Consider the following 229,857-nt stretch of genomic DNA (forward strand, 5'->3'; position numbering starts at 1 on the left):
ATCGCGCCGAGGAGCAGGGACACGCTGAAGAGGCCGGTCAGCAGGACCCGCGCATCCCGTCGTGCTCGCGTCAGCCCGGAGCCCAGCGAGATCACGAGCAGTCCGAGCATGATCGTGGCGGCCCCGACGACGGTGATGACCGTTCGCTCGAGGCTGCTGAGGCCGTCCCCGTAGCGGACGAACAGCAGGACGATGCCCGCGAGGATCTCGAGCACGCCCGCGATGTAGCAGATCACCACGGCGCCGAGCAGCTCGGCCGGGGGACGCACGCGCTCGTCGTCCGCGTCCGCCCGGGCGGTCACGGGCGAGTGCGCGGCGGTGTGCCGGTGGACGAAGCGTCGATGGACGAACCGGACGATCTCGATGAGTCCGACGCACAGGGCCGAGAAGACCAGGACGAGCAGGGCGGTGACCACCGAGACCTCGGTGAACTCCAGGAAATCGCGCACGAGCGGGACGGTGTAGACGACCACCAGGCCGATCATCATCGAGCCGATGATGAGCACCTTCCAGCCGTCGATCGGGCGCGAGAGGACGGTCAGCACCCAGAGGCCCACGATGGTCAGGATCAGCGTGGACCCGGTGCGCAGCTCCGGCTGGCCCACGCCGGCCGATCCCGCCGACCACGAGTAGAGGAACAGGGTGAGGGCGATCACCGCTCCGGCCGGGACGGCGAAGGAGAGCGAGCGGGCGAGGAACCCGGGCACGTACCTCCGCGCGTTCGGCATGAGCGCCAGGAAGAAGCTGGGGAGCCCGATGGTCAGGCCGTCGATGACCGAGAGCTGACGCGGCAGGAAGGGGAACTGCAGCACGAAGGCGCCGAACAGCACAGCGAGCGCCGTCGCGTAGGCGGTCTTGGTCAGGAACAGCATCGAAACGCGCTCGATGTTCGCGATCACCTGCCGCCCCTCAGCGACGACGCTCGGGAGGTGGGAGAACCTGCCGTCGAGCAGGACGATCCGGGCGACCGCCTTCGTCGCGGCGGCGCCCGATTCCATCGCGATGCCGATGTCGGCCTCCTTGATGGCGAGCGCGTCGTTGACGCCGTCGCCGGTCATCGCCACGGTGTGGCCGGCCGACTTGAGGGCGACGACGATCGCCTTCTTCTGGTCGGGTGTGACCCGGCCGAAGACGACGTTGTCCTCGACCACCCGGGCCAGCTCGGCCGGGTCGGACGGCAGCTCGCGCGCGTCGAAGCCGGTCGGCGCGTCCAGCCCCACCTGGCGGGCGATCGCGGCGACGGTCTGCGGGTTGTCGCCCGAGATCACGCGCACCGCCACCCCCTGCCCGGCGAAGTACGTCAACGTCTCGGCCGCATCCGATCGGATCCGCTCGCGGAAGGTCAGCAGGGCGACGGGCCGGAGCCCGTCCGGCAGGCGCTCCTCGTCCGGGAGGGGCAGCGGCGAGTGTGCAAGCACCAGCGTCCGGCGGCCGGATGCCGCCAGCTCTGCCGTCCGCTCCGTCAGCCGGTCGTCGGCGAACACCATCTCCGGTCCGCCGAGCACCCAGCTGCGGGCTGCGGCGTCGCCGAACGACACCGCGCTCCACTTGCGCGCCGACGAGAACGGGATGCGCCCGGTCGGCTCGGACGCGACCGTCCGCGTGTACGGCACGGCCAGACAGCGCGCGGTGGCGTTCGCGTCGGGCTCCGCGCCGTACCAGGCGAGCACCTCCCGCCAGCCGTCCGGCTGGTCCGCGAGGGGATGCTCGGCGTCGAACTCGATGTCGCCCTCGGTCAGCGTCCCCGTCTTGTCCAGACACACCAGGTCGACGCGCGCCAGTCCCTCCACCGCCGCCAGCTCCTGCACCAGCACCTGCTGCCGCGCCAGCTTCACCGCGCCGACGGCGAAGGCGATGCTGGTCATCAGCACCAGCCCGAGCGGGATCATCGCCACGACCGCGGCGATCGTGTTGACGGCGGCCTGGCGCCACGAGCCGCTGGAGATCGTGTCCTCCCAGCCGCCCAGAGCGATGACCTGCGCGTTGAACACCAGGAGGGCGATCGGGCCGACCACCCAGGTCACCCAGCGCAGCACCCGGTCGATGGAGGAGCGCAGCTCGCTCGCCACGAGCGAGAACTTCTTCGCCTGCGCCGAGAGCGTGTTGGCGAAGGATGCGGCCCCCACCCGGTCGACCGTGGCCAGACCTTCGCCGCCGACCACGACCGAACCGGACAGCACCTCGTCCCCCGGCGACTTGTCGACAGGATCGGACTCGCCGGTCAGCAGCGACTCGTCGAGCTGCAGGTGCCCGGCCGAGACGACCTTCGCATCCGCCGGCACCTGGTCGCCCGCGCGCAGCACCAGCAGGTCGCCCATCACGACCTCGGCGACATCGATCTGCGCGTCGGCGCCGTCGCGGATCACCCGCGCGTGGGGCGCGTGCAGCACCGCCAGCCGGTCGAGCGCCGCCTTCGCCCGGAACTCCTGCGCCGAGCCGATGATCGTGTTCGCGAGGGCGCTCAACCCGAACAGCGCGTCCTGCCAGCGGCCCAGGAGGAGGAGCACGAGGAAGCACGCCGCGATGATGCCGTTGAACAGGGTGAGCGCGTTCGCCCGCAGGATGCTGCCGACGCTCCGGCTCGCATCCTGCCGGTAGGCGTTCGTCTGCCCGTCCGCCACCCGCCGGGCGACCTCGGACGACGAGAGGCCGTCGGCCCTGCCGGGAGCAGCGGTCGTGGTGTCGGTCATGTCGCAGCGCTCCCCATGCGGACAACCTAGCGACATCTCCCTGGCCGAGCCAGCGTCGCCGGCCCCCGCATCCGCGCGGGGGCCGGCTCGACCCCTAGTTGCTGCGACGGACCTCGAACTCGGAGAGCCCAACGTTGCTGCCGACGCCGTCCGTCACCTGGAATTTCACCCAACTCGCCTGACGGCCGGCGAAGGAGATCTTCCGCGGGGTGCCGTCGTTGCCGAGGGCGCCCACCTCGACCGTCGACCCGTCGCTGAACGAGAGGACGCCCGCGCGCACCTGGTCGGTGAGATTCGGCCGGTCGCCCAGCGTGACCTGGTTGATGGTCTGCGTGCCCGGCAACGTCAGCGTGATCGACGGCTTCAGTTCACCGCGTGACACCCACTCGCCGACTCCATTCTGGCCGACGATTCCGTCGATCGCGTTCGCAGCGGGGTAGCGCGCGTCGTAGACCGACGAGGCGGAGGCGGTCGCCTCGCGCGCGAGGTTCGGCGTTGGGGCTGCGGTCGTCCCACGGTGGAACGCCTGGATCTCGGACAGACCGACATCGCCCCTTCCGTCGTCGATCTGGAATTTCACCCAGGTGACCTCCCGCGGCACGAAGGTCCGCAACCGAGCGCTTCCGGAGTTGTCGATCCAGACGACGTACTCCGTCTGCGTGCCGTCGCTGAAGCTGAGGGTGCCCCTCGTGCCCCAGTCGTAGGAGTTCGGACGGTCGTAGACCCTGATCTCGTCGATCACCTGGGGCGTGTCCCAGGTGAGGGTGATGCTGGGCGTCGACTCGCCTTTGGACGCCCACTCGCCTGTGCCGTTCTGGCCGATCACACCGTCGATCGCGTTCGATGCCCGGAAGGTGTCTCCCCGTTCGGACGACGCCGTGGCGACGGCGTCGCGAGCGACGTTCCTGTCCGGATCGGTCGACGGGCACTCGGCGACGACCCACCAGTTCGTGTCGAGGGGGTACTTGCGCTGGTGGTACTCCAGCGCGCGGTAGAGCTTCTCGTTGTAGTTGACCAGGTCGCCCTTGAAGTAGGTGAGGTCCGTGGCCCAATACTGACGGCTCTCCGAGAGCGACGCGCACGAGTCACCGGCCGGCGTCGCCAGGGCTGGAGACGCTGCACCGAACCCCGCCGCGGTGCCCAGCACCACGGCGGCCGACATGAGTATTCGAATTCCGCGCTTCATTGGTGATCTCTCTCTTCGACGTACCGCGGGCGGGGCCGGTCTTCGGCCCTGCTCTCTCTTGTGAGGACGTGCGATTCCGTCTGCCATGACGCCCGGTACGCTATTTACCGAACGGCTACCACGTCGGTAAATTCTTCACACGAGGGGCTCGCATGGCACGGATCGAGAGCGTCATCGTCCACCGCCGGAGCGTCCCCCTCGTGCGGCCGTTCGTGACCTCCGTGCGGCGCGCGGATACGGTGGACGCCCTCCTCGTCGAGGTCAGGGATGCGGACGGACGGAGCGGATGGGGCGAGGCCCCCACGAGCTGGCGGGTGACCGGCGAGAGCCACGAGAGCGTCGCGAGCGCCGTGGCGGGACCGCTCACCGCATCCACCGTCGGGATGCCGTCCGACGATCCCCGGGAGGCGTCCGCCCGGCTGGCCCGCGCCGTCGTCGGCAACCCGTCCGCGCGGATGGGCGTGGAGTGCGCGATCTGGGATCTGGCCGCGCGGACCGCGGGTCTCCCCCTGCACCGGTACCTCGGCGGCAGGGCCGACCGCATCGAGTCCGACATGACCCTGTCCGCCGCCGTGACGGCCGACGACGCGGAGGACCTCATCCGAACCGCGCTCGAGCATGTCGGCAACGGCTTCACGACGCTCAAGGTGAAGACCGGTGCCGGCGGCGACGACGACGCGATCGTCCGGCGCGTGCGCGCGGCCGTCGGCGACGCGATCGCGATCCGCGTGGATGCGAACCAGGGCTGGACGCCGGACGAAGCGGTGCGGATCGTCAACGGCTGGCGGGACGACGCGGTCGGGGTCGAGCTGGTCGAGCAGCCCGTGCACCGCGACGACATCGCCGGGCTGGCGTATGTCAGCGAGCGGACGACGACGCCGGTCGTCGCGGACGAGTCGGTCTGGAACGCGCGCCAGCTGCGCGAGGTGCTGGTGAGCCGCGCGGTGTCGCGGATCAACATCAAGCTGGCGAAGACGGGCGGCATCGCGGAGGCACTGGCCTTGGCGGAGCTCGCCCGGCAGCGAGACGTCTCGGTGTTCGTCGGCTGCATGTCGGAGAGCCACGTCGGCATCGCGAGCGCGGCGGCCGTCGCGTCCGCGCTCGCCGAGACCGGAGGTCTGCACGGCGCCCAGGACCTCGACGCCGGGCTGTGGCTGGCGTCGAGCCCGGTGGAGGGCGGGGTCAGCTATCGCGGGCCGTGGATCCGGCTGTCGGACGCGCCGGGGACGGGGATCTCGTCGCTCGCGACGATCGCAGCGGAGCCAGGGACAGCAGCGCGCATCCCGCCAGCAGCCCGGCGATGACGAGCAGTACTCCCGCGGGTGCCGACCCGACGGTGACGGCGACCGCGAAGGAGACCGCCGACCCTCCGGCCGAGCCGACCGCCACGAGGATGCTCGCCGTACGGTCGGCACGCTCACGCGTCGTGGCGGCGAGCGCCGACCCGAGCAGCAGCGCGTAACCCGGGGCGACCAGCAGGACGACGGCGCCGATCAGGAGCGCCGCGCCGACACCCTGTCCGACGATGGCCGACAGCACCGCCACGACGGCTGCTGCCCCGACGGCGACCGGGAGGTACACCCGCGCGGGAACCCCACGGGCCACGACCGCCGCGCAGGCGAAGCGGCCGACGGCCATCAGCGTCCAGAACGCCGTCGTCCCCACCGCCGCCGTCGTGCCGGCGAGACCGAACAGCGACTGGGACAGGGTGCTCGACCAGCCCGCGAGCACGGTCTCGGCGCCGACGAACAGGAACAGCGCCGCGCCGACCGGCCAGAGCCGCCGTCCGGCGCCCCTCTGCACCCGCGGCGGTGGCGCCGATCCCTCCGCGCCGGGCCAGGTCGCGCCCGCGACCGCGGCGAGCACGGCCCCGGCGGCCGGAACCAGCGCGAGCGCCGCGACCGGCGCCCACAGGGCGGCTGCGGGCACGAACGCGATGAGGAGGGGAGCTCCTGCCGCCGCGACGGCCGACGCACCGTTCAGGACGGTCAGCCGGACGGGGGTGCCCTCGGAGGAGCGCGCCCGCGAGAGGGCGGTGGCGCTCGCCTCGACGAGCCCGAAACCCAGCCCGGTCACGGTCGCAGCCAGAAAGAAGAGAGGAGCGGAGGTCGCGCAGGCGACGAGTGCGAGGCCGGCGACCTGGAGGGCGGAACCGACCGCGAGCAGCGTCCTGGCGCGTCCCCGGCGCGGCACGGCCGTGACCAGCACACCGGCGAAGAGGCCGAGGAACAGCAGCGAGACGCTGGGGAGGAGCTCCTCCGGGGCGAGGCCGGTTCGCTCGGCGACCGCCGGGATCGACGCGGGGATCACCGCACCGACGGCCCCGAGCGCGACGAAGCCGAGGATCAGCGCGCCGTCCTGGACGGACTCAGGTCCGCGTCGCGTCATCGAGCAGCTCGAGGATGTGTCGGTACGGCTTGCCCGTCGCGCGCGTCATGCCCAGCTCGCAGGTGCGGTTCGCGGAGGCGTACGCGGCGAACTCCCGGCCGGCGAGCTCGGCGGACTCGGCGCGGGTGGCGGACGCCGTCAGCTCGGGATGCAGCATCCCCCGGTCGCCGGCGAACGCGCAGCAGCCCCAGTCGACGGGCACGACCACGTCGTCGCTGATCGCCGACGCCACCCGGACCATCGGGTCGGTCACGCCGAGGTGGGTGGACGAGCAGGTGGGATGTACCGCGATGGATGCGAACGGGGCGCGGACCGACAGCGCGGGCAGCACCTCCCTCTCCACGAACGCGACGGCATCGATCACCGTGAGACCGCTGCCGGCGGCCAGGTTCAGGAAGCCCTCCGTGCAGGAGACCCCGTCGGAGATGACCGGCAGCTCTCCCCCGCGCGTGGCCTCCTGGAGGGCGGGCACGACGTTCGCCGCCATCGTGCGGTGGCCGGCAGGGTTGCCCTTCGACGTCCACGGCGTCCCGCAGCACATCGATTCGACGCCCTCCGGGATCGTCACGGCGACGCCCGCCCGCTCGCACAGAGCGAGGAAGGCGTCCCGGACCCCCTGGGACGCGTCGGCCGGCCCGAACATCGAGCCGATGCACGACGGAACGTAGACGGCGACCGCGTCGGCGGTCGCTCTGGCGCGCCGCCGGGTGCCGCCGCGCGGGAGGCCGCCGTCGTAGCGCGGTACATCGTCCGCCCCCAGCAGCGTCCGGCCCAGATCGGTGACCGCGGTCACGAGCGGAGCAGGGAGCAGCTTCGCGGTGGTCATCGCCGTCGCGCCGGCCCGCGTGACCGTCCCCCAGTGCTTCGCCGCGGCATCCCAGCCGGCACCCGCCACGGGATGGTCGTGCTCGGCGCGGAGCCTCTTCACCAGCTTGCCGGTGTCGATGCGCACGGGGCAGGCCGTCTGACACATCCCGTCGGCGGCGCAGGTGTCGAGGCCGTCGTAGCCGTAGTCGCGGTCCAGCTCGGCGACCAGCTCCGCATCGCCCGCCAGCCGGGCGCGCTCGCGCTCCCGGCGCAGCACGATGCGCTGCCGGGGCGTCACGGTGAGGTCCTTGGACGGGCAGACCGGCTCGCAGTAGCCGCACTCGACGCAGCGGTCGACCTCGGCCTCGACCGTCGGGGTGAGCTTCAGATGCTGAAGGGGGCCGTCCGGATCCTCGTTGAGGAGGACTCCGGGATTGAGCAGCCCGCGGGGATCGGCGAGTTCCTTCACCCGCAGCATCACGCCATAGAGGTCGTCGCCGAACTGGCGGCGGACGTAGGGCGCCATGATCCGCCCGGTGCCGTGCTCCGCCTTCAGCGTCCCGCCGTTGCGCAGGACGAGCGCGACCATCTCCTCGGTGAACTCCGCGTAGCGCTGCGTCGAGCCCGGGTCGTCGAAGCGCTCGGTGAGCATGAAGTGGATGTTGCCGTCCTTGGCGTGCCCGAAGATCACGCTGTCCTCGTAGCCGTGGCGGTCGAACAGTGCGGTCAGGCCCTCGCAGGTCTCGCGGAGAGCGGCGACGGGGACCGCGATGTCCTCCAGCATCGCCGTGGTGCCCGACGGCCGGTTGCCTGCGACGGTCGCATACAGGTCCTTGCGGATGTGCCAGAGGGCGTCGCGCCGGCGGGGGTCCTGTGTGAGCGTGGCCGGCTGGGCGAGCGGCAGGGGCGCCACGAGTTCCGGCCAGGCGGCGAGCCGGGAGGCGAGCGCATCGGCGTCGGCCTCCTGGTACTCGACGAGCAGCGCAGCATGCCGATCGACGCGCAGCGCGAGGAGCTCGTCGTCCGCACCCGGATCGCGCTGCGCCACCCGCAGCGAGGTGGCGTCGAGGAGCTCGACGGTGGCGAGGCCGGAGGCCACGAGGGCGGGCAGCGCGCCGGTCGCGTCCGCGAGGGTCGGGAAGTACAGCATCCCCGTCGCCGTGTGCGCGCGGACGGGCAGGGTGCGGAAGGTGGCCTCGGCGACGAAGGCCAGCGTCCCCTCGCTCCCGACGACCAGATGGAGCAGGAGCTGCACCGGCGAATCGTGGTCGAGGAAGGCGTTGACGCCGTAGCCCATCGTGTTCTTGATGGCGTACTGGCGGCGGATGGTCTCCACCATCGCCGGATCGGAGCGCACCCGATCGCGCAGTTCGGCGAGCCCGTGCCAGAGCGCGGGGGCCGCCTCCCTCATCCGCTCGTCCGCGTCGGGGGCGGCCGTGTCGAGCACGGTGCCGTCGGCCAGCACCAGCACCGCCGACTCGATCGTGTTGTAGGTGTTGAACTCGGTGCCGCACGACATGCCGCTGGAGTTGTTCGCGACGACCCCGCCGACGGTGCAGGCGGCCTCGCTCGCCGGGTCGGGGCCCAGCTTGCGCGTGTGCCGGGCGAGCCGCGCGTTGACCTGACGGACCGTCGCACCGGGCTGGACGCGGACGCGCGCGCCGCCGTCGAGCACCTCGATGGCGCGGAAGTTCCTGCGGGTGTCCAGCAGCAGCCCCTCGGTCGACGCCTGCCCGGAGAGGCTGGTGCCGCCGGAGCGGAACGCGATCGGGGTGCCGGACGAGCCGGAGAGCCGGAGCAGCGCGGCGAGATGCGCGGTGTCGCGCACGGTGACAACGCCGAGCGGCGTCATCAGGTAGTGCGAAGCGTCGTGCGCCATCGCCAGACGGTCGATCGCGCGGTCGCGCACCGTTCCGGGAGCGAGCCGTTCGAGCCGCTCGGCCAGTTCCGCTGAGGGGGCCACCGATGGACCTTTCGTGTCAGGCGACCGCGAGCGACGTGCCGGGGATCGCGGCGATCAGCTGGCGCGTGTACTCCTGCTGCGGCGCTTCGAAGATCGCATCCGGCTCTCCGCTCTCGACGACCGTGCCCGCGCGCATCACGTAGACCTGGTGGGCGACCAGGCGCACCACGGCGAGGTCGTGACTGATGAAGAGGTAGGAGAGCCCGAGCTCGCGCTGGAGCGACACCATCAGGTCGAGGATCTGCTCCTGCACCAGGACGTCCAGGGCGCTGACCGCCTCGTCCATGACGACGAGCTCGGGGTTGAGCGCCAGGGCGCGCGCGATGGCGACGCGCTGGCGCTGCCCGCCGGACAGCTCGTGCGGATACCGGTCGGCGAACGACGCGGGCAGCGCGACCTTGTCGAGGAGGTCGGCGACCGCCTTCCTGCGGCCGGCGGCATCCCCGATCCTGTGCACCCGCAGCGGTTCCGCCACCACCTGCTCGATGGTGTACCTCGGGTCGAGCGACGCGTACGGGTTCTGGAACACGGGCTGCACCGAGCGGCGGAACTCCAGCAGACGGCGGCCGGACAGGGTGGAGACGTCCACACCGCGGAAGGAGACGGTTCCGCCGTCGGGGTCCTCCAGCTTCAGCGCGAGACGCGCGGTGGTCGACTTGCCCGAGCCGGACTCGCCGACGATGGCCACGGTCTGCCCGCGCGGAACCTGCAGGCTCACGCCGTCGATCGCGAGGAAGGGCTCCGACCGGCCGCGGATGCGGTACTTCTTCACCGCACCCGCGATGTCGAGGAGGATCTCCGGCTCCGCGCCGTCGGCTGCCGCCTCCACCACGGGGGCGACCTTCGCGCTGGCCATCCCCGGCGCTGCGGCCAGCAGACGCCGCGTGTACTCGTGCCGTGGATGCGCGACGAGCTCGGCCGCCGGCCCGGTCTCGACGATCTCGCCGCGGAACATCACCGCGACCCGGTCGGCGCGCTCGGCGGCGAGCGCCAGGTCGTGCGTGATGAGGAGAACGGCCGCGCCGAGCTCGGACGCGAGCTGGCCCATCTGGTCGAGGACCAGGCGCTGGACCGTCACGTCGAGTGCGGAAGTCGGCTCGTCGGCGAGCAGCACCTCCGGGCGGCAGGCCAGCGCCATGGCGATCAGGACGCGCTGCCGCATCCCGCCGGAGAACTCGTGCGGGTACTGGTTGAACCGGGCCGGGGCGTCGCCGATGCCGGCCCGCTCGAGCAGCCGGATGGCCTCCTGCTTCGCCGCCTGCCCCGTGGCCCGTCCGTGGACCTGGAGCGCTTCGACGATCTGCGCGCCGATCTTCATCACCGGGTTCAGATTGGTCATCGGGTCCTGCGGCACCAGCCCGATGCGGTTGCCGCGGATTGACGTCATCGCCTTCTCCGGGGCGGCCGTGATGTCGAGCTCCTTGAGCAGGATGGTGCCCGACGAGATCCTGCCGTTCTCCGCGAGCAGCCGGTTGACGCACGCGGCGAGCGTCGACTTCCCGGAGCCGGACTCGCCGACGATGGCGACGGTCTCGCCGGCCGCGACGTCGAGACTCACATGCTTGACCGCCTCCACCTCGCCGCGCGAGGTCGTGAAGGTGACCGAGAGGTCCCGGATGCTCAGGACGGGCTCGCGGACGGTCTGCTGGGTGTCGCTGTTCATCGTTCCTCGGCGTTCGTCGTGACGGGAGAGGCTTCGGCCGCCAGCGCCGCTGCGGCGGCGTCGAGCAGCACGGACTGGATGGCGTCGCCGGTCACCGGCGACGGGCGCGTGTCGTGGTCGGCGTCCCGGGGCAGCGGTCCGGTCGTCCCGGCGAGCCGCATCGCCGCACCCGCGACGACGACGTCGGCGTCGAGCCCGAAGCCGAACCAGGTCCCGGTGAAGCCGCCGTGCCCGAGCAGGGTGACGGATCGGCCGCCGACCGCGATCGTGCTGAGACGGAAGCCCACCGCCTGCCCGGGGTCGACCGCCGAGGGCCGGCTGAACGCGTGCAGCACGTCGTCCGACACGAAGCCGTCGCGGAGGGCAGCGCCCAGGGCGAGCAGGTCGTCGACCGTCGAGAACAGACCGGCGTGGCCGGAGACGCCGCCGAGGGCGTGCGCAGCGTTGCCGTCGTCGACCTCTCCGCGGATCGGGCCGCCGCGCCAGCCGTCGAACCCGTCCGGCCGGAACGGCACAGGGAACGGCGTGCCGGTGGCGATCATCCGGAACTCGTAGGCGTCGCTGTCCGCGCTGGTGACCGCGGACGCGGCGGGAACCGGCCCGTATTCGCTGGTGAGCCCGAGCGGTTCGGCGACCATCGCCCGATAGGCGTCGCTCAGTGGACGGCCGGTCACCCGCTCGACCACCGCCCCGGCGAGGATGAGGCCGAAGTCGGAGTACCGCCACTCCGTGCCCGGTGCGCTCGCCAGCGGAAGCTCCTGGGCGCGTGCGATCGCGGCGTCGCGGTCGGTGGTCTCCAGATACAGCGGCCACCACGGCTGGAGACCGGCCGTGTGGGTGAGCAGCTGCTCCAGGGTGACGCCGTCCTTGTCGCCGCCGCGGAACGCGGGGAGGTGCTCGCGGACGGGATCGTCGAGGTGGAGGCGTCCCTCGTCGACGAGGCGCATGACCATGACCGTGGTGGCGGCGACCTTGGTGACCGACGCGAGATCGAGCAACAGGTCCCTGCTCATCGGGACCGCCTCCGCCCCCGCACCGCTCGGAGCGGCCCAGCCGCCGCATCCCACCTCCACGCCGGCCGTCGTGCGCACGCCGACGATGGCGCTGGCGGGATGCGTCCCGGGCCCGCCGAGGCCCAGCAGGCGATCGACGTACGTCTGGAGGCCGCTCACCGGCGCGCCTCCTCCGCGTCGCGGCGGAACTCCACGTGCGGCCACTCCGTCAGCGCCTCGCCCCGCGGAAGCGGAGCACCGGGCGCCGGGGTCATCCGGCCGAGGACCCGGGGACCCGAGGCACCCGTGCAGCTGGGGACGTTCGCGGGGAGCCCGTTCGCCGTCGCCCAGCCGATCAGGGCGAAGGCGACGGCCTCCTTATCGTCGGACGGGACGCCGAGGGCGTCGCTCGTGCGCACATCCACGCCGGGCAGCAGCTCCTCGATGCGCCGGAGCAGCACCGGGTTGCGCACACCGCCGCCCGAGACGATCAGCACCTCGACCCCGGCGGTGCGGATCGCGTCCGCCACCGTGCGCGCGGTCAGGTCGGTGAGGGTGGCGACCAGGTCGGGGAGGGAGAGGTCGCGGGAGGTGCGGCTCAGCTGCTCGAGCACATAGTCGAGGTGGAACAGCTCTTTCCCGGTGCTCTTCGGGGTGGGGAGCGCGTAGTAGGGCTCGGCGAGGAACTGCCGAAGGACCGCCTCGTCCACGGTCCCCGCCGACGCCAGGCGGCCGTCGCGGTCGAAGCTCTCCGGTGTCTCCGTCGAGTGCGTGACCACGGCGTCGACGAGCGCGTTGGCCGGCCCGATGTCCCACGCGACCGGGTCCTGGCCCGCGGCGACGACGGTGACGTTGGAGATGCCGCCGAGGTTCAGCGCACCGGCGCGGACGCCGTCGGCGCCGAGGCCGCGCAGCAGGATCGTGTCGAGGATGGGCACCAGCGGAGCGCCCTGGCCGCCGGCCGCGATGTCGGCTGCGCGCAGGTCGGACACCACCGGGAGCCCGGTCGCCTGGGCGATCCACGCCGGCTCGCCGAGCTGGAGCGTCCCGCGGGCCCGGCCGTCCTCGATCCAGTGGAACACCGTCTGCCCGTGCGAGCAGACGAGGTCCACCGGGCCGAACCCGCCATCGGCGTGAGCGCGGAGCGCCGCCCGGGCGGCCTCCCCGAACTCCTGGCCGATGGCCGTGTCCAGCTCGCAGGCGACGTCGAATCCGACCGCGGCGGGGGGCAGTGCCGCGAGCAGGCGCGCCCGCAGACCGGCGGAGTACGGCGTGGACGTCGTGTACTCGATGGTCGCGGTCGCCGAGGCGCCGTCGCCGTCGAAGTCGACGATCGCGATGTCGATCCCGTCGTGCGAGGTTCCGGAGATCATGCCGAGGACGCGCATCAGATCTCCGCCTTCGGGGCAGAGGCGACGACGGTGCGCAGGACGCCGGAGGCCGCGTCGAGCGCGCTCCGGGCGTCCTCGACGCTCATCCCGGTGACGATCGTCGCGATGGCGAGCTTGGCGTTCCAGTCGGCGGCGTCGAGCGCGACGCGTGCCGTCTCGTCGTCCGTGCCGGTGGCCAGTGTGACGATCCGCACGGCCCGGCGCAGCAGCTTCGCGTTGGTCGCCTTCACATCCACCATCAACGTCTTATAGGTCTTGCCGAGCCGGATCATGCTGATGGTGGAGATCATGTTGAGCACCAGCTTCGTCGCGGTGCCCGCCCCGAGCCGGGTCGAGCCGGTCACGACCTCCGGCCCGACGGCGATCTCGATGCCGTGACGTGAGATCGCGGAGATCGGGGTGTCCACGTTGCACGAGAGCCCCACGGTCAGCGCTCCGCTCTCGTTCGCGAGACGCAGCGCGCCGAGCACGTACGGGGTGCGGCCGCTGGAGGCGATGCCGACGACCGTGTCGAGTGGACCGGGCGCGACGTTCCCCAGATCGGCGCGGCCGGTCGCCTCGCTGTCCTCCGCGGACTCGATGGAGCTGACCAGAGCGGTCGGGCCCCCGGCGATCAGCCCGAGCACGATGTCCCCGTCCGTTCCGAAGGTCGGCGGGATCTCGGAGGCGTCGAGCACTCCCAGCCGGCCGCTGGTGCCGGCGCCGACGTAGATGATCCGTCCGCCCGCGCGGACGCGCTCGGAGGTGTCCTCGATGGCCGCGATGATGGTCGGCAGTGCGTCGCGCACCGCCCCCGGGATCCGGGAGTCGCGATCGTTCATCAGCGTGACCAGCTCCGCGACGCTGAGCTCGTCCAGCATCAGGTCGTCGTCGGCCACCGCCTCCGTCATCAGTTCGTCGAGTTCGGCGTCGGGCGAGTTCGTAGCCATCAACGGCCTCCGGTCTTGGGGTCGAGGGCGGCGCGCAGGCCGTCGCCGAGAAGGTTCAGCCCGATGACGGCGCAGATCAGCGCGGCGCCCGGGAAGAGCAGCATCCACGGGGCGACGCTGGTCAGCGCCTGCGCCTCGTAGACCATGCCTCCGAGCGATGCGGCGGGCGGCGGCGTCCCGAAGCCGAGGAAGCTCAGCGCCGCCTCGGTCAGGATCGCCCACGAGAGCGAGAGCGTGACCTGCACCACCAGGATCCCGCGCATGTTCGGCAGGACGTGCGTGAACAGGGTCGAGAGCCGGCTGCGGCCGATGGCGGTCGACGCCGCGACGTACTCGGTGGTGCGCAGCGTGAGGACCGGCCCGCGGGCGACGCGCGCGAAGATCGGCATGTAGACCACGGCGATCGCGATGGCCACCGTGAGCCAGCTCCGCTGCAGCGTGGCGGCCAGCGCCAGCGCGAGCAGCAGCGACGGGAAGGCGAAGAGCACGTTGGTGACGATCCCGACCACCCGGTCGGTCACCCCGAGGAAGAAGCCGGCGAGGACGCCGATCAGGGTGCCGACCACGGCGGCCGCCGCGACGGAGACGAGCGCGATGAGCAGCGAGTTCGCGAGCCCGGCCGCGACGCGCGAGAACGTGTCCCGCCCGAACTGGTCGGTGCCGAACCAGTGCGTGCCGCTCGGCGGGTTCAGCGCCTGCGAGACGTCCTGGTGGGCGGGGTTGTACGGGGTCAGACCGAAGGCCGCCATCAGGGCGAGCACGATCACGATGCCCATCAGGACCAGCCCGGTGATGCCGGGCACCGAGCGGAAGGCGGCGACCCAGGCGCGGGAGCGGCGGCTGGAGTCGATGGCGACGTCGGGGACGTTGCTCATGCCGGTCGCGGCGCTCATCGGACACGCACCTTCGGGTCGACGACACGGTAGACCATGTCGGTGAGGAGGTTCACCAGCACGAACATCGTCGCGATGATGAGGACCGTGCTCTGGACCACGGCGTACTCCTTCTGGTTCAGCCCGAGGAGGACCTGGCGTCCGATCCCGGGGATCGCGAAGATCTGCTCGGCCACCAGCGCGCCGCCCAGGAGGAAGCCGAACTGGAGGCCCGTCATGGTCACCACGGGGATGAGCGCGTTCCTGAGCACGTGCCGCACGCGGAGCCTGCGCTCCGGAACGCCCTTGGCCCGCGCGGTCCGGATGTAGTCCTCCGCGCGGATGGACAGGATCGCCGTCCGGGTGGTCTGCAGCACGGGCGGCGCGATGCTGATCCCGAGCACGAGCGCCGGCAGGATCATCTGCTGCAGGTTGAGCCCCGGATTCTGCAGCAGCGTCTTGTACCCCTCGCCGTTCGGGTACCAGCCGAACGAGTTCGCCAGCCAGGTCGCGAGCACGGTCGCCAGCAGGAACGACGGGATGGAGAGCGCGAGCAGACTCCCGAACTGGGTGACGTTGTCGCCGAACCGGCCGGGACGGTTGGCCGCGAACACCCCGCCCGGGATGCCGAGCAGCAGGCCGATGATGATCGAGAACACGGCAAGCTCGATCGTGTTCGGGAGCGCCTGGGCCGTCATCTGCACGACGCTCTGGTGCGAGGTGGTGTTTATCCCGAGGTTCCCGGTCAGCACGCCGCCGAGCCAGTCGAAGTACTGCACGATCAGCGGCTTGTCGATGCCGTAGTACGCCTCGAGCTGGCGGATCTGATCCTGCGTCAGGTCGCCGGCGGCGGTGCCGTACGCGGCCGTGATCTGGTTGCCCGGGACGACCCGGAGGATGACGAAGGTGAGGATGGACACTCCCACGAGGGTGAGGAGCGCTTCGCCGATCCGCCGGGTGACGGGATGGCGGAGGACGTGCAGGAATCGAGTCATGAGAGCCCGGAGGGTCGGACGTCGGGGCGGGCGCGCGGCCCGCCCCGACGGGCGGTCAGGAGAGGGAGGCCTTCCACAGCGTGGACACGTCGGCGTCGTAGCGCGCTTCGAAGCCGGTCACGCTCGAGTTGAGCACGATGTACTCCTTCGGGGTGAAGAGCCACACCCACGCCGCGTTGTCGACGAGCTCCTTGGAGAGCTGGGTGTAGACGGTCTTGCGCTTGGCCGTGTCGGTCGTGGCGATGCCGTCGGCGAACAGCTTGTCCAGCTCCGGCGAGCTGTAGCCGGCCACCTTGTTGTAGGTGCCCCCGGAGGTGAAGTAGCGGGCGTACATGGTGTTCGGGTCGGCGCTGCCCGCGTTCTGCGCGATCGCCGCGTCGAAGTCGCCCGCGAGCCACTTCTGCACGTAGGCGTTGGAGTCGAGGGCCTGCACGTTGACCTTGATGCCGACCTTGCCGAGCTGCGCCTGGACGTTCTGCGCCTCATCCACTGCGGTGGAGTAGAGGCCCTGCGACGTCATGACGTTGAGGGTGAAGCCGTCGGGGGTGCCCGCCTTCTGCATGTACTCCTTCGCCTTCTTCAGGTCCTGCTTGGCGCACGGCTGCGCCTTCGGGTCGGAGCGGTACTCGGGCGAGGTGATCGGGCCCGTCACCGTGCCGGAGCCCAGTGCCGCCGTGTCGATGACGTCCTGCCGCGAGATGGCGCACTGGATGGCGAGGCGCGAGTTCACGTTGGAGAGCACCGGGGAGGCCGCTCGGAGCTGGAGCACGTGGTACTGCAGCGAGGCGGCTTCCATCGACTTGGTCTTGTTCGACACCGCCGTCTTCGCGGTGACGGGGTTGTCGAAGATCGCCACGTCGACCGAGCCGGTCTTGAGCGCGGAGACCATGGACTGGTCGTCGGGGATGATCCGGAACTCGACCTTGGCGGCGCCCGGCTTCCCTCCGAAGAAGTCGGGGTTGCGCTCCAGCGAGATCGACTCGTTGGCGACGCGTCCCGCCCACTTGTACGGGCCGGAGCCGACCGGGGTGGTCTGGAGGCTGTCCACGGAGACGTCGGACGGAACGATGCCGGTGTTCACGGCGGTGAGGCCGGAGGGGAACGACGCATCCGGCTTGCTGAGGTGCACGACGACCGTGGTGGGCGACGGAGTGTCGATGGAGGCGACGGAGGCGAGGTACGAGCGCGAGCTGGCCTTGGACGCGGGGTCCATGATCTTCTCGTACGTGTACTTCACGTCGGCCGAGTCCAGCGCGGAGCCGTTGCTGAACTTCAGGCCGTCCTTGAGCGTGAACGTGTAGGTGAGCCCGTCGGAGGACACCTTGGGCAGGTCGGCGAGGTTCGCGACCGGCTGGTCGTCCTTGTTGGTGGTGAGGAGCGGGCTGTAGATCTGGGACAGCACCTGCACCGACTGCTCGGAGGTCGTCGTCCACGGGATCGTCTGGGTCGGATCCGCGGTGATCCCGAAGACGAGCGTTGCGTTCGGGTCGGCGGACGCGGTGGGGGAACTGCTGGTGCCGGTGCATCCTGCGAGCAGCATGGATGCGGTGGCAACCGCGGCGCCGGCGACGATCGCCTGACGCCCGAAGCGGTTGACCTTCATTTCGGGCCTCCTTGGTAGGTGTTGCGCCTGCTGTGAGCGACGACGTCGGCGACGTTGCCGGGATAAACGTTAGGGGAATAATATTCCTCTTGCGTTTCCAAGTTGTAAATTTTTTAGCACGGACGACGCGCGAAGTCCAACGACTTCGTTTCCCCGGCCGTGACCGCAGGCGCTGCGCGAACGCCGGGCCCGCTACGGTAAAGCAGAACGACCGCGAGGAGACGGCGATGACCGAGGACATCTTGGTGCGGCTGCGTCAGGCCCTGCCCCGGCTGCGCCGCAGCGAGCAGCTGATCGCGCAGGAGGCGCTCGCCGAGCCGGCGGAGGTCGCGAACCTCAGCATCACCGAGCTCGCCGCGCGCTGCGGCACCTCGACGGCGACGGTGGCGCGATTCTGCCGCAGCGTCGGATTCGACGGCTACAAGGGCTTCTGCCTCGCCCTCGCCCGGGCGGCCGTGGACGAGAGCGGCCGACGCTACCAGTTCGGCGTCTCCGAGGGCGACATCGACCCGGCGGACTCGACCCGCGACGTGGTCCGCAAGCTGGCCTTCCAGGAGGCGCGGGCGGTCGAGGAGACGGCCGAGATGCTCGACCTCGACGAAGTGGACCGCGTGGTCAGCGCCATCATCGACGCGCCGATCACCGACGTGTACGGGTCGGCGTCGAGCGGGCTGGCGGCGCAGGATCTCGGCCAGAAGCTGCGCAGGATCGGCTACTTCGCCAACGCGTGGACGGATGCGCACCTCGCGCTGACGAGCGCGGCCGTGCTCCGGCCGGGGTCGGTCGCGATCGCGTTCTCGCACTCCGGCGAGACGGAGGAGGCGCTCTCCGCCATCGAGACCGCGCACCGCGCAGGCGCGTTCACGGTCGCTGTGACGAACTTCCCCGAGTCGCCGCTGGCGCAGATGGCCGACGCCGTGCTCACCACCGCTTCGCGGGAGACCCGGTTCCGCTACGGAGCGATGTCGAGCAGGATGGCGCAGCTGATGATCGTGGACGTCATCTTCATGGGCGTCGCCCAGCGGCGGCCGGACGTCGTGGCCGACGCGCTGGCCGCATCCCTCGCCGCCGTCGAGGGACGCCGGCGGCCGCGCCGCAGCACGCCCTGATCCGCATCGGGTCTGATCCGCGGGCCAGCCCTGCCCTGCAGGTCCGCTCAGAGCCGCTTGGCCATCCCCACCTGCGGCTGTCCCCACTCCGGCAGGGTCTCCCTGGTGCCGTCGAGCGCCCATCCCGACCTCTCGTAGAACCGCCGGGAGGGCTCGTTCTGCTCGAAGACCCAGAGCCGGGCGGTCGCCGCGCCGCGGTCGCGCAGCTCCTCCTCCGCCGCGGAGAGAAGCCGGCGGCCGTATCCTCCGCCCTGAGCGTGCGGTGAGACGTACAGCGAGCCGACGTACCCCGCATCCGGGCCGGCGAGCCGGAAGCCGACGAAGCCCACGAGCGTGCCGTCGTCGTCCTCCGCCGCGAGGTACCGGTCGCCGCCGTCGGCGAGCGCCCGCTGCCAGAGGGCCGCAGCACTGTCGGGGGTCATCCGCTCGACCAGCTCCGCCGGCATGGTCCGGCTGTAGCTCAGGTGCCAGCAGTCGAGGAAGACCGTCGTGAATGCCGCAGCATCGTCAGCGGTCGCGGTGCGCAGTCCTGCCATGGGTCACAGCGTACGACGGACGGCCCCCTCCGCCGTCGCTCCGGATGCGGGCTCCCCGAGCCGGGCGGGCGGCGGTACCCTTCGACCGTGGATGACGACGCCACGCGGTTCCAGGGCTCCATCCCCGAGTTCTACGATTCGGGGCTCGGGCCCGTGCTCTTCCGCCACTACGCCGACGTGCTCGGCGCCGCGGTTTCGTCGACCGCGCCGCGGCGCATCCTCGAAGTCGCCGCGGGCACCGGGATCTCGTCCGCCGGGATCGTCGCGCACAACGGCGGAGCGGAGCTGGTCCTCACCGACCTGAACGAGGCGATGCTTCTGAGGGCCGCCGCCAAGGTGCCGGAGGGGACCCGCATGCAGGTCGCCGACGCCCAGGCGCTGCCGTTCGAGGACGGCGGCTTCGACGCGGTGGTGTGCCAGTTCGGCATCATGTTCGTGCCCGATGTCGGCGCGGCCTTCCGTGAAGCCCGTCGCGTTCTCGCGCCCGGCGGCGTCTTCGTGTTCAGCGTCTGGGACAGCCACGACCGCAACCGGTTCGCGGCGATCGTCGACGGACTGCTCGCCGAGACATTCCCCGACGACCCTCCGCCGTTCTACCGCGTCCCGTTCGGGATGAGCGACATCGAGCGGTTGCGGAGGCTGGCGCAGGACAGCGGCTTCGGCCGGCTCCGCATCGACGTCCTGCCGCACGACGCGCCTGTCGCCTCCTGGCGGGCGTTCGCGGACGGCCTGATCCGCGGCAACCCGGTCTCCGACCAGGTGCGTGCACGGTCCGGCGATCTGGATGCGCTTGTCCGCACCGTCGCAGAGCGGCTGTCGGCGGAGTACGGGCCGGCGCCGACGACCATCCCGGTGCAGACGATCCTGTTCCGCACCTGGGCCGTCTGATCCGGGTGCCACGAAGGCCGCCGAGCAACGCCCGGCGGCCTCCGCAGCGGTGCCTGCTAGGTGGTACGGATTCGGCGACGGCGCAGCAGGAGCAGCACCCCGCCGGCGGCGAGGAGGATGCCCCCGAGTCCGCCGACGCCCCAGCCGATGGTGGAGCCGGTCGAGGCGAGGCCCGCGGTGCCTGCCGGGTCGTCGACGCGGTGGCTGGTGGCGCAGTCCGGATTCTGGTCGGGAGCGGGGACGCAGACCGCGTCGTTGTCCGGGCTGGTGACCACGTTGGCGATCCGCTTGTCCCCGTTGCCCGTGACGAGCACCGAGTAGGTGACGGTGACGACCTGACCGACAGCGAGATCACCGGTCCAGGTCAGGGTCGTGCCGGTACGGGTCACGGTCCCCGAGGTCGCCTTCTGGTCACCGGCCCAGGTCGCGTCGTCCAGCACCTTGCTCAGGTCGTCGACGACGGTCCCCTTCGCCGGAGCGGCGCCGGACTGAGCGATGGTGAGGGTGTACGTGATGCGGTCGCCGGCCTTCACCGCGTGTCCCGACGCCGGGTCGGACGTCTTGGCGAAGGTGTAGTTGCCGTACTCGTGCAGCGTCTCGCAGTCGGAGGCGGAAGCGCAGCCGGCGGAGGTCACGACGTTGTCGAGCCTGCCGTCGCCGATCGAGCGCGCATCCTTGACCGTCACCGAGTAGGTGACCGTGGCCACCGCACCGACGCCCAGCGTCCCGGACCAGGCGATCGAGGTCCCGGTCACGGTGGCCGTGCCCGCATCCGCCGCGATGTCGCCGTTGTAGGTGGCGTCGTCGGCGACCTGGGCGAGGTCGTCGGTGAACGACGCCGCCGCCGGCACCGGGCCGCGCTGGGTGACCGTCACCGTGTAGTGGATGACGTCGCCCGAGTGGACGACCGTTCCGGGCGCCGGGTCGGCGGTCTTCACGACCGAGTACCCCGCGATGTCGATCCCCGCCGGGTCGCACGGGATGGTCGGGGCGACACCCGAGTCCGCCGGAGTGTCGGCGGTGGCGCAGGCGGTGTTGACGAACGCGCCGCCGGGGAGGGTCTCGTCGAGGACCAGCTGGTACTCGTGCGACTCCGAGGCGCCCGGCGCGAGCGAGGCGATGTGGAACGCTCCGGCCGTCGGGCTCTTGTCGTCGGCCACATCCACGTTCGTCAGGGTTCCCTGGCCCGTGTTCGTCACGGTGACGCGGTAGTGGACCGTGTCGCCGTAGTGGAACGCCGGGTAGTCGACCGCGTTGTTCGCGTCGTGCCAGGTGCCGTCGGCCGCCTGCACCTCCTTGAGGATGCTCGCCGAGTAGAAGTTGGCCACGGAGAGGGCGGCGGAGGTGCGCATCACCAGAGCGGTGTGGCCCGCGATCGACTGCGCCCGGTTCACGAGCGTGTCTCCGCCCTTCACGCCGTCGGTGGTGATGTGGACGCCGAACTGCTGAGTGGCGCCCGGGGCGAGGCTGCCGCCGATCACACGGATGGCCGTGGGGTTCGCCGGCATCGTCGTCGACCAGCCCGCGGTGTTGCCGGTCGGGTCGCCCGGCGCGGCGCCGTTCTGCGCGCTGGACGGGTCGTCCGACAGGGTGGTCGGGTCCGCCGTCGTGTAGTAGACGGTCGCGCCCAGCGGGGCGTTCACCGAGGTCAGCGTGTACGACCCGGAGAACGCGGTGCCGCGTCCGTCGCCGTTGTACGGGAGGATGTCGATCGTGTCCGTGAACGGCTGCGTGATCGGGTCGTAGGACTTCACGGTGACCGTCCACGACCCCGTGCCCGTCCCGTCGCCGTTCACGTTCGGGATGAAGGGAGCGTCGGCAGTCTTCACCACGGTGGTGTAGCCGTCGGTGGCCACGGTGACCTGCGCGGTGGCGGCCTTCGAGATCCCGCCGTAACTGGCCGTGATCGAGTTGACCAGAGCAGAGCCCGGCGTGACGGTGCTGTCGGCCACGGCCTGGTAGGTGAGGGCGTGGTCGGCGTTCGTCGTGACGCCGTTCAGCGTCCAGGTCAGCACCTGCTGTCCGGAGCCGTTGGTCGACACCGCGGGCTCGGGTGAGGCCGTCCCTGCCACGTAGGTGACGCCCGCGGGCAGCGTGTCGACCAGCTGGTAGCCGTCGACGGTCGCCGGGATGGCGCCGGCGCCGTTCGCCGAGTAGGTCAGCGTGTAGACGGCCGGGTCGCCGGGGCTGACGACCGAGCGGTCGGCCGATTTGGCGATGGCGGGCGTGGCGGTCACGACACGGAGCACGTCGCGGAAGCCGGTGGTGCAGGGGTAGCGCGAGCCCGCAGTGGGCGTGATGCAGCCTGTGCCGTTCCACCAGTTGTTGAGGGGCACGTCCACCACGCCGGAGAAGAACGACCAGATGTCGGTCCCGGCCGGGACGTTCGCGTTGATCTTCTGGTAGACGACCGCGGTGACATTGGACTGGGCGGAGAGCTGCTCGAACTGGCCCTGGGTAGCGGTGATGCGCATGGCCTTGACCGTGGTGAGGTCGGTCGGCTGGACCGTCGTCCAACCGCCCGTGGACCCGCAGTCGAACGCATTCGGGTCGTAGGAGGCACTGGTCGGGTCGACCGTGGGGTCGTTGCCCACGTAGTACTCGGCCGTTGCGCCGATCGTGTTGTCCGTCACCGGCTGGGCCCAACCCCAGCCCGCATAGGTGACATACCGAGTGTCAAGGGCGGAGCACATACCCACGATGCGGTCGTCCGGGCGGTCGGTGTGCAGCTGCATCCCGGAGTCCATGTACTGACCGACGGTCGTTCCTGCGGACACGCGATAGGTGTCATCCCACTGGGTTCCGCCGGAGTTGGTGTAGCCGCGGCCCCAGCCGGAGGAGTACAGGCCGGGGGTCGTCCACGCCTTGGACTCCGCGTTGTTCGACGGGTCGTCCTGCGCGGTCTGACCGGTGACCGAGGTGTAGGTCGGAGCGTTGGAGTTCAGAACGACCGAGCCGGAGGCGGCCGTGTTGACGCGGATCCAGATGGAGCCGGACGCCAGCGCCACCTGATCGACAGGGAGCCGGTTGCCCGCGGAATCGAGCGTCGGCGGGTTCGCCGGAGAGTAGTCGATCCCCGTGATCGTCATCTGGAACGTGTTCGCCCCGGTCTGCGTGATGGTGCAGGTTCCGGCCGGAACGGTGAGCTGAGTCGCCGGGTGTGTTCCTCCGGACCAGGGGTGGCCGTCCGCGGCGCCGGGACCGGTGAACGGGGAGCATGCCTTCGCGTCGACGGAGACTGCCGAACCCTGCGGCGAAGCGATGTTGAGGTTGTAGGTGATCGACTGCGGGCCGGCCTCGCTTCCGAGAGCCTTGCTCAGCGTCCACTCGTAGTCGACCAGGAAGCCGCCGGCGCCGGACGAGAAGTTCGGCGAACCGACACCCCAACGGATGTCCATCCCGAACGCGTTGGTGATGGCGATCGGGCTCAGCGCCGCGGTCGCCCCGCCGATGCTGCCGTCCGCGGTGATCTGGTCGCCGGTGGCGCCGTCTGCGACGATCGGCGCCTGCAGCACTACGGCGGTGCCCTGGTCGCGCGTCCCGAGGTTGCAGACGAGGGTGTGGCCGTCGGCGGAGATGCTCGAGGCCGGGGTGACACCGGTGGTGAGGCACAGCGAGGGAAGGGCCGTGTACCGGCCGCTCTGCGCGGCGATCGTGACCGTCACGTTGTCCACCGGGCCGTTGGACGGCGCCTCGGCGTCATCGTTGACGTTGATGCGCCAGACGCCGGTGACCACGTCGCCGCTCTTGACGGTCGTCGGGGTTCCCGGTGCCCATGCGGCCTCGATCTGATAGACCGGCGCGGCCATGGCGGGCGCTCCGACAAGGGCGGCGGCGAGCGCCAGAGTTCCGGCGACCAGCGCGGCCAGCCAGCGCCACGGCGAGGCCAGCGCGATTCTTCCGTCGCGGCGGCGGCCGCGCCCATCCTGGTGTGCAGACACAGCAGTATCCCCTTCGTCCTGCGTCATGGAGCGGCGGTGCACCACCGAGACCGGTGCCCGCCGCGCCACACGCTAGCTGCGCGCGAATCGGCCTCGACCGGATTTCACCCCGCTTTCACCCGCAGTCCGACCAGATGACCCCCGAAGGAGGGACACGCTCCGTCTCCCCGATGTCCGCGGTGTCAGCGGTTCAGAGACGTCAGCGGTGCAGCGGCGGCAGCGAATGGAGCGGCGCCCCGAGGAGGGACGCCCCCCACAGCGCAGCGGCGACCGTGACGACGAAGCACAGCCAGAACACGGCGGCGACGGCACGGCCCCGCGACGCCCGGCGGAGGACCGACAGGACGAGGAATCCCGCGACGGCTCCCGACGTGTTGAGGATGACATCCGTGACGTCCGAGCTCCCGGACGCGAGCACGTACTGGAGGCCCTCGAGGATGCAGCTGGCCAGCGCCGCCAGCCCGGCGACCGGGCCGACGCGCCAGCGCGGCGCGAGCACACCGAGATAGACGCCGAACGGCACGAACAGCGCAACGTTCGCCAGCATCTCGGAGAGCCGGTTGGCCCCGAACCCCTCACTCGCGACGAACGGCACCAGTTTCACGGCGCGCACGCCCTCGCCGCTGAGGTCGGGCACGTGGAACTTCCACAGCACGGCCCACACCAGCAAGACCAGGTACACGCCGAACAGCACGGCCGGAAGGGTGCGCGGCGCTGTGCGCGTGGGTCGGAGGGAGAGGGATGCGGTCACCTTCTCGACGCTAGGTGTCGCGCGCCCGACGCGAATCAGCCGCAGGTCGCGACGGCCTACGACCTGCGGAGGATCGCCGCGCCGTCAACGGGCAGCACGGTGTTGCCGCGTCGCAGCGCGGTCGCGCCGAGTCGCACCCAGACGAGACTGACCAGACCGGCGGTCACATCGACGGCGATCGTGGCGGTCGGACGCCCGTCGCGCGAGAGCAGGAGGCCGGGACGCCCGTTGACCGGACTCTCGACCACCTCCCGTCCGCGCTGGGCGCCGAGGCCGTAGGCGAGCAGGAGCGCTGCGTCCTCCACCCCGCGCACCACGCGGATCCGCGTGCGGTCCTGCTCCCCCGCATCCACGACGACCGCGACATCCGGGGCGAGCAGGCGGCGCAGCCGCCGTGCGTCGCGAGCGGCCGTGGCTGCCCGCAGCTCGCCGACGAGCTGACGCCTGCGGGTGAGCACCGAGGGCAGCCACGCTGTCATCGACATAGGAGCGCCTTTCTCGTCGAAGTGCGAAGGTCCGGCGGCGGGAGGGACCAGCCGTGGTCTGCTTGGCGCATGCCCCGGGGAGTGGGCCGCCTGAAACCCGGTGTTCCCGCTCTTACCTCACGGCTCGGCCGGACCGGACCAGGTCACCGCGACGCGGCGACCTGGGCGTCCAGCCAGTCGGCGAACGTGGTGGCGAAGACCTCCGCGTCCGGCCCGGGCACGAGCTCGCGGTCGCTCAGGTGGGCGCCGAAGTAGCGCGCATCGGGGTCCTCGACGACCTGACGCGCGTCGCCGCGCGCGGCCAGGCCGCGAGCGATCAGCTCGGTCAGCCGGAACTCCTCGGGACCGCTCACCTCGAGCACTCCTCCGAGGGGAGAGCCGGCCGCGGTGCGGGCGACGGCCGTTGCGACATCCTCGGCCGCGATCGGCGCGATGACGACAGGTGCGAGGCGCACCGTGTCCCCCTCGGTCGCTGCGTCCGCGATCGACTTCACGAACTCGAAGAACTGCGTGGCATGCACGAGGGAGAACGGGATGCCGGACTCGCGGATGAGCAGCTCCTGAGCCACCTTCGCGCGCATGTACCCGCTGTCCGTCATCCGCTCGGTGCCGACGACCGAGAGGGCGACGTGGTGTCGCACCCCGGCCTTCCTCTCGGCCGCGATGAGGGTGTTCGTGGACGTGGTGAAGAAGTCCATCACCGCGTCGTCCGCGAAGGACGGCGAGTTGGAGACGTCGACGACGACGTCCGCTCCGGCGAGCGCCGCATCCACCCCCTCGCCGGTGAGCGTGTTCACGCCCGAGTTCGGGGAGGCGGCGATCGCCTCGTGCCCGTGGGCGGCCAGCAGGGCGACCACCTTCGAACCGATCAGGCCGGTCCCGCCGATGACGACGATCTTCATGTCCGTGTCTCCTCGAATCCTGTATCCGACGGCGGTCGTGCACCGCCCGTCACCCACTACGACCGGGAAGGACGCGCGGATGTGACAGGTCGCGGAATCCGGGCACCCGTCACAGATCGGCGCTGCGATCGGTCAGAGCGGGAGCCGGGACCTCCCCGGGGACGACGAGGAATGGACGACGAGGAATGGACGACGACGAATGACCGGATGGATGACGGTGCAGCAGCGGACGGTACTGGCGGTGGCCGTCCTGGCGACCTTCATCGCCTTCCTCGACGGCAGCGTGGTGACGGTGGCCCTCCCCGCGATCGGCCGGGAGCTGGGCGGCGGGCTCGCCGTCCAGCAGTGGGTGGTGGATGCGTACCTCCTGACCCTCGGATCGGTCATCCTGCTCGCCGGGTCGCTCTCCGACCTGTTCGGGCGCCGACGGGTGCTGCTCTGGGGTCTCGCCGGCTTCGCCGTCGCCTCGGCGCTGTGCGCTCTCGCACCGACCGCCGGCATCCTCGTGCTCGCCCGTGGGCTCCAGGGCGTCGCCGGAGCACTGCTCGTGCCGAGTTCCCTCGCGCTGATCCTCGGCGCGTTCAGCGGAGCGGGCCGGCCGCGGGCGATCGGCGTCTGGACGGCCATCACCTCCCTCGCCAGCATCGCAGGGCCGGTGCTCGGCGGCGTGCTGGTCGACGCCCTGTCGTGGCGGTGGGTGTTCGCCGTCAACCTCCTCCCGATCGCGGTCGCGCTGCTGCTCGTGCGGGCGCTCCCGCGGGACGCGGTGCCGAGCACCCGCGCCCGCGTCGACGGCATCGGGGCTGGTCTCGGCGTGCTCGGACTCGGGCTTCCCGTGTTCGCGCTGATCGAGCATCCCCGGTTCGGATGGGGCTCGCCCCTGATCGCCGGATCGATCGTGATCGGCGCGGTGGCGCTCGTGGCCTTCGTGATCCGCGAACGCCGGGCCGCGCACCCGATGCTGCCGCTCGGGATCTTCCGCGCACGCGACTTCACCGTCGGCAACGTGGCGACAGCATTCATCTACGGCGGGGTCGCCGTCGGCACGTTCGCGCTCGCGCTGTTCCTGCAGCAGGAGGCCGGGTACAGCGCGACCCTGGCCGGGTTCGCCCTGGTGCCGTCGAGCATCGTGCTGATCGCCCTCTCGGCGTACTTCGGCCGCCTCAGCGGACGGGTCGGACCCCGGGTGATGATGACGGTCGGGCCGGTGATCGCCGGAGGCGGTTTCGCCCTCATGCTCCGGATCTCCCGGGAGGCCGACTACCTGACCGAGGTGCTGCCCGCCGTTGTGGTCTTCGGGCTGGGCATGGCCATCACGGTCGCCCCGCTGACGGCGACCATCCTGGGCGCGGTCGACCCGGCACGGTCCGGGATCGCGTCGGCCGTCAACAACGCGGTGTCCCGCGTCGCCGGCCTCGTCGCGGTCGCACTGGCCGGCTCGGCAGGGGCGACGATGTCGGCGGTCGCGGGGTTCCACGAGCTCGCCGGCGCAGCGGCCGTCGCCCTCGCGGCGGGCGGGATCATCTCGGCCGTCGGCATCCGGAACCCGCGCGGGGTCGGCGGCGACGCGGCCGAGACGGAGGTGTCGGGGCACCACGCCCTGCTCCGCTGACCGGGAATTCGCGCTCGGCTGTCACATCCGGGACCCGTCGCCGGTCAGAAGTGATGAGTGCGCGAAGAGACCGCGCAGAACGGAGCAGCACATGAAGATCGTCGTCATCGGCGGAACCGGCCTGATCGGCCGGGGCGTCGTCGCGCATCTGCAGGAGCAGGGCCACGAGGTGGTCGCTGCCTCGCCGTCGACCGGCGTGGACGCGGTCACCGGCACCGGCCTCGCCGCCGCCCTGGAGGGTGCGGATGTCGTCGTCGACACCCCCAACGCGCCCTCGTTCGAAGACGGCCCGGTGCACGAGTTCTTCGAGCGGTCCACGACCAACCTGGTCGCGGCCGAGAAGACCGCAGGGGTGCGCCACCACGTCGTGCTGTCCATCGTGGGGGCCGACCGCATGCCCGACATCGGCTACATGCGCGCGAAGCTGACGCAGGAGCGCATCGTGCGCGAGAGCGGCGTGCCGTTCACCATCCTCCGTGCGACGCAGTTCTTCGAGTTCATCGGCGCGCTCGCCGACGGGGCGACGCACGACGGCACCGCGACCCTGTCGGATGTGCTGATGCAGCCGATCGCGGCGGCGGACGTGTCGGCGGCCCTCGCGGAGGTCGCCGTCGCCGACCCGTCGAACGGGATCGTGGAGCTCGCCGGTCCGGAGCCCCTGCGGTTGGACGACCTCGCGCGCCGGCTGCTCTCCGCCTCGGGCGACCCGCGGACCGTCGTCACCGATCCGGACGCCGGGTACTTCGGCGGCCGCGTCGACGACCGCTCGCTCACTCCGGGCAACGACCCGGCGATCACCGACCACCGGTACGGCGGGACGACGTTCTCCCGCTGGCTGGAGGAGCGCCGCTAGCATTCGACCATGACGGGGGCAGCGGAGCAGGACGACCTCGACACCGCCGCGGCGACGTTCGCGGCGGTGCGGCCGCGCCTGTTCGGCATCGCCTACCGGATGCTCGGGACCGTGGCGGACGCGGAGGACATCGTCCAGGACACCTGGGAGCGCTGGCAGCGCACCGACCGCTCGGCCGTGCGCGAGCCGGCGGCGTTCCTGGCGACCGCGGCGACCCGGCTGGCGATCAACCACGCGCAGTCGGCGCGCGTGAAGCGCGAGACGTACATCGGGCCGTGGCTCCCCGAGCCCGTCGACACGAGTGCCGACCCGTCCCTCGGCGCCGAGCGCGGGGAGGCGCTGGAGTTCGCCGTGCTCGTCCTGCTCGAGAAGCTGACGCCGACCGAGCGCGCCGCGTACGTGCTGCGGGAGGCCTTCGACTATCCGTACGCGCAGATCGCGGAGATCATCCAGGGCTCCGAGGCCTCCGCGCGGCAGCTGGTCAGCCGCGCGCGGAAGCACCTCGCGGAGGAGCGGCACGTGCGCGAGGTCGACCACGCCCAGCAGAAGCGCATGCTGGAGGCCTTCCTCGAGGCCGCGCAGTCCGGCGACATCGCCGAGCTGGAGCGGATGTTCACGGCCGACATCGTCAGCTACTCCGACGGGGGCGGGCTGGCTCGCGCGTCGCGCATCCCTGTCTTCACCCGGGAGACGGTGGCGAAGTACGTGCACGCGTTCTCCGGCCGGTTCTGGGACGGGACCGTCCATCTCGTCGAGGCCAACGGCGCCCCGGCCGCCGTGCTGGTGCGCGGCGGCGCCGTCGTCGCCTTCGTCGCGCTGGACGTCACCGCCGACGGCATCCGCCGCCTGCAGTGGGTGCTCAACCCGCAGAAGCTGGAGCGCATCCCCGTCCCGGCGTGACGCACACCTCGATGTGCGCCCCGATGTCACAGATCGGGGTGCTGTCCGGTCATAGCGGGTGAAGGCACATTCATCGGCCGGACAGGAGGCACTCATGCGCCGGATCCTCGTGGTGGGCGGCGGTTACGCCGGTTTCTACACCGCATGGAAGCTCGAGAAGAGGCTGCGGAGGGACGAGGCCGAGATCGTCGTGATCGATCCCCGGCCGTACATGACGTACCAGCCGTTCCTCCCCGAGGTCGCAGCGGGGTCGATCGAGGCGCGGCACGCGGCCATCTCCCTCCGCAGCCACCTGAAGCGTGCGCGGCTCATCCACGCCGCGGTGACCCGGATCGATCACGCATCGAAGACGGTTTCGGTGCTCCCGCAGGACGGCGAGCCGTTCGAGCTCGGCTACGACATCATCGTGGTCACCGCCGGCGCGGTCACCCGCACGTTCCCCATCCCCGGGATCACGGAGAACGCCATCGGCATGAAGCACGTCGAGGAGGCCGTCGCGATCCGCGACCGGCTGCTCGACGCCTTCGACCGCGCGTCGGTGCTGCCACCGGGACCGGAGCGCAGCCGCCTGCTCACGGTCGCCTTCGTCGGCGGCGGGTTCTCGGGCGTCGAGGGCTTCGGCGAGACCTCTCGCTGGCGACCGCGCTGCTGAAGTCGTATCCCGAGCTGACCTTCTCCGACCTGTCGTTCCACCTGATCGAGGCGCGCGACCGCATCCTCCCCGAGGTCACCGACGAGCCGGGGCGCTGGGTGGTGCGTGCGCTGGAGCGCCGCGGGGCGCGCATCCATCTGGAGGGGCAGCTCGTCTCGGCCGAGGGCGGCCACCTGGTGCTCTCGACCGGTGAGGAGTTCGACGCGCACACCATCGTGTGGACAGCCGGGAACGGCGCCAACCCGGTCGTCGCGAACCACACCGACCTGCCGGTCACGGCGCGGGGATCGGTCATGGTCCGCGCCGACCTGCGGGTGGGGACACCGGAGGCGGTCGTGCCGGACGCCTGGGCGGCCGGCGACGACGCGGCGGTGCCGGACCTGGCATCCCCGATCGACGGATCGATAACGGTGCCGAACGCGCAGCATGCCGTCCGGCAGGCCAAGCGACTGGCGAAGAACATCGTCGCGACCCTGCGCGGGGAGCAGCCGAAGGACTACGTGCACCACAGCCTCGGCGTCGTCGCGACGCTGGGCCTCGGCCGCGGCATCTTCCAGTGGCGCGGCATCGTCATCACCGGCTTCGTCGCCTGGGTGATGCACCGCGGCTATCACGTCCTCGCGATCCCGACGTGGGAGCGCAAGGTGCGCGTGCTCCTGGTCTGGGCGAGCGCCGCGCTCTTCGGGCGCGACATCGTCTCGCTGCTCTCGGTGCAGCACCCGCGACGGGCGTTCGTCGGGGGTGGGGTGCCCGAGCGGGATGCGCGAGAGCTCGCCGGGAGGGCCGCCTGATGCCCGTCGATCGCCGGCGGAGGCGTTCCGTCACAGCCAGGCTCGCCGGGGTCGTCTCGGGCAGCGCCGCCGGTCGACGGGCCGCCGCGCTGCGCGACGAGCTCCGCGCCCGTCGGGTGCCGCTGCACTGGACGAACATGTTCGGGGTCATCGCCTTCGCGTGCGTCCTCGTGCTGTTCGTCAGCGGCTTCCTCCTGATGTTCGCCTACACGCCGTCGGGCACGCGGGTGACCTACGACGGCCCGTACGCACCGCTCGCCGGCGCCGAGATGTCGAAGGCTCTGCAGTCGACCCTCGCGATCACGTTCGAGGTGCCGGGCGGCCTGCTCGTCCGGCAGGCGCACCACTGGGCGGGCCTCCTCCTCCCGGCCGCGATCCTGCTGCAGCTGGCGGTGTCGTTCTTCACCGGCGCGTTCCGCCGCCCCCGCCGGTTGTTGTGGGTTCTGCTGTTCGGCCTGCTGATCACCGCCCTCCTCGGCGGGTGGAGCGGGTACGCCCTCCCCGACGACATGCTCTCCGGCACCGGGCTGCGGATCGTGGAGGGGATCGTCCTCGGCATCCCGGTGGTCGGCACCTGGCTGTCGGCGCTGCTGTTCGGCGGCGAGTTCCCGGGACGGATCATCGAGAACCTCTACCCCATCCATGTCGCGGTCGTGCCGGCCCTCCTGGTGCTGCTGCTCGCGGCGCGGGCTCGACGCGCGTATATCGAGAAGCCGGCGCAGTTCGCCGGGCCGGGGCGCACGGAGGAGCGGATCGTCGGGGTCCCGGTGCTGCCGGAGCTGGCGGCCCGGGCGGGCGGCCTTCTCGCGATCGCGACCGGAGTGATCGTCCTCCTCGCCGCCACGGTCACGATCAGCCCGATCTGGCTGTACGGACCCTCCTCCCCCGGCGACGCCTCCGCCGGCAGCCAGCCCGACTGGTACACCGGCTTCCTCGACGGAGCGCTCCGCCTCGTCCCGCCCGGCTGGGAGTTCGAGTGGCTCGGCCGCACCTGGACGCTCGCGATCCTCATCCCGCTCGCGGTCGTCGGACTCTACTTGGTCGCCATCGCGGTGTACCCGTTCGTCGAGGAGTGGGTGACCGGCGACCACCGCGATCACCACCTCCTCGACCGCCCGCGTAACGAGCCGACCCGCACCGGCCTGGGCGTCTCGGCCATCGTCTTCTACGCAGCCCTGTGGGGCGCGGGGAGCGCCGACCTCGTGGCCACGCACTTCCACCTCGCGGTCGAGTCGGTGGTCGCCGGCTACCAGGTGCTGGTCCTGGTGGGCCCGGTCGCGGCCTTCCTCGTCACGCGACGGGTGTGTCTGGCTTTGCAGAAGCGCGACCGCGACATCCTGCTGCACGGGTACGAGACCGGGCGGATCGTCCGGCTGCCGGGCGGCGAGTACGTGGAGGTGCACGGCGCGGTGGATGCGACCGAGCGGTACCGTCTCGCCGGGCCGGCCGCCATGGACCCGGTCGACGCGCGGCCGGACGAAGACGGGCGGCTGCGTCTCTCGGAGCGGCTCAGGACGACCCTCGCCCGGGTGTTCTTCGAGGACAGGCTGGAACCGGTGGACTCCCAGACCCGCGACGAGGCCGTCGCCGGAGGACGAGCGGATGAGGCGATCACGGAACCAGAGGAGACGCGGGTGGGCGCGGCGTGACGCGGAGGCTGCCGTCGCGGCCACTGCTCTGACGGCGTTGCTGGGCGACGCATACCTCGCCGGCGACGGTGCGGCCCTGGCGCGGCTGCTCGGGCCGGACGTCCACCTGGTGGTCGACCGCGGAGGCGGCGGGGCGGCTCTCCCGGTCGCGGCCGGACCGGCCTGCGCGGTCGCGCTGCTGCGCTGCGTGCTGGGCGAGCCGTCGACACTCCGGCTGGAAGCGCGACCGATGAACGGGCGCTCCGGCCTCGTCGCGTCCCGCGGCGGACAGGTGGTCGCCGTCGCGGTGCCCTCCGGAACCGCCGGCGCCGTCGACCACCTGTGGGTCGTCGCGGACCCCGCCAAGCTGCAGCACTGGGGGTAGTGCCTGCGACGTGGCTCAGACGACGAAGGGCGCAGGGTCGTTCGACCCTGCGCCCTTCGTCCGCGTCATGCTCAGCCCTGGCGGGCCTTCATCCGCGGGTTCTTCTTGTTGATGATGAACGTGCGGCCCCGGCGGCGCACCACCTGGGCGCCGGGCATCGCCTTGAGCGAGCTCAGTGAGTTGCGTACCTTCATGACGGACCTCCCTTGTTGAAATCTATTCTCAATAACAACGGAGGGGCGGGGTTTATTCGCCGACGTCAGTCCTGCGGTCGCACCAGGTGCCGGTCGAGAGCGACGGCGATCGCCTCATCGCGGTTCGACACGTCCAGTTCGCCGAAGCCCTCTCCCGCGAGCGCATCGACGAGGCCGGGGAAGTCGTCCGGCCGATGAACGGGCGCTCAGAGCTCGTCGCGTCCCGTGACGGACGGGTCTTCGCCGTCGTGGTTCCCGACGGCGTCGTCCGTGCCGTAGACCACCTCTGGGTCGTGGCGGACCCGGAGAAGCTCGGGCGCTGGGGGGAGCCCCGGTGAGCGGCCGGCGAGGAACGGAAGGTACGACGCGGAGTGGTCGTGGCCGCAGGCACAGCGCTCGACATCGCCGTGCAGCAATCGGCTGGGCGTGAGACCAGTCAGTCGCAGGCATTCCCGGTTCAGGTGGGCCTGGTCGGCGTATCCCGCGTCGACGGCGATCCCGGCGATCCCATCGCTTCCGCGTCGTCCGCTCGCAGCTACGCCGGCCTGTGCCAGCGCCAGGAATCCTTGGAAGCGAAGGGTCCGCTGGAGCACCTTCGGGCTGAGCCCGACCGTGTGGAGGGAACGACGTCGCAGCTGGCTCTCCGACAGCGCCACATGCGCCGCGACGGTGCCGACATCGTGGGGTCGCCACGGCATCAGCGCGGAGACGGCCTCACGGATGGCCCGGTCGATCCGCTCCGCCGAGCGAAACTCCCTCAGAAGGAACGCCTCCAGGACGGCCACGGCGCGCTCGTCACGGCCGGCCAGCGCCATGGCTTCGCCGAGGCGCTCCGCGGATCCGCCCCACACCTCCGACAGGCCGACGTGTTCGTCGACCAACTCGTAGAGCATGACCGGCAGCGGCGGCGCGCCCGCGGGCAGGAACCGGGCGCCGACGATGGTGGTGCGCGGCGGGATGACCTCCAGCCGGGGCCCGGTCAGCGGCCCCATCAGCCGGGGGTGGCCCCCGAGCGGCACGTGGATCTCGACACCGCCGGTGGGGAGGTGACGCTGGACGTACGGGGCGTCGCCGGTGCGGTGGATCCAGATCGTGCGCACCACCCGCGCGAGCGCCGGCATCGGCGGCCGCTCGACATACGATTCCATGCTCCCCCTCTCCGCCCCGTCGTCAGCGAGCCCTGACGAACGCCCGGCGCACGACCCGTCTGTTCAGGAACACCGCGATGATCGCGATGATCGTGCCGACTGCAGCCTGCTCGAGCTTCATCCAGATCGGATAGCCGGTGTCCGGCGCCACGATGATGACGACGATTCCGATCGGCGCGAGCAGTGAGATCCACCGCATCCGGGTGTAGGCCGTGCGATTGCCTCGTGCGGCGGCCCGGGTGACGAAGACGAACACGATGCTCGCTCCGGCGACGACGGCACCACGCAGCCAGACCACCCAGTTCACCTCGGCGGGGTCCACCGCACTCAGGATCGCCGCAACACCGAGGGCGGTCAGGGACACGGCGGCGCACAGCACCCAGAGCCGAGTGACGGCTGCGAGAGCGGAACGCACTTCGAGCGGGTGCGCGGCGGCGGACGTCATGCGGGTTCTCCTTGTCGGGTCGCGCGGTCGAAGAGGTCGACGATCCCGGCGATCGTCGCAGCGGTGGCGGAGGGCGAGCCGGGCATCGTCGTCGCGAACGCGTCGATCGTCGCCCGGATCGAGCGCGCGACCACGAGGGTGTCGAACTCGCGGAACTCGCCGGCCTCCTGGCCGTGTGAGAGCAGTACCGACAGCAGAATCGCCGAAGTGTCCTCCCGGAGCCCGTTGTCGGCGCGGGGTGCGTTCGCGATGACCTCGATCACCGCGCGCGCGGCGAGGCGGTTGTCGGCCAGATACCGGAGGTTGCTGGTGATGTACGCCGCGAGCTTGTCGCGCCAGGTGCTGGCGGCCTCCATCGCCGGCACCATCACGGCGGCCGCGCCGTCGACCACGTGCGCGACCACCGCCTGCATCAGGGCCGCTTTGTCGGCGAAGTGGTACGAGACCATCCGGGTGCTGCTGAGGCCGGCGTCCTCGCAGATGCGGGCGAACGAGGTGGCGGCGAAGCCGCGCTCGGCCAGCACCGTGATCGTCGCGTCGACGATCTCGCGCCGGCGCTCGTCGGTGGACCGATAGGGACGCGTCGCAGGAGTCACCTGCCCATATTTACTTAATCAGGTAATTGCGCGCAAGTGCGGAGCGAAAAGAGAGACGGGTGCGTTCGCCAGCCGTTCCCGCAGATCGGCGCTCGGGCTGCCCAGCACCTCGCCGGTGAGCGTTCCGGTTTTCGAGATGGCCGCCATCAGGTCTGGTCCGACGTGTGCGAGGTGATCGAAGAACGCGGCGGCGTCGACGTATTCCTCGATCACGATCGCCTCCGTCCGATCGGCGTTGAGGTACACCTCGTACCGCGTCGTCCCCGTGTCCTCCTGCTCGACGATCTGCACGCACTGTCTGGACAGTCGTGTGAACTCATCGACGGCACCCGCGTGGAACACGAATCGGGCGATCCCCATCACCGTTGCCATCTGCTTCCTCCCTCTCTCATCGTGGTGATTCAACGACTGTGGGCGCTGCGCCAGGCCACGTAGTCGGCGACCGCGGCGGCGACGTCGAACTCCGGCGTGAAACCCGTCTCGGCCCGGAGACGGGAGATATCGAGGTACGGATGTCCTCCCGGCTCGGTGGAGCGACCCTCCAGCAACCGCACCGGCGTCTCGGGGAACGCGGCGTCCAGGGCTTCCGCGAGTTCACGGTGGGTGTAGCGGTGCCCGCTGGAGACGTTGTAGACGGTGTGATCCAGCACGTCGGCAGTCATCAGGAGCGCGATCGCGCGACCGGTGTCCGGGGCATAGCCGAAGTCGCCGCCGTCGTCGGCATGCAGCGCAGGCGGCTGCTCGCCCCGGCGCAGGGCTCCGACAGCGGGCGGGATGAGATTGAAGGGCGACTCCGGGTCCATGAGCGGCCCCCACGTGCTCCCGATCCGCAACAGCACGGGGTGCACGCCGGTCCCCGCGAGGCCGAACAGCGTGAGCGGCTCCACCGCTTTCTTGAACGCGACGATCGCGTGCGGAAGATCGGCCGATGGCAGGTCGAGATCCTCCGTCCACGGGATTTCGGGGCGACCGGTGTAGACGCTGATGCTGCTCGCAACGGCGAACCGGCCCACCTCCCAGCTGCGGGCGGCTTCGAGGGCGTTGAGGAGCCCGGCGGTGTCGCGCCGGAAGAACTCGATGGGGTCCGCTTCCGGGATGCTGCCGGCGAGATGCACGATGTCCCGGATGTCGTGTCGGTCGCCCAGCGCCAGGAACGCGTCCCGGTCGGAGATGTCCACGTTCTCGACGGTGACGCGTCCATCGAGGATCGACGGCACCTCAGTTGTGCGGTGGGCGGTGACGACGACGTCGTGCCCGCGGTCGACGAGGGCGGCGGCGGTGTGTGCTCCGATCATCCCGAGGCCGCCGGTGACGAGGATCATCGCTTCACCTCGTAGTGCAGGTGCGTGACATCGGGTGCCGCGACGACCTCAAGGATCCCCAGCCGGATGTGCCGCGGCAGGTCGTGGAAGAAGCGCCGTCCGGCGCCGAGCAGGATCGGCACCTGATGCAGAATCAGTTCGTCGACCAGGCCGGCGGCGAGCGCCTCCGTCACCAGCACTCCGCCCATCAGCCCGACATCCTTACCGTCTGCCGCGCGCTTCGCGACATCGACGGCATCGTCGATGCCGGTGCTGACGATGGTCTGCCGTGGGTTGGCCGGCGGAAAGTCCGAGCGACTGAGGACGACGAGCGGCGCGGTGGGATGCGGTGCCCCCTCTGCGAAGCGGTTGGAGTCGGTGTAGGTGGTGTGGCCGGCGAGCGTTGCGCCAACGCGGGACGCCAGCTCGTCGAAGATGCGTGCGCTCGGCTCCGTCAGCCGGAAACCGTCGAACACCCGGCTGGGCACGTCGCCGCTGCCGTACCAGTCGAACAGGGCGCCGCCGTCGCCGAGCCCGTGGCCCGGTCCTGGTTCGCGGCCGGTGATGTAGCCGTCGACGGAGACGGCCAGGCCGCAGATGACTTTGCTCATGTGTGAACCTCTTTCGTGTTTTCGGTTGGGCGTTCTGCACCCACGGGCGGAACCGCCTGCGGGAAATCGAAGAACCGGCGCGGGTCGTAGCGCTGCTTCACGGCGGACAGCCGGGGACCGTTCGCGCCGTGGTAGGCGCGAAGCGGATCCTCGAGCGCCGGATCCGGGAAGTTCGGGTAGACGCGGCCGGAGGCATGATCGTGTGCGAGTTCCCACGACGCATCGATCCAGGCGTCGTCCGGGGTTCCGGCGTGCTCGAGCAGGAATCGTTGCCCGCGGTGGGCGAACGCGGTCGCGGTCGTGCCCACGCGGTTGTACGCACCGGCGAGTGCGGTGAACGTCAGGCGCCGGTTACGTGAGCCCTCACCCGTCTCGAGGCACGACACGAGCGCGGAGACGGCGACGTCGTCGATCGGACGGTCGAAGAACTCGGAGCGGATGCGGACGCTTTCCGCGCTCGACGACCTCGCGTTATCTGACAGCGTCCTTCAGGGCTGAATAGGGCACCGGCTCGCTCACCGCCAGCAGCGTGGGCCGGCCCGCGCGGCTCGCGAACTCGTGCAGGAGTTCACGCGTGCGGCTCTCGGACAACGTGGACGCTCCGTCGATGTGGACGCGCAGGCCGGAGCCACCCGGGCGCCCCTCGACCGTCGCATTCAGGGTGAGCTCGTCCGGTGCGTCGGGAGCCCACGACTGCCACGCGGTGAGAACTGCGCGCGGGTCGATATCGCGCCAGTGCGCCTCGATCCGGCACGCTGCGGGTTCCGGGAGGGTGGAGAAGCGGAGGGACGTGACGACGCCGAACTGTCCGCCACCGGCACCGCGCAGCGCCCAGAACAGTTCCGGTTCGTTCTGCGCATCGCAGTCGACCACGGAGCCGTCCGCGAGGACGACACGTGCGCCGAGGAGCCGATCGCAGGTCAGCCCGCAGGCACGGCCGAGCAGTCCGATCCCACCTCCGAGCGTCAAGCCGGCTATTCCGACGCTCGGACCGCATCCCGCGGGCAGCGTGCGCCCCTGCAGGTGCAGGGCGAGGTAGACGGCTCCGAGACGAGCACCGGCGCCGATCACGGCCGTTCCGTCCGGGTGGACGGCAACCTCGTTCAGGGCCGACAGATCGACGACGATCCCCTCGGTAGAGGACCGCCCCGCGAAGCAGTGACCGCCTCCCCTCGGCACCAGGCGGAGTCCGGTCGAGCGCGCGTATGCGATCGCCCGAACGACATCCTCCTCCGACCGGCACAGCACGACCAGAGCAGGGCGCGTGTCCCGGAACGCACGGTTCTCCGGACGGCGTGCTCGGTCGTAGCCGGGCGAGTCCCCCGCGAGGACGTCCCCGTCGAGGAGTTCGCGCAATCGCTCGATTCCGGTCATGGTTCGACCGTAGGGATGCCGCCCGGATCAACTCTTGAACGAATCGAGCATCGTGCTTCGCCCGTGCTGCGGTCGGGCTGCCGCGAACGTCAGTCCTGCGGTCGCACCAGGTGCCGGTCGAGCGCGACGGCGATCGCCTCATCGCGGTTCGACACGTCCAGCTTCCGGTAGATGCTGCGGATCTGCGACTTCACCGTGTTCACGGAGACCCCCAGCTCCTGCGCGACCTCGGGGACGCGGGAGGTCCGCAGGTAGACCTCGAGCACAGCGAGCTCGCGCGGGCTGAGCGGCTCGCCTTCGGGCCGCGGCAGCAGCAGGGACCGAGCGGGAACCCGCTCGAGCACGTCGCCGAAGCCCGCTCCCGCGAGCGCATCGACGAGGCCGGGGAAGTCGTCGACGGGCACGAGTGCGACGGCGAGCCGTTGACCGCTCGCGCGCAGCAGCTCCCCCAATTCCTCCACGGCCGTTCTCCGGCGGGGACCGCCGGCGAATCGGAGGAGTGCGGCGGACTCCAGCGACAGCGCCTCCGCGCGCACGCGGGAGTCCATCGGCTCTCCGGCGACCCGGCGCAGCTGCTGGAGCGCCGCGCCCGTCCGGCCGAGCGCCAGTTCGACACGCGCCTGCCCGACGTGACGGTGCACACTGCCGGACTCGAGCTGACGGAGCACGGCCGTCGCGGTCGTGAGGTCGCCGAGCGCGATGTGCAGCAGCGCCCGGGACGGCGCGAGCTCGCGGCGGGCTGCCGCCCCGCGCCCCTCCGCACCCCGCAGGGCGGCGAACGCGTCCATCCCGGCGAGCCCCGCGGAGGGCCGGCCGTCGACCAGCTCGACGAACGCCTCGGTGACGGCGATCGCCCGCCAGTGCTCGATGGTCCGGCGGTCGTGGGTCATCGCCGCCAGCTGCTCCCGCGCCGTCGGGGCGTCGAACCGTTCCAGCGCCACGACCGCCTCGGCGATGCGGTAGAACGTCCCCGGATACCAGGAGCGCTGCATCGCCGTCCACTGCTCGTCCTGGGCCAGCTCGATGTAGGCCATCGCCTCGTGGATGTCGCCCCGGAGCGCGTGGATGCCGGCCGCCATCGCGACGTTGGCGAAGCCCGAGGAGTACCCGATGGGCGGAGACTCGGCCAGACCTTTCTCGAAGGTCTCCAGGGCCAGCTCGACCTCGCCCGCGTAGTACTGGGTCGTGCCGACGTGCGCGTAGATGCGGGAGAGCGCCTGAACGGAGGCGCGCTGGTCCAGCGGCAGCCCGTCCAGCGCCGCGACCGCCTTCCGTGCCGCCGCGCCGCCGAGTCGCGGTCGCCCGATCAGCCGGTACGCGGCGCTTTCGCTGACGAGGATGAGCGCGCGGTCGACGGGCCCCATCCGGTCGACGCCCTGCCGAGCGGCGCGAGCGGCCCCGACGAAGTACCGCAGCCCCTTCATCCGGCGATGCGGCTGGAGGTTGTAGGCGATGCCGAGCATCATCATGAGCAGCGGACGCGTGTGCAGCTCGGACGCCGGTATCCGCTCGGCGACCTGCGCGAACCCCTGCCGGATCCCGATGACGACGTCGAACCAGTGGTCCCGGACCACGGCGGTCGCCGTGTCGTAGTCGGCCGCGTCCACCGCATCCTGGAACTGCCGGAGCACATCCCGGTCGAACGTCAGCCGGATGTCGTCGGCACCCTCGGGCTCCGGGTCGGCGCCCGCGGAGAACGAGCGCGCGGACTCGTCCGAGAACGTGCTCATGGCGGCTCCAGGGTCGGCGGAAAAGGGGGCGTCGACTTCATCGTAATGACGCCCCGGCGCATCGCCCACGATCGCCGGCCTGTCACGCGAGACCGCGCCCGCCGGTCCTAGCTGACGTGCGTCGGCATGGCGCACCCGAACAGAAGGACATCACCATGACAGACCAGACACCCACCGTCGTCCTCGTGCACGGCGCATTCGCTGACGCCTCCAGCTGGAACGGCGTCATCGAGCGCCTGCACCGGCAGTCGATCCCCGTCGTCGCGGCAGCGAACCCGCTGCGCAGCCTGACCGGCGACGCCGCCTACCTCCGCGACGTGATCGCCGCGGTCGAGGGCCCGGTCGTCCTCGTCGGGCACTCCTACGGCGGCCTCGTCATCTCGGAGGCCGGATCCGCGAACGACCGCGTCGTCGCCCTGGTCTACGTCAATGCGTTCGTCCCGGAGCACGACCAGACCGCGTTCGACCTGTCGTCGGAGTTCCCGGGCAGCACCCTGGGGGACGCCCTCGACGCGCATCCGCTATCGTCGGGCGGGGCCGACCTCGTCATCCGCCCGGACGCCTTCCACCACCAGTTCGCCGCCGACGTGGACGAGCGCACGGCCGGTCTGATGGCGGCGACGCAGCGTCCCGTGACGCAGGCGGCACTCACGGAGGCGCTCCCGACCAGCACGCCGGCCTGGGCGACGACGCCCGCATGGTGCGTGTTCGGCGACGCCGACCTCAACATCCCCGTCGCCGAGCACCGGGCCGGCGCTGAACGCGCGAAGGCCCGCGGGGTCCGCGAGGTCGCGGGTGGTTCGCACGCCCTTCCGGTCTCGCAGCCGGATGCGGTGGCCGAGACGATCGTGGACGCCGTCCGTGCGGTGAGCGCGCTCGCCGCCTGAGCCAGGGGCGCCCTGTCAGAACGCCCCGACTCCCCGCGCGCGGTCGTAGCGTAGGGGAGGACGAGGAGGCGCGAGATGGCGAGAGTTCTGGTGACCGGCGCGGGGAGCGGACTGGGCTTCGGTGCCGCGCGGGAGCTGGCCGAGCACGGGCACACCGTGGTCGGCCACGTCCGCAGCGTGGACAGGGCGGGAGCGCTGCGGGAGGCGCTCGGCGATGACGGGATCATCCTGAGCGCGGAGCTCTCCGACGAGGAGCAGGTGCGGGCGCTCGCCGGCGACGTGGCGGACGCCGGAGGGGTGGATGCGGTGATCCACAACGCCGGCGTGATCGACGGCCCCGCCCTCCTCCCGGTCAACGTGGTCGCGCCCTACCTGCTGACGGCCCTGGTCCCCGCCGAACGGTACGTGTTCCTCAGCAGCGGGATGCATCGCGGCGGACGCGCGACCCTCGACGGGCTCGACTGGGCGGGTCGCACGCGCACCGCGTCGTACTCCGACAGCAAGCTGATCGTGACCGCCCTCGCGGCCGCGCTCCCCCGCTTCCGTGCCGGCGTCTTCAGCAACGCGGTCGACCCCGGCTGGGTGCCGACGCGGATGGGCGGGCGCAACGCCCCCGACGACCTCGAGCTCGGTCACCGCACGCAGGTCTGGCTCGCCGAGGGCGAAGACCCGGAGACCCGCACCTCGGCGTATTGGCACCACCAGCGACAGCAGCGACCGCATCCCGCCGTCGCCGACCTGGCGTTCCAGGATGCGGTCGTCGCGGCGCTGCGGGCGCACACCGGCACCAGCCTCTGACGGCGACCGCCGCCGGGACGACGAAGCGCCGCGGCACTCGACCGCGGCGCTTCCGAGCTCTCCGAGCTCGGCGTCGGCTTACTTGAAGGCGTCCTTGATGTCCTCGCCGACGTTCTTCGCCTTGGCGGCGGCCTGGTCGGCCTTGCCCTCCGCGACCTTCTTGTCGTCGTCGGTGAGCTTGCCGATGGCCTCCTCGGCCTTGCCCTTCAGCTCCTGAGCGGTGTTCTTGATCTTGTCGGCAGCACTCATGGCTGTCTCCTTCCTTCTTGTGTTGGGATGGGGTGTTTCGGGTGCCTCACGAGGGCCGGGCGGCGCTCGTGGACGTGTCGACCCGCGTCGCCGCCTGGAGCCGGGAGCGGAAGCCGCCGACCAGCTGGGCGAAGACGGGAAGCGTTGTGCCGAGGGCGGCGTCGAGGAGCGTCACCGCTTCATCCACCGCGTCCGTCACCTCGCGCGGGGATGCGCCGCGGCGGCAGCGGACCGTCACCTTCAGCGCCGGCGTGCGCCGCACCCGGTAGGCGCTCACCGCCACCCCGGCGACGCCCGGCACGGGCTTCAGCTGCTCGGAGAGCAGGGTCGCGGGGACCGCCGTGTCGAGCTCGACGGAGCCGTCCGGCGTCTGCAGGGTGAGGACCGTGGAGGTCGAGCCGTGACCTGCCCGGAGGATCAGGGCGATCAGCAGCACCACGAAGAAGGCGGCCACGACGAGGGCGACGAGCGCGGCGAGGCTGATCGTCGTGCCGGGCCACAGCGGCTGCCCGAAGGCGGCGTCGGCCGTCGTCGTCGCGGAGCGGCCGACGCCGCGCCAGATCCGTCCCGCGTCGGGGACGAGGAGGAGGGCCACGGCGAGCGCCGCGGCGGCGAGCGCGATGAGTCCGGTGACGGCGAGCAGCAGCCGGTTGATGACGCGGTTGGTGTCGTTCACGATCCGACCTTTCCTGTGGGGGAGACGAGGATGCTGAACCGCATGGGACCTGTCGTGCGTGCGAGGGCGAACTCGTCCGAGACGGCGGTCCGCACCTCGTCGCGGTCCACGCGCATCCCGCTGACGGGCACGATGCGCACCACCCCGGTACGGCGTCCGAGGCTGACGGTCACCGAGTCGGGCGACACCGCCGCGGCGCGGGAGGCGCGCCGGGCGAGGGCGGAGGCGAGCATCTCGTCGTCGGCGACGACGGCCGCGCGGTCGCCGAGGACCACCCGGCGGGCACGGCGTCCGGGGAGCAGCGCCAGCGCGAGGAGGATCACCCCGGCCACACCGGCGACGATCGCGACGGCGACCAGTAGGGGCGCCCCTGCGGACGGCGCCGCGGCGACAGCGGCGAGCTGTGCACGCGGGGCCAGCAGCAGCGGGCGCAGCCCGAGCAGATGGAGCACGCCCTCGGTCGCCAGCCACGCGACGGCGGCGACGAGGACGACGGCGACGACCGCGGCGGCGACCGTGCGCGGGGAGTGGGTCTCGCGGCGCACGATGCGCGCCTCCAGCCGGTTCATCGCACTCTCCTCTCCGTGATGACGGCCCCGGTCGCCCGGAGGTCGACGCGGGCCACCTCGAGACCGGTGAGCTCTGCGAGGCGCTCCCGGATGCGGGCGCCGGCGTCGGTCAGCCGGGCGGCCAAGGGCTCACCGGCCCCCGACCGGAGCGACCGCACCGCGACCGGTGTCGTGAGCCGGACGGCCAGCGCACCGGATTCGTCGCGCACGCGGGCCGAGATGTCGGTCGCGCCGACCCCGAGAGCGTCGGCGGCGACCGCACGGGCGAGGTGCTCGAGGGCGATCCGCTCGAACCGGTCGCGCCCGGCGGTCATGACGACGAGCGCCGGCCGCGCAGGGCGTCGGCCAGGCGGGCCAGGTCGACCTCGCCGCCGAGGACGCGCGCCACCAGGTACCCGACCAGCGCGGCAGCGGCCACGCCGACGAAGACCCAGAAGCCGAACGCCGCCCAGACGACGGCCAGGCCGCCTCCGATGAGGGCGCCGAAGCGGGCGGCGGTCACTGGACCCGGGCTTCCTGATCGTCGTCGTCGCTCGGCAGGTGCACGTCGTTGATGGTCACGTTGACCTCGGTGACCTCCAGCCCGACGATCCGCTCGATCGCCTGGACGATCGCGGCGCGCACATCGGCGGCGACCTTCTGCAGCGACACCGGGTACTCGGCGACGATGGTCACGTCCGCGGCGACCTGCTTCTCCCCGACCTCGACGCTGATGCCCTGGCCGTGGTCGGTCGCGTTGATCGCCTCGCGCAGAGCGCCGAGGGCACGGGCCGCTCCGCCTCCGAGCGCGTGGACGCCGGGGACCTCGCGCGCCGCGATGCCGGCGACCTTCGCCACGACGGCGTCGCTGATCACGGTCTTGCCGGTGGTGGGCTCCGCCGGAACCGCGGTGGTGGATGTGGTGGTTGCCATGTCCTGTCCTTCCGATCCGTTTCGTGCGGCCCATTCGTGTGGGTCGCACTCCTGTGACGGAGCGGCGGCGCCGTTCGTCACGCCGAGAAGCTGAGAAATCGCTCAATCGTCTCGCCTGGCTAGTTACTACCCGTTCTAGCAGAACCCGGCCTACACTCAAGGGGTGGACCGAGTCGCGGAAGGGGGCAGGGTGACGCGGACAAGCCTGCACGACCTCCTCGACGCCGGTGACGACACGCTCGCGGGCCGCGCTGCGGACGGCGACACGGTCGCCTTCGAGGTGCTCGTCCGCCGCCACGGACCTTTGATGCGGGCGTACGCAGCGCGCATGCTCGGGTCGACCTACGAATCGGACGACGTGGTGCAGGAGACCTTCGTCACGGCATGGCGCCGGCTCGGGGAGCTGCAGGAGGGGGCGGCCGTCAAGTCGTGGCTCATGCGCATCCTGAGCCGCCGCTGCATCGACCGCATCCGCGCGCGGCACGAGCACGACGACGTGACCGAGCTGGACGCTCCGGCGCCCGCGGCCGCCGGTCCGGAGCACGTGACGGAGGTCCGCACCGCGAACGAAGCCCTCGGCCGCGCCCTGGACGCGCTGCCCGAGCTGCAGAGGAGATGCTGGGTGCTCCGCGAAGTGGGACAGTACAGTTACGACGAGATCGCGCAGGAGCTCGACATCCCGGTATCGACCGTCCGCGGCCAGCTCGCTCGCGGAAGAAGACGACTGCTCGAGGCGATGGAGGACTGGCGATGACCGACCCGTACCTCCGCGGCGACGAACTCATCGACGGGCACACGCTCGACGAGCTGAGCGACTATCTGGCCCGCGGCCGGACACCCGCGGACCCCTCGATCGACGGCTCCCCGGAGTGCCGCGCCGCGCTGGCCTCCCTCGAACGACTCAGCCGCACGACGATGGAGCTGATGGAGGTCGAGGCCGAGCGCTCCCCGACCGACGACGGATGGGTGAGCCGCATCCTCGACGGCATCCGGCTGGATGTGCAATCCGGCCGGCGCGTTCCCCTCTCGCACCCCGACGAGACCGCCGACCTGGCGCTGACGGAAGGCGCCGTACGGGCGCTGGTGCGCGGCGTCGGCGACGGCATCGATGGCGTGATCGTGGGCCGCTGCCGGCTCGACGGCGACCTCGAGACGCTCGGATCGCCGGTCGCGGTGCACGTCGAGATCTCCGTCCGGTACGGCGACCCGCTCGAGGCCGTCGCCGCCGAGGTGCGTGCCGCGGTCGCGGCGGAGCTCGCTGCCCACGCCGAACTGAATGTCGCGTCGGTGGATGTGACGGTGACGGATGTGCGCGCCGGACGCGCCCAGGACGGAGGACCCGCATGAGCGCGACGGACGCCTCACCCGCCGCCGAGCTCGCTGCCCTGATCGGCGGAGTGCCCGGGGTGGCCCGCCTCTACCCCGCCGCCGGCCTGGTCGGCCGGGTCACCGGAGCGGTGGCCGCAGCGGTCGGAGGCGCCCCCGCGGACGACATCGCCGTCGCCCCCGACCGCATCGCGATCCGGATCGGGGTCGGCACGGAGCGGCCAGCGGCCGCGGTCTGCCGCGACGTGTACACGGCGGCGCGCGCGTGGTCGGCCGTCGCGGGCATCCCGGACGCCGTGATCGAGGTCACGGCGGCGTCGATCGAGACGGTTGACACCGATTTGCCAGCACTTCCCCAGCCCGGTCGCCGCTAGGATCGAGGACAACAAGGGGAGTACTCCCGCCGGCAGTGAGCCCGTCATTACGGATGCGCCATCGCATCCCGGGCCGCTGGTCCCGAACCGAGGTCGTCGATCCGGTCGGGGCGGAGGAGACCTTGGCGAGACGTTCCGCCTACCCCTTGGAGTCCCGGTGCAGGTCACCCCGCTCATCTGGATCATCACGATCGCCGTCACGATCGCATTCTTCGTCTACGAGTTCTTCGCGCACGTGCGGAAGCCGCACGAGCCGACCATCGGCGAATCGGCCCGCTGGTCCGCCTTCTACATCGGACTCGCGCTGCTGTTCGGCGTCGGGATCGGCATGGTGTCCGGCTGGACCTACGGCGGCGAGTACTTCGCCGGCTACCTCACCGAGAAGGTGCTCTCGGTCGACAACCTGTTCGTCTTCCTGCTGCTGATGTCGGCGTTCGCCGTGCCCAAGGCGTACCAGCAGAAGGTGCTGATGATCGGCATCATCATCGCCCTCATCCTCCGCGGCGCGTTCATCGCCGTCGGCGCGGGCCTCATCGAGAACTACTCGTGGGTGTTCTATCTCTTCGGCGCTCTCCTGCTCGTCCTGGCGTGGCGGCAGGCGTTCGGCTCCCACGACTCCGACCCGACGAACAACCGGGTCATGCGGTTCATCCGACGGCACCTGCCCGTCACCGACGAGTACAACCGCGACCGGCTGACGGTGAAGAAGGACGGACGCCGCTTCGTCACCCCGATGCTGCTGACCATCATCGCGATCAGCCTCATCGACGTGATCTTCGCCGTCGACTCCATCCCCGCGATCTACGGGCTCACCAGCGAGGCCTACATCGTCTTCACCGCCAACGCTTTCGCCCTGATGGGGCTCCGCCAGCTGTACTTCCTCATCGGCGGGCTCCTCGAGCGGCTGGTCTACCTGTCGCAGGGTCTCGCGGTCATCCTCGGCTTCATCGGGGTCAAGCTCGTCTTCCACGCGCTGCACGTCAACGAGCTCCCGTTCATCAACGGCGGGCACCCGGTCGAGTGGATCCCCGAGATCCCGACCTGGCTGTCGCTGCTGTTCATCGGAACGACGATCGCCGTCGCCGCGGCCGCCAGCCTCCTCAAGACTCGCGGCGATCGGGCTGCCGAGGGGAGCGAGGGCCAGGACGAGCCGGAGCTCAGTCCGGACGCGCGTCCGCAGCGGTGAGCGGGGCGGCGGATGTGTCGTTCCGCCACGCCCGCAGCGTGTGGCTGAACCCCACGAGCTCGTGTCCGACCACCTCGATGACGGCTCCGAGCGCGACCAGCCCGATCACGACGCTCAGGGTGGTGAGCTGCCCCGGCTGCTCCAGGTCGATGGGCTGACCGGGATGCGACGCGGCGCCGACCGCGACGGCGGCGGCCAGCGGCGCGAGCGTGATCAGCAGCAGCGGCAGGTGCGTGAGGTCGAACGAGCGCAGCAGCACGCTCCAGATCAGGAAGATCAGCACGATCGTGGCGGCCAGCGGCACGGTCAGGGCGATGGCGACCCCGAGCAGCGAGACGCCTCCGTTCACGACGGCGATGGTGGTCAGGTGCAGGCCGGCGCCGATCGCGGCGATCGTCCCGAACAGCGCGAGATGGGCGTACCGCCACCCGAACGCCCGCTCCGGCCGCCGCTCCAGCACCAGCCGCGACGGCACCAGGAAGTAGCTCCACCACACGGCGGCGGCCATCACCAGGCCGGAGGAGGCGATCAGCACGGCCTCGACCGACCAGCCCGCCTCCTGGGTCAGCGCGCCGACGGCGGCGGTCGTCGCGGCGATGACCTCGCCGATGGTGATCAGCGTCAGCAGCGCGAAGCGCTCGGCGAGGTGGCCCGGGTTCCAGGGCGAGAAGCCGAAGATCCGGGTCGCCACGAGGGGAGCCACCATCTCGGCGAGCGCGAGCACCACGATGGCGACCACCGTCACCTCGGCGGGCATCGGAACGATCGCCGTCAGCAGCCAGCCGACCTGCGCCACCGAGATGATGACCACGTACGAGAGCGCGTTCGGCCGATGGCCGGGATCGGAGCGCGCCGCCCGCAGCCACAGCACGATCAACGGCACGCGCATGATGATGTACCCGATCACCATGAGCAGGTTGTTCGGGCTCTCGCCGTGCGCGGCGGCCTCGAAGCTGACCGGGAGCCCGTACGTGAGCACGATCACCCCGATCATCTGGACGATGGTCGCCAAGCGGATGAGCACATCGTCGTTGCCGTAGGCCGACGAGAACCAGGTGAAGTTGAGCCAGGCCCAGCTGACCGCCCACACCGCGAACACGTAGGCGCCGAGCGCCGGCCAGACGTCGCCGTGGGCGAGCTGCTCGGCCAGCTGATCCGACGCGGCGGCGAAGGCGACGACGTAGGTCAGGTCGTACAGCAGCTCGAGCGGGGTCGTGGTGCGCCCGCGCTCCTTCGGGTTCCTGCCGGGCATCGGCCGGATGCGATGCCGCAGTTCCAGCCGCAACTGGTCCGTGAAGTCCGATTCGCCGCCCACGAGGCCTCCCTCGTCAGAGTCTGGCCCATGTGGCGCGACGGAGGGTAGCCTTCGCCGTCAGGAGGACCCGATCCGTTCGGTGAGCAGGTCGAGCAGCGCCTCCGCCGCACGGCCGGGCCGCTTCCGGGCGATGGCGCTGAGCCGCCAGTCCACCGGTCTGCTGAGCGGGCGGAGCACGGTTCCTGCGGCCGGGATGATGGTCAGCTCGGGGAGGGCCGCCACCCCCAGTCCGGCCGCCACGAAGCGCGGGATCTCGCCGAGGTCGGCCAGCTCGGTGGGCACGCGGCGGCTCAGGCCGAGCGCTTGGAACGCGCGGTCGAGGGTGACCCGGTTGCCGAAGCCCGCGCGCGAGTCCACCCAGGCCTCATCCGCGAGGTCGGCGAGGGCGACCGAGGAGCGGCCGGCGAGACGGTGGCCCTCGGGCAGCACGACGAGGAAGGGCGAGTCGACGAGGGGTCGCGTGACGAGGTCGGGGACGGCGTCGGGGAGTCCGTGGAACGCGATGTCGAGCCGCCCCTGGCGCACGTCCTCCACCAGTCCGGTCGACCCGCTCGGGGAGGGGCCGAGGCGCAGGTCCACGTATGGATGCCGCCGGTGGAACTCGCCCATGATCCCGGGCAGGTCGACGGTCGTCAGGTTCGTGAAGATGCCGACCCGGACCGTGCCGCGCAGCGGGCCGTGCTCGTCGGTGAGCTCGCGCATCCTCTCCACGGCTTCGATCGCACCGCGCGCCTCCGGGAGCACCGACCGGCCGGCCTCGGTCAGGCGGACGCCGTGCGCATCCCGCTCGAACAGGGTCGCTCCGAGCTCGGTCTCCAGGCTGCGGATGCCCGCGGAGACGGTCGACTGCGCCGCGAAGACGCGTGCGGCGGCACGGGTGAAGTTGAGCTCGTCCGCCACCGCGACGAGGTACTCGAGCTGGCGCGTGTCCACGATCTCAGCCTAGCGCTGACGATCGTCAAAATCGATCGTCAGCATCGGCTATTTCCGTTGGACTCGATGGGCGAGGAGGAGCACTATCGAACCATGACCAGCACGCTCGACTCCTCCGCCCCCACCGGATCCTCCCCTCGCCTGGGGACCGCTCCGGGTCGCGCCCGGCGTTCCTTCCGCCTGCGCCACGGCGCCGGCTTCTGGGTCATCGCCGCGGCGTTCCTCGCCGTCATGGCCTTCTCGACCGTCCCGACCCCGCTGTACGCGTTCTACCAGGCGCGCGACGGCTTCCCGACCTGGGTGGTCACCGTCATCTTCGCCGCGTACGCGGTCGGCGTCATCGCCAGCCTCTTCCTGATCGGCCACCTGAGCGACATCGCCGGGCGGCGCAGGATGGTGCTCATCGCCGTGCTCGTCGAGATCGTCTCCGCCGCCCTGTTCCTGGTCTGGAACGACGTCACCGGCCTCATCGTCGCGCGCACCCTCTCCGGGATCGGCGTCGGCGCCCTCACCGCGAGCGCCACAGCGCACCTCAGCGAGCTCCGCGCGGTCGCGCGCCCCGACGAGGGTCCGGCGACGGCCGGAACCGTCTCCACGGTCGTGAACACGGGCGGACTCGCCCTCGGCCCGCTGATCGGCGGCGCGTTCGCGCAGTTCCTCCCCGAGCCCCTGCTCCTCCCGTACGCCGTGTTCCTCATCCTGCTCGCGGTCGCGGCCGTCGCCGTCGCCCTGGTGCCCGAGACGGTGGAGCGCGCCGAGGAGCGCCCGGCCTACCGCCCGCAGCGCATCTCGCTGCCCGCCGAGGCGCGCGGCGCCTTCTCCGCCGCGGCCGTCGCCGCCTTCGCCGGCTTCGCGGTGTTCGGGCTGTTCACGTCGCTCGCGCCGAGCGTGCTAGTGGTCACCCTCCACCAGACGTCGCACCTGCTGGCCGGATTCGTGCCCTTCGCGGTCTTCGCGGCATCGGCGGTCTCGCAGATCGTCTTCGGCCGCCTCTCCGCCCGCGCCCAGCTCATCCTGGCTCTCGTGCTGATGCTCGTGGGGCTCGCCGGGCTCGCGACCGGCGTGCTGATCGCTTCGTTCGCGGTGTTCCTGGTCAGCGGCGTGCTGGCGGGCGCGGGCGTCGGCCTGCAGTTCCGCTCCGCGATCGCCGCCGCCGCCTCCCTGGCCGCGCCGGAGCGCCGCGGCGAGGTGCTGGCCGCGATCTTCCTGATCGCGTACATCGGCCTGGCCGTCCCCGTGCTCCTCGTCGGCGTCGCGCTCATCGTGTGGCCGCTCGTCCCGGTGCTGGTGGTGTTCGTCGCCGCCGTCGCCGCGCTGTCGGTGCCCGCCGGGCTGCGGATGCTGCGCCGCGCCTGACCCGGGCCGTCAGTGCACCGACGTGAAGGTCCCGAGCGCATCGTCGGCGAGCGCGGACCGCAGAGCCGGAAGCGAGCCCTCGTCCACCCTGACGATCGACTGACCGTCGGGCGAGGTCCCGGTTCCGGCCGTCGGCATCGTGAAGGCGTGGATACTGGAGGCGCCGGAGAGGCGCATGCTCGCCGCCAGCCCGATCATCGTCGGGAGGTCGAACTGGGCGTCGACCTTGAGGTACCGGCCCACCGCGCCGGCGAAGGACGTGACGGCGGCCGGGTCGGTCAGCGTGCCGCTGCTGAGGAGCTTGTGGACGATGGCCTGCAGCAGGGCCTGCTGGTTCGCCACCCGCTGGTAGTCGGCGGTCGGGAAGGCGTAGCGCTCCCGCGCGAAGGCCAGGGCCTGCGCTCCGTCGAGGTGGTTGAGGCCCCTGACGAAGGTGTAGTGCGGCTTCTTCGACGAGGTGAAGCCGACCGGGCTGTCCACATCCACACCGCCGAGGGCGTCGGTCATCCCTTCGAGCCCCTGGAAGTCGATGATCGCGACGTGGTCGATGTGCGTTCCGAGGAGCTGCTCGACGGTCTGGATCGCCAGCGGCGTCCCTCCCCAGGCGAGTGCCGCGTTGATCTTCGCCGTGCCCTTCCCCGGGATCGGGACCCACAGGTCGCGCATGATCGACATGATGTAGACGTCTTTGCGGTCGGCGTCGATGTGCACGAGCATCATCGTGTCGGAGCGCTGGTTGGACGTGGTGGCCTGCCCGACCGTGGTCGGGTCGCCCCGCGAGTCCGACCCGATGAGCAGGATGTTCATGGCGCCGGTGGAGACGGGGGTCGGCCGAGAGGCGGCCTCCGGGAAGGCGCGCGGGATGTGGGTCACGGCCGAGTTGAAGGTCGACGCGACGCTTCCGGCGTAGAAGAGGCCTCCGCCGACCACGCTGCCCGCCACGACGGTGGCGATGGCGAGGAGCGTGGTCAGCACGATGGAGACCCGGGAGCGGCGGTGCGGAGCCGTGGACGGGCGGCGGTTCCGGCGGTAGTGCGAGTGTGCGGTCTGCGCGATCATGATGGCCGTCTCCGGCACTCCCCCAGGAGCGTCTCGTCCGACTCCGCCCGAGCTTCGAGCGAGATGAGGATTTCTCATCTGTAATCGAGGCTACGTCCACCGCCTGGGAAAGTCCTCGTTAATGAGGACATAATTTGTACCCCGGTTACCCCCAGTTCGTGGGGGATCAGGACAGCGCCATTCCGGGCACGCGTCGGCGGATGGCCTCCATGGTCGCTTCATCCGAGACGCCCTGGAAGTCGTACCGCGGCGTGTAGGGGGCGATCAGGGCGGTGACCTCGTCGTCCGTGAGCTCCACCTCGAGCGAGGCGATGGCGTCGTCGATCTGCTCGATGGAACCTGCGCCGACGAGCGGGGCCGTCACCACGGGCTGGCGGCGGAGCCAGGCCAGGGCGATCGCCGCCCGGCTCACTCCGTGCGCGGCGGCGACCTCCCCGACCGCGTTCACGATGGCGCGGTTGGACTCCTCCTCGGCCGGCGAGTACAGCAGGTCGGCGTACGCGCCGTCCGTCTCCGAGCGCGCCGTCGCCCGTGCGTCGTCCCACGCGCGGGCGAGGCGGCCGCGGCCGAGCGGGCTCCAGATGATGGTGCCGACGCCCTCATCGAGGCAGAGCGGGATCATCTCGCGCTCCTCTTCCCGGGCGAGCAGGTTGTAGTGGTCCTGCATCGAGACGAAGCGCGCCCAGCCGTGCTGCTTCTGCAGATTGAGGGCCTTCGCGAACTCCCACGCGAACATCGAGGACGCCCCGAGGTAGCGCACCTTGCCCGCCTTCACGACGTCGTTCAGCGCCTCGAGGGTCTCCTCCCACGGGGTCGAGTGATCGTTGCGGTGGATCTGGTAGAGGTCGATGTAGTCGGTCCCGAGTCGCTGCAGGGAGTGGTCCACCTCGGCCAGGATCGCCTTGCGCGACAGCCCGCGGCCGTTCGGCCCCTGCCGCATCGGATGACGCACCTTGGTGGCGATGACGACCTCGTCGCGGTCGGCGAAGTCGCGCAGTGCCCGACCGAGGATCTCCTCACTGGAGCCGTTCGAGTACATGTTGGCGGTGTCGAAGAAGTTGATCCCCGCCTCCAGCGCGTGCTTGATGAGGGGACGGGCCTCCTCCTCGCCCTTCGACCAGACGGGATGCCCGCGATCGGGCTCGCCGTAGCTCATGGCGCCGATGGCGATGGGCGACACGTCGAGGCCGGTCGTCCCGAGCTTGCGATACTGCATGAGATCTCCTTGAATAGACGTGGCGGAGAACTCTCCGCTTCGTCCATCACGGTAACGGAGAATTCTCCGTTTAGCAAGGAGACGCATGCCGGACGCCCCTAGAGCCGACGCCCAGCGCAATCGGGCGCGCATCCTCGACGTCGCGTCGACGGCGTTCCGGGAGAACCCCGACATCTCGCTCAACCAGATCGGCAAGCTCGCGGGCGTCGGCGCCGGCACCCTCTACCGGCACTTCCCCACCCGGGAGGCGCTGCTGCTCGCCGTCTACGCGACCGAGATCGACGCGCTGGAGGCTGCCGTGGACGGGCTGCTCGCGGAGGAGGCCCCGCTCGACGCGTTCCGCAGCTGGTCACGGCAGCTCGCCGAGCTGGTGCGCCTCAAGCACGGACTCGGGGAGGCACTGGCGACCCCGTCGGCGCAGGCGATGATCGACGCCACCTACGCGCCCGTGACGCGCGCCATCGGACGGCTGCTGGATGCCGCGGTCGCGCACGGCGACATCGGCCCGGGAGCGGACCCCGGCGACATCCTGCTGCTTCTCAGCGCGCTCTGGCGCGTCCCGTCCGGACCGGGCGGCCTCGTACAGGCCGACCGGCTGCTGGAGATGGTGGTCGCGTCGCTTCCCGCGGCCGACGGCCGGGGCTGACGACCGGCCCCGACCGCCCTGGGCGGGTCAGATGCCTCGGGCGAGGCGGTAGTAGGCGGCGTTCGCGTCCAGGTCGCGACGGACCGAACGGAGCGTCGTCGTGTCGTCGATGACGATCAGCTCGGTGCGGAGCATGCGCGCGAAGTCCTCGAAGACCTGGACGCCGACTGCGGTGCTCATCACCGTGTGGTGCGCCGCCCCGGCCTCCAGCCAGGCGGTCGCCGACGTCGTGAAGTCGGGCTGCGGCTTCCACACCGCGCGGCCGACCGGCAGCTTGGGCAGAGGAGCGGACGGCTCGACGACCTCGACGACGTTCGCGACCAGACGGAACCGGTCGCGAACATCCGACAGCGCCACGACGACCGCGGGGCCGGGGTCGGCGGTGAAGACCAGCCGGACCGGGTCGTCCTTGCCGCCGATGCCCAGCGGGTGCACCTCCAGCGTCGGGGTGGCCGAGCTGAGCGACGGGCTGACCTCGAGCATGTGCGCGCCGAGGATGCGCTCGTCGCCGGGCGTCAGGTCGTACGTGTAGTCCTCCATGAGGGAGGCGCCGCCCGGCAGGCCGGCGCCCATCACGTTCGCCGCACGGACCAGGACGGCCGTCTTCCAGTCGCCCTCCGCGCCGAACCCGTAGCCCTCGGCCATGAGCCGCTGGACGGCGAGGCCGGGCAGCTGCTTCAGTGCGCCCAGGTCCTCGAAGCTGGTGGTGAACGCGCCGAAGCCGCCCTCCTCCAGGAAGGAGCGCAGGCCCAGCTCGATGGCCGCACCGTCGCGGAGCGACTGGTGGCGGTCGCCGCCGCGGCGCAGCTCGGGCGCGACGTCGTAGAGCTCCTCGTACTCGGCCACCAGGGCGTCGACGGCGTCCGACGGTGCCGCGGCGACCGCGTCGGCGAGGTCGTTGACGCCCCACGTGTTCACCTGCACCCCGAAGACGTGCTCCGCCTCGGTCTTGTCGCCCTCCGTGACGGCGACGAAGCGCATGTTGTCGCCGAAGCGGGCGAGCTTCAGCGCCCTGGTCGCGGCGCGGCCGGCCGCCGCGCGCATCCACGTGCCCACGCGGGCCGAGACGACCGGATTCGAGACGTGCCCCGCGACCGTGGTGCGCGGGACGCCGAGACGCGTGAGGATGTAGCCGAACTCACGGTCGCCGTGCGCGGCCTGGTTGAGGTTCATGAAGTCGAAGTCGATGTCGGCCCACGGCAGCTCGACGTTGGCCTGCGTGTGGAGGTGCAGCAGCGGCTTCTGCAGCGCGTCGAGACCGGCGATCCACATCTTCGCGGGGCTGAACGTGTGCATCCACGCGATCACGCCGATGACGCGGTCGTCGGCGTTCGCCTCGAGCATGATGCGGCGGATGGCGTCGGCGTCGGTGAGGACCGGCTTCCACACGATCCGCACCGGGACGTCGGGCGACGCGCCCAGCTCGTCGGCGATGGCGCGGGACTGGTCGGCGACCTGGGCGAGGGTCTCCGGGCCGTACAGGTGCTGGCTGCCGGTGAGGAACCAGACCTCGTAGCCGTCGAGGGAGGTGGTGAGCTTCGGCATCAGTGGATGGATCCTTCCGGGTTCTGTCCGTACACGTTCTGGTAGCGGTCGAAGAGGCTGTCGATGGCCTCCTGCGGGATGGGGACGATGTCGCCGCCCTGGCGGGCGATGTGCATGGTGCGGGCGACGTCCTCCGCCATGACGGCGGCCTTGACGGCGTCACGCGCGTCGGAGCCGATGGTGAAGACGCCGTGGTTCTGCATGAGGACCGCGCGGCTCCGGTGGCCGCTGAGCGTCTGCACGATCCCGCGGCCGATGGAGTCGTCGCCGATGATGGCGAACGGCCCGACCGGGATATCGCCGCCGAACTCGTCTGCCATGGCGGTGATCGCGCACGGAATGGGCTCGGCGCGCGCCGCCCAGGCGGTCGCGTACGTGGAGTGCGTGTGCACGACGCCGCCGACCTCGGGCATCGCGCGGTACACGAAGGCGTGGGCGGCGGTGTCGGACGACGGCGACCGCTCGGAGCCGAGCGAACCCGGGACCACCTCGCCGTCGAGGGTGCAGAGGATCATGTTCTCCGGCGCGAGATCGTCGTAGTCGACGCCGCTCGGCTTGATGACGAACAGGTCCTCCCCCGGCACCCGGCCCGAGATGTTCCCGCCCGTCCAGACGACGAGCTGGTAGCGGACGAGTTCGGCGTGCAGCGCGGCGACGCGCTCGCGGACGGCGCGGACGGCCGGGGACTCGGGGGCCGGGGCCTGGGCATCGGTCACTGTTCGGATCCTTCCGTTGGTCCCGCCGAAGCGGTGGTGTCGGGCAGGGCGGTGACGGCCGCCCGCTCAACGGCGAGACCGGCGTCGTAGCGGTCGAGGTAGGCGGCGAACCCGGCGACATCCTCGGGCCGCGGCTCGGCGATCTCGAAGACGACGTCGCGGAACACCCGCTCGCGCAGGTAGGTGTCGAGGTCGTGGCCGTCCTCGGCGCGTGCCCGGACGTAGGCGGCGAGGACGGCGATCCCCCACGCGCCTCCCTCGGATGCGGTGTGCGCGACGGAGACGGGAGCGTCCAGGGCGCCGGCCAGGAAGCGCTGGGCCACGCCGGCGGTGCGGAACACGCCTCCGTGCGCGAGCATCCGGTCGAGCGCGACGCCCTCTGCGGCGAGGACGCGCATCCCGAGCGCCAGGGTCGCGAACACGCCGTAGACCTCGGCGCGCATGAGGTTGCCCAGGCTGAAGCGGCTGCCCGGCGTGCGGACGAGCAGCGGACGGCCCTCGGTGAGTCCGGCGATGGGCTCGCCCGCGAGGTGGTTGTAGGCGAGCAGGCCGCCGGCGTCGTCGTCTCCGGTCAGCGCCTCCCGCAGCAGGGTGTCGAACACGGCGTCGGGATCGGCGGGGCGGCCGGAGGCGGCGGCGAAGCGGCCGAAGAGCCCGGCCCATTCGGCGAGCTCGCTCGCGCCGTTGTTGCAGTGCACCATCGCGACCGGGTCACCGGCCGGGGTGGTCACGACATCCAGCTCGTCGTGCACCTCGGCCAGCGGACGCTCGAGCACGACCATGGCGAAGATGCTGGTGCCTGCGCTCACATTGCCGGTGCGCGGGGCGACGGATGCGGTCGCGACCATCCCGGTCCCCGCGTCGCCCTCCGGCGGGCAGAGCGTCGCTCCGGGCCGCAGCGTTCCGGACGGGTCGAGGAGGGCGGCACCCTCGGCGGTCAGCTCGCCCGCGGGGTCTCCGGCGGAGAGCACCTCTGGCAGCAGCTCGCGGAGCGGCGGGATGCGGCCGCCGGCGAGCCGGTCGTACCGGCCGACGAGGTCTGCGTCATAGTCGCCGGTCGCGGGGTCGATCGGGAACATGCCGGACGCATCCCCCACGCCCAGCACGTGACGGCCGGTGAGCCTCCGGTGCACGTAACCGGCGAGCGTGGTGACGGAACGGAGGCGAGGGAGGTGCGGCTCGGCGTCGAGGACGGCCTGGTGCAAGTGGGCGATGGACCAGCGGAGCGGGATGTTCACGCCGAGCAGATCGGTCAGCTCGCGCGCGGCCGGGCCGGTGTTCGTGTTGCGCCAGGTGCGGAACGGTACGAGCAGCTCGCCCGCCTCATCGAAGGCGAGGTAACCGTGCATCATCGCCGAGACGCCGAGGGCGCCGACGGCGGTCGGAGCGACGCCGTGGCGCGCCTCCGCGTCGGCGGCGAGGGCGGCGTAGGCCTCCTGCAGGCCGGTCCAGACTTCGTCGAGCGGGTACGTCCAGAGGCGGTCGACGTACGAGTTCTCCCACTCGTGGGATCCGACGGCGAGGACGACCGACGGGTCGTCGGCATCCACGAGGCAGGCCTTGATGCGCGTCGAGCCGAACTCGATGCCGAGCGCGGTGCGGCCTGCGGCGATGGCATCCCGGGCGCTGGCGCTGGCGCTGGCTGCGGGAGCCGGGGAGGCGGCGTCGGCTGGCACCATGAGGCATCCACTCCTTTGTGACCGGTCACATTGACGGTCTGAGCATACGACACGCATCGCCGCTACGCCACTCCGTGCCCCGCGATAGCCACCGAGTCGAGCGCATTCGGCACGAATCCGCGACGCGGTGAGCACTAAGCGAGACGCTGATTTGGCGCAAATGTGTCGCGGCGGGAGGCGCGCGAGGCGCGTGGGGCGGCGGGTCAGGCGGAGTCGCGGACGACCAGGACAGGAGCAACGGGCTCCTCGAACGCGAGGTCGCCGCCCTCCAGCAGCGCGACCAAGCGGGCGACGCAGCGGCGGCCGAGTTCGGCGAACTCCTGCCGGACGGTGGTCATCGGCGGTGCGAAGAACGCGGCCTCGGGGATGTCATCGAAGCCGACGACGGCCAGATCGCCGGGGACCGAACGTCCCGCGACCCGCGCAGCATGCAGCACGCCGAGGGCCATCTGGTCGTTCGAGGCGAAGACAGCCTGGATGGAGCGGTCCGCCACGAGCTCCGCACCGATCGCCGCGCCTGAGGCCGCGGTCCAATCCCCCTCGCGGGACACCACGGCATCGGCCCCCGCGACGGCCATCTCGGCGAGGAAGCCGTCGCGCCGGGCGCGGGCCTCCGTCCAGTCGCCCGGTCCGCTCAGGTGCGCGACGCGGCGGTGCCCGGCCGCCAGCAGGTGACGCGTGGCGAGGCGCGCGCCGAGTTCCTGATCGACGAAGACACCCTCGTCGGAAGCGCCGCCCGCGCCGTGCAGCGTCACGGACGGCAGGGAGAGCGAGAACTGGCCCATCGCATCCTGAACCCGCTGCTGCGGCGCGATCACCACGATGCCCTCGACGGCCTGCTCGCGCAGGTGCCCGATGGCCGCCTGCAGGTCGGCCGGGTCGAGCGACGCGGCGTGGGCCACGGTGACGGTGTACCCGGCGGCGCGGCCGGCGTTCTCGACGGCGTCGATGCTCGAGGCGGGGCCGAAGAGCGAGGACGCCGAGGCGGCCAACACCCCGATGGTCCGCGACCGCGCAGTGGTCAGCATGCGGGCGGCACGGTTCGGACGGAAGTCGAGATCGGCCATTGCGGCGAGCACGCGGGCGCGGGTCTCGGGCCGGATGCTCGGGTGATCGTTGAGCACGCGGGACACGGTCTGGCGCGAGACACCGGCGGCGGCGGCGACCTCGCGCACGCCCGGGGCGCGCGCCCCCTCATTCACCCGAACCTCCGGCACACCGCCACACTAGGGGACGACGAACGCGGAGGCTGGATGAATGCCGTGGGATCAGCCGAAGGCGCAGGTGATGGACTCCCCCACGCGCCCGTTGCGGACGACCAGCATCGAGCGGTTGCTCCGGTCGACGATGGCGCAGTGCGCGGTCGCCGCGTCGCCCGGTGTCACCGTGAGCCCGACCCGGGGGCCGCCGCGGACCGAGTGGACCCAGCTGGACCCGGTGACCCCGGTCCCGGCCTCTCTGCTGCGGCCCGATTCGTCGACGTACGAGTACTCGACGGATCCCACCGCGCCGGCGTCGACCCAGGCGAGGTACTCCAGATCGCGGACGTCTCCGTCGGAGGCACAGCCGGCGAGGGCGAGACCGCCCGCGGCGAGGGCCAGAGCGGTTCCCGCTCTGACCACCCGCCGCGAGGCGTCTGCTCGCGTGCGCGCCCTTCTCACGGGCGCCGCGCGTCCTCTCCCCGCCGCCGGCGAACCACGAGGAGGACGAGGCCCGCCGCCAACGAAAGGGCAGCGAGTGTCGCTCCATAGGCGAGCTGCGCTCCCGTACTGGCGAGCACACGGGCCGTCGCGTCGATCGCGTCGGCCAGTGCCGGCGGGATCGGGATCGCCGCGGTGGGGAGCACGAAGGTGTCCTCCGCCGTCGCGCCGCGATCGCTGGTGACGGTTGCCGTGTTGGTGACGGAACCGGCACCGATATCGGCCGCGGTCAGGGTATAGGTGGCCGTCGCCCTCAGCACCGCGTCGGGAGCCAGCGTGCCGTCGTCCTCGGGGTCCGGATACTCGACCTCGGAGAGCCCCGGCATCGCATCGGCGATCGCGATGTCGTTCAGGGTGACGTTTCCGGTATTCGTCACCTCGAACGTGTACGTCACCGTGTCACCGACCGCCGCACCGAGCACCGACCCGGATCGCGCCCCGGTCTTGACGAGGGCGACCGACGGAGCCTGGAGGAGCAGGACCGTCGAACTGTCGTCGTCGGTGACCACCCGCCCATCCGGGGCGATTCCGTTCACGGTCGACTCGTGCTGGACCGACCCGGCGTCGATGTCCGCCTGCGTCAGGTGGTATTCCTCCGACACCCCGAACTCCTGCATCGGCGCGAGCGTGCGCGGCGACGCATCCGCGACCGCCGCCTTCGACACGGCTGGATCGATCAGGACGTTGTGAAGAGTGACGTCGCCGACGTTGGTCACGCCGTACCGGTACTCGACGATGTCGCCGGCGCGCGGGGCGCCCGTGGACTTCAGCGTCGCCTCCTCGACGATCTGGATGGCGGCGGTGGTGGGCGTCGTAGCGGGCGCGGACGCTTCATCGCTTACCGTGGTCCCGTCCGGCGCGGTGCCGTTCACGGTGGCGTGATTCACCACGCCGGTCAGCGCATCGACATCGGCCTGAGTGATCGTGTACTCGGCGGTCGCGGTCGCGAACTGACCCGGCAGGAGCACATTCTTCTCGGCCGGCCAGGTGTCGTCGATGTCAGACAGCCCGGGCAGCTCGTCCACGATGCCCACGTCGCTCAACGTCACGTTTCCCGTGTTGGCGATCGTGAAGGAGTAGAGCAGCCGGTCACCGACCGCGCCGCGCGTGCCCTCCTCATGAGCGACCCGCTTCTCGAGCGAGATCCCGGGCTTCCGGTCGATCAGATCGGTCACCTCGTCCTCGGCCGTGACCGACGCACCGACCAGCGGCGTGCCGGAGGCGGTCGCGCTGTTCACCACCCGGCCCGCGTCGACATCGGACTGGCGGACCGTGTAGCTCGCCGTCGCGGTCGCCTTCGTCCCGGGCGCGAGGGTGTTCGGTTTCCCCGGCCAGCTGAACTTCGGCTCCGACAGTCCTGGCATCACATCGGTCACCGTGACGTCGTGAAGCGTGACTCCACCGTCGTTCTCGACGGTGAACGTGTAGGAGATGACGTCTCCCGCCTTGGTCGGGGTGCCCGAGGAGGACTTGTCGAAGAGGAGGTGAGCGGACCCGACGCCGGGAAGCGTGTGCGTCACCGACTTCTCGACCGCCGATCCGTCGGGCGCCTCGCCCGTCGCCGTTGCCGTGTTCACCAGAGTGCCCGCATCGACGTCGTCCTGCGTCGTCAGGTACGTGGCGCTGGCCGTCGCCGATTCGCCCGGCGCCAGCACGCCGGACGTGGTCGGCCACGTCGGCTTCACCGGAGTGAGGCCGGGGAGCGGGTCATCCAGTTCGATGTCGCGAATGGTGACGTCGCCGGAGTTGCGCACGGTGAACTGGTAGGTGATGACCTGGCCGGCGGCGCCGAACTCCTTCTGCACCGTGTCTTTGACGACTGACAGCTCCGGTCGTGTCATCACTCGGTCGCGGTCCTCGCCCGTGCCCGTGATCGTCACGTTGCTTCCCGGCACAGGGTCGGGCGCGGTTCCGCGGGCCGTGTTCACCATCTCCTTCGTGCCGATGGTGGGAAGCACCCGCAGGGTGACGCTGCGGACGATCTGCCCGCCGGCCGGGATCTCGGGCAGGCTCCATGACACCGTTCCACCGCTGTTCGAGCCCCCGTCCGAGGCGGAGATGAACTCGGTATCGGCCGGGAGTTCATCCGTCAGCTCGACACCGGGGAGCGCCTCGTACGCGAGGGGATTGCGCACGGTGATCGTGTAGGTCAGCTCCTGGCCGGGGGCCGCCTGCGCCACGCCGTCGTTCTTGGAGACGGGAAGTCCGCTCACGGCACCGACCGGCTTGAGTGCGACCTCAGCGACATTGTTCGTGAGGTCGCCGTCGTGGATCTGGCCAGCGACCTCGGCGCTCACCGTGAACGAGGGCGACGTGGGGATCACCGGGATATCGAGCGCGACCGGAGCGTCCATGGTGAACGCCGCTCCCGGCTGACAGGTCAGCGTGGCCGGGCCGACCGCCGTGCCGAAGGCGGGATCGCCCGCACCGTCGACGGCGGTGCAGGTCCACCCTGCCGGGGCGAGATCGGTTACGGTGACGCCCTTCGGGATGGTGACCACGACCTTGCCCATGGCGGAGGGAGCGCCACCCAGGTTGCTGACCGTGAACGGCAGCACCCCTGGACGACCCACCTGCAGATCGGTCGGTTCCGCGGCGATCCGCAGATCCGTCTCCTGAATCGTCGCGCAGACAGCGGCAGGCTCGGAGACCGTGGCCAGGCTGCCCGCCTTGACGGCGAAGGAGTTGCAGGCGATCGCCCCGTTGGCGGGCGCATCGTGCACAGCGCCCGTGTACTCGACCGAGATCCGCTGCCCCGGGGCCAAGTCCCCGTGCCTGGAGAGTCGGATCGACTGTGCGCCGTCGGAGGTGGCACTCCAGTCGTCCGCGCACCCTGGCACGGCAGCATCCACCTCGGAGCGGCAGGGCTGCGTCGATGTCGAGAACTCGACCTCGGAGCCGTTCGTCGGAGACGTGACCGACTTCACCGAGAGGCGGAACGTGCTCCCGCGCTGGATCGCGGCGGTCTGGTCGCTCGTCCCGGTGTCTCCCGGGTAGGGCAGAACGTCATAGCCGACGACATCCCCGAGCGTCGCATTGCCGATGTTCGTGATCGACAAGCGGTACTTGATGCTCGTGGAGTTCGGAGCGACACCCACCGGGTGCCGGGGATCGGCAATCCACTCGCAGCCGTCAGCTGCACCCCGGTCGGGCAGGCAGATCTCCTTCAGGACCTGCAATCCGGGCTGGAGGGCGACCGTCGTGCCGGCACCGGCATTGTTCGCCCTCGCGAACCGCTCGGTCGTGTCGCCGTCGCGATCGACGTCCGGTGCATCGACCAGCGGCGTGGCGAACACGTCGGTGCTGACCGGGTCTCCCGAGTTGCCGATGAACGCGTCCGGTCTGCTGAGCGTCCCGGTCGGGACCTGTACGCCCGGCCGGGCCGCGACCGTCATGGCGGGGAGGCCGACGTTCTTCGCGGTGGCCGTTCCGGCCGGCCACTCGGCTACGACCGCCTGGCGCGCGACGCCGTCCAGTGTCACCGTCCGGTAGGAGAACTGGACGCCGACCGGTACCGTGCCTGGCGCGAACGAGGCCGAACCGGGCACGATCACCCAGCCTTCCGGCGCGACGAAGACGTACTGCGACGTGATCGTGCGGCTGGCCGGGACCCCGGACGTGCTTCCCGACACCCTGTAGGTCACCGTTGTGGCCGGCCCGGCGGACGTGGCGCCGCCGGGAAGCGCCTGACGGACGACGGAGGCGTTGAACGTGGAGATGGCGCCCACGAGACGGACGGTCGCCGACACCTCCTTCGAGATGTCATCGAGCGACGGGTGGTCCGGATACGTCATGGTGACCGTGGCCGTGTTCTTCCAGACGGCGTCCGGTTGGGCTGTGGCGGGTATGACATAGCCGAAGTTCGCCCGGAAGATCGTTTGATCGTTCTTCTCCGGATCGGAGTTGCGGGCCGCCAGCTCGGGTGTGGTGATCCGCGCCGAGGCGAGAGCCCGGCCGGCCGGCGCCGCGAAGGTCTCTCCTGCGGCGACGTCCGCCGTTCCCTTCGTTCCATCGTCGAGGGTGTACTCGAGAGCGAAGGCGGATCCCACCCACGCGCTCCCGTTGTGGTACCCGCCCGCGACGGTCGTCACGGGCAGGCCGCCAGGGCCGCGGAGCACATCCTCCTCGATGACGGCCCTGCCCGGCACGTTTCCGCGGTTGTGCGCGTCGACCGACCAGTTCGCCACGGCGGTTCCCACCGTGGGGATGGTGTACCGGTACTCGCCGTCGGTCAGCGTCCCCACCGATGAGGCCTTCGCGGCCTCGGCCTTACCGAACGGCTTCGCGAACCGAATCGTGTGCGACGGCACCTTCAGCGCGATGTCGTCGACCGTGGAGTCGCTCGGATAGGTCATGACCGCGGAGGCCTCGTTGGTGCGGCGCTCTCCCGGGGGCGCCGTCGACGATACGCGGTACTTGTAGACGACGCTGAAGTTCGTGCGCTTCGCCTGGGCCGACGTCGTGTTCGGCCCGGCCAGTGACGGCGAGGAGACCACCGCCGAAGCGAACCGGAAGCCGGCGGGCGCATCCACCGGGGAGGCTGATGTGCCGGAGACGGTCTCGGTGCCGTTCGTCGCCGTCCAGGCAACGCTCGCTCCGGCCGGCGTCGTCTCGATGCGGTGCACCGGAGCGTCCGGGAGGTCGAGCTTGTCATCGGTGACGACCGCCACTCCCGGGATGTTCGCCTGGTTGCCGACGGTGACCTGCCACTGCTTCTCGTTGTCCGCTTCTCCGGGACGCGGTACCACGATCGGCGAATCTCCGTCGGACAGTCGAGCCGTTCCGTCGAATGTGGACGTCTTCGCGTCCGCCACCGCCTTGCCGAACGGACTCGCAAGCTCCGAAGTGCAGCGCACGGTCGTCGGGCCGCCGCCCATCGTCGAATTCTTCACGACGCCCTCCTCACCGGGCATGCCGATGTAGCCGACGGTGAGGTCGGTCCGCCAGGCACCGGTCACCGCCGTGAAGTCGCAGTCTTTCCCGGCGGGAGCGAAGCTCGTGCTGGGGAAGCGCACGGTCACCGTGCGCGGCGAGGCGGCGTTGTCCTCGTTCCTGGAGGACAGCGACTGCCAACCGGGCTCCGCATTGTCGGTGGGAGCCCAATCCGAGCGGTCGCGCTTCCAGGTGAGGACGAACCCGTCGTCGATCGATCCGGACACGGCGGGGTCGCCCGATGCCGCGACCAACTGGACGCCCGCCGGAATGCGGTGGACCACCTCGTACTTCTCGGCGCAGAGGCTCTCGAGCGACGCGACGACCGAGCCCCAGGCGCCGTTGTACACGCGGGAAGTGCATCCGCTCGCCATGTAGAGCTTGTAGGTGTAGTCGGTGTCGGTCGCGTACTGACCCGCGATACCGGACTGCGCGAGGCCGGGGGTCGGGACGGTGTTCTCCCACAGCACCGGCTCGGACGAGTGGCTCAGCGGACCGGCGGACGTCGTGGCGTCGCCCGTCACCCGCTGGACGATGGGGAAACCGATCGGGAAGTTCGCCACCGCCCATCCGTTGTAGTGCCCGTCGCGCCGCGCGAGGTGGTCGCCGGGGCGGGCGGCCTGCGAGTATTCGACCGTGAACGAACCGGACTGCCCCGCCGCGAGGTCCCCGAGCGCCACGGTGTACCCCGCCGCAGCCGAGCCGCTGATCGTCGCACCCATCGTCGGGGGGACGAAACCGGACTGGTTCAGCAATCGGTAGTGGTTGAGGTTCGGGTCGAGCTGAGTCGGGTCGAGCCTGACGGTCGCGCCGGCGCACTCGGCGACGAGACACGAGAAGTCGACCTTGAATCCGACCTTTCCGCCGTATCGGCCGGGACCCGTCGTGGAGATCGCCGCTCCGGTCGCAGGATCGATCGCCGTGGCGACAACCTGCAGACGCGCGTCGCCCGCTGCAGACGCGGGGCTGGCGCCGACCACGACGGCCGTGACCGCGAGCACGAGGGAGAGGACGGCCGCGCAGGCGGCGCGCCATCGGCTTCGACGACGACATGGCGCGTCGTTCTCCAGGGGGGACAGGCCAATCAGACCATTCACGCTTTCGACTTCCTTGCTCCACGAGACGGGTTCGGCGGGCCGGTGCCGTGTGCGGGGGCCCACTAATGGAGACGTGGAAGATCACCGGTTCATTACGAGTGGCTTGACTATTGGAATTCCAATAGACGCATTACGCGCAGGCGTGGCCGGCCGTCGCCACCTGGCGGCTCCGCATCGTTCGAGCATCGGCCGTAAGGTCGAAGGCATGGCAGTACACCCAGCGACGCTTCCTTCGGCGCACTCCGCCGAGCCGCCCGAGCCGCCCCTGCGGCCGAAGGCTCTGATCACCGGAGGAACGCGCGGCATCGGCCGGGCCATCGCCGTCGAGCTCGGGCGTACGCACCACATCCTGGTCGGCGGGCGGGATGCCGCTGCGGTGGATGCCGTGGTCGCCGAGCTGCTGTCGGCGGAGCCGTACGTGGCCGATCTGGTCGCCGACCTGTCCGGCACGTCCCTTCCGCCACTGCCCGAGCGACTCGACGTGCTCGTGCACTCGGCGGGCGTGGAGGACGGCGGCACGATCGAGGAGACCGACGCGGAGGTGTGGCGACACGTGTTCGAGGTGAACGTCTTCGCGGTCGCCGCTCTCACGCGGCGCGCGCTTCCGGCTCTGCGGGCAGCGCATGGACTGGTGGTCGCCATCAACAGCGGATCAGGGCTCTCGAGCGGGCCGGGCGGCGGGGTCTACGCCGGATCCAAGTTCGCGTTGCGCGCACTCACCGACGCCCTGCGCGAGGAGGAGCGTCCGCACGGCGTGCGGGTCAGCAGCATCCACCCGGGTCGGGTCGACACCGACATGCAGCGTGCGCTCGTGGCGCGCGAGGGTCTCGACTACGACACGACCTACACGATCACGCCCGAGATGGTCGCGGCGACCGTCCGCACCGCCGTCGACCTTCCCCCCACCGGCACCGTCGAGTCCCTCAGCGTGCGCCCCGTCCACCGCCGCTGACGCACCCCCGTCGAGTACGCACAAACTGCACGCTGTAGGGCTCCACAGCGTGCAGTTTGTGCGTACTCGACGGGGGCGGGAGGGTTAGTGGGAGGGGTCCTCGGCGCCTCCGCCGGAAGTGGTGTCCTCGCCGGGCTCGGGGGAGTTGCCGTCGGAGCCGGAGCCGTCCGGCAGATCGTCCGCGTCCGGACGGTTCTTCTCGTCGCTCATGTGCGTTGTCCTTCCGTTTCTGTGCTGACCGCGCGACGGTACGCCCTTCCGCTGTCGAGGTCCATCGGGGCCGTTCCTTCCCCGTCATACGCCTCCCGTACACTGCGACCGTGACCGCCGCATCCCGCCAGGATCGAGGAGGCGCCCTCGCCCGGCGGCTCACCCTGGGCGACGCCATCAGCATCGGCCTCGGCTCGATGATCGGCGCCGGGGTGTTCGCCGCCTTCGCCCCCGCTGCCGCCGCCGCGGGGGCCGGGCTGCTCGTCGGACTCGTGATCGCCGGGTTCATCGCCTTCTGCAACGCGACCTCGTCGGCACAGCTCGCCGCCCAGTACCCCACCTCGGGCGGGACGTACGTGTACGGGCGCGAGCGCCTCGGCGCGTGGGCCGGGTTCTTCGCGGGGTGGTCGTTCGTCGTCGGGAAGACGGCGAGCTCGGCGGCGATGGCGCTGACGTTCGCCACCTACGCCGTGCCCGGTCCGTGGGTGAAGCCGGTCGCCATCGCGGCGGTCGCGGTGCTCACCCTCGTCAACAGCGTCGGCGTGACGCGGACGGCGCTGCTCACGCGCATCCTCGTCGCCATCGCGCTCGTCGCCCTCACCGTCGCGGTCGTCATCGGGTTCACGCACACCGCGGCGAGCGCCTCGCAACCCGGGCCGCAGGTCACCGGCTACGGCGTCCTCCAGTCGGCCGGGTTCCTGTTCTTCGCGTTCGCGGGATACGCCCGCATCGCCACCATGGGCGAGGAGGTGGTGGAGCCCGAGCGCACCATCCCGCGGGCCATCGTGACCGCCCTCGGCATCGCGCTGGTCCTCTACGCGCTGGTCGCGGTCTCGACGCTGCACGCGCTCGGCGCTGCGGGACTGGCGGACGTCGCCGCACCGCTCGGAGCGGTGGCCGACACGAGCGGTGCAGCGTGGCCGGGCGTCGTCATCCGGATCGGAGCGGCTGCCGCAGCCCTCGGCGCCCTCCTCGCGATGATCGCGGGCATCGGGCGGACGAGCCTCGCGATGGCCCGCGAGAGCGACCTACCCCGCTGGTTCGCGGCCGTGCACCCGCGCTTCCGGGTTCCGTACCGCGCCGAGCTCGCGGTCGGGCTGGTCGTCTGCGTGCTCGTCGCGGTGACGGACCTGCGCGGCGCCATCGGCTTCTCGTCGTTCGGGGTGCTGCTCTACTACCTGATCGCCAACGCGTCCGCCTGGACACAGGACCGCGCCCACCGCCGGTACCCGCGCCTTCTCGCCGTCGCCGGCGCCGTCGGATGCGTCGTGCTCGTCGCCACCCTCCCGGTTCCGGCGATCGTCGCCGGGATCGTGGTGATCGCCATCGGGATCGGCTACCGTTTCGTCCGACTGCGAGTGGCCCGGCGACCGCCGCGCGAAGAGGAGATCCCATGACCGACCATGCCAGCACGCACCCCATCGACCCGAGCGTCCCGCCGTCGGGTCCGGGATGCGTCGAGTGCACGCAGACCGGCAGCTGGTGGCTGCACCTCCGCCGGTGCGCCGCCTGCGGTCACATCGGCTGCTGCGACGACTCGCTGAACACCCACGCGACGAAGCACGCGGAGGCCACCGGGCATCCCATCATCCGCAGTTACGAACCCGGCGAGGACTGGTTCTGGGACTACCGCCGCCAGGCATTCGTGGGCGGCCCGACGCTCGCACCGCCGCTCAGCCACCCGGAGGACCAGGGCGTGCCCGGGCCGGTACAGCGCGTCCCGCACGACTGGGAACGCCAGCTGCAGCAGCGCGGCTAGCCGGATTCCACCGCGACGGGATCATATTCGCTATAGTCCCGATCAGCGACGAGCGAAGGGGGGATCGGTGACCGACCTGGTCGAATCCCTTCCGCGCGCTGCCGCCGGCTCCCGCCGGAGCGTGCTGCGGCTCGCCCTGCTCGGGCTCGCGTGCGCGGGGCTGCTCACCGCTCTCGGGCTGCTGTTCCAGACCGCTCCCGCCTCCGCGGACGAGGCCCCGCCGCCCCAGGGTTCGCTGCTCGGCTCGGTCGTCCATGGGACGGTCGGGGCCCTGCTTCCCGGAGCGGCCACCCCGCAGAGCGGCGATTCGGGATCGTCGAGCGGCGGACTCGTCGGCTCGGTGCTCGCGCCGGTGACGGGCGCCGTGGATCCCGTTGTCACCTCGCTGCCCGTCGTGGGCGGCGTGGTCGACACGCTGCTCGGACCGACTCCGACCGGATCGGTCGTCGGCGCGGTCGACGGCGTGCTCGGCGGAGTCACCGGCACCGGCGGAACGACGTCTCCGTCCGCTCCGCCGCCGCCCGTCGAGCCGGGTCCTCCGGCCGCCGCGCCCGTTCCCGCCGCAGGAGAGGCGGCAGACCCGGCGGCCGCACCGACACCCGCACCGGCACCGCCGGCGGCGGCAACAACCCCGACGAACTCCGACGCGGAGCCGGCGGCCGCATCCGCCCTCCCCGCCGCGGCTCCCGCCCCCTCCTCGGCCGCCGCTTCCAGCGTCGCGATGCCGGGCGACGCGCCCGTGCACGGGCCCTCGTTCGGGCCCGCCGCCTCCGCCGAAGGCGTGCTGACGTCCGGGGGCTCCGGCGGTCCGGGGTCCGCAGCGGAGCCCGTCGACTCCTGGATGCCGCCCCCGGCCGTGCATGACACGTCCTGCGCCGCGCGCTCGACGCGACCCTCCTCCGCCCCGCCGGGCGACCACGACGTCAGCCCCGGCTGATTCCCCTCCTCCGGAGGGAGGCACGCCGCCTCCCCTCACAGCAGCGGCCCGAACCTGTTTCGGTGTCGCGCCGGTTCGAATGGCGCCCGCCCTGGGCGTGAGCCGACGCGCCGACCCGCGCTGCTGAGACCCGGAGAAGGGCGGCCCCTCTGCGCGGGCGCCCGGATCCTCCCGGGCTCGGCCGCGCGGACGCGCGTCCTGATCTTCGGAGGACAGCTCGTGGAACGAGCAGAAGGCACAACGGAAGCACGCCCGACCGACCCCGGGGAGCGCACGCTCTTCGATCAGGCCTGGTCCGAACTGGATGACGCCCTCGCGTCGTCCGGACCCGACGACGCGACGGAGGTGGCCCGTCGCCGCTGGTTCGACCTGGTGGCCGGGCCGGTCCCGCACCGCGCAACGGCGCTCCGGCGCCTACCCCCTGACGTGCTCGGCGAACGGCCGCTGCTCGCCCTGCTGGCCGGACACGACGATCCGACCGAGCTCCCGCACCGCATCGGCGGTCTGCGGCGCGTCGGCGAGACGGCGGAGGTGCTCGGCGATCGGGGCCGCGAGTTGCGGCGGATCGACCGGGCCATCATGCTGGCCGACCAGTCCCAGGCGCACCTCGCGCTCGGCCGCTCCCAGAGTGCTGCGGCCGCAGCCCGCGGCGCGGCGACCGAACTGGAGCAGCTGAGCGCCGCCGACGTGAGGAACATCGACACGGTGGGCGGCCTCCACGCGCAGGCCGGAATCAGCCTGCTCTACACCGGCAACAGCGCGGAGGCGCTGACCGCGTTCGAGCGCGGCCTGGCGCACGCGCATCCGCTTTCGGGAGGGCCGGCGCTCGGCAACGTGGTCATGCTGGCGCTGCTGCACGCCAGGAACGGCAACGGAGGAGAGGCGAGGGAGCACATCCGCACGGCCCGCTCGTCCGCTCCGCGGCTGCGTCACGACGACGCCATGCTGCTGAGCGTCGCCGAGGCGATCCTCGCGCTGGACGACCTGGACCAGGACGCGGCGCGCGAGCACCTCGCCGACGCGGCGGTCGACCTGCGGACCACACCGCACTGGATGCCGTACGTCGTGACGGCGGCGAGCCTGGAGCTCGTCGCCGGTCACCCGGGCCGGGGCCTCGCCCATCTCGACCAGTCGATGGCGGCCCGAGGCACCGAGGGCCGTGCAGCGGCCGTGCGGGCGGCGCTCGCGCCCGCGCGGTCGGTCCTCGAACTGGCTCTCGGGCATCCCGAAGCCGCCGAAGCTGTGCTCGAACGCGACGCCGGGGAGGTCGACAGGCGCATCGGATCGGCCAGGACGCAGCTCTGGCTCGGGCGGCACGGCGCGGCGCTGCAGCAGCTGCGGCCCCTCGGGGACGGGGTGCTGTCGACGCGGCGGCGGGCCGAGGCGGTCGCCCTGGAGGCCGCCGCTCTGCTGCGCTTCTCGGACGAGGACCGCGCGCGATCGGTCATCGACCACCTCGGTGCGATCGTCGAGCGGAGCGGCCTGCTCCTGGCGCCGGCGCTGCTGCCCGCGGCGGATGTCGCCCGCGTGACGCACGCGCTGGCCGCACTGGGATACGGCGAGACGCTCGCGCTCGACCGGGTCGTCGCTCTGGTGCACCCGACCGGGCCCGAGGTCACGCTGACTCCGCGCGAGACCGCCGTCCTCGCGACGCTGATGCGGCATTCATCGCACAGCGCGATCGCGGAGGAACTCACCGTGTCGGTGAACACGGTGAAGTCGCAGTTGCGGAGCGTCTACCGGAAGCTCCGGGTCTCCACCCGCGACGAGGCCATCGCGATCGCCGTCGACCGCAACCTGTTCGTGGAGCGGGAGTGACCGCCGTGCGCCGGGCCTCAGGGATGCAGCACGGGCTCCCCGCCGTCGCCGCGCTCGCCCGATGGCGCCCGCATGATGCCGGCACGGAGCACCCGGTCGCCCAGCAGCCAGGCGATGCCGGCAGCGGCGAGCTGCCCGGCCATCCGTCCGAGCAGGGTGAGCAGCAGGATCGGCACGGCGAGGTCGTCCGGCGACATGACCGGCAGCGAGACCAGGAAGAGCAGCACCGCCGTGACCAGCGCCCCCAACACGTAGTGCCAGGGCCGGAGCGGTCCGCGACGCCCCAGGGCGAGCAGCGTGACGTCGAACCCGGCACCCCCGACGACGAGCGGGACGAGGATGAGCGCGCCGAGCGGTGTGAAGCCGATCGCCAGGAGACCCACCAGGGAGAAGGCGATGGTGGTCGCCCACGGGAAGCCGACCAGCCGTCTCGCCAGGAACGGCAGGATGCTGTGCACGCCCGCCGCGACCGCGTAGGCCGGGGGGAAGAGCGCGGCCAGGATGGCGGTGACCGGCGCGACCAGGATGAGCAGGAGCGCGCCGAGCGCGCCGAACGCCGCGATGATGAGGAGCGTGCGCGTGCTGAGCCGCCGCGCCCCCGGACGCCCCGGCCGTCGGCTCGGTTCCGTCGCCATGGTGCCTCCCTCTCGAATGCAGGCATTTCATCTTGCCCGTTTTCCGGCCGGCCCGTCGGGCTCGACCGCCCGATCGGCGAATACAGAAGGATGGTGGACGCGTTGCGTACATCGAGGTGGCCCAGCGGCGCGACGCGCCCGGCACGGGGTGAATGATGGACTCAGGAGGATCAGTGGGCGACGAGATGGACGGCGACGCGACGTCCGAGCGGTCGTCCGTCGACCGGGCGGCGCTCGAGGGGCTCGCGGACGCGATCGACGCCCGCGATTGGGATGCCGCGACGGCGGCCGTCCGCACCGGATGGTTCCAGCTGCTCAGCGCGCACGGCGAGGCCACCCGCCTGCTGCTGGAGCGCATCCCCGCCTCCGAGCTCCGGGGGCATCCGCTGCTCGCCATGCTGCTCGGTATCGCATACAACGGGCTCGGCTTCCATCGCGTTCGGGCGTTGCGCTACTTCGTGACGGCCGTGCGCTCGGCCCGGGCTCCGCGCAACGCCGCGGTGAGCCCGGTCGACCGCGCCCTCATCCGGTCGGCGGAGGCGAGCGCCTACCGGCTCATCGGACGTCCGGGCCTCGCAGTCGGACCGGCGACGGCCGCTGTCGCGACGCTCGACCGCCTCAGCGACGACGACCGCCAGCAGCTCACCGAGCTTCCGCGGATCTACTCGCAGGTCGGCGTCTCCCTGTACTACGCCGGCCAGGTGGAACAGGCGATGGAGACGTTCTCGAAGGGGCTCGCCGCCTCCCCGACGACGGCGCCCTCCCCCGGGTTCAGCAACCTGGCGATGCTCGCCGGCATCCACGCGTTCCAGGGCGACCTCCCCGAAGCCCGGGCGCACGTCGAATACGCGCGGACCGGCCCGTGGACGGACCGCCAGCGGAGGACGTACATCGGCACGTTCTACCGTCTCGCTGAGGCGATGCTCGCGCTCGAGCGGATGGACGCCGACACGGCGCGTGTCCATCTCGGCGCGATGGAACACGATCGGCGGACCATCGAGCACTGGGTGGCCGTGGCGCAGGTCGAAGCGCTGGCGCTGCTGGTCGACGGCAAACCCGGCGAGGCCCTGGCCGGGCTCGAGGCGTACGCGTCGATGCGGGCAGGAGAGGCGCGGTCGCCCGCCGTGCGCAGCGAACTGGGACGGATGCGGGCCCTCCAGCAGCTCGCCCTCGGCAATCCCGACGCCGCGTGGGTGATCGTCGAGCGGGACACGGTCGCGGGCGCCGACCAGCACATCGCCCGAGCGCGCGTCCACGTCTCCCTCGGCCGGAACGGCTCGGCGCTGACCGAGCTCCGTGCTGCGGTCCGCGGGCCGCTCACCGCGCGGCAGACGGCCGACGCGGCGGCGCTGGAGGCGGCGGTGCTGCTCCGGCTCGCCCCGACCTCCCGGACGCGGGGCGTCGTGGAGCATCTGGGCGCCCTCCTGGAGCGGACCGAGCAGCGGCTGGCGCTCGCGCTGCTGCCGGAGGACGATCTGGGCCGGGTCGCCGCCGCCCTCGACGATGTCGGCTACGGGCGCGTGACGCGGGATGTTCCGCTGCGCTCCCTCCTGCCCGTCGCCGAGCCCGGGCTGCTGCTCACCGACCGCGAACTCGCCGTGCTCGGGCAGCTGCTGACGACCGGGTCCGTCGCGGAGATCGCGGCGACGCTCGTGGTGTCGGCGAACACCGTGAAGTCGCAGCTGCGGAGCGTCTACCGAAAGCTCGGGGTCAACAACCGGGAGGACGCCATCGCCGTGGCGCTGACCCGCAATCTGCTCGTCGAGCGCGACTGACGCGGGGTGCGCGGGGTGAGCAGGGTGAGCGGGGTGAGCGGGGTGAGCGGGGTGAGCGCGGGGTGAGTGCAGGGTGAAAACGCTCCGACGGCGCCGCCTGGCCACGTAGCGTTCCCTTGCACCCCCGCTCACCCCTCCCGGACCCGAGGAACCACATGACCATCGACGAGAGCGCCCCCACTCTGCGTCACCCCGGATTCGACGCGTCGTCCGCAGCGCGGTGGCACCGGGCGCTGCCGGACCACCTGGCCGTCCTCCTCCGCAACGCGCACGCCGACGAGCAGGAGGCGCTCGGCCCGCACCTGCGCGCCGCCTATCTCCTCACTCGCCAGGTCATCAGCGCCCTGCTGCGCGCCGGGTACCCGGCCCGCCTCCTGGCGGCCGAGCTCGCTGTGCGCAGCGAGACGATCCGGACACGCGCCCAAGCCGGATGGATGCTCCTCGGCGACATCGCCGCGCTCGCCGGCATCGACGAGGACGAACTGGCCCGGCGCTGCGTGGCGGACGGCGCGGTGGTGGAGGACGGTCGCCTGCACAGCGACGATCTCGCGCGCATCCTGTCCGCACCGGCCACGACGAGGGACGGCCGATGACGGGAAGAATTTTCGCGAACCGGCGTCATGATTCCGGATTCTCGCGATCTCTTAGGTGGTGCATGACCCGAACATGCGCCGCCGGCGGCGACCCGAAACGCTGCCGCGCAGATCGACGCCGATCGAACGGTGCCGAATCCGGGAGACCCGAACCCCGATCGACGCCGAGAGCGCCCGCGACCCGACGGGTGCTCTCGGCGTGCACACAGAAAGCCCCTGTCATGCCCGACCCGTTCACGCCGCCGATGAGCGGCGCCCTGCTCGCCCTGCTCGACGGCCTCCGGCCCGGAGACTGGCTCGCCATCGCCTCCGCCAACGCCCCGCTGCTGGAGAGGACGCGGTCGCTGAGCGTCGACGTCTCGCCGGAGGAGGCGGCCGCGGCCGTCTTCGCCATCCTCCCGATCAGCCGCGACACCCGCCGGCCGCTCGCCGGCTGGGCCGTCGAGGAGGACGATCCGCGGTTCGCCGACCTCGCCGTCGCCGTCCAGGGTCTCGCGACCGACGGCTCCGGGCGCCGCCTGGAGCTCCACCCGCTCCCCGACGACGTGCTGGTCGACAGCGCCGACGGCGTCTCGAGCAGCATCCGCGTGCCGTGGGACGGCGCCCCGTTCCTCTTCCTCGTCTGCGTCGGCGGAGCACGTCACGAGCCGACCGACCTCCGGCGGCGGGCACTCGCCGGAGTCTGCTGACCGGCCCGCGCGAGCACAGCGTGCACGACGACGATCAGAGAGATTCCGTGTCCGGCCGTTCGGACACGGATCTCGTCGCGTTCGCGCGCGCGGGCGACGACGACGCGTTCGCGGAGCTGTGGCGTCGCCATGCGTCCGCGGGGCGCACCGTCGCGCGCTCGTTCAGCACCGAGGACCCGGACGACGTGGTCGCCGAGGCGTACGTCCGCATCCTGAAAGCCGTGCGCGACGGTCGCGGGCCCTCCGCCGGCTTCCGCCCGTACCTCTTCACCACGATCCGCAATGTCGCCGCGGCCTGGGGCGGTGCCCGGCGTGACCTGCCGATCGAAGACGCCACCACGATCGAGGACCCGGAGACGACCGAGGCCGCCAGCATGGATGCACTGGACCGGTCGCTGACCGCCCGAGCCTTCCGCTCGCTGCCGCAGCGCTGGCAGGAGGTGCTCTGGTACAGCGAGGTGGAGGGGATGAGCCCCGCGACCGTCGCGCCCTTGCTCGGCCTGACCGCGAACGGCACGGCCGCGCTCGCCTACCGGGCGCGCGAAGGACTCCGCCAGGCGTGGATCCAGGCGCACATCGCGGCGAGCCCGGACGGATCGGACTGCCGATGGACCACCGAGCGGCTCGGCGCCTACAGCCGCGGCGGGCTCGGAAAGCGCGAGACCGCGCGCCTCGAGCGCCACCTGGCCGAATGCGCCAAGTGCTCGATCGTCGCGGCGGAGGCACGCACCGTCGGCTCGCGGCTGACGCTCGTGCTGCTGCCACTGCTCCTCGGCATCGGCGGGGCGGCGGCGTACGCGGCGAGCCTGCACCCCGGGGCGGCGGTTGCGGCGGGGTCCGGCGGGGCGGCCGCGGGTGCCGGGGGTTCGCAGGCGGCCGGGGGTTCGCCGGGGTCCGGCGGCGGCGGGGGTGCTGCGGCCGGGGGCGGTGGTCCTTCCGGCGGGACGGCTCCGGCGGGGCGCACGGGCCGCGGGGCACGGAGCGGAACGCAGGGAACCGCCTTCGGCGTCGGCGCGACCATCGTCGGAGTGGCGGCGGCGGCCGGTGTCGTCGGCGCGGTCGTCCTCGGGCCGCAGCTCTTCGCATCCCCTCGACAGGATGTGACGGCCGGCCAGCCACGGACGGCCCCGTCGGCGACGGCTCCGCGGGAGCCCGGTGCGTCAGCCGGTGGTGCGCCCGCGGAGCAGGCGCCCGTGACCTCGCCGGCGCCGGCCGTCCCGGACGCCCCCGAACCCGATCCGGCGCCGGATGGCACCTCGCGCCCGTCGACGCCGGCCGGGCCGCGGGTGCCGGCCGTGTCCGTTCCGGTCGTCGCGCCTCCCGCGGTTCCGCCGGTGACGCCGCCGGCTGTTCCTCCTGCGGCGCCGGTCGTCGCCTCGACGTTCCCGCCCGGCCGGGCGACCGCCGCGACGACGCTGCCTCTCGCCGGGACCGGCGAGGCGGGAGCGACGATCGCGGTCACCGGATCGGCCGCCGACCCGAGCAGCCCGCTCGCCTCCTCCCCCGCGCCGGTTCTGGGACGCACGACGGTCGCATCGGACGGGAGCTGGGCCCTCGACGCCGACCTGAGCGCCCTCGCCGACGGCGCGTGGGACCTCTCCGTCACGCAGACGCGTGCGGGCCTCACCTCGGCGCCCACGTCCGTGCGGATCGCGGTCGACCGCACCGCGCTGCCCCCGGTCATCGTCGGCGCCGACACCGGGTCCGGTGCCGTCGCGGACCGCCTCGCGCCCATCCTGACCGGGACGGCCGAGCCCGGCGCGACGGTCGTGGTGTCCGACCACGGCGTCGCCGTCGCGACCGTCACGGCCGACGCGAGCGGCGCATGGACATCGCCGGAGCTCATCGCGATCTCCCCCGACTACAGCCTGTCGGCCCGGCAGACGGACGTGCTGGGCAACGTCTCCGCCGAGTCCGTGCCGCTCGTGGGCGCGGCGATCGTGGCCTCCGTCACGGCTGCGGGGTCGCCCGACACTGTGGCGATCACCGTGCACGGCATCCCCGGCACCACGGTTCAGGTGTGGGCCGACGGGGAGCCGTCGCCGTACACGCTCACGCTCGATGGCGCGGGGGATGCGTCGCAGCTGTACGGCTGGACCGCCGGCGATCACCGCATCGGCGTCGTGTACCTCGTCGGCGGCCGCCACGGCGTCCTCAGCGACGTGCCCGTCACCCTCCCCTGACCCGCCTCCGTCCCCGTTCCGCGTCTCCGTCCGCGACAGGAACGGAGGAGATCCGCGACGCTCGCCAGAAGCGCGCGGGAAACAGAGGAGCTCCCGGGCCGTCTCCCTGCGATCCCCTCCGTTTGCGGCGGGGACGCGGCGCGGCGACCCCCGCAACCTCCGTTCCCGACCGCAACAGGAAACGGAGGAGATCCGAAACGGCACGCCGCCAGAGTGCGAGAAACGGAGGAGGTCCCCGGGCGTAGTAACGGGATCCCCTCCGTTTCCGGCGGGGACGCGGCATGGCGACCACCGCAACCTCCCTTCCCGACCGCGACAGGAACGGAGGAGATCCGGAACGGCACGCAGGCAGCGCGCGGCGAACGGAGGAGGTCCCGGGCCGTCGTAACGGGGTCCCCTCCGTTTCCGGCGGCGACGCGGCGCGGCGGCCACCACAACCTCCCTTCCCGACCGCGACAGGAACGGAGGAGATCCGAAACGACACTCCGGCAGCGCGAGGGAAACGGAGGAGCTCCCGAGCCGTCTCCCTGCAATCCCCTCCGTTCCTCGCGGCGACGCAGCGCGGCGGCCACCGCAACCTCCGTTCCCGGCCGCGACAGGAACGGAGGAGATCCGAAGCGGCACGCCGGCAGAGCGCGGGGAACGGAGGAGGTCCCGGGGCGTTGTGACGGGATCTCCTCCGTGTCGGCGGAGCGGGTGGCGGTGGGCCGGGCCGGGAAACCCGGCCCACCGCGAGCGCACGCGCGGCGCCGCGGGCCGGCGGGCCGAATACGCCGACGTCACGGGCCCCCTTGCGCGACCCCGCTTAAGAGATTGCCGACGGGCCGGATCATGACGCCGGTTCGGAAAGAAAGTGCGGCGGGGAGGTTCCCGTCCTCCCCGCCGCGCGACGGAGAGGGCTTACCCAGCCTCTCCCTCGGCCGGTCGCTGGCCAGAACGGGTCTGGCTCATCGCTTCCGGATCCTCGGCCGACGGCGCAGCAGGAGCAGGGCGGCACCGGCGATGAGCGCGGCCAGGGCCGTCATCGCCCAGGCCAGCGACCCGAGCAGGTCGCTGCCGGTGCTCGCCAGCCCGTGGACGGGCGGATCGATCACCGTCGCGCACGCTGTGGCAGTGTCGCCGCACCGCTCGTCGCCGGAGGACGGATCCCACGGGCCGGCCGGCGTCTCGACGCTGGCGCGGTTGGTGGTGTCCTGCGGTGCGATGAGCTTCGCGGCGACGGTGATGGTCGCCTTCGCGCCGACGGCGATGCCCGGGATCACCCAGTGCAGCTCGCCGTCCGTCACCGTCGTCGTGGCGGGCTGAGCCCCGACCACCTGGAGGCCGGCGGGAAGGTGGTCGGTCACGGCCACATCCTTCGCGTCGATCTGCCCGTCGTTGGTGACCGTGATCGTGTAGACGATCGTGTCGCCGACCGTGGCCGTCGACCGGTCCGCCGTCTTCGCGATGGTGAGGTGCCCCACATCGAAGCGGTTGGTCACGGTCACGGTCGCGGCGGCGCCCGCTGCGATCGTCACGGTGCCGTCGGCCGGGTCCATCGTGGTGGCGGTCGCCAGTCCGGCGTCCGTCTCCTCGACGGCGCAGGACGCGCCGGCGATCAGGCCGTCGATGCTGGCCGTGTAGCCGTTCGCCTTCGACAGGACCACCGTGCCGTCGCTGCCGAGGTCGATCGGCGTGACCACCCCGTCCACCTCGTAGGTGCAGGTGACCTGCATGGTGAAGGGGCCGGCACCGAAGGAGGCGACGCCTTCGCCGATCCGCTTCTTGTCGATGACGAGGGAGCCGGTGTCGAACGTGTTCGTGATCGTCACCTCGGCCGGCGCTCCCGCCGGGACGGTGACGCCGGCGCTCGGCGCGATCGACACGCCGGTGGCACCGCCCGTCGCCGTCTCGGTCACGTCGCAGTGGGCGCGCTGGATCAGGCCGGTCACCGTCGCCGTGTAGCCGTTGGAATCGTCCAGGGTGACGACGCCCGCGTCCGGCAGCGGGATGGTGAGCGTCTGGCCGTCCTTCTGCCAGGTGCAGACGAGCTGGGCCGTGAACGGGCCGGCGCCGTAGCGCGCGACGCCGTCGCCGACGCGCTGCTTCACGATGGTGACGCTGCCCGCCGAGAACGTGTTCGTCACGCTCACGGTGACCGTCGGCACGGAGCCGTCGGCCGCTCCCGGGATGGTGACGGTCGGCGTGTCCACCGTGCTGCCCGTCGCACCGCCGTCCGTGGTCTCCACCACGGAGCACTCGGTGCCGGCCGGGTAGACGCCCGGCACGGTCAGGGTCTGACCGCCCACGATGGAGAGGTCTCCGTCGAACAGCGTCTGGTCTCCGGCGTACACGCAGGTCGCGTGGACCGTGAACGGTCCGTCACCGTATCCGGCCGCGGCGTCGCCGTCGACGATCTTGGTGATCGCGAGAGCACCGGCCGCGTAGTGGTTCGTGATGGCGGCGGTCGTCGCCTGGGGTCCGGTGCCGAGGACCACCGTCGCCTGCGCGCCGTCGGTCGCCTGCGCACCGTCGACCGAGATGGCGACGTGGTTCGGCGCGGTGGCCGCGCCGTCCGCATCCGTCTCCGTCACGACACAGCTGGAGCGTGCGGGCAGACCGCTGATCGTGTGCGATCCGCCGTCCTGGAGGGTGAAGGCGGCATCTCCGGCGGCGAGCGGGATGCTCTGGCCGAGCGGAGCGGTGCAGACCACGCTCACACCGAAGGGCCCGAAGGAGCCGGCCGTCGCGGCGGTGTCGACGTGCTTCGTCACCGTGAGGTCGGTCGTGCCGTACTCGTTGACGATCGAGACCTTCTGGGCGTCCGGCACCGGTGCGCTGGAGTCCGCCGCGGCGATCGAGACCGACCCGGGCGTGACGGTCCGGCTCGCCTCGCCGTACGATCCGTCGGCTCCGTGCTCCGTGACGGCGCACTGGGCGCCGGTCGGGATGCCGTCGATCCGCGCGGTGTACTGGTTCGCCGCGCTCAGCGTCACCGCCGCGTTCGCCCCGAGGTCGACGGCGACGTCGTCGACCGTGCAGGACACGTCCGCCTGGAAGCTGGTCGGCGCGTACTGCGCCGCCGGCCCGGTGACGGTCTTGGTGATCTGCAGCGGGCCGCCCGTCAGGATGACGCCCGCCTTGATCGGCTCCTGCGGCCCGGCCGGCTGCGAGCCCGATGCGTAGGTCGGGTAGAAGCCGAACGAGTTCCAGGCACGGACAGCCGTGACGGGGGCGCTCACCGGAGCGCGGTGGTCGCCGGCCGTCGTGGTCGGGACGTTCGTGCTGGTGTAGGTCACCTTGACCGCGGCGCCGGCCGCGAGGGTACCGGAGGGGGTGCCGCTGAAGTCGAAGACCATCTTCACGCCGGTCACCTGGGCCGCCTGGATGGTCGAGCCGATCCGGCTCGACGGCACCCACGCACCGGCCGGGCAGGAGGAGCCCGGGGTGATGTCGGCGGCACAGGGCTTCGCGTCCGTCGTCACGTACCAGGTCATCACGGCGCCGGCGGCGTCACCGGTCGGCTGGAACGTGAGGTCGCCGGTGAACTCCGGCGAGTACACGGAGCCGCGGGCCGACGAGTCGACCACACCGGTGTCGCCCGGGTACGGGAAGACGTCGACCGCGGTCAGCGTCTTCGCTGCGACGTTTCCGCCGTTCACCATCTCGAGCTTCCAGTCGTCCGTCGCGCCGATCGCGCTGACCGCTGCGCACGGGTAGCGGTAGTAGCCGTCCGCGTCGGCCGTGCAGGGCAGCGCCGGGTTGACGACGTTCTGCGCCTGCCCGGTGGAGGACCGCACGCCCTTGGATGCGGTGAACGAGCCCTGCGACAGCGTGGTCACGACGTTGCTGGTCGAGCACGTGTTGCCCGCGAACGTCACCGCCCGCCCGTTGCCCGGGTTGAGCGCGGCGCAGTCCGCGCTGGTCAGCTGGCGGTCGGTCGACACCCCGAAGGTGTTGACGGCCGTCTTGGCCGGAGCCAGTCCCGGCTTGATCTGCAGCCCGATGGTGATGCTGTAGGTCTCGCCCGGCGCGAGCTGCGAGCCGGCCGGCCAGGTGAACCGGATCGTTCCCGCCGTCGCGTCGTAGGTGCGCGTGATCGCCGCGCCGTCGACGGGCAGGGTGCCCCCGGTGGATGTGCTGAAGGTCGGCACGTTGGTCGGCACATAGAGCAGCGATCCGTCCGCGGGGAGGGTGTCCGTCACGACAGGGTTGGCGAGGCTGCCCGTTCCGTTGTTCTTGAACCGCAGCGTCCAGTTCACCTCGCGTCCGGAGGCGGCCTGACCGGGGCTCGTCTTCTCCACCTGGAGCTTCGCGGTGCCCGGGTCCACGGTGAAGGCCGCGCTCGCGCTCGCCTGGGTGGCGTGCACGTCGTTGTAGGACGCGTCGGCGGTGACGGTGTCGGAGATGGTGCCCGCCGCCGTCTCGCCCGGCATGGGCTGAGCGACGACCGTCGAGGTCACCGGGCCGCTGCCGTCGCGCAGCGTGGAGCGGAGCGAGACGTTCAGCCGGACGTCGTCCTTGTCCTCTGAGGCGGAGAAGGCCGCGCCGTCGGCACGCGTGTAGGTGTAGCGCAGGCCGGTCACATCCGCGGCGGAGACGCCGGACGGGAGGGCCGCCGAGCCGATCGCCGTCGGCGTTCCGGACACCCATTGGGCGCTTGCGCCCTGGCCCGTGCGCGCATCCACCTGCACCCGGTCGGCGCCGGTCGGCGTGTTGGGCAGGGTGAACGACTTCAGGGTGAAGGCGTTCCAGAAGCTGTCGTCCGAGTCCTCGATGACGAGGATCTTGGGCGACAGCGTCCCGGTCGACCGCGCCCGCAGGTTCACCTGGATGGGGTCTACCGGGTTGGCCTGCAGGGTGCTCGTCGGGGTGAAGGTCTTCCCGGTGGTGACCTGCAGGTTGCCGTTCTGGAGCGTCACCGTGACGCCCTGCTCGTCGGCGGCCTGCACAGCCGGGTAGACGTCGTCGTGGAGGGTGGCGTGCGCGTTGTTGACGATCGTGCTGGGCACCGGAGCGGTGCCACCCGTACGGGTCGTCTTGCGCAGCTGCGCCGTGAGCGAGAGGCCGACCTTCTGCTGGGGGGCGATCGTGCCGCCCGTCCCATCCGCGCCCTGCGCGTTCGTGCCCCGCAGGAGCGCGCTCACCGCGACGACGTCGCTGAGGTCCGCCGGTGTCATGGCCGCGGCCTGCGCGAGCGTGACCGTCTGGGTGGTGGTGGTCCCGTCTCCCGCCAGGTGGAGCAGGGAGACGCTGGAGGCGCTCGTCTGGACCCCCGGCGCCTGGGTCAGGTCGACGACGATCTTCGTCAGATTCAGCTGCTCGAACGGGTTGGACGCGGCGTCATAGGGCGCGAACACGCACGGGTCGGACGTTGCGGCGTTCACACACTCCGTCGGGTCGGAGAGGCGCAGCTGCCAGGTCTTGCTCGTCGACGTGTTGGTGGCCGTCGTCGCGTACGTCGTGCTCGGGTACGCCGAGGCCGGGACATCGGGCTGCGGGATGACGAGCGTCTGCGGGGAGGCGGTCTTCGTCACCTTCGTGGTGAACGTCGGGTCGATGATCGTGACGTGGTCGTTCGCGTCGCGGCTGACCGGGTCGCCGTCGAACGGCTGGGCGCCGACGCGCACCGTGTTGTCCACGGCCCCCGGCGATCCGCCGAGGTTGTAGGTGCGGGTGCCGGTGACCCAGTCGGTGGCCGTCCCGCCCCGGAGGGTGTTGCGCACGGCGAGGTCGAGGTGCATCGTCCGGCCGTTCGGCTGGGCGCTCGCGCTCACGGCGGCGACCCCGCTCCCGACGGCAGGCGCGGTCGGGTCGCCGGTCGACTGGATGCGCGCGGCGCGGTTCGGGCTCTCGATCACGGTCAGCCGCACGCCCTGGGTGCTGGCGCGCTGCGCGGCGGTGAGCGTGTAGCCGGGGAAGACGCCGTCACAGGCGTTGGCGCTCGTGCAGGCGGAGGATGTGATGTCGTTCCACTGCGTCCCGTCGAAGAGCTCGACCTTGGAGACCTTGTCCCAGCGGATCTGCGGGTCGAGGGTCGCGCCCGCGGTGGAGGTGGGCGTGATCGCGTCGATGCGGACCAGGTCGAACGCCTGGAAGACGCTGCCGCCGATGGGGCTCGGCACGGCCGGGTCCTGGATGGTCATCGACTGCATCCCGCTGACCTGGCTGCCCCAGCCGAGCGTCACGCCGGTGGTGGCGCCGGACTGCGCCTGGACGACCTTGGTGCCGTCCCAGCTCTTGGCCGCGAGCAGCGGGCCGGGGCCGCCCTGCGTCGCCTGGACGCCGACGGTGGCGCAGTCGGCGACGGGCTGGCTGGTGATGCCGGATCCGGCGACCGTTCCGGACGCCTGGCTGAGGGCGCAGTTCTGGTACGGGGTGACGGTCGGGTAGGCGCCCGGGTCGGTCGGGCCGCTGTCGTCGCGGAGCTGGCCGCGGGCGGTGAAGGTGATCGCCGGCTTGACGTTGGTCGCCTGGCCGAAGCCGTCGGCGTCCTGGAAGGTGAAGCGCAGGCCGCGGAGGTCGGAGTGCGTCGTCCCGTTCGGCAGCACGCTGTCGAGGGTGGCCGAGTAGGTCTTGGATGCGGCCGTCGCGTCGACGACGGTGAGCGTCTTCCAGGTGGTGCCGTCGGTGGTGTACTCGATGGTCAGCTTCGAGCCGAACGGCACCCCGGTCGGAGCGATCGCGGTGGCGTCGAAGGCGTTCCAGTACGGCGCGCTCGCGGTGTCCTGCGGCTCGCTGATCACGATGGTGTCCGGCCGGACGGAGCTGGTACCGGTCGGCGTCTGCGCCGACAGCTGGACCAGGCTCGTCCCGCCCGGGATGACCGTGCTGGGCGTGATGGTCTTGTCGAGGGTGAGCTTGACCTCGGGGAAGTACACGTCGAGGTTGGCGTTCGCGGTGTCGGTCGCGGTCCCCGCCGGGTTGGCGCCCTCGACCGTCGCGGTGTTCGGGTAGCTGACGAAGCCGGAGCCGGCCGGGCCCGCATCCGTCGTCGTGTTCACGGTGAAGGGGATGCTCGCCGTCGCTCCGGGGGCGATCGACCCGGTGTAGACGATCTGGAAGCCCGTCAGGTACTGGCCGCCCGCAAGCGTGGGGGCATCCGGAAGACCGGAGGCCTGGTCGACGGTCGAGTCGGCAGGTGCAGCGCCCGAGTTGACGAGCCAGTGGACGGTGGCGCCGGTCGCACCCTGCGGCCATGCGGCGGCGGCGGCGAAGCCGCCGAAGGTCACCTTGTTCGTGAAGAACGTTCCGGAGCCCGGCTCGGTCACCGTCAGGCTGGTGAGCGGTCCGGTCGAGGTGTTCTTCGCGGTGACGGTCGCGACGGAGGAGTGGCCCGCGGGGATCTGCGGGTCGACGAACGACTTGTCGGCGGAGACCGAGACGGTGAGCGGTGCGACGACCTGCTGGGCGGACGCGACCGGCGCCTGCCCGTCGCCGCTCGGCGTGCTGACGGTCGCGCCGACCTGGTTGGTGCGGGTTCCCCCGGTCACCAGGCTCGCGCCTCCGGTGCGGGCCGTCGCGCGCTGCGTCAGGGTCAGAGCGACCGATCCGGCGGCGCCGCCGGCCTCGATGCTGTCGCCCGTGCTCGACGAGAAGACGAAACGCAGACCGGTGACGTCGCCGGGCTGCACGCCGGCCGGGAGCTGCGGAGTGGCGCCGACGGGTCCGTCGACGCTGCCGCCCGCGGTGAGGGCGACGACCTGGACCTGGTCCGCGCCCGCGGGGAAGGTCACGGCGCCGAAGCCCGCGAGGTCGTAGTACTGGAACGTGCTTCCGGCGGCCGAGGGGTCGGCAGGCTCGGCGACCGTCAGGCTGGTGGCCGCGATGTTGGACGTGTTCTTCACGGTCAGAGCGACCTGGGAGGTCTCGCCGGGGTTGTACTGCGTCGAGCCCGGGGTCCAGGTCTTCGAGACGGAGGCGGTGATCACGTCGGGGACGCGCACCGTGACCGGCACGGAGCCGCTCACGGTCGCCGCGTTGGTCGCGGTGAAGGTGGCGGTGTTGGTCAGCTGGGTGCCGTCGAGCGACTTGTCGACGTTCTGCGGCATGGTGACCTGGATCTGCACCGACCCGGTCGTCCCCGCGGCGAGGCCCGTGCTCGCCGGGACGGTGTTGGGGACGCTGTCGGCGAAGGCCACGGTGACCGTGTTGCCGTTGACCGTCGTGGTGGCGCTGCCCGCACCGACGACCGTCGGCTTTCCGACGATCTGCAGCGGAGCGGGGACGGGGTCGCTCAGGACGGCGTTCACACATCCGGTCGTCGTCGACGAGCAGCCGTAGTTGAGCGTGTAGAGGAAGCTCTGGCCGGGGGTGACCTCGGTGACATTCGCCGTCTTGGCGAGGTTGAGCACGCCGGAGCCCAGGTCGTCGGCGTTGGCCGCGGGAGCTCCGACGGCCACCGCCCCGATCAGGGCGAGCACGATGCCCGCGGCCACGCTGGCCGGGGCGCGGAGCGTACGGCGGCGGGCGTGGGCGCCGCGGGCAGGCAGGAACAACGAACGGAATCGGGTAAGCAAGACGTGGTCCTTCGGGCAGAACAGTCGGGAAGATCGCGGAGGTGCGGGAACACGCAGCGCGTCGGGTACTGCCCGGAGTCTTTCGGAATCGCGGGGGGAGGTGAGCGTTTTTCACCCCGGGTTCACCCTGCTGGAGGGCCGTCTTCCCCTGTTCTGGGGGCAGGAAGGGGCGTCAGAGCAGGATGAGAGCCGCGGCCGTGGCCGCCGACAGCGCGACGACGAACACGGTGTCGCGCACGCGCCACTGCGGCGGGGTGCGCTCGGTGCGACGCGGATGTGCTCCGAACGCGCGGGACTCCATGGTGAGCGCGACGCGGTCGGCGTGCCGGATGCTGGACGCCAGCAGGGGCACCACCATCGCGCCGGCACGACGCGCGGCGGCGACCGGTCCGCGTCCCGGCGCGACGCCGCGCACCCGCATCGCCCGCCGGAGGGAGGCCAGCTCGGCCGCGAACCGCGGCACGAACCGGTAGGCGGCCACGGCGGTGTAGGCGAAGCGGTACGGGATGCGCAGCTGCGCGGTCAGGGCGCGGGCCAGATCCGGGCCGGTGGTGGTGAGGCCGCCGACGAGGGCGAGCGTCACGACGGCGGCGAGCCGCAACGCGGTCGTCAGCCCGATGAGCAGGGCCCCGACCGTGAACCGGTACGAGCCGACCGCGACCAGCACCGTCGGGTCCGCGATCCTGTCCGGGGCCGCCCACACGCCGAAGCCGATCGCCATCACGAGCACGCCGGCCGGCATCCCGACCAGGAGCGCCACGACGGCTCCGGCGCGGAGGCGCGCGCCGGCCAGCAGCAGGACGACCGCCCCGACCAGCAGGACGAGCGGCACGGCCGCGTCCCGGGTGACGAGGAGCCCGATCCACGCCGGGACGACGGCCGCGATCGGGGCCAGCGGGTTGAGGCGCGAGAGGAAGCCGGGGGGCCGCTCCGCCAGGCGGAGGGCGGTGGACGCGGCGGTCATCGCGGGCCCGGGAGGTCGGCGAGGCGGGTGAGCCCGCGCAGCGGCTCGGGCACAGCGGGGTCGGCGAGGGCGCGCGCCAGGGCGGGCTGGCGGAGTCCGTGCGCTTCGAGCAGCGCGGGGTCGCCGAGGATGCGGGTGGTCTCGCGCACGACCGGCACCCGGCCGCCCTCGACGATCGCCACGTGCGACGCGTACTCGCCGATCAGTCCCAGGTCGTGCGTCACGGCGATCACCGTCGTTCCGCCGCGGTTCAGCTCGGCGAGCAGCCCGAGCAGCTCGGTCGCGCTGGCGCGATCCTGGCCGAAGGTGGGCTCGTCGAGCACGAGCACCGGCGCGCCCTCGATGAGCGCCGTCCCCACCGAGAGCCGCCGCTTCTGGCCGCCGGAGAGCAGGAAGGGATGCGCCGAGCGATGCCCGGTGAGCCCCAGCGTCGCGAGCATCGCATCCACGCGTTCTGCGATCTCGGCGGGGGGCCGCCGACGCTGCCGCAGTCCGAAGGCCAGCTCGTCCTCGACGCTGTGGGTGACGAACTGGTGCTCGGGATTCTGGAAGACGAACCCGACGGTCTCGCGCAGGGCGCGGACGGAGGCGCGGGCCGGGTCGAGCCCGAGGACGTCGATGGTCGAGCGCGGGGCGCGGGCGACCCCGGCGAGCGCTTGCACGAGCGTCGTCTTCCCCGCGCCGTTGGGGCCGACGATCGCGAGGAAGTCGCCGCGCCCGACGCGTAGCGAGACGTCCTCCAGCACCGCCCGTCCGCCGCGCCGGACCGTGAGCCCCGAGACCTCGACCGCCCACCGTCGAGTCCGCGAACTTTGCACGCCTGGGGCCTCGCGAGCGTGCAAAGTTCGCGGACTCGACGGTGGGGGGATCTCGGCGTGGGAGAGGGCGCGCGTGAGTTCGGCGGGGGTGAGCGGGAGCGGATCGAGGGGGATGCCCGCCGCGCGCAGGCGCAACGCCGCGGTCGTCGGGGTGGGCAGCCAGACGCCGAGCGCATCCAGCTCGTCCGCGCGCTCGCGCAGCACCTCGCGCGCCGGGCCGGAGGCGAACGGGCGGCCCGACCCGTCCAGTACCAGGACGGTGTCGGCGATGGCCAGAGCACGATCGAGGTCGTGCTCGATCAGCACGACGGAGTGCGTCGAACCGGGTCCGGTGAGCCGTCCGAGCACCCGGTAGACCTCCTCCGCGCCGGCGGGATCGAGGTTGGATGTCGGCTCGTCGAGCACGAGCAGTGGCGCGTCGAGCGCCAGCGCGCAGGCGATCGCGAGCCGTTGCCGCCCACCGCCGGAGAGCGTGTCGGGGTCGTCGTCGCGCCGCTCCCACAGCCCGACGGCTCGCAGCGCGGACTCGGCCCTGGCCTCGACCTCGCCGACCGGGACGAGCCGGTTCTCCGGCCCGAAGCACACCTCGTCGAGCACCGTGCGTGCGACGAGCTGGGCGTCCGGGTCCTGGAACACCATCCCGGTGTGCTCGCTGAGCTCGGCGACCGTCGCATCCCGCGTCAGGACGCCGCCCACCCTCACCGACCCCTCCACCTCGGCGGGGACGGCGTGCGGCACGAGCCCGTTCAGCGTCAGCGCGAACGTCGACTTGCCGCATCCACTCGGGCCGAGCACGAGGAGGACCTCGCCCGGCGCGACGGTCACGTCGATGCCGTCGGGCGTCCACGCCGAGGCGCCGTCGTGCCGGACCCGGACCTGGCTCGCCTCGGCCGCGGGCACGGTCGGGGACGCGGAGTGGGCGGTCTCGGCGGCGGTCTCGGCGGCGGTCTCGGTGGGGCCGGATGCCGACGGAACGGCGTCCACGGACCTCCGATCGCCCACGGACCCTCTCCTCTCGCCGACCCGCCCCACGCTACGGCACGCGCCGCGACGGCGCGAAGGCCCGCGCGGGAGGACGTCCGCGCCTCACGCGACCGCATCCCCTCCGTTCCGCGCCGGAGGCAGGCCGTCGGAAACGGAGGAGTCTGCGGGCGGCGCGCCGAGTCCTGGCGTGAAACGGAGGCGGACCGGGCCGATCAGCGCCGCAGATCCTCCGTTTCGCGCACGGCGCACGCGAGCATGGGAGGGGATGCGGCTCAGCCCCGCGCCTCCTGCACGTCGCGGGTCTTGAGGGTCCAGTAGGTCGTGACGGGATGCGTGCCGAGCACGATCTTGCCGCGCGAGTGCAGGTTCTGCAGGTCGTCGTAGGCGTACTTGATGTCGGTGAGCGGATAGAAGCCGGAGATCAGCAGGGTGAACGCGCGTTCGTCGGCGAGCTGCGCGAGCCTCCCCAGCTGCGCGGTGCCGTGCGCCACCGTCTCGGGGTCGTCCTGGAGCAGCCGCAGCTCGGTGTCGCGGCGGTCCTCGCTCGACCGGTACCTCGACGGCGGGACGCCGAGCGCCTCCGCCAGGGCCCGTCCGTCCTGCCCGAAGTTGTCGATCAGCGCGGTGACGCCCGTTGGCGCCTCGGCGCGGATGCGCTCCTCGATCGCGTCGCCGTAGCGCACCGGCCGGATGCCCAGCTGCCGCAGGTAGTCGAAGTTGCGGTCCCCGCACGTTCCGATGACCCGGGCGCCCCGGTGCTTGGCCAGCTGCGCCTCGATGCTGCCGACGCCGCCGGCCGCCGCGGAGATGACGACCGTGTCGTCCGGGCCGATGCGGAGGTCGTCGAGCGTGTCGAGAGCGGTCACTCCCGCGAGGTACAGGCCGCCGGCCACCTCCCACGGAACGTGCGGCGGCTTCGAGACGAGGGCCGCGACCGGCACGACGATGTACTCGGCGTGCGCCCCGACACGGACGTGCCCGATCACCTCCGCGCCCTTCCGGAACCGGCCGGCGGCGTCGCCGGTGACGACGATGCCGGCGAAGTCGCTGCCCGAGCCCCGGGGGAACGGCTCATCCGCCCAGGCCGTCTCCCGGCCGGTGCGGATGAATCCGTCGATGTGGTTGATCCCGGTGGCGATCACCTCGACGAGCACCTCGTCCGGGCCAGGCGTCGCCAACGGCCGTGTGCGTTTCTGGAGGACGTCGACATCCCCGTTGCCGTCGTACTCGAAGACCATGGTCTCCCCGGGCGTCTTTGCCATGGGATGCTCCTCCCGCCGCCGATCGCTGTGATCGTGACGTCAGGATATACCTAGCTTGGCTAGAAACTCTACTGTCTACCGTTACCCGTCGCCGCCGCGACGAGCACACGCGTCAGAACGACGCCGCATGCTCGAAGTGCAGCTGCAGCGGCTCGACAGGCACATCGAGGTTCGCTCCGCCGCGGTACCGAGCGCCGATGTGGCGTTCGGGGAGGCGGGAGCGACCCGCGCCGAACAGGCGCTCGCGCAGCGTACCCGAGGAGGAGCCCTCGTCGGGCAGGCGGCCACGATGGCGCAGCTCGGGCACCACCAGATCGGCGAAGTCGCGGGCCGTGTCGAAGGAGTGGTACTGCCGCAGGTTGATGCCGTCCAGCCCGTCCTCGTCCAGCCAGCGCTCGATCTCATCGGCGACGGTCCTCGGGTCGCCGACCACGAGGAACCTCTCGTCGCGGCCCACCTTGATGAAGTCGAGCGCCTGGCCGACCGTGCTGTCGAGCGGAAGGTACGGCACCTTCGAGGCCGGGAAGTCGGCGCGTGCCAGCGCCTCCCGCACGGTGATGTCGCGCGGGAACGCGGTCAGGTCGACCGGCAGGCTGCTGTGCGCGAGGATGCCGTCGAGGCTCGCGCGCTCCCGGTACAGCCGCCACTTGTCCTCGGCCTCCTCCTGCGTCCGTCCGACGATGACCCCGGCCATCGCGATGAAGCGGATGTCGTCGCGCTCGCGCCCGTGCCGTACGGCCGCCTCGCGCATCCCGTCGGCATTGCGCCGGAACTCCTCGCTGGTGCGGCCGCCGGTGAAGACGACCTCGGCGTGACGCCCGGCGAACTCGATGCCCGCCGGCGATCCGGTCGCCTGGAACAGCGTCGGCGTCCGCTGCACCGACGGGTGGACGATGTGCGGCCCGGCGACGCGGAACCGCTCGCCGACGTGGTCGATGTACCGCACCTTCGACGGGTCGGTGAACACCCCGGCCGCACGGTCGGCGACGACGGCGTCGTCATCCCACGAGCCCTCCCACAGCTTGTAGAGCACGTCGAGGTACTCGTCGGCGTACCGGTAGCGCTCGTCGTGCGGCACCTCGCCGTCGAGGCCGAAGTTGCGCGCGGCGTTCGGGAGGTACGACGTGACGATGTTCCAGCCGATGCGACCCTTGGTCAGGTGGTCGAGCGTCGACATCCGGCGGGCGAACGCGAACGGCGGTTCGTAGGTGGTCGAGAAGGTCACGCCGAAGCCGAGCCGCTCGGTCACCGCGGCCATCGCCGGGACGAGCAGCAGCGGGTCGAGGTTCGGGCTCTGCAGCCCCTCGCGCAGCGCCGTCTCCGGGCCGCCGCGGAACACGTCGTACGCGCCGATCACGTCCGCGAGGAAGATGCCGTCGAAGCCGCCGTGCTCGAGCAGCTGCGCCAGCTCCAGCCAGTAGTCGAGGTCGGCGAACCGCTCCCGGTTGTTGCCCGGAAGCGTCCACAGGCCGTGCGTGATGTGGCTCACGCAGGCCATCTCGAACAGGTTCACGAAGAGCTGCTTCGGTTCGCTCATGCGGCGGTCTCGCTTTCAGGGGTGGCGGCGGCTCGCGCGGCCGGGTCGAACTCCGGGATGGCGGCGATCAGGGCACGAGTGTACGGGTGCGCGGGCCGTTCGAAGACATCATCCGGCGACCCCTCCTCCACCACCACCCCGTCCTTCATGACGAGGACGCGGTCGCTGAGATGGCTGATGACGCCGAGGTCGTGCGAGATAAACAGGTAGGCGACGCCCGACTCGCGCTGCAACTCGGCGAGCAGGTCGAGGATCTGGCCCTGGATGGTGACGTCGAGCGCCGAGACGGCCTCGTCCAGCACGATCACGTCCGGACGGGGCGCCAGCGCGCGGGCGATGGCCACGCGCTGACGCTGCCCGCCCGACAGCTTGAGCGGGAAGCGCGGGAGCACGCTCGCGGGCAGGCCGACCTGCTCCAGCAGTTCGAGCACCCGCGCGCGCCGCTCCCCGGCCGCGGCGAACCGCTCCGAGCGCAGGGCGTCGAGCAGGATGCGCTCGACGTTCCAGCGCGGATCGAACGAGCTCAGCGGGTCCTGGTAGACCACGGCGATGCGGCTGCGCAGACCGCGCCGCCTGCTCTCCGCGAGCGGCGCCCAGGGCTGACCGAGCAGCCGCACGGCGCCGCCGTCGAGCGACTCCAGCCCGAGAGCGAGGCGTGCGGTGGTGCTCTTGCCCGATCCGGACTCCCCGACGATGCCGAGGGTCTCGCCGGCCCGGAGCGAGAACGAGACCCGGTCGACCGCCGTGGTGACGGTCCCGTCGGAGGTGTGGAAGCGCTTCACGAGCTCGGTCGCCTCCAGCACGACCGCCCCGGCCGGCGGCTTGGCCGGCACCGGTGCGGCCCCCGGCGTGAGGGCGTGGCCGCGGGTCGCCTCGCCCGGCACGGCGGCGATCAGGGCACGTGTGTACTCATGGGAGGGCGCGCCGAGCACCTGGTCCGCCTGGCCCTGCTCCAGCACGTCGCCACCCCGCATCACCAGGATGTGGTCGGCGAGCCGGGCGACGACCGACAGGTCGTGACTGATCAGGATCACGGAGGCGCCGCGCTCCTTCATCCGCTCCAGCTGGTCGAGCACCTGCGCCTGCACGGTCACGTCGAGCGCCGTCGTGGGCTCGTCGGCGATCACGATGTCGGGATCGAGCGCGATGGCGGACGCGATCAGCGCGCGCTGCCGCAGACCGCCCGAGAGCTGGTCGGGCCGCTGCTTGGCACGGACGGCCGGGAACGGCACTCCCACCCGCGTGAGCAGGTCGAGCACGCGCTCCCGCCGCGCCCGGCGGCCGCCCCAGCCGTGCAGCCGGAGCGCCTCCTCGATCTCGCGCCCGACCGCGCGCAGCGGGTCGAGCGACACCAGCGCATCCTGCAGCACGAACCCGATGTCGCGGCCGCGGATGCGCTTCCACTCCCGCGGGCCGAAGGCGCGGACGTCCTCGTGGTGGATGGTCAGCTCGTCCGCCTCGACGACCGCCGACCGGCCCGCGAGGCCGACCAGGGAGCGGGCCGTCACCGACTTGCCCGAGCCGGACTCCCCGACGATCGCGACGCACTCGCCCGGCCGCAGGTCGAAGCTCACCCCGTGGACGACCGGACGCAGCACACCATCCACCCGAAACGCGGTGCGGAGGTTGCGCACCCGCAGCCGGGTCGCCGGCCAGTCCAGCTCCTCGACGATGCCGTCGGTCTCCGCGCTGTCGCGCTCGACGATGCTCACGACCGCTCTCCCTTCTCCAGGCGCGCCTGGATGTGCCGTCCGATGGTCGTCGCGGCGAGCGCCACGGCGACGATCACGAGTCCGGGGATGACGACGAGCCACCACGCCGTCGTCAGGTACTGGCGCCCCGCATCCAGCAGTGCGCCCCACTCCGAGGCGGGCGGGGCGACGCCGAGGCCGAGGAACGAGAGGCTCGACGCCCAGACGATCGACTGCCCGATCGACAGCGCGAACACCGCGACGAGCGGCCGTAGCGCGTTCGGCAGGATGTGCGCACGCAGGATGCGCCACCGCGAATGGCCGAGCGCGGTCGCCGCCTCGACGTATCCCGATTCGCGCGCTCCGAGGATCTGCCCGCGGATCATCCGGGCGTACCCCGGAGCGGTGCCGATACCGACCGCGAAGACCTGGGTCGCGGCGCTCGGCCCGGCGATCGCGATCAGCAGCAGGGCGAGCAGCAGGGCCGGGAAGGCGAACAGGATCTCCACGAACCGGTCGATCACCACGGCCACCGGATTCACGCCGAGGGCCGCGAGCGTTCCCAGCACCAGAGCCAGGCCGACGCCGACGGCCGCGGCGCCCAGACCGATGGTCAGCGAGTCGCGGGCGCCCCAGACGACGCGGGTGTAGAGGTCGCGGCCCGACTCGTCCGTGCCGAAGGGATGCACGAGGCTCGGCGGCTGCAGGGCCGCCTGGTAGTCGATCGCGGTCGGCAGATGCGTCGTCAGCGCCTGCGGCGCGATCACCGCGACCAGCAGGAGGACGGCGAAGGCCACGGCGGCGACGAGCCCCCACGGCGTGCGACCGAGTCGCGCGGCGAGCGTCGGGCGGACCGCGGCGGCGGGGGCGGTGCTGGCGGGAGGGGTGCCGAGGGCGGTCATGTCAGCTCCAGGCGGGGATCGATGAGGGTGTAGACGACGTCCACGATGAGGTTGGCGGCCACATAGACGATCGCCACCAGGGTGACGATGCCGGTGACCACGGGGAGGTCCTGCGCGTTGACTGCGCCGACCAGCACCGAGCCGATGCCCGGGCGCGAGAAGATCGACTCCACGATCACGGCGCCGGAGAGGGTCGCCCCGAGCGCCCAGCCCGACAGGGTCACGGCGGGGATGACGGCGTGCCGGAGCACGTGACGCAGCCGGATGCCCCACTCGCCCATCCCGCGCATCCGCGCCGACAGCACGAACGGCTGATCGAGCGAGCGCTCGAACTCGGTGCGGACGCTCTGCGCCATGAACCCGGCGAGCGGGATGGCCAGCGTCAGCGCGGGCAGCACGATCCCCGCGGGCGACGAGCCGCTGATGATCGGGAACCAGTGCAGCCCGAGGCCGAACACCAGGAGCAGGATGATGCCGAGCCAGTAGGCGGGGAGCCCGGCCGTCACCACATCCACCGTCGACCCGAAGCCCGACAGCCGGGGCCCGCGTCCGGCGGTCAGCGTGACCCAGACCACCATGATCAGCCACGCGAACGCGATGGCGGTCAGCGAGAGCGTGAGCGTGCTGCCCAGCTGCTCGCCGATCACGGCGGTGACGGGCCGGTACTGCTGATACGACGTGCCGAAGTCGCCGGCCACCAGGCCGCGGAGGTAGTCGAGGTACTGCACGATCACGGGCTTCGTGAGCCCGTACTGCTGGTTGATCTGCGCCAGCTCCTCCGGGGTCCGGGCCTGCGCCTGGCCCGCGCGGATGTTGAGGATGGTCGTCGCGCGGTCGCCGGGAAGAGCCAGCTGCGCGAAGAAGGCGACGGTCGCAGCCCCCCACAGCACCACGAGTGCGGCGCCGACCTTGCGCAGCAGGGTGATCGCGACCGCGCGGCCCCCGCGGGGCCGGATCGGGTTCTGCGCGATCGGCCCCGCCGCGGCGCCCTGCTCCGGCGCGGCGCCCTGCTCACTTGACGAAGTAGGCGTCATAGAACGTCGGTCCTCCCTGTGCGTGCTCCTGCCACACCCCGCGGAGCTTCGGTGCGACGGCGAGCGTGCTCAGCCGGTCGTAGACGCCGATCGAGAGCGCGTGCTCGGCGATGTAGTCCTGCGCCTTCTCGTAGGCGGCGTTCTGCGCCTGCACCGTCGGGGCCGAGTTGCCGTCGAGGATGTACTGCTCGAGCGTCGGGTCGTTGTAGAACGCGGCGTTGGAGTAGTTGGGGTGGTCCGGGGTCGACGGGCGCCAGTTGATGTAGAGGATGCCCGCGGTGACGGCCGTCCAGTAGCCGGCGGCCAGGTCGTGAGTGTCGGGTCCGGCGTACTTCCCGGAGAAGAACTCGCTCTGCGGAACCGGGACGAGCTTCACGTCGAAGCCGACTTTCGCCGCCTGCTCCTTGACCCCCTGGAGGATGGCCGCGCCGTCCGCGTTGATGATCGAGCCGGCGCCGTACGGCAGCGAGACGGTGAGCTTCGCGCCGTCCTTCTCTCGGACGCCGCTGTCGCCCTGACGGGTCCATCCGGCGGAGTCGAGGAGCGCGTCGGCCTTTTTGAGGTCCTGGCTGTACCAGCCCGCCGCCTTCTCGCTGTAGCCGGGCGTCGCCTGGCTGACGCCGCCGTTGCCCTCGAACGGGATGACTCCCCGGCCGATGGTGTCGACGATCTGCTTGCGGTCGAGGCTGTAGGCGAACGCCTGGCGCACCTTCTCGTCGGTGAACGGACCCTGCTGCGTGTTGAACGAGATCTGCTGCGGCCGGCCGGGGGTCACATACTTCTCCAGCTGGTAGCCGCCGGACTTCAGCGTGCTCCACTGGACAGCGGGGACGTCGTAGATCGCATCCACCTGTCCGCCCTGCAGGGCGGCGACGCGGGTGGTCGGGTCGGCGACGAACTTCCAGTCGATCTCGTCGACGTAGGCCGGGCCGGTGTGCTTCGCGTTCGCCGGCGGCGACGTGTAGTTCTTGTTCTTCTTCAGGATGATGTCCTGACCGCGGTTCCACCTGTCGACGATGAACGCGCCCGACCCGATCGGGGCCTCGCAGTTCTGCTCCTTGCTGCGGGTCTCCAGCGCGTGCTGCGACTGGATGCCGAAGTAGCCCTGGGTCAGGTTGTCGGCCAGCCGCGGGTAGGGGAGGGAGAGGTCGATCTGGAGGGTCGTGTCGTCGACGGCCTTCGCATCCTTGTAGTAGCCGTCGAGCCAGACCTTCGCGGTGCTGTTGCCGCCCTGCACCCAGTAGTCGAAGTTGTAGGCGACGGCCGCGGCGGTCAGCGGCGTCCCGTCGGTGAACGTCACGCCCTTCTTCAGGTCGAAGGTCCAGGTGAGACCGTCGTCGGACTGCTTCCACGAGGTCGCGAGCCACGGGACAACCTTGTGGTCCTCATCCAGCGAGGTCAGGTTGTCGAGCACCTGGTACGAGAGGTAGGCCTGCTCGATCCAGCCGCCGAACACGCAGGCCGGCTCCTGCTGGTGGGCGTAGACGATGGTGCCGCCGGCGACCTTCGTGCCGGAGCCTGCTGCGGCGTCGGAGCCGGAGGCGCAGGCGGACAGCGCCAGCGCGCCGGTCAGGACGACGGCGGCGGCGCCGAGGGAACGGGGGGAACGGGAACGCATGAGGACTCCTCTGGCATCGGGGATGCGCATCAGGATGCGGGAGTCCGCAAGCGCCGTCGATGCCGCGTGTCCTTCTGTTTCACCGCCGTCACAGGGCGTCACGCACGCTTCCGCGCAGGCGTCCGCGGCGTTATGCGTGCGCGCGCGTCAGTGCCACAGGAGCGATCAGTGCGACAGGAACGATCAGTGCGACAGGAACGATCAGTGCGACAGGAACGACTTGAGCAGGATGACGACGACGCCGAACAGGCCCGTCACCACCGCCCCGACCAGGCACGCCCACACACCCCGTCCGCGCACATGGAAGACCAGGAAGCCGAGCAGGGCCAGCAGCAGGACGCACAGCCACAGCGCCAGCGAGACGCCGAGGTCGGCGGGGAGGATGCGCAGAGAGGCCAGGAGCAGCGGGATGCTCGGGATGACCGCGGCCTCCAGCATCCCGCTCGACTCGAACAGGGCGTGCCGCAGCGAGTCGCGCATCCGGTCGCTCAGCCGGTCGGCGTCGCCGTGGAACCCGAGCGCGTCGGAGTACACGTGCGCCAGCCAGAACACCACGATGCTGACCAGGCTGAACACGAGGATCTGCACGGCCGAGCCGCTGTCCTCGTTGTCGACCGCCGTCGCCGCGATCACGCTCGCGTAGACGATGGTCCCGTAGATCGCGGCGGGCGTTCCCCAGTGCCGCCAGAGCGCGCGGTGGACCCGGACGTCGTCGCGCTCGACCGGCGGGTTGAGGTCCATGGATCCCATGGCACCCATTGTGTCCGACGCGGGCGCTGTGCGCCCCTGTCGATCGTGCCGGGACGGTGCGGCGTGGCGGGGATCAGGTCCCGCCGCTGAGCGGACAGGCCCGGAGCTCGCCGTCCGCCGAGACGACGATGCCATCCGGCAGGTCGAACCCGCCGGGCGCGTAGATCACACCGCCGCCGATCGTTCGTCCCCGGGGCTCGAGCCCCTTCAGAGCGTCAGGGCCGACGTCGTCCCTCCTCGGGTCGTCGCCGCAGGTGAAGTCGCGGTCGTCGTACTGCACCCGGGTCGGGATGGCCCGCGGCCACCAGTCGGCCGTCGCGGCGTGCACCTGCACGAAGACGGTCACGACGCCCGCGATCACGACGCAGCAGGCCAGTACGATCAGCACCGCCGGCCAGCGTCGGCGAACGCGACGCCCGTTCACCGGTCCGTTCCGCGGGGCACCTGGCGCACCCAGGTCGAGAGGACGGTCCCGCCGGGCTTCGGGGTGTCGATGAACCCGTTGAGGTTCGCCTCGAACTCGTCGCCACCCGGCACGCCGGCCCGCACCCAGGTCCCGCCGGAGCACGCCGCGCCCGACCGCTCCGGCGTGCCGTCGGTATAGGCGAGACAGACGCCGAACGGATGCGTGCCGCGCAGGACGTAGAGGTCCCAGCCGTCGACACTGCCCTGGTAGCGCGAGGTCGACAGGTCGCCGCCGTCGACCCGGGGGATGAGGTCGGTGGGCACCCGATCCTGCGCGGTGCGCTCGCCGTCGAACGGGGACGGCGGTGACACGCACCCGCTCAGCCCCATCGCGACCACCGCCGTCATCGCCGCCATCGCCGTCGCGCACATCCACCGTCGCATCGCTTACCCCCCGACGGCACGCTAGCAGCTGCGCGCGCCGCGGCCCAGAGCCGCCGGCGGTCGCGGGAAGGGAGGTGATCCCGGGCGGCGCGCGGCGGAGCGGCGGGGAAGGGAGGGGGCTCGCCGCGCGGGCAGCGAGATGTCCTCCGTTTCTGCTGCAGGTCGTGGGCGGGGACGGGCCTGGCCCGGCGGGGCGGGCACGGCTACCGTGGCGGGCATGAGCCCGTCGAAGAAGTCCGAGACGTTCCTCGAGGCTGCGGGGCACGAGGTCCGCATCTCGAGCCCCGACAAGGTCGTCTTCCCCGAGCCGGGACTGACGAAGCTCGACCTCGCGCGCTACTACGTCGCGGTCGCGGACGGCGCGCTGCGCGGAGCGGGCGGCCGGCCGATGGTGCTGAAGCGGTTCGTGAAAGGACTGTCGCAGGAGCCGTTCTTCCAGAAGCGCGTGCCGGAGGGGCACCCCGACTTCATCGACACCGCGACACTGCACTACGCCAGCGGGACGTCCGCCGAGGAGGCCGTGGTGCGGGATGCGGCCGGGCTCGCGTGGGTGTCCAACCTCGGGTGCCTCGACCTCAACCCGCATGCGGTCCGCGCGGAGGACCTCGAGCATCCCGACGAGCTGCGCGTCGACCTGGACCCGATGCCCGGGGTCGACTGGTCGCAGATCGTCGATGTCGCCTTCGTCGCCCGCGAGGTGCTGGACGACAACGGGCTGGTCGGCTGGCCGAAGACGAGCGGGTCGCGCGGCCTGCACATCCTGGTCCGCATCGCTCCGACGTGGGGGTTCGCGGACGTCCGGCTCGCCGCCGAAACGCTGGCGCGCGAGGTCGAGAACCGCGCCCCCGGGCTCGCCACGGCCCGCTGGTGGAAGGAGGAGCGCGGCGAGAGCGTCTTCGTCGACTTCAACCAGAACGCGAAAGACCGCACGGTGGCCTCCGCGTACTCCATCCGGCCGCTCCCCGACGCGCGGGTCTCCACCCCGCTGGACTGGGACGAGGTGCGCGAACGGCGCCCCGAGGAGTTCACCGTCCGGACCGTGCTCGACCGCTTCGCGGAGCGCGGCGACCCCCACGACGGCATCGACGAGGCCGTCGGTTCGCTGGACGCCCTGCTCGCGCTCGCGCGGACGCTGGGGCCGTCGGAGAAGCCCCCGCGGAGCGGTGACGGCGCCGGCCGCCGCGTGTCGCAGATGCCCCTCATCGAGGTCGCCCGCACGAAGACGAAGCCCGAGGCGCTCGACGCGCTCGAGCAGTGGAAGGCCGCCCACCGGGATGTCGCGGCCCGCCTGCACCCGGCGGACGAGCTGGTCGACGGGATGCGCGGCTCCAGCTCGCTCTGGTACCGCGTCCGGGTGAACCTGCAGCACGTCCCCGAGCCCGAGCGCCCGGAGCAGGAGCCCCTCATCGCCGACTACGACCCGTGGGCGGGCCGGCAGTGGCCCGGCCGCGGGTGACCGCTCACGACCGCGGCTGTTCGCCCGACCGCGCAGGTTCGGGCTGACGCGCATCCGAGGCGGACGCGCCCGACGCTTCCCGGCCGATGGAGCGGAGGCTGCGGTCGAGCACGGTGATGAGCAGGAACACCGCGGAGATGCCGACGACGACCCAGCCCAGCACGTGCAGGCCGCCGGTGCTGGCGTGGGCTCCGTAGACGTTGCCGTAGACGACGGAGGCGACGATCGCGCCGAGGTAGAAGAAGGTGCGGAGCAGACCGGCGGAGGACGCGATCCGCTCCGGTTCGGCCTGGTGGTACAGCGTATTCTGGATCGCGAGGTTGTTGAGGCCTTGCGGGATGCCGAGCACGAGCATGGTGACGACGAGGAACCAGATGGGCGTCGTGCCGCCCATGAACAGCACGAGGATGCCGGCCGCGAGCTGCGCGATCGACCCGATGAGGAGCTTCCAGAGCACCTCCGGGCGCCGCCCGAACGCGAGCGCCACGCCGATCCCCGCGGCGAACACCGGCAGCAGCACGAGGCCCGCCGCGGTCGGGCTCAGCGCCCTCCCCTCCTCCAGCCACTGGGTGAACCCGTAGACGAAGGTGTACGAGATCGTCGCGGTGAGGAGCGAGCGCGTGTACGTGAGCAGCAGCGGCCCGTTGCCACCGAGCACCCGCAGGTCGATGAACGGAGCCTCCACCCGGAGCTCCCACCAGACCAGGGCGGCACCCGCGACCAGCGCGACCGCCAGCATCCAGAGGGTCGCCACCGCGATGTTCTGCAGGAAGACCAGCAGCGCCAGCATCGTGACAGCGAAGAACAGGATGCCGAGACCGTCGATGCGGGGCCGCTGGTCGCGCGGCGGCTCCAGGCCCGTCGTGCGGGGCAGCAGGATCCAGCCGAGGATGACGCTGGCGACCCCCAGCGGGAGGTTCACGGCGAACGTGGCACGCCACCCCCACGCCCCGATGAGCAGACCGCCGAGGGTCGGGCCGATGACCGCGACCGTCTGCGTCGTCACCGAGAGGACGGTGAGGATGACGGCCGGCGATGCCACGCCCGTCCTCTGCCCCTCGGCGCGGATCATGTGCATCGCCGCCGGATAGCCGGCGCAGGTGCCGAGGCCCAGCACGACCCGCGCAGCGACGAGCCACCAGATGCTGTCGTGCGACGCCGGGATGACCAGGCCGATCGCACCGGCGACCGCGACCAGGGCGCCTCCCGCGAGGAACAGCCGCTTCACCCCGTAGATGTCGACCAGCCGGCCGACCAGGGGCTGACCGATGGCGGTGGCGAGGTAGAGGGCGGAGACCAGCCAGACCGTCTCGGACGCGGGCGCCCCCAGCGCGATGCCGATCGGTGCGAGTGCAACGGCGATGATGGCGGTGTTGATGGGATTGAGGACGGCGCCGAGCATCATCGGCGCGAGCAGCCGCCGATCGAAGCGGCCGGGCGGCGGAGGCTTCAGCGCCATCAGTCGAGGACCCGCTCGAGGATGGCGGTCGCCGCGGCGAGCGTGATCAGCTCGGCCTTCGACACCTGCTGCGACAGTGCCTCGTCCAGCCAGGCCAGGCCGGCCTCCTTCTGGCCGGCGACCTGCGCCCATCCCGCCTCGGTCAGGTCGACGATCTGCCGGCGGCCGTCGTTCGGGTCCTGGCTGCGGGTGACGAAGCCCACCCCCTCCAGGGCCTCGACGATCGCCGCCATCGACTGCGGGCGGACGCGCTCGGCCATCGCGAGGGCGCTCACCGTGGAGACGCCGCCCTTGCTCAGCCGAGAGAGCGCGGACGCCTGCGAGGGGGTGATCGCGTCGGCCGTCGCCTCACGCAGCTTGCGGAGCAGCCGCGCGAGGACGGCCCGGAGGTCGACGGCGATCTGCTGGGGTGTCACATCGGGTTGCCCGGAAGTCATATCGACAGTCTAGACTGCACAGTTGTACCTGTCTAGATTCGAGAGGACCCCGATGACCACCGCCCTGCTTCTGATGGACTTCCAGAACGGCATCGCCGGCCGCCCCGGCTTCGAGCCGACGGTCGAGGCCGCCGCCCGCGCGCTCGCCTCCGCGCGCGACCACGGCATCCCGCCGGTCTTCGTCCGCGTCGCCTTCCGCCCCGGCTACCCGGAGGTCGCCGCCTCCAACCTCGCCTTCGGCGGGCGCGCGGCGGCCGCCGGCGACGCCATGCTGGTCGACCGTCCCGCCACCCAGATCATCGACGACCTCGCGCCGCGCGGCGAGGAGCCGGTCGTGGTGAAGAAGCGCGTCTCCGCCTTCGCGGGCAGCGACCTGGACGTGCTGCTGCGCGGCCTGCGCGCCGACGAGCTCGTGCTGACCGGCATCGCGACCGGCGGCGTCGTGCTCTCCACCATCCGCCAGGCCGCCGACCTCGACTTCCGGCTCACCGTCCTCGCCGACGCGTGCGGCGACCCCGACCCGGAGGTGCACCGCGTGCTCACCGAGAAGATCTTCCCCCGCCAGGCCGCCGTCACGACCGTCGACGAGTGGGCCGCGGCGCTCTGACCCTGCCGCCGCACATGCGGCACGATGGGGGGATGACGACCGCACGCGTGATCTCGGTGAGCAGCGACGGCTCGCACCGCTTCTCGAAGCCGACCCGGGAGTCCATCACGCTGGTGGCCGGCCTCGGCGTCGAAGGGGATGCGCACTTCGGCGCGACGGTCCAGCACCTCTCCCGCGTGCGGCGCGACCCGACGCAGCCGAACCTGCGCCAGGTCCACCTGATCCACCGCGAGCTGTTCGACGAGGTGACGGCAGACCTCGCGCCCGGGCAGCTCGGCGAGAACGTCACGACCGACGGGCTCGATCTGCTCGGGCTCCCGCGGGGCACGCGCCTGCACCTGGGCGACGAGGCCGTGATCGAACTGACCGGCCTGCGCAACCCGTGCGTGCAGATCGACCGGTTCGAGCCCGGCCTGCTCAAGCAGGTCGTCGGCACGGACGCCGACGGCGCCACCGTCCGCAAGGCGGGCGTGATGGCCGTCGTCGTCACCGGCGGCGTGGTGCGGCCGGGCGACCCGATCGAGGTGCGGCTCCCGGCGGAGCCGTTCTCCGCGCTCGCTCCGGTCTGATCCCGCCGGCCGGTCAGCTCGTCGCTGCGCGAACCACGAGATCGCGCACGACCGGATCCCAGGTGAGCGCCGTCTCCCAGTCCAGCCCGGCGGCGTCCGCGAAGAAGATGCTGTGCACATCCGGCCGGAGCACCCGGTCGACATGAGGCAGCACGCCCTCCGGCACATCGACCGCCGAGGCGCTGCGGGTCGCCACCAGCCCGTCGTGCGGCCAGAGGCTCTCGGGCTCGGCGAACTCCGCGAACCGGTCGCCCGCGACCACGGTCACCGGGATGCCGTCGAGCACGCCCGCCTGGCGCGCGTTCCATCCCTCGACCCCGGTCAGGTAGCCGATCGCGACCTCGTCGGCCGCGCCCTGCGAGTTGTCGCGGGCGAACTGCGCCGACCGGGTCAGCACCTCGGTGGTGAAGGCGTCGCCGTGCGCGTCTTCGAGGGTGATGGCCCCGGTCACGTAGTCGCCGAGCAGCGAGCCGGTCCACGGCGTACCGAGCGTGATCAGGCCGCGTGGAGCGATCGGCACCTCACCCTCGTGGAGCTGCCGCACAGCGGACCGGCAGAACAGACCGCCCATCGAGTGCCCGACCAGCTGCACGTCCGTCATCCCGTACTCGTCCGCGAGGTGGCCGAGGAACCGGCACAGCGACGCACCCGCGTCGTCGATCGAGCCGACGGCGTTGATGGTCCACTCCGCCGGGAGGACGGTCGGCACGTCGCCGAAGCCCTGCCAGCCCGGGTCCTCCGTGACGGCGCCCTGGCCGATGCCGGCCGGGGCCGTGAAGACGCGGACGCCCGCGTCCAGCAGCGCCTGCCGCAGCGCGGTCAGGGAGTTCCCGGCGGCCAGCCCGGACCGGGCGGCCCGCTCGGGCGTCGTGAACGGGGACACGGCGGCCCCACCCGAGACCAGCACCACATCGGTCATACCGAATCCTTCCGACGGCAGACCGGAGCCACCTCCGGCGCGACGACAGCCTAGCCGCCGAGACAGACCCGGAAGCGGAGCTACGCCGCCGACCGTGCGGCGACGGGACGCCGGCGGAGCGCCGCGTCCGCGACCTCCGGACCGCGGTAGACCATGTCCATCGCCCCGATGCTCTCGCCGGGAGGCACGATCGCGTCGATCCGGTCCAGGACCTCGTCGGACAGCGAGACGTCCACGCCGGCGAGGGTGTCCTCCAGCTGCTCCATCGTGCGCGGTCCGGCGATCGCCGAGGTGACGCCGGGATGCGCGATCACGAAGGCCATCGCCAGGTGGGTGAGCTTCACGCCCACCTCGTCGGAGAGGTCGATGAGCTGCTCGACGGCCGCGAGCCGGCGCTCGTCGCGGAAGTGCCGCATCCCCGTGCGCGTCGAGCGGAAGTTGTCGTTCTCGCCGCCCGCCCGGTAGCGGCCGGTGAGGGTGCCGCCGGCGAGCGGGCTGTAGACGAGCGTCCCCATGCCGTAGCGCTGGGCGACCGGGAGGATCTCGCGCTCGATCTCGCGGTCGAGGATGGAGTAGTTCGGCTGCTCGGTGCGGAACCGCTCGAACCCGCGGCGCTCCGACATCCACTGCGCCTCCACGATCTCGGAGCCGCGCATCGACGACGAGCCGATCGCCCGCACCTTCCCCTGGCGGACCAGATCGGTGAGCGCCGAGAGCGTCTCATCGATGTCCGTGTCGGGGTCGGGCCGGTGCAGCTGGTACAGGTCGATGTGGTCCGTCCGCAGGTTCCGGAGGGACCGCTCGACGGCCTGCATGATCCAGCGGCGGGATGCGCCGCGGTGGTTGATGTCGTCGTCGACCGGACCCCAGAACTTGGTGGCCAGCACCACCTCGTCGCGGCGGCCGGCGATCGCCTCGCCGACGACCTCCTCCGAGTCGCCGTACCGGTCCGCGGTGTCGATGACGTTGATGCCGCCGTCCAATGCCCGGTGGATGATGCGGATGCCCTCCGCGCGATCGGGGTTGCCGAGGGACCCGAGCATCATCGCGCCGAGCGCGTACGGGGTGACCTTGATGCCGGTGCGGCCGAGTGTTCGATACTGCATTGCTTCTGCTCCAGACCTGGTGTGACCGTGGCACGGCCGGCGGCCGTGCCCTACAATTCGGAGAAGCGGAACGTCACTCCGGATATCTCGAACTGTACCGGAACACTGTTCCACTTACAACACCCTCGCTTCCGCCTGCCCACCCGAGGAGCCCGCCCATGGCCGCCAGCACCCGCACTCCGGCGAGCGCGATCGCGAGCACGGACACGAGCACGGGCGCCGCCCCGGGCCGCGCCCAGCGCTCCGACGCCCGGCAGAACGTCACCGCCCTGATCGCCGCCGCGAAGTCCGTCTTCGCCGAATCCGGGGTCGAGGCGCCCGTTCGCGCCATCGCCGAGCGGGCCGGGGTCGGCGTCGGAACGCTCTACCGCCACTTCCCCCTGCGCTCCGACCTCATCTCCGCCGTCTTCCGCGCCGAGATCGACGCCTGCGCCGCGGCCGCGACCGAGATCGAGGCCGCCTCCCCGCCGGGCGAGGCCCTCGATCGTTGGATCATGCGCTACACGCAGTTCGTCGGGACGAAGCGCGGTCTGGCCGCGGCGCTCCACTCCGGTGACCCCGCCTATGAGCCGCTGGCCGACTACTTCTCGACCCACCTCGCCCCGACGCTCGAGCGACTCCTCGCGTCCGCGCGCTCCGCCGGCGACATCGAGCAGGAGGTGGATGCGGTGGAGCTCCTGGGCGCCGTCGCGAACCTCTGCCATGGCGCCGGACCGCACGGCGGGGTCTCGCCGCGCGCGGACAGGATGGTGCGCATCCTGCTGGCCGGGCTGCGGGCGCCCGCCGACGAGCTCTGAGCAGCCGACGCGGCAGACGGACCCGTCAGGCCGGTTCGGCGAGGAGTTCCGCGTAGCCGGCCGATGTCAGCCACTCACGCATGGTGGCGCGGCTCTGCGAAAGGCAGCGCAGTCGCTCCTCCACGCGGGCGAGTTCCTCGGCGACCTCCCCGGCGACCGTCCGGTTGCACTGGGCGGCTGACACGGTTCCGCGGACGCCCTCCATGTCGAGGAGCATACGGATGAGCCGGGTCGTCATCCCCGAGGCGAGGAGGCCTCGGATCCGCAGGACGGTCTCGACGTCCCTTTCGGCATAGTCCCGATATCCATTGGGCGACCGCGTCGACGCGAGCAGCCCCTGCTCCTCGTAGTAGCGCAGGAGACGGGTGGCGACACCCGTGCGCCGGGAGAGCTCACCGATTCTCATGCCATTCCTTCCGATGCTCTTGACCTTCTCATCGATGTCAATGTTTACGGTACGAGCATGACAGCATCTCCGGCAAGCATCGGCTCCCCTCCGTCCGCCCGCGGACGGACGCCCCTTCTGCTCGGTCTCGGGCTCGCCGTGTTCGCGTCCGTCAGCACCGAGCTCCTCCCTCCCGCCCTCATCCTCGGAATGTCTTCGACCCTCGGTGTCGACGCCTCAGCGGTCGGTTCGCTGGTCGCGGTGTGGGCGGTGACGATCGTCGTCGGAACCGTGCCGGCCGTGCGGGTGACCCGGCACGTGCCGCGCAAGCCGCTGCTGGTCGTATCTCTCGTCGTGCTCGCGGTCGCGACGGCTGTCGTCGCCGTCGTCCCTGTCTTCGGGGTCGTTCTCGCGGCTCGCCTGGTCTCAGCTCTCGCGGCCGCCGTGTCGTGGTCGGTCGTCTTCGCCTACGTTCCGACCCTGGTCCCCCCGGCGCGATTGGGCCGCGCCATGGCCATCGTGCTCGGAGGCGGAACCCTCGCATCCGTCCTCGGAGTTCCGGTCGGGGCCGCCCTCGCCGCGGCGGGTGCGTGGCAGTGGGCCTTCCTCGGCGCGGCCGGCGTCCTGCTGACCTCCGCTCTCGTGCTCGCCGTCGGACTGCCCGGGCTGGCGGGAGCGCGGAACGGAGGAACCCGGACTCGCGACATCGATCGCACGGCGATCCCCGTGGCCGCGCTCCTGTCGGCAGGAGCCCTCCTGCTCACCGGGTACATGACGCTGTACGCGTACATCGTGCCGGTGCTGGGCGCTGCCCGGATCGGTCCGGACGGCGTCGGCGCCGTGCTGCTGGTGGCCGGCGTCGCCGGCGGCCTCGCGCTCCTCCTCGGCGGAGCACTGAGCGACCGGTATCCGGCGACCGCCCTCCTCGTCCTCGTCGCGGCCATCCCCACTGGGATCCTGCTCGCCGCCATCGCGCCGGGATCCGTGCTCGCTCAGCCGCTGGCCGCAGCGGGAACCGCCCTCATCGGGTTCGGGATCGGCGGCCTGCCTCCCGTGCTGCAGGCTCGGGTGGCGAGGACGGCGTCCGCGACCTTCCGCCCCCTGGCGACCAGCCTCTTCGTCGTGATCCTGAACATCGGGATCGCTGCAGGCTCGGCGTTGGGCGGCTCGCTCATGGCGACCGCGGGTCGCGGGGCGGTCGCGCCGGTCGCCCTCCTGCTGACGGGAGCCGCCTTGGCCGCATTCGCCGCCCTGATCGCCCGCGCAGGGCACAGGCATTCCTGCCTCTAGCGGCGCCGCTGGATCGGTGCGAACATATGGGGGTTCGCCCCAGACCCCGGCGATGCTGTCTCCGAATTCTTTCGGCGCATCACCCGGGTCAGGCCCGGGTGATCGCCGGTCGGGTACGCCTCCCCCCGGGTCCCGCCGCGGCAGGCGTACCAACAGGGGATGCGACGCACCCGAGCTGTCGCAGACCAGAGAGCCGCACGGCTCTCGCGAGACGGGGGCCCGGTGACCCGACACCGGGCTCCCGTCGATGCTCGCGGCCCTCGATGCCTTCCCACCGCCCGCTTCCGCGTACGGTGGTCCAGTGAGCTCTGACCTGATCCCGTCGACGCCGGATCGGCGAGCGGCGATCGTGTTCAACCCGGGCAAGGTGCAGGTCGCCGCCCTGCGGACCGCCGTCGCCGCGGAGGAAGCCGCGGCCGGATGGGCGGAGTCCGCCTGGTTCGAAACCAGCGCCGCCGACGACGGGCGGGGCGCCGTTCAGGATGCTGCGGCGACCGGCCCGGACCTGATCGTCGTCGCGGGCGGCGACGGCACCCTTCGCGCCGCCGCGGAGGCGCTGGAGGGGACGGGCATCCCGATCGGCCTCCTCCCGTCGGGGACCGGCAACCTGTTCGCCCGCGAGCTGGGCCTGCCGCTGAACAACCTGCGGGCGGCGGTGACGGTCGCCTTCACGGGCCGCGACCGGCCGGTCGACCTGGGGCACGCGACCCTCGAGCGGCCGGACGGCGACGTCGTCGAGAGCGCGTTCCTCGTCATGGCCGGGATCGGCCTGGACGCCCAGATGGCCGCGAAGACGAATCAGAAGCTGAAGAAGCGGATCGGCTGGCTCGCCTACTCGGACCCGATCGCCCGCAGCATCCTCGGCAACCGGCAGTTCGACCTCACCTTCCGTTTGGACGACGAGCCGGAGGTGTCCACCCGCGCCCACACGGTCATCGTCGGCAACTCGGGCAGCCTCACGGCCGGCCTCCTGCTCATCCCGGCCGCGACGATCGACGACGGGTTGCTGGACGCCGTCATCCTGCGACCGGGGCGCGGCGGCGGCTGGACCAACATCGGCTACCGGCTCACGTTCAACCGGCTGCTGCACCGGACCGGCTTCGGCCGGTTCGTCGGCCGCCTGACCCCGGAACCGCGCGCGATCCGCTACGCCCAGGCCCGGAAGCTGCAGGTGCGGTTCACCGAGCCGCAGGACATCCAGCTCGACGGCGACCCGAACGGCTCGGTGATCGCGGCGACCCTCACCGTGACGCACCACGCGCTGACGCTGCGGGTGCGGCTCAAGCACTGAGAAGAAGGTCGTCCCTCATCACCTCGGCGCGGAAGGGGCGGCCGCCCGCGAACCGCTCCAGCTCGTCGAGTGCGGCGTCGGTCATCCGTTTCAGCTCCGACCCGAGCGATCCGGCGAGATGCGGCGTGACCAGGACGTTCGGAAGGCGGAGCAGCACCGAATCGTGCGGCAGCGGCTCCGGGTCCGTGACGTCGAGGATCGCGTTGAGCCGGCCGGACGCGCACTCGCGTTCGAGCGCGGCCGTGTCGACGAGGCTCCCGCGGGCCGTGTTGATCAGCGTCGCGTGCGTACGCAGCGCCGCAAGCCGGGGAGCATCGATCAGGTGCCGGGTGGCCGGGAGCTCCGGCGCGTGCAGGGAGAGCACATCCACCCGGGGAAGAAGCTCGTCCAGGGCGACGGGAGTCGCCCCGGACGCCCTGACCTCCGCAGGGTCGGCGAACGGATCGGCGACGAGGCAGGTGACGTCGCCGAGCTGCTGGACGAGATCGACGACGCGTCTCCCGACCCGGCTGAACCCGACCACGCCGATCGTCCGGCCGAGGTTGGAGAGTTCGCCGTAGCGCGTGATGTGGAGGCCGTGGTCCGCGTGCGTCGATCGGTCCGCCGCGATGAAGGGCGCCTTCTTGCCCGCGAAGATGATCGCTGCGAACGTGAACTCGGCCACCGGCACCGCGTTCGCTTCGGCCGCCGAGGTGGCTCTGATCCCGCGTTTCCAGAACTCCTCCGTCACCTGGGGGCGCACGCTTCCCGCACAGTGCAGCATGGCCCGCAGCCTCGGCATCCGGTCGAGGAGTGCGGCGTCCAGCCGGGGCGCACCCCACCCGGTGAGCAGCACGTCGACGGCGGCCAGGCGCCCGGCGACGGCCGGATCGTCCAGGTCGTCCGCGAAGACGGGGTCCGGCACGCGAGCGAGCCGGCGGAGCCGCGCCACCCGGGCGGCGTCGAACTGCCGCTCGAAGACGTCCCGCGCCATGACGACGAGCGCCTGCGGAGAGTCCATCGTCGTGATCCGTCCTCCCTCTCCCGGCGAAGGCGCGGGTGTTGCGCGGCCGCCAGCACCAGTACATACTCATGCCCGTCTCATACGAACAGAACGATCACAGTCGAACACGAACACTCACGATGAGACGCTCGAGGAGGAGTCGCCAGTGAATCGCCCCCCGACCGCGGCAGAGCCCCATCCGGACGTCCTGGCTCGCGTGAGCGCCCACACCTCGCCTCCGGACGGCGTCCGCGCCACCCCGTTCGCCGGGCCGTTGTGGCAGCAGTGGGGCGACCGCATGCGCGAGCCGGCACTCCGCGCGCGCTTCGTCCGCGCCGGGACGGAGGAGCTGCGGCGCCGGAGCGGCATCCCGGAGGCCGGTGACCGAAGCGTCTGGGCCGCGGCCGACCCGTCGACGATCACGACACTCCGCGACGCGGCGGAGGACGATCTCCGTCGGCCGTGGGCCGACGCGACCGCGACGCTCTTCGCCCGCTTCGTGCGCGACGGAGATCGCTCCCAGTATGAGCGGGCCGTCGCCGCACGCCAGCAGCGGCTCACCCGGGCCGTGGTCCTCGCGGCGTCGACCCGGGAGCCGGAGTGGATCGACGAAGCGGCCGACGGCGCCGTCCTGCTCTGCGAGCAGAGCACCTGGTGCCTCCCCGCTCACGACGACGCGCACGCACGACGCGGCTTCGCCGTGCCCGATACCGCGGCGCCGTACCTCGACCTCGCGGCGGGCGAGGTCGTCGCCCAGCTCGCGGTCGCCGATCGCGTGCTCGGAGCGGACTGGGCGCGGTCGTGGCCCGGTCTGCGGGAGCGCATCCGCCGGGAGGCCGAGACCCGGGTCTTCGCCCCCTTCGAGACGCGCGACGACCTCTGGTGGCTCGGCTACTGGCGCGAGGTCAACAACTGGAACCCGTGGATCCTCGGCAACGTGCTGCTGGCCGCGGTGCTCCTGCTCGACGATCCCGAGCGCGTGGCGAGGATGTCCGCGCGCGCTCTCGACAGCCTCGACCGCTACGTCGCGACCCTGCCGCCGGACGGCGCGATCGACGAGGGCGTCGCCTACTGGTGGAACGGCGCCGGCCGGATGCTGGAGCTTCTCGCCCTGATCGCGCAGCTCACCGACGGCGACCTCGAGGCCGGCGGGATGCCGCTCATCGGCGAGGTGCTGCGCTTCCCGATGCGGATGCAGCTCGGAGACGACTGGTACGTGAACGTCGCGGACGGCTGGGCCCGGAGCCGCCGCGAGGAGCCCTGGCAGCTGCCCTTCCGCTGGGCACTGCGCACCGGTGACCATCGGGTCGCCGACTGGGCGCGGGGAGGGCGCCGGCCCGGCTCGCCCGTCGCGCCCGTCACGGGCGGACTCCCGCGGCTGGTCCGCGCCGTCGCCGACCGGGAATGGCGCGACGCCGTGGCGGCCGGGGCGCCGCTGCCCCGCTGCGTGTGGCTCCCGTCCGTCCAGGTGCTGGTCCGCCGGGAGCGGGCCGGGGACTCCTCCGGGCTCGCCCTCGCCGCCAAGGGCGGGACGAACGACGAGAACCACAACCACAAGGACCTCGGCTCGTTCATCGTCGCCTCCGGCGGCAGGCCACTGCTGGTCGACATCGGCAAGCCGACGTACACCCGCGAGACGTTCAGTGCGGATCGGTATCGCATCCGCGCGATGCAGAGCGGCTGGCACAACGCGCCGTCGCCCCACGGGCTCGAGCAGGGGGAGGGACCGGGATTCCGGGCGCGGGTCGCGGGAGCGGCCCCGGCGGGCGAGCCGGGAGGCGAGAACGCCGACTCCGCCCCGCCGATCGACCTGGAGCTCGACCTCTCGACGGCGTACCCGCTCGGAGCGGACGAGTCGTGGCGGCGCCGGTTCCGCTTCGTCTCCTCCCGCCGGATCGAGGTCACGGACACCTGGCGGCTCACCTCTGCGGCGGACGGCTCCGCGACCGCGCTGCATCTGATCGCGGCCGGCGACGTGCGGCTGGTGGACGGCCGGGTCGTCGTGCGGGCCGACGGCCAGGGCATCGCCGTCCGCGTCGAGGGAGAGGGAGCCGCGCCGGCGCTCGAGGTCTGGCCGCTCGACGATCCCGAGCTCCGCGCGGTGTGGGGACCCTCGCTCACACGGATCACGTACGACCTCCCGTGGGCGGCCGGAACCGTCACCACCGTGGTCGAGGAGATCGGATGACCGGCAGGGAACCGCTCTACGCCATCCAGCGGCGGGAACGGATCATGGATGAGCTCCGCGCCCGCGGCGCCGTGAGCGTCAGCGTCCTGGCGGGCCGGCTCGGCGTCAGCGAGCTGACCGTGCGCCGCGACGTCAACGCGCTCGCGCAGCAGGGCCTCCTCACCCGGGTGCACGGCGGCGCGACCCTGCGCAGCGCCGTGGATGCGGGACGCCCTGGCGCTCTCGTGCCACTGCCCGCGAAGTACACGCTCGGCATGGTGGTGCCGTCGCTCGACTACTACTGGCCCGCGATCGTGCACGGCGCGCGTGCGCAGGCCGCCCAGCGGCGCGCCTCGCTCCTGCTGCGGGCGTCCACCTACGACCCTCGGGACAACCGTCGCCAGGTCGAGGCCCTGCTGGCGATGCCCGGTCTGCACGGCCTGATCGTCGCCCCGGAGACGTCCGGCGAGGTCGCCACGGCGACCCTCCGCTGGCTCGACTCGCTGCCGATCCCCGTCGTGCTCGCCGAACGGCGGGTGCGCATGGCGGAGGCCCCGCACCTCGACAGCGTCGCCTCCGACCACGCGGCGGGCGCGGCGCTGGCCGTGCAGCATCTGCACGAGGTCGGGCACACCCGGATCGGCCTCTTCCTGGAGAGCGACAGCCCGACCGGACGCTACGTCCGCCTCGGCTGGCGCGCCGCGCTCGGCTCGCTGGGCCTGCCGACGGACGTCGCGACGCTCGACGGCATCCGGTTCGACGCACCGGGCCGGGAGCGGGCGATGGATGACGCCATCGACCTCATCCGGAGCACCGGCACCACGGCGGTGATCGTCCTCCCCGACCCGCAGGCCATCGCGCTGGAGCAGCACGCCATCGACCGCGGCGTGCGCGTTCCCCACGACCTGGCGATCGTCGCATACGACGACGACGTCGCCCGGTTCGGCGACCCGCCCATCACCGCGGTCCGGCCGCCCAAGGAGTACGTGGGGCGCGAGGCGGTCGACCTGCTCATCGCCCGGCTGGAAGGCGGCCCCGGGCGTCCGGCGCACCGGATGAAACTCAGCCCCGAGCTGCAGATCCGGGCGTCGTCCCTCCCGGCATCGATCGCGCCTCTTGACCCGGACGCCGACGAATCATAGATTATCGATTACTCACAATCGATTGGAGCAATGATGCTCGGATTCACTCGTGCCCGCTCACGGAGTGCCGGTCTCGCCGGCGCCGGAGCCACCGCGACGGCGCTCATACTCGCCATCGCGACCGCCGCCTCTCCCGCGTCGGCGGCTCCCCCGCCGGGCCACCATCACGGACACGGCGCGACCCTGTACGTCTCCGAGGGCGCCGCCCGCGTCGGCAACGGCCGATCGCCGCAGACACCGCTGCCCAGCATCCAGGAGTGCGCCGATCAGGCGCAGCCCGGCGACACCTGCGTCATCCAGTCGGGCACCTACGAGGAGACGGTCACGCCTCCCCGCTCCGGCACGAGCACGCAGCCCATCACGTTCGCGGCCGCGCCGGGCGCCGAGGTCGTGGTCAGCGGCGCCGAGCAGCTCACCGGATTCACGCCCGTCGGCCAGACACAACTGGATGCCGTGGTCGCCACCGACCCGTTCGCGGCGAACTCGCTGTTCAGCCAGGCGGTCGGCGCCGGCAAGATCTACAGCGTCGCCGCCGATCTCGGAGACGCCGGAGGCGAAGCCCAGGTCTTCACCGACGAGACGATGGACATCGAGGCCTCGTACCCGTTCCCCGGAACGGACCTGCTCGACCCGACGGTGGAGCGGGCGGATGCCGGAACGGCCGACGCGACCATCGTCGACTCCACGCTGACCCGTCCGGCCGGCTACTGGAACGGGGCCCGCGCGCTCACGTCGTACTGGTACGTCACGGCGACGGGGACGGTCGCGAGCTCGGCCGTCGGGTCCGTCACGCTCACGACGGCTCCGCCCTGCGTCCACAAGGTCGTGCCGACGGACACCTGGTTCCGCCTCTCGGGCAAGATCGGCGAGCTCGGGCATCCCGGATCGTACTTCTACGACGCGCAGGCCAAGCGCCTGTACGTCTACAGCGACGACGACCCGAACGGCCACCGCATCGAGGCGAAGACGCGCGACCTCGCGTTCGACCTCTCCGCGGTGAGCAACGTCCACGTGAAGGGGATCGGGCTGTTCGGCGCCACCATCCGCACCGGCGACAGCAGCACCGGAGTGGTGCTCGACGACATCGACGGCAAATACCTCAGCCACTATTGGGACGTCACCCAGGGCGCGACCGACTGCGGCGCGAACGTGACGCGCGGCGTCACGACGAGCGGCATCATCATCAAGGGCACCGGCAACACGATCAAGAACAGCCACCTGCAGTACAGCGCGGGCAACGGCATCTCGCTGGGAGGCTACGGGAACACCGCCATCGACAATGTGATCACCGACGTGGATTACGCCGGCACGTACGCGGCAGCCGTCGCCGTCCAGGGCCACAGCCAGACCGTGACCCACAACACGATGGCCCGGACGGGCCGGAGCGGCATCAACCTGCAATGGAACGGCGTCGCGGGCACGACCGCCGGCCCCGACCGGATCGCCTACAACGACATCTCCGGCCACGCGACGCTCAGCGTGGACACGGCGGCGATCTACTCGTGCTGCTCGTCGCACATGGAGGGGACCCGCATCGACCACAACGTCCTCCACGATCCGGATCCGCGTCCGGGCGGCGTGTACCCGTTCGGGATCTCGGGCATCTACGCGGACAACGGGATGAGCGACCTCCAGATCGACAACAACGTCGGGTGGGGCAATCACGAAGGGACCGTCGAACTGAACGGCCTCGGCACCGGATCGCACGACAACCTCGTCTACAACAACACGGGGGGCATGACCCTCTTCTACGTGAAGGAGGCAGGCCAGTCGACCGGGACGAAGATCGTCAACAACATCGGGCCGATCACCGGCCTCGCCGGTGCGACCGACGGCGGCCTCGTGCTGTCGAACAACCTGATCGACGGTGATCCGCTGTTCGTGGATGCGGCAGCGCACGACTACCGGCTGCAGGCGGGCTCCCCGGCCCGCAACGCGGCGATCGCGCTGCCGGGCGTGAACGACGGATCGACCGATCCCACCCCGAGCCTCGGGGCGTTCCAGTACGGCGCGGCGCCGTGGACGGCGGGCGCGCGTCCCTGATCGGCATCGAGCGGGGGCCGCGCCGAGCGCGGTCCCCGCTCTCCGACGACGGGCGCTCTCGCGCCACGCGATTCCAGCGATTATCGATTATGCTGGACGGACGCGCACGGCAGCGCGTCGATCGAAGGGACGACATGACGCAACGACTGGTCTTCGCAGGCGACTCGATCACGGATGCGGGGCGCGATCGCTCCGACGACCGGTCGCTCGGCGACGGCTACGTGGCGATGATCGCGGCGGAACTCGCGGCACAGGGGGCCGATGCCGTCGTGATCAACCGGGGGATCGCCGGAGATCGTGCCGCCGACCTGGAACGGCGGTGGGAGCGGGACGTCCTGGCCGAGCACCCCGACGTCCTGACCGTCTACGTCGGGGTGAACGACATGTGGCGCCGCTTCGACAGCGACGACCCGACGACGGCCGCCGCCTTCGAGGCGACCTACCGTCGCCTGCTCGAACCACTGGAGGCCGGTCCGCTGGCGACCGGTCCGCTGGCGGCCGGTCCGCTGGTGCTCATCGAGCCGTACTTCGTCCCCGTCCATGCCGAGCAGCGCGGATGGCTCGACGACCTGGACGAGAAGCGGGCCGGGGTGGCCCGGCTGGCGCGCGAGACCGGCGCAAGCCTGGTCCTGCTGCACGACCGGATGACACGCGCGGCCGACGAGAACGGCACGGCCGCCATCGCCCCGGACGGCGTCCACCCCACGCCGGCCGGCTCCCGGATCATCGCGGACGCCTGGCTCGCCGCCTTCTCGGACGTCTCCCCCGCCGGGACGCAGGCGGGGGCACGGCGATGACCGATCCGTTCACGTCGCTCGCCGGCCTCAAGCGCGGACTGCTCTCCGACCAGATCTACGAGCTGATGAAGTCGATGATCAAAGACGGGACCCTCCCCCCGGGCGAACAGCTGGTCGAGTCGCAGCTCGCCAAGCGCATGCAGGTGAGTCAGGCCCCGGTGCGCGAAGCCCTGAAGCAACTCGCGCACGAGGGCCTGGTCTCGCACGTGCGGCACCTCGGCAACTTCGTCGCGAGCTACTCCGAGGAGGAGTTCATGCAGGCGAGGGCCGCGCGGGCGGAGCTGGAGGCGATCGCCGGCAGGCTCGCGTGCGGCACCCTGTCCCCGGCCGTCCACGCCCACCTCGCCGCCCTGATCGAGCAGATGCACGCAGCGGCGGACTCCGGCGACCTCGACGCGTTCCGCGAGCTGGACTTCACGTTCCACCGCTCGGTCGTCGAGGCGAGCGGAAACAGCTATCTGCCGCGGATGTGGGACATCATCGAACCGGGGCTGCGGTCGATGCACGTGCTCGGCGACCCCAGCTTCGAGGGCGACTGGCACGAGGTGGCTGACTGGCACCGCAGCCTGCTGGACCTGCTGGACGGGGACGACCCCGCCGCAGCATCCGCCCTGTTCCGCGCGCACGCGGCGGGGACGCTGCTCGAGGATCCCCCGGCGGATCAGACCCGGTAGAGGGCACGGGCGGTTCCGCCCCAGAACGCGGCATCGCCCGCCGCGCCGAGGGCGGGGAGAGCGGCGGCCGTCCGAGCGACGATCTCGTCGTAGGGGGCGATGCGGGCGGACATCGGCCAATCGCTGCCGAAGAGCAGGCGCTGCGCGCCGAAAGCGTCGACCGCCACGGACAGAGCACGGCGCAGTCGCCGGTCGGCGCGCCCGGTGACCACCCCGGACGCCTTGGCCGCGAGGTTCGGCCGGGCCGCCGCGGCGGCGAGAGCCGCCGCCCAGCTCTCATCCGGCTCGGCCGCACCGAGTCCGAGATGGCAGACCACGAACGTCGTCGCCGGATGACGCGAGGCCACGACGCCGACGGCCGGGAGCTGCTCGGGACGGACGAGGAACTCCACGACCCCGCCGTCGGCGCCGATCCCCTCGCAGAGCTCGTCGAGGCCGGCGACATCGGCCAGGTCGGCACGCCGCCCGGGGACCGCGACGCGGACGCCCCGGACGACCCCGCTCCGCGCGACACCCGCAGACGCCGATCCGGGGGCGGCGACGGGGTCGTACTGGACGACAACGCCCGCGAGCAGGGGATGCCGCAGAGCGGTGAGCCAGCGCACCTCGTCCGTCGTATCGGCCGCCTGCACCGCGATGGCGGCCGCGATCGGGCCGATCGGGGTGGTCGCGCGCGCCGATCGCTCCGCGAGATCGGCGGCATCCGCCACCTCCGGCAGGCCGAGTTCCGGCCGGAACCACGCGAGCGAGAACCGGCCGGTGTCCCACAGGTGGACGTGCGCGTCGACGGCCCCGCCGGAGGCGATCACGCCGCTGCCAGCTCCGCCCACAGCTCCTCCGGAATCGGCGCCGTCTCGGAGCGGGCGAACGCCGCGACCTCGTCCGGTGTCCGTGCGCCGATCACGACGCCCTCGACACCGGGCCGGCGGAGGGGATAGCGCGCCGCGGCGTCGGCGAGCGTGACGCCGCGGTCCCTGCAGATGTCCCGCAGCCGCAGGGCTCGGTCCCGCATCTCCGGCGTCGCCTGCCGGTAGTCGAAGAAGGGCGTGCCCTCGGGGTCGGCGAGGATGCCCGAGTTGAAGACCCCGGCCGCGATCACGCCGACGCCGCGCTCCGCCGCAGCCGGCAGCAGCTCGGCCTCGGCGGATCGGTCGAGCAGGGTGATCCGGCCGGCGATCATCACGACATCGAGCCCCGCCTCGCGCACGAGGCGCGTCAGCGGCCCCGGCCACACCATCCCGGCCCCGATCGCGCGGACGACGCCCTGCTCGCGGAGCGCGACCATGGCCGGGATCGTGACACGGAGGGCCTCGTCGATGTCCATCGGGTCGTGGAGGTGGAGCAGATCGATGCGGTCGGTGCCGAGGCGCAGCAGGCTGCCTTCGACACTGCGGAGCACGCCGTCGGCACTGAGATCGCCGACGGTGTCGACACCGGTCGCCCCGGCCGCGACGGACGCCCCGGCGGAGTCGACGATCCGGCGGCCGACCTTGGTCGCTATCGATACGGAGTCCCGGTCGACGCCGCGGAGTGCGCGGCCCAGGCGGAGCTCGCTCGCCCCGGCACCGTAGTGCGGAGCGGTGTCGAAGAAGCGGATGCCGTGGGCGAGCGCCGCCCGGACCGTCGCCGTCGCGTCCTCGTCCGCGACCTCCGTGTAGAGGTTGCCGATCGGCGCGCAGCCGAGCCCGAATGTCCCCGAGGCTCCCGGCGTCGCCGTCAGAGGGCCAACGGCTGGGCGGAACGCCACTGCTCGTACTCCTGTCGCGTGTCGGGCGTGAGCGGGTAGTAGTCGCTCAGGCGCGCCCCTTCGTCGAGGCGGTGGCGGCTGAAGATCTCCCACTCCTCGTGGTCGCGGGCGGCTTCGATCACGTCGGCGGACATCGCCTGGGGGACGATCACCGGTCCGTCGTCGTCCGCGATCACGACATCGCCCGGCATGCAGAGCGCGCCTCCCACCGCGACCGGGACGTCGTACCCCCACGGGAACAGCTCCGTCTGCGAGGCGTAGTGCGGTGTCGTGCCCGTCGACCAGACCGGCAGGCCGAGTTCGCGGATGCGTCCGGCGTCGCGGATGCGGCCGTCGACCACGATTCCGGCGCCGCCCTTGCGCAGGAAGTACCGGGCGAGGATGTCGCCGATGCACCCCGAGAACCGGCTGCCGTACGCCTGGATGACCAGCACGTCGCCCGGCTTCACCTCTTCCAGGACGGCCCAGAGTGCGGTGTGGCGCTCGACGTACTCCTGCCCCAGACCGGACGCGAGGTCCTCCCGCTGCGGCATGAACTGGAGGGTGATGGCCGACCCGACGACCCGCTGGCCCGGGTTCAGGGGAACCGGTCCGTCGACATACGAACGCGTGATGCCCATCCCGTGCAGCTTGGCGCATGCGGTCGCCGATGTGATGGTGTCGAAGCCGGCGATCGTCTCGGCGTCCGGGCGCCGGTACGCGCCGCCCCGGACGGGGAGCGTGAAGTCGGGGTGCGGGAGCGTGCCCGGGAGGTCGGTCATGGTTGTTCCTTCGTGTGTTCGATCCGGTCGAGGTCCGCAGCACCGCGATGGCGGGCGGGAGAGGGCGATGGCGCGGTGATCAGCTCCAGCTGGAGTCGGTGCGCCGGCGGCAGGACCACCTCGACGCCGTCGGCGTCGGTATCGGTGTCCGTGTCGGTGTCGATGTGCCGCTCGACCACGGTGCCCCGTGTCGCCGCGTATGCCGTGCTCGGGCCGGGGTAGTCGGCGCCCGGTTCGGTGCGGAAGCGCACGCCCGCGAGCCGGGCGGTTCCGAACCGGGAGGGCCGGACGATCACCCGGCGGGTGTGCAGCGGCGAGACGTTCACCAGTTCCAGTCCGATCCGATCCCCGTCGAGGCCGGTCACGAGCGCCGCCACATCGGCGGGCAGCCCGGGGCGCGCGGCGTCCGCATCCTCGTAGTCCACGGCGACGAACGGCAGACCGCCGTTGTAGAGCACCTGCGGCGCCCCGGAGACCAGCTGGGTCAGCACCTCGGTGACCACCGGGTTCACCCGCTGCCAGAAGTGGAGGTGCACGGTCGCCGGATCGCTGTCGTCCGCCTGGATCAGTGCGATCCGGCGAGCGACCTGCCCAAGCGCCATGGAGAGCGCCTGCTCGGGATAGTCCGGGAGGCGGCCGTCGAGGTAGTCCAGCCAGGGCGCTTCGTGCCCGGCCTCGGCCTTGTCGCGGAAGGCCTTCACGGGCCGGCCGCCGGAGGGCAGCCCCGCCCGCACCCGGTCGAGCCTGGCGCGATCGGCGTCGCTCCGCGACCACCACCACAGCCACGTGGGCAGCTCCAGCGGCATCGGCGCGTAGTCGAACCAGCCGTCCCGGCCGAATCGGTGCGGCACCAGCAGCGCGGGCTCGTCCGCGTCGGCTCCCAGGCGTGCGAGCCAGCCGCCCTTCAGGCTGTACGGGGTCTCGGCGACCGATGCCACCACCGCGTGGTCGAGCACCGTGTCCAGCACCCGCCGCGCGGTGTCGAGCCGGCGGTCGTCGCCGGTGACCAGCGCGGCGTTGAGCCCGGAGACGACCGTCGCCATCCCGACCGAGGGGAGGCCGTGCGGCCAGGTCCAGCCGTAGTGGCCGCCGAACCACCGCCCTCCGTGCAGGCCGCCGACGGTGCCGTCCGGCGCGACGTTGTCGGGAACGAGCCCGTCGTTCGCGCGGGCGCGCTCCTCCCATCCTCCGACGTAGCGGTCGATCCAGCCGGCCGCCTCGGGGTCGCCGTCGTAGAGCCAGCGGTTCGCGACGAGGCTGGTGGCCGCGAGGTCGACCACGACGTCGCCCTGTGCCGCGCGCTGCATCGCCTCGCCCATCGCGAGCGCCTTCGCCGGATCGGCGAGGTCGTCCCAGCTCTCGATGCCCGGGACGTCCTCGAGCGGCAACCCGTATCGCCGCATCTCGGCGAATGACGCGGAGTACGGCTGGACGATGTCGTTCAGCCCCGGGCGCGCGCCGAGCGAACCGTTGTGGGGCGCACGGATGATGTTGCGCTCCCGGTCGTAGTTGCCGGCGGCCGGGTCGGTGTAGAGCTCGGCGAACCGCCGGGCGCGCCGCGCGAAGGCGACGTCGCCGGGGTCGGCGGCGCACAGCCCGTAGAAGAACAGGAGCGACTCCCCCTGGTGGAACCAGTCGTACCCGTTCTCGTACTCGTCGGTCAGCATCCCGGCGGACTCGAGCTGCGCGGTGACGCCCTCCCAGTGGCGTTTCGCCGCGGCGAGCACCTCGTCGCTTCCGCCCAGCAGGTAGAAGGCCGGCCAGTTGAAGAACGGCTCGTAGAGGTCGTCGACGCCGTCGCGGTCGGTGAAGACGGCGGGGAACCGGATGCCTCCGTCCTCCCGCGTGTAGCGTCGCGAGAACAGGCGCCAGCCGTCCTCGATGTCGGCGAAGAGCCGGCGTTCGAGCACCGCCCAGGCCGGGACGGCGTCGAGCGGCACTCCTCGGATGATCTCCACGGTCAGCCTTTCGTCGCTCCGGCGACCAGGCCGCCGATGATGTGCCGTTGCATGATGATGAAGAAGACGACGATCGGCGCGATCGCCAGCAGCAGCGTCGGGAACACCACGGTGTAGTCCGTGGAGAACTCGCCGACGGCCGCGTAGACGCCTGTCGTGACCGTGTAGATCCCGGAGCCGGGCCCCAGGATGATCTGCGGACTGACGAAGTCGTTCCACACCCCGATCGAGTTGAGGACGACGACCGTCGCCACCACGGGCCGCATGATCGGGAAGACGCACGACCAGAAGATCCGGATGCGACCCGCCCCGTCGAGGGCCGCCGCCTCGTCGATGTCCCGCGGGACCGTGCGCAGGTACGCGCTGAACAGGAAGATCGTGACGGGGAGCGTCGCCGCCGTCTCGAACAGGATGAAGCCGGGGATGGTGTTGATGAGACCGAGCACCCGCAGCACGAACACGACCGGGATCAGCGTGACCTGGCCGGGGATGAACAGTCCGGAGACGAAGAGCAGCAGCAGCGCCATGTGCCACTTCCTGCGTCCCCGGGCGATCACGTACGCGACCGGCGCGGAGAGCAGGATGCAGAACAGGTTCACGAGGGCCACGAACAGCAGGGTGATGCCGTACGCCGCGATGACGTTGAACTTGCTGCTGGTGATCGCGTTCCAGAGGAACTCGAACGTGAAGGTGCCCGGCGAGATCTCCAGCGGGTGCCGCACGATCTCCTCCTGCGGCTTGAAGGCGCTGATCACCAGCACGTACAGCGGCACCAGCATGACGAGGGCCGTCGCGCCGAGCGCGATCCAGCGCACGACGGCGGCGAGCGGCGAGCGGCGCTCGCTCGCCGCGGTGCGCGAGCGCCGGCGGGGGGTCCGTGCGCCGGGGCGTGACGGCTCCGGACCGGCGAGGAGCGCCTCGGCGCCGAGGTTCGGCGTGTCCTGAAGGGGTGTCGTCATCAGTCGGTCACCTTCCGTTCTGCGCCGCGGCGGGCGAAGGTCACCGCGAGCCCGATCGCCGCGGTGATGACCAGCAGCACCACCGACTGCGCGGCGCCGAGCCCGAGCCGCGACTGGGCGAACGAGTCCTTGAGGATCTGGTAGACGATGGTCTGCGTGGATGCGGCGGGTCCGCCGTCCGTCAGAGCGAGCACGACGTCGTAGACCTTCAGCAGCCCGACCAGCGTGAGCACCAGGTTCACGGTGACCACCGGCGCGATCATGGGGACGGTGACGCTGCGGAACTGCTGCCAGCGGCTCGCTCCGTCGACGGTCGCCGCCTCGTAGTACTCCGTCGGGACCGACTTGATCCCGGCGATGTAGAGGATCATGTTGAACCCGAAGTGCGCCCACACGATGGTCAGGATGACGGTCGCCTTCGCGAACGACGGGTCGGTCAGGAACGGCACGGGAGGCACGCCGACCGCCCCGAGCAGGCCGTTGACCGCCCCATGTGGCGAGAGCAGCGCCGACCACAGGAATCCGATGATCAGCGCGCTGATGATGTACGGGTAGAAGAAGATCGTGCGAAGGACCGTGTTCGCCCGGCCCGGCCCCGAGATCAGCGCGGCGAGCGCCAGCCCGACGGCGTTGCACAGGATCGTCCCCGTCACCGCGATGACCGCGGTGAAGACGGCCGCGTCGATCGTGCGCGGATTGCGGAAGGCGAAGCGGTAGTTCTCGAACCCGATGAAGTCGAACCGGAGGCTGTACCCGTTCCAGTCGGTCAGGCTCAGCACGAACGCGAGGATCATCGGCACGATGAACATCGCGATGAACACGATGACCGCGGGAGCCGCCATCACCACGCCGGCGAGCCGGTCGCCCCAGCGGGCGCTGGGGCGACGGCTCCCGGCGTCGCGCGCACCCGCCAGCAGGGAGGTGGACGCCACGTTGTCGGTCAGCATCGGTCGGAGCTCAGTGGGCGTTCGCGGTGAACCAGTCGTCCATCGCCTTGTTCACATCGGCGGCGGACGTCCCGCCCAGGAGCGCCTGGGTCTGTGCGTTGATCTCCGTCGAGTAGCCGGTCGGAAGCGTCCTCTCGCCGTAGCCCTGGCCGGTCGGCGTGTAGGCGGAGTCCGGGGTGTCGGTGACGATCTTCAGCAGCTCGGCGCCGAGGTCGCCCATCTCGTAGTCGTATCCGGCCCGGTAGTTGCCGTCGACCTTCAGCTGGTCGAGGATGGCGGTCTTGTCGGTCACCAGGTACTTGACGAGTTCGGCCGCGGCGTCCTGGTGCTTCGACTCCTTCATGATCACGTACGGGCTCGCGATGTTGGCCCCCATGGCCGGCTGTTTCGTGCCGGAGAAGGCGGGCGCCCGGAACACCCCGATGTTCGCCGGGGACTTCGCGGCGGCCTCGCTCGCGACGAACCAGCTGCCCATGGGATAGAGGGCGGCTTTGCCGGAGAGGAAGTTCTGCTCGGCGTCGGCGTACTTGATCCCGAGGGCGTCGTCGTTCACGTAGCCCTTCGCGATCCAGTCGGCGTACTCGCGGACGGAGTCGCCGTAGGTCTTGCTGAACGTCAGCGTGCCGTCGCTCATCTTCTGGTACCAGTCGTGGTTGTCGGCGATGACGGTCGGCAGCGCGACGGTCTGGAGTGCATAGCTCGACATCCAGTCCCCACCGGTCTGGATGCCCGTCCAGCCGGCCTTCTTGAGCTTCGCGAGGTCGTCGGACAGCTGCTCGACCGTCGTGGGCGTCTCGGTGATGCCCGCGGCGGCGAAGGCGTCCTTGTTGTAGAACCACAGGCTCTGCACCTGCAGCCCGATGCCGGCCATGTAGTACTTGCCGTCGATCGTGTACTGCTCGGCAAGCGGAGCCGTGGTCGCCCAGTCGTACTTCGACAGGTCGACGAGTTCGGGGGCGAGCTCGGTGGAGGGCGGCAGCGACTCGACGACGTCGGGCGCCTCGCCCGCTGCCAGGAGACGCGGCACCGCCGCGGCGACACCCTCCGCCCCGGGGTTCTGGATCTTCACGTCGATGTCGGGGTGGGCCTTCTCGAACGGCTTGACGAGCGCGTTCCACCAGTCCTCGGTGAGATTCGGGGTCACGTTGACGAGCAGGCTGACGGTCTGCTTTCCGCCGCTCTGCGCCGCCCCTCCGGTCGCGCAGCCGCTCAGCCCCAGGCCGATGGCAGCGAGCGCGCCGACCGCGATCAGTGTTCGCCTCTTGATCATCGTTGATCCTCTCCTGCGCACGACCTCCGTGGCGCGGTCGCTACGATAATCGATAATCGCTTATGGCGCAACGATGCGTCGTTCATCGCCGAAGGAACCCCTGGTCAGGGGCGAGGAATCAGGGCAGGTGCCGCGGCCGGTCCGGCCGGAATCAGCGCACGCCGACGTAGAACCGCGACTCATCGCTGCGGTGCAGCGCGTGGTAGTACTCGAACGGCACGCCGTCCTCGTCCCACGCGACCGAGACGATGTCGAGGGCCGGGGCACCGGCGGGCAGCTCGAGCAGCGACGCCTCCTCCGGCGAGGGGATGATCGCCTTGAGCCACCGGTCGGCTCCTGCCGGCGCGACCCCGTAGGTGCGGCGCAGGTGGTCGTAGAGCGACCGGTTCTCGAGGTGGGCCTTGAGCAACCCGGCGAACCGGTCGCGCGGCAGGGTCGTCTGCACCAGCAGCCACGGCGTGCCGTCGACCGTTCGCAGCCGGCGCATCCGGATGACGGCCGTACCCTCCGGGACGCGCAGGGCGGCGGCCTCCTGCTCGTCCGCCTCCCCGTCGTCGAGCGAGAGGATGCGGGTCGCGACCGTTCGCCCCGTTCCCGCGAGGTCCTCCGAGGAGCCCGCGTTCGATCCGATGAACGAGAGGTCGCGTCGGGGCGGCGCGACGAACGAGCCCTTGGCGCGGATCTTGTAGATCTGGCCGCGGCGGACCAGTTCGGCCAGCGCCTCCCGGACCACCGTGCGCGAGACGCCGTACCGGTCGATGAGGTCGGCTTCGGAGGGGAGGGCCTGGTCGGGTGCGAGCACGCCGCTCTCTATCGCGTCGCGCAGCACGGCGACGAGCTGCTGCCAGAGCGGTTCTTTCGCGTCCCGGTCGAGCCGCGCGTCGCTCAGTGCAGTGGCGGGCATCCCATCCCCCTTCGATCCGCCGGCTCCCTCGTCGGCTCGGCCCTCGCTTGACACTCCGTCAGGCTACTGTCTAAGGTCTTGTCACTACAAGCTTGTCATGATGAGTTAGACGTGACAAGTTGACCGAAAGCAAGCACCTGGCAGTCCCCGAACACGACCCGTTTCGCAGAGAAGCGAAACCCCTGGAGGCAGAACAATGTCGTTTGAATCCTGGCGCCGCATCGGCGTCGTCGCCGCCGTCGCGGCGGCCCTCACCCTGACCGGCTGCTCGGCCGGCGCGGCCGGAGACGGCGGAGACGGAGCGGGCAAGACGTCCGGCATCTCCGTCGCGCTGAGCAACGGCTTCGTCAACGGCTGGCGGCTCACCCTGATCGACAAGTTCGAGAAGGAGGCCGACAAGCTCAAGAAGGACGGGGTCGTCTCCAAGTACACGACCGTCAACGCGCCCGGCGAGAACAGCGCGACCGAGCAGGCGTCCCAGATCCGCAGCCTGGTGCTGCAGAAGCCCGACATGCTCATCGTCATCCCCGCGTCCTCCACCGCCCTCGTTCCGGCCGTGGAGGAGGCCTGCACGGCCGGCATCACGGTGCTCGTGCTCGACGCCGACATGAAGGCGCCGTGCGCGCACATCGTCCGCAACGACTACGCCAAGTGGGGCGAGGTCTCCCTCGTCCCCGCTCTGAAGGCGATCGACGGCAAGGGCGACATCATCATCAACCGCGGCGTGATCGGCTCGCAGCCCGAGGAGGAGTTCAACAAGCGTCAGCACGAGATCCTCAAGGAGTACCCGGACGTCAAGGTCGCCGCAGAAGTCAACGGCTACTGCGACGGATCGACCGCCCAGAAGGAGATCGTGTCGGTGCTCGGCTCGCTGCCGCCGATCGCGGCCGTGCCCGGCTGCATCGGTGGGATGGGCGTCGTCCAGGCGTTCGAGTCGGCCGGCCGGCCGGACCCGGTCGTCGTCTTCGACACCGACGGGAAGTCGCTGAAGTTCTGGAAGGACAGCGGCATCACGAACGGCTCATTCGCTGCGCTGACCGACCCGGGGCAGGGCGTCGCCGCCCTCTACGTCGGCCTCGAGCTCCTCGCCGGCAAGAAGGTCCCGTCGACCGTCGTGCTCCCGCTGCTGGAGATCGGACAGGACGACCTCGACTACTGGGCGGGCAAGCTCTCCGCCGACGAGTACGCCGCGTACCCGTGGGACAAGAAGAGCGTCGACGCCGCCATCGCGGCCGTCGCGGACGGCAAGGACGCCGAGGCGCCCGCGCTCAACTAGCGCGAAGCGACCGGCGAGTTCGAAGGAGCATCGATGCCCACGACGATCACACAGACGCCCACGGACGCGTCCGCCGGCTCGGCGACGGAGGCCGCCGCGCTCGGCGCAGCCACCACCATCGCCGCCCGCGGGGTGACGAAGCGCTACGGGAGCACCCGTGCGCTGACCGGGGTCGACCTGCACGTCGAGCGCGGGGAGATCCTCGGGCTCGTCGGTCACAACGGCGCAGGGAAGAGCACCCTGATGCGCATCCTCGCCGGGCGCGAGCAGCCCGACGATGGTGCGGTCGTGGCCAGGGGCACGACCTCCGGCCGGTCCTGGGATGCCGCGGCGGCCGCCGCCGCAGGCGTCCGCATGGTCTACCAGGAGCTCGCGCTCTGCCCTGACCTCACCGTCGCGGAGAACGCGTACCTCTCCGACCGCCGCGGCGGGTCCCCCTTCGGGTGGAGTGGCCGCGCGGAGCGCCGGATCGGCGAGGTGCTGGACACCGTGTTCCCCGGGCACGGGGTCGCGGTGGTCCGGCGCGTGGGCGAACTCACCCTGGCCCAGCGCCAGATGGTCGAGATCGCCCGCGCCCTCTGCACCGAGCGACTCGGTCTCCTGATCCTGGACGAACCGACCGAGTCGCTCGGTGTGGATGCGGCCGACCAGCTGTACGCGCATCTGCACCGGCTCACGGCGGACGGCGTCAGCGTGCTGCTCATCTCGCACCGCATGGCCGAGATCATCGCGCACAGCGACCGGGTCGCCGTGATGCGCGACGGCGCGGTCGCCGGCGTCTTCGCTGAGGCGGACGAGCGCTCGCTCCTGCAGGCGATGGGCGGCGACGTCCACGCGCCGGCGGCCGTCGAGGCCGAAGCCGACGCGCGCTCCGCCGGAGAGGTCGTCGCGGCCATCCGCGGGGACGGCATCCCCTTCGAGGTGCGCGCCGGCGAGATCGTCGGACTGGCGGGCCTCGCCGGGCAGGGCCAGGAGCGGATGCTCGGGCGGCTCTGGGCGGCAGGAGCATTCACCCGCGGAGTGAGCGCCCCGCGGCGCCGCGCCTACGTGCCGGGCGACCGGCAGACCTCCGGCATCCTCCCGCTCTGGAGCGTCGCCCAGAACCTCACCATCGCCGCCCTGCGCGGCATCAGCACCGCCGGAGTGGTCGACGGCCGCGCCAAGCGCGCGCTCGCCGCCCGCTGGATCGACGCGCTGAGCATCCGCGGCGCCGCCGCGACGCCGATCACCGCCCTCAGCGGCGGCAACCAGCAGAAGGTCCTGGTCGCCAGGGCCTTCGCGACGGATGCCGCGCTCGTGCTGCTGGACGATCCGTTCCGCGGCGTCGACGTCGCCACGAAGAGCGAGCTCTACACGCTCATGAAGTCGGAGGCCGCGGCCGGCCGCGCCATCGTCTGGTACTCCACCGAGAACGCCGAGATGGCCCACTGCGACCGCGTATACGTGCTGCGCGCCGGCCGGATCGTCTCGGAGCTCGCTGGCGACAGCAACACCGAGGAGCGGATCATCGCCGACTCCTTCGAGGAAGGGACCGTCCGATGACCACCGCCACCACCGCGTCCACCCGGCCGAAGGGCGGCGGCACGAGCGCAGGACGTCCGGCACCGGCGGTCCGCCTGCGCGCCGGTCTCGCCCACGGCTCGCCCGCGCTCCTCGCGCTCGTCGCCCTGGCCGTGATCGTGGCGATCGCCGCCGCCATCCAGCCGGGCATCCTCTCGGTCACCGGGCTCAGCCTCATGCTGATGTCGGCGGTGCCTCTCGCCTTCGCCGCCCAGGCGCAGATGATCATCATGTCGGTCGGCGACATCGACCTCGGCATCGGAAACCTGGTCGGGCTGGTGACCGTCATCGCCGCGACGCTGCTCGCGACCGACCCGCTGCTGGGCTTCGGGATGCTGGCCGCCGTCCTCGTCGTCTACGCCCTGCTCGCCGTGATCGTGCAGAAGCGCGGTGTCCCGTCGATCATCGTCACGCTCGGGATGTCGTTCGTCTGGCTCGGCATCGGCCTGCAGCTGCTGCCGACCCCGGGCGGCGCCACTCCGGAGTGGCTGACCGCCATCGGGTCGTGGCGCAGCACCGTCGTCCCCCCTCCGCTGGTCTTCGTCGCCCTCGCGGCCCTCGCCGGCTGGTGGATCACGCGCCGGACGCGCGCCGGCGCCCGCATGCGGGCACTGGGCTCCAGCGCCGCGACGCTCGACAAAGCCGGATGGTCGGCGGCCCGCACCCGCATGACCGCGTACGTGCTTGCCGCCGTGCTCATCCTGGTCTCCGGCCTCCTCCTCGCGGCGCAGACCCGGTCGGGCGACATCAACTCGGCGAGCAACTACACCCTCACCACCATCGCCGCGGTCATCCTCGGCGGCGGCACGTTCTCCGGCGGCCGCGCCCTCCCCGTCGGCACCGCGCTCGGCGCCGTCACCCTCGGACTGATCTCCGTGCTGCTCAGCCTCGTCGCGCTCCCGTCGAGCATGCAGGCGGGCGCTCAGGGCGTGATCGTCCTCGCGGTCCTCGCCGGCCGCATCGTCACCGAGAGGTTCAGCCGATGACCACGTCCACTCCGACGCCCACCCTGCCGACGCCCGTCGTCGAGCCGCGCACCCGCTTCCACTGGCCCGCCTGGGGCTGGTCCCTGATCGGCGTGCTCGCCGTCTGGCTGTGCATCGTGGCCGTCCGGCCGGTGCAGCCGTTCGATCCGCTGGCCCAGGCCCTCTCGCTCGCCCCGTTCCTCGTGCTCGTCGCCCTCGGGCAGATGCTCGTCATCACGCTCGGCCCCGGCAACATCGACGTCTCCGTCGGCACCGTCGTCTCGATGGCGTCGTACGTCTCCGTCGGCGTCGGAGCGGCGGCCGGGCCGGTGCTCGGGATCGCGGCTGCGGCCGGCGCCGGGCTCGCGGCCGGTCTGATCAGCGTGGTCGCCATCCTCGTGCTGCGGGTGCCTCCCATCATCGCGACGCTGGCGACCAGCCTGATCGTGCAGTCCGCGACGCTGCTGCTCGCGGACGCGAACCGCGCCTCCGCCGCGGCCGCCCTGCGCGGCTTCGTCAACGCGAAGGTCCTCGGCATCCCCGTCATCGCGCTGGTCGTCGCCGTCGTCACCGTCGTCGTCGCCCTCGTCCTCTCGCGCACCCGGTTCGGCCTCTCGGTGCTCGCCGTCGGCCAGAGCCCGCGGGCCGCGGAGCGCGCCGGCATCCGCGTCTGGCGGGTGACCGCGATCACGTATCTCGTGAGCGGCGGTCTCGCCGGTCTCGCCGGGGGACTGCTCGCGGCCTTCATCTCGCCGAGCACGGTGCTCGGCTCCTCGTACATGCTCGACTCGGTCGCCGTGGTGGTGATCGGCGGAACGCTCATCTCCGGCGGCCGCGCGGTGCCCGTCGGCGCCTGGACCGGCGCGCTGTTCTTCGTGCTGCTGTCGGGCCTCCTCAACCTCGTCGGCTGGAGCGTCGGCGCCCAGAACATCCTCAAGGGCGTCCTCGTCGTCGCCGTCGTGGTGGTCTCCGCCGCCGCGACCGGCACCGGCCGTTCCAGCCTGGCGCGCCTGCGCGCCTCCCTGACCATGACCGCCAAGAAGAAAAGGAACATCCATGGCTGACCTCGAAGACCTCCGCGAAGGCACCGACTTCACCGGAGCCGCAGCTCCGGCGAGCGACACCGCCCTCAAGGGCGCCGCCGGGCTCGACTGGGGGATGCGCGCGCGTCTCTCGCGCGTCTTCGACCCCGCAGACGGCAAGACGGTCATGCTCGCCTTCGACCACGGCTACTTCCAGGGCCCGACCTCCGGCCTGGAGCGGCTGGACCGCTCCATCGTCCCGCTCATCCCCCAGGCCGACGCCCTGATGTGCACGCGCGGCGCACTGCGCACCACCGTCCCGTCGAACGCGGGCAAGGGCGTCGTGCTGCGTGCGAGCGGCGGCCCCAGCGTGCTCGGCGACCTCAGCCAGGAGGACCTGGCCGTGAGCATCGACGACGCCGTGCGGCTGGACGCCGCCGCCCTCGCGGTGCAGGTCTTCGTCGGTGCGGAGAACGAGAGCCGGTCGGTGAAGAACCTGACGACGCTCGTCGACCAGGGACAGGCCGCCGGCATCCCGGTGCTCGCCGTCACCGCGGTCGGACGCGAGATGGTGCGCGACGCCCGCTACTTCCGGCTGGCGACGCGGATCTCGGCCGAGCTCGGAGCCGCCTTCGTGAAGACGTACTACGTCGAGGAGGGGTTCGAGACCGTCACGAGCGCCTGCCCGGTGCCGATCGTGATCGCCGGAGGCAAGAAGGTGGAGGAGAGGGAGGCGCTGCGGATCGCGTACCGCGCCATCCAGGAGGGCGCGGCGGGCGTCGACATGGGCCGCAACGTCTTCCAGTCCGAGCACCCGGCCGCGATGCTCGCCGCCGTGCGCGGGGTCGTCCACGACGGCCTCACCGCCGACGACGCGTACGCCCTCTACGAGCAGCTCTCCCACTGACATGCCCGCACTCACCACCTACACCGCCGAGATCCCGGCCGTCGACGTCGCGGTGATCGGCGCGGGCATCAACGGCCTCGCGGTCGCCCGGGAGGCCGCGGCGCGCGGCCTGAGCGTCGCGCTCTTCGACCAGGACGACCTCGCCGCCCGCACCTCCGCGATCTCGACCCGGCTCATCCACGGCGGGCTGAAGTACCTGGAGCGGTTCGAGCTCAACCTCGTCTACGAGTCCATCCGCGAGCGCAACATCCTGCTCGCGAAGGCCCCGCACCTGGTGCACCCGTACCCGATGCTCATCCCGTTCTCGAAGCAGCAGAGCCGGCCCGGCTGGCTGCTCGCCTGCGGCCTGATGCTGCACGACGTGCTCTCGCTGGGCAAGCCGTTGCCGCTGAACCGGGTCGTGTTCCGCAAGCGTCTGCAGCGCGACTGGCCGGCTCTCGCCGACGCTGGTCTGCGCTGGGGCGGGCTGTTCCACGACGCCAACGTCCCGGTCACCGAGCGCCTCGCCGTCGAGCTGGCGGTGGATGCGCAGCGCCACGGCGCGATCGTGTCCACCCACTCCCGCGTGGAGTCGCTGGTCCGCACCGGCGGGCGCATCACCGGCCTGCGCTATCGCGACCGCGAGACCGGCGAGACGCGGACGGTTCCCGCGCGGGTGACCGTCAACGCGGCCGGCCCGTGGGTCGACCGCGTGCTCGACCTGGCCGGCGCCCACGACCGCCGCATGGGCCCGACCAAGGGCAGCCACCTGATCGTGGACGCGTTCCCCGGCGCCCCCGACACGTGCATCTTCTTCGAGTCGCCCGACGACGCCCGGCCCATGTTCGTGCTGCCGTGGGAGGACAAGTACATGATCGGGACGACCGACCTCCCGTACGACGGCTCGATCGACGACATCGTCATGGACGACGACGAGACCGCCTACCTGCTCGGAGCCGTCAACGCGCTCATCCCGCAGGCGGGGCTCACCCCGGACGACGTGCTGTGGTCGTATTCGGGGGTGCGCCCGCTGCCGTACGTCGGCGAGCTGGACGACCCGTCGAAGGTCAGCCGCGACCACGAGATCGTCGTGCACACCGGCGCGGACGCCGGCCTCGTGACCATCATCGGAGGCAAGCTCACCACGCACCGCGCGCTCGGCGAGCTCGTTGCACGGAGGCTGGAACGCGAGCTCGGGCGGCGGCCGGGACCCTCACCGACACGGGATGCGCGGCTCCCCGGCGCCCCGGACGGCGACTGGGCGCGGTTCCGGGCGGACTACCTCCGCCGCACCGCCCTGCCCGCGCGGAGCGCGGAACGCCTCGTCGACACCTACGGGACCGTCGCGACCGAGATCGAACGACTGACGGTGGAGACGCCCGCGCTCGCCCAGGTCGTCGACCCGGACACCGGTGCCATCGCCGCCGAGGCGGTCCACGCCGTGCGCGAGGAGGGCGCCCTCACCCTGGAGGATGTCGTCCTGCGGCGCACGGCCGTCGCTCTCAACCGCGACGTCGGCCTCGCCGCGGCGCCCGCGATCGCCGCGGTGCTCGTCGCCCACTGCGGCTGGAGCGAAGAACAGGCGGAGGGCGAGCTTGACCGCTACCGCGCCGCGATGCGACGCTTCAAACCGCGCGCCCTGACCGCCGAGCGCGAGGCCGGAACCATGCGAGGAAGCACGGAATGAAGCACTGCCTGATCGGGATCGACGTCGGCCTCACCGCCGCGAAGGCCGCCGCCTTCGACGAGAACGGGCGCGAACTGCGCACGGTCTCTGCGGCGAACCCGCGCGTCGCGGTCGCCGCCGACCGGCAGGAGATCGACATGGCGGCGCTGTGGGAGGTCGTCGCCGGTGTGCTCTCCGACCTGACGGCCTGGCTGGACGCCGAGGGGTGGACCGTCCGCGGCGTCGGCGCGACCGGTCACGGCAACGGCCTGTACCTCGTCGACGACGCTCTGCGTCCCGTCCGGCCGGCCTTCGCCTCCACCGACAGCCGCAGCGAGCGGATCGTCGCCGGGCTGGACGCCGAGGAGGTCGAGCGCGTCCGCCGGGTCACCGGCTCCGTGCCGTGGGCCGGCCAGCCCGGCGTGCTCCTGCGCTGGCTGCAGGACAACGAGCCGGACACCCTCGCCCGAGCCCGCTGGGCGCTCAGCTGCAAGGACTGGATCGTCGCCTGCCTCACCGCGACGGCGAGCGCCGACTACTCCGACGCGTCGGCCTGCGGTGTGGTGAACCTCGCCGAGCGGACGTACGAGCCTGCCGTGTTCGACCTGCTCGGCCTCCCCCGCACGCTCCGGTCCCTGCTGCCGCCGCTCTCCCGTTCCGACGAGGTCGTCGGACGCGTCACCGGGCCGGCGGCCTCCCTCACGGGGCTGCCCGAGGGCACCCCGGTCGTGGCCGGCTGCATGGACTGCATCGCCAGCCCCATCGGCGCCGGGTCGACCGCACCGGGCGATGTCACCGTGATCGTCGGCACCTGGGCGATCAACTCCGTCGTGGTGCCCGCCGACTCGGAGCCGCCGCGCGTGACCCTCAACGCCCTGCTGCCCGACCCCCGCTACATGCTCGCTCAGGAGGTCGCCCCCACCTCCGCGGCGAGCGTCGAGTGGTTCTCCTCGCTCATGTCCTCCGTGGCCGTGGATGCGGTGAGCCCGCGCGACCTGCTCCACGCCGCCTCCACGGTTCCCGCCGGAGCCGAGGGGCTGCTGTTCCTGCCGTTCGTCCACGGGGCCCCGGAGCACCTCGGCGCCTCCGGCACTCTGCTCGGCGTGAAGGACAAGCACGGCTACCGCGAGATCGCCCGCGCCGTCGCCGAGGGCATCACCCAGTACCACCGCGTCCAGCTCGACAAGGTGCGGGTCAGCGGAGCGAACGTCTCCTCCGAACCGTGGACGCTCGCCGGCGGCGGGGCCAAGAATCCGTTCTGGGCGCAGATGTTCGCGGACATCATCGGCCACCCGGTCCGCCGTCAGCTCGGCACCGAACTCGGGGCGCGCGGCGTCGCGTCCCTCGCCGCGGCCGGCGTCGGCATCGACACCGCATCCTGGCGTGTCGACCCCGACCCGGCGCTGGTCGTGTCTCCCGGGGAGGAGCGCGCGGTGTACCGGGTGCAGGCCGACCGGTTCGATCGCACGCTCGCCGCGATGGGCGCCGTGTGGACGGAGGCGGCCCGATGACGCTCCCCCTCAGCGGACCCGGCGGCCTCGGCGCCGATGCGGATGCCGCTCTCGCCGACATCACCCGCGTCTCCCGTGCCCTGGGCGCCGACCCGGCGCTCGTGCTGCACGGCGGCGGGAACACCTCGATCAAGGCCGTCGGCCGGGACATCACCGGAGACGACGTCGAGCTCGTCCTCGTGAAGGGCAGCGGCTGGGACCTCGGCAGCATCGAGCCGGCGGGATTCGCGCCGCTCCGCCGCGAGCGGCTGCTGCGCCTGCTCGCTCTCGACGAGCTGAGCGACAGCCGGATGGTCAACGAGGTGCGTCAGGCTTCGCTCGACGCGTCGGCGCCGACGGCGTCCATCGAGGCGCTGCTGCACGCCCACCTCCCCGCGCGCGTCGTGCTCCATTCCCACGCCGACGCGATCGTCGCGCTGACCGACCAGCCCGACGGCGTCCGGCACGCCGCCGATGTGCTGGGCGACGGCGTCCACGTCCTCCCGTATGTGATGCCCGGCTTCCCGCTCGCACGCGCGGTCGCGGATGCTCCCCTGCACGGCGTGGATGCTCTCGTGCTCGCGAATCACGGACTGTTCACCTTCGCCGACGACCCCGACGACGCGCTCCAGCGGCACCGTGAGCTGGTGGCCCGCGCTTCGGCATCGTTCGGCGACCCCGCGTGGGGAGACGCCGGGCCGGGGGAGGAGCGAGCCGGATCGCCGCTCGAGCTGGCCGCTCTGCGCCGCGACGTCTCGCGCGCTGCCGGGCGCCCCCTGGTCGTGCGGCAGTCGCCGTCCTCCCGGGCACACCGGTACGCGCGGCGCTCCGATCTGGCCGCGGTGACCGGCCGCGGCACGGCGACGCCCGAGCACGTCATCCGCACCAAGCGGGTCCCCCTCCTCGGCCGGGACGTCGACGCCTACGCATCCGCCTACCGCGCCTACGTCGACGCACACCGTCACCGCGCCCCGGGCGACCTGGAGCCGATCGATCCGGCGCCCCGCGTCATCCTGGACCCCGAGCTCGGCCTCCTGACCGCCGGCGTCTCGCGGGCCGCCGCCGACGCGGTGCACGACATCGCGCTGCACACCATGGACATCGTCGAGGCGGCCGACCGCCAGGGCGGGTACCGCTCGCTCGACGACCCCCTCACCTTCGACATCGAGTACTGGGAGCTGGAGCAGGCGCGTCTGCGGTCCGGCGCCTCCGGCCGGCCGCTGGACGGCGAGGTGGCGCTGGTGACCGGCGCGGCCTCGGGGATCGGCAAGGCCACCGCCGCCGCGCTCCTCGCCCAGGGCGCGTCGGTGGTCGGTGTCGACCTCAGCCCGGGCGTGGTGGATGCGTTCGCCGGCCCCGCCTGGCGCGGTGTGGTCGGCGATGTCTCCGACGCCGACGTGATCGACCGCGCCATCGCGGCCGCCGCGCGCGAGTTCGGAGGGCTGGACATCCTCGTCGTCGCGGCCGGGATCTTCCCGTCCGCTGAACCCCTCTCCGGGTTCGGCGACGACGTCTGGGAGCGGTCGCTGCGGGTCAACACGACGGCCGTCGCCCGGGCGCTGCGCGCCGCGCATCCCCTCCTCGCCGTCGCGCCGCGTGGAGGCCGCGTGGTGCTGGTGTCGACCAAGAACGTCGCGGCCCCGGGCCCGGGGGCGGCCGCCTACTCCGCGAGCAAGGCGGCCGCTGCGCAGCTGGCCCGCGTCGCTGCGCTGGAGTGGGCCGCCGACGGCATCCGCGTCAACCAGGTCGAGCCGGACGGCGTCTTCGACACGGCGATCTGGACGCCGGAACTGCTGGCCGACCGTGCCGCCCGCTACGGCCTCACCGTGGAGGAGTACCGCACCCGCAACCTCCTCGGCGTCGAGGTGACGAGCGCGGTCGTCGCGGAGGCGGTGCTCGTCTTCGCCGGCGGCCTCGCGGCCACGACGGGAGCGCATCTCTCGGTCGACGGCGGCAACGACCGCGTCGTGTAGCGCAGCCGCCGCGCCATTCATCGACCGGCGGAGTCAATCCGAGAAGATTCTCCTGTTGGATTCGTGCAATGGAAGCGGCCTACCATCGCGGTGACCACGCTTCAGCGGTGCGAAAGGAACGACAGTGCAGTTCAGGTACCTGGGAAACTCCGGCTTCAAGATCTCCGAGATCACCTACGGCAATTGGTTGACCCACGGCTCCCAGGTGGAGAACGACACGGCCGCCGCGTGCGTCCGCGCGGCCCTCGACTCGGGGATCTCGACCTTCGACACGGCGGACGTCTACGCGAACACGATGGCCGAGACGGTCCTCGGCGAGGCCCTCGCGGGCGAGCGCCGTGCCTCGCTGGAGATCTTCACCAAGGTGTTCGGACCGACCGGGCCGAAGGGCCACAACGACGTCGGCCTCTCGCGCAAGCACATCCTCGAGTCGATCGACGGCTCCCTCTCCCGCCTGCAGACGGACTACGTGGACCTGTATCAGGCCCACCGGTACGACCACGAGACGCCGCTCGAGGAGACGATGCAGGCGTTCGCCGACGTCGTCCGCGCGGGCAAGGCGCTCTACATCGGCGTCAGCGAGTGGACGGCCGACCAGCTCCGGGCGGGACACGCGCTCGCGAAGGAGCTCAACATCCAGCTGATCTCGAACCAGCCGGAGTACTCGGCGCTGTGGCGCGTGATCGAGGCCGAGGTCGTGCCGACCTCGAAGGAGCTCGGCATCTCGCAGGTGGTCTGGTCGCCGGTCGCGCAGGGCGTTCTGAGCGGCAAGTACCGCCCGGGCGCCCCGCTGCCCGAGGGCAGCCGCGCCACGGACGAGAAGGGCGGGGCGGGAGCCGTCCAGCGCTGGCTGACGGACGACGTGCTCACCCGCGTGCAGGAGCTGACCCCGATCGCGCAGGAGCTCGACCTCACCCCCGCGCAGCTCGCGGTCGCCTGGGTGCTGCAGAACGACAACGTGGCGACCGCGATCATCGGCGCCTCCCGCCCGGAGCAGGTCGTGGAGAACGTGAAGGCCTCCGGCGTCACCATCCCCTCCGGGCTGCTCGCCCGCATCGACGAGGTGCTCGGCGACGTCGTCGAGCGCGACCCATCGCACACGCACGAGCGGTCGCCCAAGACCCGGGAGGCCTGAGCCGCGGGTCGGCCGCGGCGCACGCGCTAGCGGAACGCGACGCTGAGGTTCAGGCTCGTGTCGCGCAGGAGCATCGTGTCGCCGCGGCGCAGCTGGGGGTTCAGGTAGAACAGCTGGTCCTGCGTGATCCCGAAGCGGTCGGCGACCGCCTGCGAATTATCGTTGCCCCAGACGGTGTAACCGGCGGGTTGTCCGTCGTACAGGGTCACGGTTCCGCGGGCGTACGGCCGGGGTCCGGAGTCCTTCACGGTGAGGCCGGGGTAGAAGTCGGGGATGGTCCAGGCGATCGGCGCCGCCGCTTCGACCGTGCCGTCGATCACCAGCTCGACGCTGTTGAAGTACGACAGGTTGCCACGGTCCGTCCGTCCGCTCGAGTCGAACGGCAGAACCTGGTCGCCGCTGGTCGCCACGAGGACCCCGACGGGGTCGTCGCGTGCCGGCACGGTCGGCGCTCCGGCCGTCGCGCCGAAGCGGTCGACGCTGAGTGCGACGGTCGCTCCCTGCGCGGTCGTGCTGAACCCGGTGATCGCGACCTGGAACCGCAGGTCGGGTGCGACGCTGACCGTCACATCGCCCGTTGCGTGCCCGTCGACATCGCCGAGCCTGCCCGTACCCATGACGGTCCCCGGCGGGGGAAGGTACTGGAACTCGTCCGCGAGGGTCGTGTCGGCGGTCGGGACCGGCGTCGGCGTGGGACTCGTCACCGCGGCGGGATGTGCGGTGCGCGCCGGCGCATCCTGGGCGGGCGCCGAAGTGCATCCCACCATCAGAGCGCCGAGGAGAGCGAGCGCCGCCCCGGCTGCCGGCATCCTCCGACGCATCCCCCGCATCACAGCTACACGCTGCCGGGTGCGCCGCGCGAATGCAATGGCCGACCCGCTCGTCCGGTGACTGGTTGAGAGCATTCGCAGACGCCGACCCGACGGGAAAGACACGGCGCGAAGCGCTGCGTGGCTACGCTGTCCACGCCTGCCAGGCCCACACCGCCGAGTACACGTCCCCTCGGGGCGCCATCACGAGAAGGACAGGTCGACCATGACCGACGAGACTCCGTCGTTTCCGCCCGACGCCACGCCGCGCGCCGATCAGCCGACGCCGTCCCCGCCCTTCCCGGGCGCCCTCCCGGCGATCCCTGCGCCCGAACGGCTGCCCTTCAGCAAGCCGGCGATCTGGGGCTTCGTCATCGCCTGCGTCAGCCTGTTCGTCTTCGGCTTCATCGGAGCCCTCGGTGCCGCCATCTCCGCACGCGGCTTCCGTGCCGCCCGGCAGGGGATCGCCCGTGGCCGCGGGCTCGCGATCGCCGGCATGATCATCGGGACGGTCGGCTTCCTGTACTACGCGGTCGTCTTCATTCTGACGCGCTTCCACTAGGCCCGGAGTCCCTCCCGATGTCCGTCCTTGCCGGCCCGGGGCCGTCCGAAGGGGGACAAATGACCCCCGTTTTGGTGTCCGCACGTTGGAGGACATGCGGGTAGTTTTGGGCTACCGGTGAACCCGAATCACCGGCCGCGAACGCATGAGGCCGCCAACCCGACATCCCGGTGGCCCACGCGAGCGCCTTCACAACGCGTCCCCGAAACCGCGCGTGGCCCGACACCACGCCGGCCCCTTCGAGACGCCGTAACGGAAAGTACCCGAACTTCCATGTTGCGCAATATCAGCTCCACCGTTCCCAGCCGCCTTCTCACCCGTCTGACCACGCTCACCAGCGGGCAGTGGATCGCCATCACCTCGCGCGCGGTCCCGAACCGCGCGGACAGCGTGACGGTGGACTCGTCGCTCGATGAGACGATCTCGGCGATCTTCACCGCGCTGCCCGTCAGCGACGCCACCGACACTCCGCTTGTCGGCTGGCTCGGCGACCCGGCCAACGACGCCGGCCTCGACGCCTTCTTCACCGTCCAGGGGCTCGCCCGCGACATCGAGCGCCGCCCGCTCGAGATGGGTCGCCTGCAGGACCTGCCGGACGACCCGTGGCAGAACGTCGCCGCCGTCGTCACGGTCCCCGCAGCGACGGACGTCGTCTTCTTCGTCTGCATCGGCCACGGCGAGCAGGTCCCGGTGACGCTGTTCGACACCCGTCGACACCTGGCCGCCTGACCCCGCTGCGACGGAGCGCTTGACTTCAAGCGCTTGAGGTCTGTTCTGATGGGGACATGACCACGTTGACCATCCAGGACGTCTCCCGTCAGAGCGGGCTGAGCGAGCCGACGCTGCGCTACTACGAGGACGTCGGCCTGCTCGGCCCCATCGCGCGCGACGAGCGGAGCGGGCACCGGCGCTACGCCGAGGGCGACCTCGACGCCGCGCAGGTGCTCGCCTGCCTGCGCGCCATGGGCGTCGGGATCGAGGACATGCGCACGTACCAGGCGAACCGGCGGCGCGGCCGCGAGGCGGCACGCGAGCAGCGCGACATCCTGCTGCGCCACGCCGAACGCGTCGAGGAGCAGATCGCCACGCTGCGTGTGCATCTCGACTACCTGCGGGTGAAGGCCGCCCTGTGGGATGCGCGGGACCAGGCCGACGCCGTGGCCGAAGCTCAGGCGCACGCCGAGCTCGAATCCGTCCTTCCCCGACTCGAGGAGACCTTCCGATGACCTCAGACGCCCCCACCATCCTCGTCACCGGCGGCACCGGTTACCTCGGCACGCGGCTGCTGGCCGACCTGCTCGCGTCCGGCGCCGCGGTGCGCACGACGGTCCGCTCGCTCGATCGGGCGGACGAGGTCCGCGCCGCCGTCCGCCGGGCGGGCGTCGACGACACGGGACTGTCGTTCGCCGCCGCCCCCCTCACCCACGACGACGGCTGGGCCGACGCGCTCGCGGGCATCGAGGAGGTGCACCACACCGCGTCGCCGATGATCCAGACCGCCGTGCCCGACGAGGTCGTCGTCCCCGCCCGCGACGGAGCACTCCGCGTGCTGCGCGCCGCCCGCGACGCCGGTGCGCGCCGTGTCGTGCTGACGTCGTCGTTCGCCGCCGTCGGCTACTCCCCGAAGCCCGTCCGCGACTACGACGAGTCCGACTGGACCGACCCCGCCACGCCGGGTCTTCCCGCATACCCGCTCTCGAAGGCGGTCGCCGAGCGCGCCGCGTGGGACTTCGTCGAGCGCGAGGGCGGCGGTCTCGAACTGGTCGCCCTCAATCCGACGTGGATCGCCGGCCCGACCCTGACCGCCTCCGCGCGCTCGTCGCTCGCCGTCTTCACCGGGATGCTCGACGGCACGATGACGGCCGTGCCTCGACAGCGCTTCGGCCTGGCGGACGTGCGCGACGTCTCGGCGGCCCACCTCGCCGCCATGTCCACCCCGGGCGCCGCGGGCAACCGCTATCTGGTGCTCGCCGACGGCCCGACGATGACGTTCCTCGACGTCGCGACCGTGCTGCGCGAGCGCCTCGGCGACCTCGCCGCCGCTGTGCCCACCGAGGAGCTGCCCGGCGACGAGCCCGCACCCCTCGTCATCCACAACGAGCGCGCGAAGCGGGAGCTCGACCTCCGTCCGCGGGCCGCCGTCGACACGATCGTCGAGACCGCCGAGAGCCTGCGCGACCTCGGACTGCTGGCCGACCGGTCCTGAGGTCGATAGCACTCTCTTCCGGGAGCCGACGGCGCACTGTCTACTGGCCCGGAGCGAGCGTGAAGTAGCGGGTATCGGTCGGGTAGACGTCCGTGCTCCACGCCGTGGCGATGTACTTCTTGCCGTTGTACTGCGTCCAGTCGTTCACGTTGAAGTACAGGTGTGCTCCGATCGTGAAGTATCCACGGTCGAAGCCCACGCGCGTGGAGGTCCCGAGGAAGGTCCAGACACCGGTCTGATAGCGCTGCTGGCTGAACGTCCTCCCGTCGATCGTCACAGTCGTGAACCGTTCCGGCGCCAGGTTCCACGCCCAGGCCGGGTCGCCGAGAACGCCGTTGTCGCGGTAGCTCTGGTAGGCGGCCGCCCCCGCGGCGGTCAGCGCGTAGTCGCTGTCGTTGAAGGAGACGACGGCGCCCGCTGTGTACTTCGTGGAGCTGTTCCAGAACGGCTGGGTGTTGGTGCCGGGGAATCTGTCGCCGCCCACGACCGCGATGTCGACGTTCCCGTCGGTGGTGGCGGCGGCCGGCGCCGCGAGGGCTCCCCCGAAGACGGCCGCGCTCAGGGCGGCGATCGCGGCGGCGGCGATGTACTTCATACGCACGTTCGTTCCTTACTGTGTGATCGGTTCGGGCGAATGTGGTCACCCGTAAGGAGAGACGATGCGAACGCCCAGGTATGACGGCATCCGAACGATGCCTCGGAGCGCCGGTGCCCGCGCTAGCATCGCGTCATGCGGATCGTCGTCTCGGGCACACACGCGAGCGGAAAGAGCACGCTGATCTCCGACTTCGCGCTCCGCCACCCCGACTTCACCGTGCTGCCCGACCCTTTCGACCTCATCGACGAGGCCTGGGATCAACCGAGCGAGACCGCGTTCGCACGGCAGCTGCGTGTCGCGGCGCAGCGGCTCGCCCCTGACGAGGTCGCGGGGAACGTCATCGCGGAGCGCGGACCACTCGACTTCCTCGCCTACATGCTGGCTCTCCACGAGGTGACGGGCGCACCCGGCTCCTCTGAACTCATCGAGCGCTCCGCGATCGTCACCGCGGACGCGCTCGCCCACGTCGACCTGCTCGTCGTGCTGCCGCTCGACTCCGCCGATGCGATCGACGTCGGCGCCGATGAAGACCCGGAGTTGAGGAGCGCGATGAACGACGTGCTGATGGAGCTGGTCGATGACCCCGATCTCGTCGGTTCACGGCTGAAGGTGGCGGAGGTCGTCGGGAGCCCGAGCGACCGCCTCCGCCAGCTCGAAGCGCTCGTCAGCGAGTCCTGATCCCGGCCGAGGCCCGCGCCGAATCCGTGACCTCCGGGGGACCTTCGACTCTGATTCCGTCGCGACCGTCCGCTAGCGTTCCCCCGTCGAGAGGAGACGGCGCGTGGAACCGCTTCCGCGGACCCCTGCTGCAGCGGTGGTCCTCGACATGGACGGGGTGGTGACGGACACCCGGACCTTCCATCTGCGCGCCTGGACCCAGCTGTTCGACGAGGAGCTCGGTGCCATCTCGGCGGAGGCACCTCCCTTCACGACCGGCGATTACGAGCGCTCGGTCGACGGCAGGAGCCGCGAGAGCGGGATCCGCGCCTTCCTCGCCAGCCGCCGGATTCCGGAGTCGGCGATCACCCCGGACCTCGTCTCCCGGCTGGCGGAGCGCAAGCAGCACATCTTCGAACAGCTCATCGCGGCGCACGGCACGACGACGCTCCCCGGCGCATCGAGGGTGATCCGCGCGCTCCACTCCGCCGGTGTCCGGCTTGCCCTCGCGACCGCCAGCAGGAATGTCGCTCTCGTCCTCGAGAGCACGGGGATCCTGCCGCTGTTCGACACCGTCGTCGACGGCGCCGTCGCCGCAGATCTCTCCCTGCCGTCGAAGCCGGACCCCGCCCTCTTCGTGGAGGCCTGCCGACGACTCGGAGTCGCCCCGGCCCACGCGATGCTCGTGGAGGACTCGGAGGCGGGCATCGAGGCGGCGGCGGCCGCCGGATTCGGACTCGTGATGGGGATCGCCCCGGACCCTCGCCGCGCCGCGGCGCTGCGCCGCGCCGATGCCGACGTCGTCGTTCCCGGCCTGGACGCGCTCGAGATCGGACCATCGGGCGAGATCTTCGTGACGGGCGCACCCGATCCGTGGGTGCTCGGGTTCGACGGCTTCGACCCGGAGGCGGAGCCGACGCGCGAGAGCATCTGCGCTCTCGCGAACGGGTACTGGGGAACCCGCGCCGCCGCCGAGGACGGCGCCTCCTGGGCGGGCCGCTCGCCCGGAACCTACTTCGCAGGGGTCTACGACGCCGTCGTCGACGGTCCGTCGACCGGCGACGAGATCGTGAACGCACCCGACTGGCTGCCCCTCGCGCTCCGGCCGGCGGACGGCGGATGGCTCACCCTCGACGGCGAGGACCTCATCGCCTTCCGGCAGGAGCTCGATCTGCGCCAGGCGGTGCTGCGTCGCACGCTCACGTATCGCGACCGCTCGGGGCGCGAGACCAGGGTCCGCTTCCGCCGGATCGTCTCGCAGGCCGACCCGAGGATGAGCGCCCTCCAGGCCACGGTCGTCGCCGTCGACTGGTCAGGTCCTCTGACGATCCGCACCGGGATCGACGCGGGGACGCTCAACACGATCACGGACACCGCGACCCCCGGGAGCGGACCCGGCCCGCGCAGGCATGTCGCCATCAGGGAGAGCAGGGAGCTGTCGCCCGACGCGATCCTCGTCGAGGTGGAGACCCTCGTCTCCCACGTCCACATCTCCGTCGCCGAGCGCACCCGTGTCCACCGCGGTGACGCGACGCTGGCGCCCGAGCGGGAGTTCGCGACGAAGGACGCCGCCGCCTCCCACGAGTTCACCATCGACCTCGAACAGGGCCGGCCGGTCGTCATCGAGAAGGTCGTCGCGGTCGCCACGTCGCGCGACCGGGCGATCCTCTCCCCCTCGCACTCCGCCACGACCCGCCTGGCACGGGCACCGCGATTCGCGGACCTCCTCGCCGACCACGCCCAGCGGTGGGAGGCCCTCTGGCCGTACTTCTCGACCTCCGTGGAACCGGCAGCCGACCTCAGCCTCGCCGTGAACGTGAACACCTTCCACCTGCTGCAGACGCTGGCCGGAGTGACCACGGAGCTCGATGTCGGCGTTCCCGCGCGGGGGCTGCACGGCGAGGGGTACGGCGGGCGTGTGTTCTGGGACGAGCTCTTCGTCTACCCGGTGCTCACGCTGCGCCGGCCCGACATCAGCCGCACCCTGCTCGGCTACCGCCACCGCCGCCTCCCCGAAGCCGAGCATGCCGCCGCCGAGACCGGCCGTGACGGCGCGATGTTCCCGTGGCAGAGCGCCACGACCGGGGCGGATGTGACCCCGGACCGCCTGTTCAACCCGCTGACGGGTCGTTGGATGGCCGACCACTCGCACCTGCAACGGCACGTCGGCCTCGGGATCGCCTACAGCGCATGGGAGTTCTACGAGACGACGGGCGACACCGAGTACCTCGCCGAAGAGGGAGCCGAGCTGATCGTCGGCGTCGCCCGCTTCTTCGCGTCGCTCGCCGACTGGGATCAGAGCACGGGCCGCTACTCCATCCGCGGGGTGATGGGACCGGACGAGTTCCACGACGGCCCTCCCGGCGCCCCCGGCCACGGGGTGACGGACAACGTCTACACGAACGTGATGACCGCGTGGGTCCTGCTGCGGGCCGCCGACACCGCACGTCTGCTCTCCTCGCGGCCCGATCGCGGCCCGTACCAGGCACTCGGGATCACGTCCGACGAACTCGACCGCTGGGCGCACATCGCGAAGAACCTGCGGATCGTCTTCAACGCCGACGGCACGCTCTCCCAGTTCGACGGGTACGACGCGCTCGAGCCGATCGACCTCGACCGCTACCGCTCCCGCTATCCGACCGAGGGCCGGCTCGACCTGGTGCTGGACGCCGAAGGGGACTCGACGAACCGCTACCAGGTCTCCAAGCAGCCGGACTCGCTCATGCTGCTGTACCTGCTCTCGGCCGAGGAGCTCCGCGAACTGCTCGGGCACATGGGGTACCCGCTCAGCGCCGACGCGATCGTCCGCACCGTCGAACGGTACTCCCGCTCGTCCACCTACGGATCGACCCTCTCGAACGTCGTCCACTCCTGGCTCGAGGCCCGGCGCGACCGCGAGCGGTCCTGGGCGTTCCTCGAGCGCGCCCTGCAGAGCGACATCGCGGACATCCAGGGCGGCACCACCCGGTACGGGATCCACCTCGCGGCGATGGCGGGGTCAGTCGACCTGCTCACCCGCTGCTACACCGGGATCGAGACCCGCGCGGACATGCTGTGGTTCCATCCCCTGCTGCCCGCCGAGATCGACCGCCTGGAGTTCACGATCAGCTACCGCGCGCACCGGCTGTCCGTCTCGATCACGCACGAGTCCCTCGGCATCGTCTCGGCCGACGGCTACGCGGACCCCATCCACATCGTCGTCGAGGGCGAGCCCGCCCTGCTGCACACCGGCGAGACCCGCACATTCGAGCTCTGAGGGACTTTCGGCCCGGGTCGACGCGCCCGTCTGCGATTAGGGTCGGGCCATTCGGTCAGGAGTGGAGGCGCGGCGATGAAGGCGAAGACGGGAGACTTCCTGGTGATCGCGTCGAACCACCTCGACGAGCCGCCGAGGGTCGGCTACATCGAGGAGGTCCACGGCGAGGACGGCGCGCCGCCGTACGTCGTGAAGTGGGAGGACGACGGCCGGACGACGATCGTCTTCCCGGGCTCGGACGCGCACATCGAACAGCGGGGTTAGCCCGGCGGAAGCCGTCGCCCCGACCACCCGGCAGATCCAGCATTCACGGGGCTGCCGGGCGGATCTATCGTGTGCACGAACAGAACCAACCGAGTCTTTTCGATTTGTTGGCGGCGCCCGGACTCTGCGCTGTTGCTCTCCCCGTCTCTGTACGTGCGTCGTCAGGAGATGGGGAATCATGTCCGACGGCATGCGCACGATCGACCACGACGGGCGAACGCTCCTCCTCGACGCGATCGACGCCCGCTGGTACGTCTTCGAGGTCGTCGAGGACGGCTACGACCTGATCGGCGCGATCGCCGACCACGGCGACACCTTCCTCGTCGAGTGCTTCTGGAGGCCGCTCCCGGATGCCACGACGAAGGCCGTGACCATCGACGACGGCGTCCGCTGGCTCGTGGAGCACGCGGACGAACCCGCGAGCGCCCTCGCCTTCGCCCATGTGGAGCAGGACCTTGGACCCTGATCCGCGGCGTCACCTGGTGCTTTCCTTTGTCCGTGTAAGCAGGAAAGGACGATCATGACGACGAACACGCCGCTGACGATGACGAACACTCCGGCCGCAGACGACCCGGCCGCCGTCGAGCTTCCACCCACCCAGCCCATCGACATCACCCCGTTCCTGAGCCACACCAGCTGATCGGCACGACGGGGATCGAGCGTCACCGGTGAGCGCCCCGGACCGCAAGCGAGACGGACGGACGAAGACGCCGCGGTGACCGGCTCGTGGCACGCAACGGGGGTTCCGTGCCACGAGCCTTTTCTCGTGAGAACTCGCTCGTGAGCGCTCGCCGCGCGTCCGCTCAGTTCTGCATGCTGAGCCGCTGCCCCTTCACCAGGGGATAGTCGACCACCTCGCTGGAGTCCAGATCCTCCTTGTGCATGTCGACACCGGTGATCTGGCTGTTCTCGTAGGTCGTGTAGTAGTAGACCCCGGTGTCGGTGTTGCAGCAGGACGAGTAGATCGTGATCTCGAATTTGTCGTCGCCGCCGACGTGCACGCACCCGCGCTGCTGCGCCACCGATCCGAGGATGTGGAAGAACTGGCTGATGGACTCCGACTCCGAATCCCCGGCGACGGAGTTCATCCGGGTGAACACGGCCTTGGCGAAGCGAGACGCCGAAGACAGGTCTCCCGGGAGACCGATGGCGCCCATTCCCCGGCTGTAGGTGTCGAACGCGATGTCCTTCGAGAAGTGGTTCTCCGGCGGGTAGGTCGACAGGTGCATGTAGTCGTTGAGCCGGAACGTCTGGATGTCGAACGTCGGGTTGTTGGTGAGAACGCCGAAGGGGTTGTCGTACACCCGCAGGCCCTCCTTCACGCTCTCGACCGTGACCGACCGGTTCTTGTCGGCGATGATCCAGTGCAAGGGAGACAGCGGGAATTCTTCGCTGAAGGAGATGTCGACGAGGGTGACGTCGTTCAGGGCGGCCACCACCTGATCGACCGTCTCGAACCGTCCGAGCACCCACGGGATGAACTCGAACGGGGTGACGTTCGTCGTGCCGGCGGCCTCGGGCTTGTAGTCCGCGTTCTCCGGGAAGTTGAGGCCGGCCATTCCGAGACCTCGCTCGTTGACCGCGTCGTAGTACAACGGATAGCCGTCCGAGATCGTCGCGATGCCGACGATGGCGTGGTGACGGGGCAACGCTTCGGTCTTCCGGAACTCGAACGGGAAGTTCCGGGGTGTGACCGCAACCGTCTCGTGGTACGAGAACTCGAGGTCCAGATTCCTTCCGAAGTAGTGATCCTTGGTCGTGTAGCTGACTCCTGTGCACATGATGTGTTTCCCCCATCGGTGAGTCGGGTTGTCTCGTGCTCTCCCCCGGGACGGTCTAGCAGCGCGAGCGCGCCGGCACCAGGGGTCGACCCGCACGGCTCACGCCGACCGGTGCGGGTCCTGTTCGGCGGTTGCGCGGATCGCTGCCATCGCGGCCGACGGAGCGGGCTGACCGAGGTAGGCGGTGAGCAGCACCATCAGCTCGGCCAGTCCCTGGTCCGTGACGCCGGCGCTGCGCGCGCCGTCCAGGTAGGTGGTGAGCCGCTGATCGGTGACGTGCTGACCGACGAGTGCGGCGATGACGGCGATGGTGCGGTCGCGGTCCGTGAGGTCGGTCCCGTTCCATCCGGGCCCTCCCGCCGCCACGAACGCCTCGTTCGCGTACTGCTCGCCGGCGCGGTCGGAGAGCACCCTCTCGGCCTCCTCCGGAGTGACGCCGAGATTCCTCGCATAGACCGCCCGGCCGGCCGCCACGCGCTGGTCGAGGGGGTCGTTCAGATGCATGATCCGGGATCCTCCGTCGAGCCGATGATGGCGTAGAGGACCTCTTTGAGCGGCCCGAGCAGTGCGGGGTCGACGGCGTCGACGGCGCCATGCTCTGCGGCGGTGGCGTCGGCGGCGATCTCAGCGCGGAGCCGGTCTCCGGCCGGGGTGAGGAAGGGGATGCGAGCGCGTCGATCGCGCGAGTCCACGGCTCGGCCGATGAGGCCGGCCTTCTCGAGGCGGTCGAGCTCGGCGACCAGGGTCGTCTTGTCGACTCCGAGGGCCTGACCGAGCTCGATCTGGGTGAGGCCCTGCGTCTTGTCGAGGGCGCTGAGCACGATGTGGTCCCGCAGCGTGGCGCCGTGGCGTGCCGCTGCGGCTCCGACCGCCGCGTGCATCCGCTGCGCCGCCCGATGGAGGAGCCAGGTGAGCTCCGAGTCGGGACCGGGCCCGAGCGTGACGCCCCCGAGGGAACTCGTCGTGTGCCCGCCGCTCGACCCCGTCGCCTGGTTCGTGCTCATGGCCACATTCTCACGCATCGGCAGGGGCGAATCGCGCCGGCAGCGGAGGGATGGATTCGTAGGCGGCCAGATCGTGGGAGGGCACGATCCGCATCACACTGCTGAGCGCACTGCTCCGACGCAGACCGCTGCGCACCGCGTCCGCGTCGACATCGGCCATGCGGCGCAGCAGCCATGGCCGCTCCAGCCCGCGGGTGACGCCGTCGAGCTGCCAGGTGAGATCGCCGATGAAGCCGTAGCGCTGCCCGTCGGGCAGGGTGACGAACACCACAACGGAACCGGAGGTGTGCCCGCCGGCCAGGGCGACCACGACCGACCCGTCTCCGTGGATGTCCAGACTCCGGGAGAAACCCAGGTACTCGGGCCCGTCCAGCGCATACTCGTGGATGGGGAGCCCGGCCGAGACCGCGCGGTAGACCGCGCCGTGCGCATCGGTGGCGGCATATTGCGCTTCCTCCCGGTTGATCCAGACCGGCACGCGCAGGGAGTCGAGGCCGCTGACATGATCCCAGTGGACATGCGTCAGCAGCACCCCGAGGAGCCGCGAACGGTCGTACCCGGAGTCGTCCAGCTGCTGTGCGACGGTCCGCCCCAGAGTGAAGGGCGCGCGCTCCATCCTGTTGAGCATCCGGACGTGGTCGGCCACCCGGGCGCCGAAGCCCGCGTCGATCAGCAGGTCGCCGCGCGGGTGCCGGACGAGGACCGAGGTCGCCGCGAAGTGCCGCTTGTCCCGCCACGCACCGCCCGTGACGGCGAGCGCGGCGCGGGTCACATAGGTGCCGGTGGGCAGTCGGTAGGTCGCCACACCGGCGGGAGGGGCCGCGGCCGGGAGAGGGTCGACCCAGGGAGTCGGTTCGATTGTGGGCATGCGGAAATAGTATCAACTCGGATCATCCGAGTCCATACTATTTTCATCCGGCGATACGGGAGGCGTGCAGCACGACCACGCGCTCGGGAAGCGACAGGGGCAGCTGAAGGCCGGCGGTTGCGAGAACCCGGCCGGTCAGGACGGTCCCCGTGCCGTCTCCGTACCACCGCGGATCGGTGCGTCCGGGGTCGGCGGCCCCGACCGTCACGGGCCTGACGCGGTAGGGAGCGTCCCCGTCGAGGCCCGGCAGTGTGAAGCGGCCGTGCGGGGATTCGTTCGGCCGGCCCAGGAAGGCGAGGAAGAACAGCGCCTCCGAGCCGTCCGGTGCGACGGATCCGTACACCTGGAAGGCGGGGTCGACCTGGTCGGCCCGGACCAGGTCGCCCCCGTGGAGGAGCTCGCGATGGCGGATGTGGAAGTCCACCCACTCGGTCAGGTCGTCCAGGTCGGCGTCCGTCGCCCGTGCGAGGTCCCACTCGATCCCGAAGTGCCCGAAGACGGCGGTGCCGGCCCGGAACGAGAGCGCGAGGTCGCGGCCGGTCGTGTGATTGACCGGCGAGCCCACGTGCGACCCGAGGAGCTCGGGCGGCAGCAGCTGCATGGTCCAGCGGTTCATCTGCTGGCGTTCGAGCGGGTCGACGCAGTCGCTGACCCAGACGCGGTCGGTGCGTTCCAGCACTCCGAGGTCGACGCGTGCCCCGCCTGAGGAGCAGGATTCGATCTCCAGCCCGGGGAACCGGGCCTTCAGCGCGTCCATCAGCCGGTACGCGGCGAGGGTCTGCTCGTGCACGCCGGCCCTGCCGGTCGGAGGGGTCCCCGCGTCGATGAGGTCGCGGTTGTGGTCCCACTTGATGTAGGCGATGTCGTACTCGGCGAGGATCGCCGACATGCGTTCGAGGATGTGCTCGTACGCCGCCGCGATGCCGAGATCGAGCACCTGCTGATGGCGCGAGCGGAGCGGCAGGCGGCCGCCGGTCTGCATGATCCAATCGGGATGCGCGCGAGCCAGCTCGCTGTCCTCGCTGACCATCTCGGGCTCGAACCAGAGGCCGAACTCCATCCCGAGCCCGCGGACGTGGTCGATCAGCGGTCCGAGCCCGTCCGGCCAGACGTCTCGGTCGACCGTCCAGTCGCCGAGGCCGCGTGTGTCGTCGCGGCGGCCCGCGAACCAGCCGTCGTCGAGCACGAAGCGTTCGACGCCGACGGCGGCCGCCCGGTCGGCGAGCCCGATCAGCCGGTCCAGGTCGTGGTCGAAGTAGACGGCCTCCCACACGTTGAGGGTCACCGGTCGCGGACGCCGAGGGTGCGTGGGCCGCGCGCGGAGGTAGCGGTGGAACCGGTGCGCCTGGTCGTCCAGCCCGTCGCCGTAGGACGCGTAGACCCAGGGCCCGAGATAGCTCTGCCCCTCATCGAGCAGGATCTCGCCCGCCAGGAGCAGCTCTCCTCCTCCGACGACCTGCGCCCCCGTGGACAACCGCTCGGCGTAGTGGCGATGATTGCCGCTGAACCCGACGTGCACGCCCCACACCTCGCCCTGCCGGAACCCGAACCCGGGAACCCCGACGCTCAGCACGGTCGCGGCGTCCGGCCCGGTACGTCCCTTCCGGCCCTCGCGGAGGTGGCTCCCGACGACCAGCTCCCGCCGCTGCGGGATGCGCTCCTTGCTCCAGCGACCGGCGAAGTCGAGGATCTCCCTGGCGCGCGTCGGAAGCGGGAGCGCGACGTTCAGCTCCGACACCTCGTAGACGCCGCTCCCGACGTTCGTGACCGCGGCGCGGGTGCGCACGAGCCCGCCGGCCAGCAGTTCGACCTCCAGGGCGAGGTCGACCCCTCCGATCTCGTCGCGAGCGCGGAACGTCACAGCGGCCGGCCCCGTCTCGACCAGGCGGCCGTCCTGCCGGAGGCTGCCCTCCGCCTCGACATCGATCGACGCGACCGTGAACAGCAGCGACCAGTCCGCACCGGCGCGGTGGCCGACGACACCGGGCCGCCCCTCCCAGCCGGCGTGGTGCTCGGGCAGGAGGGCGACCCGGACGGCCTGGTCGACCACGTTGCCGGCCGCGGGTTCTTCGGCGGCGACGGTCAGCGCGTCGACGCTGTCAGCGGTCTGCGCTCCCAGCGACGCACCCCAGTGCACGACCGCGGGAAGGCGGCCCGTCGTGGCGTCGAGCACCACGCTCACCCCTCCCGCCGTGAGGTGGAGGAACACATCGGCGGGCAGGGCTGTGGTCGTCACATGTACTCCATCGTCGGGATGCGGGTGCCCGCTCAGCGGGCGGCGAAGCGCAGGGCGATCGAACGCGTCTCGGGGCGCAGCAGCGCATCCGGCCACACGTCCGGTCCGCAGGCCCGGGAGCCGAGGCCGTTCTGGGCTGCGTCGAGGTAGAGGTAGCCGGCGCGCGGGTCCGGCAGCTCGTGCTGATGCGCCGCGGCGCCGACCTCCTCGGCGGTGTGCCGTGCGAGCGTGAAGCCCGGTCGGCGTCCGCGCGCATCCGGGTCGGCGGTCACCCTGAGCCAGGGCCGGCCGCCGGCCAGGAGGTCGAGACGACGCATGTCGCTGCGGTGGCCGCTCTCCTGAGGCCACGCATACGGGACGGTCAATCGGTCGATGCCCTCCCGGTACCGGCCGACGAGCACGCCGCGCCGCGAGTCGGGGTACGACTCCCCCGGGCCCGTGCCGAACCAGTCCACCTCATCCACGTCGGCGGGCAGGTCGAACCGGACTCCGGCCCGGGGCCAGACGGCCGACCAGCGGGAGCTCGGGATCAGCTGGAGCGTCAGCAGCACCTGATCGCCGTCGCTCTCCCACGACTCCTCGAGGATGACCGACTCGCGGCTGTCCGCGGCAGCCCAGCGTGTCCGGCGGGAGAGCGTGCTCGCGGTCCTCTCGAGCCCGAGGACACGAGGGGTGAGCCGGTCGAGCCCGGCGTCCCGCCAGATCGACGCATAGGACGGCCCGGGGAGGCCGAGGCCGCGCCCCTCCATCGGGTCGCTGACGTCGTAGCTGCCCATGTGCGACCCGGCGTCGTTGTCCGTGGGGGCTCGCCAGAGCTGCAGCCGGGGGCCGGCGACCGGCCGCCCGCCGAGTGCGACCAGCCGCCCGTCCGCGAACTCGGCCGGGCCGAGAGTGCAGCGACCGGCCGGGTCCTGCGTCTGCCCGCGCCCGGCGCGCCGGGAGGCGCCCGGCCTCTCGGAACGGCTCGACGGAACCGCGGCCTGCGCGGCGGCGATCACGTGCCCTTCTGGCGCCCACGGCGTCTCGTGCGCGAGCGCCGCCGTGATCGTGAACCACAGTTCGCCCGCGGCATGCAGGTGGCGGCCGTCGATCGCGATCTCCGCGACGCCGGTCTCACCGGCGCGCACGCCGCCCGGCTGGTCCGCCTCCACGTCCACGACGCCGGCCGCCACGACCTCGCCGTCGAGCTCCAGCCGCCACGGGAAGATCAGATCGCCGGTGCTGGACGAGTGACGCCGGTTGCCGACCCGGACGGTGACGGTCTCCCCGTCCACCTGGATGGCGAAGCGGATCGGCGCGGTGACGGCGGCGAACTCCACCAGTCCCGGTGTCGGAGTGCCGTCGGACAGGACCATGCCGTCCATGCAGAAGTGCCCGTCGTGCACTCCGCCGCCGAAGTCGCCCCCGTACCCGAAGAACTCCACCCCATCGGGCGTGCGGGTGCGGATGCCGTGATCGCGCCACTCCCAGACGAAGCCGCCATGAAGCCGCGGGTAGCGGTCGACGAGGCCCTCGTAGAGGTCGATGCCGCCCGGACCGTTCCCCATCGCGTGCACGTACTCGCACAGCAGGAAGGGCTTGGTCCGCTGACGGGCCGATTGCGCCCCGGATGCGTTCAGCAGCAGCGCCGTCGAATCGCTGCCGATGCTCGTGACCTCGGCGATGGAGGCGTACATGCGCGAGTAGACGTCGGTATAGTCCCCGGCGTGGTCGCCTTCGTAGTGGACCGGCCGCCCGGGGTCGCGCGAGTGGACCCACTCGGCCATCGCTGCCAGGTTCGCGCCCGTCCCCGACTCGTTGCCGAGGGACCACATCACGATGCTCGGGTGGTTCTTGTCGCGCTCCACCGTCCGTTCCATCCGGTCGAGGTAGGTCGCCCGCCAGCCGGGATCCTCGCTGGGGTTGCCCATCCATTCGTCGGTGCCGCCCTCGAACTGGCTGCCGCCGTGATGGAAGGCGTGGGTCTCGATGTCGCACTCGAGCATCACCCAGAACCCGAGCTCGTCGGCGAGGTCGAGGACCCGCGGATGGGGCGGATAGTGCGAGGTGCGGATGGCGTTCACGTTGTGCCGCTTCATCAGCTCGAGGTCGCGCCGGACGAACTCCTCGCCGAATCCCCGACCGAGGTCGGGGTGGGTCTCGTGCCGGTTCATGCCGTGGAACACGACCCGCCGGCCGTTGACGAGGAAGCGGTCCCCCACGATCTCGACCGTGCGGAAGCCCAGACGGAGCCGGATGGTCTCGGCGCCGTCCCCGCCGACCACCGTGGCGTCGTAGAGCCGCGGGCTCTCGGCGGTCCAGGGCTCCACCCCGTCGATGCGGATCGGGGCGACCGCGGACGCGTCCGCCCACTCGGCGGCGACACCCAGCTCGGGGATGCTGAGACGGACCGGGAAGGCGTCGGCCTCCGCCACCAGCTCGGTGGAGAGCGTCCCCGCCCCCGTCCTGTGGTCGTACTCGGCGCGGATCCAGACGTCCTCGACTCCGGCCACGGGGCGTGCCTGCAGCGTGACCTCGCGGAAGATGCCCGGCAGCCACCACTGGTCCTGATCCTCGATGTACGTCGACGCGGACCACTGATGCACCCGGACGGCGATGGTGTTGCTGCCCTCGCGCAGCGACTCGGTCACGTCGAACTCCTGCGCCAGGCGCGATCCGGTGCCGACACCGATCTCGTCACCGTTCAGCCACACGCGGTAGCGGGACTCGACCCCCTCGAAACGCAGGACGACGGCCGCGTACGACCGCCGGTCCATCCACCCAGCGGGCAGCAGGAACGTCCGGCGATGATCGCCGGTCGGGTTCTCGTCGGGAGAGAACGGCGGATCCTGGGGGAAGGGCAGCTGCACGTTCGTGTACTGCGGAGCGCCGTAGCGCCCGTTCCCGTGGAGCACCCAGTGACTGGGAACGGGGAGCTCGTCCCAGCCGGAGTCGTCGAACGCCGGGTCGGCGAACGCCTCCTCCGTCTCGCCGGCCGGCAGCACATCCGGGGCTCCGAGCGCGCCGGGCACACCCGACAGCAGGCGGAAGCGCCAGTCGCCGCTGAGCGACAGCGTCGGGGCGTCGGTGTGCAGCCGGGAGCGCGGCGCACGGCGCCGGCCGCGGCCGGGGCCGATGTCGTCGACATAGTGGACGGTCGTCGTCACGGGGTCTCCTTCACCGCGGCCCGGGGCGCGCGGAATCTCAGAGTCAGGATCTCGAACGGATGCAGGGCGAGCTCGACACGACGCGCCGACACCGCGCTGATGGCCTCGGAATCGATGGCGCGCTCCAGCAGGTCGGCGGCGACGACCGACTCCCAGTCGATCGAGGTGGTCAGCGAGACGGAGGACCGGTCGCCGTGCGCCTCGTACAGTCGGACCACCAGGTCTCCGCCGCCGTCCTCCGCCAGCTTGACGGCTTCGACGACGACGGCCGGGTCGGAGACGGCGACCAGCGGCTCGACAGTGCCGCCTCGGGCCGGGCGCAGGGGCAGACTCTGCCGGTAGCCGTCTTCGATGGCTTCGGGGATGCCGCCAGGGCGCAGGCTCACCGTGAACGTGTGCCTGCCCTGGTCGGCGCCGGGGTCGGGGTAGAGGGGCGCGCGGAGCAACGACAGCCGCGCGACCGCCATCGGCCGGCCCGACGGACCCTCCAGGGTGCGGACGTCATGCCCGTAGACGACGTCGTTCGCGATCGCCACGCCCCAACCCGGCTCCCCGACATGGATCCAGCGATGCGCGACGGTCTCGAAGCGGGCCGCATCCCAGGACGTGTTCCGGTGGATGGGGCGGTGCAGGTGGCCGAACTGGATCTCGGACGCCGCGCGCTCGGCGCGGACATCGAGCGGGAACGCGACCTTGAGCAGCTTCTGGGTCTCGTGCCAGTCGACGTCGAACGCCAGATCGACCCGGCCGTCGACGAGACGGACCTGCAGCGCGAGAGCGGACTCCCCGAACTCGTGCCGGACGACGACCGCGTCCCCGTCGATGCGCACGTCGACCGGGTCGAGCAGCTCGCGGCCCGAGCGCTGGTCCTCCTCGTTGATGTCCCACGCATCCCACTCCCGCGGGGTGTCGCGCAGCAGCTGGAGCACCGCCCCGGACATCCCGCGCGGCAGCACCTCACGGCCCGCGACTCGGTCGCGGATCGACGTGAGGACACCCCGCGAGTCGATCTCGACGCGCAGCCCGGCGTCCTCCAGCACGAAGCCGTCGCCGTGCGCCCGAGGGACGGCGACGGACGGCGGCGTCGGCACGCCGATCCCCATCGCGGGCACCCCGCGGACGGGGAGCGGGCCCGCGTTCGCCGCCGACGGGACGGCGGGGCCGCCGGTCCCGTCCCCGGCGAGCGCGGCGAGCGCCTCCTCGATCAGCTCGCCCAGCCGGGCCGCGACGCGCTCGTAGGCTGCTTCCGCATCCTGGTGGACCCAGGCGATGGAGCTGCCCGGCAGGATGTCGTGGAACTGCTGCAGCAGGACCGTGCGCCAGGCGTCTCGGAGCGCTTCGGCGGGGTATGACGCCCCGCGCAGGATGGTCGCCGTGGCGGCCCAGAGTTCGGCCTGCCGCAGAAGCGCCTCGCTGTGACGGTTGCCGCGCTTCGTCTTCTGCTGAGACACGAGCGTGCCGCGATGGAGCTCGAGGTACATCTCGCCGACCCACACGGGCGGGTCGGGGACCTCCGCCTCCGCGGCGGCGAAGAACGCATGCGGGTCGGAGAGCTCCACCCGGGGCGAGCCCTCCAGGTCCCGCTTGCGCGCCGCCTGCGCGAGCATCTCGCGCGTCGGCCCGCCTCCGCCGTCGCCCCAGCCGAAGAGGCCGAGCACTTCGCGCGCCCGGCCCTTCTCGCTGAACGTCCGCTCCGTCCGCGCGAGGTCGGGAGCGCCCAGATCGGAGTTGTAGGTGTCAGCGGGCGGAAGGTGCGTGAACAGACGGGACCCGTCGATCCCCTCCCACTGGAAGGTCGAGTAGGGGATGCGGTTCGTCTCGTTCCACGACGGCTTCTGGGTGACGAAGTAGCGGGCGCCCGCCGCCTTCGCGATCTGCGGGAGGGCGGCGCTGTACCCGAAGGAGTCGGGGAGCCACACCTCGTCGCTCTCCACGCCGAACTCCTCGAGGAAGAACCTTTTGCCCATCACGAACTGGCGCACCAGGGCCTCCCCGCCCGGCATGTTGGTGTCGGACTCCACCCACATGCCGCCGACCGGGTGGATCCGGCCCGCGGCGACTGCGGCCCTCACCCGCTCGAACAGCTGCGGCTGGCTCTGCTGCAGCCAGGCGTACTGCTGCGCGGAGGACGCGGCGAAGACGAAGCCGGGGTCCCGCTCGATGAGGTCGAGGACGTTGGCGAACGTCCTGGCCACCTTCCGGACCGTCTCCCGCGTCGGCCAGAGCCACGCGCAGTCGATGTGCGCGTGGCCGACGGCCCGGACCCGCAGAGCGCTGGACGCCGCGGGTGCGGCCAGCACGTCCGCCAGCGCCTCCCGTCCGACGGCCGCCGTGCCCCGCACGTCGTGCGGGTCCATCGCGTCGACCATCCGCTCGAGCGCGTCGACGATCCTGGCGCGCCGCGCACCGTCCCGCGGCAGCACGTCGACGAGTCCATCGAGAGTGACGACATCCTGCAGCAGCTCCCACACGACGGGGTCGCGACGGGCAACCTCGAGCCGCACCAGCCGGTAGATGGGCGCGTCACCGGCGGTGGCCGCGTCGCCGAGCGGGGTCGGCTCGTACTCGTACGGCACCTGGATCATCGGGTTGGCGGCCGCTTCGAGCAGGAGCCGGAACGGACCAGGCTCGGGAAGCGGCACCCAGGCGTTGAACGGTTCGATCGCTTTGACGATCGAACCGTCGGGGCGGTAGGCCGTCGCCTCCGCCTGGAAGCCGGGCTGTTCGCCGGTGAAGCCCAGATCGACGACGAGCTCGGCCTCCCCCGCCGGCCACTCGGCGGGCACCTCGCCCCGGACCTCGAACCAGACGGTGTCCCACGGTCGGCCCCACGCGGTGCCCACCGCGAACGGATCGAAGGTGCTGCTCGCCGCCTCCGCGAACGGGACCGGCTCGCCGCCGACCTGCCACATCGCGATCTCGACCGGGCGCGTCTCCCGGTACACGGCGGGCTGGAGGCGGAACCGGGTGAACCGCCGGACGCGCTGCATCGCAAGGGTCTCGGCGTCGAGCCGCGAGCGTCCGTTCGGATTGACCTCGTCCGTCACGCTCAGCTCTCCCGCGACGCGATCGGCTCGCGGGTGTAGTAGTCGACGAGACCGTCGGGGGACGGCAGCACCGGGCGGTCGAACTCGCCCGTCAGGTACATGGGCGTGACGACATAGGGCTCGCGCGCCTTCTCGGGACGCGCCCACCGGACCCCGTTGGCGATCACGCGCTGAACCTCCGGCTGGTGGTAGACCGGGAACACCTCGTCGCCCGGGCTGAAGTAGAACACCCGCCCATAGCCTCGGCGGTACGTCACACCGCTGCGGAAGACCTCGCCGCCGGAGAAGCTGCTGATGAACACCAGCTCGTCGGGCTCCGGGATGTCGAAGAACTCTCCGTACATCTCCTGCCCCGGGATGATGATCGGCTGCGGCACGCCCTCGGCGATGGGATGCCGCGGCGCGATGGTCCACACCAGCTCGCGGTCGGCGTCGTTGCGCCACCGCAGGCTGCAGGTCGTGCCCATGAGGCGGCGGAAGATCTTGGAGTGGTGCCCGGAGTGGAGCACGATGATGCCCATCCCCTCCAGGACGTGACGGTGGATGCGGTCGACGACCTCGTCGTCCACCTCCTCGTGTGCGGTGTGGCCCCACCACAGCAGCACGTCGGTCGACGCCAGCGTCTCCTCGGTCATGCCGTGCTCCGGCTCGTCGAGGACGCGCGTCGAGACCGTGACGCCGTCACCCAGCAGAGCCCTGATCCCGTCGGCGATGGTGGTGTGCATGCCGTCCGGGTAGATCCCGCGCACGACGGGGTTCACCTGCTCGTGACGGTTCTCGCCCCAGACGACGACGCGGATCGGTTCGGTGGTGGTCAACGGGCGCCTCCTGACGCGATCGTGGCTGGGGCGGATCCCCAGGCCGGTGTTGCGATGCCGTCGGCAGCGCTGGTCCATGACGCGAGCCGCGCGGCGACGTCCTCGTTCCGCTCGTCGGCGAGCGCGGTCGCGAGCGATTCCTCGAGGAGGTCGGCGATCACCACACGCTCGCCGCCGCGCTCGCTGCTGCGGATCGCGCCCTCGACCATCGCCAGGCTGAGCACGTTCGCCCGCACCTCGTTCTGCGGGGTCGTGCTGGAGCGAAGCGCCGTCACGAACTCTTCGAACGACCCATCGATGCCCTCTGGGCCGTTCGGCACCTCGACGTCGCTCGCGCCGGCCTCGACGCGCACGACATCGTCGCCGTCCCACGATGCGGCGCCGCGCTCGCCGAAGACCCGCCAATCGGCATTCCAGGAGGTCTGCAGCCCCGGAGTGCAGCGGCTTCCGGCATAGACGAACCGAGCACCGGACGCGAGTTCGAACTCGGCGGACGCCGCGGCGTCCCCGGCGAACCAGCTCCACGGCGGGTTCCACGAACTGCAGCGCACGGCTATCGGCTCGTCCGGCGTCAGCGCGCGCAGCTGGTCGAAATGGTGGATGGACATGTCCACGAGCAGCGGATGCGCCATCTGCTCGCGGAAACCCGGCTCGTGGTCGGCGTGGAAGAACTGCGCGTTCACGGTCGACAGCGGCCCCAGGCCGGCCACGGCGCGGCGGAACGCCGCGAGATGGTTGAAGTACCGCCGGGACTGGCTCACCATCAGCAGCTCGCCGGTGATGTCGGCGAGGGCGACCTGGCGAAGCGCCTCGGCGACCGTCGGAGCCAACGGCTTCTCGCACAGCACGGGGAGTCCGGCGCGCAGCGCCTGCTCGTTCACGGTCCTGTGCGCCTGCGGCACGGTCACGTTGATCACGGCCGCGGCGCCCGCGCGTTCGGCGACCTCCACGACGGAGGCGCCGACCGCGACGCCGTCGAGCCCTGCGGCCGCTACGGTCGACGCGGCCAGATCGACATCGAGGTCCACGACGCCGGCGATCCGCGCCAACGGGGAGCGGGCGAGCATCCGGATCCACTCGCCGCCCATGGCGCCGGCTCCGACGACGACGACCGGCAGCCGATCGCCCACGAGAGCACCGTCTGCGGAGGGAATCATGGGGGTGCTCATCCTTTCACCGCGCCGCCGAGGCTGGAGCGGAGCAGGTGCTTGCGCACGAAGACGTAGAGGATCGCGGGGGGAGCCACGTACACGATGGCGCTGGCGGCCAGCAGCCCCCAGTCGACCTGGTTGTGCTCGCTGAACGCCCGGAACAGGCCGATCGACAGCGGGTACAGCTCCTGACTCTGCAGCATCACGAGCGGGGTGAGGAAGTCGCCCCAGACGTTCATGAAGGTCAGCATGGCGGCGGCGCCGAGGCCGGGGCCGATGAGGGGGAGGACGACTCGCCAGATGGCGCGGAACCGGGTGTTCCCGTCGACCCAGGCCGCCTCTTCGAGCTCGAGCGGCACGGCGCCGATCGTCCCCTTCAGCAGCCAGAGGGTGATCGGCAGCTGCAGCACGGCCTCCACCAGGATCAGCCCGACGAGGGTGTCGGTGAGCTTGAGGTTCACCATGATCAGGTACAGCGGCACGATCGTGGCCGGCGCCGGGATGACCCGGATCAGCAGGATGCCGTACATGAACGTGCGACGCCCCGGGAAGCTGTAGCGCGCCAGCGCATACCCTCCCGCGACGCCGAGGACGAGGTTCAGGGCGGTCGCGCCGATCCCGATGATCAGGCTGTTGACGAGGAGCAGCGGGGTGCCCGAGTTGGTGAAGAACCGGACGAAGTTCTCGAAGGTCCACGCCGGCAGCTGGACGTTGGGCCCCGCGTGCCCGTCGACGGAGCTCAGCACCACCCAGGCGAACGGCACGAGGCAGAACAGGGCGAGGATGGTGAGCAGCACATAGCCGATGACCCGCTGCACGCGGTCGACCGGCGTCAGGGGCCGTTTCCGCATGTGGCGCTCGGGTTCGACCGCCTGCGGCTGGGCGGGACGAGTGGTCAGGGACGTCATGTCATACCTCGACTTTCGCGAGCCGCACGTAGACCACTCCCAGGACGAGCACGATCGCCAGGAGGATCATCGACGCGGCGCTGCCGATGCCGACCTGCGAGAACTGCAGCGCGCGCTCGTAGATGTAGATGGCGGCCAGGCGGGTCTGTCCGCCCGGACCGCCCTGGGTGAGGAAGTACACGAGCCCGAACACGCCGACCGTGCTGATCGTGGTCAGTAGGAGGTAGAGGAAGACCGGCCCGCGGATGAGCGGCAGCGTGACGTACCGGAAGACCTGCAATGCGCGCGCTCCGTCGATCCTCGCCGCCTCGATGAGCTCGACCGGGACGTCTTCGAGTGCCGCCTGGAACATGATCATCGCGAAGGCGATGCCCCGCCAGATGTTGACCGTGATGATCGACACCATCGGCACCACCTGCAGCCAGTCCGTCGGCCCGGCGCCGAAGAGCCCGGTCAGCTGGTTGAGCGTTCCCGCGCGGCCGTTCGAGAGGACGCTGGCCCACGCGAGGGACGCGACGACCTCCGGCACCACCATGGGCATCAGGATCGCTGCGCCGAAGATGCCCTTGCCGCGCACCCAGGGACGGCTGAGCAGGATGGCCGCCACCATGCCGAGCACCGTCTGCCCGATGATCGCCGAGTACAGGACGAACTGGCCCGTGTGCCCCAGGGACGACAGGAAATCCGCGCTCGTCAGCAGGTACGAGTAGTTGTCGAGGCCGACGAACTTCGGGTCGCGGGCGGCGAAGCCGGTGAGCTGCGTGTTGGTGAAGCTGAGGTAGATCCCGTAGCCGGCGGGCACCACGATGAACAGCAGGATGAGGGCGACTGCGGGTCCGAGCAGGATGAGCAGCAGCGGCCAGGAGCGGCGCCGACCGCGCCGCCGCGGCGACGGCGACCGGAGGGTCGCCGTCGCCGCGACGGGTGCGTCGATGGACGAGGTCACTACTTCACCAGGTTCGGACCGAGCAGGTCGGTGGCATCCTTGACGAACGCCTCGTAGGCCTGCTTGCCGTCGGCCTTGCCGTTGAGGATGAGCTCGGTCGAGGTGGCGATCGCCTGGGCGATCTGGTCGGATCCGTCTCCCGTCGGGACGTACACGCTGGTTGCGAGGTCCTTGCCCGCCTGCAGCAGCTTGGGCTCGTCCGCGTACGGCTTGACGTCGGCGAGGTCGTCGCGCGGGGCGGCCGCGCCCGAGGCGACCAGCTGATCCGCGAGCGGCGTTCCGCTGGAGAGGTACTGGGCGAGCAGCATGGCCTCGTCCTTGTGCTGCGACTTGGCCGGGGTGGCGTAGCCGAAGCCGAGGCCGCTCCACCCGAACGGCTTGTCGCCGCTGCGGAGAGCCGGGTACTGCCAGGTGTCGACCTTCGTGGTGAGGTCCGGGATGGGCGTTGCGCCCTCGGGGCCCCAGTCGTACTTCCAGCCCCAGGTGCCCTGCGCCGCGACCTGGATCTTGCCCGCGGGGAACTTGACGTACTTGGTCGGCTCCCAGGGGTTGGGGTTCTCCAGGTCCTGCACGGGCAGCAGGCCCTTGCTGTAGAGCGTGCTGTAGAGGTCGAAGACGGCGGGGAACCCGCTGCTCTTGAGGTCCCACTTGCCCGTCTTCAGGCTGTAGTAGTCCTTGTCGGTGCCGCCGAGGATCGGCTGGAACCCCTCGTTCCAGGCGCCGCCGCCCCACGCCGTGCCGGCCGGCAGAACGATGGGCGTGTCACCCGTCTTCTCCTTGACCTGCTCGAGGCGAGCGATGAGGTCGTCCCAGGTCTTGGGCTGGCTGGTGTCGATTCCGAGCGAGGTGAGGATGTCCTTGCGGTAGAAGAGGTTCTGCACCCCGGTGTCGTGCACGAGGGCGTAGATGTGCCCGTCCTGACGCACCATCGCCTTCTTGAATTGCGGGTAGTAGTGCTTCCAGCCGTCCCACTTGTCGAGATAGTCGTCGATCGGCGCGAGGTAGCCCGCGCCGGCGAAGCCGGGCACCAGGCTGTCGCCCAGGTCGATGAGGTCGGGCGCCTGGCCCGCGATGAGCTGCTGGGTGATCTTGGTCTTGAACTGGTCGTCCGTCAGCACATCGGCCACCAGCTTGACCTTGATGTCCTTGCCCTGCTTCTTCATCGCGGCCTCGAAGCCGGGGAGCAGTTTCTTGATCGAGTCGATCCGGGTCTGCTGGAACTCCATGACCGAGATCGTCACGGGGCCACCGGTGCTGGTGCTGCCGCCCGGGGAGCAGGCGCTGAGCCCGCCGACCGCCACCATGGCGACGGCGAGAGCGGCGATCACGCGAGTGCGCTTCATTGCGTTGCCTCTCCTGCTTGCCCCGTTGGCTACTTTGCCTATTCGATGGGACAAACCTTGGTCCGAATGTTAGGACATATACGAGCACACCGTCAAGAGAAGCTTGTTCACGACGTCTCCGCGATGCGGTGGCTGCCCTGCCGCATGACTCTACTCGATAGACTAATCAGCGAGTGCGGCAACGGATGCCGCCGGCCGGGGCCGAACGAGAGGGGACGGCATGCTTCGGGGCACCAACCTCCCCCGCCTGGGCGACTACAACCAGGCGGTCATCCTCGACCTGATCCGACGGGACCCGGGGACCAGCAGGGCCGACCTCCAGCGCAGCTCCGGCCTGGCCTCGCAGACCGTCTCGAACATCGCGCGGCGCCTCCTCGATGCCGGCATGATCCGCGAGAGCGAGCCCACCGAGGTCGTGCGCGGCCGGCCGAGCATCCCGCTGACCGTCAACGCCGACGGCGCCTTCTCGGTCGGCGTCCATGTCGACCCGGCGCTCCTCACCCTCGTCCTCGTCGATGTCGCGGGCCAGGTGCGCCACCGGCAGCAGCTGCGCATGCCGCAGACCGCCAGCCCCCACGAGCTGACCTCCCTCATCGCCGTCAGCACCGGGCGCCTCATCCGCGAGTTCGGGGTCGATCGCGAGAAGGTCCTCGGGCTCGGCATCGCGGTCCCCGGCCCGCTCGACGTGCAGACCGGCGTCGTCCTCCGCCCGCCGCAGCTGCCGACGTGGCGCGACGTCCATCTGCGGGCGGACCTGCACGACGCGACGGGGATGCCCGTGCTGCTCGACAAGGACGTGACGGCGGCGGCGACGGCCGAGCTGCGCACGTCGGCCAGCTCCGACTTCCTCTTCGTCTACCTGGGCTCGGGAGTGGGCGCCGCCGTCGTCATCGGAGGGCAGGTGCTCCGCGGCGACAGCAACAACATCGGGGAGATCGGCGACATCCTCGTCGATCCGGCCGCCGAGGACCTCGGCTGGGGCGGTCGGCGCGGAGGCCTCGCAGCCGCGTGCGTGCCGGAGGCCCTCGTGATCCAGGCCGCCCAGGCGGGGCTCCTCCCGCTCCCGGATCTGCACGACTACCTGGCGCTGGACGACGCGTGCACCACACTGTCCGAACTCGCGGCGAACGGGGATGCGACAGCGTCCCAGCTCCTGGAGCGTGCCGCCCGCCGGGTCGCCGTCGGGATCGGCGTGCTGGTGAACTTCCTCGATGTGCCGCGCGTGGTGCTCGGCGGACCGACCTGGAAGCGGCTGAGCGGAGCGTTCCTCCCGGTCCTCGAGGACGCCGTGCGCGCCGAGCTCATCGTCCCGCGCGACTCCCTCGCCGTCGTCGGCTCCACCCTAAGCGAGCAGATCGCGGCGCAGGGCGCGGCCGAGCTGGTGATGGACCACTTCCTCGCGCCGCACGCGAGCGTCCTGCTCATGGAGTGACTATGTTCTCTTGTCAGGACATAGTAGGGTGGGCCGCGTGAGCCAGGAATCGACGGGCAGCGACTACGACGTGCTGACGATGGGCCGGGTCGGCGTCGACCTCTACCCGCTGCAGGACGGCGTCGGGCTGGAAGACGTCACGACGTTCGGCAAGTACCTCGGCGGGAGCGCCGCCAATGTGGCCGTCGCCGCCGCCCGGCACGGCCGATCCGCCGCGCTGATCTCGGCGACGGGCGACGATCCGTTCGGCCGCTATGTGCACCGCGAACTCCGGCGCCTCGGGGTCTCGGACGCGTTCGTCGGCGTCGCGCCTGCGCTGCCGACCCCGGTGACCTTCTGCGAGATCTTCCCCCCGGACGACTTCCCGATCTACTTCTACCGCAAGCCGAAGGCGCCGGATCTGACCGTGACGGCGGAAGCGCTGGACCTCGACGCGGTCTCGCGGGCGCGCGTGTTCTGGGCGACGGTCACGGGGCTGAGCGAAGAACCGAGCCGGAGCGCCCACCACCGCGCGTGGCAGGCGAGGGACCGTGCCGGGTTCACCATCCTCGACCTGGACTACCGCGAGGTCTTCTGGGACTCGGCAGAGCACGCATCCGCGGAGATCGAGCGCGCTCTCCCTCACATCACCATCGCCGTGGGCAACCGCGAGGAATGCGCGGTCGCGGTCGGCGAGACCGACCCGAGGCGCGCCGCCGATGCGCTTCTCGAACGGGGAGTCGAGCTCGCGATCGTGAAGCAGGGGCCGAAGGGGGTGCTGGCCAGGACCGCGACCGAAACGGTCGAGGTGCCGCCGTTCCCGGTGGAGGTGGTCAACGGCCTCGGGGCGGGCGACGGATTCGGCGGCGCGCTCTGCCACGGGCTCCTCGAAGGGTGGCCCCTCGAGCGCATCCTGAGTTTCGCCAACGTCGCCGGGGCGATCGTCGCCTCCCGGCGCGAGTGCTCGACCGCCATGCCGACCACGTCGGAAGTGGACGCCCTCCTCGTCGGGGGCGCGCATGCTGCGCTCTGAGAGCCGCGCGGCCGTCGAGACCCGCAGGCTGGACGAAGCCGACTTCGCCGAACTGCGCCGCAAGCGGGCGGAAGAGCCGGGGTGCCTGCGCAGCATCCTGGCGTCGCGGCAGCGTCGGCCGCTGATCCGGGACGACGGCCGCCTCTTCATCGTGGCAGCCGACCATCCGGCCCGCGGCGCGCTCGGCATCCGCGGCGACGAGCTCGCGATGGCCGACCGCTACGACCTGCTCGATCGCCTCGCGACCGCCCTGAGCCGGCCGGGTGTCGACGGGGTGCTCGGCACACCCGACATCATCGACGATCTCGCGTTGCTCGGCCTCCTCGACGACAAGATCGTGGTGGGCTCGATGAACCGCGGCGGCCTCCGCCACGCGGTGTTCGAGATGGACGACCGGTTCACCGCCTACGACGTCGCCGGCATCGTGCGGGATCGGCTGGACTTCGCCAAGACCCTCCTGCGCATCAACCTCGGCGATGCCGGTTCCGTCGCCACCATCGAGGCGAACGCGCGCGCCGTCGACGACGCGGCCGCCGCGCAGGTGCCGATCATGCTGGAGCCGTTCATCAGCGACTGGGTGAACGGGCGGGTGGTCAACGACCTCAGCACCGACGCCGTGATCCGGTCCATCGCGATCGCCGGCGGGCTGGGGACGACCTCCGTCTACACCTGGCTGAAGCTTCCCGTCGTGCCCGACATGGAGCGCGTCATGGCCACGACGACACTCCCCACCCTGCTGCTCGGCGGGGAGGCGAGAGCGGGAGAAGACGAGGTGTTCGAGCTCTGGGAGGGCGCCCTGCGCCTTCCGGGCGTGCGGGGGCTGGTCGCGGGACGGAGCCTGATCTACCCCTCCGACGGCGACGTGGCCTCGGCCGTCGACCGGGCCGCAGCACTCGTCCATGCTCCCGGCCGGGCCATCCTCAGGCCATGACACAGCCTCACGCCATGACACAGCCTCACGCCATCACCCATCCTCACGCCAGGACACAGCGGAACGAATGGTTCTTCCCCCGCGGCCGCCTCGCCCGGGGCGCCTGGGAGTCGGTCGTCGACTCCCGCATCCCCGGATGGCGGCACACCGGGCTTCGGATCGCGGACCTGGCGGAGGGGGACGCGGCGTCCCTCGAAGCGGATGCGGTGGAGCGGCTGGTCATCCCGCTGGCAGGCCGCTTCACGGTGACGCACGACGGCGGATCGACCCAGCTCGCCGGCCGGCCCTCGGTGTTCGCGGGCCCGACCGATGTGCTCTACCTCGGGACGCAGACCGCCGCGTCGGTCAGCGGCGTCGGCCGCGTGGCCGTCGCCGAGGCGCCCGCGTCGGTCTTCCACCCCGCGCAGCACATCCGTCGCGACGACGTGCCCGTTGAACTGCGCGGGGCCGGAGCCAGCAGCCGCCAGGTGCACAACGTCGGGACGCCGGACATCCTCGACGCCGATCGCTTCATCGTGTGCGAGGTCATCACCCCGTCCGGGAACTGGTCGTCGTATCCGCCGCACAAGCACGACGCCCGCAGCGAGAGCGAATCCCGGCTCGAGGAGATCTACTACTTCGAGAGCGCGCTCTCGCGGTCCATCGCGGACGCCTCCGCTCCGCAGGAGGCGGACCCGTTCGGCTACCTGCGGACCTCCTCGTCCGAAGCCGGAGACATCGACACGCTCGCCGAGGTGCGCACCGGCGACATCGGCCTCGTGCCGTACGGCTGGCACGGACCCTGTGTCGCCGCGCCCGGCTACGACCTGTACTACCTGAACGTCATGGCGGGACCGGACCCCGAGCGCGTCTGGAACATCAGCGACCACCCCGCGCACGCCTGGGTCCGCACGACGTGGGAGAGCCAGGACACCGATCCGCGACTCCCCTATCTGCCGACGACCGATCGAAGTGGAGAGCACCGATGACGACCAGAAGGATGACCGTCAGCCAGGCCCTCGTGGAGTTCCTCTCCCGCCAGTGGACGGTGGACGGCGACCACCGGGAGCGGACGATCGCCGGGACGTTCGGCATCTTCGGGCACGGCAACGTCGCCGGGATCGGACAGGCCCTCCTGCAGCTGGAGCGTGAGCACCCCGGTCTGATGCCGTATCACCAGGCGCGCAACGAACAGGCCATGGTCCACCAGTCGGTGGGCTACGCCCGGATGCGCCGCCGGCTCGGCACCATGGCGAGCGCGGCATCCGTCGGCCCGGGAGCCGCCAACATGCTGACCGGCGCGGCGCTGGCGACGGCCAATCGCCTCCCGGCCCTCCTCCTCCCGAGCGACACCTTCGCCACCCGCGTCGCCGATCCGGTGCTGCAGCAGCTGGAGCTGCCGCACGATCCCGGCATCTCGGTCAACGACGCATTCCGCCCGCTGTCCCGGTTCTTCGACCGGGTCCAGCGGCCCGAGCAGCTCTACTCGATCGCCCTCCAGGCCATGCGGGTGCTGACCGACCCGGCCGAGACCGGTGCGGTGACGATCGCGCTGCCGGAGGACGTGCAGGCGGAGGCGCTGGATGTCCCGCTCGAGTTCCTGCAGGAACGCGAATGGCACCTCCGCCGGCCGCTCCCCGAGCGCGGGGCGCTGGACCGCGCCGTCCGCGCCATCCGCGCCGCGTCCCGGCCGCTGATCGTCGCGGGCGGCGGCGTGCTGTACTCCGGAGCGGAGGATGCGCTCCGAGCGTTGGCGGAGGCGACCGGCATCCCAGTGGGGACGACGCAGGCGGGCGGCGGCTCCCTCGCCTGGGACCACCCGCAGTACCTCGGCGGCGTCGGCGCCACCGGCACGACTCCGGCCAACCGCGCGGCGGCGGCCGCGGACGTGGTGATCGGGGTCGGCACCAGGTACAGCGATTTCACCACCGCCAGCCGCAGCGCCTTCCAGAATCCCGACGTGGTCTTCGTCAACATCAACGTCGCCGCGTTCGACGCGTACAAGCACGGGTCGCAGCTCCCCGTCGTCGCCGATGCGCGGGAGGCGCTGGTCGCGCTCCGCGCAGAACTCGACGGATACCGGGTCGACGACGATGTCGCGGACGAGCTCCGACGCCTCCTGGCCGAATGGAACACCACGGTCGACGCTGCGTTCCGCGGCTCGGGTGCCGACCTGCCCGGCCAGCCGGAGATCATCGGCGCCGTCCAGGCGGCCACCGACCCGCGCGACGTCGTCGTGCAGGCCGCCGGTTCGCTCCCCGGCGACCTGCACAAGCTGTGGCGGGTGCGGGATCCGCTCGGCTACCACGTCGAGTACGCCTTCTCCTGCATGGGCTACGAGATCGCGGGCGGCCTCGGGGTGAAGCGCGCGGCGCCCGACCGCGATGTCGTCGTCCTGGTCGGGGACGGCTCCTACCTGATGCTCCACACTGAGCTGGTCACGGCCGTCGCCGAGGGCATCAAGATCATCGTCGTCCTCGTGCAGAACCACGGGTACGCGTCGATCGGGCACCTGAGCGAGACGGTCGGCTCGGAGCGATACGGGACGCGCTTCCGCCGGCAGAGCCCGCAGGGCGACCTCGACGGCGAGGTCCTCCCCGTCGACCTGGCGGCCAACGCCCGCAGCTACGGGGTCGACGTCATCGCGGTGGAGCCCGGCCCGGACGCCGTCGGCCGGCTCCGGGCGGCCGTGTCGCAGGCCAAGGCGTCGAAGAGGACGACGCTCATCCACATCGACAGCGACCCTCTGGCCTACGCACCCGACGGGGAGGGATGGTGGGACGTCCCCGTCGCGGCGACATCGACGTCGGAGACCACCCGCGCGGCGCGGGAGGCGTACGAGCAGCAGCGCACACGCCAGCGCCCGCTGCTGGGCTGAGCAGACCGGCGCTGGTCAGCGGTTGACCAGGGTCACCTCGAACGAATACCGGTCGGGGCGGTAGCAGTGCTGACCGAACTCGACAGCGCGACCGGAGTTGTCGAAGACCGTCCGCGACATGGTCAGCACGGCGCTTCCCCGCCGGATGCCGAGCAGGGCCGCCTCCTCCGCCGTCGCCTCGCGAGCCCCGATGCGCTGGTTGGCGACGCGCATGGTGACTCCTCGCGCGCGCAGGAGCTGGTAGAGACCGTGGCCGGCGAGGTCCCCCTCGGCGAGGTCGGAGAACTCGGTGGGCAGTGTGTTCTCGAGGATGGCGATCGGCACGCCGTCGGCCAGGCGCAGACGCCTCAGATGGAGGGTGGCACTGCCGGGTGCGATGTCCAGGATGGCGGCGGCGTGCGCGTCCGCGGGGACGACGGCGCAGTCCAGGATCCTCGTCTCCGGCGTCTGTCCCGAGCTCTCGAGGTCTTCGTAGAGGCTGCTCAGCTCCACGTTGCGCGTCACCCGGCCGTGGACGACCTGCGTGCCCACCCCGCGACGGCGGACCAGCAGCCCCTTGTCGACGAGCTCCTGGATGGCGCGCCGGATCGTGGGGCGCGACAGGCCGAGCCGGAGACCCAGCGCCACCTCGTTCTCCAGCCGGGCGCCGGCGGGAAGCGTCCCCTCGGTGATCGCCTTCTCGAGCCGGCTCGCGACCTGGTAGTACATCGGCACCGGGCCGGAACGCTCCAGGTCGAGGAAGAGGTCAGCAGGCAGCGGATGCTCTGCTTGGACCATCTGCGCCTCCGGGCCGCTCGAAGAATGTGCTGACAATGACGCTTCGTATTGTGGCAGACCGGCGGCACGCTCCGCGCTCGACTCGACCGCGCGGTGCCCGCGCCTAGCTCCGGCGCGGCTTGCGCGGCGGCCGGTCGTCGCGCTGCCGGTCGTCGCGCGGCCCGGCGTCCCGGCGTCCTCCGCTTCCGCGGTCGGGGCGGAGCTGGATCAGCTTCCCGCCGATCCGCGTCCCCGTCAGGCGGGACAAGGTCTCGGCGGGCAGGTCGGCCGGGAGTTCGACGATGCTGAACTCGGGCATGATCCGGATGTGGCCGAAGTCCTCGCGGCTCAGACCGCCCTCGTTGGCGAGCGCACCGACGATCTGGCGCGGCTCCACCTTCTGGCGCTTCCCGACCTCGAGGCGGTACGGCGCCATGCGGGTGTCGTTCCGCACGCGTCGGGCCGGGCGCTCGCCCCGCGCGCCGGATGCCGCCCGGTCGCCGCGGTCGCCGCGCGAGTCGCGCTCCACGGGCTGGGACAGTTCGTCGCGCGCACTGAGGAGCAGCGGCTCGTCGCCCTGCGCGACGACGGCGAGCGCCGCCGCGACGTCCGCCTCCGGCACGTCGTGGTGCTCGACATAGTGCCCGATGATGTCGCGGAAGCGCGAGATGCGCTCCTCCTGCGCGAGTGCCTGCGTGATCGCGTCGTCGAAGCGGGCGAGGCGGGTCACGTTGACGTCGTCGACGCTGGGAAGCTGCATCTGCGTGAGCGGCTGGCGGGTGGCCTTCTCGATCGCCGTGAGGAGCCGGCGCTCGCGCGGCGTGACGAAGCTGATGGCCGCGCCGCTCCGGCCGGCGCGGCCCGTGCGGCCGATCCGGTGCACGTACGACTCGGTGTCGACGGGGATGTCGAAGTTGACCACGTGGCTGATGCGTTCGACGTCCAGGCCGCGCGCGGCCACATCCGTCGCCACCAGGATGTCGAGCTTGCCGGACTTGAGCTGATCGACGGTCCGCTCCCGCTGGGCCTGCGCGACGTCGCCGTTGATCGCGGCGGCGGAGTACCCGCGGGCGCGCAACCGCTCGGCGAGCGTCTCCGTCTCGTTCTTGGTGCGGACGAAGACGATCATCCCCTCGAAGTTCTCGACCTCGAGGATGCGGGTGAGCGCGTCCACCTTCTGCGCGTAGGAGACGACGAGGTAGCGCTGCGTGGTGTTGGCCGAGGTCGTCGTCTTCGATTTGACGGTGATCTCTTCCGGGTCGTGCAGGTACTTCTTGGAGATCCGGCGGATCTGCGCGGGCATGGTCGCCGAGAAGAGGGCGACCTGCTTGTCGTCGGGGGTGTCGGCGAGGATGGTCTCCACATCCTCGGCGAACCCCATCTTCAGCATCTCGTCGGCCTCGTCCAGCACCAGGTAGCGCAGCTCCGAGAGGTCAAGCGTGCCCTTCTCCAGGTGGTCCATGATGCGGCCGGGCGTGCCGACCACGATGTGGACGCCCCGGCGCAGCGCGGAGAGCTGCACCCCGTAGCCCTGCCCGCCGTACACCGGCAGCAGGTGCACGCCCTTCATGTGGGTCGCGTAGCTCTCGAAGGCCTCGGCGACCTGCAGGGCCAGCTCGCGGGTGGGCGCCAGCACGAGCGCCTGCGGGCTCTTCTGCGACAGGTCGAGGCGGGAGAGGATGGGCAGCGCGAACGCGGCCGTCTTGCCGGTGCCGGTCTGGGCGAGCCCGACGACGTCGCGGCCCTCCAGCAGCAGGGGGATGGTCGCCGCCTGGATGGCGGACGGCGTCTCGTAGCCGACGTCTGCGAGGGCCTTCAGGACGGCGCCGTCCAGCCCCAGCGAGGAGAAGGTCGGTACGTCGGCGGTCTCAGCGTCGCTGTTCGCGGAATCTGGCGTGGTCACTCGATTCACGGTAGTCCCCGCAGAGGGTGGCGTGTTGCCGAAGTGCGAACAGGACCGCAGATCGGACCGCCGTAGACGCTGTCCACCGGGAGTGCGATGCTGTCGAGGTGAAGCTGCTGCTGACATCCGGCGGTGTGACCAACGCCAGCATCCGCGCGGAGCTCGACCGCCAGCTCGGCAAGCCCGTCTCTGCGTGCCATGCGCTCGCGATCCCGACCGCACAGTGGGGTCACCCGCTGTGCGGGCCGGACTCGGCGCGCCGGTTCGTCGCGGCGGGGAGTGATCGCGACCTGACGGGATTGGGATGGGCGTCGGTCGGCCTGCTCGAGCTGACGGCGCTTCCCAGCATCCCGGCCGAGCGGTGGACGTCGTGGATCCGCGACGCGGACGCCCTTCTCGTGGATGGCGGGGACGCGACCTACCTCGCGCACTGGATGCGGGAGTCCGGCCTGGCCGACCTGCTGCCGACGCTCGACGACACGGTGTGGGTCGGGATCAGCGCAGGAAGCATGGCGATGACGCCCCGGATCGGCCACGACTTCGTCGAGTGGGCGGGTGCGGCCGACGACTCGACGCTCGGCATCGTCGACTTCGCGATCTACCCGCACTTGGACGTCTTCCCGTCGAACACCGTCGCTCACGCCGAGCGGTGGGTCGAGGACGTCGGGCTGCCCGCGTACGTGATCGACGACGAGACCGCGATCGCGATCGGCGACGACGGGATCCCCCACGTGATCTCCGAAGGCCGGTGGATCGAACTCCGCCCAGGGCAGCATCGCACCGCATCGCACCGCTGATCGCTAGGGCATTCCCAGGTGCCTTCCATGCCGCGTAAGAATCCGCCAAGAATGCGTCGGGAGTCTGGAGGTACGGATCGAAACGGAGGTGCACGATGGCCGCATTGGCACGAGGGAAGCGGATCGTCGCTTGGCTGACCGGGCTCGTCGGAGTGGGCAGTCTGATGGCGACCGGGGTCGTCTCGGGTGTGCTGCTCGGAGCGACGCACACGGCAGCCGGACAGAGCGGCACGTCGTCGACGAACTCTCCCACGCAGACCACGCCGTCGCAGGCGCCCTCGGAGGACTCCGGCGAATCCGGCGAGTCCGACGACTCCGCACAGCCCGCCGCACCCCAGCCGGCCGCACCGGCGGCCCCGGCCCCCGTTCAGCCGAGCCAGGGAGGGCAGAGCAGTGGCACATCCTCCGGCTCCTGAGCTGACCGCCGCCCGCACCGAGTGGGCGGTGTGGAGCACGACCGCGGCCCTGGTGGTCGAGCGCGCCGAGCGGCTCGGGGAGGCCAGGGCGATCGCCGAGCGCGTCCTCGCCGAGGTCGGCGCCGCCTGCAGCCGGTTCGACGCCGGCTCGGAGCTCTCGCGGGTGTCCGCGGACCCGCGCATCGAACGGGGCGTCGAGGTGTCGCCGCTGCTGGCGTCGCTCGTCGCGACCGCGCTCCAGGCTGCCGCGGAGACCGGCGGAAGCGTCGACCCGACGATCGGCGGCGACCTCGACCGCTGGGGCTACGACCGCGACATCGCGCTCCTCGGGGCCGCACCGGCGGCGGCACCCGCGGCACCCGTGACGGTGTCCGTGGTGCGCAGGGAGGCAGGATGGCGCGCCGTCCGGCTCGACGGACGGGTCCTCTCGATCCCGGCCGGGGTGCGTCTGGACCTCGGGGCGACGGCGAAAGCCCGGGCGGCCGACCTCATCGCGGAACGGGTGAGCTCCGAACTCGACACAGGCGTCCTCGTCTCGCTGGGCGGCGACATCGCCACCGGCGGCGCCACGGCGGACGGCGGCTGGGAGGTCCTGGTGCAGGACCTCCCCGCCGATCCCGCGCAGCAGGTGTTCCTGCCCGACGGCGCGGCCATGGCCACCTCCAGCACGCAGAAGCGCCGGTGGCTGCACGACGGCCGGGTGCACCAGCACATCCTCGACCCCGCCTTCGGCACCCCGGTGGTGCCTGCCTGGCGCTCGGTCACGGTCGCCGCCGCGACCTGCGTGCGCGCCAACACCCTGAGCACCGCCGCGGTCGTGCGCGGGACGGCGGCCCGGACCTGGCTCGCCGAGCAGGCCGCGGCCGCCCGGCTCGTGGACCTGGCCGGGCGCGTCGTCACGCTCGGGGCGTGGCCGGATCCCGCCGTCCCTGACACCGCGGCGGCGGGAGGCCGACCGTGAACGAGGTGATGTGGGCTTTCGGACGCGCGAGCGGCGTGATCTCGCTGCTGCTGTTCACCGCGACACTGGTGCTGGGCATCGTCACCCGCTCGGGCCGCCCGCTGCCGGGGATGCCGCGGTTCTCGGTCTCCCTCGTGCACAGGAACGTGTCGCTGCTCGCGGTGGTCTTCCTGGTGCTCCATGTCGGGACGCTGATGCTCGACTCGTACGCGAAGCTCGGGCCGATCGACGTGGTGGTGCCCTTCCTCGGCTCCTTCAAGCCGTTCTGGCAGGGCCTCGGGACCGTGGCGTTCGACCTGGTCCTGGCGATCGTCCTCACCGGGCTGCTGCGCCGCAGGATCGGCCAGCGCGCATTCCGTTTCGTCCACTGGTTCACCTACGCGATGTGGCCCATCGCCGTGCTGCACGCGATCGGGAACGGGACCAACGGCACCAGCGGCTGGTTCCTCGCCCTGGCCGGCGGCTGCGCCGTCCTGGTCGCCGCCGCTGTCGTCTGGCGGCTGTCCGCGCGCTTCGTCGAGCATTCCGGCACCCGCCGCGTCGCCGAGGCCTATCGAGAGGGGACACGATGACCATGACCGGCGACTCCGCCACGGAGACCCTCACCCGGGCGCCGTCGGGGACCCGTCGTCTGCTCGCCGCGGGAGCCGAGGCGTCCTTCGAGACCCACGTGCGCACCTTCGGCGCGCTTCCGGCGCGCGACTCGGCCGCGCTGCTCGCTGAACTCGAGGCCTCCGGGCTCGCCGGGCGCGGCGGCGCCGCGTTCCCGACCTGGCGCAAGCTCGCCGCTGCGGCCGCTGCCGGCTCCCGCCGCCGCGGGCAGGCGCCGATCGTCATCGCGAACGGGTCGGAGGGCGAACCGCTCAGCTGGAAGGACCAGGTGCTCCTCCAGAACGCCCCGCACCTCGTCCTGGACGGGATGCTCACCGCGGCGCGCGCGATCGGCGCGCGCAGCCTCATCCTCTATTCCGGCTCGGAGTCGATCGGCGCGGTCGAGCGCGCGATCGCCGAACGTCCCGACGCACGGGGCATCGAGGTCGTCGAGGCGGCCGACAGCTTCATCGCGGGCGAGGCGAGCGCCGTCGTCCACGCCATCGAGAGCGGCGACCCGCGGCCGATCGACCGCACCGCCCACCTGACCGACTCCGGGCTGCGGGGGCGACCGACGCTCGTCCAGAACGTGGAGACGCTGGCGCACCTCGGACTGATCGCGCGCTACGGCGGCGACTGGTTCCGCAGCGTGGGGTCGAGGAAGGAGCCGGGGACGCGCCTCGTCACGGTCACCGGCGACGTCCCCCGCTCCGGCGTGTTCGAGGTCGCCACCGACGCGACCCTGCTCGATGTGCTGGACGTGGTCCAGCTGGACGCGCGGAGGGCGTCGGCCGCGCTGGTCGGCGGCTATCACGGAGCGTGGATCCCCGCCTCCTCCTTCGACGTGCGGATGACCCCGGGCGAGCTCGGCCGGTTCGGCGCGCAGCCGGGCGCCGGCATCATCCACGTCATCGGAGCCCAGCGCTGCGGGCTGGATGCGACCGCCGAGATCGTCGAGTATCTCGCCGGGCAGACGGCGCGCCAGTGCGGGCCGTGCATGTTCGGGCTGCCCACGATGGCGGAGCGGTTCTCGGCCTTGGCGCACGGTGAGGCGGCGGTGGAGAACGCCCGCGAACTGCTGCGGCTCTCCGATCTGATCGTCGGGCGCGGCGGCTGCCACCACCCGGACGGGACGGTCCGGCTGATCCGCAGCGCGCTCGACGTGTTCCACGCCGACGTGGACGCCCACGCCCGCGGCCTCTGCACGAGGAGCCCGCGATGACCGGCCCCGCCTCGCCGTCGCTGCACATCGACTGGACCCGCTGCGACGGCCGCGGGCTCTGCGCCGAGATCCTGGAGCGCGCCATCGGCCGCGACGACTGGGGCTATCCCGTCGCGCTGCGCGGAGCGCCGGAAGGCCGCACCGATGTGCCGCTGCGCGCCGACGAGCTCGACGACGCCGAGGAGGCCGTCGCTCTGTGCCCGGTCGCCGCGCTCCGGCTCTCCGGCCCGCGGATGCGCTGACGCGGGCACCCAGGCCTCAGCCGTCTGGTGAGCCGCGGGCCGCATCCCGCGACGGGAGCTCGCCGGCCAGGGTGCGAAGCCGGTCGAAAGCCTCGTCCACGGCCGCATCGAGATCGCCGCCATCGGCGAACCACCCGCGCAGAGCGACCCTGAGCGCATCCATCCCCACCCGGGCTGCCAAGAGAGCCGTGTACGCGGTGGCACCGCGCTGCTCGAGGATGCTCCCGACCAGGTCGACGAGTGCGGCCGCCTTGGCGTATTCGCGTTCACGAAGAGCAGGCGCGGCCTGGATGATCGGTGCGCGCAGTTCCGCGAGAGCGCGGTTCCTCTCCAGGAGCGGGACGACGCGGTGGAAAGCCTGTCTCAGTGCGGGCAACGGCTCGACATCCGCCGGCACGGCGGCCAGCGCCTCGACGGTGACGTCGCGCAGCTCCTGCTCGCCGGCGAAGAGGACCTCGCGCTTGTCGGGGAAATGCCTGAAGTAGGTGCGCTCCGTGACGCCGGCGCGAGCAGCGATCTCCGCGGTCGTCGTCCGCTCATAGCCGCGCTCGGCGAACAGCTCCAGCGCCGCTTCTTCCAGTCGCCTCCGCACGACTCGTCCGTCCCGTGGCATGGAAGGAGGGTACCAGGGTTGCGTCAGTAGCTGACGATACGTAGAGTCAGGGACTGTCGGAACAGCGGACGTCGCTGTTCCCGTGGCAGATGAGCGGAGTACCCATGACCCGACAGATGCGGCGCGCAGGAACCCTCGATCTCGACGGGACGAGCCTGTCCTACGACGACAACGCCGGCACCGGTCCGACCATCGTCGGGGCCCACGGGCTCACCATGTCGAGGGCCGCCGAGGATGCCGGCGGCTACTTCGACTGGTCGGCCATCACCACGGCCGGCCGGCGCCTCGTGCGATACGACGCCCGCGGTCACGGTCGATCCACAGGCCGGCCCGCTCCTGCGGACTATGGCTGGCCACGGCTGGCCGACGACCTTCTGGCGCTTCTCGACACCGTCTCGCCGGATGAGCCCGTCGACGCCTTCGGCGTGTCGATGGGAGTCGGCACGATCCTCCACGCCGTGATCAAGCGGCCGGACCGGTTCAGGCGCCTCGCCCTGGTCATCCCGCCCACCGCGTGGGAGACCCGGGCGGCACAGGCGGTGACCTATCAGCAGATCGCCGCTCTCGTCCGCGAACACGGCGTCGCCGCGCTGGCCGCTTCCTCCGCTTCCCTCCCCCCTCTGCCCATCCTCGAAGCAGGCGGCTGGAATCCGGCCGCTCCCGATATCGACGAGAGCATCATCGCCGACGTCATGCTGGGAGCATCGGACACCGACTTCCCCACCCCTGAGGCGATCTCCACCATCCAGCAGCCCGTCCTCCTGCGCCCCTGGACCGGCGACCCGAGCCATCCGGTGGCGACCGCCGAACGGCTGCACGAACTCCTCCCGGACTCGGTGCTCGAGATCCAGCGCACTCCGGACGATGTCCGTGCGCTCGGGGCTCGGATCCTGACCGCCTTCAGCTGACACCTCCCCGGCGGTCGACTGCTCACCCGAGGGGTTCGGCGGACCCGGCCTCGGCCTTCAGCCGGAGGCCGGCGAGGAGGAGGTCGAGTCCGGCGGCGAACTGTTCGCGGTCGCTGTGCCGCTCGAACTCGTCGACGATGTGGTGGATGAACGGGTAAGCCGTCGCGTCGAGCGCTCGCCACTCGCCCGTGATCTTCGCCAGGTACTGCTCGCGCGTGACCTCGCCGGACACGACGACGGCGGGAGGCTCCTGCCCGAGGTCGGCGGCCGTCCCGATGACGAATCCGACGACGGCCGAGGTCGCGTGGAACACCTGCCGCGGCGTGAGCCCAAGACGCATGACCTCCTCGCCGATGCGTTCATAGAGCTGCAGCGAGTGGATCTGCAGTTCGGTGTCGCGCAGCACGTAGGCGCCGAGCCACGGGCGGTCGACGATGGTGTCGAACATCGCGATGGCGATCGTGCGGAGGTCGTCGATCGCGTCGTCCGAGCCGACGTCGGCGATCTGCTCGAAGATGCCGCCGAGCACCGAGTCGGCGGCGAGATCCAGCAGCTCGTCCCGGCCAGAGACGTACCAGTAGACGCTCGCGACGCCTCCGCCGAGCCGTGCCGCCAGGGCCCGGATGGTCAGTCCTTGGACTCCGGACTCATCGAGGATCTCGACAGCCCCGGCCAGCACCGAATCCAGCGAGTGGGATGCGCGCGTTCGGGTGCGCGGCTGCCGCGCCCGACCAGTACTTTCGGTCCCCTGCTCTGCCATGGCTCCATCCCATCACGCGATCCCGTCGAGGACCCGCTTGCAGCATATCGAACATTGTTCTATTCTATCGAACGGTGTTCGACCATCGAACACCGTTCGATTCATTCGTCCCGATCGACCTGACCCCTTTGGAAGCCGCCATGAGCACACCCGCCGCCGGAAGAGCCCGCACGTACACATCCATGAAGGCCGCGTGGATCCCCCTCGCCGCGCTGTGCCTGGCATTCTTCGTCGAGATGGTCGACAACACACTGCTGTCGATCGCGCTGCCGACGATCGGACGCGACCTCGGCGGCGACACGACGTCGCTCCAATGGGTCACGGGGGCCTACTCGCTGACGTTCGGCGGTCTGCTGCTGACCGCCGGCTCCATCGCGGACCGCTTCGGCCGCCGGCGGGTGCTGCAGATCGGTCTCGGCCTCTTCGGCGTCATCAGCCTCGCCGTGGTGCTCGTGAGCACCACGGTCGAGCTGATCGCCCTGCGGGCCGCGCTGGGGATCGCCGCCGCCGCGATGGCTCCCATCACCAACTCGCTGGTCTTCCGGCTCTTCGACGACGAGAAGCTCCGAATGCGCGCCATCACGCTGATGATGGTCGTGGGGATGTCCGGGTTCGTCCTCGGCCCGCTCCTCGGCGGCACGATGCTCGCCCACCTCCCCTGGCAGTGGCTGCTGCTGGTGAACGCGCCCATCGCCCTCATCGCCTGCGTCGGCGTGCGCTTGGGAGTGCCGGCCGACACCGCAGACGGCCTCACCCGTGATCGCTTGGACCTTCCGGGCACGGCGCTCAGCGTCCTCACGATCGGCCTCGCCTGCTACACGTTGACCAGCGGCATCCAGAACGGCTGGACGTCGCCGATCACGATCGGCGTGGCTGCCGGTGCGGTGGCATCCCTCGTGCTCTTCATCGCGCGGGAGCGCACCGCCCGGTCCCCCATGCTCGACCTGACCCTGTTCCGCCGCGGCACGGTGCGCGGTGCCGCGATCGCCCAGATCGGCACCTCGGTCGCCATGGCCGGGGTGATGTTCTCACTGATCCTGCACTTCCAGTACGCGTGGGGCTGGTCGCCGCTGGTGGCCGGGCTCGCCAACCTCCCCATCATCCTCACGATGATCTTCGCCACCCCCCTCACAGAGTGGCTCGTCCGCCGTCTCGGCCACCGCTTCGCCTGTCTCGTCGGTGCGGGACTCCTGGCGGCGGGCCTCGGGCTCATGGCGTGGGCGGTGGAGCAGAACTACGTGGCGATCGCGGTCGCGATGGTCGTCATGACGATCGGGCTGCGGACCGTGATGACCATCTGCGCGGTCGCCCTCGTCGGCGCGATGCCCGAGAACCGCACCTCCATGGGCGCAGCGCTGAACGACGCCGCCCAGGAGGTCGGGACGAGCGTCGGAACGGCCGTCGTCGGAACCCTCATCGCCGCGCTCGTCACCACCGTGCTCCCCACCGGAACCTGGAGCTCCACCCTGGTGGCGTCCTTCTTCCACGGCGAGCAGCTCACCTTCATCGTCATCGCCGTCGCTGTCGGACTCATCTCGGGGATCGGGGCTCTGACCCTCACGAACGCCCGCACCGTGGACGAGCACGCCCCCGCGGACGAGCCTCAGAGCGAGGCGACGTCGGTGAACCGCGTCAGCGCCGGTGGTCCCGCCAAGTAGTCGCCGAGTCCGGAAGCGCCGGGCCCGGCCCGCCACGCGCGGTAGGCGTCATCGTGCTCGAGCGACTCCCAGCGCTCGACCGCGACCACGTGCGCGGGGTCGGTGACATCCGTGACGACCTGCACGCCGAGGCAGCCGTCGAACGCCCGCGTGTCCGCGAGGATGTCGAGCAGCGCGCGCGGCCCGTCCTCGAGGTGGTCGGCAGCGAAGCGCAGGTCGAGGAGGGAGGTGACAGTCATGCGGGCGACGCTAGCACCACGACGTGGGGCGCGGTCGCAGGTCGGCCAGGGAGCTGACCACCGTCACGTACCTCTTGCGGCTCGCCGTCCCACGGTCGTCGATTGGATGCGCCGTGGGCAGACCCGTGAATCCGAGCCGCCAACGCGCCTCGGGCACGCATTGCTTCGAAGTCGCGCATGTCGACCAGGTTGGATGGGCGTACTCGCCGCCGAGGACGAATGGCACCTTCGGAACCAGCCGATAGCCCGCCCGCAGCGCTCCGTATTCCTCCTGCCATGCGTGAGCCAGCGGATGGCAGGTCAGCAGGGAGCAGTCTCCTAGGACGTTAGCCGCCCACTCTTCGAGCGATTCAGCGATGACGACCGGCTCCGCCGTTTCGCGTTCAAAGGAAACGACGTCAGAGCCGGCCAGGCCGGACTGCCCACCGAAAATATCCTCCGCGAAGAAGGTCAACCCGCTTCTGCTGCGGAGTAACTCGACCGATTCCATTGACCCGTCAAGTTCGGCGAGGCGTGCGTCCGGGTCATTTTCTGTGAACTCTTCTATCGGGTATCAGTGCCTGCGCTGCCGCTTTGCCAGCGACTCGACCACCGCGGCGGCGGCCACGAATAACACCCAGACGACCCAGGCGATCGGTGAGCCGAAGAAAATGACCGCCTGATGACCACGTTTGAAGGAGGGGCTCTTCCAGGTCGGGTGATACAGTTCGCGCGTGAAGCCGCGCGTCATTCTCGTCCTACTCGTGGCGATTGCGACGCTCGCATGTCTGCTGACTGGGTGCGCACAGGCGGGGAGATGCTCCCAAGCGGTGAGTGTGGCGCCAGACGTGGCCGCCGATCTGTCGGAGTGGTTCAGAAACAACCCCGGCTCGAGCGTACAAATCTGCGCGAACGACGCGTGCAAGATCTCGACTCGAGGCAGCTCCGAAACGTCGTCCAGAGTGACGTTCACGGCCGATACCTCAGCGCCGCCATCGGGAACACAGCCAACAAGTGTCGAAGTGCATGTGGTCGCAACGAGGGGTAACACAGTCCTCGCAGATCAATCGATCGAACTCCGCACCCAAGACGATGTATGCGGCCAGCGGTCCGTCGCGTTCCGAATGGACAGCTCCGGTCTTCTATCACAAGGGTGATCTCTGAAGGTTCATACAGAGACCGTTTTAGGCCATATACAACGAGAATCCCAGGGATATACCGTCCGTTCTATGGTGAACAGAATGTTGGGCGGGGGGATGACATTCGTTGTCGTCGTGGCCCTAGGACTAGGCATTACAGGCGCTAGCGCAGCACCGACGGCTCGTCATCTGGAGGCGCCGGGGTGCGAGGGCGTGACGGTGAACGCACCGCCACCGGGCGGCGATCAACTATCCGTGACAGACGCCGGGATGGCCGGTGCATCGCCGCTTCTAGAGAAGGCAAACGCGGCTCACGTAAAATGGGCCACCAACGTCTCCTGCACGGCGGTAGGCAAACGCGACCACCGCAGTAAGCCAGCCCCTCTTCACAGTCCCAAGACCACAACGAGTCCGTCGTCAACCCTGGGGTCTTCGACCAATTGGTCGGGGTACGACACGGATGCATCGACTGCTTATTACGCACAGATGGAGTGGTATCAGCCCACGGTAAGCAATCCAAGCGGCGCAAGCGACTCCTATTCCTGCATCTGGCCGGGTATCGGCGGAGAGAACGGTGGCGTGCTCGTCCAGGCGGGCACTGAGGCTGACCGGCATTCGTATCTTCCCGGACAGACCGACTACTTCTGGTACGAAGTCGTAACCTCGAACTCGTCGGTCCAGACACGCGTCAACGGCGTTTCGGTGACGGCCGGCGATGACGTCGGCGCAGCGGTGAGTTACAACCAGTCCGCCGGCACCGTGTCTTTTACCGTGGTCAACTTCACTGCCGGCACTTCGGCTAACTTCAGCGTTGCTACACCGCACCCCAGTGGCACCGCTGAGTGGATCGTCGAACGCACTGAGATCAATGGCAACCTGACGTTTCCGTACCTTGCCAACTTCGGAACCGCTCGCGTTATCGCCGCGTACTACAACATCCAGGGGAACGGCGCGGCACGGACGCCCCAACAGGGCGGTGCCCAACCGATCACGATGTACAGCCAGCGAGCGGGCAGCGCCGTGCTGTCCAGCCCGAACCCTCTTGGAGCGAACAACGCTCCGCAATTCACTGTCACCTGGCATTCGCCAGGCATCTAGCGAAGCGACTGGGTGGCTGGCTAAGCCAGCCACCCAGTCGCCGCTCTACCATCCCGCGTAATTGAGCCCCGGACGTATCACCGGCGTGACCTTGTCCGCGCGAGTGAATCCCCACACTGAGTAGTCCTCCGAGTGGCACCCGTGAGCGCTGACAATGGGGAGAGACTCCAGCACGACCTTTACCGGCCGGCAATGTAGCGGAGGGTGGACCCGATGTACGCGGCGGACTCCGACTTCGAGATCTGCATCTCCCACCGGAACCCTGACGCCGTAGCCAGAAGAACTTCCCCATAGAGGACGATCGGTAGCGCAGGGTTGTTCGCGAACCGACGATCAGGGCCGCCGCCCTTGTTCACGTACTGCCAGGTGGACCCGACCTGTTTCGTGTCCCGGAGAACCGGTCCGGCCGACTCGATGAACCGTGTGGTTGAGTCCGTCACCTGCAAATTGGTGTAGCCAACGTCGGTGAACTCCTTGCCCTGTTTCACCAGCACACGGTCGGGCAGAAAGTAGAGGGTAGTCTGCCCTGCCGTCCACGATGGGACGGCTACGTTCGTCACCAGCTGCTTCGGTGCTTTCGCCCCGACGGTAACCGGTTCCCGCCGCACGAGGTTCGACGCTCCCGCGTTCACTTTGTGCTGGTAGCCGGCGCCGACTGCACCGGATTGGGTGATGCGCCACCGGCCGGCGAGCCCGCGGAGGTGTTCGTCCGCGTCGACGAGCGCTTGGAACCGGGCGGCGGCTTCATCGTTGACGTCGTAGAAAACAACAACGGACTGGCGGGCCCGGTCGCGGAGCGCCAACCACCACACCCCGGGGATGGCGAGCACCCAGAGGATCCACCCGAATGGCATGATGAACGCCCCGACGACGGACGCTGCCAACGCCACCCACCAGGCGATGCCGTGACGGTTCGAGGCTTCACGGAGTTGCCGGACCACGTCGTCTGGCCCGGTCGGTTCCAGCTCCTGGACGTCTGCCCCGGTCACGTCCTCCATCAACACAGCGGACGCCGAGAACATCGTCGGTGACGCAGGCTGCACCGGTTGCGTCGCCCGGACGGGAACACGGCCGTTCAGGCTGGCGCGGTAGTAGACACCGCCGGCGCCCATGTGAACGTAGTTGCCGCGTGGACCCGAACCGACCCGGAACCCAGGCACGCCAGCGCTGACTCCGAGGCCCGACTTCGAGAGGTTGAACCGGAACGGTCCCGCCTTCAAGCTCTTGCGGATGTAGAACCCCACCTGCTCTCCCCTGTCGATCTGGATTCATCTTGGCAGCGCCAACCGGCGCTTGACCCTGTGGTCACCCGAATTGGGGGCCGGCCACCGTGGTCAGTCTCCGCTGTGCTACGCGGGGAGCGTGGCGGTAACGTTGCCTCCGGCGCTCCCAGCCTGAGATTGCACTTCGGTCTCCGACGATGTTTCGTCGATGAGTTTCAGCGCGGGCGCCTCAACGATCCCCTGGACGATGGCTTGAACGATGAACGTCAACGCAGGTAGGGCGATCGTTGTCCCCAACCACCCGGTCAGCAGATAGAACGAGTGGAAGAGGCCCCCAGTGTTGAACTTCTCCGGGATCAACGGCCCGAATAACACCCACACAGCCATCAGCCAGCGGTGGCCGACGATCAGCGGAACGCGGAACTCACGCGCTATTCGGCGTGCCCGAAAGCACGTCCGCGACACTACTCTGCTCTCGGGTCGGCGCCAGCATGTCCGAACCGGGCAGATCCGGTTCAGGATCAAGATCACCGGCTCGCTGAAAGCCAACGAGATCGCGGAAGTGGCCCGAAAACCCACAAGACCGCCCGGCAAAAGCTGGGCGGTTCTCTTATTGGCGGAACCTCAGATCAGTTGGTTGGGCAACCTTAGATGGCGGAGACGGAGGGATTTGAACCCTGACGGTGCTCCTTAATTGGCCTCCCAATCCCCGGAAAACCGCGAAATTCTGCGGCTCTTGAATGACATTGCACTGCTCTCGGTTACTGGAGTTGTGGGGTTTCTGTGGGGGGCTCGCCGCCACATCTGGTTCGCGCCTGCGCACCGCCGGATTTCCAAGTCGGGAGAACCGGCAGCCCTGGACAGGCCCATCGCCGCCCAACTCCTGAGACAACCGCCCAGCCGAGTACCACTACGCGATGACCAGGCGCCGAAGCTACCGGAGAAGCACCTCGGTGATCGGGCCGGCCGTGAGACCACTCACAATCCGAACAGACGGGACGTACACCGCCGGGCCTTCACCGGACGGGTTGTCCCACTCGTACGCGACCACCTGCAATGTGTTCAACCGCCGGCCGACCAGCACAGCCAGAGGGAACGGGCCGTGAAACGCCAGGTGAACCTCAGCGTTATCGGCGTCAGCGGACAACGACTTCAGCTCCGCCGAGATCGCCGCAGCAACCGCCACGCCGTCGTCGGCGGACAGAAGGCCATCCACGTCCACAGTCAACGCATACGCAGCCGTGAAACCGCCCGACGCAACCAGCCGGTCGAATGCCGGGCCACTATTCAGGCTGCCGAGCCCGATATGAACAGCGATCTTCTTGGAGGAACGGTCCGCCGCGTCACCGACAGTCGCAGACACCACCCGTGGAGGCTGCCCGCCGCCACCGGATCCCCAGACCAAACCGGAACTGTCCACCACGCGCACATCCGAGAACTTCGTCTCCGGCAACGCTGCCCCCAACGCCAACGCCAGAGACAGATGCATCCCGCCGCGCACCTCGACCGTCGTCGCCCGTGACATGTGGATCGCGTCCCCGGTGAATGGAAACGTCGCAGCCAACGCCCTCACCGACGCGGTATCCGGCAGTCGCCCCGGAGACGGGTCCAAGCGGATATGGAGGTCCGCCCCGCTGGCATCATCCGCCGTCGGTTCCGGGCGAGACTGAACCTCCAACGTGAACACGTCACCACGGTCAGCAATCTCATCCTTGCGCTGCGCGACCCGGTGACGAACCTGATCACGGATGATCTCCAACACACCATCCACTGTGCGGATATCCGACTGCTTCTTCGCCGCGAGCTCGCCATCAGAGAAGCCCAGGATACGATCTGGTGCCGAGAAATCGACCTTGGCAGGGTTGTCCGGATTCGCAAGCGTATTCGCGACACTAAGCGCAAAGCCGCTGTCCTCGTCCAATGCAACCAGCGCAGGTGCCTCAACCTCGCGGACGATCGTGCTGCATTCAATCTGCTTGGTCACGACAAGGACCGCGCCGGAGAGCCCCGACTTCAACGCCTCGCGCAGCCGATGGACCGTCGTCCCTGGCCGCAGATCACGGTGATCGCGCCACACGACCAGACCAGCCGCCCGAGCGAACCTACTCACCGTGTCCGCATCCTCAGTGCCATCCGACTGCCGGTACGAAATGAAGATCGGACCGTCAGGGTCCACCGACCCCTCTGCGATTTCCACCACGTTCTCAGACCGCTCCACGACGACATCCGTCAGAGCAGCTGGACGAAGCCGACGAGGGACCGCCTCGACAGCAGAGAACCCGACGACAGGGTGCAAGGCCGCGACAACAACAACTGCCGAACCGTGCACATCCCTTGCGATCGCCCTCGCCGTCGCCTTATCGACGCCGCTAGGCGACGACATCACCGGATGAGAATGCCACTCCCCCACATAGCCGGTTAGTTCGTCCTCCGGATGGGCAGCCCTGAAACGCTGCAGCAACGCATTCGCCTGGGCGCCGTCTCGCGTGTAGCGGTGCGTAGACGGGGCCTCCCCCGGCACCACCAGCACATCCGATGCAATAAGGTCGCCGTCCTCGAAGTGTCCCAACAGCACACCCCCGGCTTCCGCCCCGCCAGCACGCCTAATCGCGGTCACAATCTTCAACTCCGCAGCAGCCCGCAGTACCACCTTCACGCCCGCCCGCCACCTTCCAACAGATCCAGCTCACGGGTCTCTCCCGCCGCGCTCAACGGGGCACCCGTCATCGTCGCGACCGCGTGGCGCGCCGCCGCCGCCGCGGCTTCCGCAACCGACGGCGGAGGAGTCAATGACACCGGAGATCCGCAACCCGCCTCGTACACCGCTGGTACCGGCTCACCGCGATCGCTCAACGGAAGCGGGCTCACGTTGTCACGGGGTGGGAGGACATCCACCCGGAACGTCTTACCTTCGTTCTGCAGCACCACCGTCAGCGCGTGGACGCCCAGAGCTTCAGCATTGTCGCGCAGCATCTTCGATACTGTCCATTCGGCGCTCGCGTTGATGACCAGGTCGTGTTCTTCCAGAAGCACCCGGATGGTAGCGATGTCGTCGGCGAACTCCACCCGGGCGTCGATCCCGTCCGCGGGAACGTCGAACAGTTCGGCCAGCCGTCGTTTCACGGCATCGACCTTGAACAAGCCGACTTCCTTCTCTGTCGCCGTATGGCGCACGAGGTTCCCCGGAAGGACAAGGTCAGCATCGATAAGAGTGAAGCGGATCACCCCGGCGCGGGCGAGGGAGTCCGCCAGAAACGATCCGAGCGCTCCCAGGCCAATGATCGCAACGGACTGGGTCTGCAGCTTCTCGTGAGCGGCGCCGGCTCTAAGCCGTCGGGTCTCGCGGCTGGTGCTGGCGCTTGTCAACCGTCGCACCACGATCCCGCCGCTTCGCGTCGGCCAGGCCTCGAGCGCAATGGCCGCATAGTGATCGTCGCGGCTGTAGCGCAGCAGAACCACCGAGATCTTTCCGGCGTTGATCCAGCGGGTCAACTGGTCTCCGTCGTCGAGCAGCGTCTGGATCTGCGACCAGTCGCGCGGAGGCGAAGCCACTTCGCCGAGATCGGCGACAGCCCCGTAGATGTAACGGTCCTTACGTCGCTTCGGCGGCATGGATCCGGTGCCGACCAGCCTGGCGACTCTCGGGTTGTGTCGGTCAAGCTGAAAACGAACAGGCTTGCCGAGGAACGCGTCAAGCTCCGGGTAGAGGTATACGTGACCATCGGTCTCCGACTGCTCGAAGTACCGATCGAGGTCCATGTCCGGCCGGTCCCCTACCCAGCCAGCATCTGCCTCCTCGAACCACCGTCCGACGTGGGTGAGGAACGCTTCAGCGTCAACCCACCAGAGCTGCTTCTTGTCATCCTCAGCGACGAGGCAGAGGTCACCGTTACGCTCCCGATGCCACGACCAGGCCAGCGAGTCCTGGTCTACGGGCGTGACGCGGGGTGGGGCATACGGAAACCGTGTTGTGAGTGTGATTACGACGTCGCTGCGGCCGCCACTGTGCTCCACCGGACCCAACCAGGATCGTGGTCCGCTGGCGCGGAAACCGGCTCGAACGAGCGCCTCCCCGAAATGCTCGCAGTGGTACCGGATGTCCTCATCGAGCGCCGCGACGTTCATCCGAAGTCGCGCTTGCCCGCCGGGACCTCGCTGGCGCCCGCGACGATCGAGAACGCCCGACGCTTGCCGTTCTCGTCGAAACCGTCGGGCATCGGGAACACGATCTCGTCGTCGCCGTTACAGCCCAGCAGGGCGCGCCACGCCTTCGCCGCTTTGCCTTCGTCGGGTTCCGCCAACGCATCCTCGGCAGTCGCTGCCGCGTTCTTGAACGCGTCGTTCAGCAAGTCCATCTGCTGGTCGGTTGCGCGGAACTTCACGGCCGCACCAGGGAGGGTCGGGTCCGACAGCACCGTGCCGTGGGTGACGATGTCGTCGATGATGTCGCTGGCGGCGCGCAGCGCAGATGTGTAGTACTCGGCGACGTCGTTGCCAGCGACTCTACCCGTATCGAACGCCGTGTAGGTGACGAGCTCGATGAAAAGCCCGCCGGGCTTCGCGTTCCCTCGTAGGGCTCGACGGGTCTGCCGCATCAGCTTCACTACGGGCTTGTAGAGACCGGAGTGTGCCGTGTTCATCTCGGTGGCCAGGGATGTGAGCTTGTCGGGGTTCGTCTGGACCCATTCGTTGTCGTAGCCGCGGCGGGGGATCTCCCAGGTGTCGTCGCTGCGGGGACGCGCGGGAACCGCATCGACGTGCATGTCGTAATCAGGGAAGCGGACCTTCAGGCTTCGATCCTGCCTCTCGACGCGCGGGTTCCCTTCTGCGTCGTTACCGAACTCCGCGTCAAGCACGTTGAAGAAGCGGCTGAGGATCTGGTGGGCGGTGACGTCGTCCGGAAGCGATGTCATGCGCGCGAACACGTCGACGTCCTTGATCCGTCGGATCGACACGTCGCGCTTGTAGGAGCCGATCAGGATCGGGTCGATGTCGTAGCTGGACAGAACATCGTCGGCCTCCAGGGCGGCGCGTACCTGCTTGTGCGCGTCGGGGGCGTTGACCTTGTCCGCCTTCGGCTCGATGTTCTCAAGGGCCTGCTTGAACTGCGTGGGGAGGTGTGCCATGACTGGCCTCCTTTCGGGTAAGCGGGGTTCGGGTCCCCTCTGGTAGTGAAAGTGTAGCGCCACATGGGGAAGTGGGCAAATGGGCATTTTCGTTCGTGTAATAATGGGCATACCACACCCCACCGACGTGGGTTATGCTGCGGGAAAATGAGAAACGAATGGGAGCAGCAATGAGGCAGCACGAAGGTTTCGCCCCAGCGGGCGAAGTTGTCGCTGACGAAAGAGCACGCATCGCGTTCGGGAAGGCCGGCGTTAGACGAGACGACCGTTATGCAGTTGCGATCAATGATGAAGGCGAAATACTCCTCACCCCGTTGGTCTCGATCCCTCGACGTGAACTATTCATCTGGGAGAACGAGCTCGCTCGCGAGGAGCTTGGGGAGGGCCTGCGGCAATCGGCGGCCGACGAAACCACATCACTTGGCAGCTTTAGCGACACCACGGCGGACGAGGTCGAGTAGGTGGGGTATGCCCTCAGATTCACCCGATCGGCAGCCAGCCGCCTGAAGGAATTCGACACGCCGGACCAGCAACAACGGTTGACGCGCTTACGCAGCAGCCTGAGCTTGCTGGAGACTGATCCCAATCTGCCCCAGCTGCGCTCGCACAAGTACACGTCCGTGCACGGCGTGAATGGTGAAGACGTGTGGGAATCGTTCGTGGGCGACCCTGCAGCGGCGGACTGGCGGATGTTCTGGCACTATGGCCCTGAGGCCGACACAATCACCGTCGCGAGCATCACTTACCCGAAGTAGCAGTTGACGCTCGACTCCGCCTCATGTTCGTGGGGGGCCAATGGAGTTTCGCGATCAAGACGAGGAGCGCATCTTCCTTGACGCCCTCGTCAGCTACACCGACGCTTGCGTACAACCGGAACTTACCCCGTCGTGCCCGTTCTACGTGAATAACGACGGCCATGCAACCTGTGGCGAACAGTGCCTGACGATACTCGCGGAACACGGAGTCAACGAGCGACCGGTGGTCGTACGCCAGGTCGGCGGCCTCCTAATGACAGGGCGGATGCTCCCGGCCGCATCAGTGTCGGGTCCGACTTCGTTCGACGCCGCGCAGGAGTACATGGTGGGGCGCGACAAGCCTCCCCACGCTCGCAGTACCTCAGCCCTCTTGATGTCCTTGCGGTCTGCGACGTTCAAGCGGCTCTATCAGGACATCGAGGCAGATGACGACGACACGTTCGAACTGTGGAGTGAACTGGAACGGCGCGGCGTAGAGATGGACCGCGTGTTCGCCGGCGGGATCGCTCGCGAACTTGCTGTCGCTGTGGCCGTTCGGGTCCTCGTGATGATCGCGCAGCAGGGCAGTGACAGTACCCAGGCTCCTCTGCCGCCATCCGGCCACTCAAGTGCGATGGTCGCTGCATGGGTGGACGTAGCGAAATTCGGAATGGATGACGACCTCAGGCAGAGGAGCGACGACGAGTTCTTCAGTCGCGGAGAGGCGTTCCAAGTAGACCTTCGTAAGATCCTCCCGAGCTTCTTCGCAGATGAAGAGGCAATGCGTGATCTGTTGGCCCAACGCGAGCTCGGGTACCTGTTCTCTCCGGCGTTCCTCCTGCGCGCGACGCATTGGTTCGCTTCGCTGTTGAATGTGGACCTGAATGCGGCGTTGAACGCTGGCGTACCGGATCCGTATGTCTTCACGAGCCTTCCATTGAACGATCCGATGGATGAGTCCGGAGCATGGATCTGGGAGCGTTTCACGCTGACGGACATTAACTCATGGTCTTCGAGCTCGTTGACTCAGGAATGGCGCTGGCAGAAGCTCGGGCGCGCAAGTGCCTGTGCAGCTCGCACCCTCAAGGAGCGCTCGCTGGCGGCGGACGTGGTGGCGGAAGCCGCGATGCTGAAAGCATCCAGAACCTCCGGCCGCCGTGTTCATTCACGGGGATTTGACCCCGCTCAGTTTGTCGGGCCAGCCACCGAGCTGCTCCTAAAAGACGAGTGGGAACACGCAGTCCGAATCTTTGAAGGCGTCGTCGAGTTGAACCCGGGTGATGGGACCGCCTGGAACAACCTCGGCTTTTGCTGGCTGCGGGAGAGCGCAGAGCGAGCCCTGCCGCTGTTGCAGCGCGGCGCCGCTTTACAGCACCCAGTCGAGCTCATTTCGATCGCCAACCAAGTTCTCGCACTGCATCTGACCGGAAGCAATGGGGAAGCGCTACGCCTGGCCGACCAGCACCTGGCGCTTCCTCATCTCGATGAGGGGCTAGCTGTTGTCTGGCATCACGAAAGCCGAGATGTACGACTCGAGCTCCTTGATGACGCAGATCCTCGACAGTACTTGGAGGAGTTGGTCAATCACATCCGCTCCGGCCCTTGCTGAGAAGCGGGATGGATGGACCAACAAGATCGCGAACCTCGCCCGCGTGTTGCGATTGCTGCATGCCTGGATGGGGTGAAAACTCAGCGACCGCAGTTGTAGGGCTTCTCGCGGTTGGAGACTGCGGCGCGGTGCGCTCGCCAACGTCCAGAATACGAAAACCAGCGCCAGGATCTCCCCGGGCGACTCCGGTGAATCACTTTGTGGGGTTTCTGTGGGGGCTGGCGATCTATGGGTGTAAAAAACTACCTCTGACCAGCATTTTTATGTGGCGGAGACGGAGGGATTTGAACCCTCGGTCCCCTTACGGGGACTCCACCTTAGCAGGGTGGTGCACTAGGCCTGACTATGCGACGTCTCCAGCGCGCCCGCGAACGGACGCACGACAGCCATCATAACGGACGTTGCCGGGGCGGCCGGACACGTCCGCTCAGGCGCCGGCCGGGAGGTTCTGGGCGACGGTGCCGAGGATCTCACTGATCAGGATGATCGACCAGACCACCGACAGCACGAGCGAGACGACGTACGCCGCGATCGCGACCCAGAGCGGCGCCAGCCCCCGGCCGCCGGCGACACCGCGCACGACGACGCTGCGGCCGATCGGGTAGACGATGCCGAGGAACGACCACGCCCAGTGGAAGGGCCGCTCCATGCCACGACGCAGCAACTCGCGGTAGTCGAGCCACGAGAAGACGATCATCGCCGCCGCGAGCACCCAGCTCAGCCCGAGGACCACGAAATAGATCGGGCCGCCCACGAGGGCGAACGGGTCCGTGAGCACGGCGCTCGAACCGTCGGCCGAGAAGCGGAACATCGGCTGCGGGTGCAGGAGGAACAGCAGGAGGCCGCTGGCGACCGGGAGGACGGCGACCAGCCAGATCCACACGGTGTAGAGCGGGGTGCCCGGCGCCAGGGGGCGGCGTCGCGCGGGTGCGTACGCGGTGGGCGCCGCTGCGAGCTGGTCGCTCCAGCGGGAGCCGTCCCACCAGCGCAGCGCGCCGGACCCGTTCGGGTCCGGGTACCAGCCGGCCGCAGGTGTGGTCTGGTCGGTCATCGCGGCCTCAGGAGTCGTGGCCGACGGCGGGCTCGCCGACGAACTGGTGCGACTCGCCGGCGAGCTCCGGCCAGTCCTCGGAGTCCGCGATCCGCACCCATGCGCCCTTGGCTTCGCTCCGGCCCGCGGGCACGGCGGAGGCGACCTCGCGGCCGATCAGGTCGTCGGCGCGATCGGTGGGGAGGTCCACGACGAGGTCCGTGCCGTCGAGGTAGGCGAACAGGCGGCCGTGGACGTGGAGCCCGGTGGCGGTCACCGACACGTCGAGATCGGGGTCCTCCAGCAGCTGGGCTGCAAGCAGCTCGAACGAAGCGACGGGGGTGTCGGTCATGCGGATCCTCTCGGCCGGATGCGGACCCGGAGGGGCGCGCCGGGTCGGCACGCTCCGGGCGGTCGCACTGGCGCGATCCTATCGTCACCCGCCGGGCCGCAGCGGTGAGGCGGGCCCGCGGCGACGGGCCGCGGGGCTACGCGTCGCCGGCCAGCCGCTGCAGGATGCGCAGCAGGGTCGCCCGCTCATCCTCGGCCAGCGGATCGAAGAGCCGGTCGAGGACGCGATCGGCGACGGCATGCCCGGCCGCGAGCACCCGGCGACCGTCGTCGGTCAGGGCGTGCTCGATGCGCCGGCCCTGCCCCGCCGTCCGGACGATCAGCCCGCGGGCGGCCAGGCGATTCGCGAGCGTCCCGAACGCCTGATCGCTCTGGAACGTCGTGACGGCAAGGTCGTGGCCGGAGGCGTTGGGCATCCGGTCGATCGCCCGGAGCGCATCCCACTGCACCAGGGACACGCCGACCTCCTGCAGGGCGGCATCCATGGTGCGGTGGTCGCGGTACTGCGCACGCTTGATCGCAAGGCCCAGGGCTTCCAGATTCGTCGTCACGGTGCTACCTTATCAACATTCGTATATAAACATGTTGAGTTAGGACCAGCTATGACCCCCTCCCTTCCCGCCGACGTGGAATTCCTCCGCGCCGGAGACCCGGCCGCACCCGTCGTCCTCGTGCTGCACGGCGGAGGCGGCCCGCAGACCGTCGCCCCGCTCGTCTCCCACCTCGCCGAGACCCACCGCGTCCTCGCCCCCACCCACCCGGGCTGGAACGGCACGGCCCTCCCCGACGACATCCGCTCCGTCGGAGACCTCGCCGCCGCATACCTCGACCGGCTGCTCGCCGACCGGATGCGCGATGTGACGCTGGTCGGCTCGTCCATCGGCGGGTGGATCGCGCTCGAGATGGCGGTGCGCGCCGCCGGGGACGAGAGCTCTGCGGGCGTCGTCCGCGCTGTCGTCGACATCGACGGGGTCGGCGTCGTCGTCGACGGCGAGCCGATCGCGGACTTCTTCGCCCTCGACCCACGCGGCCTCGCGGAGGCCGCGTGGCACGACCCGGAGCGCGGGTACATCGACCCCGCCGCCCTCACCGCCGAGCAGCGCGCCATCCAGCAGTCCAACGGGCAGACCATGGCGACGGTGGCGGGGCGCTCGATGAGCGACCCGAGCCTGCTCTCGCGGCTCGGCGCCATCCGCATCCCGGCCCTCGTCGCGTTCGGCGAGAGCGACCGCATTGTGACGCCGGCCTACGGGCGTGCGGTCGCCGATGCGATCCCGGGGGCGGAGTTCGCCGAGGTCCCGGCCGCCGGGCACCTCCCGCACCTGGAGAACCCGGGCGCGACCTGGGCGGTCATCGACCCGTTCCTGGCCGCATCCCGCTGAGCCCGCACTCCCGAGGGCTCACCCGGCGTGACCCTGGACGAACCGGGATGCGGCGATGTCGATGAGCTCGGCGTCCGGGACCAGCGGCGGGATGGACGGGTCGTCCGGGAGGTCGATGGAGGCCGTCAGCCGGATGTCCTGCGACGACGCCCCGACATCGATGCGGAACTCCCCACCCTCGAGCCGCCAGAGGCCGGTGCGTCCGTCGGGACGGACCGCAGCGGAGTCCCAGTACGCGAAATCACGGCCCTCCAGCGAGAAGCCGACCGTCCGGGACTCGCCGGGCTCGAGATGCAGCTTCTCGAAGCCGCGCAGTTCGCGGACCGGCCGGTGCACCTCCGCGTCGGGGTCTCCGACGTAGAGCTGGACGACCTCGTCCCCGGCCCGGTCGCCGTCGTTGCCGATCGCCACCGTCACGTTCACCGATCCGGTCACCGGATCCACCACATCCACCCGCAGATCCCGGTACGAGAAGGTCGTGTACGAGAGCCCGTGCCCGAACGGGTAGCGCACGCGCCGGTTGAGCGCGTCGTACCAGCGGTAGCCGATGAAGACGCCCTCGCCGTAGAGCACGGTGCCGCGCTCGCCGATCCAGTTCGGGAAGCCGGGGGTGTCCTCGACGGCGAGCGGGAAGGTCTCCGCGACCTTGCCGGAGGGGGTGGTCCGGCCGAAGAGCACATCGGCGATGGCGTGGCCGGTGCCCTGTCCGCTCAGCCAGGCCTCCACGATGGCGTCGACCCGGTCGTGCCAGGGGTCCATCGAGACGGGCGATCCGTTGGAGAGCACCACGGTCAGCGACGCGCCCGTCCGTTCCCGGACGTCGGCCAGCCGCGAGATCAGCGCGACCTGGTCGGCCGGGAGGTCGAGGTTGTCCCGGTCGTTCGCCTCCTGCTCGTACGAGAGAGGCAGGCCGGCGAAGACGACGATCGACTCGGCCTGCTCGGCCACGGCGGCGGCCTCATCGATGAGCCGCAGCGCCTCGGCCGAGAGCGGACCCCGGCCGGCATGCTGCACGGCCTCCGCGAGCTGCAGCTCCTTCGCCAGGGTCGCCGAGCGCCGGGCGACCCGCGGCTTCTCCTCGTCATGCGGGATGCCGTGAGCGGCGAGGATCGCGACGTTGTCGTCCTGATACGCGTTCTTCGTCGCATAGACGTATCCCGGAGCGAACGCGACACGCTCCCCCGCGATGGCGCGGATGGCCTCGATCGGGACATCGACGCGGGTCGGGTCGACGCCGGACGACCCGCCGCCCTGGATGCGCGCGTGCTCGGCGAAGGCGCCGATCACCGCGATGCCGGCGTCACTCGCTTCCGGCAGGGGAAGGACCGGCGCCGTCGCGTCCGCGCCCGGCTCGTTGCGCAGCAGCGTGATGCACGCGGCAGCGGCCTCGCGGGCGAGTGCGTGATGCTCGTCGGCGCGCACCAGGGCGAGCTGCTCGGCGGTCAGCCGGTCGCCCGCGGTGTGGCCGAGATCCATCACCGGGCCGTTGACGCGGTCGGCCCCGGGGTACGCCCGCGCGACGAGCGTCAGCACCCGGCGTGCCGCGTCATCCACCACGGACTCCTCCAGCCCTCCCGCGCGCACGGCCGCCACGATCTCCGCGTCGGTCCGGCTGCCAGTGCCCGGCATCTCCAGATCCAGCCCCGCCCGCACGGCGGCCACGCGGTCGTGGACCGCGTTCCAGTCCGAGACCACAGCGCCGCGATAGCCCCAGTCCTGGCGGAGGACGTCGGTCAGGAGCCAGCGGTTCTGCGACGCGTGCACGCCGAGCAGCCGGTTGTACGAGCACATCACCGTCCACGGGTCGGCCGTGCGCACGACGCGCTCGAATGCGGACAGGTACGTCTCGCGCAGAGTGCGCTCGTCGGCGACCACGGAGATCCGCGTGCGCTCGATCTCCTGGTTGTTCGCCGCGAAGTGCTTCAGCGACGTCCCGACGCCGGTCGACTGGACGCCGTCGACGTAGGCCGCGCCCAGTTCGCCGGAGTGCCGGGGATCCTCGGAGAAGTACTCGAAGTTGCGTCCGCACAGGGGCGACCGCTTCATGTTCACCCCTGGCCCGAGGACGACCTGCACGCCTTCGGCCCGCGCCTCGGCGCCGATGGCGGCCCCGACCCGGCGGACGAGCTCCCTGTCCCACGACGCTCCCAGCGCCGAAGCGGTCGGGAAGCCGGTGGCCGGCACCCAGACCATGTCGACGCCGGTCTCCTTGCGGAGCCCGTGCGGGCCGTCCCCCACCTCGATGGCGGGGACGGGTGCGGGGAGTCCCGGACGGTCGATCGACTGGGTGAACCAGTCGTCCACTCCGGAGAGCAGAGAGGCCTTCTCCTCGAGGGTGAGCGCTGCGAGGGTCTCGTCGACGTCGAACGGCGGCACGTGCATCGATGGGTCCTTATCTCACAGGGCGGTCTGCAGGAGGCCCGCTGCGCTCCGGTCCACGAGGAACCGGGGGGATGCGCACTGGGTGACGATGGTCGCCGGCCAGCTCGGTTCGTACGCCTCGGCCGCGGCGAGCCGCTGGACCGTCGACTGCTTGTGCTCCCCGGTGACGACCATGATGACGGCCCGGGAGAGCTCGCGGATGGTGCGGATGCCGACGGTCACCCCGTAGCGCGGAGCTTCATCCAGGCTCTTCAGCGTCGGGAACGTCCCGAGGTTGTCGCGCCGCGTGTCGTCGCCCAGCGCGACGACCCGGGTGACGGTGTCGGCGCCGGAACCGACCGGGTTCAGCGCGACATGCCCGTCGGACGCGCCCGACGCGAGCAGGAAGACGTCGATCCCCCCGGCATCCTCGATGGCGCGGTCGTATTCGCCGTCCGCCGCCTGGGGATCCGGCGACCAGAGGTTCCCGTCGGGGATCCGGCGCCCGGGCCGGGCGACGGCGTTCAGCCGCTCCACGATGTCGCGGCGCCCGAAACCGACGCAGCTGTGCGGAAGCGACTCGTCCACGGCGCGGAAGCCGCCCGCGGTCTTATCCACGTACTCGTCCATGAGGACGATGACGACGCCGCTGAGGTCGAGGTCGCGCTCGATCACCAGGAGGGCGAGCTGCTGGTACGTGGTGAGCGGGCTGCGTCCGCTCGGGCAGCCCAGCACGAACCGGCGCCCCTCGGCGGAGGCGGTCTCGATCGCATCGGCGATCTGGGTCGCGGCCGCACGTCCGACGTCGTCGGGGGAGTCGAGGATTTCGGGCGCGATGGACATGGGGACTCCTTGTCTGGGAAGGGGAGAGGGGCGAACGGACGCTCAGCGGACGCTGGAGGATCCACTCACTCCTTGATCGCGCCGTTGAGCACGCCGCTGATGAAGTGCCGTTGGAAGAACGCGTAGAGGATCAGGACGGGGACGGCGACGATCACCGACGCGGCGGCCATCAGGTTCACGTCGAGGGTGTTCTTCCCCTGGAAGACGCCGAGCGCCAGCGTCACCGGCTGGATGGCCGGATCGGCGATGAACACCAGCGACAGGAAGAAGTCGTTCCACGTCCACATGAAGGACAGCAGAGCCAGCGTCAGCACCGCCGGCCGCGAGATCGGCAGCAGCACCTGCCACAGGATCCGCCACGACCGGGCGCCGTCCATCTCCGCGGCCTCGATCAGCGAGGGAGGGACGGCCCGGAAGGTCGCCCGCATCCAGAACGCACCGAACGGGACGCCCATCCCGATCTGGATGATGATGAGCCCGAGCCACGAGTTGGTCAGCCCGATGGACTGGAACGTGTAGTAGAGCGGGACGATGAACACCTCGGCCGAGATCATCAGGCCGAGCAGGATCACCGGGAACAGGACTTTCTGGCCCGCGACCCCGAGCACGCCGAAGGCGAAGCCGGACAGGATGGCGAGAACCGTCTGCCCGACCACCGCGCCGACGGTGATGACCGTCGAGGCGATCATGGCCGAGCCGAATCCGCCCGCGTTCCACGCGGTGACGAAGTTGCTCCACTGCGGGTGGAGGAGGTCGAGCTGGCCGCTGCGGTTCGGGCTGAGGGCGGTGAACAGGAACCAGACCACCGGGAACAGCACGAAGATCGAGACCAGGATCAGGACCGAGTGGTTCAGCACGCGCTCTGCGCGGGAGATCATGCGTTCTTCTCCTCAGAGAGTCGGGTGATGACGAGGGCGACGAGCAGGCAGACGGCCGCGAGGATGATGCCGATCGCTGCCGCCATCCCCACGTCCGGGTTCAGGAACGCCTTGCGGTAGAGGAGGAGCGCGGGGGTCGTCGTGGAGCTGCCCGGGCCTCCCTGGGTGGTGATCCAGACCAGGTCGAAGGTACGGAGGGCGCCGGTGACGGTGAGCGTCAGGGCGACGGCGACCTGACCCTTGAGGCCGGGGAGGGTGATCGAGAAGAACTCGCGGATCGGCCCGGCGCCGTCGATGCGCGCCTGTTCGAACAGTTCGCCGGGAATCGCGGCGACGCCGGCGACGAACAGGACCATGCAGAGTCCCATCGCCGTCCACGTTCCGATGACGCCGAGCGCGGGAAGCGCCCACGTGAAGTCGCCGAGCCAGTTCTTGGCGAGGTCGCCGAGCCCGACGGCCCGCAGCGCCGAGTTGAGGGGTCCGTCCGGACCGTAGATGCGCTTCCAGATCACGGCGACGACGACGCTGGTGAGCACCTGAGGAAGAAAGAGCAGCCAGCGGTATACGCCGCTCCCCGTCGTCCTCCCCCGCCCGAGCAGCGCGGCCGAGAGCAGCCCGAGGGCGATCGGAATCAGCGCGAAGAAGACCACGAGGACGAGCACGTGGCCCAGCGACTCAAGGAGGGCCGGGTCGGTGAAGAACGACACGTAGTTGCTGACGCCGACGAACCGCGCCGCGGTGATCCCGTCCCAGCGATAGAAGGAGTAGTTCACGCTCTGCAGGATCGGGACGATGACGACGAATCCGTAGAACAGCAGGGCGGGCGCCGCGAACGCGAGCCCGAGCCAGCGGCGCCGGCGCATCCGCGGCGAGAGCGCCCGCGCCCGCGTCGCCCGGCTTCGGGCCACCGGTGCAGCGGCCGAGACCTCCGGCCGCTGCACCAGGTCGGATGAGGACATCTGTCTCAGCCCTTCGTCCGCTGAGCCTGGAAGGCGTCGTAGTCCTTCTGGCCCGCCTCGGCGAGCTGCTTCGGAGTGACCTGGCCCGCGTACAGCTGCTGCAGCTGACCGCCCATGGTGTCGAGCATCGTCGGAGTGGACCAGTCGAAGTACGGCGTGTAGCCGTTGCTCTTGTCCAGGGCCTGCTGCGCTGCGATCTCGCTGGCGAGCTCGGGGTTCCCGGACGGGATCTCCAGATCGGAGTGCAGCAGGGGGAGGAAGCCGTGATCGACCGCCAGCTGCGCCGCGGTCTTGCTCGCCATGAAGTCGAGGAACGCCGCGGCGGCGTCGGGGTTCTTCGACTTGGCCGAGATCGCCAGGTTGGCGGCCGATGCGCCGGTGCCGACGATCTTCCCGCCGTCCACCTGGGGCAGCTGCACGTAGCCGAACGTCTGCTTCTGGGCGTCGCTGAACGACAGGCTGCCGGTGTACTCGAAGCGGAACGCCGCCTTCCCGGCGAGGAAGTCGTTCTGCGCATCGGCGTACTGGATGCCCGCCGAGTTCGGCGTGAACCAGCCGGCGTCCGACCACTTCTTCACGTCGGTCGCCGCCTGCACGATGCCCGTGTCCGTGATCGGCACTGTGCCGTTCGAGTAGACGAAGTCGCCGATCTTGTCCGCGGCGGCGTACAGGTTCTGCGTGGCGAAGAGGATCGCGGTCGACGAGCCCTTGTCGACCGAGCCGTACGCGATCGGCACCTCGCCGGCCGCCTTCACAGCTGCCGCATCCTTCTCGAAGTCGGCCAGGGTCGCGGGAACGGGGAGGCCCAGCTTGTCGAGGATCTCCTTGTTGTAATACAGGCCGATCAGCGACGACCGGGCCGCCGGCGTCGCGTAGAGCGAACCGGTTCCCATCTGCTTCCCGTCGGAGGTGAACTCCGTCTGGCGTGCGATGGTGTCCGGGAACTCCTTGTCCCAGCCGTAGAGCCGGGAGTACGCGTCCAGGTTCAGGATGCGGCCGCCCTTGGCCAGCGTCCCCATGGCCTGCCAGCCGTTGTTGACCAGGGCGATGTCCGGGCCGTTCGGGTCTGCGAGACGCAGTCCGACGGTGTTGTTGACCTGGCCCCAGTCCTGCGTGGTCCGCTTGATGGTGATGTTGGGGTGCTTCTTCTCGAAGGCCGTGACGACCGAGTCCATCCACTTGCCCTCGTCGTTCTGCCAGAAGTCCAGAATCTTGAGAGTGACGTCCTTGCCGGACACATCTTTGGATACCGGGCGGGACGAAGCGTCCGCCGCGGTCGATCCACCCGGTGCGCACGCTGACAGGCCCAAGGCCAGTCCTGCCGCCAGAGCAACTGCCCCGACGAGGTGACGCTTCTTCATGCGAGTCTCCCTTAACCCGTGCCGTGTGTTCGCGCCGCTGTTCGGCGCAGAAGCAACGCTAGGCATAAGCAGCTCAGTTAGTCCACTTGGCGGCGAATTTAGAACCATTGTCGGGACTGGTATGGCTAATCCGGCTCCGCACAGCGACCAACGGGCGCCGAGGTGAGCGGACCAGTGCACAGTTTGGTTCTTTCTCGCCGTCGAACTGGCATAACTGGGCTCTCGATGACTAACGTGAACGGGGCGCCGAGCACCGGCGACCGGGCCGGATCACACGAGGAAGAGCGACATGGCGCAGTTGATTGGCATCGACATCGGCGGAACCAAGACGCATGTCGTGGTCGAGGCCGACGGCGCGCACCTCGACCGCCCCGTCCGTACCGAGCTCGTCGTGCCCTCGGCCGACTGGCGCGCCGGGCTGGGCGACGCCGCCGCCGACGCCCGCGGCCTCACCCGGCTGCTTGTCGAGAACTTCGGCAGCGGTGTCCTCGCCTCCGCCCTGGCGGTCGGAGCGCACGGCTGCGAGAACACCGAGCAGTGCCACGACCTGGAGCGCGCCCTCGGCGCGATGATCGACGGACCGGTCGTCGTCGTGAACGATTCGGAGCTGATCCCGCCGGCGATGGGCGCGGAGCGCGCGATCGGCGTCGTCGTCGGCACCGGGTCCATCGCGACCGCACGGGATGCGCGCGGCGCGCTGGTGAGCGCCGGCGGCTGGGGATGGTTCCTCGGCGACGAAGGCAGCGCCCCCGGCCTCGTCAGGGAGGCGACACGGGCCGTCCTCGACAGCCGCGACCGGGGCGAGCCGCTCGACGCGCTCGGCCGGCGGCTCTTCGCCGCATTCGACGCCGGCAACGGGGACGAACTCGCGCTCGCCGTCACCGAGACGGGATCGGCCGAGGCACTCGGCGAGCGCGCACCCGAGGTCTTCGCGGCGGCCGACGACGGCTCCGACCTGGCGGTGACCGTCGTGCGCGACGCCGGCGCCCACCTCGCAGCGCTGGTCGACCGGCTCCTGCTCCGCGGCATCGCGGCGGACTCCGTCGTGGCCGGCGGCTCGGTGATCGAACGCCAGCCCCGGCTCCAGCACGCCTTCGCGTCGGCTCTCGCCGACCGCCTGCCCGGTCTCGCCCTGCGCATCCTCGACAGACCGCCGGTGGAGGGCGCCGTCGCGCTTGCCCGCGGTCTCTCCCCCGCTTTCCGTTGACCCCCTCGATAACGATCGGAGACATCCACCCCATGAAAGTCACGCTCATCGGCGCCGGCAGCCGCGAGTTCGCCGGCACCATCATCCGCGACCTCCTCCTGAGCGAGCCGATCGCCGGGAAAGGCCTCGACATCGTGCTCATGGACATCGCCGCGGGGCCGCTCGCGGAGATGGAGGGCTACGCGCGCGGCGTCATCGACCGGCTGGGCCACGCGGCCTCGGTCTCCACGACCACCGATCTGGACACCGCCGTCACCGGCGCGGACTTCGTGGTGACCGCGATCGAAGTCGACCGCTACCGCTACTGGTCGCAGGACTTCACTGTTCCCCGCACGTTCGGGTTCCGCCAGATATACGGCGAGAACGGCGGCCCGGGCGGCCTGTTCCACGCCCTGCGGCAGTTCGGACCCCTGCTGGAGATCGCGCGGGCGATCGAGCGGCTCGCGCCCGACGCGCTGTTCCTCAACTTCTCGAACCCCGAGCACAAGGTGTGCGAGGCCATCACTCGCCTCACCAACGTGAAGGTCGTCGGCCTGTGCCACGGGTACTTCCAGGGCGCCCGCCAGGTCTCCGCGCTGCTCGATCGGCCGCTCGACGAGCTCGACCTCGCCGCGGCCGGGATCAACCACTTCACCTGGTTCCAGCGGATCCGCGACCGGAAGACGGGCGAGGACCTCTACCCGCGCCTGCGCGAGTTGGAGCACAGCGCGAACTGGGTCTCCGACTGGCACGAGGTGGGCCTCTCCCGCATCCTGTTCCGCCGTTTCGGACTGTGGCCCTCGCCGAGCGCCAACCACATCGGCGAGTACCTCGCGTGGGCCGACGACTACGTGCCGGCGCAGCTCCAGTACTTCCACGACCCCGCCGACGGTTCCCCGTGGAGGGAGGGCGCCGAGACGCCCGAGTGGTACTACGAGATCCGGTTCGCCGACACCGAGCGCCCGTTCCAGTCGCCGAAGTACGCGCAGAAGGCGCTCGAGGACACCCTGGAGGACCGCCCCCTCGTGTCGTCGGAGGAGCTCGCCATCCCGATCATCGAGTGGGTCGCCTGCGGCGTCGAGCGCGACCTCCCGGCCGTCAACCTCCCCAACCGGGGAGCGATCCCCGGGCTGCCGGACGACATGGTCGTCGAGGTCGCGGCGCGGGTCGAGGGCGGCGAGCTCGTCCCGATCCCGGTCGAGCCGCTCCCGGAGGCGGTGTTCGCGATGGTCCGACTGCAGGGCAGCATCCACAAGCTGCTGGTCGAGGCGTACGTGGAGCAGTCGAAGGCCAAACTGCTGCAGGCGATCCTCCTCGACCCGGTCGTCGACTCCCACAACCGCGCGGTCGCCATGATGGACGAGCTGCTGGAGCTGCAGAAGGACATCCTTCCCCCTCTGCGCTGACCCCAAGCACCGCGAAAGGCCTCCGATCCCGGCGGATCGGAGGCCTTTCGCGCGTCGGCTACTCGGCGCGGTAGAGGTCCGCGTGGAAGCGATAGGCGTCTCCGCGGTACGTGTTGAGCCCGAGCAGCACGGGAGCGCCCGCCCGGTCGTAGGCGATCTCGCGCCCGACCAGCACCGGGCTGCCCGGCTGGATGCGCAGCAGCCCCGTCAGGTCGGCGGTCACCGCCTGCGCCTGCACGCTGTAGGCACTCCGGAAGATCTTCACCGAACAGTAGGTCTGGAGGCTCTCGTACAGGGAGGCGTCGGTGAGGTCGACCTCCACGAGGGGCTGCGCGAGCGCGAGCGGCATGACGTTGCGATCGACGCAGATGGGCGTGGAGTTCATGCCGCGCAGGCGCACGAGCTCGAGCACCTCCGCTCCCGGCGCGATGCCCAGCTGGTTGGCCTCATCGAGCGTGGCCGACCGCACGGTCTTCTCCAGCACCTGTGCGGTGGGCGTGTGACCGCGCTGCCGGGCCATCTCGGTGAAGCTCTCCAGCGTGCTGGGCGGCTCGCCGACGGTTGGGCTGGGCACGAACCACCCCCGCTGCGGCGACCGGGCGACGCGGCCCTGACGCTCCAGCTCCTCCAGTGCCATCCGGACCGTGCTCCGGCTCACATGCATGCTCTCGGCCAGGAGCCGCTCGCCCGGCAGCTTCGTGCCCGGCTGATAGATCCCGTGGTTGATCGCCGAGCCGATCTCGCGCGAGACACGAGTGGTGATGGTCGGGGTCTTCACACCAGCCAACATACCAATCGGTGCCGCGGGCGGCGATCTGACGCTCAGTGGTACAACTGGGCGTCACGAGCAGGCGCTGCCGGAGAGAGCAGCGAAGGCCCCGTCGAATCCTGCACGCGCGAGAGAACCGGGGAGCGCGGATGGCGTGAGGCCGTCCGCGCTCCCGGTCGTGGCGGTCGGCGCCCGAGCCTGCCGCCGCGTGCTGACGACGCCCACCCGAAGGGTGCCGACGCACGCCCGTGATGGTGGGCCGGCACCGCGCGGGCGCCGGCCCACCATCGTGGGGTCTTACTCCGCCTGACGGCGTCGGCGGATCACCAGGAACGCGGCTCCTGCACCCATGAGCAGCAGGGCGAGGACGCCCGGTACGACGAGGTCGCTCCCCGTGAACGCGAGTCCGGTGCCGGGTGCGGGCGGGGTGATCGGCGTGCTGGTGTCGCAGCTGCCGGCCGGGTCGCACGAGCCACCCGCGTCGACCGGCGGATCCACCTTGTTGAACAGGCGACCGTTGCCGCCGTCAGGGGTGTTGACCGTGACCGAGTAGGTGACCGTCACGGTCGCTCCGATGCCCAAGGCACCGGCCCAGGTGAGGGTCGTCCCGTCGAGTACCGCACCCTGAGTGGCGTCGCCGTTATAGGTGGCATCATCCAGCACGTCGCTCATGTCGTCGCTGAACTTCGCCGGCGACGAGGCCGAGTAGGCGAGCTGTCCGGTGTTGGTCACCGTGATGGTGTAGATCACCTTCGCGCCCGGCTTGACGGCGTTCGTGGTCGACACCGACTTGTTCACCGTGTACGAGCCGACGGGGGTGTCCGTCGTGCACGAGGAGGCCGGGTCGCACTGGCCGCCGGGAGAGGAGGGGACCACTCCGTTGACCAGACGGTGGTTACCGGCATCCGGGCTGTTCACCGTCACCGAGTAGGTGACCGTGACGGTCTGGCCGACCGGGAGGGCGCCGGACCACGACAGCACCGGTGCGGCGTAGGTCGCACCGTTGTCCGCGTCGTTGCCGTAGGTGGCGTCATCGAGCACGTTCGTCAGGTCGTCGGTGAAGGACGCCGGGTTCTGCGCCGTGTAGGCCACGGCACCCGTGTTCTTCACGGTGACGGTGTAGGTGATCTTCGCGCCGGGGGTGGTGCTCCCGGCGGAGGCCGCCTTGGAGACCGTGTAGGAGCCGGACGGGATCTGCACGGTGCACGCCGCATCGGTGCTGCCAGGAGGGCAGCCGCCACCGTTGCCGGGCGGCGTGACGACCGTGTTGTCCAGGTGCTTGTCACCGGCGTCGGGATCGTCGACCGTCACCGAGTAGGTGACCGTGACGGTCTGGCCAACCGGGAGGGCGCCGGACCACGAGAGCACCGGTGCGGCGTAGGTCGCGCCGCCTGTGGCGTCACCGTTGTAGGTGGCGTCATCCAGCACGCTCGACAGGTCGTCGGTGAAGGACGCCGGCGCCGCAGCCGTGTAGTCGGCCGCTCCGGTGTTGGTCACCGTGATCGTGTACGTGACCTTCGCGCCGGGGGTCACCTCGGTGGCGTCGGCCTTCTTGACCACGCTGAAGGCCTGCACCGGGTTGCTGGTGGTGCAGTCCCCCGGCGCCGCGCAGGAGCCGCCGTTGCCGGGGTCACCCGTGACGGCGTTGGTGAGCGTCCCGTCGCCGGTGCCGGCCGGACCGACCTTCACCTGGTAGGTGATGGTCTGGGGCGTTCCGACCGCGAGCGGGCCGGACCAGGTCAGGGTGGTGTTGTTCACCACCGCGCCGTTGCTGGCCGAGCCGGCGACGTAGGTCGCGTCGTCGAGGACCTTCGAGAGGTCGTCGGTGACGGTCGCCGGAGCCGCGTCCGTGTAGTCGGCCGTGCCCGTGTTCGTCACGGTCACGGTGTAGGTGACCACGTCGCCCGGGTGCACCGGGCCGGTCGCCGACGAGGTCTTGGCCACCGTGTACGAACGCACCGGGTTCTCCGTCACGCACGACGACGCGGGCTGGCAGGAACCGCCGTCCCCCGGGACGGCCGCATTGCTCAGCGAGTGGTCGCCGGCGTCCGGGTCGTTCACGGTGACCGTGTACGTCACCGTGTGGGATGCGCCGGCCGCGAGCGCGCCCGACCACGAGAGCGTCGGGGCCGCATAGGTGGCTCCGCCGTTCGCGTCGTTGTCGTACGTCGCGTCATCCAGCACCGCCGACAGGTCATCGCTGAAGGAGGCCGGGTTCGCCGCGGTGAAGTCGCCCGTTCCGTTGTTCGTGACCGTCACCGTGTAGGTGACCTTCTGGCCCGGTGCGACCGAGCCGGACGGGGACGAGCTCTTGGTCACGGTGAACGAGCGCACATCGGTCGTGGTGGTGCACGATGCCGCCGGGTCGCACCCGCCGCCGGGCGAGTTCGGCCGGACCGTGTTGGTCATCACCTTGTCGCCCGTGTCCGGGTTGTTCACCTTCACCGCGTACGTGATCACCACCGTCGCACCGGCCGCGAGGGCGCCGGACCACGTCAGGGTGTTGCCGTTCACCGTGGCACCGTTGTCCGGGCCGCTGACGATCGCCCCGTCGTCCAGCACCCGCGACAGGTCATCGGTCAGAGTGGCCGGAGCCTGCGCGGTGTAGTCGATCGCGCCGGTGTTGTGCACGGTGATCGTGTACGGCACGGTGTCGCCCGCGGTCACCTCTGTGGTGGAGGCCGCTTTGGCGACCGTGTACGACCCCGACGGGATGTTGACCGTACAGGCCGGGTTCCCCGCGTTCGTGTCGCAGTCGCCGCCGATGCCCGGCGGGGTGACGACCGTGTTGTTCAGGTGCTGGTCGCCGGCGTCCGGGTCGTCGACCGTCACCGAGTAGGTGACCGTCACCGTGTCGCCCGCGGCCAGGGCCCCCGACCACGAGAGCGTCGGGGCGGCGTAGGTCGCACCGCCGGTGGCGTCGTTGTTGTAGGTGGCGTCGTCCAGGACCGCCGTCAGGTCATCGCTGAACGACGCGGGAGCCGCCGCGGTGTAGTCCACGACGCCGGTGTTCTTCACCGTGATCGTGTACGTCACCTTCTGGCCGGGCACCACGTCGGTGCGGTCGGCCGTCTTGGTCACCGAGAACGACTGCACCGGGGTGGTCGTGGTGCAGTCCCCCGCGGTTTCGCACGTCCCACCGTTGGTGCCGGGAGTGACCGCGTTGGTCAGGTTGTGGTCGCCGGAGTCGGGCGAATCGACCTTCACCGAGTAGGTGATCGTCGCGGTCTCGCCGACCGCCAGCGGTCCGGACCAGGACAGCGTGGATCCCGTCACGGTCGGAGCAGCCGAGGTGGAGCCTGCGGAGAACGACACTGCGGCATCGCCGTTGTAGACGGCGTCGTCGAGCACGCCAGACAGGTTGTCGGAGATCGTCGCGGGGTTCGCGGCGGTGTACGGGACGTTACCGGTGTTCTTCACCGTGACCGTGTAGGTCAGGTTGCCGCCCGGCTGGACCGTCGGTGCGGAGGCCGTCTTGGACACGGTGTAGGCCGGGTTCGGGCACAGCACGGTCGACTGCACCTGGGCGTCGAATCCCTCGTTGGTGTAGAAGCTCTTGATCTGAACGAGAATCGTGTTCAGGCCGGTCTGCCAGCCAGTGGTCAGTGACGTCTGCGCGGCATTTGCCAGCTGGAACCCGGCGTACTGATAGGGATTGGCCGTGCTCTGCGGCAGGTTCGCACCGGACTGCGGGATGTTGTTCACCCAGACACCCGCCACCGAGTTGTCGGCCAGCCACTTCATGTCGAGCGCGAAACTCGCCGGGTCCACCGCAGCGTCGAGGTTGAACTGGTACCGGTAGTACCAATCCCCGCTTCCGTTGGACTGGTTCTGGACGCCCACGCCGGCGTAGTTCGCCGAGATCCACTGTGCGTTGCCTGCCGGGCTGGGAGCCCAGGCTCCTGGTGCCGCGTTACCGACCACAGCGGGAGCGAACGTGGTGCCGGCAGGCGGAAGCACCGGGTTCGGGTTCGTCGACGGGGTCGTGGTGCTCGGGTTGTGGTAGAAACCGTCGACGCCTCCGGCGACGGTCCACCGGGCATCATTCGAACCCGTCGCGGCCTGCCCGCCGGTGCCCGCGTCGTAGCCGGTGTTGAAGATGGCCGGGTCGGTCGTGCACCCGATGTTCGGGATCGGGAGGTCGGAGAAGGTGACCGTCGTGTCGGCCGGCGGATTCAATCCGGTCTCCGTCACGTTGCCCGGACCGTTCGTGAAGCTTCCCGCCACCGGAGAGGTCACCTGCACCGTGATCGTGCAGGAGGTCTGGCCCGCGGCCAGCGTGCCGTTGGTGACGGCGATCGAGGTGCCCCCGGCGGCCGCGGTCGTGGTCGCGTTACAGGTGCCGCCGACCGTGCCGTTGGCCAGGGTGAGGCCGGACGGAAGCGTGTCGGTGAAGCCCCATCCCGTCTTCGAGGCGAGTTCGCTCGTGTTCGTGACCGTGAACGTCAGGGTCGAGACCCCGCCGGTCTGCACGGAGGTCGGCGTGAACGCCTTGTCCAGCTGCGGGGTCACATCCAGGATGCGGATGTTGTCGAACGCGGCGTCGTTGCCGGAGCCCGAACCGTTGGCGTTCTGCATCCGGATGCCCAGCGAGGAACCGCTGAACAGCAGCGACCCGTTCGAGGTGTACGTGCCGACGCTTGCGGGACTGGCGGGAGCCGATCCGCTCGCCGGGACGTTGACGGACTGACCGGACGAGCAGGCGTTCAGCTGTCCACCGACATTGGTGGCCGTTCCCGCCTGGTTCAGGAAGGCGAACTGGTACAGCGGAGCGGACGCGACCGGCGGGCAGTTGAGAGCCGCCGTGTCGACGCTGAACGTCAGGAACCGGCCGGACGATGACGCCAGAGGGATGTTGCTCACCGTCTGGAACTCCGTGGCGTTCGCGCCGGGGTTGCCTTCGGTGTAGGCGGTGACCGCGTGGTTCGCCGCAGGAGTGGCCGCGCCACCGTGGACGCCGAGGGCATACGCCAGCTGATTCAGTCTTGCGGCGTCCTGTTCGGTCCCGCAATTGCCCTGGGTGGTGGACGGGGTGTTGAAGTTGCGGACCTGGCCGTTGCAGTTCGTGAGCCACACGTTGTCCGCCGTGTACTTCTGCCCGGTCGCCCCCGTGTACGCGGTCAGCCCCACCGGAGTGTTCCCGACACCGTTCTCGAAGTTCTCCTGGAAGACGGTGGTGGGAGCAGAGGGAGTGCCCGGGTTCCCCGGTGCCGCCTGCGCCGGAAGAACACCCAGAAGAGCTGCCGCGCTCAGACCCGAGACCGTCAGAGCGAGTGCGACGAACGATGCCCCCAGGCGCAGTCCCCTCGATCGGAGAGAAGGAAGCACCCTCCATGCCGCCCGGTGCGAACCCCTGCTCACTCCACGTCGATCGCCCAAAATACTGCTCCCCAAGAAGTCCTCGCGCTTCGAGCAGCGCGCGCCGACACGACGCCGACTGAACCCATCTTTTGGGGGCTGTCACGAGGTTCGCAGCACCTCGCGGCCAAGTGTGCACGGAATGGCTGCAGAAGTGCAGAATTTGGCACAGCCCGCTGGCCCAGCGGCAACGCGCTTGCCATCGGCTGCAAGAATGTCGCTAACGTCGACAATGAATGCAGGAGAAGGGCGAGTCGCATGGCGATGGGCATCTCTGCGGCGGAACGGTGCAATGACTTCGGGTGGCATCCCCGGGGCCGAATCGACCCTGCCCTGGTCGCGGAGACCGCCCAGCAGACCCGCTTCGGATTCGGTCATGCGTGGTCCCGCTCGGCCGGCTACGCGCTCACCACCGCTCCGGAGCGCGTGTATCTGGTGCTGACGATGGAGGGCGGGTTCGAGTTCACCGTCGATGGCTCCGTCGTCTCCGCCGAAACAGGATCGCTCATCCTGCTGGATGGAGAAGTCCCCACCGGTGCACGGACGACGACAGAGACAGCGCGGTTCGTGTGGTACCTGGAACCCACTTTCCTCCGGGCCGGACGTTCTCGCTTCGCGTACGGTGAACCGATCGCGACGAGCGGGTCGACCGTCAGCGCGCTGACGGCCATGACGAATTCGCTGCTGCGCACAGCCCCGCCGGCGACAGCGGACGCCGAACGACACCTGACGCTGGCTTTCGAGAACCTCTTGGCCGGCGTGCTCCACGAGGCCAAACCCGCCCATAAGGCAGCCCCCCACCATCGAGACGGCCTCTTCATGGCGGCCCTGGATGCCGTGGAAGACAACTTCCGCGACCCCGCCTTCAACGCCACGCGCCTCGCCGCCGAGATCTCCGTGAGCCAACGCACGCTCTACAACGCGTTCAGCAGCATGGGGACGACGCCCCGTCGCGAGATCGAACGCCGGCGGATCACCGAGGCGACCCGGCTCACCGAAGCTTCGATCCTCCCGGCAGCCGAGCTGGCGGCCCTCGCCGGATTCACCTCGGCCCGGCAGCTCACCCGGGCTCTGCATCGCTCGAACAGGCCGTAGCCTGCGCCGCCCCGTCACAGCGATGTGGCGGAGCGACCTGACCATCCGGACGGCGCGGCCGATAGTCCCGGTATGCGCAGAATGATCGCCATCCTGATCGGCGCAGCCCTCGTCTCGGCTGCGCTCGCCTCGGCGCCGACGGCCCCCGCCGCACGCGCCGACGATTTCCCGTTCGGCAGCAGGCTCTACGTCGACCCGTACAGCGACGCACGTCGCGCGTACGACGCGCTGACCGCGCAGGGCGACACAGCGGCCGCGGCCCTCATCGGGCAGATCGCGAGCCAGCCGACCGCGGTCTGGCTCGGCGACTGGTACACGCCGACCCTGCTTCAGAGCGTGATCCAGCGGCACCTGCGCGCTGCGGCCGCGCAGGGCGCGACACCCGTGTTCGTGACCTACGCCGTCCCCGACCGCGACTGCGGCGGCTACTCCGCCGGCGGTTTCACGGCCGACCAGTACCTCGACTGGACCCGGCAGGTGGCGGCCGCACTGGCCGGCAGCGGCGCTGTCGTCCTCGTGGAACCGGACTCCCTCGCGATGCTCTCCAGCGCGAAGTGCGCCGGCGTCGCCGCCACTCGGCTACCGCTGCTGAAGTCCGCCGTCGGCATCCTCGCTTCGGCCGGGCTCGCCGCGTATCTCGACGGCGGCAACGCGCGATGGCTCACGCCCGACACTCAGGCGGCGTACCTGAAGGCTGCGGGCATCGCGTACGCACGCGGCTTCTTCACCAACGTCTCCAATTTCGACGCGACGCAGACCGAGCGCGACTACGCCGGGAAGATCTCGTCGCGCGTCGGCTGGAAGCACTTCGTCATCGACGTCTCCCGCAACGGCAACGGCTGGACCGGCACCTGGTGCAACCCGCCGGGCGCGGCCCTCGGCCAGAACCCGCAGATCAACGCCTCGACCACCAGCAAGCTCGACGCGCTTCTCTGGGTGAAGCATCCGGGAGCCAGCGACGGTCCGTGCAACGGCGGACCGGCGGCCGGCGCGTGGTTCGAGAGCGGGGCGGAGGCGCTGGTGCTGGGGCGCACGGCGACGGGCTGACGGGGCGCCGGGCCGGGGCACCGGTCAGGCTCTCCCGCTGCGCGCCGCCGGCGTCTGTCGCGGCGCATCCTCGTGCGGAGGGCGTGGGATTCGAACCCACGAGACATTTCTGCCCACCAGTTTTCAAGACTGGCTCCATCGGCCGCTCGGACAGCCCTCCCGGTGCCGGGCGAACCCGGCGTCGCCCGATTCTAGCGAACCCGGGCGGAGACGATCACTCGGAGAACGGCTTCGAGCAGGTGTACTGCGCCGCGGTCTGGCCGTGCACATCCGACGGGAGCTCCACCGAACCGCCGCCCGCGGTGCCCGAGTCCGGGGTACCGGTCGCCGGCGCCTGGGTGGCCGGAGCCTGCGTCGCGGGCGCCTGCGTGGCCGGAGCCTGCGTAGCCGGGGCGTTCGGGTCGGCCTCCGAGCCGACGCCGGTGTCGCCCGTGAGCGTGATCGGCTTGTCGTTCTGAAGTGCGCTCATCAGCTGGTCCGCCGCGTCCGTCGTCGGGGCGACGCCGCCGTCCACGTAGTGGTTCGGGTACTGCACGAACACGACCTTGCTGATATCGATGTTCTTGAGCGCCATCGCCATGGAGACGATGGTGGTCGGGTTGTTCAGGCTGTCGGACAGCGTGATGTTGCTCGTCGCCGCCTTCGCCAGACCGTAGAGCTTGACCGGGTTGCTCAGCACGTCGGCGCTCTTGATCGTCCGCACGAGCGACGACAGGAACACCTGCTGATTGCTGATGCGGCCGAGGTCCGAGCCGTCGCCGACGCCGTGGCGGGTGCGGAGGAAGGCGAGGGCCTGCGAGCCCTGCAGCACGTTCTGGCCGCCCTTCACATTCAGGCCGGTGTAGGGGTCCTTGATGTCGCCGGCGACGCAGACGGGCACGCCGCCCACCGCGTTCGACATCTCGATCACGCCGTCGAACTGGATGACGCCGGCGTACGGGATGTCGAGGCCGGTCAGCTTCTCGACCGTGAGCACCGTGCAGGCCAGGCCGCCGTAGCTCAGGGAGTTGTTGATCTTCTGGCGGCTCATCGCGTCGAAGCTGCCGCCCTTCGGGTCCGGGCAGGACGGGATGGAGACGAACATGTCGCGCGGGAAGCTGACGACGGTCGCGTTCTGGTGGTCCGCGGAGACGTGCAGGAGCATCGTCACGTCGTTGAGGTTCTCTTCGCGGTCGCCGTATGCGGCGTTGCCGCCGCCGCTGTCGCTGCCGGCGAGGAGCACGTTGAACGCGCCGTTCATGGCGCCGACGCCGGGCGTCGTCTCCTTGCCCTTCGCGTCGACCAGCTTGACCGACTTCTTGACGCTGGCCACCACATCCACCGTCGCGTATGCCGCGAGCGAGACGCCGGTGACGCCGACGACCGCGATGACGGCGACGACGATCTTGAGGAGTGCCTTGAGCGGATGGTGCTGCTTCAGTCGACCGTGGCGGACCGCTGGTCCTGCCGCCTTCTCCTGCGCTCGCGCTTGCGCGCGGGTGTGCAACTCGCTCATTCACTTCCTTCCGGCCGGGTGTGCTCGCAACCAACGGCGGGCGCCCGAAAGAGCGCACGCCACCTTAAAGCCTTGCACGGCATGCTGGCAATGCTCTGGAAGGGCGCGCGTCCACCGCCGACTGCGGTCGCTCGTCACGCACGCGGGTGCTCGCGCAGGCGCCGTCGTTACGGGAGGCCGCAGTCGGTCAGAGGGCGTCGAGGACGTGCGCCAGGCCGTCCTCGATCACGGGAGCGGTCGACCGGCTCGCCACGGCCTTCACCTCGTCGGGGGCCTGACCCATCGCGACCCCGAGGCCCTCGGCGGCCGCCCAGGTCAGCAGCTCGATGTCGTTGCGGCCGTCACCCACGGCGACGACGCGCGACCGCGGGATGTCGAGCGCGTGCCGCACCCGCTCCATGGCGGTGGCCTTGCTCACGCCGTCGGGCGAGATGTCGAGCCACGCGGTCCAGCCGATGGCGTAGCTGACCCGCTGGAGCCCCATCCGATCGACGATCGAGAGGAACTCCTCGGTGTCGTGCTCCGGCGACACGACCACGACGCGGGTCGCGGGATGCTGCAGCAGCTCCTCGAAGGGCACCTGCTCGGCGTTCACCAGCTCCCAGTCGGTCATGCCCTCGGTGTAGCGGCGGAACCCGGTCGGACCCTCGACCATGAAGCTGCCGCTCGGGAGGTGCGGGCGGATCGTCTCCAGCACCTCGGTCGGGTCGAAGACCTCGATGAACTCGCGCCGGTAACCACCTTCGACGGTGTCGTCGCGCTTCATCGTCAGAGCGCCGTTGGCGCACACGACGAACTCGCTGGTCAGGCCGAACTCCTCGTGGATGGGCCGGGCCGTCTCCCAGCTGCGACCCGTGGCCAGCATCACCTCGTGGCCGGCGTCGCGCACCCGGGCGACGGCCGCGCGCACGGCGTCGCCGACCGTCTCGTCCTCATGGATCAGCGTGCCGTCGACGTCGAGCGCGATCAGCAGGCGGGAGTCGTCGCTCACGAACGCGTCGGCTCCAACAGCTCCAGCCCGCCGAGGTACGGCCGCAGCGCCTCCGGGACGCGCACCGAGCCGTCCTCCTGCTGGTGCGTCTCGAGGATGGCGACCAGCCAGCGCGTGGTGGCGAGCGTCCCGTTCAGGGTCGCGACCGGTGCCGTCTTGCCGCTCTCGGTGCGGTAGCGGATGTCGAGGCGGCGGGCCTGGAACGTGGTGCAGTTGGAGGTCGACGTGAGCTCGCGGTAGCGGCCCTGGGTGGGGATCCAGGCCTCGACGTCGTACTTTCGCGCGGCGCTCGACCCGAGGTCGCCCGCCGCCGTGTCGATGACGCGGTAGCTGAGCCCCAGCTCCTGCATCATCTCCTCCTGCCAGCCGAGCAGCCGCTCGTGCTCGGCCTCGGCCTCCTCCGGGCGGGTGTAGACGAACATCTCGAGCTTGTCGAACTGGTGGACGCGGATGATCCCGCGTGTGTCCTTGCCCGCCGACCCGGCCTCGCGCCGGTAGCAGGTCGACCAGCCGGCGTACCGGATGGGCTCATCCACCTCGATGATCTCGTCGGCGTGGTACCCGGCGAGCGCGACCTCGCTCGTCCCGGTCAGATAGAGGTCGTCGTTCTCGAGGTGGTAGACCTCGTCGGCGTGGGCGCCGAGGAACCCGGTGCCCTGCATGATCTCCGGCTTCACCAGCGTCGGCGTGATCATCGGGATGAACTCGTTCCGCACCGCCTTGTCGAGCGCCATGTTCATCAGGGCGAGTTCGAGCCGGGCGCCGATGCCGCGGAGGTAGGAGAAGCGGGCGCCGGCGACCTTGGCGCCGCGCGCCATGTCGATGGCGCCGAGCAGCTCGCCCAGCTCCAGGTGGTCGCGTGCTTCGAACGGGAACTCGGGGATGTCGCCGACCGTCTTGAGCACGACGAAGTCGTCCTCGCCGCCCGCCGGCACGCCGTCCACGATCGGGTTGCCGATGCTGCGGACGAGCTGCTCGAAGCGCGCGTCGGCGTCGTTGGCGGCCTGCTGCGCCTCCTTCACCCGGCCGGCGAGCTGCTGCGCCTGGGCGACCAGCTCCTTCTTCTGCTCCTTCGGCGCCTTCGCCACCTGCTTGCCGAACGCGTTCTGCTCGGCCCGGAGCTCTTCGAACGCCGTGATCGCCGCGCGGCGCTCGATGTCGGCCTGGATGGCCTCGTCGACGAGCTGCACGGAGTCGCCCCGAGCCTCCTGGGAGCGCCGGATGATGTCGGGGTTCTCACGGAGAAGTACGGGATCGATCACCTGACCAGCTTATCGACCGATGCCGAACAGGTAGCGTGATGTGCGTGAACGGACGGGACGGGGAGCAGCGCCGCATCGCCGCCGTCGTCTACAACCCCGTCCGGGTCGACGTGCCGCGCGTCCGCGCCGCGGTCGAGGCGGCCGCGACGCTCCACCGGTACGACCTGCTCTGGCTCGAGACCACACCGGAGGAGCCCGGGCAGGCGCAGGTCGGCGAGGCGCTCGCCGAGGGCGCCTCCCTCGTGCTCGCGGCGGGCGGCGACGGCACGGTGCGCGCGGTCGCGGAGGCGCTGCGCGGGCGGGATGCGACACTCGGCATCATCCCCGGAGGCACCGGCAATCTGCTCGCGCGCAACCTCGGCATCCCGTTCGCGAGCGTCGAGGCGTCGTGCGCCGTCGCGTTCGACGGGGAGAGCCGTCGGATGGACATGGGAGTCGCCACCGCGCACCGTCCGGACGGATCGACGACCGAGCACGCCTTCCTCGTGATGGCGGGCGTCGGCATCGACGCGGCGATGATCGCCAACGCCCGACCCGAGCTGAAGCGCCGCTTCGGCTGGCTGGCGTACGTCGACGCCGCGTTCCGCTCGCTTCCGACGGCGTCGAAGGTTCCGGTGCGCTATCGGCTGGACAACGGGCCTGAGCGGTCCGCGCACGTGAGCACGATCCTGGTCGCCAACTGCGGCGCGCTGCCGGGCAACATGGAGCTCATCCCGGACGGCGAGCTGGACGACGGCCTCCTCGACGTGGCCGTCGTGCAGCCCGCCACCGTGTTCGGCTGGCTGGCGATCTGGCGCAAGGTGACGTGGGAGAACCGGGTGCTCCGCAGGTCGAGCGTCGGTCGCCGCATCATCCGTTTCACCGATCGCGCCATCCGCACCCGGCTCAGCTACCTGCGCGGCGCCTCGGTGGAGCTCGCGGTGGATGCGCCGGAGCCGTTCGAACTCGACGGCGACGCGTTCGGCGACATCCTGCGCCTGGAGCTGCGGGTGGACGAGCTCGCGCTGCAGGTGAAGGCTCCCGCCGTGACCGCGGGCGTCACAGCCCCGGGGCGTCGTCCTCCGCACCGGCGTCCCGCGCCCGGCGCCCGGAGAGCGCGGTCAGAAACACCAGCCCCACCAGTGTGAGGAGGCCGACCATGACCAGCGGCCCCGCGAGCATCCACCCGAGCTGAGCGAACACCAGGGCGCCGACGTCGTTGCTGGGCGTCGGTCCGTTGTACGACGACGTCACGGAGACGGCGTAGAGCACGATCCCGAGCACCACGAATCCGGCGCCGATCAGCCAGAGAGCGAGGATGAACGGGTTGCGCCGGGGGTTCAGCTCGACGCCCGAGAGCACACCGGCGGACGCGACGACGACCCTGCGTCCCCCCTCTGCGCTCGCGTCGAACTGCTCGGGAAGGGCCGCGCGCCCCTCGTCGAGGGAAAGCGCGGCCTCCTCGTACGGGGTCAGCGGTTCGGTCGGGGCGGCCGGCGCCGACCCTTCACGGGTGGGCAGCAGCGACGACGGGCGACGGAAGGCGGAGTCCGGAGCGTCGGCGCGGACGCGCGTGCGGGCGCGCTCGCCCGGCTGCGGCTGGTAACCCCGCTGGAACGCGGGGTCGAAGCGCGGGTCGAAGGCGCCCGCCCGACCGCTGTCGTCACGCTCATCGGCGACCATGCTGACCTCCCGGCTGTCCTGCCCGGCAGCCTACGCCGACGCGCCGTCCTGCGCGCCTGCCGGCCGTTCCTCCTCCGTCAGGGAGGCCAGCCAGGTGCGCGCCTCGGTGAAGACCTCGTCGCGGTAGCGCTGGTCGAACTCCACCCGCTGGCCGTCGGCGCGCGGGTAGGAGCCGAGGAACATCACCGACGGGCTGAACCGCCGGAGACCGAGGAGCGCGTCGGCGACGCGCTCGTCCGCGATGTGGCCGTCCGCGTCGATGACGAACCGGTAGCGACCGAGCGCGTCGCCGATCGGGCGCGACTCGATGAGGCTCAGGTTGATCCCCCTGGTCGAGAACTGCTCGAGCAGGTCGAGGAGGCTGCCGGGCCGGTCGTCGGGGAGCTCGGCGATCAGGCTGGTCTTGTCGGCCCCGGTCGGCTCGGGCACGCTGCGGGTCGTGCTGACGAGCACGAAGCGCGTGACCGCATTCGGGTTGTCGCCGATGTTGTCGGCGAGCACGACCACATCGTGATGGTCGACGATCCCGGGCGGGGCGACCGCGGCATCCGCCGCGCTGCCCTCGAAGAGCGAAGCGGCCGCTGCGACGTTGCTCGACGCCGGCAGGTGCCCGTGGTCGGGCAGGTGGCGGTCGAGCCACTGGTGGCACTGGGCGTAGGCGACGGGATGCGCGTTCACGGTGCGCACGTCGGCGAGCGTCGTCCCGGGGCGCGCCACGAGGACGAAGTTCACCGGGACGAGGTACTCGCCGATGATGCGCAGGCCCGGGATGGTGGCCAGCGCATCCTGCGCCACCGACACCCCGCCCTCGATCGAGTTCTCGATGGCGATCATGGCGGCGACGCTGCGCCCCTCCACCACGTCCGCCAGCGCCTCGCCGAGGTTGTTGACCGCCCTCCACCGCTTGCCGCGCGCCTCGGGAACCTGCTTGAGCGCCGCCTCCGTGAACGTGCCGGACGGTCCGAGGAAGCTGTACACGTCGTCGAGGGAGGCGGGCAGCTCCGCAGGGGCGCTGTCGGGGGCGGAGGACATGCCGCTCAGCTTACCGAGCCGTTGGCGTGGCTCCCCGGCCGTGGAAGAGTAGTGACCATGGACGAACGAGCCGGCACCCCCGCCCAGCCTTCCGACCTGATCGACGTCGACGCCCTGCGGCGCGCGTACTACGAGCTGAAGCCGGATGTGAGCATCCCGGAGCAGCGCGTGGTGTTCGGCACGTCGGGCCATCGCGGTTCGTCGCTGAACACGGCGTTCAACGAGGACCACATCGCCGCCACCACCCAGGCGATCGTGGAGTACCGCAACGGCCAGGGCATCACCGGCCCGCTGTTCATCGGTGCGGACACACACCTGCTGAGCGAGTTCGCGACGACCACCGCCCTCGCCGTGCTCGTCGGCAACGAGGTGCGCGTGCTGGTGGACGAGTTCGACGACTGGGTGCCGACGCCCGCCGTCTCGCACGCGATCATCCGCTACAACCGCGCCGGGCATGACGACCAGGCCGACGGCATCGTCGTCACCCCGAGCCACAACCCGCCGTCGGACGGCGGCTTCAAGTACAACCCGCCGCACGGCGGACCGGCCGACACCGACGCGACCAGCTGGATCGCGAAGCGCGCCAATGAGATCATCGCGAACGGCATGACCGAGGTGCGGATGGCGGAGCCGTCCGGCGTCGAGACGTACGACTTCCGCGGCCACTACGTGGACGACCTCGAGAACATCATCGACGTGAAGGCGATCCGCGACAGCGGCATCCGCATCGGTGCGGACCCCCTCGGCGGCGCGAGCGTCAACTACTGGCAGGCGATCGCCGAGCGCTACGACCTCGACCTGACGGTGGTGAACCCGGAGGTCGACCCGACCTGGGGATTCATGACCCTGGACTGGGACGGCAAGATCCGGATGGACCCGTCCAGCCCCTCCGCGATGGCCTCGGTCGTCGCCCGCCGCGCCGACTTCGACATCCTCACCGGCAACGACGCGGACGCCGACCGCCACGGCATCGTGACGCCCGACGGCGGCCTGATGAACCCGAACCACTACCTCGCGGTCGCGATCGACTATCTGTTCCGCACGCGCACCGAGTGGCGGAAGGATGCCGCGGTCGGCAAGACCCTCGTGTCGTCGTCCATCATCGACCGGGTCGCCGACGCGCTGGGCCGGCGGCTGTGGGAGGTGCCGGTCGGGTTCAAGTGGTTCGTGCCCGGCCTCATCGACGGGACCGTCGGCTTCGGCGGCGAGGAGAGCGCGGGCGCCTCCTTCCTCCGCTTCGACGGGACGGCGTGGACGACCGACAAAGACGGCATCCTGCTGGCCCTGCTCGCCAGCGAGATCCGCGCGGTGACGGGCAAGTCCCCGTCGCAGCTGTACCGCGAGCTGACCGAGCGCTTCGGCGACCCGGTGTACCAGCGCGTGGATGCGCCGGCCACGCCCGAGCAGAAGGCCGCGCTCTCGAAGCTCGACGGCGACGCGATCACCGCGACCGAGCTCGCCGGCAACCCGATCACGGCGAAGCTGAGCCGCGCGCCGGGCAACGACGCTCCGCTCGGCGGCGTGAAGGTGCAGACGGAGACCGCCTGGTTCGCCGCACGGCCCTCCGGCACGGAGAACGTCTACAAGATCTACGCCGAGTCGTTCGTGGGCGAGGACGACCTGCGCGAGGTGCAGGACGAGGCCAAGCGGATCGTCGGGGACGCGCTCGGCGGCTGAGCCGGGCTCCGTCGGAGATCAGGATCTCCGACGGAGAGACAGGGAGCGTCAGCCGGGGTAGGTCTCGCCACCGGGGAGGCCGAAGAACTCCTCCAGGGTGCTCACTCCGGTGGTGTGCAACTCGGTCGACAGCAGCACGCCGACGTAGCGGAAGTGCCACGGTTCGTAGGTGAAGCCCGTGACGGCGACCTTGTCGGCCGGGTAGCGCAGGATGAACCCGAAGCGCCAGGCGTTCGCCGCCAGCCAGCGCCCCTGATCCGTCTCGCCGAAACAGGCGTCGAGCGAGCAGTGGGCCGGAACGGCGCTGATGTCGACCGCGAGCCCGGTCTGGTGCTCGCTGTGTCCGGGGCGGGCGGTGTCGGTGTCCGCGTAGGCCTGGCCGTTCCTGGCGACATCGTCGTCGTAGACGCGCGTCTGCGACGCGAACGATCGGTAGGCGCTCTGGATGGAGAGGCTCAGCCCCGCTTCCGACCTCGCCGCCTGGAACATGGCCACGACCGCAGCGGCCGTCTCCTGCCGCATCGGCTGGTCGTTGATGTTGGGCACATCGGGGTAGACGAGGTCGGCCGGGGCGTAGTCCACCGGACTCAGGCCGCGCGGCTTGTTCACCACGACCCACGGGCTCGCCGGATCGTCGGTCGACTCGGCCGCCTTGTCGAAGGCGACCGGGATCGGCGTGGGAGAGAGGGACGGCGTCGGGCGCGGAGGACGCGGCGACGGAGCGGAGCGGTGGGGCGTCGGTCGATGCGTCGCGCCGGCCGCGACGATCGGGCCGGAAGCGCACCCCGACAGCACGAGCATCGCGACGAGCGCTCCGCCGATCACGGCGGCGCGCCTCATCTTCGCCCGCCCCGCGCGGGCACCCCCCTGAGTCACGCGATGAGCATAGCTCACGCGCGTGACGCGGCCCGGCGGTCGTGGCCGGAATGGCGACCGTTACTTGGAGAGGCTCCAGAAGTGGCCGATGCCGCCCGGGTGGTCGACCGTGATGGCCTCGTCGAGGTCGCGGTAGTCGCTGTCCTCGTTGTGCCCGACCATCTTGATCTTGATCTGGCCGTTCACGTTCTGCACGGCGGAGACGATCTGCACGTGGTCGAGCGAGTTGTTGTCGTTCCAGTCGAACATGACGATGTCGCCGACCTTGATCTTGTCGCGCTGGTCGAACGAGTACTCGGTGAGGCCGAGCTGCGCCGCGTTCTCGCGGAAGTAGTTGTCCATGGCCGGGACGTACCCCCACGCCGGGCTCCAGTCGGCCGCGGCGTCGTGGTTGTACCAGTCGCTGTTCATCTGCCAGCCGCGGGCGATGAGCGTCTGGCTGACGAAGTTCGCGCAGTCGCCGCCCACCGGGTTGAGGTCGCCGTATTCGGCCGTGTTGTAGTTCTTCCAGTACGTGAGCGCGTATGCGAGCTGCTTGTCGACCGGCGTCTGAACCTGGTAGTCGTACGTCGCGGCCGAGGTGGTGACCGGCTTTCCGGTCTTGTCGGTGACCGTGATGGGGACGCTGCCCGCCTGGAAGTTGGCCGCGGCGGGCACGCTCACGACGACCTTGTCGTCGGTCGCCTGGGTGACGGTGGCCGGCTGACCGCCGACCTGCACGGCGGCGACCTTCTCGAGGTTCGTGCCCGTCAGTGTCACGGTGCCGCCGGAGACGCTTCCCGCGGCCGGCTGGACGGACGACACGACGGTCGCCGAGGGGGACGGCGTTGGCGCGGCCGCCTGGGCGACCGCCTTGGTGACGGGGGACGGTTCACCGGCGCAGGCCGTGAAGACGAGCGCGGCGGAGGCGGCGACAGCTGCGGCGGCGAGGATGCGGCGGGGACGGCTGAGAGGTCTCATAGAACTTTCGAGGCGATTTCGAAGGGGGATGGGGGTCGGCATTTTCAACGTACGCCTCGTACATATGCGTGACCTGGATGGGGGCCAGTTTCGTTCGTTCTCCCCCACAGGGACGACGCGGTTTCCCGCGGATCTCACAGCGGTCGCTCCGGGCTGTTCGCCGCTGGCGAACGGGGGATCGCCGCATACCCGCCCGTGCGTTGTGAGTATCGAGGCAGCGGGTGTAACTTTGCAGTCTCCGCAAAATTTCTCTTGCCCCACACCGGTGTGACGTCCCGCGTGCCGGCCGTCCCCCACCCGACTCTCGACACGGAGATTGATGTCCAGTCAGACCATGGCGGCGAATGCCGCGCCCAAACCGATCATGTCGCATCGCGAGATCCTCTTCGTGATCTTCGGCCTGATGGCCGGCATGTTCCTCTCGGCCCTCGACCAGACCGTCGTCGGCACCGCCATCCGCACGATCGGCGACGACCTGCACGGCCTGAGCCAGCAGGCCTGGGTCACCACCGGCTACCTGATCCTCTCGACGATCTCCACGCCGATCTACGGCAAGCTCTCCGACATCTTCGGCCGGCGTCCGCTGTTCATCATCGCGATCGTCATCTTCATCGTCGGATCGATCCTCGCCTCCTTCTCGACCTCGATGCTCGAGCTCGCCGCCTTCCGCGCCATCCAGGGTCTCGGCGCCGGCGGTCTGATGTCGATGCCGCTGGCGATCATGGGCGACATGCTCGCCCCCCGCGAGCGCGCCAAGTACCAGGGCTACTTCCTCGCCGTCTTCGGCATCTCGAGCCTGATCGGCCCGCTGGTCGGCGGCCTGTTCGCCGGCGCGGACCAGATCCTCTGGATCGCCGGCTGGCGCTGGGTCTTCCTGATCAACGTGCCGATCGGCCTCGCCGCACTTGCGATGGTGCTGCGGTTCCTCCACCTGCCCAAGCGGTCCCGCGGCTCCGCCCGGATCGACTGGTGGGGTGCTGCGGGCGTCATCGTCGCCCTCGTGCCGCTGCTGCTGGTGGCCGAGCAGGGCCGCGAGTGGGGCTGGGACAGCCCGGCATCCATCGCCTGCTACGTGATCGGCGCGATCGGCATCGTCGCGTTCATCCTCATCGAGATCGCGATGAAGGACGACGCGCTCATCCCGATCAAGCTGTTCCGCTCGAGCACCTTCTCGATGGCGACGATCATCGGCGTCCTGGTCGGTTTCGGGATGTTCGGCGCCATGCTGACGCTGCCGCTCTACCTGCAGATCGTCCTGGGCTCCACCCCCACCGAGTCGGGCCTGCAGCTGCTGCCGATGATCCTCGGGCTGATGGTGTCGTCCATCGTGTCCGGCCAGATCATCGCGCGGACGGGCCACTACCGGCAGTTCCCGATCATCGGGACGGCGATGCTCGCCGGCGGGTTCTTCTACCTGACGTTCGTGAAGTACGACGACTCGTACTGGTTCATCGCGGGCGCGATGCTGCTCATCGGCCTGGGCCTCGGCCAGCTGATGCAGACGCTGACCATCGCCAGCCAGAACTCGGTCGGCCTGCGCGACATGGGTGTGGCGACCAGCGCATCGACGTTCTTCCGCCAGATCGGTGGAACGCTCGGCACGGCCGTGCTGCTCTCGCTGCTGTTCACGGTCTTCCCGACGAACATCAAGGCATCGCTGACGGACACCCCCACCCTGACCGCCGCGCTGGATGCGGCGTTCACGCCGTCGGTGGCGAGCGCTCCCGAGAACAAGCAGATCATGGAGCAGAGCTACACGAAGATCGTCGACGAGTCGACGAAGGCCGCGCAGTCCGCGCTCCAGGCGAACGTGACCAAGGCGCAGGATGCCGCCAAGGCGGCCGTCGCCGCGGGCGTCGCGTCGGGCGCCATCCCCGCGGCGGCGCAGCCGGCTGCCGAAGCGCAGGCGGTCGCGACCGCGAACGCGAAGGCGGGCGCGGCGATCGAGCAGCAGGCTCCGTACGCGAAGGTCGCGCCCGACGGCACCGTCACGCTCGACTTCTCGGACCCCGCCGCCCGGTCGCAGTTCGTGGACTCCATCGTCCCGAACATCCAGGACACGCTGAAGAAGCAGACCTCGTCGAGCGACAGCGCGGCGACCAACGACACGTCGTTCCTGAACGGCGCGGACCCGCGGCTCTCCAAGCCGTTCCTGGTGGGCTTCAACGCCTCGGCGGTGCAGGTCTACTGGGTCGCGATGTTCGTGGTGCTGATCGCGTTCATCCTGTCGCTGTTCTTCAAGACGCCGCCGCTGCGCGCCAAGTCGGCCCTGCAGGAGGCCGCGGACGACGCCGCGGCCGCGGACGCCGCGAAGGCGGCCGAGCGCGAGCCGGTCGGGGCGTACGCGTCGCTCTCGGAGGACGACGACGAGGAGTACGACACGGGCGTCCTCGCCACCCGCGCCGCGAACGAGTTCGGCGCCCTCGTCGAGCCCGGCGCTGACACTGCGTCGACCAGGGCCCAGCGGCCGCGGCCGGCGACCGACTGACACTCGCACGCAGAACGGCCGTCACCTCGCAGGAGGTGGCGGCCGTTTTCGCGTTTCCCGGAATGACGCGGATGAGAGCGCGACCACGAAGGACTTGACACGGCATGCCGAACCGTTCTACATTCTCTCCCAACGCGTGAGAGCGCTCTCACGCCTTCGCCATGAGAGCGCTCTCAGCGCGCACCAGGCGCACACAAGACACACGCACAAAGGAGTGAACCGTGAAGCTTTCACGACGCACCAGGATCGCCGCGGCCGTCGCCGGCGCAGCATCCTTCGCCCTCATCGCAGCCGGATGCTCATCGAGCGGAGGCAGCGGATCGAGCTCGGACCCCGTCACGCTGACCGTCACCACGTTCGGCACGATGGGCTTCGACAAGCTCTACTCGCAGTACGAGAAGGAGCACCCCGGCATCAAGATCAAGGCCACCAACATCGACACCGGCGACAACGCGCTCACCGACTGGCAGACCAAGCAGGCGGCCGGAAGCGGCCTCCCGGACGTCCAGGCCGTCGAAGAGGGCTGGCTCAGCAAGGTCATGCAGGTCTCCGACCAGTTCAACGACCTGAAGGACTACGGCGCGAACGACATCAAGGACCGCTGGGTCGACTGGAAGCTGAAGCAGGCCACCGACAAGAGCGGCCGCATCATCGGCTACGGCACCGACATCGGACCGGAGGGCCTCTGCTACAACGGCAAGCTCTTCGCCGCGGCCGGCCTGCCCAGCGACCGCGAGTCCGTCGCCAAGCTGTTCGGCGGCGAGAACGCCACCTGGGATGACTTCTTCACGGTCGGCGAGCAGTACCACGCCGCCACCGGCAAGCCCTGGTACGACCAGTCCGGCTTCATCTGGAACGCCATGGTGAACCAGCAGGAGGAGGGCTACTACACGAAGGACGGCAAGCTCAACATCGAGGACAACAGCGACCTCAAGGCGCTGTGGTCGAAGCTCGCTGCGGGCGCTGCGGCCGGTCTCTCCTCCAACCAGACCCAGTGGGACTGGGGCAAGGGCAAGGCCTTCACCGACGGCTCCTTCGCCACGTTCGTCTGCCCGGGCTGGATGCTCGGCGTCGTGCAGGGCCAGGTCAAGGCCGGCGGCGGAGACGCCACCAGCGGCTGGGACTTCGCCAACGTGTTCCCGGGCGGTGCGGCCAACTGGGGCGGATCGTTCCTGACCGTCCCGAAGCAGTCGAAGCACCCGAAGGAGGCCGCGGCCCTCGCGGCGTGGCTGACCACCGCCAAGTCGCAGGTGCAGACCTTCCAGGCCGCCGGGACCTTCCCGTCGGTGACCGCCGCCCAGACCGACGCGGGCGTCACGGGTGAGAGCGACCTGACGAAGTTCTTCAACAACGCGCCCATCGGCCAGATCCTCGGGGAGCGCGCCAAGGGCGTCGTCGCGCAGTACAAGGGACCGGACGACTCCGTCATCCAGTCGCAGGTCTTCGGGCCGTCCGTCCAGGAGCTCGACTCCGGCAAGGCGAACGGCGACCAGGCGTGGAGCAACGCCATGAAGCTGCTCAACCAGCTGGTCGTCAACAAGTAACCCGAAACCACACGAGGGCCCCCGCCGCCGCACCGGCGGCGGGGGCCCGCACCACGGGGAGAACCGCCATGACCACCACCGCCACCACCACCCGGGACGACGCCGGCGCCGCCGCTCCCGCCGCCCCACCGCGCCGCGGCCGCTCTCCGCGCGCCGACCTCAGCTTCCGGCAGCGCCTCAGCCGCTTCGACGTGAAGGCGTCGCCGTACTTCTACATCGCGCCCTTCTTCATCCTCTTCGGCCTGGTCGGGCTCTTCCCGCTCGTCTACACGTTCGTCGTCTCGCTCAACAACTGGAACCTGCTCACCGGGCCAGGCGAATGGGTCGGCTTCAAGAACTACGCGGCGGAGCTGAGCGACCCGTTCTTCTGGAACTCGCTGTTCAACACGGTCAGCATCTTCCTGCTCTCCGCCATCCCGCAGCTCATCGCCGCCGTGTTCATCGCGGCGATCCTCGACCAGAACATCCGCGCCAAGACCTTCTGGCGGATGAGCGTGCTGCTCCCCTACGTCGTCACCCCGGTCGCGGTGACCCTCATCTTCTCGAGCGCGTTCGACGAGAAGTACGGCCTGATCAACAACATGCTGCAGGCCATCGGCCTCGACCCGGTGATGTGGAAGACGCAGACCTTCCCGTCGCACGTCGCCATCGCCTCCATGGTGAACTGGCGCTGGACGGGCTACAACGCGCTCATCCTGCTGGCCGCAATGCAGGCGGTCCCCCGCGACATCCACGAGTCGGCCGCGCTCGACGGCGCCGGGTCGTTCCGCCGCTTCTTCTCCATCACGCTGCCGAGCATCCGCCCGACGATGATCTTCGTCATCATCACGGCCACCATCGGCGGACTGCAGATCTTCACGGAGCCGAAGCTGTTCAACCCGTCGAGCGCCGTCCCCGGCGGGCCCCAGCGGCAGTACCAGACCACCGTCCTCTACCTCTGGGACATGGCGTTCAACCGCCAGAACTTCGGCAAGGCCTCCGCGATCGCGTGGCTGCTGTTCCTCCTGATCGTCCTGTTCGGGGTGCTCAACTTCCTGATCTCGCGCCGGATCGCCTCCACGGAGAACCGGCTGCATCGGAGACGGACCGCCAGACGACTGCAGGCCTCGCGCACCCTGGCCGCAGCGAGCGAGGAGAAGAACCTGTGACCGCCACCGCCCGCGACACCCGCGCCACCCGCCCCGTCGCCGGGACCCGACCCGGACGGGCCCCCAAGCGCAAGGCGCTCGGCATCGACCGCCGGCCCGGATTCCTCACCTACGGGATCCTGCTCGCCCTGTTCATCGGCGGCGCCTACCCTCTGTGGTGGTCGTTCGTCGCCGGCTCCAGCGACAGCACGGTGCTCACCTCGACCTGGCCGCCCCTGCTGCCCGGCGGACAGTTCTGGACCAACGTCGGCGAAGTGCTGAACACCGTGCCGTTCTGGCTGGCGCTCGGCAACTCGATCATCGTCGCGTCGGTCATCACCCTGTCGGTCGTCGGATTCTCGACACTCGCCGGGTACGCGTTCGCCAAGCTGCGCTTCCGCGGCAGGGAGGGCCTGATGGTCTTCGTGGTCGGGACGCTGGCCGTGCCGACCCAGCTGGGCATCATCCCGCTGTTCATGGTGATGAAGCAGTTCGGCTGGACGGGCACCCTCGGCGCGGTCATCGTGCCGACCCTGGTGACGGCGTTCGGCGTGTTCTTCATGCGGCAGTACCTGGTCGATGTGATCCCGGAGGAGCTCATCGAGGCGGCCCGCGTGGACGGCGCGAACATGATCCGCACCTTCTGGCACGTCGGCGTGCCGGCCGCCCGGCCCGCGATGGCCATCCTCGGCCTGTTCACCTTCATGACCGCGTGGACGGACTACCTCTGGCCGCTGCTCGTCGCGCCGCAGAACCCGACGCTGCAGGTGGCACTCAGCCAGCTGCAGTCGGCGAAGTACGTCGACTACTCGATCGTGCTCGCCGGAGCCGTGCTCGCCACCATCCCCCTGCTGATCCTCTTCGTGCTCGCCGGCCGGCAGCTGGTCTCCGGCATCATGGCGGGCGCGGTGAAAGGTTGAGAATGAACCGCACCTGGCCCGACGGCTTCCTCTGGGGGTCGGCCACCGCCGCCGCCCAGATCGAGGGCGCCGCCCACGAGGACGGCAAGGAGGACTCCATCTGGGATGCCTTCGCCCGCGTTCCCCTGGCGATCGCCGGCGGCGACACCCCGGAGGTGGCGGTCGACCACTATCACCGGATGCCGCAGGACGTGGCGCTCATGGCCTCCCTGGGGTTGCAGTCCTACCGGTTCTCGACGTCCTGGGCGCGGGTGAAGCCGGGCGACCGCGCGGTCAACCCGGCCGGGCTCGCGTTCTACGACCGGCTGGTCGACGAGCTGCTCGGCGCCGGCATCCTGCCGTGGCTGACGCTGTACCACTGGGATCTGCCGCAGGCGCTCGAGGAGAAGGGCGGCTGGGCGACGCGCGACACCGCGTACCGGTTCCGCGACTACGCCGTCGCCGTGTACGACGCGCTCGGCGACCGGGTCGACCACTGGACGACGTTCAACGAGCCGCTGTGCTCCTCCCTGATCGGGTACGCGGGCGGAGAGCACGCCCCGGGCAGGCGAGAGCCGCGCGCCGGGCTCGCAGCACTGCACCACCAGCACCTCGCTCACGGGCTCGCCGCGTCGGCCATCCGCTCCCGCGCCGGGGAGCGCGGGAAGGCCGAAGAGCTGAAGCTCGGCATCACGCTCAACCTGACGACGGCCGTGCCGAACGACCCCGCCGACCCGGTGGACCGCGAGGCGGCACGGCGCATCGACGGCCTCTGGAACCGGATGTACCTCGAACCGCTGCTGCTCGGCTCCTACCCGGCCGACGTGCTGGAGGACGTGCGCGAGCACCGGTTCGAGGAGCTCGTGCACGACGGCGACCTGGCCACGATCGCCCAGCCGCTCGACTTCCTCGGCGTGAACCACTACCACGACGACAATGTGAGCGGGCATCCGCTCGGCCCGGACGAGCCCGCGCCGGTCGTTCCCACACCGCGGCCGACCTCGTCGCCGTTCGTGGGCAGCGAGTACGTGACCTTCCCGTCGCGGCACCTGCCGACGACGGCGATGGGCTGGGAGGTCAACCCGGACGGGCTGTGCGCACTGCTGGTGCGCCTCACCCGCGACTACCCGACCCTCCCGCCGCTCTACATCACCGAGAACGGCGCCGCGTACGAGGACGTCGTGTCCGCCGACGGCCGCGTGCACGACAGCGAGCGCGAGGCGTACATCCTTGCGCACATCGACGCGGTCGGCCGGGCCATCGACGAGGGCGCCGACGTGCGCGGGTACTTCGTCTGGTCGCTGCTCGACAATTTCGAGTGGGCGTGGGGCTACGCCAAGCGGTTCGGCATCGTGCGCGTCGACTACGAGACGCAGGAGCGCACGGTCAAGGACTCGGGGCGCGCGTTCGCTCAGGTCATCGCGGCAGCGCGCGCGGAGGGCGCAGCGGAGGAGGTCGCCGCGTCGCGCGTCTAGCATGGACGCGAGCGACGAGGAGACCCGATGACGACGGAGCAGATCACGGGCGGGGCGGTGCCGACCCTGGAGGCGGTGGCCGCGCGGGCCGGCGTGTCACGCGCGACCGTCTCGCGCGTCGTCAACGGGTCGCCCAAGGTGACGGCCGAGGTCGTCGCCGCGGTGGAGCGCGCGATCGCGGATCTCAACTACGTGCCCAACCGCGCCGCCCGCTCGCTGGCGTCGCGGCGGACGCAGGTGGTCGCGCTGGTCGTGCCGGAGTCGACGGCCAAGGTGTTCGCCGACCCGTTCTTCGCCTCCATCGTCCAGGGCGTCGCGCTCAGCCTCGCCGACACGGAGTACACGCTCAACATGGTCATCTCGTCGGAGACCACCCCCGACAAGACCCGGCGCTACCTGATGGGCGGCAACGTCGACGGAGCGCTCGTGGTCTCGCACCACTCGGGCGACCACTCCTACGCGCAGCTGGGCGCCTCCCTCCCGCTCGTCTTCGGCGGACGCCCGGTCAGCGAGACCGAGCACCTGTCGTACTACGTGGACGTCGACAATGTCGCGGGCGCGCAGGTCGCCACCCAGCACCTCATCGACCGCGGGCGCCGCAACATCGCCCTCATCACCGGCCCGCAGGACATGCCGGCCGGCCTCGACCGGTATACCGGCTGGAAGCGCGCGATGGATGCGGCCGGCCTCGATGCGACGCTGGTAGCGTACGGCGACTTCTCGCCCGCGTCGGGGTCCGAGGCGATGCGGCGGCTGCTCGCGGAGGGCCGCCCGATCGACGGCCTGTTCGCCGCGAACGACCAGATGGCGGCCGGGGCGTACTCGGCGATCCACGAAGCGGGGCTCAGCATCCCGGGCGACATCGCGGTGGTCGGGTACGACGACGACAGCTTCGGCCTCATGTCGACGCCCCCGCTGACGACGGTGCACCAGCCGTCCATCGCGCTCGGCGAGACCATGGCCCGCGTGCTGGTCCGGCGCCTCGCGGGCGAGCACGTCGACCGCGTCACCCTCCTCCCCACCGAGCTCGTCATCCGCCAGAGCACCTGACGCGCCTCCGCCGGCGAGGCGTGAGTCGTCGTCCCCATCTGCGCCGAGTTGCGACATCATGTCGCACCTCGGCGGGGGTTGCGACATGATGTCGCACCTCGGGGAGGCTGTGCGGACTCGACGGTGGGGGGAGGGGATGCGGAGGGGGCGGAGCGGGCGTACGGTCGCGGCATGCCCACCTACACTGCGAAGCGGCCGCTCGACGGCGACGCCGACGAGTACTTCGACTACGTCTCCGACCCGGAGAACCTGCCCGCCTACTTCCCGCGGATGACCGAGGCGCACGAGCTGCCCGACGGCAAAGTGGAGACGACGGCCCACGTCGACGCCGACCACGACGGCACCGACGAGACCGTCACCTCCGAAGCGAACTTCGACGTCGATCACGCCGCCCGCGAGGTGCGCTGGTCTGCTCCCGGACCGCACGACTACCACGGCGCCCTGCGCCTCACCGACGACGGCGTCGAGCTCACCATCCACACCACGCAGGAGTTCGACGGGATGCAGCAGGCGCTCGACGGGTCGCTCCAGAAGATCGCCGAGAACCTGCGCGAGAAGGCCTGACCGACCACGCGCCATGTTCGACGGGTTCGAGATCGACGACATCGACGTCGGCGAGCGCACGGACGGCGCGACCGGCCGCCGACACGCGGGCCCGCGCGCGACCCGCCTCAGGCCAGCCGGCGGTACAGGCGGTTGCCCAGGGCGGCGAGCACGAACCCCGTCGCCACGATCGCCGCGACGCCGCCCGCGTAGGCGATGAACAGGTGCTGGGTGCCGGACTGCGCCGAGAAGTAGGTCACCATCAGCGCGATGACCGAGCCGGCCGCGCAGACCGAGCCGATCCAGACCAGCGGCCACAGCTTGCTCCGCACCGGAGGCTCGGCACCCGGCAGGCGCAGCCAGG

General features: G+C 70.8%; 197 protein-coding genes, 2 tRNA genes and 1 pseudogene (2 of these 200 running past the window's edge). 85 read left to right on the forward strand and 115 right to left on the reverse strand.

Annotated features, from left to right (window positions below; translation table 11 throughout):
- Both BJ963_RS12600 and BJ963_RS12605 read right to left on the reverse strand, forming a co-directional pair.
- Positions 1-2,690, reverse strand: the 5' portion of a protein-coding gene (locus BJ963_RS12600) for an HAD-IC family P-type ATPase (protein ID WP_179457038.1). The gene continues 151 nt to the left of window position 1, outside the view; only the first 2,690 of its 2,841 coding nucleotides appear in the window; its start codon is at positions 2,688-2,690; the stop codon falls past the left edge of the window.
- A gap of 94 nt (positions 2,691-2,784) precedes the next feature.
- Positions 2,785-3,852, reverse strand: a complete 1,068-nt coding sequence (locus BJ963_RS12605) for a discoidin domain-containing protein (RefSeq protein ID WP_179457039.1) — start codon at positions 3,850-3,852, stop codon at positions 2,785-2,787.
- A gap of 176 nt (positions 3,853-4,028) precedes the next feature.
- Here BJ963_RS12605 and BJ963_RS12610 point away from each other — a divergent pair, with 176 nt between their 5' ends.
- Entirely contained in the window at positions 4,029-5,180 is a 1,152-nt protein-coding gene (locus BJ963_RS12610) for a mandelate racemase/muconate lactonizing enzyme family protein (RefSeq protein ID WP_179457040.1), read from the forward strand.
- A 1,064-nt stretch (positions 5,181-6,244) separates the two neighbouring features.
- Here the strand turns inward: BJ963_RS12610 and BJ963_RS12615 are convergent.
- From BJ963_RS12615 to BJ963_RS12650, 8 genes are all read right to left on the reverse strand, one after another.
- Complete coding sequence (locus BJ963_RS12615) at positions 6,245-8,950, reverse strand: FAD-binding and (Fe-S)-binding domain-containing protein (protein WP_179458132.1); 2,706 nt, start codon at positions 8,948-8,950, stop codon at positions 6,245-6,247.
- Positions 8,951-9,050: 100 nt separating this feature from the next.
- Positions 9,051-10,697: an ABC transporter ATP-binding protein gene (locus BJ963_RS12620; protein ID WP_179457041.1), complete on the reverse strand. Its 1,647-nt coding sequence runs from the start codon at positions 10,695-10,697 to the stop codon at positions 9,051-9,053.
- The gene (locus BJ963_RS12625; RefSeq protein WP_179457042.1) at positions 10,694-11,869 is read right to left on the reverse strand and encodes a serine hydrolase; all 1,176 of its coding nucleotides are present in this window, start codon (positions 11,867-11,869) and stop codon (positions 10,694-10,696) included. The genes BJ963_RS12620 and BJ963_RS12625 overlap by 4 nt, the downstream gene beginning before the upstream one ends.
- Positions 11,866-13,077 (reverse strand): anhydro-N-acetylmuramic acid kinase, encoded by a 1,212-nt coding sequence (locus BJ963_RS12630; RefSeq protein WP_179457043.1) that lies wholly within the window; start codon positions 13,075-13,077, stop codon positions 11,866-11,868. Before BJ963_RS12630 ends, BJ963_RS12625 begins: the two co-directional genes overlap by 4 nt.
- Positions 13,077-14,009, reverse strand: a complete 933-nt coding sequence (gene murQ / locus BJ963_RS12635) for an N-acetylmuramic acid 6-phosphate etherase (RefSeq protein WP_179457044.1) — start codon at positions 14,007-14,009, stop codon at positions 13,077-13,079. Before murQ ends, BJ963_RS12630 begins: the two co-directional genes overlap by 1 nt.
- Entirely contained in the window at positions 14,009-14,902 is an 894-nt protein-coding gene (locus BJ963_RS12640) for an ABC transporter permease (protein WP_246298054.1), read from the reverse strand. Before BJ963_RS12640 ends, murQ begins: the two co-directional genes overlap by 1 nt.
- Positions 14,899-15,876: an ABC transporter permease gene (locus BJ963_RS12645; protein ID WP_179457045.1), complete on the reverse strand. Its 978-nt coding sequence runs from the start codon at positions 15,874-15,876 to the stop codon at positions 14,899-14,901. Before BJ963_RS12645 ends, BJ963_RS12640 begins: the two co-directional genes overlap by 4 nt.
- 55 nt (positions 15,877-15,931) lie before the next feature.
- The gene (locus BJ963_RS12650; RefSeq protein WP_179457046.1) at positions 15,932-17,479 is read right to left on the reverse strand and encodes an ABC transporter substrate-binding protein; all 1,548 of its coding nucleotides are present in this window, start codon (positions 17,477-17,479) and stop codon (positions 15,932-15,934) included.
- Between the two features lie 227 nt (positions 17,480-17,706).
- Here BJ963_RS12650 and BJ963_RS12655 point away from each other — a divergent pair, with 227 nt between their 5' ends.
- Positions 17,707-18,588 carry a MurR/RpiR family transcriptional regulator gene (locus BJ963_RS12655; RefSeq protein WP_089907366.1) on the forward strand — a complete coding sequence of 294 codons (882 nt, stop codon included), beginning with the start codon at positions 17,707-17,709 and terminating at the stop codon, positions 18,586-18,588.
- Positions 18,589-18,635: 47 nt separating this feature from the next.
- Here the strand turns inward: BJ963_RS12655 and BJ963_RS12660 are convergent, their stop codons facing one another.
- Positions 18,636-19,124: a GNAT family N-acetyltransferase gene (locus tag BJ963_RS12660; RefSeq protein WP_179457047.1), complete on the reverse strand. Its 489-nt coding sequence runs from the start codon at positions 19,122-19,124 to the stop codon at positions 18,636-18,638.
- An 87-nt stretch (positions 19,125-19,211) separates the two neighbouring features.
- On the opposite strand from BJ963_RS12660, the gene BJ963_RS12665 reads away from it, so the two are divergent.
- Positions 19,212-20,012 carry a methyltransferase domain-containing protein gene (locus BJ963_RS12665; protein WP_179457048.1) on the forward strand — a complete coding sequence of 267 codons (801 nt, stop codon included), beginning with the start codon at positions 19,212-19,214 and terminating at the stop codon, positions 20,010-20,012.
- Positions 20,013-20,068: 56 nt separating this feature from the next.
- Here the strand turns inward: BJ963_RS12665 and BJ963_RS12670 are convergent, their stop codons facing one another.
- The 4 genes from BJ963_RS12670 to BJ963_RS12685 all read right to left on the reverse strand — a co-directional run bounded on the left by BJ963_RS12670 (position 20,069) and on the right by BJ963_RS12685 (position 26,091).
- Positions 20,069-23,953 carry a DUF7927 domain-containing protein gene (locus BJ963_RS12670; protein WP_179457049.1) on the reverse strand — a complete coding sequence of 1,295 codons (3,885 nt, stop codon included), beginning with the start codon at positions 23,951-23,953 and terminating at the stop codon, positions 20,069-20,071.
- A gap of 199 nt (positions 23,954-24,152) precedes the next feature.
- A complete protein-coding gene (locus BJ963_RS12675; protein ID WP_179457050.1) occupies positions 24,153-24,704 on the reverse strand; it encodes a VanZ family protein in 552 nt (183 codons plus the stop codon).
- Positions 24,705-24,760: 56 nt separating this feature from the next.
- The gene (locus BJ963_RS12680) at positions 24,761-25,189 is read right to left on the reverse strand and encodes a hypothetical protein (RefSeq protein WP_179457051.1); all 429 of its coding nucleotides are present in this window, start codon (positions 25,187-25,189) and stop codon (positions 24,761-24,763) included.
- 143 nt (positions 25,190-25,332) lie between these two features.
- On the reverse strand, positions 25,333-26,091 hold the full coding sequence (locus tag BJ963_RS12685; protein WP_179457052.1) for an SDR family oxidoreductase: 759 nt from the start codon (positions 26,089-26,091) through the stop codon (positions 25,333-25,335).
- Between the two features lie 211 nt (positions 26,092-26,302).
- Here BJ963_RS12685 and BJ963_RS12690 point away from each other — a divergent pair, with 211 nt between their 5' ends.
- The 6 genes and pseudogenes from BJ963_RS12690 (at position 26,303) to BJ963_RS12715 (ending at position 32,912) form a co-directional block, all read left to right on the forward strand.
- Positions 26,303-27,703 (forward strand): DHA2 family efflux MFS transporter permease subunit, encoded by a 1,401-nt coding sequence (locus BJ963_RS12690; RefSeq protein ID WP_179457053.1) that lies wholly within the window; start codon positions 26,303-26,305, stop codon positions 27,701-27,703.
- A 91-nt stretch (positions 27,704-27,794) separates the two neighbouring features.
- Complete coding sequence (locus tag BJ963_RS12695) at positions 27,795-28,556, forward strand: SDR family oxidoreductase (protein ID WP_179457054.1); 762 nt, start codon at positions 27,795-27,797, stop codon at positions 28,554-28,556.
- Positions 28,557-28,565: 9 nt separating this feature from the next.
- Positions 28,566-29,456 (forward strand): RNA polymerase sigma-70 factor, encoded by an 891-nt coding sequence (locus BJ963_RS12700; protein WP_179457055.1) that lies wholly within the window; start codon positions 28,566-28,568, stop codon positions 29,454-29,456.
- A gap of 94 nt (positions 29,457-29,550) precedes the next feature.
- Positions 29,551-30,899: pseudogene (locus BJ963_RS12705) on the forward strand (NAD(P)/FAD-dependent oxidoreductase).
- A complete protein-coding gene (gene qcrB / locus BJ963_RS12710) occupies positions 30,899-32,548 on the forward strand; it encodes a cytochrome bc1 complex cytochrome b subunit (protein WP_179457056.1) in 1,650 nt (549 codons plus the stop codon). Before BJ963_RS12705 ends, qcrB begins: the two are co-directional and overlap by 1 nt.
- On the forward strand, positions 32,502-32,912 hold the full coding sequence (locus BJ963_RS12715; RefSeq protein ID WP_179457057.1) for a sigma-70 family RNA polymerase sigma factor family protein: 411 nt from the start codon (positions 32,502-32,504) through the stop codon (positions 32,910-32,912). The genes qcrB and BJ963_RS12715 overlap by 47 nt, the downstream gene beginning before the upstream one ends.
- A 71-nt stretch (positions 32,913-32,983) precedes the next feature.
- Here the strand turns inward: BJ963_RS12715 and ykgO are convergent, their stop codons facing one another.
- The 10 genes from ykgO to BJ963_RS12760 all read right to left on the reverse strand — a co-directional run bounded on the left by ykgO (position 32,984) and on the right by BJ963_RS12760 (position 40,311).
- Positions 32,984-33,106, reverse strand: coding sequence for a type B 50S ribosomal protein L36 (gene ykgO, locus BJ963_RS12720; protein ID WP_089907341.1), 123 nt, complete (start codon positions 33,104-33,106; stop codon positions 32,984-32,986).
- 206 nt (positions 33,107-33,312) lie between these two features.
- Positions 33,313-34,254, reverse strand: a complete 942-nt coding sequence (locus BJ963_RS12725; RefSeq protein ID WP_179457058.1) for a helix-turn-helix domain-containing protein — start codon at positions 34,252-34,254, stop codon at positions 33,313-33,315.
- Positions 34,255-34,276: 22 nt separating this feature from the next.
- Complete coding sequence (locus tag BJ963_RS12730; protein WP_179457059.1) at positions 34,277-34,699, reverse strand: hypothetical protein; 423 nt, start codon at positions 34,697-34,699, stop codon at positions 34,277-34,279.
- Complete coding sequence (locus tag BJ963_RS12735; protein WP_179457060.1) at positions 34,696-35,295, reverse strand: TetR family transcriptional regulator; 600 nt, start codon at positions 35,293-35,295, stop codon at positions 34,696-34,698. Before BJ963_RS12735 ends, BJ963_RS12730 begins: the two co-directional genes overlap by 4 nt.
- An 18-nt stretch (positions 35,296-35,313) precedes the next feature.
- Complete coding sequence (locus BJ963_RS12740) at positions 35,314-35,655, reverse strand: antibiotic biosynthesis monooxygenase (RefSeq protein ID WP_179458134.1); 342 nt, start codon at positions 35,653-35,655, stop codon at positions 35,314-35,316.
- A gap of 41 nt (positions 35,656-35,696) precedes the next feature.
- Positions 35,697-36,617, reverse strand: a complete 921-nt coding sequence (locus BJ963_RS12745) for an NAD-dependent epimerase/dehydratase family protein (RefSeq protein ID WP_179457061.1) — start codon at positions 36,615-36,617, stop codon at positions 35,697-35,699.
- Positions 36,614-37,207, reverse strand: coding sequence for a dihydrofolate reductase family protein (locus BJ963_RS12750; RefSeq protein ID WP_179457062.1), 594 nt, complete (start codon positions 37,205-37,207; stop codon positions 36,614-36,616). Before BJ963_RS12750 ends, BJ963_RS12745 begins: the two co-directional genes overlap by 4 nt.
- Entirely contained in the window at positions 37,204-37,515 is a 312-nt protein-coding gene (locus BJ963_RS19190) for a BBE domain-containing protein (protein WP_343037275.1), read from the reverse strand. The genes BJ963_RS12750 and BJ963_RS19190 overlap by 4 nt, the downstream gene beginning before the upstream one ends.
- Before the next feature lie 163 nt (positions 37,516-37,678).
- Positions 37,679-38,581, reverse strand: a complete 903-nt coding sequence (locus BJ963_RS12755; RefSeq protein WP_246298055.1) for an FAD-binding oxidoreductase — start codon at positions 38,579-38,581, stop codon at positions 37,679-37,681.
- An 89-nt stretch (positions 38,582-38,670) separates the two neighbouring features.
- Positions 38,671-40,311 (reverse strand): helix-turn-helix transcriptional regulator, encoded by a 1,641-nt coding sequence (locus BJ963_RS12760; protein WP_179457063.1) that lies wholly within the window; start codon positions 40,309-40,311, stop codon positions 38,671-38,673.
- Between the two features lie 155 nt (positions 40,312-40,466).
- On the opposite strand from BJ963_RS12760, the gene BJ963_RS12765 reads away from it, so the two are divergent.
- Positions 40,467-41,198, forward strand: a complete 732-nt coding sequence (locus BJ963_RS12765) for an alpha/beta fold hydrolase (RefSeq protein WP_179457064.1) — start codon at positions 40,467-40,469, stop codon at positions 41,196-41,198.
- Positions 41,199-41,273: 75 nt separating this feature from the next.
- Positions 41,274-41,996 (forward strand): SDR family NAD(P)-dependent oxidoreductase, encoded by a 723-nt coding sequence (locus BJ963_RS12770; RefSeq protein WP_179457065.1) that lies wholly within the window; start codon positions 41,274-41,276, stop codon positions 41,994-41,996.
- Between the two features lie 78 nt (positions 41,997-42,074).
- Here BJ963_RS12770 and BJ963_RS12775 read toward each other — a convergent pair whose 3' ends face one another.
- From BJ963_RS12775 to BJ963_RS12800, 6 genes are read right to left on the reverse strand one after another with little or no spacing between them, the layout of a single operon-like run.
- On the reverse strand, positions 42,075-42,245 hold the full coding sequence (locus BJ963_RS12775; RefSeq protein ID WP_089907333.1) for a CsbD family protein: 171 nt from the start codon (positions 42,243-42,245) through the stop codon (positions 42,075-42,077).
- Positions 42,246-42,291: 46 nt separating this feature from the next.
- Positions 42,292-42,921 carry a hypothetical protein gene (locus tag BJ963_RS12780; RefSeq protein ID WP_179457066.1) on the reverse strand — a complete coding sequence of 210 codons (630 nt, stop codon included), beginning with the start codon at positions 42,919-42,921 and terminating at the stop codon, positions 42,292-42,294.
- Positions 42,918-43,490: a hypothetical protein gene (locus tag BJ963_RS12785; RefSeq protein ID WP_179457067.1), complete on the reverse strand. Its 573-nt coding sequence runs from the start codon at positions 43,488-43,490 to the stop codon at positions 42,918-42,920. Before BJ963_RS12785 ends, BJ963_RS12780 begins: the two co-directional genes overlap by 4 nt.
- A complete protein-coding gene (locus BJ963_RS12790; RefSeq protein WP_179457068.1) occupies positions 43,487-43,804 on the reverse strand; it encodes a hypothetical protein in 318 nt (105 codons plus the stop codon). Before BJ963_RS12790 ends, BJ963_RS12785 begins: the two co-directional genes overlap by 4 nt.
- Complete coding sequence (locus tag BJ963_RS12795) at positions 43,801-43,992, reverse strand: hypothetical protein (protein WP_089907326.1); 192 nt, start codon at positions 43,990-43,992, stop codon at positions 43,801-43,803. The genes BJ963_RS12790 and BJ963_RS12795 overlap by 4 nt, the downstream gene beginning before the upstream one ends.
- Positions 43,989-44,402, reverse strand: coding sequence for an Asp23/Gls24 family envelope stress response protein (locus BJ963_RS12800; protein ID WP_179457069.1), 414 nt, complete (start codon positions 44,400-44,402; stop codon positions 43,989-43,991). The genes BJ963_RS12795 and BJ963_RS12800 overlap by 4 nt, the downstream gene beginning before the upstream one ends.
- Positions 44,403-44,592: 190 nt before the next feature.
- Here BJ963_RS12800 and BJ963_RS12805 point away from each other — a divergent pair, with 190 nt between their 5' ends.
- The 4 genes from BJ963_RS12805 (at position 44,593) to BJ963_RS12820 (ending at position 47,288) form a co-directional block, all read left to right on the forward strand.
- A complete protein-coding gene (locus BJ963_RS12805; protein WP_179457070.1) occupies positions 44,593-45,156 on the forward strand; it encodes a sigma-70 family RNA polymerase sigma factor in 564 nt (187 codons plus the stop codon).
- Positions 45,153-45,749, forward strand: coding sequence for an Asp23/Gls24 family envelope stress response protein (locus tag BJ963_RS12810; RefSeq protein WP_179457071.1), 597 nt, complete (start codon positions 45,153-45,155; stop codon positions 45,747-45,749). Before BJ963_RS12805 ends, BJ963_RS12810 begins: the two co-directional genes overlap by 4 nt.
- Positions 45,746-46,102 carry a hypothetical protein gene (locus BJ963_RS12815; protein ID WP_179457072.1) on the forward strand — a complete coding sequence of 119 codons (357 nt, stop codon included), beginning with the start codon at positions 45,746-45,748 and terminating at the stop codon, positions 46,100-46,102. The genes BJ963_RS12810 and BJ963_RS12815 overlap by 4 nt, the downstream gene beginning before the upstream one ends.
- A gap of 157 nt (positions 46,103-46,259) precedes the next feature.
- Positions 46,260-47,288, forward strand: a complete 1,029-nt coding sequence (locus tag BJ963_RS12820; RefSeq protein WP_179457073.1) for a TerC/Alx family metal homeostasis membrane protein — start codon at positions 46,260-46,262, stop codon at positions 47,286-47,288.
- Here the strand turns inward: BJ963_RS12820 and BJ963_RS12825 are convergent.
- Positions 47,260-48,603, reverse strand: coding sequence for a low temperature requirement protein A (locus BJ963_RS12825; protein ID WP_179457074.1), 1,344 nt, complete (start codon positions 48,601-48,603; stop codon positions 47,260-47,262). The genes BJ963_RS12820 and BJ963_RS12825 overlap by 29 nt on opposite strands.
- Positions 48,604-48,660: 57 nt before the next feature.
- Positions 48,661-49,536 (reverse strand): LysR family transcriptional regulator, encoded by an 876-nt coding sequence (locus BJ963_RS12830; protein ID WP_089907312.1) that lies wholly within the window; start codon positions 49,534-49,536, stop codon positions 48,661-48,663.
- 93 nt (positions 49,537-49,629) lie between these two features.
- Between BJ963_RS12830 and BJ963_RS12835 the strand changes: the two genes are divergently transcribed.
- Positions 49,630-50,892 carry an MFS transporter gene (locus BJ963_RS12835; RefSeq protein ID WP_179457075.1) on the forward strand — a complete coding sequence of 421 codons (1,263 nt, stop codon included), beginning with the start codon at positions 49,630-49,632 and terminating at the stop codon, positions 50,890-50,892.
- 9 nt (positions 50,893-50,901) lie between these two features.
- On the opposite strand, the gene BJ963_RS12840 is transcribed toward BJ963_RS12835, so the two are convergent.
- Together BJ963_RS12840 and BJ963_RS12845 are read right to left on the reverse strand one after the other, a co-directional pair.
- Positions 50,902-51,951, reverse strand: a complete 1,050-nt coding sequence (locus BJ963_RS12840) for an LCP family protein (protein WP_246298056.1) — start codon at positions 51,949-51,951, stop codon at positions 50,902-50,904.
- Between the two features lie 166 nt (positions 51,952-52,117).
- Positions 52,118-53,167: an aldo/keto reductase gene (locus BJ963_RS12845; protein ID WP_179457077.1), complete on the reverse strand. Its 1,050-nt coding sequence runs from the start codon at positions 53,165-53,167 to the stop codon at positions 52,118-52,120.
- Between the two features lie 85 nt (positions 53,168-53,252).
- On the opposite strand from BJ963_RS12845, the gene BJ963_RS12850 reads away from it, so the two are divergent.
- The gene (locus BJ963_RS12850) at positions 53,253-53,813 is read left to right on the forward strand and encodes a TetR/AcrR family transcriptional regulator (protein WP_179457078.1); all 561 of its coding nucleotides are present in this window, start codon (positions 53,253-53,255) and stop codon (positions 53,811-53,813) included.
- A gap of 27 nt (positions 53,814-53,840) precedes the next feature.
- On the opposite strand, the gene araA is transcribed toward BJ963_RS12850, so the two are convergent.
- The 6 genes from araA to BJ963_RS12880 form a co-directional block, all read right to left on the reverse strand.
- Positions 53,841-55,358, reverse strand: coding sequence for an L-arabinose isomerase (gene araA, locus BJ963_RS12855; protein ID WP_179457079.1), 1,518 nt, complete (start codon positions 55,356-55,358; stop codon positions 53,841-53,843).
- Complete coding sequence (locus tag BJ963_RS12860) at positions 55,358-56,074, reverse strand: L-ribulose-5-phosphate 4-epimerase (RefSeq protein WP_089907303.1); 717 nt, start codon at positions 56,072-56,074, stop codon at positions 55,358-55,360. Before BJ963_RS12860 ends, araA begins: the two co-directional genes overlap by 1 nt.
- Positions 56,071-57,753 carry a xylulokinase gene (locus tag BJ963_RS12865; RefSeq protein ID WP_179457080.1) on the reverse strand — a complete coding sequence of 561 codons (1,683 nt, stop codon included), beginning with the start codon at positions 57,751-57,753 and terminating at the stop codon, positions 56,071-56,073. Before BJ963_RS12865 ends, BJ963_RS12860 begins: the two co-directional genes overlap by 4 nt.
- A 203-nt stretch (positions 57,754-57,956) precedes the next feature.
- Positions 57,957-58,970, reverse strand: coding sequence for a LacI family DNA-binding transcriptional regulator (locus BJ963_RS12870; RefSeq protein WP_343037276.1), 1,014 nt, complete (start codon positions 58,968-58,970; stop codon positions 57,957-57,959).
- A 51-nt stretch (positions 58,971-59,021) separates the two neighbouring features.
- Positions 59,022-59,375 (reverse strand): hypothetical protein, encoded by a 354-nt coding sequence (locus BJ963_RS12875; RefSeq protein WP_179457081.1) that lies wholly within the window; start codon positions 59,373-59,375, stop codon positions 59,022-59,024.
- Between the two features lie 35 nt (positions 59,376-59,410).
- A complete protein-coding gene (locus tag BJ963_RS12880; protein ID WP_179457082.1) occupies positions 59,411-65,482 on the reverse strand; it encodes a DUF7507 domain-containing protein in 6,072 nt (2,023 codons plus the stop codon).
- Positions 65,483-65,687: 205 nt separating this feature from the next.
- Here BJ963_RS12880 and BJ963_RS12885 point away from each other — a divergent pair, with 205 nt between their 5' ends.
- Positions 65,688-66,434 carry an SDR family oxidoreductase gene (locus BJ963_RS12885; RefSeq protein WP_246298057.1) on the forward strand — a complete coding sequence of 249 codons (747 nt, stop codon included), beginning with the start codon at positions 65,688-65,690 and terminating at the stop codon, positions 66,432-66,434.
- A gap of 84 nt (positions 66,435-66,518) precedes the next feature.
- Here BJ963_RS12885 and BJ963_RS19420 read toward each other — a convergent pair whose 3' ends face one another.
- Complete coding sequence (locus BJ963_RS19420; protein WP_281363853.1) at positions 66,519-66,644, reverse strand: hypothetical protein; 126 nt, start codon at positions 66,642-66,644, stop codon at positions 66,519-66,521.
- A 110-nt stretch (positions 66,645-66,754) separates the two neighbouring features.
- On the opposite strand from BJ963_RS19420, the gene BJ963_RS12890 reads away from it, so the two are divergent.
- The 4 genes from BJ963_RS12890 (at position 66,755) to BJ963_RS12905 (ending at position 71,158) form a co-directional block, all read left to right on the forward strand.
- On the forward strand, positions 66,755-68,041 hold the full coding sequence (locus tag BJ963_RS12890) for an amino acid permease (RefSeq protein ID WP_179457083.1): 1,287 nt from the start codon (positions 66,755-66,757) through the stop codon (positions 68,039-68,041).
- Positions 68,038-68,403 (forward strand): UBP-type zinc finger domain-containing protein, encoded by a 366-nt coding sequence (locus BJ963_RS12895; RefSeq protein ID WP_179457084.1) that lies wholly within the window; start codon positions 68,038-68,040, stop codon positions 68,401-68,403. Before BJ963_RS12890 ends, BJ963_RS12895 begins: the two co-directional genes overlap by 4 nt.
- 67 nt (positions 68,404-68,470) lie before the next feature.
- Positions 68,471-69,340, forward strand: a complete 870-nt coding sequence (locus BJ963_RS12900) for a hypothetical protein (protein ID WP_179457085.1) — start codon at positions 68,471-68,473, stop codon at positions 69,338-69,340.
- Between the two features lie 219 nt (positions 69,341-69,559).
- Positions 69,560-71,158: a LuxR C-terminal-related transcriptional regulator gene (locus BJ963_RS12905; protein WP_179457086.1), complete on the forward strand. Its 1,599-nt coding sequence runs from the start codon at positions 69,560-69,562 to the stop codon at positions 71,156-71,158.
- Between the two features lie 17 nt (positions 71,159-71,175).
- On the opposite strand, the gene BJ963_RS12910 is transcribed toward BJ963_RS12905, so the two are convergent.
- On the reverse strand, positions 71,176-71,793 hold the full coding sequence (locus tag BJ963_RS12910) for a hypothetical protein (protein ID WP_179457087.1): 618 nt from the start codon (positions 71,791-71,793) through the stop codon (positions 71,176-71,178).
- A 173-nt stretch (positions 71,794-71,966) separates the two neighbouring features.
- Between BJ963_RS12910 and BJ963_RS12915 the strand changes: the two genes are divergently transcribed.
- The 4 genes from BJ963_RS12915 to BJ963_RS12930 all read left to right on the forward strand — a co-directional run bounded on the left by BJ963_RS12915 (position 71,967) and on the right by BJ963_RS12930 (position 77,033).
- Entirely contained in the window at positions 71,967-73,568 is a 1,602-nt protein-coding gene (locus BJ963_RS12915) for a LuxR C-terminal-related transcriptional regulator (RefSeq protein WP_179457088.1), read from the forward strand.
- Between the two features lie 155 nt (positions 73,569-73,723).
- Positions 73,724-74,161 carry a hypothetical protein gene (locus BJ963_RS12920; RefSeq protein ID WP_179457089.1) on the forward strand — a complete coding sequence of 146 codons (438 nt, stop codon included), beginning with the start codon at positions 73,724-73,726 and terminating at the stop codon, positions 74,159-74,161.
- Positions 74,162-74,382: 221 nt separating this feature from the next.
- Positions 74,383-74,850 carry a hypothetical protein gene (locus tag BJ963_RS12925; protein ID WP_179457090.1) on the forward strand — a complete coding sequence of 156 codons (468 nt, stop codon included), beginning with the start codon at positions 74,383-74,385 and terminating at the stop codon, positions 74,848-74,850.
- Positions 74,851-74,897: 47 nt separating this feature from the next.
- Positions 74,898-77,033 carry a sigma-70 family RNA polymerase sigma factor gene (locus BJ963_RS12930; protein ID WP_179457091.1) on the forward strand — a complete coding sequence of 712 codons (2,136 nt, stop codon included), beginning with the start codon at positions 74,898-74,900 and terminating at the stop codon, positions 77,031-77,033.
- A 947-nt stretch (positions 77,034-77,980) separates the two neighbouring features.
- Here the strand turns inward: BJ963_RS12930 and BJ963_RS12935 are convergent.
- The 12 genes from BJ963_RS12935 to BJ963_RS12990 all read right to left on the reverse strand — a co-directional run bounded on the left by BJ963_RS12935 (position 77,981) and on the right by BJ963_RS12990 (position 97,940).
- On the reverse strand, positions 77,981-85,531 hold the full coding sequence (locus BJ963_RS12935; RefSeq protein ID WP_246298058.1) for a DUF5979 domain-containing protein: 7,551 nt from the start codon (positions 85,529-85,531) through the stop codon (positions 77,981-77,983).
- Positions 85,532-85,703: 172 nt separating this feature from the next.
- Positions 85,704-86,495, reverse strand: coding sequence for an energy-coupling factor transporter transmembrane component T (locus BJ963_RS12940; RefSeq protein WP_179457092.1), 792 nt, complete (start codon positions 86,493-86,495; stop codon positions 85,704-85,706).
- Entirely contained in the window at positions 86,492-88,315 is a 1,824-nt protein-coding gene (locus BJ963_RS19540) for an ABC transporter ATP-binding protein (RefSeq protein WP_343037277.1), read from the reverse strand. Before BJ963_RS19540 ends, BJ963_RS12940 begins: the two co-directional genes overlap by 4 nt.
- Before the next feature lie 254 nt (positions 88,316-88,569).
- The gene (locus BJ963_RS12950; RefSeq protein ID WP_179457093.1) at positions 88,570-89,559 is read right to left on the reverse strand and encodes an NADP-dependent oxidoreductase; all 990 of its coding nucleotides are present in this window, start codon (positions 89,557-89,559) and stop codon (positions 88,570-88,572) included.
- Positions 89,560-89,671: 112 nt separating this feature from the next.
- Complete coding sequence (locus BJ963_RS12955; protein ID WP_179457094.1) at positions 89,672-91,096, reverse strand: NtaA/DmoA family FMN-dependent monooxygenase; 1,425 nt, start codon at positions 91,094-91,096, stop codon at positions 89,672-89,674.
- Positions 91,093-92,808, reverse strand: coding sequence for a dipeptide ABC transporter ATP-binding protein (locus BJ963_RS12960; protein ID WP_343037278.1), 1,716 nt, complete (start codon positions 92,806-92,808; stop codon positions 91,093-91,095). Before BJ963_RS12960 ends, BJ963_RS12955 begins: the two co-directional genes overlap by 4 nt.
- Complete coding sequence (locus BJ963_RS12965) at positions 92,805-93,689, reverse strand: ABC transporter permease (RefSeq protein ID WP_179457095.1); 885 nt, start codon at positions 93,687-93,689, stop codon at positions 92,805-92,807. Before BJ963_RS12965 ends, BJ963_RS12960 begins: the two co-directional genes overlap by 4 nt.
- Positions 93,686-94,723 (reverse strand): ABC transporter permease, encoded by a 1,038-nt coding sequence (locus BJ963_RS12970; RefSeq protein ID WP_179457096.1) that lies wholly within the window; start codon positions 94,721-94,723, stop codon positions 93,686-93,688. The genes BJ963_RS12965 and BJ963_RS12970 overlap by 4 nt, the downstream gene beginning before the upstream one ends.
- Complete coding sequence (locus BJ963_RS12975; protein ID WP_179457097.1) at positions 94,701-96,341, reverse strand: ABC transporter substrate-binding protein; 1,641 nt, start codon at positions 96,339-96,341, stop codon at positions 94,701-94,703. The genes BJ963_RS12970 and BJ963_RS12975 overlap by 23 nt, the downstream gene beginning before the upstream one ends.
- A 201-nt stretch (positions 96,342-96,542) precedes the next feature.
- Positions 96,543-97,091 carry a hypothetical protein gene (locus BJ963_RS12980; RefSeq protein ID WP_089916491.1) on the reverse strand — a complete coding sequence of 183 codons (549 nt, stop codon included), beginning with the start codon at positions 97,089-97,091 and terminating at the stop codon, positions 96,543-96,545.
- Positions 97,092-97,164: 73 nt separating this feature from the next.
- On the reverse strand, positions 97,165-97,479 hold the full coding sequence (locus BJ963_RS12985) for a hypothetical protein (protein ID WP_179457098.1): 315 nt from the start codon (positions 97,477-97,479) through the stop codon (positions 97,165-97,167).
- A 32-nt stretch (positions 97,480-97,511) separates the two neighbouring features.
- Positions 97,512-97,940 carry a hypothetical protein gene (locus tag BJ963_RS12990; RefSeq protein WP_179457099.1) on the reverse strand — a complete coding sequence of 143 codons (429 nt, stop codon included), beginning with the start codon at positions 97,938-97,940 and terminating at the stop codon, positions 97,512-97,514.
- A gap of 217 nt (positions 97,941-98,157) precedes the next feature.
- On the opposite strand from BJ963_RS12990, the gene ligD reads away from it, so the two are divergent.
- Positions 98,158-99,396: a non-homologous end-joining DNA ligase gene (gene ligD, locus BJ963_RS12995; RefSeq protein WP_179457100.1), complete on the forward strand. Its 1,239-nt coding sequence runs from the start codon at positions 98,158-98,160 to the stop codon at positions 99,394-99,396.
- Positions 99,397-99,400: 4 nt separating this feature from the next.
- On the opposite strand, the gene BJ963_RS13000 is transcribed toward ligD, so the two are convergent.
- Positions 99,401-100,855 (reverse strand): MFS transporter, encoded by a 1,455-nt coding sequence (locus tag BJ963_RS13000; RefSeq protein WP_179457101.1) that lies wholly within the window; start codon positions 100,853-100,855, stop codon positions 99,401-99,403.
- On the reverse strand, positions 100,855-101,292 hold the full coding sequence (locus BJ963_RS13005) for a MarR family winged helix-turn-helix transcriptional regulator (protein ID WP_218857080.1): 438 nt from the start codon (positions 101,290-101,292) through the stop codon (positions 100,855-100,857). The genes BJ963_RS13000 and BJ963_RS13005 overlap by 1 nt, the downstream gene beginning before the upstream one ends.
- 52 nt (positions 101,293-101,344) lie before the next feature.
- Between BJ963_RS13005 and BJ963_RS13010 the strand changes: the two genes are divergently transcribed.
- Positions 101,345-101,899: a cysteine hydrolase family protein gene (locus BJ963_RS13010; RefSeq protein ID WP_179457102.1), complete on the forward strand. Its 555-nt coding sequence runs from the start codon at positions 101,345-101,347 to the stop codon at positions 101,897-101,899.
- A gap of 32 nt (positions 101,900-101,931) precedes the next feature.
- The gene (locus BJ963_RS13015; RefSeq protein WP_179457103.1) at positions 101,932-102,468 is read left to right on the forward strand and encodes an MOSC domain-containing protein; all 537 of its coding nucleotides are present in this window, start codon (positions 101,932-101,934) and stop codon (positions 102,466-102,468) included.
- A 13-nt stretch (positions 102,469-102,481) separates the two neighbouring features.
- Here the strand turns inward: BJ963_RS13015 and BJ963_RS13020 are convergent, their stop codons facing one another.
- Together BJ963_RS13020 and BJ963_RS13025 are read right to left on the reverse strand one after the other, a co-directional pair.
- Entirely contained in the window at positions 102,482-103,387 is a 906-nt protein-coding gene (locus BJ963_RS13020; protein ID WP_179457104.1) for an esterase/lipase family protein, read from the reverse strand.
- 80 nt (positions 103,388-103,467) lie between these two features.
- Positions 103,468-104,493 carry an aldo/keto reductase gene (locus tag BJ963_RS13025; RefSeq protein ID WP_179457105.1) on the reverse strand — a complete coding sequence of 342 codons (1,026 nt, stop codon included), beginning with the start codon at positions 104,491-104,493 and terminating at the stop codon, positions 103,468-103,470.
- Between the two features lie 158 nt (positions 104,494-104,651).
- Here BJ963_RS13025 and BJ963_RS13030 point away from each other — a divergent pair, with 158 nt between their 5' ends.
- Complete coding sequence (locus tag BJ963_RS13030; protein WP_179457106.1) at positions 104,652-105,290, forward strand: TetR/AcrR family transcriptional regulator; 639 nt, start codon at positions 104,652-104,654, stop codon at positions 105,288-105,290.
- Positions 105,291-105,315: 25 nt separating this feature from the next.
- Here BJ963_RS13030 and BJ963_RS13035 read toward each other — a convergent pair whose 3' ends face one another.
- Positions 105,316-105,696, reverse strand: a complete 381-nt coding sequence (locus tag BJ963_RS13035; protein ID WP_179457107.1) for a MerR family transcriptional regulator — start codon at positions 105,694-105,696, stop codon at positions 105,316-105,318.
- A gap of 57 nt (positions 105,697-105,753) precedes the next feature.
- On the opposite strand from BJ963_RS13035, the gene BJ963_RS13040 reads away from it, so the two are divergent.
- Both BJ963_RS13040 and BJ963_RS13045 read left to right on the forward strand, forming a co-directional pair.
- Entirely contained in the window at positions 105,754-106,965 is a 1,212-nt protein-coding gene (locus BJ963_RS13040) for an MFS transporter (RefSeq protein WP_179457108.1), read from the forward strand.
- Positions 106,966-107,266: 301 nt separating this feature from the next.
- Positions 107,267-108,256, forward strand: coding sequence for a diacylglycerol/lipid kinase family protein (locus tag BJ963_RS13045; RefSeq protein ID WP_343037279.1), 990 nt, complete (start codon positions 107,267-107,269; stop codon positions 108,254-108,256).
- On the opposite strand, the gene BJ963_RS13050 is transcribed toward BJ963_RS13045, so the two are convergent.
- Positions 108,246-109,256: a hydroxyacid dehydrogenase gene (locus tag BJ963_RS13050; protein WP_179457109.1), complete on the reverse strand. Its 1,011-nt coding sequence runs from the start codon at positions 109,254-109,256 to the stop codon at positions 108,246-108,248. The two genes, BJ963_RS13045 and BJ963_RS13050, sit on opposite strands and share 11 nt — an antisense overlap.
- A 199-nt stretch (positions 109,257-109,455) precedes the next feature.
- On the opposite strand from BJ963_RS13050, the gene BJ963_RS19545 reads away from it, so the two are divergent.
- From BJ963_RS19545 to BJ963_RS13075, 5 genes are all read left to right on the forward strand, one after another.
- Positions 109,456-111,426 (forward strand): heparinase II/III domain-containing protein, encoded by a 1,971-nt coding sequence (locus BJ963_RS19545; protein WP_179457110.1) that lies wholly within the window; start codon positions 109,456-109,458, stop codon positions 111,424-111,426.
- On the forward strand, positions 111,423-112,547 hold the full coding sequence (locus BJ963_RS13060; protein WP_179457111.1) for a substrate-binding domain-containing protein: 1,125 nt from the start codon (positions 111,423-111,425) through the stop codon (positions 112,545-112,547). Before BJ963_RS19545 ends, BJ963_RS13060 begins: the two co-directional genes overlap by 4 nt.
- Positions 112,548-112,577: 30 nt before the next feature.
- The gene (locus BJ963_RS13065; protein ID WP_246298059.1) at positions 112,578-114,590 is read left to right on the forward strand and encodes a right-handed parallel beta-helix repeat-containing protein; all 2,013 of its coding nucleotides are present in this window, start codon (positions 112,578-112,580) and stop codon (positions 114,588-114,590) included.
- Between the two features lie 134 nt (positions 114,591-114,724).
- The gene (locus tag BJ963_RS13070) at positions 114,725-115,387 is read left to right on the forward strand and encodes an SGNH/GDSL hydrolase family protein (protein WP_179457112.1); all 663 of its coding nucleotides are present in this window, start codon (positions 114,725-114,727) and stop codon (positions 115,385-115,387) included.
- Positions 115,384-116,061: a GntR family transcriptional regulator gene (locus tag BJ963_RS13075; protein ID WP_089907229.1), complete on the forward strand. Its 678-nt coding sequence runs from the start codon at positions 115,384-115,386 to the stop codon at positions 116,059-116,061. Before BJ963_RS13070 ends, BJ963_RS13075 begins: the two co-directional genes overlap by 4 nt.
- Here the strand turns inward: BJ963_RS13075 and BJ963_RS13080 are convergent.
- From BJ963_RS13080 to BJ963_RS13115, 8 genes are all read right to left on the reverse strand, one after another.
- Positions 116,049-116,891, reverse strand: a complete 843-nt coding sequence (locus BJ963_RS13080; RefSeq protein ID WP_179457113.1) for an amidohydrolase family protein — start codon at positions 116,889-116,891, stop codon at positions 116,049-116,051. The genes BJ963_RS13075 and BJ963_RS13080 overlap by 13 nt on opposite strands.
- Positions 116,867-117,808 (reverse strand): aldo/keto reductase, encoded by a 942-nt coding sequence (locus BJ963_RS13085; protein WP_179457114.1) that lies wholly within the window; start codon positions 117,806-117,808, stop codon positions 116,867-116,869. The genes BJ963_RS13080 and BJ963_RS13085 overlap by 25 nt, the downstream gene beginning before the upstream one ends.
- Entirely contained in the window at positions 117,778-118,569 is a 792-nt protein-coding gene (locus BJ963_RS13090; RefSeq protein ID WP_089907223.1) for an RraA family protein, read from the reverse strand. Before BJ963_RS13090 ends, BJ963_RS13085 begins: the two co-directional genes overlap by 31 nt.
- Positions 118,566-120,527, reverse strand: a complete 1,962-nt coding sequence (locus BJ963_RS13095) for a DUF8034 domain-containing protein (RefSeq protein WP_246298060.1) — start codon at positions 120,525-120,527, stop codon at positions 118,566-118,568. Before BJ963_RS13095 ends, BJ963_RS13090 begins: the two co-directional genes overlap by 4 nt.
- Positions 120,528-120,529: 2 nt before the next feature.
- Positions 120,530-121,486, reverse strand: a complete 957-nt coding sequence (locus BJ963_RS13100) for a carbohydrate ABC transporter permease (protein ID WP_179457115.1) — start codon at positions 121,484-121,486, stop codon at positions 120,530-120,532.
- On the reverse strand, positions 121,486-122,433 hold the full coding sequence (locus BJ963_RS13105) for a carbohydrate ABC transporter permease (RefSeq protein WP_179457116.1): 948 nt from the start codon (positions 122,431-122,433) through the stop codon (positions 121,486-121,488). The genes BJ963_RS13100 and BJ963_RS13105 overlap by 1 nt, the downstream gene beginning before the upstream one ends.
- Positions 122,434-122,443: 10 nt before the next feature.
- Positions 122,444-123,703, reverse strand: a complete 1,260-nt coding sequence (locus BJ963_RS13110) for an ABC transporter substrate-binding protein (RefSeq protein ID WP_179457117.1) — start codon at positions 123,701-123,703, stop codon at positions 122,444-122,446.
- Between the two features lie 151 nt (positions 123,704-123,854).
- On the reverse strand, positions 123,855-124,607 hold the full coding sequence (locus tag BJ963_RS13115; protein WP_197682045.1) for a GntR family transcriptional regulator: 753 nt from the start codon (positions 124,605-124,607) through the stop codon (positions 123,855-123,857).
- 196 nt (positions 124,608-124,803) lie between these two features.
- On the opposite strand from BJ963_RS13115, the gene BJ963_RS13120 reads away from it, so the two are divergent.
- From BJ963_RS13120 to BJ963_RS13160, 9 genes are all read left to right on the forward strand, one after another.
- Positions 124,804-125,883, forward strand: coding sequence for a substrate-binding domain-containing protein (locus BJ963_RS13120; protein ID WP_179457118.1), 1,080 nt, complete (start codon positions 124,804-124,806; stop codon positions 125,881-125,883).
- Positions 125,884-125,916: 33 nt separating this feature from the next.
- A complete protein-coding gene (locus tag BJ963_RS13125; protein ID WP_179457119.1) occupies positions 125,917-127,425 on the forward strand; it encodes a sugar ABC transporter ATP-binding protein in 1,509 nt (502 codons plus the stop codon).
- Positions 127,422-128,429, forward strand: a complete 1,008-nt coding sequence (locus BJ963_RS13130) for an ABC transporter permease (protein ID WP_179457120.1) — start codon at positions 127,422-127,424, stop codon at positions 128,427-128,429. The genes BJ963_RS13125 and BJ963_RS13130 overlap by 4 nt, the downstream gene beginning before the upstream one ends.
- Positions 128,426-129,472 (forward strand): ABC transporter permease, encoded by a 1,047-nt coding sequence (locus tag BJ963_RS13135; protein ID WP_179457121.1) that lies wholly within the window; start codon positions 128,426-128,428, stop codon positions 129,470-129,472. The genes BJ963_RS13130 and BJ963_RS13135 overlap by 4 nt, the downstream gene beginning before the upstream one ends.
- A complete protein-coding gene (lsrF, locus tag BJ963_RS13140; protein ID WP_089907206.1) occupies positions 129,465-130,337 on the forward strand; it encodes a 3-hydroxy-5-phosphonooxypentane-2,4-dione thiolase in 873 nt (290 codons plus the stop codon). Before BJ963_RS13135 ends, lsrF begins: the two co-directional genes overlap by 8 nt.
- A gap of 1 nt (position 130,338) precedes the next feature.
- Positions 130,339-132,003 carry a glycerol-3-phosphate dehydrogenase/oxidase gene (locus BJ963_RS13145; protein ID WP_179457122.1) on the forward strand — a complete coding sequence of 555 codons (1,665 nt, stop codon included), beginning with the start codon at positions 130,339-130,341 and terminating at the stop codon, positions 132,001-132,003.
- Positions 132,000-133,493, forward strand: coding sequence for an FGGY-family carbohydrate kinase (locus BJ963_RS13150; protein ID WP_179457123.1), 1,494 nt, complete (start codon positions 132,000-132,002; stop codon positions 133,491-133,493). The genes BJ963_RS13145 and BJ963_RS13150 overlap by 4 nt, the downstream gene beginning before the upstream one ends.
- Positions 133,490-135,445: an SDR family NAD(P)-dependent oxidoreductase gene (locus BJ963_RS13155; RefSeq protein ID WP_179457124.1), complete on the forward strand. Its 1,956-nt coding sequence runs from the start codon at positions 133,490-133,492 to the stop codon at positions 135,443-135,445. The genes BJ963_RS13150 and BJ963_RS13155 overlap by 4 nt, the downstream gene beginning before the upstream one ends.
- A gap of 124 nt (positions 135,446-135,569) precedes the next feature.
- Positions 135,570-136,580, forward strand: coding sequence for an aldo/keto reductase (locus BJ963_RS13160; protein ID WP_179457125.1), 1,011 nt, complete (start codon positions 135,570-135,572; stop codon positions 136,578-136,580).
- Positions 136,581-136,606: 26 nt separating this feature from the next.
- On the opposite strand, the gene BJ963_RS13165 is transcribed toward BJ963_RS13160, so the two are convergent.
- Positions 136,607-137,389 carry a hypothetical protein gene (locus BJ963_RS13165; RefSeq protein ID WP_179457126.1) on the reverse strand — a complete coding sequence of 261 codons (783 nt, stop codon included), beginning with the start codon at positions 137,387-137,389 and terminating at the stop codon, positions 136,607-136,609.
- A 226-nt stretch (positions 137,390-137,615) separates the two neighbouring features.
- On the opposite strand from BJ963_RS13165, the gene BJ963_RS13170 reads away from it, so the two are divergent.
- The 4 genes from BJ963_RS13170 (at position 137,616) to BJ963_RS13185 (ending at position 140,157) form a co-directional block, all read left to right on the forward strand.
- Positions 137,616-137,951 (forward strand): DUF4190 domain-containing protein, encoded by a 336-nt coding sequence (locus BJ963_RS13170; RefSeq protein ID WP_179457127.1) that lies wholly within the window; start codon positions 137,616-137,618, stop codon positions 137,949-137,951.
- A 273-nt stretch (positions 137,952-138,224) separates the two neighbouring features.
- Positions 138,225-138,680, forward strand: a complete 456-nt coding sequence (locus BJ963_RS13175; protein WP_179457128.1) for a hypothetical protein — start codon at positions 138,225-138,227, stop codon at positions 138,678-138,680.
- A 56-nt stretch (positions 138,681-138,736) separates the two neighbouring features.
- Positions 138,737-139,177, forward strand: a complete 441-nt coding sequence (locus BJ963_RS13180; protein ID WP_089907186.1) for a MerR family transcriptional regulator — start codon at positions 138,737-138,739, stop codon at positions 139,175-139,177.
- Positions 139,174-140,157 carry an NAD-dependent epimerase/dehydratase family protein gene (locus BJ963_RS13185; RefSeq protein ID WP_179457129.1) on the forward strand — a complete coding sequence of 328 codons (984 nt, stop codon included), beginning with the start codon at positions 139,174-139,176 and terminating at the stop codon, positions 140,155-140,157. The genes BJ963_RS13180 and BJ963_RS13185 overlap by 4 nt, the downstream gene beginning before the upstream one ends.
- A 40-nt stretch (positions 140,158-140,197) precedes the next feature.
- Here the strand turns inward: BJ963_RS13185 and BJ963_RS13190 are convergent, their stop codons facing one another.
- Positions 140,198-140,752: a hypothetical protein gene (locus tag BJ963_RS13190; protein ID WP_179457130.1), complete on the reverse strand. Its 555-nt coding sequence runs from the start codon at positions 140,750-140,752 to the stop codon at positions 140,198-140,200.
- A gap of 135 nt (positions 140,753-140,887) precedes the next feature.
- Between BJ963_RS13190 and BJ963_RS13195 the strand changes: the two genes are divergently transcribed.
- The 4 genes from BJ963_RS13195 to BJ963_RS13210 all read left to right on the forward strand — a co-directional run bounded on the left by BJ963_RS13195 (position 140,888) and on the right by BJ963_RS13210 (position 145,398).
- Positions 140,888-141,433 (forward strand): AAA family ATPase, encoded by a 546-nt coding sequence (locus tag BJ963_RS13195; RefSeq protein ID WP_179457131.1) that lies wholly within the window; start codon positions 140,888-140,890, stop codon positions 141,431-141,433.
- A 103-nt stretch (positions 141,434-141,536) separates the two neighbouring features.
- Entirely contained in the window at positions 141,537-144,668 is a 3,132-nt protein-coding gene (locus tag BJ963_RS13200) for an HAD-IA family hydrolase (RefSeq protein WP_179457132.1), read from the forward strand.
- 75 nt (positions 144,669-144,743) lie between these two features.
- Positions 144,744-144,932 carry a DUF1918 domain-containing protein gene (locus BJ963_RS13205; protein ID WP_179457133.1) on the forward strand — a complete coding sequence of 63 codons (189 nt, stop codon included), beginning with the start codon at positions 144,744-144,746 and terminating at the stop codon, positions 144,930-144,932.
- 178 nt (positions 144,933-145,110) lie between these two features.
- Complete coding sequence (locus tag BJ963_RS13210; RefSeq protein ID WP_179457134.1) at positions 145,111-145,398, forward strand: hypothetical protein; 288 nt, start codon at positions 145,111-145,113, stop codon at positions 145,396-145,398.
- A 337-nt stretch (positions 145,399-145,735) separates the two neighbouring features.
- Here BJ963_RS13210 and bsh read toward each other — a convergent pair whose 3' ends face one another.
- From bsh to BJ963_RS13270, 12 genes are all read right to left on the reverse strand, one after another.
- Positions 145,736-146,713 (reverse strand): choloylglycine hydrolase, encoded by a 978-nt coding sequence (gene bsh / locus BJ963_RS13215; protein WP_179457135.1) that lies wholly within the window; start codon positions 146,711-146,713, stop codon positions 145,736-145,738.
- Between the two features lie 99 nt (positions 146,714-146,812).
- A complete protein-coding gene (locus tag BJ963_RS13220) occupies positions 146,813-147,217 on the reverse strand; it encodes a carboxymuconolactone decarboxylase family protein (protein WP_179457136.1) in 405 nt (134 codons plus the stop codon).
- Entirely contained in the window at positions 147,208-147,717 is a 510-nt protein-coding gene (locus BJ963_RS13225) for a MarR family winged helix-turn-helix transcriptional regulator (protein ID WP_218857081.1), read from the reverse strand. The genes BJ963_RS13220 and BJ963_RS13225 overlap by 10 nt, the downstream gene beginning before the upstream one ends.
- 10 nt (positions 147,718-147,727) lie before the next feature.
- On the reverse strand, positions 147,728-148,585 hold the full coding sequence (locus BJ963_RS13230) for an MBL fold metallo-hydrolase (protein WP_179457137.1): 858 nt from the start codon (positions 148,583-148,585) through the stop codon (positions 147,728-147,730).
- 43 nt (positions 148,586-148,628) lie between these two features.
- Positions 148,629-150,821 carry an alpha-galactosidase gene (locus BJ963_RS13235; protein WP_179457138.1) on the reverse strand — a complete coding sequence of 731 codons (2,193 nt, stop codon included), beginning with the start codon at positions 150,819-150,821 and terminating at the stop codon, positions 148,629-148,631.
- 32 nt (positions 150,822-150,853) lie between these two features.
- Complete coding sequence (locus tag BJ963_RS13240) at positions 150,854-153,967, reverse strand: glycoside hydrolase family 2 TIM barrel-domain containing protein (RefSeq protein WP_179457139.1); 3,114 nt, start codon at positions 153,965-153,967, stop codon at positions 150,854-150,856.
- Positions 153,964-156,957, reverse strand: coding sequence for an alpha-mannosidase (locus BJ963_RS13245; protein ID WP_179458145.1), 2,994 nt, complete (start codon positions 156,955-156,957; stop codon positions 153,964-153,966). The genes BJ963_RS13240 and BJ963_RS13245 overlap by 4 nt, the downstream gene beginning before the upstream one ends.
- Before the next feature lie 59 nt (positions 156,958-157,016).
- A complete protein-coding gene (locus tag BJ963_RS13250) occupies positions 157,017-157,832 on the reverse strand; it encodes a ThuA domain-containing protein (RefSeq protein ID WP_246298061.1) in 816 nt (271 codons plus the stop codon).
- On the reverse strand, positions 157,829-158,989 hold the full coding sequence (locus BJ963_RS13255) for a Gfo/Idh/MocA family protein (RefSeq protein WP_246298062.1): 1,161 nt from the start codon (positions 158,987-158,989) through the stop codon (positions 157,829-157,831). Before BJ963_RS13255 ends, BJ963_RS13250 begins: the two co-directional genes overlap by 4 nt.
- Before the next feature lie 8 nt (positions 158,990-158,997).
- Positions 158,998-159,891 carry a carbohydrate ABC transporter permease gene (locus BJ963_RS13260; protein WP_218857082.1) on the reverse strand — a complete coding sequence of 298 codons (894 nt, stop codon included), beginning with the start codon at positions 159,889-159,891 and terminating at the stop codon, positions 158,998-159,000.
- A 1-nt stretch (position 159,892) separates the two neighbouring features.
- The gene (locus BJ963_RS19550; RefSeq protein WP_218857083.1) at positions 159,893-160,837 is read right to left on the reverse strand and encodes an ABC transporter permease subunit; all 945 of its coding nucleotides are present in this window, start codon (positions 160,835-160,837) and stop codon (positions 159,893-159,895) included.
- Positions 160,837-162,180, reverse strand: a complete 1,344-nt coding sequence (locus BJ963_RS13270) for an ABC transporter substrate-binding protein (RefSeq protein WP_179457142.1) — start codon at positions 162,178-162,180, stop codon at positions 160,837-160,839. The genes BJ963_RS19550 and BJ963_RS13270 overlap by 1 nt, the downstream gene beginning before the upstream one ends.
- A 220-nt stretch (positions 162,181-162,400) precedes the next feature.
- Here BJ963_RS13270 and BJ963_RS13275 point away from each other — a divergent pair, with 220 nt between their 5' ends.
- Genes BJ963_RS13275 through iolD form a run of 5 tightly spaced genes read left to right on the forward strand, consistent with a single transcriptional unit; the run spans position 162,401 to position 168,412 of the window.
- On the forward strand, positions 162,401-163,612 hold the full coding sequence (locus tag BJ963_RS13275; protein ID WP_089907145.1) for an ROK family transcriptional regulator: 1,212 nt from the start codon (positions 162,401-162,403) through the stop codon (positions 163,610-163,612).
- A gap of 37 nt (positions 163,613-163,649) precedes the next feature.
- Positions 163,650-164,624 (forward strand): 5-dehydro-2-deoxygluconokinase, encoded by a 975-nt coding sequence (gene iolC, locus BJ963_RS13280; protein WP_343037280.1) that lies wholly within the window; start codon positions 163,650-163,652, stop codon positions 164,622-164,624.
- Positions 164,611-165,555: a Cgl0159 family (beta/alpha)8-fold protein gene (locus BJ963_RS13285; protein ID WP_179457143.1), complete on the forward strand. Its 945-nt coding sequence runs from the start codon at positions 164,611-164,613 to the stop codon at positions 165,553-165,555. The genes iolC and BJ963_RS13285 overlap by 14 nt, the downstream gene beginning before the upstream one ends.
- Positions 165,556-165,569: 14 nt before the next feature.
- On the forward strand, positions 165,570-166,523 hold the full coding sequence (gene iolB / locus BJ963_RS13290; RefSeq protein WP_179457144.1) for a 5-deoxy-glucuronate isomerase: 954 nt from the start codon (positions 165,570-165,572) through the stop codon (positions 166,521-166,523).
- On the forward strand, positions 166,520-168,412 hold the full coding sequence (gene iolD / locus BJ963_RS13295) for a 3D-(3,5/4)-trihydroxycyclohexane-1,2-dione acylhydrolase (decyclizing) (protein ID WP_179457145.1): 1,893 nt from the start codon (positions 166,520-166,522) through the stop codon (positions 168,410-168,412). The genes iolB and iolD overlap by 4 nt, the downstream gene beginning before the upstream one ends.
- Before the next feature lie 15 nt (positions 168,413-168,427).
- Here the strand turns inward: iolD and BJ963_RS13300 are convergent, their stop codons facing one another.
- Entirely contained in the window at positions 168,428-169,189 is a 762-nt protein-coding gene (locus BJ963_RS13300; protein WP_089907138.1) for a GntR family transcriptional regulator, read from the reverse strand.
- Positions 169,190-169,292: 103 nt separating this feature from the next.
- Complete coding sequence (locus BJ963_RS13305; protein WP_179457146.1) at positions 169,293-171,071, reverse strand: DEAD/DEAH box helicase; 1,779 nt, start codon at positions 171,069-171,071, stop codon at positions 169,293-169,295.
- Between the two features lie 107 nt (positions 171,072-171,178).
- Here BJ963_RS13305 and BJ963_RS13310 point away from each other — a divergent pair, with 107 nt between their 5' ends.
- The 6 genes from BJ963_RS13310 to BJ963_RS13335 all read left to right on the forward strand — a co-directional run bounded on the left by BJ963_RS13310 (position 171,179) and on the right by BJ963_RS13335 (position 175,300).
- Positions 171,179-171,868 (forward strand): Type 1 glutamine amidotransferase-like domain-containing protein, encoded by a 690-nt coding sequence (locus tag BJ963_RS13310; protein WP_179457147.1) that lies wholly within the window; start codon positions 171,179-171,181, stop codon positions 171,866-171,868.
- Between the two features lie 95 nt (positions 171,869-171,963).
- Positions 171,964-172,284, forward strand: coding sequence for a hypothetical protein (locus BJ963_RS13315; protein WP_179457148.1), 321 nt, complete (start codon positions 171,964-171,966; stop codon positions 172,282-172,284).
- Entirely contained in the window at positions 172,262-173,245 is a 984-nt protein-coding gene (locus tag BJ963_RS13320; RefSeq protein WP_218857084.1) for an FAD:protein FMN transferase, read from the forward strand. The genes BJ963_RS13315 and BJ963_RS13320 overlap by 23 nt, the downstream gene beginning before the upstream one ends.
- On the forward strand, positions 173,242-173,817 hold the full coding sequence (locus BJ963_RS13325) for a ferric reductase-like transmembrane domain-containing protein (protein ID WP_343037281.1): 576 nt from the start codon (positions 173,242-173,244) through the stop codon (positions 173,815-173,817). The genes BJ963_RS13320 and BJ963_RS13325 overlap by 4 nt, the downstream gene beginning before the upstream one ends.
- The gene (locus BJ963_RS13330; protein WP_179457149.1) at positions 173,814-175,058 is read left to right on the forward strand and encodes an NADH-ubiquinone oxidoreductase-F iron-sulfur binding region domain-containing protein; all 1,245 of its coding nucleotides are present in this window, start codon (positions 173,814-173,816) and stop codon (positions 175,056-175,058) included. The genes BJ963_RS13325 and BJ963_RS13330 overlap by 4 nt, the downstream gene beginning before the upstream one ends.
- Positions 175,055-175,300 (forward strand): ferredoxin, encoded by a 246-nt coding sequence (locus BJ963_RS13335; RefSeq protein ID WP_179457150.1) that lies wholly within the window; start codon positions 175,055-175,057, stop codon positions 175,298-175,300. The genes BJ963_RS13330 and BJ963_RS13335 overlap by 4 nt, the downstream gene beginning before the upstream one ends.
- A 16-nt stretch (positions 175,301-175,316) precedes the next feature.
- Here the strand turns inward: BJ963_RS13335 and BJ963_RS13340 are convergent, their stop codons facing one another.
- On the reverse strand, positions 175,317-175,913 hold the full coding sequence (locus BJ963_RS13340; protein WP_179457151.1) for a TetR/AcrR family transcriptional regulator: 597 nt from the start codon (positions 175,911-175,913) through the stop codon (positions 175,317-175,319).
- Positions 175,914-176,017: 104 nt separating this feature from the next.
- Here BJ963_RS13340 and BJ963_RS13345 point away from each other — a divergent pair, with 104 nt between their 5' ends.
- On the forward strand, positions 176,018-176,821 hold the full coding sequence (locus BJ963_RS13345) for an alpha/beta fold hydrolase (RefSeq protein WP_179457152.1): 804 nt from the start codon (positions 176,018-176,020) through the stop codon (positions 176,819-176,821).
- A 22-nt stretch (positions 176,822-176,843) separates the two neighbouring features.
- Here BJ963_RS13345 and BJ963_RS13350 read toward each other — a convergent pair whose 3' ends face one another.
- Positions 176,844-177,581, reverse strand: coding sequence for a TetR/AcrR family transcriptional regulator (locus BJ963_RS13350; RefSeq protein ID WP_179457153.1), 738 nt, complete (start codon positions 177,579-177,581; stop codon positions 176,844-176,846).
- Between the two features lie 140 nt (positions 177,582-177,721).
- On the opposite strand from BJ963_RS13350, the gene BJ963_RS13355 reads away from it, so the two are divergent.
- Positions 177,722-179,239, forward strand: a complete 1,518-nt coding sequence (locus BJ963_RS13355; RefSeq protein WP_179457154.1) for an MFS transporter — start codon at positions 177,722-177,724, stop codon at positions 179,237-179,239.
- Here the strand turns inward: BJ963_RS13355 and BJ963_RS13360 are convergent.
- The 3 genes from BJ963_RS13360 to BJ963_RS13370 all read right to left on the reverse strand — a co-directional run bounded on the left by BJ963_RS13360 (position 179,185) and on the right by BJ963_RS13370 (position 180,208).
- Positions 179,185-179,478: a putative quinol monooxygenase gene (locus BJ963_RS13360; RefSeq protein WP_089907121.1), complete on the reverse strand. Its 294-nt coding sequence runs from the start codon at positions 179,476-179,478 to the stop codon at positions 179,185-179,187. The two genes, BJ963_RS13355 and BJ963_RS13360, sit on opposite strands and share 55 nt — an antisense overlap.
- 10 nt (positions 179,479-179,488) lie before the next feature.
- On the reverse strand, positions 179,489-179,932 hold the full coding sequence (locus BJ963_RS13365) for a hypothetical protein (RefSeq protein ID WP_179457155.1): 444 nt from the start codon (positions 179,930-179,932) through the stop codon (positions 179,489-179,491).
- Between the two features lie 99 nt (positions 179,933-180,031).
- The gene (locus BJ963_RS13370) at positions 180,032-180,208 is read right to left on the reverse strand and encodes a hypothetical protein (RefSeq protein WP_179457156.1); all 177 of its coding nucleotides are present in this window, start codon (positions 180,206-180,208) and stop codon (positions 180,032-180,034) included.
- A gap of 874 nt (positions 180,209-181,082) precedes the next feature.
- Here BJ963_RS13370 and BJ963_RS13375 point away from each other — a divergent pair.
- Positions 181,083-181,694 (forward strand): G1 family glutamic endopeptidase, encoded by a 612-nt coding sequence (locus BJ963_RS13375; RefSeq protein WP_179457157.1) that lies wholly within the window; start codon positions 181,083-181,085, stop codon positions 181,692-181,694.
- Between the two features lie 179 nt (positions 181,695-181,873).
- Here the strand turns inward: BJ963_RS13375 and BJ963_RS13380 are convergent, their stop codons facing one another.
- The 5 genes from BJ963_RS13380 to BJ963_RS13400 form a co-directional block, all read right to left on the reverse strand.
- Positions 181,874-182,938: a DUF4236 domain-containing protein gene (locus BJ963_RS13380; protein ID WP_179457158.1), complete on the reverse strand. Its 1,065-nt coding sequence runs from the start codon at positions 182,936-182,938 to the stop codon at positions 181,874-181,876.
- A 105-nt stretch (positions 182,939-183,043) separates the two neighbouring features.
- Positions 183,044-183,382: a hypothetical protein gene (locus tag BJ963_RS13385; protein WP_218857085.1), complete on the reverse strand. Its 339-nt coding sequence runs from the start codon at positions 183,380-183,382 to the stop codon at positions 183,044-183,046.
- 469 nt (positions 183,383-183,851) lie between these two features.
- The gene (locus BJ963_RS13390) at positions 183,852-185,573 is read right to left on the reverse strand and encodes an SAVED domain-containing protein (RefSeq protein WP_179457160.1); all 1,722 of its coding nucleotides are present in this window, start codon (positions 185,571-185,573) and stop codon (positions 183,852-183,854) included.
- Positions 185,570-187,042: a ThiF family adenylyltransferase gene (locus BJ963_RS13395; RefSeq protein WP_179457161.1), complete on the reverse strand. Its 1,473-nt coding sequence runs from the start codon at positions 187,040-187,042 to the stop codon at positions 185,570-185,572. Before BJ963_RS13395 ends, BJ963_RS13390 begins: the two co-directional genes overlap by 4 nt.
- The gene (locus tag BJ963_RS13400; RefSeq protein WP_246298063.1) at positions 187,039-188,154 is read right to left on the reverse strand and encodes a nucleotidyltransferase domain-containing protein; all 1,116 of its coding nucleotides are present in this window, start codon (positions 188,152-188,154) and stop codon (positions 187,039-187,041) included. Before BJ963_RS13400 ends, BJ963_RS13395 begins: the two co-directional genes overlap by 4 nt.
- Positions 188,155-188,213: 59 nt before the next feature.
- On the opposite strand from BJ963_RS13400, the gene BJ963_RS13405 reads away from it, so the two are divergent.
- From BJ963_RS13405 to BJ963_RS13415, 3 genes are read left to right on the forward strand one after another with little or no spacing between them, the layout of a single operon-like run.
- A complete protein-coding gene (locus BJ963_RS13405; protein WP_179457163.1) occupies positions 188,214-188,504 on the forward strand; it encodes a hypothetical protein in 291 nt (96 codons plus the stop codon).
- Positions 188,505-188,798 (forward strand): hypothetical protein, encoded by a 294-nt coding sequence (locus BJ963_RS13410; RefSeq protein ID WP_179457164.1) that lies wholly within the window; start codon positions 188,505-188,507, stop codon positions 188,796-188,798. It begins immediately after the preceding gene.
- 40 nt (positions 188,799-188,838) lie between these two features.
- Complete coding sequence (locus BJ963_RS13415; RefSeq protein WP_179457165.1) at positions 188,839-190,386, forward strand: tetratricopeptide repeat protein; 1,548 nt, start codon at positions 188,839-188,841, stop codon at positions 190,384-190,386.
- Between the two features lie 266 nt (positions 190,387-190,652).
- Here the strand turns inward: BJ963_RS13415 and BJ963_RS13420 are convergent.
- The 4 genes from BJ963_RS13420 to BJ963_RS13435 all read right to left on the reverse strand — a co-directional run bounded on the left by BJ963_RS13420 (position 190,653) and on the right by BJ963_RS13435 (position 192,318).
- Positions 190,653-190,744: transfer RNA gene (locus tag BJ963_RS13420), tRNA-Ser, on the reverse strand.
- A 69-nt stretch (positions 190,745-190,813) separates the two neighbouring features.
- Positions 190,814-191,437 carry a DUF2510 domain-containing protein gene (locus tag BJ963_RS13425; protein ID WP_179457166.1) on the reverse strand — a complete coding sequence of 208 codons (624 nt, stop codon included), beginning with the start codon at positions 191,435-191,437 and terminating at the stop codon, positions 190,814-190,816.
- 7 nt (positions 191,438-191,444) lie between these two features.
- Entirely contained in the window at positions 191,445-191,768 is a 324-nt protein-coding gene (locus BJ963_RS13430) for a hypothetical protein (RefSeq protein WP_179457167.1), read from the reverse strand.
- Between the two features lie 136 nt (positions 191,769-191,904).
- Positions 191,905-192,318 (reverse strand): MarR family transcriptional regulator, encoded by a 414-nt coding sequence (locus BJ963_RS13435; RefSeq protein ID WP_179457168.1) that lies wholly within the window; start codon positions 192,316-192,318, stop codon positions 191,905-191,907.
- A gap of 51 nt (positions 192,319-192,369) precedes the next feature.
- On the opposite strand from BJ963_RS13435, the gene BJ963_RS13440 reads away from it, so the two are divergent.
- Positions 192,370-193,149, forward strand: coding sequence for an alpha/beta fold hydrolase (locus tag BJ963_RS13440; protein WP_179457169.1), 780 nt, complete (start codon positions 192,370-192,372; stop codon positions 193,147-193,149).
- Positions 193,150-193,167: 18 nt separating this feature from the next.
- On the opposite strand, the gene BJ963_RS13445 is transcribed toward BJ963_RS13440, so the two are convergent.
- From BJ963_RS13445 to BJ963_RS13465, 5 genes are all read right to left on the reverse strand, one after another.
- On the reverse strand, positions 193,168-195,531 hold the full coding sequence (locus BJ963_RS13445; protein WP_179457170.1) for a beta-glucosidase family protein: 2,364 nt from the start codon (positions 195,529-195,531) through the stop codon (positions 193,168-193,170).
- A 15-nt stretch (positions 195,532-195,546) separates the two neighbouring features.
- Positions 195,547-196,353 carry a 6-phosphogluconolactonase gene (locus BJ963_RS13450; protein WP_179457171.1) on the reverse strand — a complete coding sequence of 269 codons (807 nt, stop codon included), beginning with the start codon at positions 196,351-196,353 and terminating at the stop codon, positions 195,547-195,549.
- Positions 196,354-196,418: 65 nt separating this feature from the next.
- Positions 196,419-197,231 (reverse strand): carbohydrate ABC transporter permease, encoded by an 813-nt coding sequence (locus BJ963_RS13455; RefSeq protein ID WP_179457172.1) that lies wholly within the window; start codon positions 197,229-197,231, stop codon positions 196,419-196,421.
- Positions 197,228-198,190, reverse strand: coding sequence for a carbohydrate ABC transporter permease (locus BJ963_RS13460; protein WP_218857086.1), 963 nt, complete (start codon positions 198,188-198,190; stop codon positions 197,228-197,230). The genes BJ963_RS13455 and BJ963_RS13460 overlap by 4 nt, the downstream gene beginning before the upstream one ends.
- 5 nt (positions 198,191-198,195) lie before the next feature.
- On the reverse strand, positions 198,196-199,428 hold the full coding sequence (locus tag BJ963_RS13465; protein WP_157696851.1) for an ABC transporter substrate-binding protein: 1,233 nt from the start codon (positions 199,426-199,428) through the stop codon (positions 198,196-198,198).
- A 412-nt stretch (positions 199,429-199,840) separates the two neighbouring features.
- On the opposite strand from BJ963_RS13465, the gene BJ963_RS13470 reads away from it, so the two are divergent.
- Positions 199,841-200,758, forward strand: a complete 918-nt coding sequence (locus BJ963_RS13470; RefSeq protein WP_218857087.1) for an N-acetylglucosamine kinase — start codon at positions 199,841-199,843, stop codon at positions 200,756-200,758.
- A 32-nt stretch (positions 200,759-200,790) separates the two neighbouring features.
- A complete protein-coding gene (locus BJ963_RS13475) occupies positions 200,791-202,143 on the forward strand; it encodes a family 4 glycosyl hydrolase (RefSeq protein WP_179457173.1) in 1,353 nt (450 codons plus the stop codon).
- A gap of 58 nt (positions 202,144-202,201) precedes the next feature.
- On the opposite strand, the gene BJ963_RS13480 is transcribed toward BJ963_RS13475, so the two are convergent.
- Both BJ963_RS13480 and BJ963_RS13485 read right to left on the reverse strand, forming a co-directional pair.
- A complete protein-coding gene (locus BJ963_RS13480; RefSeq protein WP_218857088.1) occupies positions 202,202-202,921 on the reverse strand; it encodes a UTRA domain-containing protein in 720 nt (239 codons plus the stop codon).
- 288 nt (positions 202,922-203,209) lie between these two features.
- A complete protein-coding gene (locus tag BJ963_RS13485) occupies positions 203,210-208,240 on the reverse strand; it encodes a DUF7927 domain-containing protein (protein WP_343037282.1) in 5,031 nt (1,676 codons plus the stop codon).
- Between the two features lie 15 nt (positions 208,241-208,255).
- Between BJ963_RS13485 and BJ963_RS19555 the strand changes: the two genes are divergently transcribed.
- The gene (locus BJ963_RS19555) at positions 208,256-209,365 is read left to right on the forward strand and encodes a helix-turn-helix domain-containing protein (RefSeq protein ID WP_343037283.1); all 1,110 of its coding nucleotides are present in this window, start codon (positions 208,256-208,258) and stop codon (positions 209,363-209,365) included.
- 72 nt (positions 209,366-209,437) lie between these two features.
- A complete protein-coding gene (locus BJ963_RS13495; protein ID WP_179457177.1) occupies positions 209,438-210,412 on the forward strand; it encodes a glycoside hydrolase family 6 protein in 975 nt (324 codons plus the stop codon).
- A gap of 75 nt (positions 210,413-210,487) precedes the next feature.
- Here BJ963_RS13495 and BJ963_RS13500 read toward each other — a convergent pair.
- From BJ963_RS13500 to serS, 4 genes are all read right to left on the reverse strand, one after another.
- Positions 210,488-210,572: transfer RNA gene (locus BJ963_RS13500), tRNA-Ser, on the reverse strand.
- Between the two features lie 54 nt (positions 210,573-210,626).
- On the reverse strand, positions 210,627-211,907 hold the full coding sequence (locus BJ963_RS13505; RefSeq protein ID WP_179457178.1) for an LCP family protein: 1,281 nt from the start codon (positions 211,905-211,907) through the stop codon (positions 210,627-210,629).
- A 187-nt stretch (positions 211,908-212,094) separates the two neighbouring features.
- Positions 212,095-212,898 carry an HAD-IIB family hydrolase gene (locus BJ963_RS13510; protein WP_179457179.1) on the reverse strand — a complete coding sequence of 268 codons (804 nt, stop codon included), beginning with the start codon at positions 212,896-212,898 and terminating at the stop codon, positions 212,095-212,097.
- Positions 212,895-214,160, reverse strand: a complete 1,266-nt coding sequence (gene serS / locus BJ963_RS13515; RefSeq protein ID WP_179457180.1) for a serine--tRNA ligase — start codon at positions 214,158-214,160, stop codon at positions 212,895-212,897. Before serS ends, BJ963_RS13510 begins: the two co-directional genes overlap by 4 nt.
- Before the next feature lie 38 nt (positions 214,161-214,198).
- Here serS and BJ963_RS13520 point away from each other — a divergent pair, with 38 nt between their 5' ends.
- Positions 214,199-215,287: a diacylglycerol/lipid kinase family protein gene (locus BJ963_RS13520; RefSeq protein ID WP_179457181.1), complete on the forward strand. Its 1,089-nt coding sequence runs from the start codon at positions 214,199-214,201 to the stop codon at positions 215,285-215,287.
- Here the strand turns inward: BJ963_RS13520 and BJ963_RS13525 are convergent.
- Both BJ963_RS13525 and pheA read right to left on the reverse strand, forming a co-directional pair.
- On the reverse strand, positions 215,199-215,822 hold the full coding sequence (locus BJ963_RS13525; RefSeq protein WP_179457182.1) for a hypothetical protein: 624 nt from the start codon (positions 215,820-215,822) through the stop codon (positions 215,199-215,201). The genes BJ963_RS13520 and BJ963_RS13525 overlap by 89 nt on opposite strands.
- A 30-nt stretch (positions 215,823-215,852) precedes the next feature.
- The gene (gene pheA / locus BJ963_RS13530) at positions 215,853-216,854 is read right to left on the reverse strand and encodes a prephenate dehydratase (RefSeq protein ID WP_089907057.1); all 1,002 of its coding nucleotides are present in this window, start codon (positions 216,852-216,854) and stop codon (positions 215,853-215,855) included.
- A gap of 57 nt (positions 216,855-216,911) precedes the next feature.
- On the opposite strand from pheA, the gene pgm reads away from it, so the two are divergent.
- On the forward strand, positions 216,912-218,531 hold the full coding sequence (gene pgm, locus BJ963_RS13535) for a phosphoglucomutase (alpha-D-glucose-1,6-bisphosphate-dependent) (RefSeq protein ID WP_179457183.1): 1,620 nt from the start codon (positions 216,912-216,914) through the stop codon (positions 218,529-218,531).
- A 48-nt stretch (positions 218,532-218,579) separates the two neighbouring features.
- Here pgm and BJ963_RS13540 read toward each other — a convergent pair whose 3' ends face one another.
- Both BJ963_RS13540 and BJ963_RS13545 read right to left on the reverse strand, forming a co-directional pair.
- Entirely contained in the window at positions 218,580-219,407 is an 828-nt protein-coding gene (locus tag BJ963_RS13540; protein WP_343037284.1) for a M15 family metallopeptidase, read from the reverse strand.
- Between the two features lie 60 nt (positions 219,408-219,467).
- On the reverse strand, positions 219,468-220,367 hold the full coding sequence (locus BJ963_RS13545; RefSeq protein ID WP_179457184.1) for an amidase domain-containing protein: 900 nt from the start codon (positions 220,365-220,367) through the stop codon (positions 219,468-219,470).
- Between the two features lie 364 nt (positions 220,368-220,731).
- Between BJ963_RS13545 and BJ963_RS13550 the strand changes: the two genes are divergently transcribed.
- The 7 genes from BJ963_RS13550 (at position 220,732) to BJ963_RS13580 (ending at position 229,514) form a co-directional block, all read left to right on the forward strand.
- Positions 220,732-222,855: an MDR family MFS transporter gene (locus tag BJ963_RS13550; protein WP_425484729.1), complete on the forward strand. Its 2,124-nt coding sequence runs from the start codon at positions 220,732-220,734 to the stop codon at positions 222,853-222,855.
- Between the two features lie 221 nt (positions 222,856-223,076).
- On the forward strand, positions 223,077-224,399 hold the full coding sequence (locus tag BJ963_RS13555; protein ID WP_179457185.1) for an extracellular solute-binding protein: 1,323 nt from the start codon (positions 223,077-223,079) through the stop codon (positions 224,397-224,399).
- A gap of 68 nt (positions 224,400-224,467) precedes the next feature.
- Positions 224,468-225,547, forward strand: a complete 1,080-nt coding sequence (locus BJ963_RS13560) for a carbohydrate ABC transporter permease (protein ID WP_179457186.1) — start codon at positions 224,468-224,470, stop codon at positions 225,545-225,547.
- Positions 225,544-226,446: a carbohydrate ABC transporter permease gene (locus BJ963_RS13565; protein WP_089907032.1), complete on the forward strand. Its 903-nt coding sequence runs from the start codon at positions 225,544-225,546 to the stop codon at positions 226,444-226,446. The genes BJ963_RS13560 and BJ963_RS13565 overlap by 4 nt, the downstream gene beginning before the upstream one ends.
- A gap of 2 nt (positions 226,447-226,448) precedes the next feature.
- A complete protein-coding gene (locus tag BJ963_RS13570; protein ID WP_179457187.1) occupies positions 226,449-227,900 on the forward strand; it encodes a GH1 family beta-glucosidase in 1,452 nt (483 codons plus the stop codon).
- A gap of 27 nt (positions 227,901-227,927) precedes the next feature.
- The gene (locus BJ963_RS13575) at positions 227,928-228,950 is read left to right on the forward strand and encodes a LacI family DNA-binding transcriptional regulator (protein WP_089907028.1); all 1,023 of its coding nucleotides are present in this window, start codon (positions 227,928-227,930) and stop codon (positions 228,948-228,950) included.
- A gap of 171 nt (positions 228,951-229,121) precedes the next feature.
- Entirely contained in the window at positions 229,122-229,514 is a 393-nt protein-coding gene (locus BJ963_RS13580) for an SRPBCC family protein (RefSeq protein WP_089916451.1), read from the forward strand.
- 107 nt (positions 229,515-229,621) lie between these two features.
- Here BJ963_RS13580 and BJ963_RS13585 read toward each other — a convergent pair whose 3' ends face one another.
- Positions 229,622-229,857 carry the 3' portion of a phosphatase PAP2 family protein gene (locus BJ963_RS13585; RefSeq protein WP_179457188.1) on the reverse strand. 589 nt of this gene lie beyond the right edge of the window, so only the last 236 of its 825 coding nucleotides appear in the window; its start codon lies off the right edge, out of view — the gene reads right to left on this strand; it ends in the stop codon at positions 229,622-229,624.

It is taken from the genome of Leifsonia soli (genome assembly GCF_013408745.1).
Lineage (GTDB): Bacteria > Actinomycetota > Actinomycetes > Actinomycetales > Microbacteriaceae > Leifsonia > Leifsonia soli.

Excerpts from the sequence above, each read along its gene's own strand:
- BJ963_RS13495 (WP_179457177.1), top strand. The coding sequence starts at position 209,438 with ATGCGCAGAATGATCGCCATCCTGATCGGCGCAGCCCTCGTCTCGGCT.
- BJ963_RS13070 (WP_179457112.1), top strand. The coding sequence starts at position 114,725 with ATGACGCAACGACTGGTCTTCGCAGGCGACTCGATCACGGATGCGGGG.
- BJ963_RS12865 (WP_179457080.1), bottom strand. The coding sequence starts at position 57,753 with ATGGTGCCAGCCGACGCCGCCTCCCCGGCTCCCGCAGCCAGCGCCAGC.
- BJ963_RS13580 (WP_089916451.1), top strand. The coding sequence starts at position 229,122 with ATGCCCACCTACACTGCGAAGCGGCCGCTCGACGGCGACGCCGACGAG.
- BJ963_RS12885 (WP_246298057.1), top strand. The coding sequence starts at position 65,688 with ATGGCAGTACACCCAGCGACGCTTCCTTCGGCGCACTCCGCCGAGCCG.
- BJ963_RS13425 (WP_179457166.1), bottom strand. The coding sequence starts at position 191,437 with ATGACCGACCAGACCACACCTGCGGCCGGCTGGTACCCGGACCCGAAC.
- ligD (WP_179457100.1), top strand. The coding sequence starts at position 98,158 with ATGAGCCCGTCGAAGAAGTCCGAGACGTTCCTCGAGGCTGCGGGGCAC.
- BJ963_RS12645 (WP_179457045.1), bottom strand. The coding sequence starts at position 15,876 with ATGACTCGATTCCTGCACGTCCTCCGCCATCCCGTCACCCGGCGGATC.
- BJ963_RS13150 (WP_179457123.1), top strand. The coding sequence starts at position 132,000 with ATGAAGCACTGCCTGATCGGGATCGACGTCGGCCTCACCGCCGCGAAG.
- BJ963_RS13110 (WP_179457117.1), bottom strand. The coding sequence starts at position 123,703 with ATGATCAAGAGGCGAACACTGATCGCGGTCGGCGCGCTCGCTGCCATC.
- BJ963_RS12920 (WP_179457089.1), top strand. The coding sequence starts at position 73,724 with ATGACCATCGACGAGAGCGCCCCCACTCTGCGTCACCCCGGATTCGAC.
- BJ963_RS13415 (WP_179457165.1), top strand. The coding sequence starts at position 188,839 with ATGGAGTTTCGCGATCAAGACGAGGAGCGCATCTTCCTTGACGCCCTC.
- BJ963_RS13020 (WP_179457104.1), bottom strand. The coding sequence starts at position 103,387 with ATGACCGATGTGGTGCTGGTCTCGGGTGGGGCCGCCGTGTCCCCGTTC.
- BJ963_RS13300 (WP_089907138.1), bottom strand. The coding sequence starts at position 169,189 with ATGGTCCAAGCAGAGCATCCGCTGCCTGCTGACCTCTTCCTCGACCTG.
- BJ963_RS12740 (WP_179458134.1), bottom strand. The coding sequence starts at position 35,655 with ATGGGGATCGCCCGATTCGTGTTCCACGCGGGTGCCGTCGATGAGTTC.
- BJ963_RS13040 (WP_179457108.1), top strand. The coding sequence starts at position 105,754 with ATGACAGCATCTCCGGCAAGCATCGGCTCCCCTCCGTCCGCCCGCGGA.
- BJ963_RS13575 (WP_089907028.1), top strand. The coding sequence starts at position 227,928 with ATGACGACGGAGCAGATCACGGGCGGGGCGGTGCCGACCCTGGAGGCG.
- BJ963_RS13340 (WP_179457151.1), bottom strand. The coding sequence starts at position 175,913 with ATGCCACGGGACGGACGAGTCGTGCGGAGGCGACTGGAAGAAGCGGCG.
- BJ963_RS13335 (WP_179457150.1), top strand. The coding sequence starts at position 175,055 with ATGACCGGCCCCGCCTCGCCGTCGCTGCACATCGACTGGACCCGCTGC.
- BJ963_RS12695 (WP_179457054.1), top strand. The coding sequence starts at position 27,795 with ATGAAGATCGTCGTCATCGGCGGAACCGGCCTGATCGGCCGGGGCGTC.
- BJ963_RS12655 (WP_089907366.1), top strand. The coding sequence starts at position 17,707 with ATGACCGAGGACATCTTGGTGCGGCTGCGTCAGGCCCTGCCCCGGCTG.
- BJ963_RS13395 (WP_179457161.1), bottom strand. The coding sequence starts at position 187,042 with ATGAACGTCGCGGCGCTCGATGAGGACATCCGGTACCACTGCGAGCAT.
- BJ963_RS12725 (WP_179457058.1), bottom strand. The coding sequence starts at position 34,254 with ATGGAATCGTATGTCGAGCGGCCGCCGATGCCGGCGCTCGCGCGGGTG.
- BJ963_RS12990 (WP_179457099.1), bottom strand. The coding sequence starts at position 97,940 with ATGCGACGGTGGATGTGCGCGACGGCGATGGCGGCGATGACGGCGGTG.
- BJ963_RS13090 (WP_089907223.1), bottom strand. The coding sequence starts at position 118,569 with ATGACCGACCTCCCGGGCACGCTCCCGCACCCCGACTTCACGCTCCCC.
- BJ963_RS13475 (WP_179457173.1), top strand. The coding sequence starts at position 200,791 with ATGAAAGTCACGCTCATCGGCGCCGGCAGCCGCGAGTTCGCCGGCACC.
- BJ963_RS13205 (WP_179457133.1), top strand. The coding sequence starts at position 144,744 with ATGAAGGCGAAGACGGGAGACTTCCTGGTGATCGCGTCGAACCACCTC.
- BJ963_RS13405 (WP_179457163.1), top strand. The coding sequence starts at position 188,214 with ATGAGGCAGCACGAAGGTTTCGCCCCAGCGGGCGAAGTTGTCGCTGAC.
- BJ963_RS13375 (WP_179457157.1), top strand. The coding sequence starts at position 181,083 with ATGGAGTGGTATCAGCCCACGGTAAGCAATCCAAGCGGCGCAAGCGAC.
- BJ963_RS13065 (WP_246298059.1), top strand. The coding sequence starts at position 112,578 with ATGATGCTCGGATTCACTCGTGCCCGCTCACGGAGTGCCGGTCTCGCC.
- BJ963_RS19420 (WP_281363853.1), bottom strand. The coding sequence starts at position 66,644 with ATGAGCGACGAGAAGAACCGTCCGGACGCGGACGATCTGCCGGACGGC.
- BJ963_RS13450 (WP_179457171.1), bottom strand. The coding sequence starts at position 196,353 with ATGTCCATCGCGCCCGAAATCCTCGACTCCCCCGACGACGTCGGACGT.
- BJ963_RS13550 (WP_425484729.1), top strand. The coding sequence starts at position 220,732 with ATGTCGCATCGCGAGATCCTCTTCGTGATCTTCGGCCTGATGGCCGGC.
- BJ963_RS13360 (WP_089907121.1), bottom strand. The coding sequence starts at position 179,478 with ATGACTGTCACCTCCCTCCTCGACCTGCGCTTCGCTGCCGACCACCTC.
- BJ963_RS13195 (WP_179457131.1), top strand. The coding sequence starts at position 140,888 with ATGCGGATCGTCGTCTCGGGCACACACGCGAGCGGAAAGAGCACGCTG.
- BJ963_RS12790 (WP_179457068.1), bottom strand. The coding sequence starts at position 43,804 with ATGACCGCCGGGCGCGACCGGTTCGAGCGGATCGCCCTCGAGCACCTC.
- BJ963_RS13210 (WP_179457134.1), top strand. The coding sequence starts at position 145,111 with ATGTCCGACGGCATGCGCACGATCGACCACGACGGGCGAACGCTCCTC.
- BJ963_RS13370 (WP_179457156.1), bottom strand. The coding sequence starts at position 180,208 with ATGACGCGCGGCTTCACGCGCGAACTGTATCACCCGACCTGGAAGAGC.
- BJ963_RS13430 (WP_179457167.1), bottom strand. The coding sequence starts at position 191,768 with ATGACCGACACCCCCGTCGCTTCGTTCGAGCTGCTTGCAGCCCAGCTG.
- BJ963_RS12770 (WP_179457065.1), top strand. The coding sequence starts at position 41,274 with ATGGCGAGAGTTCTGGTGACCGGCGCGGGGAGCGGACTGGGCTTCGGT.
- BJ963_RS12650 (WP_179457046.1), bottom strand. The coding sequence starts at position 17,479 with ATGAAGGTCAACCGCTTCGGGCGTCAGGCGATCGTCGCCGGCGCCGCG.
- BJ963_RS13135 (WP_179457121.1), top strand. The coding sequence starts at position 128,426 with ATGACCACGTCCACTCCGACGCCCACCCTGCCGACGCCCGTCGTCGAG.
- pgm (WP_179457183.1), top strand. The coding sequence starts at position 216,912 with ATGGACGAACGAGCCGGCACCCCCGCCCAGCCTTCCGACCTGATCGAC.
- BJ963_RS13010 (WP_179457102.1), top strand. The coding sequence starts at position 101,345 with ATGACCACCGCCCTGCTTCTGATGGACTTCCAGAACGGCATCGCCGGC.
- BJ963_RS13230 (WP_179457137.1), bottom strand. The coding sequence starts at position 148,585 with ATGCCCACAATCGAACCGACTCCCTGGGTCGACCCTCTCCCGGCCGCG.
- BJ963_RS12845 (WP_179457077.1), bottom strand. The coding sequence starts at position 53,167 with ATGCAGTATCGCAAGCTCGGGACGACCGGCCTCGACGTGTCGCCCATC.
- BJ963_RS13125 (WP_179457119.1), top strand. The coding sequence starts at position 125,917 with ATGCCCACGACGATCACACAGACGCCCACGGACGCGTCCGCCGGCTCG.
- BJ963_RS13315 (WP_179457148.1), top strand. The coding sequence starts at position 171,964 with ATGGCCGCATTGGCACGAGGGAAGCGGATCGTCGCTTGGCTGACCGGG.
- BJ963_RS13350 (WP_179457153.1), bottom strand. The coding sequence starts at position 177,581 with ATGGCAGAGCAGGGGACCGAAAGTACTGGTCGGGCGCGGCAGCCGCGC.
- BJ963_RS12750 (WP_179457062.1), bottom strand. The coding sequence starts at position 37,207 with ATGAGCAAAGTCATCTGCGGCCTGGCCGTCTCCGTCGACGGCTACATC.
- BJ963_RS12715 (WP_179457057.1), top strand. The coding sequence starts at position 32,502 with ATGAGGCGATCACGGAACCAGAGGAGACGCGGGTGGGCGCGGCGTGAC.
- BJ963_RS13130 (WP_179457120.1), top strand. The coding sequence starts at position 127,422 with ATGACCACCGCCACCACCGCGTCCACCCGGCCGAAGGGCGGCGGCACG.
- BJ963_RS13505 (WP_179457178.1), bottom strand. The coding sequence starts at position 211,907 with ATGAGCGAGTTGCACACCCGCGCGCAAGCGCGAGCGCAGGAGAAGGCG.
- BJ963_RS12605 (WP_179457039.1), bottom strand. The coding sequence starts at position 3,852 with ATGTCGGCCGCCGTGGTGCTGGGCACCGCGGCGGGGTTCGGTGCAGCG.
- bsh (WP_179457135.1), bottom strand. The coding sequence starts at position 146,713 with ATGTGCACAGGAGTCAGCTACACGACCAAGGATCACTACTTCGGAAGG.
- BJ963_RS13570 (WP_179457187.1), top strand. The coding sequence starts at position 226,449 with ATGAACCGCACCTGGCCCGACGGCTTCCTCTGGGGGTCGGCCACCGCC.
- BJ963_RS13445 (WP_179457170.1), bottom strand. The coding sequence starts at position 195,531 with ATGCACGTGCCGCCGTTCGACGTCGACGAGACCCTCGCAGCGCTCACC.
- BJ963_RS13345 (WP_179457152.1), top strand. The coding sequence starts at position 176,018 with ATGACCCGACAGATGCGGCGCGCAGGAACCCTCGATCTCGACGGGACG.
- BJ963_RS12955 (WP_179457094.1), bottom strand. The coding sequence starts at position 91,096 with ATGAGCGAACCGAAGCAGCTCTTCGTGAACCTGTTCGAGATGGCCTGC.
- BJ963_RS13470 (WP_218857087.1), top strand. The coding sequence starts at position 199,841 with ATGGCGCAGTTGATTGGCATCGACATCGGCGGAACCAAGACGCATGTC.
- BJ963_RS12660 (WP_179457047.1), bottom strand. The coding sequence starts at position 19,124 with ATGGCAGGACTGCGCACCGCGACCGCTGACGATGCTGCGGCATTCACG.
- BJ963_RS12700 (WP_179457055.1), top strand. The coding sequence starts at position 28,566 with ATGACGGGGGCAGCGGAGCAGGACGACCTCGACACCGCCGCGGCGACG.
- BJ963_RS13165 (WP_179457126.1), bottom strand. The coding sequence starts at position 137,389 with ATGCCGGCAGCCGGGGCGGCGCTCGCTCTCCTCGGCGCTCTGATGGTG.
- BJ963_RS12965 (WP_179457095.1), bottom strand. The coding sequence starts at position 93,689 with ATGACCGCCCTCGGCACCCCTCCCGCCAGCACCGCCCCCGCCGCCGCG.
- BJ963_RS12680 (WP_179457051.1), bottom strand. The coding sequence starts at position 25,189 with ATGTCGATGACAGCGTGGCTGCCCTCGGTGCTCACCCGCAGGCGTCAG.
- BJ963_RS13525 (WP_179457182.1), bottom strand. The coding sequence starts at position 215,822 with ATGGTCGCCGATGAGCGTGACGACAGCGGTCGGGCGGGCGCCTTCGAC.
- BJ963_RS13155 (WP_179457124.1), top strand. The coding sequence starts at position 133,490 with ATGACGCTCCCCCTCAGCGGACCCGGCGGCCTCGGCGCCGATGCGGAT.
- BJ963_RS12630 (WP_179457043.1), bottom strand. The coding sequence starts at position 13,077 with ATGCGCGTCCTCGGCATGATCTCCGGAACCTCGCACGACGGGATCGAC.
- BJ963_RS13170 (WP_179457127.1), top strand. The coding sequence starts at position 137,616 with ATGACCGACGAGACTCCGTCGTTTCCGCCCGACGCCACGCCGCGCGCC.
- BJ963_RS13440 (WP_179457169.1), top strand. The coding sequence starts at position 192,370 with ATGACCCCCTCCCTTCCCGCCGACGTGGAATTCCTCCGCGCCGGAGAC.
- BJ963_RS13120 (WP_179457118.1), top strand. The coding sequence starts at position 124,804 with ATGTCGTTTGAATCCTGGCGCCGCATCGGCGTCGTCGCCGCCGTCGCG.
- BJ963_RS12925 (WP_179457090.1), top strand. The coding sequence starts at position 74,383 with ATGCCCGACCCGTTCACGCCGCCGATGAGCGGCGCCCTGCTCGCCCTG.
- iolB (WP_179457144.1), top strand. The coding sequence starts at position 165,570 with ATGACACAGCCTCACGCCATCACCCATCCTCACGCCAGGACACAGCGG.
- BJ963_RS12970 (WP_179457096.1), bottom strand. The coding sequence starts at position 94,723 with ATGACGCCTACTTCGTCAAGTGAGCAGGGCGCCGCGCCGGAGCAGGGC.
- BJ963_RS12835 (WP_179457075.1), top strand. The coding sequence starts at position 49,630 with ATGACCAGCACGCTCGACTCCTCCGCCCCCACCGGATCCTCCCCTCGC.
- BJ963_RS13260 (WP_218857082.1), bottom strand. The coding sequence starts at position 159,891 with ATGACGTCCCTGACCACTCGTCCCGCCCAGCCGCAGGCGGTCGAACCC.
- ykgO (WP_089907341.1), bottom strand. The coding sequence starts at position 33,106 with ATGAAGGTACGCAACTCACTGAGCTCGCTCAAGGCGATGCCCGGCGCC.
- BJ963_RS12765 (WP_179457064.1), top strand. The coding sequence starts at position 40,467 with ATGACAGACCAGACACCCACCGTCGTCCTCGTGCACGGCGCATTCGCT.
- BJ963_RS12690 (WP_179457053.1), top strand. The coding sequence starts at position 26,303 with ATGACGGTGCAGCAGCGGACGGTACTGGCGGTGGCCGTCCTGGCGACC.
- BJ963_RS13285 (WP_179457143.1), top strand. The coding sequence starts at position 164,611 with ATGCTGCGCTCTGAGAGCCGCGCGGCCGTCGAGACCCGCAGGCTGGAC.
- BJ963_RS12940 (WP_179457092.1), bottom strand. The coding sequence starts at position 86,495 with ATGACCGCCGCGTCCACCGCCCTCCGCCTGGCGGAGCGGCCCCCCGGC.
- BJ963_RS13025 (WP_179457105.1), bottom strand. The coding sequence starts at position 104,493 with ATGCAGTATCGAACACTCGGCCGCACCGGCATCAAGGTCACCCCGTAC.
- BJ963_RS12745 (WP_179457061.1), bottom strand. The coding sequence starts at position 36,617 with ATGATCCTCGTCACCGGCGGCCTCGGGATGATCGGAGCACACACCGCC.
- BJ963_RS13185 (WP_179457129.1), top strand. The coding sequence starts at position 139,174 with ATGACCTCAGACGCCCCCACCATCCTCGTCACCGGCGGCACCGGTTAC.
- BJ963_RS12975 (WP_179457097.1), bottom strand. The coding sequence starts at position 96,341 with ATGCGTTCCCGTTCCCCCCGTTCCCTCGGCGCCGCCGCCGTCGTCCTG.
- BJ963_RS13115 (WP_197682045.1), bottom strand. The coding sequence starts at position 124,607 with ATGCCCGCCACTGCACTGAGCGACGCGCGGCTCGACCGGGACGCGAAA.
- BJ963_RS12850 (WP_179457078.1), top strand. The coding sequence starts at position 53,253 with ATGCCGGACGCCCCTAGAGCCGACGCCCAGCGCAATCGGGCGCGCATC.
- BJ963_RS13100 (WP_179457115.1), bottom strand. The coding sequence starts at position 121,486 with ATGACGACACCCCTTCAGGACACGCCGAACCTCGGCGCCGAGGCGCTC.
- murQ (WP_179457044.1), bottom strand. The coding sequence starts at position 14,009 with ATGGCTACGAACTCGCCCGACGCCGAACTCGACGAACTGATGACGGAG.
- BJ963_RS13460 (WP_218857086.1), bottom strand. The coding sequence starts at position 198,190 with ATGTCCTCATCCGACCTGGTGCAGCGGCCGGAGGTCTCGGCCGCTGCA.
- BJ963_RS12810 (WP_179457071.1), top strand. The coding sequence starts at position 45,153 with ATGACCGACCCGTACCTCCGCGGCGACGAACTCATCGACGGGCACACG.
- BJ963_RS13455 (WP_179457172.1), bottom strand. The coding sequence starts at position 197,231 with ATGATCTCCCGCGCAGAGCGCGTGCTGAACCACTCGGTCCTGATCCTG.
- BJ963_RS12895 (WP_179457084.1), top strand. The coding sequence starts at position 68,038 with ATGACCGACCATGCCAGCACGCACCCCATCGACCCGAGCGTCCCGCCG.
- BJ963_RS13180 (WP_089907186.1), top strand. The coding sequence starts at position 138,737 with ATGACCACGTTGACCATCCAGGACGTCTCCCGTCAGAGCGGGCTGAGC.
- BJ963_RS13220 (WP_179457136.1), bottom strand. The coding sequence starts at position 147,217 with ATGCATCTGAACGACCCCCTCGACCAGCGCGTGGCGGCCGGCCGGGCG.
- BJ963_RS12610 (WP_179457040.1), top strand. The coding sequence starts at position 4,029 with ATGGCACGGATCGAGAGCGTCATCGTCCACCGCCGGAGCGTCCCCCTC.
- BJ963_RS13060 (WP_179457111.1), top strand. The coding sequence starts at position 111,423 with ATGACCGGCAGGGAACCGCTCTACGCCATCCAGCGGCGGGAACGGATC.
- BJ963_RS12950 (WP_179457093.1), bottom strand. The coding sequence starts at position 89,559 with ATGGCAAAGACGCCCGGGGAGACCATGGTCTTCGAGTACGACGGCAAC.
- BJ963_RS13400 (WP_246298063.1), bottom strand. The coding sequence starts at position 188,154 with ATGCCCATTATTACACGAACGAAAATGCCCATTTGCCCACTTCCCCAT.
- BJ963_RS13030 (WP_179457106.1), top strand. The coding sequence starts at position 104,652 with ATGGCCGCCAGCACCCGCACTCCGGCGAGCGCGATCGCGAGCACGGAC.
- BJ963_RS13560 (WP_179457186.1), top strand. The coding sequence starts at position 224,468 with ATGACCACCACCGCCACCACCACCCGGGACGACGCCGGCGCCGCCGCT.
- BJ963_RS13145 (WP_179457122.1), top strand. The coding sequence starts at position 130,339 with ATGCCCGCACTCACCACCTACACCGCCGAGATCCCGGCCGTCGACGTC.
- BJ963_RS12730 (WP_179457059.1), bottom strand. The coding sequence starts at position 34,699 with ATGACGTCCGCCGCCGCGCACCCGCTCGAAGTGCGTTCCGCTCTCGCA.
- BJ963_RS12785 (WP_179457067.1), bottom strand. The coding sequence starts at position 43,490 with ATGAACCGGCTGGAGGCGCGCATCGTGCGCCGCGAGACCCACTCCCCG.
- BJ963_RS12980 (WP_089916491.1), bottom strand. The coding sequence starts at position 97,091 with ATGGGATCCATGGACCTCAACCCGCCGGTCGAGCGCGACGACGTCCGG.
- BJ963_RS13000 (WP_179457101.1), bottom strand. The coding sequence starts at position 100,855 with ATGGCGCTGAAGCCTCCGCCGCCCGGCCGCTTCGATCGGCGGCTGCTC.
- BJ963_RS12800 (WP_179457069.1), bottom strand. The coding sequence starts at position 44,402 with ATGGCAACCACCACATCCACCACCGCGGTTCCGGCGGAGCCCACCACC.
- BJ963_RS13520 (WP_179457181.1), top strand. The coding sequence starts at position 214,199 with ATGTGCGTGAACGGACGGGACGGGGAGCAGCGCCGCATCGCCGCCGTC.
- BJ963_RS13175 (WP_179457128.1), top strand. The coding sequence starts at position 138,225 with ATGTTGCGCAATATCAGCTCCACCGTTCCCAGCCGCCTTCTCACCCGT.
- lsrF (WP_089907206.1), top strand. The coding sequence starts at position 129,465 with ATGGCTGACCTCGAAGACCTCCGCGAAGGCACCGACTTCACCGGAGCC.
- BJ963_RS13035 (WP_179457107.1), bottom strand. The coding sequence starts at position 105,696 with ATGAGAATCGGTGAGCTCTCCCGGCGCACGGGTGTCGCCACCCGTCTC.
- BJ963_RS13190 (WP_179457130.1), bottom strand. The coding sequence starts at position 140,752 with ATGAAGTACATCGCCGCCGCCGCGATCGCCGCCCTGAGCGCGGCCGTC.
- BJ963_RS13330 (WP_179457149.1), top strand. The coding sequence starts at position 173,814 with ATGACCATGACCGGCGACTCCGCCACGGAGACCCTCACCCGGGCGCCG.
- BJ963_RS13245 (WP_179458145.1), bottom strand. The coding sequence starts at position 156,957 with ATGCAGCGCGTCCGGCGGTTCACCCGGTTCCGCCTCCAGCCCGCCGTG.
- BJ963_RS13355 (WP_179457154.1), top strand. The coding sequence starts at position 177,722 with ATGAGCACACCCGCCGCCGGAAGAGCCCGCACGTACACATCCATGAAG.
- BJ963_RS13050 (WP_179457109.1), bottom strand. The coding sequence starts at position 109,256 with ATGGACTCTCCGCAGGCGCTCGTCGTCATGGCGCGGGACGTCTTCGAG.
- BJ963_RS12755 (WP_246298055.1), bottom strand. The coding sequence starts at position 38,581 with ATGACCGGAATCGAGCGATTGCGCGAACTCCTCGACGGGGACGTCCTC.
- BJ963_RS12615 (WP_179458132.1), bottom strand. The coding sequence starts at position 8,950 with ATGGCGCACGACGCTTCGCACTACCTGATGACGCCGCTCGGCGTTGTC.
- iolD (WP_179457145.1), top strand. The coding sequence starts at position 166,520 with ATGACGACCAGAAGGATGACCGTCAGCCAGGCCCTCGTGGAGTTCCTC.
- BJ963_RS13075 (WP_089907229.1), top strand. The coding sequence starts at position 115,384 with ATGACCGATCCGTTCACGTCGCTCGCCGGCCTCAAGCGCGGACTGCTC.
- BJ963_RS12840 (WP_246298056.1), bottom strand. The coding sequence starts at position 51,951 with ATGATCGCGCAGACCGCACACTCGCACTACCGCCGGAACCGCCGCCCG.
- BJ963_RS13255 (WP_246298062.1), bottom strand. The coding sequence starts at position 158,989 with ATGATTCCCTCCGCAGACGGTGCTCTCGTGGGCGATCGGCTGCCGGTC.
- BJ963_RS13275 (WP_089907145.1), top strand. The coding sequence starts at position 162,401 with ATGCTTCGGGGCACCAACCTCCCCCGCCTGGGCGACTACAACCAGGCG.
- BJ963_RS12760 (WP_179457063.1), bottom strand. The coding sequence starts at position 40,311 with ATGAGCACGTTCTCGGACGAGTCCGCGCGCTCGTTCTCCGCGGGCGCC.
- pheA (WP_089907057.1), bottom strand. The coding sequence starts at position 216,854 with ATGTCCTCCGCCCCCGACAGCGCCCCTGCGGAGCTGCCCGCCTCCCTC.
- BJ963_RS12620 (WP_179457041.1), bottom strand. The coding sequence starts at position 10,697 with ATGAACAGCGACACCCAGCAGACCGTCCGCGAGCCCGTCCTGAGCATC.
- BJ963_RS12640 (WP_246298054.1), bottom strand. The coding sequence starts at position 14,902 with ATGAGCGCCGCGACCGGCATGAGCAACGTCCCCGACGTCGCCATCGAC.
- BJ963_RS13005 (WP_218857080.1), bottom strand. The coding sequence starts at position 101,292 with ATGACTTCCGGGCAACCCGATGTGACACCCCAGCAGATCGCCGTCGAC.
- BJ963_RS13270 (WP_179457142.1), bottom strand. The coding sequence starts at position 162,180 with ATGAAGCGCACTCGCGTGATCGCCGCTCTCGCCGTCGCCATGGTGGCG.
- BJ963_RS12775 (WP_089907333.1), bottom strand. The coding sequence starts at position 42,245 with ATGAGTGCTGCCGACAAGATCAAGAACACCGCTCAGGAGCTGAAGGGC.
- qcrB (WP_179457056.1), top strand. The coding sequence starts at position 30,899 with ATGCCCGTCGATCGCCGGCGGAGGCGTTCCGTCACAGCCAGGCTCGCC.
- BJ963_RS12910 (WP_179457087.1), bottom strand. The coding sequence starts at position 71,793 with ATGGCGACGGAACCGAGCCGACGGCCGGGGCGTCCGGGGGCGCGGCGG.
- BJ963_RS12815 (WP_179457072.1), top strand. The coding sequence starts at position 45,746 with ATGAGCGCGACGGACGCCTCACCCGCCGCCGAGCTCGCTGCCCTGATC.
- BJ963_RS13015 (WP_179457103.1), top strand. The coding sequence starts at position 101,932 with ATGACGACCGCACGCGTGATCTCGGTGAGCAGCGACGGCTCGCACCGC.
- BJ963_RS13105 (WP_179457116.1), bottom strand. The coding sequence starts at position 122,433 with ATGCTGACCGACAACGTGGCGTCCACCTCCCTGCTGGCGGGTGCGCGC.
- BJ963_RS13545 (WP_179457184.1), bottom strand. The coding sequence starts at position 220,367 with ATGAGACCTCTCAGCCGTCCCCGCCGCATCCTCGCCGCCGCAGCTGTC.
- BJ963_RS13225 (WP_218857081.1), bottom strand. The coding sequence starts at position 147,717 with ATGAGCACGAACCAGGCGACGGGGTCGAGCGGCGGGCACACGACGAGT.
- BJ963_RS12685 (WP_179457052.1), bottom strand. The coding sequence starts at position 26,091 with ATGAAGATCGTCGTCATCGGCGGGACCGGCCTGATCGGTTCGAAGGTG.
- araA (WP_179457079.1), bottom strand. The coding sequence starts at position 55,358 with ATGCCGAAGCTCACCACCTCCCTCGACGGCTACGAGGTCTGGTTCCTC.